Source organism: Aneurinibacillus uraniidurans (assembly GCF_028471905.1).
GTDB lineage: Bacteria > Bacillota > Bacilli > Aneurinibacillales > Aneurinibacillaceae > Aneurinibacillus > Aneurinibacillus uraniidurans.
Map to the genome: position 1 here is coordinate 1,163,953 of NZ_CP116902.1, position 230,686 is coordinate 1,394,638.

Annotated in this window: 238 protein-coding genes (2 of these 238 running past the window's edge); 223 read left to right on the forward strand and 15 right to left on the reverse strand. The window is 47.6% G+C overall.

Annotated features, from left to right (window positions below):
- From spoIIIAD to spo0A, 23 genes are all read left to right on the forward strand, one after another.
- A protein-coding gene (gene spoIIIAD / locus PO771_RS05875; protein WP_272562339.1) for a stage III sporulation protein AD crosses the window boundary here: on the forward strand, nt 1-223 show its 3' portion. The gene continues 167 nt to the left of window position 1, outside the view; 223 of the gene's 390 nt are visible here — the last part of the coding sequence; its start codon lies off the left edge, out of view; it ends in the stop codon at nt 221-223.
- Nucleotides 224-239: 16 nt separating this feature from the next.
- Nucleotides 240-1,424 (forward strand): stage III sporulation protein AE, encoded by a 1,185-nt coding sequence (gene spoIIIAE, locus PO771_RS05880; protein WP_272562340.1) that lies wholly within the window; start codon nt 240-242, stop codon nt 1,422-1,424.
- 13 nt (nt 1,425-1,437) lie between these two features.
- Nucleotides 1,438-2,139 (forward strand): stage III sporulation protein AF, encoded by a 702-nt coding sequence (spoIIIAF, locus tag PO771_RS05885; protein WP_272562341.1) that lies wholly within the window; start codon nt 1,438-1,440, stop codon nt 2,137-2,139.
- Nucleotides 2,139-2,729, forward strand: coding sequence for a stage III sporulation protein AG (gene spoIIIAG / locus PO771_RS05890; RefSeq protein ID WP_272562342.1), 591 nt, complete (start codon nt 2,139-2,141; stop codon nt 2,727-2,729). Before spoIIIAF ends, spoIIIAG begins: the two co-directional genes overlap by 1 nt.
- A 12-nt stretch (nt 2,730-2,741) precedes the next feature.
- A complete protein-coding gene (locus tag PO771_RS05895; protein WP_272562343.1) occupies nt 2,742-3,320 on the forward strand; it encodes a SpoIIIAH-like family protein in 579 nt (192 codons plus the stop codon).
- A gap of 312 nt (nt 3,321-3,632) precedes the next feature.
- A complete protein-coding gene (gene accB, locus PO771_RS05900; protein WP_272562344.1) occupies nt 3,633-4,157 on the forward strand; it encodes an acetyl-CoA carboxylase biotin carboxyl carrier protein in 525 nt (174 codons plus the stop codon).
- Nucleotides 4,158-4,172: 15 nt separating this feature from the next.
- On the forward strand, nt 4,173-5,528 hold the full coding sequence (accC, locus tag PO771_RS05905; protein ID WP_272562345.1) for an acetyl-CoA carboxylase biotin carboxylase subunit: 1,356 nt from the start codon (nt 4,173-4,175) through the stop codon (nt 5,526-5,528).
- A gap of 96 nt (nt 5,529-5,624) precedes the next feature.
- A complete protein-coding gene (locus PO771_RS05910; RefSeq protein ID WP_272562346.1) occupies nt 5,625-6,029 on the forward strand; it encodes an Asp23/Gls24 family envelope stress response protein in 405 nt (134 codons plus the stop codon).
- A gap of 23 nt (nt 6,030-6,052) precedes the next feature.
- Entirely contained in the window at nt 6,053-6,625 is a 573-nt protein-coding gene (amaP, locus tag PO771_RS05915; RefSeq protein WP_272562347.1) for an alkaline shock response membrane anchor protein AmaP, read from the forward strand.
- Between the two features lie 3 nt (nt 6,626-6,628).
- Complete coding sequence (locus PO771_RS05920; RefSeq protein ID WP_272562348.1) at nt 6,629-6,853, forward strand: DUF2273 domain-containing protein; 225 nt, start codon at nt 6,629-6,631, stop codon at nt 6,851-6,853.
- Nucleotides 6,854-6,985: 132 nt separating this feature from the next.
- A complete protein-coding gene (gene nusB, locus PO771_RS05925) occupies nt 6,986-7,420 on the forward strand; it encodes a transcription antitermination factor NusB (protein ID WP_272562349.1) in 435 nt (144 codons plus the stop codon).
- 4 nt (nt 7,421-7,424) lie between these two features.
- Complete coding sequence (locus tag PO771_RS05930; RefSeq protein WP_272562350.1) at nt 7,425-8,393, forward strand: Kae1-like domain-containing protein; 969 nt, start codon at nt 7,425-7,427, stop codon at nt 8,391-8,393.
- Nucleotides 8,394-8,496: 103 nt separating this feature from the next.
- Complete coding sequence (gene folD / locus PO771_RS05935; protein WP_272562351.1) at nt 8,497-9,354, forward strand: bifunctional methylenetetrahydrofolate dehydrogenase/methenyltetrahydrofolate cyclohydrolase FolD; 858 nt, start codon at nt 8,497-8,499, stop codon at nt 9,352-9,354.
- A 26-nt stretch (nt 9,355-9,380) separates the two neighbouring features.
- Nucleotides 9,381-10,745 (forward strand): exodeoxyribonuclease VII large subunit, encoded by a 1,365-nt coding sequence (xseA, locus tag PO771_RS05940; protein ID WP_272562352.1) that lies wholly within the window; start codon nt 9,381-9,383, stop codon nt 10,743-10,745.
- Complete coding sequence (gene xseB / locus PO771_RS05945; RefSeq protein WP_272562353.1) at nt 10,742-10,990, forward strand: exodeoxyribonuclease VII small subunit; 249 nt, start codon at nt 10,742-10,744, stop codon at nt 10,988-10,990. Before xseA ends, xseB begins: the two co-directional genes overlap by 4 nt.
- The gene (locus PO771_RS05950; protein ID WP_272562354.1) at nt 10,987-11,883 is read left to right on the forward strand and encodes a polyprenyl synthetase family protein; all 897 of its coding nucleotides are present in this window, start codon (nt 10,987-10,989) and stop codon (nt 11,881-11,883) included. The genes xseB and PO771_RS05950 overlap by 4 nt, the downstream gene beginning before the upstream one ends.
- 119 nt (nt 11,884-12,002) lie before the next feature.
- Nucleotides 12,003-13,883, forward strand: a complete 1,881-nt coding sequence (gene dxs / locus PO771_RS05955; RefSeq protein ID WP_272562355.1) for a 1-deoxy-D-xylulose-5-phosphate synthase — start codon at nt 12,003-12,005, stop codon at nt 13,881-13,883.
- A 3-nt stretch (nt 13,884-13,886) separates the two neighbouring features.
- Complete coding sequence (locus PO771_RS05960) at nt 13,887-14,705, forward strand: TlyA family RNA methyltransferase (RefSeq protein ID WP_272562356.1); 819 nt, start codon at nt 13,887-13,889, stop codon at nt 14,703-14,705.
- Between the two features lie 195 nt (nt 14,706-14,900).
- Nucleotides 14,901-15,758, forward strand: coding sequence for an NAD(+)/NADH kinase (locus PO771_RS05965; RefSeq protein WP_272562357.1), 858 nt, complete (start codon nt 14,901-14,903; stop codon nt 15,756-15,758).
- A 47-nt stretch (nt 15,759-15,805) separates the two neighbouring features.
- The gene (gene ahrC, locus PO771_RS05970; protein ID WP_272563109.1) at nt 15,806-16,255 is read left to right on the forward strand and encodes a transcriptional regulator AhrC/ArgR; all 450 of its coding nucleotides are present in this window, start codon (nt 15,806-15,808) and stop codon (nt 16,253-16,255) included.
- Nucleotides 16,256-16,277: 22 nt separating this feature from the next.
- Nucleotides 16,278-18,005 carry a DNA repair protein RecN gene (gene recN / locus PO771_RS05975; RefSeq protein ID WP_272562358.1) on the forward strand — a complete coding sequence of 576 codons (1,728 nt, stop codon included), beginning with the start codon at nt 16,278-16,280 and terminating at the stop codon, nt 18,003-18,005.
- Nucleotides 18,006-18,123: 118 nt separating this feature from the next.
- Complete coding sequence (spoIVB, locus tag PO771_RS05980) at nt 18,124-19,446, forward strand: SpoIVB peptidase (protein ID WP_272562359.1); 1,323 nt, start codon at nt 18,124-18,126, stop codon at nt 19,444-19,446.
- Nucleotides 19,447-19,660: 214 nt separating this feature from the next.
- Nucleotides 19,661-20,449: a sporulation transcription factor Spo0A gene (gene spo0A / locus PO771_RS05985; RefSeq protein ID WP_272562360.1), complete on the forward strand. Its 789-nt coding sequence runs from the start codon at nt 19,661-19,663 to the stop codon at nt 20,447-20,449.
- A 246-nt stretch (nt 20,450-20,695) separates the two neighbouring features.
- On the opposite strand, the gene PO771_RS05990 is transcribed toward spo0A, so the two are convergent.
- Nucleotides 20,696-20,878 carry an aspartyl-phosphate phosphatase Spo0E family protein gene (locus PO771_RS05990; protein WP_272562361.1) on the reverse strand — a complete coding sequence of 61 codons (183 nt, stop codon included), beginning with the start codon at nt 20,876-20,878 and terminating at the stop codon, nt 20,696-20,698.
- A 100-nt stretch (nt 20,879-20,978) separates the two neighbouring features.
- Between PO771_RS05990 and fabI the strand changes: the two genes are divergently transcribed.
- The 8 genes from fabI (at nt 20,979) to PO771_RS06030 (ending at nt 25,690) form a co-directional block, all read left to right on the forward strand.
- On the forward strand, nt 20,979-21,749 hold the full coding sequence (gene fabI / locus PO771_RS05995; RefSeq protein WP_272562362.1) for an enoyl-ACP reductase FabI: 771 nt from the start codon (nt 20,979-20,981) through the stop codon (nt 21,747-21,749).
- A gap of 115 nt (nt 21,750-21,864) precedes the next feature.
- The gene (locus tag PO771_RS06000; RefSeq protein WP_272562363.1) at nt 21,865-22,710 is read left to right on the forward strand and encodes a PHP domain-containing protein; all 846 of its coding nucleotides are present in this window, start codon (nt 21,865-21,867) and stop codon (nt 22,708-22,710) included.
- A 58-nt stretch (nt 22,711-22,768) separates the two neighbouring features.
- A complete protein-coding gene (locus PO771_RS06005) occupies nt 22,769-22,948 on the forward strand; it encodes a hypothetical protein (protein WP_272562364.1) in 180 nt (59 codons plus the stop codon).
- Nucleotides 22,949-23,090: 142 nt separating this feature from the next.
- Nucleotides 23,091-23,645: a phosphatidylglycerophosphatase A family protein gene (locus PO771_RS06010; protein ID WP_272562365.1), complete on the forward strand. Its 555-nt coding sequence runs from the start codon at nt 23,091-23,093 to the stop codon at nt 23,643-23,645.
- Nucleotides 23,646-23,781: 136 nt separating this feature from the next.
- Nucleotides 23,782-23,937 (forward strand): hypothetical protein, encoded by a 156-nt coding sequence (locus PO771_RS06015; protein ID WP_272562366.1) that lies wholly within the window; start codon nt 23,782-23,784, stop codon nt 23,935-23,937.
- Between the two features lie 64 nt (nt 23,938-24,001).
- Nucleotides 24,002-24,631 carry a hypothetical protein gene (locus PO771_RS06020; protein ID WP_272562367.1) on the forward strand — a complete coding sequence of 210 codons (630 nt, stop codon included), beginning with the start codon at nt 24,002-24,004 and terminating at the stop codon, nt 24,629-24,631.
- Between the two features lie 115 nt (nt 24,632-24,746).
- Nucleotides 24,747-25,127 (forward strand): DUF4912 domain-containing protein, encoded by a 381-nt coding sequence (locus PO771_RS06025; protein WP_272562368.1) that lies wholly within the window; start codon nt 24,747-24,749, stop codon nt 25,125-25,127.
- A gap of 77 nt (nt 25,128-25,204) precedes the next feature.
- Nucleotides 25,205-25,690: a hypothetical protein gene (locus tag PO771_RS06030; protein WP_272562369.1), complete on the forward strand. Its 486-nt coding sequence runs from the start codon at nt 25,205-25,207 to the stop codon at nt 25,688-25,690.
- Nucleotides 25,691-25,776: 86 nt separating this feature from the next.
- On the opposite strand, the gene PO771_RS06035 is transcribed toward PO771_RS06030, so the two are convergent.
- Nucleotides 25,777-26,256, reverse strand: a complete 480-nt coding sequence (locus tag PO771_RS06035) for a DUF1885 family protein (RefSeq protein WP_272562370.1) — start codon at nt 26,254-26,256, stop codon at nt 25,777-25,779.
- Nucleotides 26,257-26,464: 208 nt separating this feature from the next.
- Here PO771_RS06035 and PO771_RS06040 point away from each other — a divergent pair, with 208 nt between their 5' ends.
- From PO771_RS06040 to PO771_RS06050, 3 genes are all read left to right on the forward strand, one after another.
- Nucleotides 26,465-26,992 (forward strand): MarR family winged helix-turn-helix transcriptional regulator, encoded by a 528-nt coding sequence (locus tag PO771_RS06040; RefSeq protein ID WP_272562373.1) that lies wholly within the window; start codon nt 26,465-26,467, stop codon nt 26,990-26,992.
- 193 nt (nt 26,993-27,185) lie between these two features.
- Nucleotides 27,186-27,479: a DUF3055 domain-containing protein gene (locus PO771_RS06045; protein WP_272562374.1), complete on the forward strand. Its 294-nt coding sequence runs from the start codon at nt 27,186-27,188 to the stop codon at nt 27,477-27,479.
- Between the two features lie 207 nt (nt 27,480-27,686).
- The gene (locus PO771_RS06050; protein ID WP_272562375.1) at nt 27,687-27,803 is read left to right on the forward strand and encodes a GapA-binding peptide SR1P; all 117 of its coding nucleotides are present in this window, start codon (nt 27,687-27,689) and stop codon (nt 27,801-27,803) included.
- Between the two features lie 59 nt (nt 27,804-27,862).
- Here PO771_RS06050 and PO771_RS06055 read toward each other — a convergent pair whose 3' ends face one another.
- Nucleotides 27,863-29,332: an aminotransferase class I/II-fold pyridoxal phosphate-dependent enzyme gene (locus PO771_RS06055; protein WP_479688787.1), complete on the reverse strand. Its 1,470-nt coding sequence runs from the start codon at nt 29,330-29,332 to the stop codon at nt 27,863-27,865.
- Between the two features lie 214 nt (nt 29,333-29,546).
- Here PO771_RS06055 and PO771_RS06060 point away from each other — a divergent pair, with 214 nt between their 5' ends.
- The gene (locus PO771_RS06060) at nt 29,547-30,527 is read left to right on the forward strand and encodes an NAD(P)H-dependent flavin oxidoreductase (RefSeq protein WP_272562377.1); all 981 of its coding nucleotides are present in this window, start codon (nt 29,547-29,549) and stop codon (nt 30,525-30,527) included.
- Between the two features lie 74 nt (nt 30,528-30,601).
- On the opposite strand, the gene PO771_RS06065 is transcribed toward PO771_RS06060, so the two are convergent.
- Entirely contained in the window at nt 30,602-31,231 is a 630-nt protein-coding gene (locus PO771_RS06065) for a YktB family protein (protein WP_272562378.1), read from the reverse strand.
- Between the two features lie 156 nt (nt 31,232-31,387).
- On the opposite strand from PO771_RS06065, the gene PO771_RS06070 reads away from it, so the two are divergent.
- The 7 genes from PO771_RS06070 (at nt 31,388) to PO771_RS06100 (ending at nt 38,290) form a co-directional block, all read left to right on the forward strand.
- Nucleotides 31,388-31,987, forward strand: coding sequence for a hypothetical protein (locus tag PO771_RS06070; RefSeq protein ID WP_272562379.1), 600 nt, complete (start codon nt 31,388-31,390; stop codon nt 31,985-31,987).
- Nucleotides 31,988-32,098: 111 nt separating this feature from the next.
- Nucleotides 32,099-33,610, forward strand: coding sequence for a leucyl aminopeptidase (locus tag PO771_RS06075; protein WP_272562380.1), 1,512 nt, complete (start codon nt 32,099-32,101; stop codon nt 33,608-33,610).
- 107 nt (nt 33,611-33,717) lie between these two features.
- On the forward strand, nt 33,718-34,221 hold the full coding sequence (locus tag PO771_RS06080; RefSeq protein ID WP_272562381.1) for a DUF4446 family protein: 504 nt from the start codon (nt 33,718-33,720) through the stop codon (nt 34,219-34,221).
- A 181-nt stretch (nt 34,222-34,402) separates the two neighbouring features.
- The gene (speD, locus tag PO771_RS06085) at nt 34,403-34,801 is read left to right on the forward strand and encodes an adenosylmethionine decarboxylase (RefSeq protein ID WP_272562382.1); all 399 of its coding nucleotides are present in this window, start codon (nt 34,403-34,405) and stop codon (nt 34,799-34,801) included.
- Nucleotides 34,802-34,931: 130 nt separating this feature from the next.
- Entirely contained in the window at nt 34,932-35,204 is a 273-nt protein-coding gene (locus PO771_RS06090; RefSeq protein WP_272562383.1) for a hypothetical protein, read from the forward strand.
- Between the two features lie 86 nt (nt 35,205-35,290).
- Nucleotides 35,291-37,423, forward strand: coding sequence for a sigma-54-dependent Fis family transcriptional regulator (locus PO771_RS06095; protein WP_272562384.1), 2,133 nt, complete (start codon nt 35,291-35,293; stop codon nt 37,421-37,423).
- 411 nt (nt 37,424-37,834) lie between these two features.
- Nucleotides 37,835-38,290 (forward strand): pyridoxamine 5'-phosphate oxidase family protein, encoded by a 456-nt coding sequence (locus PO771_RS06100; RefSeq protein ID WP_272562385.1) that lies wholly within the window; start codon nt 37,835-37,837, stop codon nt 38,288-38,290.
- A gap of 34 nt (nt 38,291-38,324) precedes the next feature.
- Here the strand turns inward: PO771_RS06100 and PO771_RS06105 are convergent, their stop codons facing one another.
- Nucleotides 38,325-38,816, reverse strand: coding sequence for a YhcN/YlaJ family sporulation lipoprotein (locus tag PO771_RS06105; RefSeq protein WP_272562386.1), 492 nt, complete (start codon nt 38,814-38,816; stop codon nt 38,325-38,327).
- Between the two features lie 252 nt (nt 38,817-39,068).
- On the opposite strand from PO771_RS06105, the gene PO771_RS06110 reads away from it, so the two are divergent.
- The 4 genes from PO771_RS06110 to PO771_RS06125 all read left to right on the forward strand — a co-directional run bounded on the left by PO771_RS06110 (nt 39,069) and on the right by PO771_RS06125 (nt 44,216).
- On the forward strand, nt 39,069-40,403 hold the full coding sequence (locus PO771_RS06110) for a PhoH family protein (RefSeq protein ID WP_272562387.1): 1,335 nt from the start codon (nt 39,069-39,071) through the stop codon (nt 40,401-40,403).
- Between the two features lie 150 nt (nt 40,404-40,553).
- On the forward strand, nt 40,554-41,186 hold the full coding sequence (locus PO771_RS06115; protein WP_272562388.1) for an MBL fold metallo-hydrolase: 633 nt from the start codon (nt 40,554-40,556) through the stop codon (nt 41,184-41,186).
- Between the two features lie 173 nt (nt 41,187-41,359).
- Nucleotides 41,360-42,871 (forward strand): diguanylate cyclase, encoded by a 1,512-nt coding sequence (locus PO771_RS06120; protein WP_272562389.1) that lies wholly within the window; start codon nt 41,360-41,362, stop codon nt 42,869-42,871.
- A gap of 196 nt (nt 42,872-43,067) precedes the next feature.
- Nucleotides 43,068-44,216, forward strand: coding sequence for a class I SAM-dependent methyltransferase (locus PO771_RS06125; protein WP_272562390.1), 1,149 nt, complete (start codon nt 43,068-43,070; stop codon nt 44,214-44,216).
- 53 nt (nt 44,217-44,269) lie between these two features.
- Here PO771_RS06125 and PO771_RS06130 read toward each other — a convergent pair whose 3' ends face one another.
- Nucleotides 44,270-44,974, reverse strand: a complete 705-nt coding sequence (locus tag PO771_RS06130; protein WP_272562391.1) for a helix-turn-helix transcriptional regulator — start codon at nt 44,972-44,974, stop codon at nt 44,270-44,272.
- A 170-nt stretch (nt 44,975-45,144) separates the two neighbouring features.
- On the opposite strand from PO771_RS06130, the gene PO771_RS06135 reads away from it, so the two are divergent.
- From PO771_RS06135 to ftsZ, 28 genes are all read left to right on the forward strand, one after another.
- Entirely contained in the window at nt 45,145-45,501 is a 357-nt protein-coding gene (locus tag PO771_RS06135) for a Spx/MgsR family RNA polymerase-binding regulatory protein (protein WP_096464834.1), read from the forward strand.
- A 125-nt stretch (nt 45,502-45,626) separates the two neighbouring features.
- Nucleotides 45,627-46,502 (forward strand): 5'-3' exonuclease, encoded by an 876-nt coding sequence (locus PO771_RS06140; RefSeq protein ID WP_272562392.1) that lies wholly within the window; start codon nt 45,627-45,629, stop codon nt 46,500-46,502.
- 32 nt (nt 46,503-46,534) lie between these two features.
- Nucleotides 46,535-47,296 carry an enoyl-CoA hydratase/isomerase family protein gene (locus tag PO771_RS06145; protein ID WP_272562393.1) on the forward strand — a complete coding sequence of 254 codons (762 nt, stop codon included), beginning with the start codon at nt 46,535-46,537 and terminating at the stop codon, nt 47,294-47,296.
- 136 nt (nt 47,297-47,432) lie between these two features.
- On the forward strand, nt 47,433-48,095 hold the full coding sequence (locus PO771_RS06150; protein WP_272562394.1) for an RsfA family transcriptional regulator: 663 nt from the start codon (nt 47,433-47,435) through the stop codon (nt 48,093-48,095).
- A 183-nt stretch (nt 48,096-48,278) separates the two neighbouring features.
- A complete protein-coding gene (locus PO771_RS06155; RefSeq protein WP_272563110.1) occupies nt 48,279-49,625 on the forward strand; it encodes an acetyl-CoA carboxylase biotin carboxylase subunit in 1,347 nt (448 codons plus the stop codon).
- Nucleotides 49,626-49,637: 12 nt separating this feature from the next.
- Nucleotides 49,638-49,853: an acetyl-CoA carboxylase biotin carboxyl carrier protein subunit gene (locus PO771_RS06160; protein WP_272562395.1), complete on the forward strand. Its 216-nt coding sequence runs from the start codon at nt 49,638-49,640 to the stop codon at nt 49,851-49,853.
- 11 nt (nt 49,854-49,864) lie between these two features.
- Entirely contained in the window at nt 49,865-50,806 is a 942-nt protein-coding gene (locus PO771_RS06165; protein ID WP_272563111.1) for a hydroxymethylglutaryl-CoA lyase, read from the forward strand.
- Nucleotides 50,775-52,328 (forward strand): acyl-CoA carboxylase subunit beta, encoded by a 1,554-nt coding sequence (locus PO771_RS06170; protein ID WP_272562396.1) that lies wholly within the window; start codon nt 50,775-50,777, stop codon nt 52,326-52,328. The genes PO771_RS06165 and PO771_RS06170 overlap by 32 nt, the downstream gene beginning before the upstream one ends.
- A gap of 89 nt (nt 52,329-52,417) precedes the next feature.
- A complete protein-coding gene (locus PO771_RS06175; RefSeq protein WP_272562397.1) occupies nt 52,418-52,987 on the forward strand; it encodes a TetR/AcrR family transcriptional regulator in 570 nt (189 codons plus the stop codon).
- 104 nt (nt 52,988-53,091) lie between these two features.
- On the forward strand, nt 53,092-54,732 hold the full coding sequence (gene bshC / locus PO771_RS06180; protein ID WP_272562398.1) for a bacillithiol biosynthesis cysteine-adding enzyme BshC: 1,641 nt from the start codon (nt 53,092-53,094) through the stop codon (nt 54,730-54,732).
- 18 nt (nt 54,733-54,750) lie between these two features.
- Nucleotides 54,751-56,013 carry an adenosylhomocysteinase gene (locus tag PO771_RS06185; RefSeq protein WP_272562400.1) on the forward strand — a complete coding sequence of 421 codons (1,263 nt, stop codon included), beginning with the start codon at nt 54,751-54,753 and terminating at the stop codon, nt 56,011-56,013.
- A 217-nt stretch (nt 56,014-56,230) separates the two neighbouring features.
- Nucleotides 56,231-57,169 (forward strand): 16S rRNA (cytosine(1402)-N(4))-methyltransferase RsmH, encoded by a 939-nt coding sequence (gene rsmH / locus PO771_RS06190; RefSeq protein ID WP_272562401.1) that lies wholly within the window; start codon nt 56,231-56,233, stop codon nt 57,167-57,169.
- A gap of 18 nt (nt 57,170-57,187) precedes the next feature.
- A complete protein-coding gene (gene ftsL / locus PO771_RS06195) occupies nt 57,188-57,562 on the forward strand; it encodes a cell division protein FtsL (protein WP_272562402.1) in 375 nt (124 codons plus the stop codon).
- A gap of 14 nt (nt 57,563-57,576) precedes the next feature.
- A complete protein-coding gene (locus PO771_RS06200) occupies nt 57,577-59,787 on the forward strand; it encodes a PASTA domain-containing penicillin-binding protein (protein ID WP_272562403.1) in 2,211 nt (736 codons plus the stop codon).
- Nucleotides 59,788-59,889: 102 nt separating this feature from the next.
- The gene (locus PO771_RS06205) at nt 59,890-61,803 is read left to right on the forward strand and encodes a stage V sporulation protein D (protein WP_272562404.1); all 1,914 of its coding nucleotides are present in this window, start codon (nt 59,890-59,892) and stop codon (nt 61,801-61,803) included.
- Nucleotides 61,804-61,887: 84 nt separating this feature from the next.
- Nucleotides 61,888-63,369: a UDP-N-acetylmuramoyl-L-alanyl-D-glutamate--2,6-diaminopimelate ligase gene (locus tag PO771_RS06210; RefSeq protein ID WP_272562405.1), complete on the forward strand. Its 1,482-nt coding sequence runs from the start codon at nt 61,888-61,890 to the stop codon at nt 63,367-63,369.
- A gap of 30 nt (nt 63,370-63,399) precedes the next feature.
- Nucleotides 63,400-64,362 carry a phospho-N-acetylmuramoyl-pentapeptide-transferase gene (gene mraY / locus PO771_RS06215; protein ID WP_272562406.1) on the forward strand — a complete coding sequence of 321 codons (963 nt, stop codon included), beginning with the start codon at nt 63,400-63,402 and terminating at the stop codon, nt 64,360-64,362.
- Nucleotides 64,362-65,783 (forward strand): UDP-N-acetylmuramoyl-L-alanine--D-glutamate ligase, encoded by a 1,422-nt coding sequence (gene murD, locus PO771_RS06220; RefSeq protein ID WP_272562407.1) that lies wholly within the window; start codon nt 64,362-64,364, stop codon nt 65,781-65,783. Before mraY ends, murD begins: the two co-directional genes overlap by 1 nt.
- 95 nt (nt 65,784-65,878) lie before the next feature.
- The gene (gene spoVE / locus PO771_RS06225; protein ID WP_272562408.1) at nt 65,879-66,970 is read left to right on the forward strand and encodes a stage V sporulation protein E; all 1,092 of its coding nucleotides are present in this window, start codon (nt 65,879-65,881) and stop codon (nt 66,968-66,970) included.
- A 47-nt stretch (nt 66,971-67,017) separates the two neighbouring features.
- Nucleotides 67,018-68,115: an undecaprenyldiphospho-muramoylpentapeptide beta-N-acetylglucosaminyltransferase gene (gene murG / locus PO771_RS06230; RefSeq protein WP_272562409.1), complete on the forward strand. Its 1,098-nt coding sequence runs from the start codon at nt 67,018-67,020 to the stop codon at nt 68,113-68,115.
- A gap of 88 nt (nt 68,116-68,203) precedes the next feature.
- Entirely contained in the window at nt 68,204-69,109 is a 906-nt protein-coding gene (gene murB / locus PO771_RS06235; RefSeq protein ID WP_272562410.1) for a UDP-N-acetylmuramate dehydrogenase, read from the forward strand.
- A 14-nt stretch (nt 69,110-69,123) separates the two neighbouring features.
- Entirely contained in the window at nt 69,124-70,377 is a 1,254-nt protein-coding gene (murA, locus tag PO771_RS06240; RefSeq protein ID WP_272562411.1) for a UDP-N-acetylglucosamine 1-carboxyvinyltransferase, read from the forward strand.
- Between the two features lie 83 nt (nt 70,378-70,460).
- A complete protein-coding gene (locus tag PO771_RS06245; RefSeq protein ID WP_272562412.1) occupies nt 70,461-71,246 on the forward strand; it encodes a cell division protein FtsQ/DivIB in 786 nt (261 codons plus the stop codon).
- Nucleotides 71,230-72,006 (forward strand): DUF881 domain-containing protein, encoded by a 777-nt coding sequence (locus PO771_RS06250; RefSeq protein ID WP_272562413.1) that lies wholly within the window; start codon nt 71,230-71,232, stop codon nt 72,004-72,006. The genes PO771_RS06245 and PO771_RS06250 overlap by 17 nt, the downstream gene beginning before the upstream one ends.
- Complete coding sequence (locus tag PO771_RS06255; protein ID WP_272562414.1) at nt 71,996-72,727, forward strand: DUF881 domain-containing protein; 732 nt, start codon at nt 71,996-71,998, stop codon at nt 72,725-72,727. The genes PO771_RS06250 and PO771_RS06255 overlap by 11 nt, the downstream gene beginning before the upstream one ends.
- Before the next feature lie 6 nt (nt 72,728-72,733).
- Complete coding sequence (locus PO771_RS06260; RefSeq protein WP_272562415.1) at nt 72,734-73,105, forward strand: small basic family protein; 372 nt, start codon at nt 72,734-72,736, stop codon at nt 73,103-73,105.
- 121 nt (nt 73,106-73,226) lie between these two features.
- Nucleotides 73,227-74,504: a cell division protein FtsA gene (ftsA, locus tag PO771_RS06265; RefSeq protein ID WP_272562416.1), complete on the forward strand. Its 1,278-nt coding sequence runs from the start codon at nt 73,227-73,229 to the stop codon at nt 74,502-74,504.
- A 36-nt stretch (nt 74,505-74,540) separates the two neighbouring features.
- The gene (ftsZ, locus tag PO771_RS06270; protein ID WP_272562417.1) at nt 74,541-75,731 is read left to right on the forward strand and encodes a cell division protein FtsZ; all 1,191 of its coding nucleotides are present in this window, start codon (nt 74,541-74,543) and stop codon (nt 75,729-75,731) included.
- 74 nt (nt 75,732-75,805) lie between these two features.
- On the opposite strand, the gene PO771_RS06275 is transcribed toward ftsZ, so the two are convergent.
- Nucleotides 75,806-76,420 carry a DUF2238 domain-containing protein gene (locus PO771_RS06275; RefSeq protein ID WP_272562418.1) on the reverse strand — a complete coding sequence of 205 codons (615 nt, stop codon included), beginning with the start codon at nt 76,418-76,420 and terminating at the stop codon, nt 75,806-75,808.
- Nucleotides 76,421-76,625: 205 nt separating this feature from the next.
- Between PO771_RS06275 and spoIIGA the strand changes: the two genes are divergently transcribed.
- The 3 genes from spoIIGA to sigG all read left to right on the forward strand — a co-directional run bounded on the left by spoIIGA (nt 76,626) and on the right by sigG (nt 79,173).
- A complete protein-coding gene (spoIIGA, locus tag PO771_RS06280; protein ID WP_272562419.1) occupies nt 76,626-77,540 on the forward strand; it encodes a sigma-E processing peptidase SpoIIGA in 915 nt (304 codons plus the stop codon).
- Between the two features lie 19 nt (nt 77,541-77,559).
- Complete coding sequence (sigE, locus tag PO771_RS06285) at nt 77,560-78,282, forward strand: RNA polymerase sporulation sigma factor SigE (RefSeq protein ID WP_272562420.1); 723 nt, start codon at nt 77,560-77,562, stop codon at nt 78,280-78,282.
- A gap of 114 nt (nt 78,283-78,396) precedes the next feature.
- A complete protein-coding gene (gene sigG / locus PO771_RS06290) occupies nt 78,397-79,173 on the forward strand; it encodes an RNA polymerase sporulation sigma factor SigG (protein WP_272562421.1) in 777 nt (258 codons plus the stop codon).
- A 68-nt stretch (nt 79,174-79,241) separates the two neighbouring features.
- Here the strand turns inward: sigG and PO771_RS06295 are convergent, their stop codons facing one another.
- Complete coding sequence (locus PO771_RS06295) at nt 79,242-80,009, reverse strand: basic amino acid ABC transporter substrate-binding protein (RefSeq protein ID WP_272562422.1); 768 nt, start codon at nt 80,007-80,009, stop codon at nt 79,242-79,244.
- A gap of 177 nt (nt 80,010-80,186) precedes the next feature.
- Between PO771_RS06295 and PO771_RS06300 the strand changes: the two genes are divergently transcribed.
- The 21 genes from PO771_RS06300 to PO771_RS06400 all read left to right on the forward strand — a co-directional run bounded on the left by PO771_RS06300 (nt 80,187) and on the right by PO771_RS06400 (nt 101,240).
- A complete protein-coding gene (locus tag PO771_RS06300; protein WP_272562423.1) occupies nt 80,187-80,465 on the forward strand; it encodes a YlmC/YmxH family sporulation protein in 279 nt (92 codons plus the stop codon).
- Between the two features lie 58 nt (nt 80,466-80,523).
- Nucleotides 80,524-81,348 (forward strand): peptidoglycan editing factor PgeF, encoded by an 825-nt coding sequence (gene pgeF, locus PO771_RS06305; protein ID WP_272562424.1) that lies wholly within the window; start codon nt 80,524-80,526, stop codon nt 81,346-81,348.
- A gap of 18 nt (nt 81,349-81,366) precedes the next feature.
- Complete coding sequence (locus tag PO771_RS06310; RefSeq protein ID WP_272563112.1) at nt 81,367-82,059, forward strand: YggS family pyridoxal phosphate-dependent enzyme; 693 nt, start codon at nt 81,367-81,369, stop codon at nt 82,057-82,059.
- A 27-nt stretch (nt 82,060-82,086) separates the two neighbouring features.
- Nucleotides 82,087-82,530 (forward strand): cell division protein SepF, encoded by a 444-nt coding sequence (locus PO771_RS06315; RefSeq protein WP_272562425.1) that lies wholly within the window; start codon nt 82,087-82,089, stop codon nt 82,528-82,530.
- A gap of 13 nt (nt 82,531-82,543) precedes the next feature.
- Nucleotides 82,544-82,813, forward strand: a complete 270-nt coding sequence (locus tag PO771_RS06320; protein ID WP_272562426.1) for a YggT family protein — start codon at nt 82,544-82,546, stop codon at nt 82,811-82,813.
- Complete coding sequence (locus PO771_RS06325; RefSeq protein WP_272562427.1) at nt 82,810-83,583, forward strand: YlmH family RNA-binding protein; 774 nt, start codon at nt 82,810-82,812, stop codon at nt 83,581-83,583. Before PO771_RS06320 ends, PO771_RS06325 begins: the two co-directional genes overlap by 4 nt.
- Nucleotides 83,584-83,602: 19 nt before the next feature.
- Nucleotides 83,603-84,097, forward strand: a complete 495-nt coding sequence (locus PO771_RS06330) for a DivIVA domain-containing protein (RefSeq protein ID WP_272562428.1) — start codon at nt 83,603-83,605, stop codon at nt 84,095-84,097.
- 171 nt (nt 84,098-84,268) lie between these two features.
- Entirely contained in the window at nt 84,269-87,037 is a 2,769-nt protein-coding gene (gene ileS / locus PO771_RS06335; protein ID WP_272562429.1) for an isoleucine--tRNA ligase, read from the forward strand.
- 79 nt (nt 87,038-87,116) lie between these two features.
- A complete protein-coding gene (gene lspA, locus PO771_RS06340) occupies nt 87,117-87,584 on the forward strand; it encodes a signal peptidase II (RefSeq protein ID WP_272562430.1) in 468 nt (155 codons plus the stop codon).
- Nucleotides 87,577-88,509, forward strand: a complete 933-nt coding sequence (locus PO771_RS06345; protein WP_272562431.1) for an RluA family pseudouridine synthase — start codon at nt 87,577-87,579, stop codon at nt 88,507-88,509. The genes lspA and PO771_RS06345 overlap by 8 nt, the downstream gene beginning before the upstream one ends.
- 329 nt (nt 88,510-88,838) lie before the next feature.
- The gene (pyrR, locus tag PO771_RS06350) at nt 88,839-89,387 is read left to right on the forward strand and encodes a bifunctional pyr operon transcriptional regulator/uracil phosphoribosyltransferase PyrR (protein ID WP_272562432.1); all 549 of its coding nucleotides are present in this window, start codon (nt 88,839-88,841) and stop codon (nt 89,385-89,387) included.
- Nucleotides 89,388-89,451: 64 nt separating this feature from the next.
- On the forward strand, nt 89,452-90,819 hold the full coding sequence (locus PO771_RS06355; RefSeq protein ID WP_272562433.1) for a solute carrier family 23 protein: 1,368 nt from the start codon (nt 89,452-89,454) through the stop codon (nt 90,817-90,819).
- 202 nt (nt 90,820-91,021) lie between these two features.
- Nucleotides 91,022-92,320, forward strand: a complete 1,299-nt coding sequence (locus PO771_RS06360) for a dihydroorotase (RefSeq protein WP_272562434.1) — start codon at nt 91,022-91,024, stop codon at nt 92,318-92,320.
- Nucleotides 92,320-93,420 (forward strand): carbamoyl phosphate synthase small subunit, encoded by a 1,101-nt coding sequence (locus PO771_RS06365; protein WP_272562435.1) that lies wholly within the window; start codon nt 92,320-92,322, stop codon nt 93,418-93,420. Before PO771_RS06360 ends, PO771_RS06365 begins: the two co-directional genes overlap by 1 nt.
- Nucleotides 93,408-96,611 carry a carbamoyl-phosphate synthase large subunit gene (carB, locus tag PO771_RS06370; RefSeq protein ID WP_272562436.1) on the forward strand — a complete coding sequence of 1,068 codons (3,204 nt, stop codon included), beginning with the start codon at nt 93,408-93,410 and terminating at the stop codon, nt 96,609-96,611. Before PO771_RS06365 ends, carB begins: the two co-directional genes overlap by 13 nt.
- A 17-nt stretch (nt 96,612-96,628) precedes the next feature.
- Nucleotides 96,629-97,426, forward strand: coding sequence for a dihydroorotate dehydrogenase electron transfer subunit (locus PO771_RS06375; RefSeq protein ID WP_272562437.1), 798 nt, complete (start codon nt 96,629-96,631; stop codon nt 97,424-97,426).
- Nucleotides 97,426-98,352, forward strand: a complete 927-nt coding sequence (locus PO771_RS06380; RefSeq protein WP_272562438.1) for a dihydroorotate dehydrogenase — start codon at nt 97,426-97,428, stop codon at nt 98,350-98,352. Before PO771_RS06375 ends, PO771_RS06380 begins: the two co-directional genes overlap by 1 nt.
- Entirely contained in the window at nt 98,352-99,077 is a 726-nt protein-coding gene (pyrF, locus tag PO771_RS06385) for an orotidine-5'-phosphate decarboxylase (RefSeq protein ID WP_272563113.1), read from the forward strand. Before PO771_RS06380 ends, pyrF begins: the two co-directional genes overlap by 1 nt.
- Nucleotides 99,077-99,715 (forward strand): orotate phosphoribosyltransferase, encoded by a 639-nt coding sequence (gene pyrE, locus PO771_RS06390; RefSeq protein WP_272562439.1) that lies wholly within the window; start codon nt 99,077-99,079, stop codon nt 99,713-99,715. The genes pyrF and pyrE overlap by 1 nt, the downstream gene beginning before the upstream one ends.
- Nucleotides 99,716-100,206: 491 nt before the next feature.
- Nucleotides 100,207-100,368 carry a hypothetical protein gene (locus tag PO771_RS06395; RefSeq protein WP_272562440.1) on the forward strand — a complete coding sequence of 54 codons (162 nt, stop codon included), beginning with the start codon at nt 100,207-100,209 and terminating at the stop codon, nt 100,366-100,368.
- A gap of 2 nt (nt 100,369-100,370) precedes the next feature.
- Complete coding sequence (locus PO771_RS06400; RefSeq protein ID WP_272562441.1) at nt 100,371-101,240, forward strand: pentapeptide repeat-containing protein; 870 nt, start codon at nt 100,371-100,373, stop codon at nt 101,238-101,240.
- A 148-nt stretch (nt 101,241-101,388) separates the two neighbouring features.
- Here the strand turns inward: PO771_RS06400 and PO771_RS06405 are convergent, their stop codons facing one another.
- A complete protein-coding gene (locus PO771_RS06405) occupies nt 101,389-103,368 on the reverse strand; it encodes an oligosaccharide flippase family protein (protein ID WP_272562442.1) in 1,980 nt (659 codons plus the stop codon).
- A 10-nt stretch (nt 103,369-103,378) separates the two neighbouring features.
- Nucleotides 103,379-105,103: an Rqc2 family fibronectin-binding protein gene (locus PO771_RS06410; protein WP_272562443.1), complete on the reverse strand. Its 1,725-nt coding sequence runs from the start codon at nt 105,101-105,103 to the stop codon at nt 103,379-103,381.
- A 140-nt stretch (nt 105,104-105,243) separates the two neighbouring features.
- On the opposite strand from PO771_RS06410, the gene PO771_RS06415 reads away from it, so the two are divergent.
- From PO771_RS06415 to spoVM, 18 genes are all read left to right on the forward strand, one after another.
- Entirely contained in the window at nt 105,244-105,489 is a 246-nt protein-coding gene (locus PO771_RS06415) for a hypothetical protein (RefSeq protein ID WP_272562444.1), read from the forward strand.
- 179 nt (nt 105,490-105,668) lie between these two features.
- Nucleotides 105,669-108,413 (forward strand): cation-translocating P-type ATPase, encoded by a 2,745-nt coding sequence (locus PO771_RS06420; RefSeq protein WP_272562445.1) that lies wholly within the window; start codon nt 105,669-105,671, stop codon nt 108,411-108,413.
- Nucleotides 108,414-108,415: 2 nt separating this feature from the next.
- Nucleotides 108,416-109,252, forward strand: coding sequence for a diaminopimelate epimerase (gene dapF / locus PO771_RS06425; protein ID WP_272562446.1), 837 nt, complete (start codon nt 108,416-108,418; stop codon nt 109,250-109,252).
- Nucleotides 109,253-109,286: 34 nt separating this feature from the next.
- Nucleotides 109,287-110,165, forward strand: coding sequence for a YicC/YloC family endoribonuclease (locus PO771_RS06430; RefSeq protein ID WP_272562447.1), 879 nt, complete (start codon nt 109,287-109,289; stop codon nt 110,163-110,165).
- 53 nt (nt 110,166-110,218) lie between these two features.
- Nucleotides 110,219-110,479: an extracellular matrix/biofilm regulator RemA gene (gene remA, locus PO771_RS06435; protein ID WP_096464944.1), complete on the forward strand. Its 261-nt coding sequence runs from the start codon at nt 110,219-110,221 to the stop codon at nt 110,477-110,479.
- A gap of 17 nt (nt 110,480-110,496) precedes the next feature.
- Nucleotides 110,497-111,114, forward strand: a complete 618-nt coding sequence (gene gmk, locus PO771_RS06440; protein ID WP_272562448.1) for a guanylate kinase — start codon at nt 110,497-110,499, stop codon at nt 111,112-111,114.
- A gap of 1 nt (nt 111,115) precedes the next feature.
- Complete coding sequence (rpoZ, locus tag PO771_RS06445; protein WP_272562449.1) at nt 111,116-111,313, forward strand: DNA-directed RNA polymerase subunit omega; 198 nt, start codon at nt 111,116-111,118, stop codon at nt 111,311-111,313.
- A gap of 397 nt (nt 111,314-111,710) precedes the next feature.
- Nucleotides 111,711-112,913, forward strand: coding sequence for a bifunctional phosphopantothenoylcysteine decarboxylase/phosphopantothenate--cysteine ligase CoaBC (gene coaBC / locus PO771_RS06450; protein ID WP_272562450.1), 1,203 nt, complete (start codon nt 111,711-111,713; stop codon nt 112,911-112,913).
- Between the two features lie 2 nt (nt 112,914-112,915).
- Nucleotides 112,916-115,345 (forward strand): primosomal protein N', encoded by a 2,430-nt coding sequence (priA, locus tag PO771_RS06455; protein ID WP_272563114.1) that lies wholly within the window; start codon nt 112,916-112,918, stop codon nt 115,343-115,345.
- A gap of 15 nt (nt 115,346-115,360) precedes the next feature.
- A complete protein-coding gene (gene def / locus PO771_RS06460) occupies nt 115,361-115,819 on the forward strand; it encodes a peptide deformylase (RefSeq protein ID WP_272562451.1) in 459 nt (152 codons plus the stop codon).
- 103 nt (nt 115,820-115,922) lie between these two features.
- Nucleotides 115,923-116,858 carry a methionyl-tRNA formyltransferase gene (gene fmt / locus PO771_RS06465; protein WP_272563115.1) on the forward strand — a complete coding sequence of 312 codons (936 nt, stop codon included), beginning with the start codon at nt 115,923-115,925 and terminating at the stop codon, nt 116,856-116,858.
- Nucleotides 116,851-118,251 carry a 16S rRNA (cytosine(967)-C(5))-methyltransferase RsmB gene (gene rsmB / locus PO771_RS06470; RefSeq protein ID WP_272562452.1) on the forward strand — a complete coding sequence of 467 codons (1,401 nt, stop codon included), beginning with the start codon at nt 116,851-116,853 and terminating at the stop codon, nt 118,249-118,251. Before fmt ends, rsmB begins: the two co-directional genes overlap by 8 nt.
- A gap of 84 nt (nt 118,252-118,335) precedes the next feature.
- On the forward strand, nt 118,336-119,382 hold the full coding sequence (gene rlmN / locus PO771_RS06475; protein WP_272562453.1) for a dual-specificity RNA methyltransferase RlmN: 1,047 nt from the start codon (nt 118,336-118,338) through the stop codon (nt 119,380-119,382).
- Between the two features lie 6 nt (nt 119,383-119,388).
- Entirely contained in the window at nt 119,389-120,132 is a 744-nt protein-coding gene (locus tag PO771_RS06480; RefSeq protein ID WP_272562454.1) for a Stp1/IreP family PP2C-type Ser/Thr phosphatase, read from the forward strand.
- A 17-nt stretch (nt 120,133-120,149) separates the two neighbouring features.
- Entirely contained in the window at nt 120,150-122,153 is a 2,004-nt protein-coding gene (gene pknB, locus PO771_RS06485) for a Stk1 family PASTA domain-containing Ser/Thr kinase (RefSeq protein ID WP_272562455.1), read from the forward strand.
- 15 nt (nt 122,154-122,168) lie between these two features.
- The gene (rsgA, locus tag PO771_RS06490; RefSeq protein ID WP_272562456.1) at nt 122,169-123,047 is read left to right on the forward strand and encodes a ribosome small subunit-dependent GTPase A; all 879 of its coding nucleotides are present in this window, start codon (nt 122,169-122,171) and stop codon (nt 123,045-123,047) included.
- Between the two features lie 4 nt (nt 123,048-123,051).
- Nucleotides 123,052-123,720 (forward strand): ribulose-phosphate 3-epimerase, encoded by a 669-nt coding sequence (gene rpe / locus PO771_RS06495; protein ID WP_272562457.1) that lies wholly within the window; start codon nt 123,052-123,054, stop codon nt 123,718-123,720.
- 184 nt (nt 123,721-123,904) lie between these two features.
- Nucleotides 123,905-123,979, forward strand: a complete 75-nt coding sequence (spoVM, locus tag PO771_RS06500) for a stage V sporulation protein SpoVM (RefSeq protein WP_110546200.1) — start codon at nt 123,905-123,907, stop codon at nt 123,977-123,979.
- A 48-nt stretch (nt 123,980-124,027) separates the two neighbouring features.
- Here spoVM and rpmB read toward each other — a convergent pair whose 3' ends face one another.
- Entirely contained in the window at nt 124,028-124,216 is a 189-nt protein-coding gene (gene rpmB / locus PO771_RS06505; protein WP_096464970.1) for a 50S ribosomal protein L28, read from the reverse strand.
- Between the two features lie 211 nt (nt 124,217-124,427).
- On the opposite strand from rpmB, the gene PO771_RS06510 reads away from it, so the two are divergent.
- From PO771_RS06510 to recG, 4 genes are all read left to right on the forward strand, one after another.
- Nucleotides 124,428-124,793, forward strand: a complete 366-nt coding sequence (locus PO771_RS06510) for an Asp23/Gls24 family envelope stress response protein (RefSeq protein WP_272562458.1) — start codon at nt 124,428-124,430, stop codon at nt 124,791-124,793.
- A 22-nt stretch (nt 124,794-124,815) separates the two neighbouring features.
- The gene (locus PO771_RS06515; RefSeq protein ID WP_422664983.1) at nt 124,816-126,561 is read left to right on the forward strand and encodes a DAK2 domain-containing protein; all 1,746 of its coding nucleotides are present in this window, start codon (nt 124,816-124,818) and stop codon (nt 126,559-126,561) included.
- 24 nt (nt 126,562-126,585) lie between these two features.
- Entirely contained in the window at nt 126,586-127,446 is an 861-nt protein-coding gene (locus tag PO771_RS06520) for a DegV family protein (RefSeq protein ID WP_272562459.1), read from the forward strand.
- 152 nt (nt 127,447-127,598) lie between these two features.
- Nucleotides 127,599-129,683 (forward strand): ATP-dependent DNA helicase RecG, encoded by a 2,085-nt coding sequence (recG, locus tag PO771_RS06525; protein WP_422664984.1) that lies wholly within the window; start codon nt 127,599-127,601, stop codon nt 129,681-129,683.
- Here recG and PO771_RS06530 read toward each other — a convergent pair.
- The gene (locus PO771_RS06530) at nt 129,680-130,195 is read right to left on the reverse strand and encodes an MgtC/SapB family protein (protein ID WP_272562460.1); all 516 of its coding nucleotides are present in this window, start codon (nt 130,193-130,195) and stop codon (nt 129,680-129,682) included. The two genes, recG and PO771_RS06530, sit on opposite strands and share 4 nt — an antisense overlap.
- 345 nt (nt 130,196-130,540) lie before the next feature.
- On the opposite strand from PO771_RS06530, the gene rsmD reads away from it, so the two are divergent.
- Together rsmD and coaD are read left to right on the forward strand one after the other, a co-directional pair.
- Nucleotides 130,541-131,095 (forward strand): 16S rRNA (guanine(966)-N(2))-methyltransferase RsmD, encoded by a 555-nt coding sequence (gene rsmD, locus PO771_RS06535; RefSeq protein ID WP_272562461.1) that lies wholly within the window; start codon nt 130,541-130,543, stop codon nt 131,093-131,095.
- 23 nt (nt 131,096-131,118) lie between these two features.
- Nucleotides 131,119-131,610 carry a pantetheine-phosphate adenylyltransferase gene (coaD, locus tag PO771_RS06540; protein WP_272562462.1) on the forward strand — a complete coding sequence of 164 codons (492 nt, stop codon included), beginning with the start codon at nt 131,119-131,121 and terminating at the stop codon, nt 131,608-131,610.
- A 2-nt stretch (nt 131,611-131,612) separates the two neighbouring features.
- Here coaD and ylbJ read toward each other — a convergent pair whose 3' ends face one another.
- A complete protein-coding gene (gene ylbJ / locus PO771_RS06545; RefSeq protein ID WP_272562463.1) occupies nt 131,613-132,851 on the reverse strand; it encodes a sporulation integral membrane protein YlbJ in 1,239 nt (412 codons plus the stop codon).
- A 97-nt stretch (nt 132,852-132,948) separates the two neighbouring features.
- On the opposite strand from ylbJ, the gene PO771_RS06550 reads away from it, so the two are divergent.
- Both PO771_RS06550 and PO771_RS06555 read left to right on the forward strand, forming a co-directional pair.
- Entirely contained in the window at nt 132,949-133,749 is an 801-nt protein-coding gene (locus tag PO771_RS06550) for a patatin-like phospholipase family protein (RefSeq protein ID WP_272563118.1), read from the forward strand.
- Complete coding sequence (locus tag PO771_RS06555; RefSeq protein WP_272562464.1) at nt 133,746-134,834, forward strand: SepM family pheromone-processing serine protease; 1,089 nt, start codon at nt 133,746-133,748, stop codon at nt 134,832-134,834. Before PO771_RS06550 ends, PO771_RS06555 begins: the two co-directional genes overlap by 4 nt.
- Here PO771_RS06555 and PO771_RS06560 read toward each other — a convergent pair.
- Nucleotides 134,824-136,041 carry a nucleotidyltransferase gene (locus PO771_RS06560; protein ID WP_272562465.1) on the reverse strand — a complete coding sequence of 406 codons (1,218 nt, stop codon included), beginning with the start codon at nt 136,039-136,041 and terminating at the stop codon, nt 134,824-134,826. The genes PO771_RS06555 and PO771_RS06560 overlap by 11 nt on opposite strands.
- Before the next feature lie 112 nt (nt 136,042-136,153).
- Here PO771_RS06560 and PO771_RS06565 point away from each other — a divergent pair, with 112 nt between their 5' ends.
- The 98 genes from PO771_RS06565 to dut all read left to right on the forward strand — a co-directional run bounded on the left by PO771_RS06565 (nt 136,154) and on the right by dut (nt 229,216).
- Entirely contained in the window at nt 136,154-136,675 is a 522-nt protein-coding gene (locus tag PO771_RS06565; RefSeq protein WP_272562466.1) for a YceD family protein, read from the forward strand.
- A 103-nt stretch (nt 136,676-136,778) separates the two neighbouring features.
- Entirely contained in the window at nt 136,779-136,955 is a 177-nt protein-coding gene (gene rpmF / locus PO771_RS06570; protein WP_272562467.1) for a 50S ribosomal protein L32, read from the forward strand.
- Nucleotides 136,956-137,174: 219 nt separating this feature from the next.
- A complete protein-coding gene (gene fapR, locus PO771_RS06575; protein ID WP_272562468.1) occupies nt 137,175-137,768 on the forward strand; it encodes a transcription factor FapR in 594 nt (197 codons plus the stop codon).
- Nucleotides 137,765-138,769, forward strand: a complete 1,005-nt coding sequence (gene plsX, locus PO771_RS06580; protein ID WP_272562469.1) for a phosphate acyltransferase PlsX — start codon at nt 137,765-137,767, stop codon at nt 138,767-138,769. The genes fapR and plsX overlap by 4 nt, the downstream gene beginning before the upstream one ends.
- Nucleotides 138,762-139,781 (forward strand): beta-ketoacyl-ACP synthase III, encoded by a 1,020-nt coding sequence (locus PO771_RS06585; RefSeq protein WP_272562470.1) that lies wholly within the window; start codon nt 138,762-138,764, stop codon nt 139,779-139,781. The genes plsX and PO771_RS06585 overlap by 8 nt, the downstream gene beginning before the upstream one ends.
- The gene (fabD, locus tag PO771_RS06590; RefSeq protein WP_272562471.1) at nt 139,782-140,729 is read left to right on the forward strand and encodes an ACP S-malonyltransferase; all 948 of its coding nucleotides are present in this window, start codon (nt 139,782-139,784) and stop codon (nt 140,727-140,729) included.
- Nucleotides 140,730-140,742: 13 nt separating this feature from the next.
- Nucleotides 140,743-141,483 carry a 3-oxoacyl-ACP reductase FabG gene (gene fabG, locus PO771_RS06595; RefSeq protein ID WP_272562472.1) on the forward strand — a complete coding sequence of 247 codons (741 nt, stop codon included), beginning with the start codon at nt 140,743-140,745 and terminating at the stop codon, nt 141,481-141,483.
- A 49-nt stretch (nt 141,484-141,532) separates the two neighbouring features.
- Nucleotides 141,533-141,766, forward strand: coding sequence for an acyl carrier protein (locus PO771_RS06600; RefSeq protein ID WP_096465004.1), 234 nt, complete (start codon nt 141,533-141,535; stop codon nt 141,764-141,766).
- An 85-nt stretch (nt 141,767-141,851) separates the two neighbouring features.
- Complete coding sequence (gene fabF / locus PO771_RS06605; RefSeq protein ID WP_272562473.1) at nt 141,852-143,093, forward strand: beta-ketoacyl-ACP synthase II; 1,242 nt, start codon at nt 141,852-141,854, stop codon at nt 143,091-143,093.
- A gap of 18 nt (nt 143,094-143,111) precedes the next feature.
- Nucleotides 143,112-143,807, forward strand: a complete 696-nt coding sequence (gene rnc, locus PO771_RS06610; protein WP_272562474.1) for a ribonuclease III — start codon at nt 143,112-143,114, stop codon at nt 143,805-143,807.
- Nucleotides 143,804-144,862, forward strand: a complete 1,059-nt coding sequence (locus PO771_RS06615) for an elongator complex protein 3 (RefSeq protein ID WP_272562475.1) — start codon at nt 143,804-143,806, stop codon at nt 144,860-144,862. Before rnc ends, PO771_RS06615 begins: the two co-directional genes overlap by 4 nt.
- Before the next feature lie 118 nt (nt 144,863-144,980).
- Nucleotides 144,981-148,538 carry a chromosome segregation protein SMC gene (gene smc / locus PO771_RS06620; protein WP_272562476.1) on the forward strand — a complete coding sequence of 1,186 codons (3,558 nt, stop codon included), beginning with the start codon at nt 144,981-144,983 and terminating at the stop codon, nt 148,536-148,538.
- Nucleotides 148,539-148,568: 30 nt separating this feature from the next.
- Nucleotides 148,569-149,561, forward strand: coding sequence for a signal recognition particle-docking protein FtsY (gene ftsY / locus PO771_RS06625; protein ID WP_272562477.1), 993 nt, complete (start codon nt 148,569-148,571; stop codon nt 149,559-149,561).
- Between the two features lie 99 nt (nt 149,562-149,660).
- Nucleotides 149,661-150,005 carry a YlxM family DNA-binding protein gene (ylxM, locus tag PO771_RS06630; protein WP_272562478.1) on the forward strand — a complete coding sequence of 115 codons (345 nt, stop codon included), beginning with the start codon at nt 149,661-149,663 and terminating at the stop codon, nt 150,003-150,005.
- 10 nt (nt 150,006-150,015) lie between these two features.
- Nucleotides 150,016-151,365 (forward strand): signal recognition particle protein, encoded by a 1,350-nt coding sequence (gene ffh, locus PO771_RS06635; RefSeq protein WP_272562479.1) that lies wholly within the window; start codon nt 150,016-150,018, stop codon nt 151,363-151,365.
- 88 nt (nt 151,366-151,453) lie between these two features.
- On the forward strand, nt 151,454-151,726 hold the full coding sequence (gene rpsP, locus PO771_RS06640; RefSeq protein WP_272562480.1) for a 30S ribosomal protein S16: 273 nt from the start codon (nt 151,454-151,456) through the stop codon (nt 151,724-151,726).
- Nucleotides 151,727-151,755: 29 nt separating this feature from the next.
- On the forward strand, nt 151,756-151,983 hold the full coding sequence (locus tag PO771_RS06645) for a KH domain-containing protein (RefSeq protein WP_272562481.1): 228 nt from the start codon (nt 151,756-151,758) through the stop codon (nt 151,981-151,983).
- A gap of 80 nt (nt 151,984-152,063) precedes the next feature.
- Nucleotides 152,064-152,486 (forward strand): YlqD family protein, encoded by a 423-nt coding sequence (locus tag PO771_RS06650; RefSeq protein WP_272562482.1) that lies wholly within the window; start codon nt 152,064-152,066, stop codon nt 152,484-152,486.
- Complete coding sequence (gene rimM, locus PO771_RS06655) at nt 152,479-152,994, forward strand: ribosome maturation factor RimM (RefSeq protein WP_272562483.1); 516 nt, start codon at nt 152,479-152,481, stop codon at nt 152,992-152,994. The genes PO771_RS06650 and rimM overlap by 8 nt, the downstream gene beginning before the upstream one ends.
- Before the next feature lie 9 nt (nt 152,995-153,003).
- The gene (gene trmD, locus PO771_RS06660; protein WP_272562484.1) at nt 153,004-153,759 is read left to right on the forward strand and encodes a tRNA (guanosine(37)-N1)-methyltransferase TrmD; all 756 of its coding nucleotides are present in this window, start codon (nt 153,004-153,006) and stop codon (nt 153,757-153,759) included.
- 147 nt (nt 153,760-153,906) lie between these two features.
- Nucleotides 153,907-154,254, forward strand: a complete 348-nt coding sequence (gene rplS / locus PO771_RS06665; protein WP_096465030.1) for a 50S ribosomal protein L19 — start codon at nt 153,907-153,909, stop codon at nt 154,252-154,254.
- Nucleotides 154,255-154,324: 70 nt separating this feature from the next.
- Nucleotides 154,325-154,882, forward strand: coding sequence for a signal peptidase I (gene lepB, locus PO771_RS06670; RefSeq protein ID WP_272562485.1), 558 nt, complete (start codon nt 154,325-154,327; stop codon nt 154,880-154,882).
- 22 nt (nt 154,883-154,904) lie between these two features.
- Nucleotides 154,905-155,804 carry a ribosome biogenesis GTPase YlqF gene (gene ylqF / locus PO771_RS06675; RefSeq protein ID WP_272562486.1) on the forward strand — a complete coding sequence of 300 codons (900 nt, stop codon included), beginning with the start codon at nt 154,905-154,907 and terminating at the stop codon, nt 155,802-155,804.
- 86 nt (nt 155,805-155,890) lie between these two features.
- Nucleotides 155,891-156,658, forward strand: a complete 768-nt coding sequence (locus tag PO771_RS06680; RefSeq protein WP_272562487.1) for a ribonuclease HII — start codon at nt 155,891-155,893, stop codon at nt 156,656-156,658.
- A 20-nt stretch (nt 156,659-156,678) separates the two neighbouring features.
- Entirely contained in the window at nt 156,679-158,142 is a 1,464-nt protein-coding gene (locus PO771_RS06685) for a hypothetical protein (RefSeq protein ID WP_272562488.1), read from the forward strand.
- Nucleotides 158,139-158,423, forward strand: a complete 285-nt coding sequence (locus PO771_RS06690) for an EscU/YscU/HrcU family type III secretion system export apparatus switch protein (RefSeq protein ID WP_272562489.1) — start codon at nt 158,139-158,141, stop codon at nt 158,421-158,423. The genes PO771_RS06685 and PO771_RS06690 overlap by 4 nt, the downstream gene beginning before the upstream one ends.
- On the forward strand, nt 158,420-158,782 hold the full coding sequence (locus PO771_RS06695; protein WP_272562490.1) for a YraN family protein: 363 nt from the start codon (nt 158,420-158,422) through the stop codon (nt 158,780-158,782). Before PO771_RS06690 ends, PO771_RS06695 begins: the two co-directional genes overlap by 4 nt.
- Nucleotides 158,783-158,974: 192 nt before the next feature.
- A complete protein-coding gene (locus PO771_RS06700; RefSeq protein ID WP_272562491.1) occupies nt 158,975-160,519 on the forward strand; it encodes a YifB family Mg chelatase-like AAA ATPase in 1,545 nt (514 codons plus the stop codon).
- 196 nt (nt 160,520-160,715) lie between these two features.
- Nucleotides 160,716-160,844 carry a sporulation histidine kinase inhibitor Sda gene (gene sda / locus PO771_RS06705; protein ID WP_272562492.1) on the forward strand — a complete coding sequence of 43 codons (129 nt, stop codon included), beginning with the start codon at nt 160,716-160,718 and terminating at the stop codon, nt 160,842-160,844.
- Nucleotides 160,845-161,039: 195 nt separating this feature from the next.
- Nucleotides 161,040-162,200 carry an ADP-forming succinate--CoA ligase subunit beta gene (gene sucC / locus PO771_RS06710; protein WP_272562493.1) on the forward strand — a complete coding sequence of 387 codons (1,161 nt, stop codon included), beginning with the start codon at nt 161,040-161,042 and terminating at the stop codon, nt 162,198-162,200.
- A 27-nt stretch (nt 162,201-162,227) separates the two neighbouring features.
- The gene (gene sucD / locus PO771_RS06715) at nt 162,228-163,136 is read left to right on the forward strand and encodes a succinate--CoA ligase subunit alpha (protein ID WP_272562494.1); all 909 of its coding nucleotides are present in this window, start codon (nt 162,228-162,230) and stop codon (nt 163,134-163,136) included.
- Between the two features lie 114 nt (nt 163,137-163,250).
- Nucleotides 163,251-164,351, forward strand: a complete 1,101-nt coding sequence (dprA, locus tag PO771_RS06720) for a DNA-processing protein DprA (protein ID WP_272562495.1) — start codon at nt 163,251-163,253, stop codon at nt 164,349-164,351.
- 76 nt (nt 164,352-164,427) lie between these two features.
- Nucleotides 164,428-166,509: a type I DNA topoisomerase gene (gene topA, locus PO771_RS06725; protein ID WP_272562496.1), complete on the forward strand. Its 2,082-nt coding sequence runs from the start codon at nt 164,428-164,430 to the stop codon at nt 166,507-166,509.
- Nucleotides 166,510-166,530: 21 nt separating this feature from the next.
- Nucleotides 166,531-167,838 carry an FADH(2)-oxidizing methylenetetrahydrofolate--tRNA-(uracil(54)-C(5))-methyltransferase TrmFO gene (trmFO, locus tag PO771_RS06730; RefSeq protein ID WP_272562497.1) on the forward strand — a complete coding sequence of 436 codons (1,308 nt, stop codon included), beginning with the start codon at nt 166,531-166,533 and terminating at the stop codon, nt 167,836-167,838.
- Between the two features lie 146 nt (nt 167,839-167,984).
- A complete protein-coding gene (gene xerC, locus PO771_RS06735) occupies nt 167,985-168,887 on the forward strand; it encodes a tyrosine recombinase XerC (RefSeq protein ID WP_272562498.1) in 903 nt (300 codons plus the stop codon).
- 24 nt (nt 168,888-168,911) lie between these two features.
- Complete coding sequence (gene hslV, locus PO771_RS06740; RefSeq protein ID WP_272562499.1) at nt 168,912-169,457, forward strand: ATP-dependent protease subunit HslV; 546 nt, start codon at nt 168,912-168,914, stop codon at nt 169,455-169,457.
- A gap of 13 nt (nt 169,458-169,470) precedes the next feature.
- Complete coding sequence (gene hslU / locus PO771_RS06745; protein WP_272562500.1) at nt 169,471-170,868, forward strand: ATP-dependent protease ATPase subunit HslU; 1,398 nt, start codon at nt 169,471-169,473, stop codon at nt 170,866-170,868.
- Nucleotides 170,869-170,891: 23 nt separating this feature from the next.
- Nucleotides 170,892-171,671, forward strand: a complete 780-nt coding sequence (gene codY, locus PO771_RS06750; protein ID WP_272562501.1) for a GTP-sensing pleiotropic transcriptional regulator CodY — start codon at nt 170,892-170,894, stop codon at nt 171,669-171,671.
- A 197-nt stretch (nt 171,672-171,868) separates the two neighbouring features.
- Nucleotides 171,869-172,276 carry a flagellar basal body rod protein FlgB gene (flgB, locus tag PO771_RS06755; RefSeq protein ID WP_272562502.1) on the forward strand — a complete coding sequence of 136 codons (408 nt, stop codon included), beginning with the start codon at nt 171,869-171,871 and terminating at the stop codon, nt 172,274-172,276.
- Between the two features lie 2 nt (nt 172,277-172,278).
- A complete protein-coding gene (gene flgC / locus PO771_RS06760; RefSeq protein WP_272562503.1) occupies nt 172,279-172,740 on the forward strand; it encodes a flagellar basal body rod protein FlgC in 462 nt (153 codons plus the stop codon).
- A gap of 26 nt (nt 172,741-172,766) precedes the next feature.
- Complete coding sequence (gene fliE, locus PO771_RS06765) at nt 172,767-173,066, forward strand: flagellar hook-basal body complex protein FliE (protein ID WP_272562504.1); 300 nt, start codon at nt 172,767-172,769, stop codon at nt 173,064-173,066.
- 33 nt (nt 173,067-173,099) lie between these two features.
- The gene (fliF, locus tag PO771_RS06770) at nt 173,100-174,722 is read left to right on the forward strand and encodes a flagellar basal-body MS-ring/collar protein FliF (RefSeq protein ID WP_272562505.1); all 1,623 of its coding nucleotides are present in this window, start codon (nt 173,100-173,102) and stop codon (nt 174,720-174,722) included.
- A gap of 15 nt (nt 174,723-174,737) precedes the next feature.
- Nucleotides 174,738-175,751, forward strand: coding sequence for a flagellar motor switch protein FliG (gene fliG / locus PO771_RS06775; RefSeq protein WP_272562506.1), 1,014 nt, complete (start codon nt 174,738-174,740; stop codon nt 175,749-175,751).
- Nucleotides 175,744-176,547 carry a flagellar assembly protein FliH gene (gene fliH / locus PO771_RS06780; protein ID WP_272562507.1) on the forward strand — a complete coding sequence of 268 codons (804 nt, stop codon included), beginning with the start codon at nt 175,744-175,746 and terminating at the stop codon, nt 176,545-176,547. Before fliG ends, fliH begins: the two co-directional genes overlap by 8 nt.
- A gap of 4 nt (nt 176,548-176,551) precedes the next feature.
- Nucleotides 176,552-177,856, forward strand: a complete 1,305-nt coding sequence (gene fliI, locus PO771_RS06785) for a flagellar protein export ATPase FliI (protein WP_272563119.1) — start codon at nt 176,552-176,554, stop codon at nt 177,854-177,856.
- Between the two features lie 20 nt (nt 177,857-177,876).
- On the forward strand, nt 177,877-178,323 hold the full coding sequence (gene fliJ / locus PO771_RS06790) for a flagellar export protein FliJ (protein WP_272562508.1): 447 nt from the start codon (nt 177,877-177,879) through the stop codon (nt 178,321-178,323).
- An 11-nt stretch (nt 178,324-178,334) separates the two neighbouring features.
- Nucleotides 178,335-179,291: a MotE family protein gene (locus PO771_RS06795; RefSeq protein WP_272562509.1), complete on the forward strand. Its 957-nt coding sequence runs from the start codon at nt 178,335-178,337 to the stop codon at nt 179,289-179,291.
- Nucleotides 179,292-179,325: 34 nt separating this feature from the next.
- Nucleotides 179,326-180,621: a flagellar hook-length control protein FliK gene (locus PO771_RS06800; protein WP_272562510.1), complete on the forward strand. Its 1,296-nt coding sequence runs from the start codon at nt 179,326-179,328 to the stop codon at nt 180,619-180,621.
- A gap of 30 nt (nt 180,622-180,651) precedes the next feature.
- Nucleotides 180,652-181,140, forward strand: a complete 489-nt coding sequence (gene flgD, locus PO771_RS06805; RefSeq protein WP_272562511.1) for a flagellar hook assembly protein FlgD — start codon at nt 180,652-180,654, stop codon at nt 181,138-181,140.
- Nucleotides 181,137-181,514 carry a TIGR02530 family flagellar biosynthesis protein gene (locus PO771_RS06810; protein WP_272562512.1) on the forward strand — a complete coding sequence of 126 codons (378 nt, stop codon included), beginning with the start codon at nt 181,137-181,139 and terminating at the stop codon, nt 181,512-181,514. Before flgD ends, PO771_RS06810 begins: the two co-directional genes overlap by 4 nt.
- 89 nt (nt 181,515-181,603) lie before the next feature.
- Nucleotides 181,604-182,419, forward strand: a complete 816-nt coding sequence (gene flgG, locus PO771_RS06815) for a flagellar basal body rod protein FlgG (RefSeq protein WP_272562513.1) — start codon at nt 181,604-181,606, stop codon at nt 182,417-182,419.
- A gap of 70 nt (nt 182,420-182,489) precedes the next feature.
- On the forward strand, nt 182,490-182,729 hold the full coding sequence (locus tag PO771_RS06820; protein WP_272562514.1) for a flagellar FlbD family protein: 240 nt from the start codon (nt 182,490-182,492) through the stop codon (nt 182,727-182,729).
- Nucleotides 182,722-183,192, forward strand: coding sequence for a flagellar basal body-associated FliL family protein (locus tag PO771_RS06825; protein ID WP_272562515.1), 471 nt, complete (start codon nt 182,722-182,724; stop codon nt 183,190-183,192). The genes PO771_RS06820 and PO771_RS06825 overlap by 8 nt, the downstream gene beginning before the upstream one ends.
- 38 nt (nt 183,193-183,230) lie before the next feature.
- Nucleotides 183,231-184,229, forward strand: a complete 999-nt coding sequence (gene fliM / locus PO771_RS06830) for a flagellar motor switch protein FliM (RefSeq protein ID WP_272562516.1) — start codon at nt 183,231-183,233, stop codon at nt 184,227-184,229.
- Nucleotides 184,222-185,511, forward strand: a complete 1,290-nt coding sequence (gene fliY / locus PO771_RS06835) for a flagellar motor switch phosphatase FliY (protein ID WP_272562517.1) — start codon at nt 184,222-184,224, stop codon at nt 185,509-185,511. The genes fliM and fliY overlap by 8 nt, the downstream gene beginning before the upstream one ends.
- A gap of 30 nt (nt 185,512-185,541) precedes the next feature.
- Nucleotides 185,542-185,904: a response regulator gene (locus PO771_RS06840; RefSeq protein WP_096465206.1), complete on the forward strand. Its 363-nt coding sequence runs from the start codon at nt 185,542-185,544 to the stop codon at nt 185,902-185,904.
- Nucleotides 185,905-186,091: 187 nt separating this feature from the next.
- Nucleotides 186,092-186,532 (forward strand): flagellar biosynthetic protein FliO, encoded by a 441-nt coding sequence (locus PO771_RS06845; protein ID WP_272563120.1) that lies wholly within the window; start codon nt 186,092-186,094, stop codon nt 186,530-186,532.
- A 5-nt stretch (nt 186,533-186,537) separates the two neighbouring features.
- Nucleotides 186,538-187,296 carry a flagellar type III secretion system pore protein FliP gene (gene fliP / locus PO771_RS06850; RefSeq protein WP_272562518.1) on the forward strand — a complete coding sequence of 253 codons (759 nt, stop codon included), beginning with the start codon at nt 186,538-186,540 and terminating at the stop codon, nt 187,294-187,296.
- A gap of 15 nt (nt 187,297-187,311) precedes the next feature.
- Complete coding sequence (gene fliQ / locus PO771_RS06855; protein ID WP_096465212.1) at nt 187,312-187,581, forward strand: flagellar biosynthesis protein FliQ; 270 nt, start codon at nt 187,312-187,314, stop codon at nt 187,579-187,581.
- 3 nt (nt 187,582-187,584) lie between these two features.
- Nucleotides 187,585-188,364: a flagellar biosynthetic protein FliR gene (gene fliR, locus PO771_RS06860; RefSeq protein ID WP_272562519.1), complete on the forward strand. Its 780-nt coding sequence runs from the start codon at nt 187,585-187,587 to the stop codon at nt 188,362-188,364.
- Nucleotides 188,364-189,452: a flagellar biosynthesis protein FlhB gene (flhB, locus tag PO771_RS06865; RefSeq protein WP_336297951.1), complete on the forward strand. Its 1,089-nt coding sequence runs from the start codon at nt 188,364-188,366 to the stop codon at nt 189,450-189,452. The genes fliR and flhB overlap by 1 nt, the downstream gene beginning before the upstream one ends.
- Before the next feature lie 25 nt (nt 189,453-189,477).
- Nucleotides 189,478-191,511 (forward strand): flagellar biosynthesis protein FlhA, encoded by a 2,034-nt coding sequence (gene flhA / locus PO771_RS06870; protein WP_272562520.1) that lies wholly within the window; start codon nt 189,478-189,480, stop codon nt 191,509-191,511.
- Nucleotides 191,511-192,767 (forward strand): flagellar biosynthesis GTPase FlhF, encoded by a 1,257-nt coding sequence (flhF, locus tag PO771_RS06875; RefSeq protein ID WP_272562521.1) that lies wholly within the window; start codon nt 191,511-191,513, stop codon nt 192,765-192,767. The genes flhA and flhF overlap by 1 nt, the downstream gene beginning before the upstream one ends.
- Nucleotides 192,760-193,644 carry a MinD/ParA family protein gene (locus tag PO771_RS06880; RefSeq protein ID WP_272562522.1) on the forward strand — a complete coding sequence of 295 codons (885 nt, stop codon included), beginning with the start codon at nt 192,760-192,762 and terminating at the stop codon, nt 193,642-193,644. Before flhF ends, PO771_RS06880 begins: the two co-directional genes overlap by 8 nt.
- Before the next feature lie 21 nt (nt 193,645-193,665).
- On the forward strand, nt 193,666-194,823 hold the full coding sequence (locus PO771_RS06885) for a protein-glutamate methylesterase/protein-glutamine glutaminase (RefSeq protein ID WP_272563122.1): 1,158 nt from the start codon (nt 193,666-193,668) through the stop codon (nt 194,821-194,823).
- Nucleotides 194,824-194,837: 14 nt separating this feature from the next.
- Nucleotides 194,838-196,895, forward strand: coding sequence for a chemotaxis protein CheA (locus PO771_RS06890; protein ID WP_272562523.1), 2,058 nt, complete (start codon nt 194,838-194,840; stop codon nt 196,893-196,895).
- Between the two features lie 15 nt (nt 196,896-196,910).
- Nucleotides 196,911-197,387 carry a chemotaxis protein CheW gene (locus tag PO771_RS06895; RefSeq protein ID WP_272562524.1) on the forward strand — a complete coding sequence of 159 codons (477 nt, stop codon included), beginning with the start codon at nt 196,911-196,913 and terminating at the stop codon, nt 197,385-197,387.
- A gap of 1 nt (nt 197,388) precedes the next feature.
- Nucleotides 197,389-198,006: a chemotaxis protein CheC gene (locus tag PO771_RS06900; protein WP_272562525.1), complete on the forward strand. Its 618-nt coding sequence runs from the start codon at nt 197,389-197,391 to the stop codon at nt 198,004-198,006.
- On the forward strand, nt 198,003-198,485 hold the full coding sequence (locus tag PO771_RS06905) for a chemotaxis protein CheD (RefSeq protein ID WP_272562526.1): 483 nt from the start codon (nt 198,003-198,005) through the stop codon (nt 198,483-198,485). The genes PO771_RS06900 and PO771_RS06905 overlap by 4 nt, the downstream gene beginning before the upstream one ends.
- Before the next feature lies 1 nt (nt 198,486).
- Nucleotides 198,487-198,900, forward strand: coding sequence for a hypothetical protein (locus PO771_RS06910; RefSeq protein ID WP_272562527.1), 414 nt, complete (start codon nt 198,487-198,489; stop codon nt 198,898-198,900).
- 16 nt (nt 198,901-198,916) lie between these two features.
- Complete coding sequence (locus tag PO771_RS06915) at nt 198,917-199,705, forward strand: FliA/WhiG family RNA polymerase sigma factor (protein ID WP_272562528.1); 789 nt, start codon at nt 198,917-198,919, stop codon at nt 199,703-199,705.
- Nucleotides 199,706-199,726: 21 nt separating this feature from the next.
- Nucleotides 199,727-201,160 carry a flagellar assembly protein A gene (locus PO771_RS06920; RefSeq protein ID WP_272562529.1) on the forward strand — a complete coding sequence of 478 codons (1,434 nt, stop codon included), beginning with the start codon at nt 199,727-199,729 and terminating at the stop codon, nt 201,158-201,160.
- Between the two features lie 18 nt (nt 201,161-201,178).
- Nucleotides 201,179-201,499 carry a hypothetical protein gene (locus PO771_RS06925; protein WP_272562530.1) on the forward strand — a complete coding sequence of 107 codons (321 nt, stop codon included), beginning with the start codon at nt 201,179-201,181 and terminating at the stop codon, nt 201,497-201,499.
- A gap of 74 nt (nt 201,500-201,573) precedes the next feature.
- Nucleotides 201,574-202,065, forward strand: a complete 492-nt coding sequence (locus PO771_RS06930) for a DUF6115 domain-containing protein (RefSeq protein ID WP_272562531.1) — start codon at nt 201,574-201,576, stop codon at nt 202,063-202,065.
- Nucleotides 202,066-202,242: 177 nt separating this feature from the next.
- Entirely contained in the window at nt 202,243-202,959 is a 717-nt protein-coding gene (gene rpsB, locus PO771_RS06935; RefSeq protein WP_272562532.1) for a 30S ribosomal protein S2, read from the forward strand.
- Nucleotides 202,960-203,051: 92 nt separating this feature from the next.
- Nucleotides 203,052-203,936, forward strand: coding sequence for a translation elongation factor Ts (gene tsf, locus PO771_RS06940; protein ID WP_272562533.1), 885 nt, complete (start codon nt 203,052-203,054; stop codon nt 203,934-203,936).
- 89 nt (nt 203,937-204,025) lie between these two features.
- Entirely contained in the window at nt 204,026-204,748 is a 723-nt protein-coding gene (gene pyrH / locus PO771_RS06945) for a UMP kinase (RefSeq protein ID WP_272562534.1), read from the forward strand.
- 3 nt (nt 204,749-204,751) lie between these two features.
- Nucleotides 204,752-205,309: a ribosome recycling factor gene (gene frr / locus PO771_RS06950; protein ID WP_272562535.1), complete on the forward strand. Its 558-nt coding sequence runs from the start codon at nt 204,752-204,754 to the stop codon at nt 205,307-205,309.
- A gap of 61 nt (nt 205,310-205,370) precedes the next feature.
- The gene (locus tag PO771_RS06955; RefSeq protein WP_272562536.1) at nt 205,371-206,144 is read left to right on the forward strand and encodes an undecaprenyl pyrophosphate synthase; all 774 of its coding nucleotides are present in this window, start codon (nt 205,371-205,373) and stop codon (nt 206,142-206,144) included.
- 11 nt (nt 206,145-206,155) lie between these two features.
- Nucleotides 206,156-206,938 carry a phosphatidate cytidylyltransferase gene (locus PO771_RS06960; protein WP_272562537.1) on the forward strand — a complete coding sequence of 261 codons (783 nt, stop codon included), beginning with the start codon at nt 206,156-206,158 and terminating at the stop codon, nt 206,936-206,938.
- Between the two features lie 18 nt (nt 206,939-206,956).
- Entirely contained in the window at nt 206,957-208,105 is a 1,149-nt protein-coding gene (locus tag PO771_RS06965; protein WP_272562538.1) for a 1-deoxy-D-xylulose-5-phosphate reductoisomerase, read from the forward strand.
- Nucleotides 208,106-208,139: 34 nt separating this feature from the next.
- The gene (gene rseP / locus PO771_RS06970; RefSeq protein WP_272562539.1) at nt 208,140-209,378 is read left to right on the forward strand and encodes an RIP metalloprotease RseP; all 1,239 of its coding nucleotides are present in this window, start codon (nt 208,140-208,142) and stop codon (nt 209,376-209,378) included.
- Nucleotides 209,379-209,414: 36 nt separating this feature from the next.
- On the forward strand, nt 209,415-211,124 hold the full coding sequence (locus PO771_RS06975) for a proline--tRNA ligase (RefSeq protein WP_272562540.1): 1,710 nt from the start codon (nt 209,415-209,417) through the stop codon (nt 211,122-211,124).
- Nucleotides 211,125-211,202: 78 nt separating this feature from the next.
- Entirely contained in the window at nt 211,203-215,519 is a 4,317-nt protein-coding gene (locus tag PO771_RS06980; RefSeq protein WP_272562541.1) for a PolC-type DNA polymerase III, read from the forward strand.
- A gap of 152 nt (nt 215,520-215,671) precedes the next feature.
- On the forward strand, nt 215,672-216,130 hold the full coding sequence (gene rimP, locus PO771_RS06985; protein WP_272562542.1) for a ribosome maturation factor RimP: 459 nt from the start codon (nt 215,672-215,674) through the stop codon (nt 216,128-216,130).
- Between the two features lie 28 nt (nt 216,131-216,158).
- On the forward strand, nt 216,159-217,313 hold the full coding sequence (nusA, locus tag PO771_RS06990; protein WP_272562543.1) for a transcription termination factor NusA: 1,155 nt from the start codon (nt 216,159-216,161) through the stop codon (nt 217,311-217,313).
- 6 nt (nt 217,314-217,319) lie between these two features.
- Nucleotides 217,320-217,595 carry an RNase P modulator RnpM gene (gene rnpM / locus PO771_RS06995; protein WP_272562544.1) on the forward strand — a complete coding sequence of 92 codons (276 nt, stop codon included), beginning with the start codon at nt 217,320-217,322 and terminating at the stop codon, nt 217,593-217,595.
- On the forward strand, nt 217,592-217,891 hold the full coding sequence (locus tag PO771_RS07000) for a YlxQ family RNA-binding protein (protein ID WP_272562545.1): 300 nt from the start codon (nt 217,592-217,594) through the stop codon (nt 217,889-217,891). The genes rnpM and PO771_RS07000 overlap by 4 nt, the downstream gene beginning before the upstream one ends.
- 17 nt (nt 217,892-217,908) lie before the next feature.
- Nucleotides 217,909-220,437, forward strand: coding sequence for a translation initiation factor IF-2 (gene infB / locus PO771_RS07005; protein ID WP_272562546.1), 2,529 nt, complete (start codon nt 217,909-217,911; stop codon nt 220,435-220,437).
- A 30-nt stretch (nt 220,438-220,467) separates the two neighbouring features.
- Nucleotides 220,468-220,830, forward strand: a complete 363-nt coding sequence (rbfA, locus tag PO771_RS07010; RefSeq protein WP_272562547.1) for a 30S ribosome-binding factor RbfA — start codon at nt 220,468-220,470, stop codon at nt 220,828-220,830.
- Complete coding sequence (locus PO771_RS07015; RefSeq protein WP_272562548.1) at nt 220,827-221,822, forward strand: DHH family phosphoesterase; 996 nt, start codon at nt 220,827-220,829, stop codon at nt 221,820-221,822. Before rbfA ends, PO771_RS07015 begins: the two co-directional genes overlap by 4 nt.
- Entirely contained in the window at nt 221,819-222,763 is a 945-nt protein-coding gene (truB, locus tag PO771_RS07020) for a tRNA pseudouridine(55) synthase TruB (RefSeq protein ID WP_272562549.1), read from the forward strand. Before PO771_RS07015 ends, truB begins: the two co-directional genes overlap by 4 nt.
- 2 nt (nt 222,764-222,765) lie before the next feature.
- Nucleotides 222,766-223,710 (forward strand): bifunctional riboflavin kinase/FAD synthetase, encoded by a 945-nt coding sequence (locus PO771_RS07025; protein WP_272562550.1) that lies wholly within the window; start codon nt 222,766-222,768, stop codon nt 223,708-223,710.
- Between the two features lie 97 nt (nt 223,711-223,807).
- Nucleotides 223,808-224,077, forward strand: coding sequence for a 30S ribosomal protein S15 (gene rpsO / locus PO771_RS07030; protein WP_272562551.1), 270 nt, complete (start codon nt 223,808-223,810; stop codon nt 224,075-224,077).
- A gap of 143 nt (nt 224,078-224,220) precedes the next feature.
- Nucleotides 224,221-226,341, forward strand: coding sequence for a polyribonucleotide nucleotidyltransferase (gene pnp, locus PO771_RS07035; RefSeq protein ID WP_272562552.1), 2,121 nt, complete (start codon nt 224,221-224,223; stop codon nt 226,339-226,341).
- 130 nt (nt 226,342-226,471) lie between these two features.
- A complete protein-coding gene (locus PO771_RS07040) occupies nt 226,472-227,434 on the forward strand; it encodes a polysaccharide deacetylase family protein (protein WP_272562553.1) in 963 nt (320 codons plus the stop codon).
- Between the two features lie 83 nt (nt 227,435-227,517).
- On the forward strand, nt 227,518-228,765 hold the full coding sequence (locus PO771_RS07045) for a M16 family metallopeptidase (RefSeq protein WP_272562554.1): 1,248 nt from the start codon (nt 227,518-227,520) through the stop codon (nt 228,763-228,765).
- 1 nt (nt 228,766) lies between these two features.
- Nucleotides 228,767-229,216, forward strand: coding sequence for a dUTP diphosphatase (dut, locus tag PO771_RS07050; protein ID WP_272562555.1), 450 nt, complete (start codon nt 228,767-228,769; stop codon nt 229,214-229,216).
- 44 nt (nt 229,217-229,260) lie between these two features.
- On the opposite strand, the gene PO771_RS07055 is transcribed toward dut, so the two are convergent.
- Nucleotides 229,261-229,950, reverse strand: coding sequence for a metallophosphoesterase (locus PO771_RS07055; protein WP_272562557.1), 690 nt, complete (start codon nt 229,948-229,950; stop codon nt 229,261-229,263).
- 100 nt (nt 229,951-230,050) lie between these two features.
- Between PO771_RS07055 and PO771_RS07060 the strand changes: the two genes are divergently transcribed.
- Nucleotides 230,051-230,686, forward strand: the 5' portion of a protein-coding gene (locus PO771_RS07060; RefSeq protein WP_272562558.1) for a beta-ketoacyl-ACP synthase III. Its footprint extends 360 nt past the window's final position; the window shows 636 of its 996 coding nt (coding positions 1-636); the start codon lies at nt 230,051-230,053; its stop codon lies off the right edge, out of view.

Below are 230,686 nucleotides of genomic sequence, written 5' to 3' on the forward strand. Positions count from 1 at the left end.
GCTGGCGATGAAGGCAAATCTCAACATTGTGTATCTTGGTACGATCCTTAAAATCATTGGCATCGCCTACATTGCAGAATTCGGCGCACAGGTGACGCGAGATGCCGGGCAGGGCGCGATTGCCTCGAAAATCGAGCTGGCAGGCAAAGTACTGATCATGGTACTGGCGATCCCGATTCTGTCAGTCATGATCGAAACCATTATCCAGCTACTTCCTTCGTAAAAAGGTTGGGATTACTATGAAGCAGAAACGATTGCAGCACTGGCTGGCAGGCGTGGTACTATGTGTGCTTGTCTGCATCCGTCTACCGGCTGTGGTGGAGGCGGAGGGACCAGCAGACAAACTTGCCGAGACGCAGCTAGCAAGGTTGGATACAACGGATATTGAAGGGTTTTGGCGGGGACTGCTTGATAAATACGGCGGGTACTTGCCAGAGATGCAGAGCAAAAGCCTATTTGAAATGCTAACGGGTGAACATGCACTCAGTATTGGAGGAGTAGCCAAAGGGCTAGGCGCTTTTTTGTTCCATGAATTACTGGCAAATGGCAAGCTGCTCGGTGCGATTTTACTTATTACAGTATTTGCGATGGTTTTGGAGACGATGCAGAACGCATTTGAGAAGCATGCAGTAAGTACAGTTGCCTATGCAATTTCTTATCTAGTGCTAATCATTCTGGCGATTAGCAGCTTTCGGCTTGCTGTCGAATTCGCTCAAGGTGCGATCAGTGATATGGTCGGCTTTATGACGGCGCTAATGCCGCTTGTACTGGCGCTTCTTGCGTCAACAGGTGGACTGGCATCAGCCGCCCTTTTTCATCCGATGGTGATTTTTTTGGTGAATACAAGCGGTACGCTCATTGCCAATGTTGTATTCCCACTATTATTTCTCTCTGCTTTGCTAAGTCTGGTGAGTACATTTTCGACCAAATATCAGCTCACAAAGCTGGCAGGCATTTTACGCACGGTAAGCCTTGGGGTGTTGGGAAGTTTCTTCACGATTTTTCTAGGCGTTCTCTCACTTCAGGGAGCCTCGGCTGCTGTTGCAGACGGGGTGGGATTGCGGACAGCGAAGTACATTGCCGGTAACTTCGTCCCAGTTGTAGGGCGGATGTTTGCCGATGCAACAGATACGGTTGTCGGCGCCTCGCTGCTCGTTAAGAACAGCATCGGTCTCGCAGGCGTTGTCATTCTCCTCTTTCTCGCTGCATTTCCGGCGTTTAAAATTTTCATTCTCGCTTTTGTATACAACTTGTCATCCGCTGTCATGCAGCCGCTTGGCAACAGCCCGATCATCACATGTCTCGGAATAATTGGCAAGAATCTGCTGTATGTATTTGCTGCACTAGCAACGGTCTGTCTCATGTTTTTCCTGGCAATCACCATTATCATCTCGGCGGCTAATGTGTCGGTGATGATGCGATGAGGAGGGAAAAACGATGATGGCATTTCTCATCCTGTGGCTTAAAAAAATTATTCTGCTTGTTTTGCTGGCGACCTTTCTAGATCTGCTTTTGCCCGGTAATGCGTACAGCAAATACGTCAAGCTCGTGCTGGGACTCGTTATTTTGTTAACAATGCTCTCGCCGGTTATGGAGCTGTTTAAAAAAGACTGGCCAGCTGAGTTGTCCGGTATAAACGGGAATGTAGCGGCTGGTACAGCACTTGACGCAGCGAAGGTCGATGCGCTTACGAAACAGCTCGTATCGCATCAGGACGAGACAGCGGCTGCTTATGTACGTACCCAGATGAGTGAGTTGATCAAGAAACAGGTAGAAAAGCAGTATGATGTCACAGTTGAGCACGTAGCAATCAAACTTGTACCAGATGGAAGGCAGGCAGAACAGCCGATTGAGAGCATCCAGGTGACGGTCAGCTCGGAAAAGGCAGCGAAACATGACGCGCCCACATCGGAAAATGGCGCGAGCATGAAGCCGGTTGAGCCAGTCAAGCCCGTCCAGATTGAGGTTGGGGAAGGCGGACAGACGGAGCGGACAAAACGAGCAGACGAATCAGTGGCAGCTATGGCGACGCGAACCCGACTGGAAAAAGACATTCAGTCGTCTCTGTCACTTGCCTGGAACGTGCCGGATCAAGCGGTAGCTGTTCAATGGAAAAGCGGTAGAGAGGGGGGATCGTAGTGGCAGATAAGGGAGACGGGAAAAAATTCGGTAAATTGCAGTGGCTTCTTCTCCTAGGGGCGCTTGGTGTGGCAAGTATGCTTGCTAACTCATTTATGCAGTTTGATCCGAAGCAGAAAACTGTGTCAACACCGACTGCATCCGATGGTGACGTTTCGGCGTTCTCTAGTAAAAAAGCTGAATCGAACAGCATGGCACAATACGAAGAACAGTACGAAGCCAAGCTCAAAGACGTACTTCAGACGATTAATGGTGTCGGTCAGGTGGAGGTAATGGTCAATCTCGAATCTACGGAAGAAGTCATAGTTGAGAAAAACCGAAACAGCACGACACAAACAACGAAGGAAGCAGATAAAGGAGCGGCCCGTGACATTACGAACGAGACGAATCAGGAGCAGGTCGTACTTGCCAAAGGTAATACAGGCGATACGCCTGTTGTTACCAAAACCATCAAGCCAAAAGTACGCGGGGTGGTCATTGTGGCAACGGGAGCGAGCAACTTGCAGGTAAAAGCGTGGATTCTCGAAGCCGTTCAGCGCTCGCTGGGCGTTCCTTCCTATAAAATTTCGATTTTGCCGAAAAAGGCATAAGGAGGCTGAAGCATGGTGTTAAAAAAACAAACCGTATGGCTATTGTCGATGCTTGCAATTCTGGTCGTTTTGTCCGCGTACTATTTGGTGCAAGGTCCGGCTGAGCAAGTACCGATGGCAACAGGTCAGATGAATGATCAGGGAGCACTGCCAGCAGGTGATGGGAAGGACAATGGAATAAAGGTTAGCACGAAGCAGGTGACACCACAGGCAGACGGTGTTCCAGTCGCAAGCCCGTCCGATGATTATTTCATTGGCTATAAAATGCAGCGGGATGCCCAGCAGGAGCAAGAGCTTGGCCGTTATATGGAAGTGATGACGAATGCGAACACGAAGCCTACAGAAAAGGCAGACGCGAAGAAAAATTATGATGAACTATCTGCACGTAAGGATAATCAGGATCAGATAGAGGAACTAGTAAAAGCAATTGGCAGCTATAAAGATGTCGTGGTCATTGCCAAAGACGACATGGTTCGCGTACTTGTACAAACAGACAATCTGAAAAAAGACAAGGCAGTGGAAATTATCAATCTTGTTAGAGAGCATATGAAAGTTCCGGGGCTTAATGTTGTTGTTAACTACAAGCCATAATTGTACGGGGCCAGCTTCTATTCAAAGGGGCTGGCTTCTTTCTTGTTTACGGTTCTTCAAACTGTAGTGAGGGAGCGGGGCAGGAAGACACCTCGTCACTTGGTTACGCTTGCGGGCGAACGAGCCCCTCTCTTTTCCATCATCCCACGCCAAAACCTTCGGTTTACACAAACAATTTTCCCCGTACGAATTGATAAATAATTCAGTACATACTAGTAACACTCTGCCGGAGAATGTGTTATAATACATCTGTAACTTTCCTATCACTTTATATAAAAAATATAGAAAAATTGAGTTAGGAGTGGACCATGCATGTTTAAAGTTCATGAAATTCGCGAAATCATCAAGCTAATTGACCAAACAAGCATCACAGAATTCGAGATGGAAGAAGACGGCGTGAAGCTGGCTATTAAGAAAGGTACTAATGCTGTCGCGTATGTAGCAGCAGAACCAGTAGTAGCACCAGCTCCGCAAGCAGCGCCTGCACCAGTGGCAGCACCGGCTCCACAGGCAGCGCCAGCCCCAACACCAGCTCCGCAAGCAGCGCCAGCCCCAGCGGCAGCACCGGCTCCGGCAGCTGACATTGATGAAGCAGGTCTTCATAAAATCACATCCCCGATGGTCGGAACATTCTACAAGTCTGCTGAACCAGGCGCGCCAGCATACGTGCAGGCAGGCAGCAAAGTAAACAATGATTCCATCGTCTGCATCGTAGAAGCGATGAAGCTGTTCAACGAGATCGAAGCAGAAGTATCAGGCGAAATCGTAAAAGTCCTCGTAGAAGACGGACAGCTTGTTGAGTACGGACAACCTCTCTTCCTTGTGAAGCCGGAATAGTGGGAGGCAGCGTCCATGTTTAAAAAAGTATTAATTGCGAATCGTGGAGAGATTGCAGTTCGTGTTATTCGTGCGTGTCACGAATTAGGAATTCAGACGGTAGCAGTTTATTCTGAAGCGGACCGTGAGGCGCTTCATGTGCGTCTTGCAGATGAAGCATACTGTATCGGACCAACACCATCAAAAGACAGCTATCTGAACATGACGAACCTGATGAGCGTAGCGACTAAAGCAGGCGTAGATGCGATTCACCCAGGTTATGGATTCCTGGCTGAGAATGCTGATTTTGCCGAGATTTGTGCGGCGTGCAACATCACATTTATCGGACCGAAACCGGAAGCGATTATCAAGATGGGCGACAAAAATGAAGCCCGCGACACGATGAAAAGTGCAGGTGTACCGATCGTACCAGGTACAGACGGCTTGATTGAAGATATCGATGAGGCGATTCGAATTGCAGAAGAAGCCGGATACCCGGTTATCATCAAGGCGACAGCTGGCGGTGGCGGTAAAGGGATGCGTGTAGCGCGTTCCGAGGAAGAGCTTGTAGCTTCCGTACGTCAAGCACAGAGCGAAGCGAAAAATGCATTCGGTAACCCTGGCGTTTATCTTGAGAAATATCTTGAAGATACACGTCATATCGAGATTCAGGTGATTGCGGATAAACATGGGAATGTTTGTCACTTGGGCGAGCGTGATTGCTCCATCCAGCGTCGTCACCAGAAGCTTGTAGAAGAAGCTCCGTCTCCGGCGCTTGATCCAGAAACACGCGAACAGATGGGAAGTGCGGCAGTAGCTGCTGCTCGTGCGGTTAACTACCATGGCGCAGGTACCATCGAATTCCTGCTCGATAAAGATGGCCGTTTCTACTTCATGGAGATGAACACTCGTATCCAGGTAGAGCATCCCGTTACCGAATTGATTACGGGAATTGACCTGATTAAAGAACAAATCATGGTAGCGGCAGATTATCCGCTTTCTTTCAGTCAAGAAGATGTTCGGATTAACGGATGGGCTCTTGAGTGCCGGATCAATGCAGAGAATCCGGCGAAGAAATTCATGCCGTCTCCAGGCAAGATTCAGGAATACTTGCCGCCAGGGGGTTTTGGTGTGCGCGTAGATAGTGCTGCTTATCAGGGCTATCAGATTTCTCCGTTTTATGATTCAATGATTGCGAAAATCATCGTTTGGGGCAAAGATCGTAATGATGCAATTGCCCGCATGAAACGTGCGCTGTCTGAGATGGTCGTAGATGGTGTACATACGACGATCCCATTCCACCTCAAGCTTCTTGAACATGAAATGTTCGTAGAAGGTAACTTCAATACGAAGTTCCTTGAGATGTACGATTTGAAACTTGAAGAGAAATAAATGAATGAGGCACCTCCTTTAGATACACAAATTGTCTTATCGCGTATTCCTTTGGTATAATAGGCGAGAGACATAATCTGAAGGAGGTGCTATTTTTTGGATACAAACGTAGAGTTCGCACAGGCAGAGATCGGAAAAATCGAGATTGCGCCTGAAGTATTAGAAGTAATTGCGCATATGGCATCCGCTGAAGTACCAGGAGTAGCAGAAGTAAGTAGTGGCATTGTTGGAGATTTCGTGGAGCGGTTGGGTCGCAAGTCCGGACGAGGTGTGCGCGTTGAAGTAAAAGAACGGGAAGCCGTTATTGACTTGTATATGATCGTTGAATACGGTCAGCAAATCCCGGATGTCGCACATCGAGTGCAGGAAAACGTGCGTACATCCATCGAGCAAATGACCGGACTTTCCGTTTTACAGGTGAACGTACATATAGTGGATGTTCAGCTTAAACAAGAGAAGAAAGCTGCTGTCGCGGTAGAAGAAGCGCACCGAGTTCGGTAGTCAAACCGGTTAGGAGGGCAACTGTGAACTTATTTGATCGTTTCATCTTAACGTTGTACAGTCTAGCGCTTGTCGTAATCTCGCTGTTCGTGATGGCTGCTGGCCTGAATTTGATTTCTTCCGTATACATTGAGACAGCTATTACGGAGATGTATACGTCGTCACAGGTGGGCCTGATTTATTTTGCTACGGCAGCCGTGTTCTTTTTGGTTAGTTTGAGGTTTTTATTTAGCAGTATGCGAGGTGGCAGTGTATCTCGCTCACATACAGCCCCTTCCGTACAGCGCTCTAATGAGTATGGTAATGTGCAGATTACGGTGGAAACGCTTGAAAGTCTTGCAACCCATGCGGCCCGTCGCATTCGTGGCATACGTGATTTGAAGGCACGTATCGCAGTCCGTGAGAATGGGACCGCTGTCCATATGAAAGTTACGGTAGATGGCGAGACCCCGATTCCGGATTTGACCCAGCAAATCCAGCAGGCGGTCAAAGAACGTATTGAAACGATTGCCGGTGTAGAGCTGACTGAAGTAACTGTGCTCGTCTCGGAAGTGGCGCAGCCAGGGTCGGGCTCACGCATCCGTCGGGTAGAGTAACACATGGCTGCATTTTGGCAGTTGATATTGGAGAACCGGGGCAAAGCGCTGGGGATCGCAGGCGGACTTTTGTTCGGTCTGCTGTTTTTGACCGTCGGTTTTTTCAAGACGATTGCATTCTCTGTATTTGTCGCCACAGGGTATTATATTGGCCGCAAATTTGACAATGAAGAAGACATTGGTGAAGTGCTGGATCGAATTTTGCCCGGCAAATTTACCAAACGGTAAGCGTTAGCGTCGATCTCTGTCAAAGGGATCGGCGCTTTTTTCATACGTCTGGCTATTTTACTTAAAACGAAAGTTTGATAAACTGAGGAAATGGCTAGAGTAGTTAATACGGAAAATTAAAGGTGGTAGCACATGAACCGACGTCAATCCCGCGAAAAAGCGGTACAAATTTTATTCTCTATGGATATGACCGATGCAACTGCACAGGAAGCGCTTGTGAATCTGATGGAAGAAGACGATGAGGACGTAAGCGAGAAAGCAGCTGAAAATATGGAATTCCTGACTGAGCTGGTGGAAGGTACATCCGCACACCAAACCGAAATCGATAGCAAGATCAGCCAGTATTTACGTGGCTGGACGATTGGACGAATCGCAAATGTAGATCGGGCGATTTTGCGTCTGGCGGGCTATGAGATGATGTATCGGGAGGATATTCCAGTTCGTGTTACATTGAACGAAGCAGTTGAGCTGGCAAAAGTATTCGGAACGGATGATTCGCCGAAATTCATCAACGGCGTGCTTTCTAGCATGTCACGTGATCTGGAGCAGGCGGAGCATAAGGAGTAGTCAGATGGACGTTGTTCTCGGTATCGATACGAGCAACTACCGCACGTCGCTTTGCCTGGTAGATCGGCAAGGGCGGATTGTAGCAGAAGAGAAGGAGCTGCTTACAGTCGAAGCGGGGGAACGTGGTCTCCAGCAGTCGACGGCGCTGTTCCAGCATGTGAAGCGCCTGCCTGAATTAGCTCGCCGCATGGTGGTAGATGGTTCGCGGGTGGTCGCTGTTGCGGTCAGCCGGACGCCACGCCCGACAGAAGGAAGCTATATGCCAGTCTTTCTTGCCGGAGAAATGGCAGCAGAATTGATGGCGAGCTTCTTTCATGTTCCGCTGTACGGCACTTCACATCAGGAGGGGCATATTGCGGCTGGAGAATATACGGCTGATCGCCCGCTTGAGGCAGAGCAATTTCTGGCCGTTCATCTATCAGGTGGCACAAGTGAGCTGCTGACCTGTACACGTACAGAGTCGGGCTACGCGATTGAACTGCTTGGTGGCACGAATGATCTGCATGCTGGGCAGCTGATTGATCGTGTTGGTGTAGCACTTGGTCTTCCATTTCCAGCTGGCCCTTATTTGGAGAAGCTGGCCCAGCAGGCGGATGAGCTGGACGAAGCGTTTACTGTTCCGTCTTCTGTTAAAGCATACGACTTTAGCTTTTCTGGTCCAGAATCTGCTTTGCTGCGGGCGATTGAGCAGGGAGTGGCGGCACCGCTTGTCGCACGTGCGGCAGAAGTGTGTATTGCAGCTACATTGGAGAAAGTGCTTCGTCGTGCGGTAGAGCATGGTTGTGCAAAAGATATTATGATCGTTGGCGGTGTGTCTGCGAATACATACATCCGTGAGCGTCTGCGCCGCAGACTTGAACATCCGGCTGTCAAAGCCCGTCTTTATTTTGCTAATCCAGCGTATGCGGGAGATAATGCATTTGGCGTAGCACGTATCGGGTTGATGCAGTATGAAAAGACGAACAATAATTGATAAATAACTAAATATCTTTCGTAGATTACCTTTGCAATCTCCTGTCCGATTCGCTACACTGATACTGAGAGTATCAACTATTAATCGGGCAGGAGGTTTTTATATGTCAGCACATGTTATTGTAGGAACGGAAGTAGCAGCGGATATTCGTGCAGCATTAAAAGCAGAGGTAGCGCAGTTAAAAGAACAGGGTATTCATCCGGGGCTTGCTGTAATTCTTGTCGGGGAAGATCCGGCTTCACACTCGTATGTAAAAGGAAAAGAAAAAGGCTGTGAGGAAGTTGGCATTTATTCCGAAGTCGTGCGCCGTGACGCTTCGATTACAGAAGAAGAACTGTTGAGCCTGGTGCGTGGATTTAATGAGAACCCGAACATTCATGGTATTCTGGTTCAACTCCCGCTGCCAAAACATATTTCTGAAAAGGCAGTCATTGATACAATCAGTCCGGCTAAAGATGTGGATGGCTTTACTCCGATTAATGTCGGCAATATGATGATTGGAGACGAATGCTTCCTTCCATGCACGCCGCATGGTGTTATTGAACTGATTAAGCGTTCTGGTCAGGAAATTTCCGGTAAGCATGCTGTTGTCGTAGGTCGAAGCAATATTGTAGGAAAACCAGTTTCTATGTTATTATTGCAAGAAAATGCGACGGTTACGATTGCACACTCACGCACGAAAGATCTTGCTTCCATCACGAAGCAGGCAGACATTCTCGTCGTGGCTGTTGGACGAGCTGGCATGATTGGACCTGAGCATGTACGGGACGGTGCTATCGTAATTGATGTCGGCGTAAACCGTAATGACGCAGGCAAGCTGGTTGGCGATGTGAAATTCGACGAAGTGAAAGAAATTGCTAGCTACATTACGCCAGTGCCGCGCGGCGTTGGACCGATGACGATTACGATGCTGTTGAAAAATACAGTAGAGTCAGCGAAGCGTCATGCGGGACAGAAATAAAAGCAGGTAGAAGAGGAGACGGACAGGTGAACGAGAGCCGGGAGATTTTTTCAGTCAAGCAGCTTACACGCTATATTAAAGACCGGATTGAATTCGATGATGTATTGCAGAATGTTTGGGTGCAGGGTGAACTGTCTAACTTTGTGCACCATTCGCGCGGGCATATGTATTTCACGGTCAAAGATGAAGAAAGCAAAATCAAGGGCGTGATGTTTGCCGGACATAACCGGTATCTCAAATTCCTTCCGAAAAACGGAACCCGGGTGCTACTCCGCGGTTCCGTCTCTGTGTATGAACGGGACGGACAGTATCAGCTGTATGTGAAAGAAATGCAGCCAGACGGGATCGGCAGTTTGTACCTGGCATATGAGCAGCTTAAAGAGCGGCTTATGAAAGAAGGATTGTTTGATTCCGTGCATAAACGTCCGCTTCCCGCTTATCCGCACACAGTCGGAGTGATCACCTCTCCGACCGGTGCGGCAGTACGTGATATTATCACGACGATTCAGCGCAGGTATCCGCTTGCCCGCGTGCTGTTATTTCCGGTGGCTGTCCAGGGGGAGCGGGCAGTGCCATCGATTTGTCAGGCTATAGAGGAAATGAACGCACGCGGGGATGCAGATGTGTTAATTGTCGGTCGCGGTGGCGGCTCGATTGAAGAATTGTGGGCGTTTAATGAGGAAGCAGTAGCGCGTAGTATTTATCGCTCGCGCATCCCGATTATTTCTGCTGTTGGACATGAAACGGATGTAACGATTGCAGACTTTGTAGCGGATGTGCGGGCTGCCACACCGACAGCGGCGGCTGAACTGGCAGTCCCTCATATCGAGGAGCTGCGCGAGCGAGTGATGGGGCTGACCGGGCGATTAGGGAGTGCGCTGCGTGGGGAAGTGCGGCAGATGCGCGTCCGGCTTGAAAAAGTACAGCGTTCATACGTGTTGCGTCAGCCGGCCCGCCAGCTCATACAGCATGAGCAGCGGCTTGATCGGCTATGTGAACGGCTTACGAATGCGATGGTTCGCACAGCAGAACGCCGAAGAGCCAAGCTTGATCGCGTGCAGGAGCGACTTGCGGCATACAGTCCTGCTGTTGCTGTGCGTCGAAATCAGGATGGGGTGGCGATGCTATCCGCCCGCCTTGTTCGGGCGATGCAGACCTGCTTACATACAAGAGAGCAGCAGCTTGACCGTAGTCTTGCCAAACTTGATGCGCTCAGTCCGCTTAAAGTTATGCGGCGCGGCTATTCGCTTGTTTTCCGAGAGGACGAGAAAGATGCGAAGCTGGTGACAACGGTTGATGGCGTACAGACAGGCGATGCGCTGACGGTTCGGCTTGCAGATGGGTCGTTATCGTGTCGCGTAGAAGGAACGGAAAAGAGGGAGAACACATGAGCAAACGGAAGCAGGCGGAAGTGCCTTTTGAAGAAGCGATGCAAAAACTAGAAGAAGTTGTGGGACAGCTCGAAGCGGGAGATGTACCGCTTGAGACAGCGATTGCCTTGTTCCAGGAAGGAATGGATCTCTCGAAGCTGTGCAGTCGGAAACTATCCGATGTTGAACAAAAAATCGAGATGCTGCTTGAGCAGGAAGGCGAAACGACTGTCGTTCCGTTCGTACTGGAGGGGGAAGACAAGTGAGTGCAGCCGATTTTGAATTATACATGCAAGAACGTGCTGAACTCGTAGGAGCTCGGCTTATCGAAGAGATTACGAATGATGCCATTCCGGCTACGCTGCAAGAGTCGATGCTGTATTCACTGGCTGCAGGTGGCAAGCGACTGCGTCCCATTCTTTTATTAGCGGTGCTAGAAGCATTCGGCAAATCGCAGGCGTTAGGAATGCCTGCTGCCTGCGCGATCGAGATGATTCATACGTATTCGCTTATTCATGATGATTTACCAGGGATGGATAATGATGATTTGCGCCGGGGACGTCCGACGAATCATAAAGTGTACGGGGAAGCGACAGCCATTCTTGCAGGTGATGCACTGCTTACGCATGCGTTTGAAACCGTGTGCCGAACAATGGAAGTAGGCGTGTCGGCTGCGTGTGTTGTCCAAATTATACAGGAATTATCTGTATTTGCAGGTGCGAGAGGCATGGTTGGCGGTCAATGCGCCGATATGGAAGGAGAAAATCGGTCGCTAGCACTAGAGGAGCTTCAGTACATTCATCGTCATAAAACTGGCGATCTCCTCGTGTTCTGTGTACGAGCGGGTGCTTTGCTTGGAGGAGCTTCTAGCGAGCAACTTGCTGCGCTAACAACATATGCGGAGCGAATTGGCCTGGCGTTTCAAATTCAGGATGATATTCTGGATGTGGTGGGGGATGAGGCGAAGATTGGCAAGCCGGTCGGAAGCGATGAGGAACGACACAAGTCTACGTATCCGGGTCTGCTCGGTCTTGATGAGTCTCGCCGCCTACTTGCGGGTGCGATTGCAGAAGCCCATGAAGCACTTGCGGCAGCCGAACTGCCGAATGATACAATGCTGCGTGCCCTTGCTGATTTCATTATGAATCGAGATCATTAAAAAAAGCCGCAACTTTATGTTGCGGCTTCTCGTATTGGTGTTTATAACAGGTTTATGATACTATGTTTTTGATTTGAAAATGAAATTACAGACGAACGTGGGAAAGTGAGGAGTTTCACTTGTTAGCAACTATCAACTCCCCTCAAGATGTAAAAAAACTTTCACTTCCTCAGCTTTCTAAGCTGGCAGGGGAGATTCGTGAATTTTTGATAAAAAATTTATCGGCAACCGGTGGGCATCTTGCACCGAACCTTGGGGTTGTCGAATTGACGCTCGCCCTGCATTATGTGTATAACAGTCCACAGGACAAGCTGATCTGGGATGTCGGACATCAGGCATACGTACATAAAATGCTGACCGGTCGTACAGGCCAGTTCGATACGCTGCGCCAGTACAAAGGCTTATGTGGGTATCCGAAGCGGAACGAAAGTGAGCATGACGTATGGGAGACGGGGCATAGCAGTACATCGCTATCAGCGGCTATGGGGATGGCCATTGCCCGTGACCTTAAGCAAGAAAAGAGTCATGTTGTGGCAATCATCGGAGACGGGGCACTAACCGGCGGAATGGCATTCGAAGCGATGAATCATATGGGACATGATGGCCGGAATGTGACAGTCATCCTTAATGACAATGAGATGTCCATCGCGCCTAACGTAGGAGCGATGCATAATTATCTGAGCAAGATCCGCACGAATGACGGTTACAGACGTGCCAAAGAAGAAGTTGAATATTTGCTTAAGCGCATTCCGGCAGTGGGTGGCACAATGGCCAAAATTGCTGAGCGTTTAAAAGATGGCTTAAAGTACTTGCTTGTCTCTGGCATATTATTCGAAGAACTTGGCTTTACGTATCTTGGTCCAGTCGATGGCCATGATTTCAAGGCATTAATGGAGGCTATGAATCAGGCTAAGCAGACAAGAGGCCCGGTGCTTGTTCATGTCATTACGAAAAAAGGTAAAGGGTATACGCCGGCCGAGGATGATTCGGATACGTTCCACGGTGTGGGCATGTACAAAATTGAAAGTGGCGAAACGCTTAAGTCTGAAGGGCCACCAAGCTATACAAGTGTATTTGGAAATACCATTACGAAGCTGGCGGCAGACGATAAGCGAATTGTGGCGATTACGGCTGCCATGCCAGGTGGAACCGGACTTAAGAAGTTCGCGCAGACATTCCCTGATCGTTTCTTCGATGTAGGGATTGCCGAGCAGCATGCGACTACGCTTGCCGCAGGCATTGCCACACAGGGGTTGAAGCCGGTGTTTGCGGTGTACTCTACGTTCCTGCAGCGTGGCTACGACCAGTTGGTGCATGATGTGTGCCGCCAGAATTTGAATGTTGTATTTGCGATCGACCGAGCTGGATTAGTCGGCGCAGATGGCGAGACACATCAAGGTGTGTTTGATATTGCGTACATGCGCAGTATACCGAACATGACGATTATGATGCCAAAAGACGAAAATGAATTGCAGCACATGCTCTACACGGCAGCCTGTTACGATGGTCCGGTGGCGGTTCGTTATCCACGGGGCAATGGAGTGGGTGTGCCGCTTGATAATGTATACGAACGACTGCCGATCGGGAAGGCGGAGGTGCTGCGCGAAGGCAAGGGTGTAGCGATACTCGCATTTGGGAACATGGTGCCGCTCGCTGAAAAAGCGGCGGACATGTTAGAAGCAGAAGGGCACAAACCGATGCTTGTGAATGCACGTTTTGCCAAGCCGCTTGATGAAGAGCTGTTGCTCAAGTTAGCAAAAGATGGCTACCATGTTATCACAGTCGAAGAAGGTGTTGTGCAGGGAGGCTTCGGCAGTGCGGTTCTTGAATGGTATGCACAGCACGGCTATCATGATGCAGTCGTTGAACTAATGGGGATTCCTGATTTCTATGTAGAACATGGCAGTGTAAATGAACAGCGACAGGAAGTTGGCCTGACAGCGGAAGACATTGCTCAAAAAGCACGTACGCTCTGGCCAGCAGGGAGGAAACAGGCATAACGAATGAGTAAAAAAGAACGAATTGATGTCCGGCTGGTGCAAGAAGGGTTCTTCCCAAGTCGGGAAAAAGCACGGGCAGCGATTATGGCTGGTCTCGTCTACGTAGGAACAGAACGATACGATAAACCCGGTACGAAAGTAGAAACGGATAAAGAGCTAAAAGTAAAAGGCCAGGTTCATCCGTACGTCAGTCGTGGTGGTCTGAAGCTGGAGAAAGCGATCCGTACATTTGGCATTGACCTGACGGATGCAGTTGTCATGGATATTGGGGCTTCCACAGGTGGCTTTACAGACTGTGCGCTGCAGCATGGTGCACGGCTTGTGTATGCCATTGATGTCGGCTATGGCCAGCTTGACTGGTCGCTGCGCCAGGATGAACGGGTTGTTGTGATGGAGCGAACGAACTTCCGTCATTTGAAGGCAGACGAATGGGATGGAGAAAAAATTGGATTTGCTACAATTGATGTTTCCTTTATCTCCCTTCGCCTGATCTTACCGGTATTGAAAGATTTTCTTGATACTGGCGCCCGTGTGCTTGCACTTGTAAAACCGCAGTTTGAAGCAGGGCGTGAGCAAGTCGGTAAGCACGGCATTGTTCGGGAGCCGCGTGTGCATGAAGAGGTGCTGCGGACGATGATGCGCTTTAGCGAGGAATTAGGTTTCCGTGTCCGTGGATTGTCGTTTTCTCCGATTACAGGCGGGGAAGGAAATATCGAATTCTTGCTTGACTTAGAGTGGATCAACGAGCCAAAATCGGGTGCAGCAGATGAACATGAAGCAGATATTGTACGTACTGTACAGGAAGCACATGTAACATTTTAGCGGAGAGAAGAAAGATGAGGGGGAGAACACATAAGAGCGATGTAAGGATAGACAAGGCGCTGCCTGTTCTACCGTAAAATCGTTCTTTTGTCTTCTCTCTTTTTTCTGCATTTTTATGCAGTCGCAGGGGAAAGAAGATATAATGGAGAATAAGAAAGTTGTGCAACTCACCCTGGGGATATTGAGGTGTTGGTAGTGAAGACGATAGGAATCGTGATGAATAAAGATAAAACGAATGCCTGGCTGATTGCTAAGGAGCTGGTGCGCTTGCTTGAAGAGAAGCAGGCAGGCGTGTATATTGATCATGTGGTGGCCGCCCATATCGGCAGGCAGGACCTGGCACTTCCCATTCATGAGTTCCATCAGGTAGTTGACCTAATTTTTGTATTAGGTGGTGACGGTACGTTGATCGGGCTTGCTCGTGAAATCGCACCGTATTCCATTCCGATTCTTGGCATTAACCTTGGGCATCTTGGCTTTTTGTCAGAGTCAGAACCAGACGATTTGCCGGATGCCGTTAATCGAATTTTACACGGGGATTATTGTGTAGAAGAACGTATGATGCTTGAAACAGAAGTAAGGCGTGCAGGAGAGATCATTCATCATTCTGTTGCCTTAAATGATATTGGCATTGCTAAAGGGAGTTTCGGGCGCATGATCAAATGTCATGTATATGCAGATGATCTGTTTGCTGGAACGTATAACGGTGACGGCATTATTATCTCGACGCCGACCGGCTCTACTGCGTATTCGCTGTCGGCAGGAGGCCCGATTGTAGTGCCCCACATTAATGTAATTCTACTGACACCAGTTGCCCCGCACTCGCTGACAGCTCGCCCGCTCGTTTTGCCTGCGGACGGCGTGCTACGAGTCAAAGTAGATGCAACACATACGGATATTGGCCTGACGATTGACGGCCAGATTGGATATCCACTTGAGCTTGAGGATGAGATTATCATTCGTCGTTCGTCGCATATTACTTCATTGATCAAGTGGAAAGAACGGAGCTTTTTTGAAGTCGTACGCAAGAAATTACAAGGGGAGACAGAATAAAAATGGACGAATCACAAACACCGGACGTGCTGTCTGGCGGCAAGACGATGAATAAAGGACAGCGCCACATTAAAATTCGTGAGATTATTACTCGTAATGATGTAGAGACACAGGATGAGCTGGTTGAACTGCTTTGCGAAGCAGGCTTCAATGTGACACAGGCTACTGTATCGCGTGATATTAAAGAGCTTCATCTCGTCAAAGTACCGACGAATGATGGTCGTTACAAATATTCTCTGCCAGCAGACCAGCGCTTCAATCCGCAGCACAAGCTGAAGCGGACACTCATTGATAGCTTTATTTGCATTGATCAGGCAGACAATCTTCTGGTGATGAAGACGATGCCAGGGAATGCGAACGCCATCGGAGCATTGATTGATAATCTGGAATGGCCGGAAATTCTGGGCACGATTTGCGGCGATGATACGATTCTCATCATTTGTCGTTCAAAAGATTATGCGACCGCAATGTCTCAGCGGTTTATCGATATGCTGTAGTGCAACAGGAGGGCCTTCACATATGCTGCTTGAGCTTACCATCAAAAATTTTGCAGTGATTAAAGAAGTCTCCGTTTCATTTGGGCGGGGACTTACGATTTTGACAGGGGAAACAGGAGCAGGGAAATCGATTCTGATTGATGCGATTGGCATGCTGCTCGGCGGGCGTGGTTCAGCTGATTACGTTCGCTACGGCTGTAAAAAGGCAGAAATTGAAGGGCTGTTTGATTTTGCAGCTGATGCTCCTGCCCTCGCCATGTTGCGTGAGATTGGTGTAGAGACAGAGGAAGGCATGATGATTGTACGGCGGGAAGTGATGAGTAACGGCAAGACGGTCTGTCGCATTAACGGACAGCTTGTTACGATTTCGATGCTTCGCGAAGTTGCCCCGTGGCTGATCAACATTCATGGCCAGCACGAGCATCAATCGCTTATGCAAGGTGATCGCCATCTTGAATGGCTTGACGCATTCGGGGATGAGCAGGCGGCCTGTACGAAGCAGGAATTCGGAAAGCTGTACGAACAGTATAAGCAGATCCGGTCAGAACTTGCCTACATCTCAACTAACGAACGGGAACTTGTCCAGCGCATGGATATGCTTCGTTTTCAGTTGCAGGAAATTGTGGAAGCAGATCTGAAGCCGCTCGAAGATGAGGAGCTGCAGAAGGAGAAGAAGCGGCTGTCCGGCGGTGAAAAAATGGTACGTGGCTTAGAAGATGCCTATCGTTCTCTCGTCGGTGAGCAGCGAGGTGTAGACTGGATTAGCAATGCGATGAGCAATCTGGAAAGTGTCCTTGCGTACGATGAAGAACTGAAGGAAACGTATCAGATGGTCGAACAGGCGTTTTATCAAATGGAAGAAGCAGCCCGTTCCATTCGGTCATACCGGGACAACATTGAATTTGATCCCGATCGTCTGTCGCAGATCGAAAGTCGGCTTGACGAGATCAATCGGCTAAAGCGGAAGTATGGTCTGTCTGTGGATGAGATTCTCGAATATGGAGCATCGATTGAAGATGAACTCGACCAGATGGAAAACCGGGAGAGTCGAATTGAAGCTTTGAACAAGAAATTGAAAGAAGCTGCGCTCGACTTAGCGGTAGAAGCACAGGAATTGTCCGAGCTTCGCCGTCGGATTGCATCTGAACTTGCCACATCCATCGAGCAGGAGCTGCGGGATTTACATATGTCCCGCGCCCGATTTGAAGTGGCGGTCACGCATATCGAAGATGAAGACGGTCTCGATGTGAACGGCAGTCGTGTACGAGTAACTGGAACGGGGATTGATCAGGTAGAGTTCCTGATCGCACCAAATCCAGGAGAACCGCTGCGCCCGGTAACAAAAATCGCATCTGGTGGTGAGCTATCGCGCATTATGCTGGCCATGAAAACCATTCTGGCGGATGCAGAACGAATTGACACGATGATTTTTGATGAAGTGGATACCGGGGTAAGCGGGCGTGCCGCTCAGGCCATCGCAGAGAAGCTTGTGCGTGTCTCGCGCAAACGGCAGGTTCTTTCCATTACGCACCTGCCGCAGGTGGCGAGCATGGCTGATACGCATCTGCGCATTGAGAAGCACATGAATGAAACCGAAACCGAAACGCACGTGACAGCGCTCACGCATGAGGAGCGCGTCATTGAACTGGCTCGCATGCTCGGTGGAGCGCAGGTGACGGAGACGACAAAAGACAACGCTCGCGAAGTGTTAGCCCAGGCAGATGCGTTAAAAAAGGAAATGCAGGAATAAGATCACGGAAGAGATTGTTTGAAGCAAGCGGGTTATAAATGCACGGCAGTCCGGCAACATTAGTAGTACAGATAAAATGGAGGTGTAGGTAGGGAACGTGTAGGAGCGTGATGACCCGTTGAACACCCGCAATAAACAGAAAACAATCATTGGCTGCATTGTATTTGTACTCGCTCTTCTCACTTTCTCTTCAGCCCCTTTTCAGCAATTCGCTTCATTTCCGGAAAAAATCCGCATGTTTCAGGGGTCACTCACAGAGTTATCGCTGACGATGCCGGTTACTGCTACCGTTGAAACGAGTGATCCGGATGTCGTGCATGTAGCCGCTGCTGCCGATCAGCAGGTGGACTTGCGCCATCCGCTTACCATTCAGCCAGGGCACCCAGGAGATGCCAAGGTTATGTTGAAAGTTGCCAATATCCCGGTAAAAACGGTTGATGTGGAAGTATTGCCAGACTTGAAAGTAATCCCAGGTGGACAGTCGATTGGTGTACAGCTACAGACGGTGGGGGTTCTCGTTGTCGGCCATCATCTTGTTGAAAGTGGCGGACAAAAAATCTCACCTGGAGAACAGGCAAATGTAAAAGTTGGGGATATGATTACGCGCATTAACGGTACTGAGATTAAAGGTATGAGCCAGGTGGGGAAACTCATCAATGAGTCTGGTCGCAATGGAAAAAAGGTTGAACTCACCCTTCTACGCGGCAAGCAAACACTGAAAACAGAGATTGTACCTGCTCTTGACGCCAAAGAAAACATGTACCGCATGGGACTCTACATTCGTGATTCGGCAGCGGGGGTCGGTACGCTGACTTTTTATGAGCCACAGAGTACTAAATATGGCGCACTCGGACATGTAATTTCGGATGTCGATACAGGAAAACCAATTACAGTTGGTGGCGGACATGTCATTCAGTCGAGTGTAACCTCGATTGAAAAAGGGGAAAGCGGTGCGCCGGGCGAGAAGTTTGCGATTTTTAAGAACGAGCGGGTAAAGCTCGGTTCAATTGAGAAGAACACGCCATTCGGTATTTTTGGTGCAATGCGTCAACTTCCAGAAAATACGATTGGGAAAGAACCTATTCCTGTTGGATTAAGCGAACAGGTCAAACCGGGGCCGGCCGAGATTTATACGGTGGTCGATGGGCAGAAAGTAGAAAAGTTCAAAATCGAAATTGTAAATGTAATTCCACAAAAATATCCGGCCACTAAGGGACTTATCCTGAAAGTGACCGATCCCGTACTTCTGAAAAAAACGGGTGGGATTGTACAAGGGATGAGTGGCAGCCCGATCATTCAGGATGGCAAACTGGTCGGTGCTGTTACACACGTATTTGTTAATGATCCGACAAGTGGGTATGGGACTTACATCGAGTGGATGCTGCAGGACGCAGGAATCGACATTCGGAACCGATCTGAACAGCAAAGCAGGGCGAGTTAACGCCCTGCTTTTTCTTTTTTTTGAATATTACGTCGAAATGAAGGAAGATCCGTCGAAAACTAATCTAAGAAAGCTGGAAGGATATACATGTATCACGTCGAAGTTTACGAGAGAGGATTCATCTGATACATAGGTGCAATTTACATGGGGATTTACAGTCACGTGCTGTGAAAATATAATTAGGACAGCAGGCAAAAAAAGGGGCGAGCGTATTTTGAAAAAAATTCAAGTGATTCTTGCGGATGATAATCGCGAGTTTACAGAGTTGCTTCAGGAATACCTGGACGCACAGGAAGACATTGAAGTAGCAGGTGTCGCATTTAACGGGAATGAAGTACTCAATCTAATGAACCATACGATACCGGATGTACTAATTCTCGACATCGTTATGCCACACTTGGATGGGCTGGCTGTGCTTGAACAGATCCGAAATATGAAGCTACCTGTTATGCCGAAAATCATTATGCTAACAGCGTTTGGTCAGGAAGAAATTACAAAGAAAGCAGTTGAGTTGGGCGTTTCATATTATATTTTGAAACCGTTTGATATGGAGGTACTGGTAAATCGTTTACGCCAGGTTGTTGGTGTATCCGCTGTTGTTACCTCTTCTGTACATACGCTTCGTCCTCCGTCGCTGCCATCAAAAGGAAAGACGCTTGACCAGAACATTACGAATATTATTCATGAAATTGGCGTACCTGCTCATATCAAAGGGTACCTGTATCTGCGAGAAGCGATTACAATGGTATATAATGATGTAGAGCTGCTGGGTTCGATTACAAAAATTTTGTACCCGGAAATCGCAAAGAAATTTAACACAACAGCAAGCCGTGTCGAGCGGGCTATTCGTCATGCAATCGAGGTGGCATGGAATCGGGGGAACATGGAGTCCATTGCCCGTCTGTTTGGCTACACGGTAAGCAATGCAAAGGCGAAGCCCACCAATAGTGAGTTCATTGCGATGGTGGCGGATAAGCTGCGAATTGAACATCATGTGTCATGATGAAGGACGAGACGAAGAAGCGGTAGACTGGCATGCAGTCCGCCGCTTCTTTTATACGAAAGTGGGCCTTTCCGTTGAAAATACTTTATAAACATGGTATTTTTAGCTAGGGTTATGGAAAGTAAGGGGGGATATGCTTGTGCGAATGAAAAAAGCCTATATGATTATTTCCATCATCATGGTGCTGTCCCTTGTGTTGTCCATGATTTTGTTGCCGCTTGTGTTGCCGTTTATACGGTAGATCGATCAGTGTGACGTGAGGACCTTATGGTGCAGATTCAGCTTCTCATCTAACAACTGACTGATACGCACAACGTCCGGGTCGGTTAGATTTTTCTTCTCATGAGCAATCTGATGCATGTGTTCGCGTAAGGATTGAATTTCGTGTTGAAGAACGTACAGGTAAGGGGACGATTTGATCGTAGACATGACATGTTCGACCTCCTTTATTACAAGGAGTATATGTGGGAAGAACATGTAATATGTACATAAGAAGAGTACTGATAAATATGAAGGAGGAATAGATGGAATGAATTTATTAAAAGATAAAAATATCGTAGTAATGGGCGTTGCCAATAAACGCAGTATTGCATGGGGGATTGCGCAATCATTAAATGCAGCAGGGGCGAATCTGATCTTTACGTACCAGGGAGAGCGCCTGAAAGAAAATGTGCAGGAATTAGTTGAGACACTGGGCCAGAAGCGTACCATTCTTATTCCGTGTGATGTAACGAATGATGAAGATGTTCGAACTGCGTTTGCCCGTATTAAAGAAGAAGTGGGTGTGTTACACGGTCTTGCACACTGCATCGCTTATGCGAAAACAGAAGATCTGGAGGGAAGCTTTAGTGCTACATCCCGCGATGGATTCGCGATGGCGCATGATATTAGTGCGTATTCATTCGTATCTGTATCAAACGCAGCACGTGAGCTGATGACGGAAGGTGGCAGCCTTGTCACCCTGACATACCTGGGCGGCGAACGTGTTGTACCGAATTACAACGTGATGGGTGTGGCAAAAGCAGCGCTCGAGATGAGCGTTCGTTACCTGGCGTCTGATCTTGGCAAAGAGAACATTCGTGTGAATGCAATCTCAGCTGGTCCAATTCGTACGCTTGCTGCAAAAGGCATTCGCAACTTTAATGACCTGACAAAGAATGTGCCAGAGAAAGCACCGCTTGGCCGCACAATTGACCAGAGTGAAGTAGGGGATGCGGCATTGTTCTTATTCAGTCATCTGTCACGCGGCATTACAGGAGAAGTACTGCATGTAGATGCTGGTTTTAACGTAATGGCATAAGGTATACAAACCGTTTTGAAAAGAAGAAGCTGTCCTGAAAGCTAGAATATGGCGAATGGGACAGCTTTTTTCTGTTAAACTAAGAGCATCACAAAATTCGGATGAGGTGAGAGAAATGAGAGCAGATTTACACTCCCATACAACGGCGTCAGATGGAACATTCACACCGCGCCAGGTAGTTGAGCGAGCAAAAGCAAAAGGGCTTGCCGCGCTTGCTATTACAGATCATGATACGGTGGCAGGGCTTGCGGAAGCACAGGCTGCTGGAGCGGAGCACGGGATTGAGATTGTGCCAGGAATTGAGATCAGTTCCGTTTATAACGGCCATGATGTGCATGTACTTGGCTATTATATGAATACGGTAGACGAAGATTTTCTCGTTCGGCTTGAAGAGCTGCGCGATGTACGTCATTTGCGCAATAAAATGATGCTAGCCAAACTTGCTGAGCTTAGTATTCATATTACGCTTGACGAAGTTGCGGCACGTAAAAAAGACGCAGCCGGCAATGTTGGCCGTCCTCATATTGCAGAAGTGCTCATGGAGAAAGGAATTGTTTCTTCTATGGAAGAAGCATTCTCCCGTTACCTGGGTAGTACAGGAGCCGCGTATGTCAATCCACCGCGTATCACACCAGAGGAAGCGATTGATCTCATTCATGCGGCAGGCGGCGTGGCCGTGCTTGCGCATCCAGGTCTGTACAAAAATCCAGAACTTGTCCGCACGCTTATTGCGTATGGGCTTGATGGCATTGAAGTGTATCACCCGGATAATAATACAGAGGATGAGGTGCTGTATAGCGCATTGGCAGATGAAGCGGGAATTAGTAAAACGGCCGGCTCTGATTTTCACGGCATGCGGAATGATATCGTGTTTCATGCAGATCTTGGGAACAGATCGACCCCTCTAACTACTGTACAGGAATTACGGCAGCGTGCTCAAAAGTACCAGATAGCGTTATAGCTCTGTATAGATTCTCTCTTTTCTGCGCATGTTATAGAGTAGGAAAGGAGATGAAAGAATGGAAATTGTGTATAGTGTTATTTTATCATTCATTGCACTTCTTTTATTATTTGGGGCAAGTTATCTGCTTGCCGTACTGATGAATAAAGCCGTAGCAAGCACAGAATGGCAAACATTGCATGAACCCGCTCATACAGGAGTTGAAAGCCTAGAGCAGGAGCAAAAAGATCGGAGTTAGTGCCGATCTTTTTTTATGCCTGTTTTTGCATGTAAATAACGGGAATCGTGTCATCGTTTTCTATTTAATATGATATGATAAAGAGTAAGAGTACGTTTACAAGTACTTGTCATCGTGGCGCATAGTGGGAAGGGGATACAGGATGAAGAGACAAATACACAGCAGAGAAGTGAAAGCAGCAGCGTTACAGCGGCTTGCTGAACGTGGTGTAACGGTAGAAGATATCGCTGAAGTTGTCTACTTGATGCAGGCACCGTACAATGTAGGCCTGAAAATTCAGGCATGTATTGAAAGCGTTCACGCTGTTTTGGAAAAGAGGGAAATTCAGCACGCCATTCTCGTCGGGACTGAACTGGATATTATGGCTGAGAAGAATATGCTATCTGAGCCGTTGCAGTCGATCATTGCAGCGGATGAAGGGTTGTTCGGATGTGATGAAACGCTTGCTCTCGGTTCCGTTCTTGGATATGGGAGTATTGCAGTCACGACATTCGGACATCTTGATAAACAAAAAATTGGCATTATTAAGCGGCTTGATACGAAGCGCGGAGGAGGAATCCATACATTCCTTGATGATCTCGTAGCAAGCATTGCAGCATCCGCGTCAGGCCGGATGGCACATCGTCTGCGTGATGAACAGGAGCGCGAAGAAGAACGCCGATCCGAGTTTCAGGCTAATGATGAGCAGGCTGGATAAATGCACATAAAGACGTCCGGGAGATAACCGGACGTTTTCTTTTGTATAATCGTAACGTGGTTTGGAAGTGGGAGAAGGAGTAGGGATAGGCCCACCGCGCATATACTATTGTGAATATACATAGGGAGGCGGTACCGTGAACGAAGGAGTGGTTCAACAAGTTTTGTTTGTCGGGGTATCTATGGTGATGGACGCATGGAATTATCATCTTGCTTGGCGTATCTCAGTTGATTTGCCGCATGATCCACCGTTTATACCGCCGGTGGACCCTCCCAAGGACCGGGTTGCCTAGCGAAACAAACTAGCCTTTTGTACGTATAACTGTATAGGATGATAGGACGGAGAAGAGGGAGACGATGAAAGCAAAAGTGCTCATACTACTTGCATCGCTATGTGTGTCCGGTGTGGCCGCCGCAGCTTCAGGAGAAAGCTATCTCGGGAAATACCCCATAGTGGATGTAAAATGGAACGGAGCTGCATTTGGAAAGGAAGGTCATCCGCCTGTCATTAATCTGGAAGGCGTCACCATGGCTCCGCTTGCCGAATTGACCAAAAAGATGGGAGCCTTTCTTTCTAAGGAGGAGGCAACCGGGACGATTAATATCGTAAAACCGAATGTAAATATGATTGTAGCAGCGGGAATTCAGGAAGAGGGAGATAAAGAGTATACGATTCGTTCTCCTTTTATGGCGGTAACAGCAGGCAGCAAAGCATCATTTTCTGTGTTTGCTGATATTGATAATGCGCCTCCTGACAGCATGCTTGTTTTCAAGATCGTTGTTCGCGACCCTTCTGGAACCGAGCAGTACGTTAGCTATCCACAGAGCTATGCTACAGGCCGGAATGGAACGGCTTTTCTGTATACGCATAACGTAAAAGGAATGGACTTTCGGCAGGCTGGAGATTACCGGGTACAGTTGATTATGAAGCGGGATTCAGACGATGAGTACATGATCGTCGGCGAGAATCTTATACATGCCCAATAGCCTTTTGCCTGTCCGTGTATTTCTATTCCATGTAAACGATGGTATAATAATAGCTACTATCGTTAAGAAATTTTAGCAGTGTCTACTTTATTATAGAAAGGAAAGAGAGCAGCGGATGAAAGCGAAGCCTAAGAGGCGTGAGTCCAGTACAGATATGGATGGTCCGAGTCTACGTGTCGCATGGAAAGATACACAATCGCTTGCAGCAGTATGGGATGTAGAAGAACAGCAGAGGGAGGCTATTGAGCAACGGTTTGCGATTCCAGTAGGAGAGCTGCCGTTTGTACTTCGGCTGTACGATATTACGGACAGAATGATCAAGAATGATGGACTGGATACGTATGTTGATTTCGATATTAACTTCCAGTGCGCAAACTGGCTTTTGTACGGGGTTGAGTCTCAGCGTAAGTATTGTGTGGAACTGGGCGTGCGCATGATTGACGGTCGGTATTATTCGCTGAAACGATCCGATCACATTCTACCCTATGTAGGGTAGCAAGATGTAAAAAAAGGAGCAGCTCTGTCTGCTCCTTTTTTAATATGTACAGAGAAGAGAAAGACTGGGGGATTGTGATGAACTACGAACAATGGGCCAAAGCAGCACTTACAGGTGCGATGACTGTGCAGGAGTTGGCCGATTACTTACAGACTGAAGGCTATAAAGCGGTACAGGCTATCATTTTTTGTTTGGAAAAGGAACTTAGAACGGTTGCAGATGAAGAGGGGCTTGTAGCCTGGGAAGAAGCATTTAAGCGGGCACATGCTGCTTTGCCTGCTCCCGGTGAGTATAGTCCGTCCTGGCATGACATCTGGGACGAGCTTACAGCGGTACAACAGGAAAAAGCAAAAGCATTGGCATCGGTAGCACCAGCAGAGCGCACCGGTATGTGGCAGGTAATCTTTGATAATCCGTATTCTACAGAGGGAGTGGTCTGTCACCCCAGACTTTCTCTCGCGGATGCGGCGTATTTATACGCGGGATATCGGTACAACCTGAAGAAAAATGAACATGTATGTTTGCAGAAAGTGCAGACATATGTAGAGGTAGCAGGAGAGTAGTAAGAAGGAAAGGGGAGAACAAGGTCGAACCCTTTTTCACTAAAAAAGCTGCATGGGTAATGTGCCCATGCAGCTTTTTACTTTGCTTACTTGCGCGGATTAAAATACATAACCCGATCGTTGAACATATGTAACTCTGCTTTGTATTCGCTTGCAAAATAGCGACACAACTCATTGGCCTTACATTTATCTCCGTGTGTAGATTGTTCAGTAAGGGTGATTTGTATGTATGACTGTTCTTTTGGAACGGTGCGTGTGCGTGTCTGACCTTCATGATCTGGATCTGCTTCTGTGATGGTCTGTTCAATTGTACGCGTTCCGGCTCCGATCAGGATGTAGCGGTACAAAGTTTCATCTGTTCCTTTGAGATAAAACCATTGCCCTTGTCCTTCTGGTTTTTCTTCTATGGTATAAGGGAAGGCAAACTGGTCGTATGCCCAGTCCAGCTGCGTTCCTGTTTTTTTGAGGACAGTTGTATACTGGTCTAGCTTTTGTTTCACATCACCAATAGAGGCTTGTGCGACTGTAGAACCTTCCACAAATATGATATAGGCGCTTCTGCTCACGGTTTCTCACTCCCATTTGGATTTTTCGTCCATCTAACGTTGAGTTTAGCATTGGATACATACTTTGGCAACTAATCTTCCAGTGAAAAAATGGGGCTAATTGAGAATTAAGTTGTTGACTAAATTTTTAGAAAAATGTACTATTATATAGTAGATAAAATAATTAGAATATAAGAATATTTATTGGAGGGGGAAGGAGAGACGTATCATGGATAACAAAGAGAGTCATAGTCGGCATGATTTGCATCAAGTTTTGAACACGCTGCGTGCGATCAGCGTTGTAAATAAGGATGACTGGGAGACAGCAGCTCGGAAATTGGGGCTTGACTCAGCTGTTCAGCTTAATATTCTATCAATCGTATATTGCTACGAAGGGGTGCGCGTTACGCAGATTGCGGATTGGACGTTTTGGCACCCTTCATCTGTTGTCATTCATGTCAAGAAGATGATGGAGAAGGGGCTTGTAACGATTGGGAAAAGTGATAAGGATGGTCGAGTTGTTAATGTATTTTTGACAGATCGTGGCCGAGAAATTGTGGAACTCAATGAAGAGCAGGCACCCGACGTATTTCGGATTACGAATGCGCTTGCGAGTCTGGAGCTTCGTTATGGACGCAATGTATCGGCTCTTTTCTATGAGTGCCTCGATTTTCTCGCAGAAGAACTGCATGGACCAGAAAAGGTTTACTGGCTGCGAGACAGTGAAAAGAACAATTGCAGCATAGCTGCGACATAACCGATATGAAACATATTGCAGTTGCCTGTCTATATAAAGAGGAATAAAGAAAACCGCCTTTCATTTCAGAATGGCGGTTTTTTGCAATGTAAACGCTTAATAAATAGGTAATTAGCAATATTTCGTTATATATTACCTGTATGATAAGATAAAGGCAAGAAGACAATTCATCATGACAGGAGGTTTCGAAAACATGTTCGAAAGATTATACAGTACATCTGAATCAACAAAAGTAAACTTTGTTGGGTTTGTATCCGAAAATGCCCGTTATGATTTTGGCATTGTTTACACGAACCAGTTTTTTGGAAAACCCCTGGTCATCTGCATGCAGACAGGGCGTTCCTCTCTAATGTGCGCTGAGGATGCACAAAACCTTGACGTTCTAAAAAGAAAATTTTCCATTCCCACGGATGAAGAGGCGCGTGAACTGGCCATCTTTTTAGAAAGTCAACTGCCACATACAGACCACACTATGACACAATATTAACGTGTTCATAGTATCTGTAGCTTATGATACTGTACGTACAGGAGCTGTCTTATAATCGTCAATGATGACGATAGAGACAGCTCCTTTTTATATTGGTCAGGTCAGGAGTGGCAGAAAAAAGGCTAAAATACCGGTTGACGATATTAGTATGTCATATTATATTAATGACATAACATATTGAGCGTAATACGCGAGGGGGAACCGGATATGGGCACAATTATCTGCCAGCATTGTGACACAATTATTGAGCATTATGAAACGGAGAAAGTAGAAGTGTTGTATGCGAATACATGTGACTGCTCTTCCTGTGGAGAAAAGAAATAGTATGACATAATGAAAAGGACCGAATGAGTGTATAGCTCATTCGGTCCTTTTCTATTACATTAGCGAATCGCCGGGTTGCGTTTAATCACTTTAATCATCTCGATGGATTCATCTTCAGGGCCCTGTACTGGCAGCCCGGCTTCTAGGTTCTCGATGATGTAGTCAATGTTATCCTGAGTAAGCATTTCACCCGGCAGCACAATTGGAATGCCCGGTGGATATACCATAATAAATTCTGCCATAATGTGCCCGGCTGCCTCACGCAGCGGTACAAGTTCCGTCTCTGCATAAAATGCTTCACGTGGAGAAAGGGCAAGGTCTGGAATTTTTGGCAGATGCACCGTCAGTGGTTGAATGGATTCCTTGCCTAGTTGAATACGAGCGAGCTCGCGTAGTGCCTGCACAAGTGTCGTCACAGTGAGAATAGAATCTCCCGGAGTTAAGATGCACAGGATGTTGTATAGATCGCTCAATTCGACTTCGATGTTATATTTTTCACGCAGCCATACTTCTACTTGATGTCCGGTTAAACCAATGCCGCGCACCTGAATAATCAGTTTGGACGGGTCCATGTTATAAGTAGCAGCACTGCCAAGAATTTCTTCTCCAACGCAGTATAATCCTTTGATACTGTTGATCTCGGAGCGAGCATGTTGTGCCAGCTCAAGCACGTGATCCAGCATTTCTTTGCCATGCATAACTAATTGCTTTCGTGCTGTATCGAGCGAAGCAAGCAAGATGTACGACGTTGACGTTGTCGTCAGCATACTGATTACAGACTTGACCCGGTTCGCTGAGACGAGTCCTTCCCGCACGTTCAGCACGGAGCTTTGTGTCATGGAGCCGCCTAGCTTATGCACGCTCGTTGCAGCCATGTCAGCTCCTGCCTGCATCGCTGACATCGGCAGATCATCGTGGAAGTGAATATGAACACCATGTGCTTCATCGACAAGAACAGGAATACCATGCTCATGGACGACATCCACAATCTCTTTGAGATTGGCTGATACGCCGAAGTATGTCGGATTAATCACCAGTACTGCTTTAGCGGTTGGATGCTGCGACAGTGCATTGCGGACGGAGTCGATGGTGATGCCGTGTGCAATTCCTAGATTCGGGTCCATAACAGGATGGACGAATACAGGAATAGCGCCCGCAAAAATAACGGCAGACAGGATGGATTTATGCACGTTACGAGGCACGATGATTTTCTCACCTGGCCCGACAACTGACATAATCATTGTCATAATCGCTCCGCTTGTTCCTTGAACAGAGAAAAACGTATAGTCAGCTCCAAACGCCTCTGCTGCAAGTTCCTGCGCTTCTTTAATTATTTTTTTTGGATGGTGTAGATCGTCGAGCGGCGCGATGTTAATCAGGTCGATTGATAGCGCATTTTGCCCGATGAATTCACGAAATTCTGGATACATTCCTAAGCCTTTTTTGTGCCCTGGAATGTGGAACTGAATCGGATTGCGCCGTGCATGTTCCACAAGCCCTGTAAACAGGGGAGTTTTTGTTTGATCCACTGTTTCATTCCCCATTTCTTCTATCTTCTCGCCTGTACGAACGGCGACTTATTCGCAAGCTTGCAAACATAATTGAGTATAACAAATGCTCTCACAATTTTCATCCTGAATCGTATTTTTACCATTCTGAAAAAATAGACAGGATTTTGCTATATGGAAGCGAATAGTTAAGGTATACAACAGTATTCTACCCCAGTGAGAAGGAGAGACGAGTATGAAAACACGCGTGACTGAAATTTTTGGCATTGAGTATCCGATTGTGCAGGGAGGACTTGCATATCTTGCTTATGCAGAGTTGGCGGCGGCTGTATCGAATGCAGGAGGCCTCGGACAGATTACAGCGATGACATTGAAGACTCCGGAAGCATTGCGTGCCGAGATTCAAAAGGTGCGCAAACTGACTGAGCGTCCGTTCGGTGTGAATTTTGCGATCGGGCAGCACGGTCATTCTTATGAAGCGATGCTAGATGTGGCGATTGAAGAAAAAGTTCCGGCGATCTCCATTACAGGCGGTAATCCAAAGCCGATTTTTGAGCGTCTTGCTGGAACGGGAATTCGGACGCTTGTACTGGTTGCTGGTGTACGTCAGGCGCAAAAGGCAGAAGAGCTTGGAGCGGATGCGGTCATGGCAGTCGGACAGGAAGGTGGCGGTCATCTCGGACGTGACGATATCGGGACGATGGTGCTTATTCCGCGTGTTGTAGATGCTGTATCGATTCCGGTGCTGGCAAGTGGTGGAATTGGAGATGGACGAGGTCTTTTGGCAGCGCTTTCGCTTGGTGCGGAAGGGATTGAGATGGGGACGCGTTTCATTGCCACAAAAGAGTGTGTCCATGCGCATGAGACGTATAAACAGGCACTTGTAGAAGGCAAGGAAACAGATACGGTTATTATCAAACGGACGCTTGGCGCACCTGGCCGTACGTTACGTACGCAGCATGCGCTTGATATTGTTGCACGGGAAGCACAGGGGGCTGATTATGAGGCATTAAAAGATATGATCAGCGGACGCGCAAACTGCCAGTATATTTATGATGGTAGTGAAGAGACGGGCTATGGCTGGGCTGGACAGGTTATCGGGTTGATTGATGATGTGCCAACTGTTCAGGAGTTGGTAGATCGCATGATCGTTCAGGCAAACAAAGGCGTATCGCGCTTGAGTCATGCATTTGAAGGGGTCGATGTACGGGGATAGAGAGCAAGAGTGATGGAGAAGGCGAGTGATTACAAGGAAGGAAAAGGTGTATGCCTTTTCCTTGCCTTAATTTGTTAGATGCTTTCCCCACAGGCTAGTTTATAAAGCGGCTGCATCGTATGGAAGGTCTCTTCGATGCGGACAAGTAGCTCCTGGTCATTTAATTGGAGCGCCTCCTCTTTGGCAAGGGTAATGCCGCATAGAAGCTCTGATTTTTTGACGCGTGCTAAGCGCTCACCCGCATCTGTGATCGCGGCTGTATCTATGGACGTGTGTGGAATAGTACCCGGTTTTGTATGGTCGAAGGACCAAACGTATGAAGCGGGTACAAGAGTGTGGATGTGTTCTGCTGCTGCGACAAGGCGTGTTCCGAATGTAGGCTTTACGGGCGCCTCATAAATGACGGCAAACCAGATGAACAGGTGGGTTTCCCACATGCCGACTTGGAAGTGGGGTAACATTTTGTAGCCTCGCTTGCTGGCTGCCCATGCGACCCATGTATCACTTGGTGGATTAATCGTCCGTCTAGCGTGCTTGGCGACATGCGCGAACATTTCCTCACCGCACTGAGCGGACAGAACAGGAGCAAGACGGGCTCCAAGCGCTTCAAGCTTCGGGCGCACAGTCGCTTTCAGCGCTTCCATACGTGCATCCAGACCTGGGATAGTAAAAACAGCAAAATCTTCTTCCGTAAAGTAGGACATAATGGCCTCCTATGTATGTATACTGTACGCTGATCGTATCATATTGAACGAAGCCTGTTAACACCAAAAACGTGTTGCTTTCATAAAGAAAGTACGATACACTTAACAATAAGAAAATTATGATAAATCAGATAACTCCAGAATGGAGGGAATCTCATGCATGTATATGACCAGATCGAATACAGTGATGTCGTCTTGTGGTTTGATGAATTTCAGATCCATAGTCTGATTGCCCATATGACAGCGCAAGGTATGAAGGTCGCATGGAAAGAAACATCGCGGTATTTCTCTCTGTCCGTTATAACTGACTCGCAGCGGCATCGTCTGATATTTCACAGGGTTGGTAAGAAATACAGGATGCGCGATCGGCATTATAATATTTTAGATCAAAATTTTGAAAAGATTTTGTATTACTTTATCGAACAGGCACGTGGACATGCTGTGGTAAAGATTTATTCCGGCGGACAGCTGACAGTACAGCGCATTCGCTATGGAGAGGCTGAACAAATTATTAAGATCAACGGTTCGCTTCGTGAAATTGTTTTTGAGAAAGTATGTTCTGTGTCAATCGAAGATGTGAAAGCGGCGTTTAATCGAAAGGACGCTGAAGAGCGCATTCCTGATTTATTACAGGAAGTAGATGTGGAGCTTGATCGCTTGAATAAAGCGCTTACAAAAGAGGACACAGCAGCGGCCGAGCGGGCAAAAGCACGGCTTGCCGAATTGCGCCACGAGATGCTTTTATTGGAAGTATAAGCAGGAAATAGCTTTCTTTATAAGGAATATAGTACGCATGCTTCTGTTTCTATGAGAGGCATGCTTTTTTTGTGGCATACTATAAACACATACATTTTGCGGAGGTGCATCATGATGAAAGTAAAATTATCGACAGAGGCTATCGCAGCAATTGCGACAGATTGTTTAATCGTAACGTATTGTGAAGATCAGGATACGCTTAAAGGTCATGCAAAAACAGTAGACAGTGCGCTTGATCATCGCATTTCACAGCTCATTGCTGAAAAAGAAATCAAAGGTAAATTTGGAGAGGTAACTCTGCTACATAACTGGGGGAAAATCCCGGCAAAACGAACGATCGTACTTGGCCTTGGTAAAGAAGCTGAGCTTACGGTAGATAAAGTGCGTGATGCTGTTGGAATTGCTGCGCGTCATGCCCAGAAAAAAGGTGTGAGAAATTTAACATTTGGTGTGGCTGATTATTATGTACAGCGATCACTCTGGAATCCGGTTGATATCGTACAGAGCGTTGTAGAAGGTGTAGAACTTGGCACATATGTATTTGTCGGCTACAAAAAGCAGACAGATCCTGTGCCTGCGATTGAAGAGTTCACGCTTGTTGTCGAAGAAGGAATGGGCAAATCGGCTGTAGAAGCAGGCTTCCATCGTGCCGATGTGATGGCGTACTCCACGAATTTGGCGCGTGATCTTGTCAATGAACCAGGCAATAAAATGACCCCTGCTATTCTTGCAGACCGTGCGCGGAGCATTGCTCGTAATCACAATCTCGAAATTACAGTACTCAACAAAGCGGAGCTAGAAGAACTTGGCATGGGAGCCCTGCTTGGTGTTGGACAGGCGAGTGTAAACGAGGCGAAGATGATTGTATTGAAGTATCATGGTGCGCCAGATAGCCGGGAGGTGCTTGGGCTTGTCGGTAAGGGTGTTACGTTCGATACAGGTGGAATCCAGGTGAAGCCAGATGAAGGCATGGGTGAGATGAAAACGGACATGGCGGGTGCAGCGGCTGTGCTTGCTGCAATGGACGGCATTGGGGCCTTGCAGCCGCATGTAAACGTGATTGCGGTTATGCCGACATGTGAGAACATGATTGGGGGGAATAACCTGAAGCCGGCGGATGTCATTACCTCTTTTTCAGGCAAAACAATTGAGATTGTGCATACGGATGCAGAAGGGCGCCTTATTCTTGCAGACGGGGTAGCTTATGCAAAGCATCTTGGAGCCACAAAGCTTGTTGATGTGGCAACGCTTACAGGATCTGTTGTTTCCGCTCTCGGACATGCAGCGACTGGGATGATCACGAACAATGAAGAATGGATTGATGAAGTGAAGGTTGCAGCACGTATCGCGGGAGAAAAAATGTGGCAACTCCCGAACTTTGAAGAATATCAAGAATACATTAAAAGTGATATTGCTGATATCAAAAACGACGCCGGTCGTCCAGCCGGTTGTATTCAGGGCGGGATTTTTATCGGAGCGTTCGCGGAAGATACGCCATGGGTACATCTTGACATTGCCGGAACGGCGATTGTTGATAAAGACCGCGGTCATCATCCGGAGGGCGCAACGGGTGTTGCGGTGCGTACGCTTATTCAACTTGCCATTCGTTTCGGCGGGAAGTAAGTAGCAGGATTTCGTTAGAAAGAGATAATTTCATGTGGTCTCCACTGTCCATCTGTTTTACAATAAAAGACGTCATGGATTTAATGCAGTGAAAGGATGGAACAACAGTGGAGGTATGGTTTACGAAAGAAATCGCTGCGGGAGTTGCCGGAGCGGTGTTGCTACTCGTACTTGTTCTGCTTTTATGGAACATTGTGCTTACCGTAAAATTCGGCGGTTTGAAAAAGCGATTCCGTCGCTTGGCACAGGGATCGTCTAAAGAAAACCTGGAGCAGATTCTTGAGAAGCTATTTAGTCGAATGGAGGCGCTGGATGAATCCCAGCGTGAAGTCAGTGCGCTTGCAAAAGAGATGCGTACGCGGGTTCGTGAGCAAAAGGGCAACCTGGGAATTGTTCGTTTTTGTGCGTTTGAGCAGGAGGGGAGCGATCTTAGTTTCTCGCTTGCACTTGTGGATGAAGCCGGATCTGGCATGGTGATAACAAGCATCTACGGTCGTCATGAATCACGTGTATACGCGAAGCCGATTGAGGCTGGACATTCGTCTTATACGCTGTCGGAAGAAGAGCAGCAGGCGCTTGAAGCTGCACTGAAAAGTTCGGGCAGAGAATAAGAAAAAAGGGTTGCAACATATTCGTATCCATGTTATTTTAATTCTCGTTAGAGAAATCAATTAGGAACCAGGATTCACTTAAAGGGTGGGATTTTCTCGTGCTCACTCGCCCCCGTGGTGAATGACGTAGGTCCTAGCGATGTTTAACCACATTACTCATCCTAGGAAGGGGGACCGGAAGATGGAATACTCAACTTTCGGCAGACATGTAGCAATTGATGTGTGGGGAGTCGATTTCGAACTTCTCAACAGTGCAGAGTTTTTGAAGAACCATATGGTGGAAGCTGCAGAAGCGTGTGGTGCGACAGTATTGTCCGTGCAGGCGCAGCAGTTTGAACCGCAGGGTGCAACTGTACTTGTTATGCTTTCGGAAAGTCATATCTCCATTCACACGTACCCGGAGAAAGGGTTCGCGGCTCTAGATTGCTACACATGCGGGGAAACAGTGGATCCGCAGATTGCCATCGACTACATGGTTTCAATTCTGAAGCCAGAGAAGTACTATGCCAAGAAGCTGATTCGTGGCGTAGGGGAGATGGAAGTTGTAACACCAGAAGTGAAAAAACACGTGAATGCGTAACGAACGGTAAAGGAAGGTGCTCTGCATCTTCCTTTTTTGCGTATAGGAGTTGTATTTTAGTCGTGTGGTAGTTACTATTAAAATACAAAGCTGCAGCGAATCAATATCTAAACAATAGAGGAGCAGATCTATGAAAATCGACACCGCACTGTTTGATTATTTGCAGATTAAAGTGGTCGCCGATGCGCGTCCAGATGATACAGCAGCGCAGCAGACTGCTGACTTTTTTCGCTCGATTCTTGAGCAGGACCATCAGCTAGAGAAGCTCGATGTTACACACGATGAAACGATGTACCATGTTACATACACAACTGCCGGCAAAACGAAAATGCGCATGTATGATCGGGAATCAGTAGAAGTGATGCTAGCAGCGATTGAGCGTGAGCCACGCTACGGACAATAAAGCAAGGGAAGATAGGTAGATAAAGAGGTCAGATGAAGGAAAAGGCGCTTGCCTTTTCCTTCTTTTAGCGAGAAGGAGGTAGCCTTATGTGGGTGCGTGATTATATGACACCAAATCCAATCGTTCTGTACAAAGAAGAAACGATAAGCCGTGCGGCTTCGTTAATGGTTGAATACCGCATTGATGGATTGCCAGTTGTAGACCGAGCACATAAGTTGATTGGGCTCATTACGAAATCACACGTATTTCGCGCCACTAAAAACCACCTGCCGGAAGAAACGCCGGTCGAGCAGCTTATGCAGACCCGTCTGGTAACGCTATATGAAGATCAGCAGATTTATGAAGGATGGGATGAGGAGCTAGATGCGGGCCGCCTGCCGGTTATTGATCGGGTGGGAACGCTGATTGGAATTTTGACCCGAACGGATATTCTTCGAGCGTTTGAACATCAGACCCGCCGGACGATTTCGCAGCTTGATGCGATTTTACAATCGACCTATCATGGAATTGTTGCTGTAGATCTATCAGGGAGGGTACTGTCGATTAACCAGGCGGCCGAGCGTTTGCTAGGTTTTCGGCAGAAAGATGTTGTACGCAAGTCACTTGCCGAATTAGTATCAGATCAGACGCTACTCTCCCTTTTGCTTTCCCTGGAGAAAAAAGAGATGATGCGGCTTAATTATGGTGGTCGTCGCTTGCTTATTAACCACACCCCGATCGTCACAGATGAGGGCCGGAAAATCGGGATGGCAAGCGTCATGCAGGATATTACGGAACTAGAAGGTATCTCTGCCGAGCTGACAGCGGTACAAAAGCTCAACCGGGAGCTTGATACGATTATTGAATCGTCTCATGATGGAATTGTGGTGACAGACCAGCGCGGTGTCATTCGTCATTTTAATCAGGCATTTAGCCGCATGACGGGCGTGTTAGCAGAAGACGCGATTGGTATGCAAGAAGAGGAGCTAGAACGTCGGGGGATTATCTCGCAAACAGTGAGCAGTATGGTGGTTGAGCAGCGTAGACGGGTCAGTGTCATTCAGAATCTGGCGAACGGAAGCGTCCTTTTGACGACGGGAACGCCGATTTTTGATGACCAGAGCGGAGAGATTTCACAGGTTGTCATGAATTGTCGGGATTTAAGTCAGTTAAATCAGGTACAGGCAGAGCTTGCTGAAGCGAAACAGCTATCCGAGCGCTATCATTCCGAACTTGAAGTGCTGCGTGCCCAACAAATGGAGATCGAGGGCATCGTGGCCGAAAGCGAAGAGATGCGCAACATCATCCAGATGTGTATTCGTATTGCGCAGGTTGATACATCGATTCTAATTCTTGGAGAGTCCGGCGTCGGCAAAGGTGTGCTTGCTAAACTGATCCATCAGCGCAGCACCCGGGAGCGCGGCCCGTTTATTTCGATTAATTGTGGTGCGATTCCAGGCAACTTGCTCGAGTCTGAGCTATTTGGATATGCCCCAGGCGCTTTTACGGGTGCCCAGCAAAAGGGGAAACCTGGTCTGATCGAACTTGCAGATGGCGGAACGCTGTTTCTTGATGAGATCGGGGATCTTTCGCTTGATTTGCAGGTGAAGCTTTTGACAGTGCTACAGGAGAAGTCTGTTATACGTATTGGAGATGTGAAAGAGAGAATGGTAGACTTCCGACTGGTGGCGGCCACAAATGTCAATCTGCTGGAGAAAGTGCGGGCAGGTCGCTTTCGTGAGGATTTGTATTATCGAATTAATGTAGTCCCGATTGAGATTCCTCCCCTGCGCAGACGACCGGATGATTTGTTCCCGATGATTCATTATTTTCTTAGTAAGTTTAATGAGAAGCATCGGCTTGATAAGCGCATGTCGTATGAAGCATTAGAAGTGATGCAGGCGTATCCATGGCCGGGTAATGTACGAGAGCTGGAAAATATTATTGAGCGTTTGATTGTAACAACGATTGGACCGATTATTGAGGTAAAACAACTACCAAAAGCGATGCTTGATGTGCCAGGACATGTTTCACGTATAAAGGACTCTGGGATGCGGGATACAAAAGAAGAAGTGAGGAAGCGGCCTGCTACGCGGGATGAGGAACGGGAGGAATTGCTTCGTTTGTATGAACAGTATCGGAGTACTCGCAAAGTAGCTCAAGTGCTTGGGGTTCATCAATCGACCATTGCACGCCGCTTAAAAAAATATGGTATCATTCAAAAAAACGATGCGCATTGATGCGAAAATGATGCAGAAATGATGCGATGCGCATCGGAATCGCATCATTTTTTGTTGTAAAGCGAATTCAGCTTATGAAAAGTGACGATTTTTCTTAGATTTTTAAAGCGTTTTGTGACAAAATGCTTTTTGGCACACTACTTGCAATGTATAATGGTATACAGAGAGGAATAAGAACCGTCGTCCGCTTTCGGTAGGAGAGACCGAGAGTTAGAAAAATAGCAATTTTATTATTTTTACCCATACTATATAAATAATTAATACAGAGATAGAAGATGGCGAAAGCTGCGTACAGAGTGGAGATTAACCGATATGAACGGATTTAACGCGGGCGAAGGTTCTTATTCTATTGAGGATACCCTTATTTTCTTGTAAAATAAGGGTATCTCTTCATTTCAAGGAGGTTTGCTTATGCCGGAAGTTGTTGCGCATTCTCTCAGTCAGGAGCTGCTTGCTCTGTTGCGCCATGAACGGTTTGCTATGCTGTCTACGATTAGTAAACAGACAGGAAGTCCGTATACGAGTGCGCTTTCCTGGGTGTATGCGCTCGATTGTTCTACTTTGCGTTTGGCGGTTAATAGCAAATCATCCATCATTGAGAACATAGCTGCGAATTCTCGGGCAGCACTTAATGTGTTTGCGGCGGGGTCGTTTTATGCGATCAGTGGACAGGCGCGTATTGTACAGGAGCGGATGGAGGGTGTACCGCTTAAACTGACCCTCATTGAGCTTACTATTGCCGAAGTGCGTGACGTTATGTTTTATGGTTCACGTATTGCCACAGAGCCGCAGTATGTCAAAACGTATGATGAGCAGGAAGCAGAAAAATTGGATATGCAAGTTATGAACGCGTTAAAAAATGCCTAGTCGAGCCGACCGGGCATTTTTTTGTGCAAATTTGCTAGTGCTGTCCTGGATTGCGGGCAGGTGCCTGTGGAATGATGCGTCCCGCGATATCGGCTAACTCTTCGGCGAATCCTGAAATGGGACGACCACGCATAATGTCTTCGTTCATTTCACGAAGGCGTTGTACAATATCCGCATCTGCTGTAACAAGAGCATGTGCTCCATGTGGATCTTTTTGCAGAGCTTCCGCAACCGAATACTTAACGGTGCCAACCCGTGATCGGTCAAGCTTTGCATCGACGTTAATACCGACAATAGCGGTATTGCCGAATACGATGGCAGTTGCACTATTCACCTTTGGCACGCGTGAAGCGATGGTTGATAGGTGTTTCGCCACAGCGGTTGCGTTTTGTGGCGTGGGCGCTTCGGGTGCTGTTTGCTGAACGCGTTGTGTTTTCGCAGGCGCAGATTTTTCCGGTGTATTTTTAGAGGTGCAGGCTGTACACAGCACGAAGAGACAGAGGAGGGCCAATAGTCGTTTCATCATGGATCACCCTTTCACGTGGAACAGATCGTTTTCAGGCGTAGTGTGTCACAGAATGCTTGGATGTATGCACGAGTTTTTCCTTCTAGATTATTTTTTGTCACATACACTATCAACAAACCTCCGGAAACCATACAGTAAAGTAAGTGATGGTAAGAAATTCAATAAAATGGATGTTGCCATTAGCTTTACCAGCCGTACACCCGGTTCGGTTGTCGGCTGGATGCTTATATACATTGCCCGGGAGGCGAGATATTGAAAAAAATCTACGTCTTAGACACGAATGTATTGCTGCAAGATCCGCTAGCGATTTTTTCATTTCAGGACAACAATATTGTTCTACCTGCTGTTGTGCTAGAAGAAATCGATTCCAAAAAGCGACTGATGGATGAAATCGGAAGAAATGCAAGGTATGTGGCCAAACTGCTTGACACCCTTCGGCTTAAAGGGCAGCTTCATAAAGGGGTTACGATGGACAACGGTGGTGATCTGCGCGTTGAGCTAAATCATCGGTCATTTGCCCGCATGCAGGAGATGTTTCTTGATGCGACGAATGACAATCGAATTCTGGCTGTGGCCCTCAATCTGCATACTGAAGAGCAGCAGAAGGAAAAACCGTGTGCTGTTGTTCTTGTCACGAAGGATGCGCTTCTGCGAGTTAAGGCAGATGCACTTGGCCTTCCTGCTGAAGATTTTTTATCAGATCGTGTAGTACATGAATTCTCTAGCTTGTATAAAGGATACACAACGCTTTCGGTATCGGTGGATGTGATTCAGAAGTTTTATGGTCCAGGTCCATTCGACATCAAGAAGCATTTACCGCAGTATGGCTTTTTACCGAATGAATTCCTTATTTTGAAAGACGAGCTGGGCTCTTCTTCTTCGGCAATTGGTCGAGTTAGCAGTGATAGCCGTTATTTGCTGCCGCTTGTATTCGGGGATGAGATCGTTTGGGGAATAAAGGCGCGTAATGCGCAGCAGAAAATGGCGATGGAACTTCTCTTGAATAAAGACATTCCGCTCGTTACGTTGACTGGAAAAGCAGGTACAGGGAAAACACTTTTGTCACTTGCGGCTGGTTTGATGCAAATTGAAGACGAGCATGCCTACAAGAAGCTGCTGGTGGCGCGTCCGATTGTGCCGCTTGGCAAAGATCTTGGTTACTTGCCGGGTGAGAAAGAGGAGAAGCTGCGCCCGTGGATGCAGCCGATCTACGACAATCTTGAATATCTCTTCAACACGAAGCATTCGAGTGATCTTGACAAGATTCTAGCCGGGCTTGGCAGTATCCAGGTAGAAGCGCTTACGTACATTCGAGGGCGCAGCATACCGGAGCAGTTCATTATCGTGGACGAAGCACAGAACCTGACCAAGCACGAAGTCAAAACGATTCTGACTCGGGTGGGTGATAACAGTAAAATTATTTTGATGGGTGATCCGCAGCAGATTGACCATCCGTATCTTGATGAAGTGAACAATGGATTAACATACGTAGTTGAGATGTTCAAGCAGCAGAAAATGTCTGGACATATCACGCTGCATAAAGGAGAGCGTTCTAATCTCGCTCAGCTGGCCGCTGACCTGCTGTGAGAATTTAGAACCGTAGTCCAAACTGTGTCAGGGGTGGAATCGGGCGAGCGTACTGAAGTGACAATGCTTGGTTTGATTCCATTCCTGTGCTTCTGCATGCACGAATGTAAAAAAGATGATACACTGAAGAAAACATAACAGGAGGGCATCATGCGTATTCATACTTTTCCGCTAGGGCCGCTACAGACGAACTGCTATGTAGTAGCCAATGAGCTGACGAACGAAGCGATTATTATTGATGCGGGTATGCAGCCGCGTGCACTGCTAGAATGTGCAGCCGACTATCAGGTGCAGGCAATTCTACTTACACATGCACATTTTGACCATATGGGCGGTCTTGATCTGATCCGCAAAAAGACAGAAGCGCCGGTATACATCCATGCAAATGAACAGGAATGGCTGACGAATCCAGACTTGAACGGATCTTCCCGCTGGCCGATGATTGAAGGCGTGATGCAGACAGATCGGGCTGAGCATGAGCTAGCAGACGAACAGGTTCTCTCTCTTGCCGGATTCCAGATTCGCGTGCTGGCAACACCAGGGCATACACCGGGAGGCGTGTCGTTTTTGATCGATGATCATTTGTTTAGTGGGGATACATTGTTTGCGCATTCTATTGGACGGACTGACCTGCCGGGTGGCAGCTATGAACAGCTAATTACAAGTATTGAAGAGAAGCTTATGCCGCTTGCGCCGGAGACACGAGTTTATCCAGGGCATGGGTCTGGGACGACGATTGGGTTTGAAAAAGTACATAATCCGTTTATTAACGGAAACAACTAGGCAGAGATAACAAAGTAAGAAATGTATGAGATGAGCACATCTCGAGATAAGTGGATGTGCTCGTTTTTTGTGTACAATTTTTCTTTAAATTGTTGCAAAATATGATATGATGTTCATGCAAATAGGTAGGCCCCGTCTAATTACTAGGCTAACTGTAAGTGAGGCAACATATCATGAATGATAAAACAAAGTACGCATATGCAGAAGAGCACATTAAGCTTTTGCGGCTGTTGAATCAGGTGAACGCAGAAATAGCAGGCACGACCAAACTGGAACGGGCTCTTGCTGTGATTGGAGATGCTATCTGGTGTGGGATTGGGGCAGGTACGTGTGTATCGCTGTTGGAAGAAGAAGAAAAGAACTTGCAAGTATGGTTGAATACTGATCATAAAGAGAGTCGATATTGCTACGTGCTTCCAGACGAGGCTATAGAGCGTCAGGTAATGGAGACTGGGCAGCCGCAAACGTTATATCCACGACGTGAATTGTCGGGTGTTGCGTTGCTGCCGCTTCTAGATTATGGAACAGTTTGGATGTATCCGGTTTCATGTGAAGGAGAAACACTTGGTGTGCTGTATGTGTTTCATAAACAGGAATATGACCTTCCGGAGCATAGTAAGGAGTTTCTTACTCACTTGGCAGTCCGCCTTGGCATTGCAGTTTATAATTGGAGACGACAGGAAGAGATTTTGTATAAGCGTCGCAAGCTCCAGTTTCTTTACACCATGATGGACGTAGCGGCTGACGCGGAAGCGACTATAGAGGATGTGCTTGAAGTCGTTCATTCACAGATTTCGAGTACATTCGGATTCAGCAGGGTAATGATCGGACTTCTTGATGAGAACGAGCATCGGATTCGAATTGCACGTGCCAGCGGGTTTGTGCCGGAGGAGTGGGTACAGGAACTCGTTCTGCCTGCTCATCTAGGAGATACCCGGCATGAAGAAGCGTTTCGCACCGGATTGCCAGTCGTGGTGCAGGATGCTAAACATGATACTCGCTGTCTTGGAGCAGCCCAGCAGCTTGAGCTATACAGCGCGGTGGCTGTTCCGATTATGTACAAAGAGCAGGCGCTCGGCATTATTTATGTAGACAGTGGGGATTATCGGCGATTTTCTGAGCTTACGCTTCAGTTTCTGACATCCATTGCCCGTCAACTTGGTATCGTATTGATGAATACACGTCAGTATGAGTATATTCGTCAGCTAGCGATTACAGATGGATTGACAGGACTTCATACTCGCCAGTATTTTTCAGAACGGTATCAGGAGGAGTTCGCAGCGACAAAACGCTCAGGGGATCCGCTCTGCTTGATTATGCTTGACATTGATGACTTCAAGAAAATTAATGATACGAACGGTCACCTTGTGGGAGACCGGGTACTGGTGCATGTATCTCATATGCTTCAGACACAAGTGCGAGTGTCTGATACGGTTGCGCGCTATGGTGGAGAAGAACTTATTGTACTTCTTCCCCGGACAACGCTTGAGCAGACCTGTATGATTGCGGAACGTATACAGCAATCCTTTTTAGACTTACCTTTTCCGTTTTTGGTGACGGCTAGTATCGGTATTGCGGCTTATCCAGAGCATGGGATTGAGAGAGAGATGCTTCTGATGAAAGCGGATGATGCGATGTATCGTGCCAAGCATGAGGGGAAAAATCAAATTCGTATCGCCCGCTAATTTGGCGGGCATTTTTTTATAAGGCATGATAAAACGCCACCCTGGGGTAAGGGTGGCGTTAGGGGGAGGGTTAGAAATTAGGGTTAAATCAAAATAGGGTTAGGGAAATGTCCCTGGGTTTTACATTTGGGATGTTGTCTATAGTATAAAATAAATTTATTAACTATGTCAATAGTGAAAAATAGAGGGGGAGAAGATGAGGAAACCAGGTGCGTATACCCGATTGAGCGAGCAGATTAGTCAGAGTCCGACAGGTAGTATTTCTTTTCGTATGTTTATGGAGACCGCTCTTTATGATCCGCATGTTGGATACTACTGTCAGGAAAAAACGAAGGTTGGAAAAGGTGGAGATTTCTATACGAGTGTGTCAGTTGGTTCTGTATATGGAGAGACATTGGCCCATGTGATTGCTGATATGCTACATAATCTTCCGGTTGATCGTATGTGCAGCATTGTGGAGATGGGGGGAGGAAGCGGCTCACTTGGAGCAGCTGTGCTTGGAGCGCTAAAGGCAAAAGGAGTTTTTCATAATCGGCGTATTCGCTATGTAATGATTGAGGTAAGTCCTTATCATCGTAATCTCCAGCAGGAAGCTCTGTCCGCTTTTTCTGAAGAAGTAGAGGTATGTTGGTATGATACAATCGCTGGAGCAAAAGAAGCGATACCAGAGTTATGCGGTATACTGCTCTCGAATGAGCTGCCAGATGCGTTCCCTGTGCATCTGGTGGAGTGGAGAAATAACGAGTGGCAAGAAGTGCACGTAGCACTCGAGGTGGATGGACGTTTTGTAGAACGGCTGCTGCCTCTTGTTGATAAGGACGTGATAGCGTATATTCAGCGGGAGCGCATTCCGGCTCTGAACGGTTATCGGACGGAAGTGAACGTAGAAGCGATTTCCTGGATGAAAGAAGCGGCGTCCTGGCTGACGTGCGGGTATATGCTGACTGTTGATTATGGCTATCGGCGTGAGCAGTTGTACACGCCAAGCCGTCGTATGGGTACATTATTATGCTATCGTGAGCATACAGTCGCAGATAATCCGTATGAGCACCCAGGCGAGGCGGATATAACGTCTCATGTGAATTTTTCAGCGCTTATGGATACGGGTGAGGAAGCAGGACTTACTATGCTTAGTTTTTCATCGCAACGAGATTTTCTTATGGCAGCAGGTATTTTAACACTTCTTCAGGAGCATAGCGGAGGCGATCCATTTCGCAATCCGGCCGCCAAACGCAATCGTGCTATTATGCAGCTAATCGCAGAAAACGGTATGGGGCATGCTTTTTGTGTTCTTGTGCAGGGGAAAGGGGTAAAAGCCCCATCTTATTTGCAGGGGAAAGCATGACAAAATAAGGCTGTCTCGTTGCTGAATTCCAGCTTTTGAGGCAGCCTCGTTTGTTATGAAATCTGCAGCACTGTGTAATCACATGATTTACATCCAGCTAGCATCGAAGAATCTTCCATGAGTTTTACTTCCTCATTGAAGTACATTTCAAAGATGCCGAGTAGAAGTGCATGATGCATTTGGCAAATGCTTTCAGAATTTTTCAGCGCTATTTCTTTAAAAGTACAATTAAATACACGGAATCGTAATGTTTGGTCATCCACGACCTGAATTTCCGGGTTTAGTCCTTGCGCTAACACAAGACGCTGAATGGATTCGATTTTGTCATCGAGTGACATGTTGGATACGGGGAATCGTTCTTTCTCTAAAGCTTGACGTGCAGCTTCGTGACCAAATTTTTTCCCCATCTCATACAGGGCCTTCTGGCCGACTTCACCAAGAGAGGCGAGGGTTTCAATTGCAATGTTCGCCAGCATTTGATAGTCACGTGGTGGGAACTGAAGGCTGATCACTTGATCAGACAGTGAGTATAGTCGGCTTGGTCGGCCGCCTTTCCCTGTTTTCTCAGATGCGGAGTTGAGCAAATTGACATCCTCTAATTTGGTTAGATGCAGACGAGCCACGTTCGGGTGTATATCAAATTGCTCCGCGACTTCTTGTACCGTTACAGCACGGTGACGACCCACCACATATTGATAGATCGAGAATCGCGTGGGGTCAGCGAGCACGCTCGTCAATTTCAAAGTTTCATTTTCCATTTGGAAATCCCCCTCATCATTTCTTATATCTGGCGTTAATTATAGTATAAATACGGAAAAGGGTAAATGAAAGTTTTGTAAACACTATTGACATAGAATTAAGTGAAATAATATAATAAAGTTGCTTATTAAATCGGATGTTAATTGTTTAACTAAGGAGATGAAGGGTGATGAGTGATCATCTTACTTTCTTTACGTACCCAAGCTGCACGTCTTGTCGAAAAGCGAAGGCATTTCTGAAGGAGAAAGGCATTGAATATGATGAGCGTCATCTGTTTAAGAATCCTCCTTCTGCAACAGAGCTTCTCGAAATCATCAAGATGAGTCATAATGGAATGGATGATATTTTATCGACGCGTAGCCGCAAGTTCAAGGAGCTTGATAAAGATATTGAGGACATGACTGTGTCTGAGTTGCTTGAAATGCTGAGTGAAGAGCCGCGCTTGCTGCGTCGTCCGATTTTGTTTGACGGGGAAAAGTTAATCGTTGGATATAACCGTAGTGCCATGCAGGATTTGCTGGCATAGTATATAAGGGCTGTCCCAAAGCTGAAATATAGCATTGGGACAGCCTTTTTACTATGTGAGTTTTGTTGCCTTGCTGTATTCGTGATACTATGATGAGATGAAAAAGTAAGAAGGTGGATGAGGAGATGCAGGCATCACAAACTGTTATGCTGATTGATGGCATGTCGCTTCTGTTCCGTGGGTACTATGCGACTGCCTATAGCGGGCGCATCATGCGAACAAGTACAGGCGTGCCCGTAAATGCGATTTACGGCTTTATGAACTATTTCTTAGATGCGATGGAGACGTTCGCACCGACGCATGTCGTATGCTGCTGGGATATGGGCAGCCAGACATTTCGGACGGATCGGTATGATCAGTACAAAGCGAATCGGGGAGCGCCGCCAGATGAATTGCGCCCACAATTTGATCTGATTAAAGAGGTGATGGATAGCTTCGACGTACCGAATATTGGTCTGTCTGGCTATGAAGCGGACGATTGCATTGGGACACTAGCCCGACTGTACAGCGAAGATACAGGCACACAGGTACAGATTTTGACGGGGGACCATGATAGTCTCCAACTGTTGAAGAATAATGTCCATGTCATTATTATGAAAAAAGGGGTGTCTAATTACGCTGTATACACGCCAGAGGTCCTGTTTGCGGAGAAAGGCATTCGACCGGAACAGCTTATTGATGTAAAGGCACTGATGGGGGATTCGAGTGACAATTATCCGGGCGTGAAGGGGATTGGCGAGAAAACAGCGTACAAGCTTGTTTGTGAATATGAATCAGTACAAGGGATTCTGGACAATCTAGCTGATCTAGCTCCTGGTGTTCGGCGCAAGATTGAAGCGGAACTTGAGATGCTGCATCTGTCGCGGGAGCTGGCTGAGATTGATGTGCAGGTCCCACTTACCTGTCTGCTTGAGGATTGCCGATGGGTGCCGGATAGGGAGCGGGTACGTCAGCAGTTCGAAGCGCTGGAGTTTCGAGCATTTTTGAAGCGGCTTGGCTAGTACGGGACATGATGAATGAAGGAGTGGAGTAGATGAATACTATTTTGCTAGAGAAAAAAGACGGCATTGCACTTGTAACATTGAATCGCCCCGAAGTACGGAACGCAATCAGCTTTGAATTGGTGGAAGAATTGGATGCCTGCTTAGATGAGCTAGCAGCGGACCAAGATGTGAAAGTTGTTATCTTTACAGGCGCAGGCGATAAAGCGTTTGTATCAGGAGGCGATCTTGGACAGTTTCTATCGGTACGCACAAAGGACAAGTCGTACCCGATGCTCATGCGAGTTGGTCGCCTATTAAGCAGAATTGATCGCTTTCCTAAACCGACGATTGCGATGATGAATGGAGCAGCGATTGGAGGCGGCTGTGAATTTGCGGCTTCCTGCCGATTCCGCTTCGCAAGTAAGCAGTCGCGTATGGGATTCGTTCAGATTGGCATGCACATCATTACTGGCTGGGGCAGTGGTACGCGCCTGATGGAGAAAATCGGGACGAATAATGCATTGACGATGCTTTTGACTGGCGAGATGTTTGACGCGGAAGCAGGTCAACAGATTGGCTTTATTGACCGAGTATACGAACATGAAGCCTTGCGGGAGGAAACGTTTGCGTTCGCAGCAAAAATCGCAGCGCAGCCACTAGAAGGGATTACAGCCTATATGAAGGTTGCCAAACTTGTAGATTCTGGTCTGCCGCGCGAAGTGTGCATTGAAGAAGAGATTGATCTCTGCTCAGACATGTGGGGATCGGAAGCGCATTACGGTGTCGTGCAGAAGTTTTTGCAGAAAAAATAACGAAAAGACAACGTCCCTCTGTTTAAATCTCACAAAAGCTGGACACACTGATTTAGTAGAAAATCAGTCTATGAACTCTAGCAAGTGCATAGAGATAGTGTAAAGCCATTAGAGGTATTGAAACGGAGGGATTGACATGACAGCAGCACGTCAGGATGCTTGGACACCGGATGATGATCTGATGCTGGCAGAGGTGACGCTTCGTCATATTCGAGAAGGAAGCACGCAGTTATGTGCGTTTGAGGAAGTAGGTGAGAGGCTGAGTCGGACAGCCGCCGCCTGTGGATTTCGTTGGAACAGTGTAGTCCGAAAACAGTATGAGGATGCTATTCAACTGGCAAAATCTCAGCGTCAGGAACGCAAAAAAGCGAAGCGCAAGCTAAAACCTGCCGTTTATATGACGGAAGCAGGGGAAGAAAGTATGTATGCTATCCCTGAAGCCGATACTTCGGTTAGTATGCGCGGTGAAATGACGGAGGATCTTTCGTTTGACGTCGTAATCCGTTTTCTACGCGATCAGAAAAATGTATTCCGGCAGATGAAGCGATTGGAACGAGATATGGAAGACAGCAGGCATGAAGCGGAGGAGCTTCGCGCTGAGAACGAAAGCCTAAAAGAAGAAATAACGCTGCTAAAATCGGATTATCAAGTGGTAAACGAAGATTACAAAGCGCTCATTCAAATTATGGATCGCGCTCGTAAGATGGCGTTTCTCGGAAATAACGAAGAAGACATCGATATTAAACCTCGATTTAAAATGGACGCCAATGGCAATCTTGAGCGCGTCGATTATCGGTAACATATGAGTGCGTGAAAATCACCCCTCTTGTAATAAGACGGGTGATTTTTCTTTTTTTGATAGCGATTTCAATTTATAAAAAATTTAGAAATTACAGAAAGGAGTTTTTTTGCATATGTAGAATTCTCATATATAGGCAGTATAAAAGAGCACTCGTAATTGAGAAGGAGTGAGCATATGAAAATCAAGACTGTCCTTATTGCAAACCGGGGCGAGATTGCCCGGAGGATTATGCGAACATGCCGCGACAAAGGAATTCGGACGATTGCCGTTCATTCAGAAGCGGATGTGGATATGCCATTTGTGCGGGAGGCAGATGTAGCTGTCTGTATTGGACCGCCACCGGTTGTGCAGAGCTATCTCAATATGGAGGCCATACTTACTGTGGCGAAAGAGCACCAGGCAGATGCAATTCATCCTGGCTACGGATTGTTATCCGAGAACGGGACATTTGCCCGCCGTTGTGCGGAAGAAGGCATTATATTTATCGGGCCGGACCCGGCTGTTATGGAGGCGATGGGAGATAAAATCCATGCCCGTGCTGCTATGGTCGAGGCGGGTGTTCCCATTGTACCAGGCTATGACGGGAACATTCCAACAGCGGAGGAAGCCTGCCGTATTGCAGCGCAGATTGGCTACCCGGTCATGCTAAAAGCAAGTGCGGGTGGCGGTGGAATTGGCATGCAGATTTGCCGTAATGAAGAAGAAATTATGAAAGCGTTTCAATCGGCAAAAGGCCGTGCGAAAGCGTATTTTGGCAACGATGCGATGTTCATCGAGAAGTATATCGAGAATCCGCATCATATTGAAGTGCAGGTTGCAGGTGATGAGCAGGGGATGATTGTTCACCTTTTGGAGCGAGAATGTTCGATACAGCGCCGTCATCAAAAGGTGATCGAGGAAAGTCCATCTCCGTTCCTAGATCGGACTACTGGAGAGGCAGTATGTGCAGCTGCCGTACGTGCTGCGCAGGCGGTACACTATACCGGAGTCGGCACAGTGGAATTCATTATGGGAGAGGATAAAGCATTCTATTTTCTTGAGATGAATACGCGTCTGCAAGTTGAACATCCGGTTACTGAATCGATCACAGGGATTGATCTGGTAGAATTGCAGTTCACGATCGCGGAAGGGAATCCAATTCCGTTTGCGCAGGAAGATGTGGCAGCGCATGGGCATGCGATTGAGATGCGCATTTATGCCGAAGATCCGCATACGTTCTTCCCATCCCCAGGAACAATTGATACGTATGTTTCGCCGGAGGGAGATGGAATTCGGATTGATGATGCCGTGCAATCTGGCACAACGATCTCGCCGTTTTATGACCCAATGATCGGTAAGTTGATTGTAAGTGGCATGACTCGGGAGGAAGCGCTCCATCGAGCTAGAGAAGCTGTACAGCAGTATGAGATTACCGGGATTAAGACAAATTTGCCGATGCTTGCCGATGTGCTTGCAGACGAGCGATTTGCAGCCGGTACGTATACAACTAGCTTTGTTGAAACAATGCAACGAATTACTACAAAATAGGAGGAATTCATAATGAAACAAGTAGTCGCAAGTATGGCAGGAACAGTTATTAACGTACTCGTGAACACAGGAGATCATGTACAGGCTGGAAGCGATGTTGTGATGCTTGAATCCATGAAAATGGAAGTGCCTGTAACCGTAGAAACAACTGGCACAGTAGCAGGTGTAAAAGTTGCGATCGGAGATTTCGTAAATGAAGGGGATGTATTGATCGAGCTGGAAGGCTAGGAGGTAGAATGATGAGTGATCGGGTGAGCTTGTTTGAGGTGGGGCCGCGTGATGGATTGCAGAATGAAAAGGAAATCGTGCCAACTTCGAGTAAAATCGAACTGATTGAGCGATTAGTCAGAGCTGGTTTGCAAAAAGTAGAAGCGACTTCATTTGTGAATCCGAAATGGATTCCCCAATTAGCTGATGCGGTAGACGTAGTAGAACAAGTGCAGCGAGAGCCCGGGGTACAATATAGTGCGCTTGTTCCGAATCTTAGAGGACTTGAGCGTGCCAGACAAACACAGATAGAAGAAGTTGCAGTGTTTATGTCGGCAAGCGAGGCGCATAACAAAAGTAACATCAATAAAACGATTCACGAAACATTTCCTGTGCTGCGAGAAGTTGTAGAGGCAGCACAGGCAGATGGCATGCGAGTGCGCGGATATGTGTCCACAGCATTTGGCTGTCCGTATGAGGGAGACGTGCCACTTGCGTCTGTCGTGCGGGTGACAAGAGAATTATTCGATATGGGTGTATACGAGGTGTCGATTGGCGATACGATTGGCGTTGGTACGCCGAATGTAGTGCGGGAGCGCTTTGCGGTACTTGCAGCTGAATTCGGTGCAGCACGGTTAGCCGGGCATTTTCATGATACACGGGGAACTGGGCTTGCCAATGTATATGCGGCGCTTGAAGCAGGAATTCGTACGTTTGATAGCTCGATTGGCGGACTTGGCGGTTGTCCGTATGCACCGGGAGCATCGGGCAACATCTCGACAGAAGATGTTGTTTATATGCTGCAAGGGATGGGACTCGAAACGGGCGTATCGCTTGAGAAGCTAATCGAAGTTGGGATGTTTATGGAAGAAGTGCTTGGACGCCCGTTACCATCGCGCGTGCTTGCGGCAATGAAACATACTGTGAAAGGGGAATGCGACAATGGATACACAGCAGGCAAAGCAAACGCTTGAGCAGGCGCTACATACGCGCATCGAACAGATTCAGAAAGGTGGAGCGGAGAAATACCACGCCAAGAACAAAGAGCAGAACAAACTATTTGTCCGCGACCGCCTGCAGCTGTTGTTCGATGATGAATACCAGATTGAAGATGCACTATTTGCGAATAGTCTAGCAGGCGATCTGCCAGCAGATGGTGTTGTGACCGCAATCGGGCGTGTAAACGGTCAGAAAGTATGTGTCATGGCTAACGATTCAACGGTTAAAGCAGGTTCGTGGGGTTCACGCACGGTTGAAAAAATCATTCGCATTCAGGAAACGGCGATGAAGCTGCGTATACCAATGATCTACCTGGTTGATTCCGCTGGCGCACGCATTACCGATCAGATCGAGATGTTTCCAGGCCGCCGTGGTGCCGGACGTATTTTTTACAACCAGGTGAAAATGTCCGGCATGGTGCCGCAAGTATGTGTGCTGTTTGGACCGTCTGCGGCAGGTGGTGCTTATATTCCGGCATTTTGTGATATCGTCATTATGGTAGAAGGAAACGCGAGCATGTATCTTGGCTCGCCACGCATGGCCGAGATGGTAATAGGTGAGAAAGTTACACTCGAAGAAATGGGCGGTGCCCGCATGCATTGTACAGTGAGCGGCTGTGGGGATGTACTTGCGTCGTCTGAACAGGAAGCGATTGCGTCGGCCCGCCAGTATTTGTCGTATTTCCCGGCGAACTGTCAGCAGAAGCCGCCAGTTGTAGAGGCAAAAGTGCCAAAAGCAGATAGTCGTACAGTTGAAGCGATTGTACCGACGAATCAGAATGCTCCGTTTGATATGTATGAACTGATCCATGCGATCATTGATGAAGATTCCTTTTATGAAATCAAAAAACTGTTCGCTGCTGAGCTTGTAACGGGATTTGCCCGCATGGATGGTAAGCCAGTGGGCATTATTGCCAATCAGCCGCGTGTCAAAGGGGGCGTACTGTTTGTCGATTCCGCTGATAAATCGGCGCGCTTCATGACGCTGTGTGACGCATTTGGTATTCCGCTCGTATTCCTTGCCGACGTTCCGGGCTTTATGATCGGAACAAAAGTAGAACGTGCGGGCATTATCCGTCATGGTGCGAAGATGATCTCGGCAATGTCAGAAGCTACTGTTCCGCGAATTTCTGTTATTGTTCGCAAAGCATATGGAGCTGGGCTGTATGCGATGTCGGGCCCGGCATTTGAACCGGATTGCTGTCTGGCTCTTCCAACTGCTCAGATAGCGGTTATGGGGCCAGAAGCAGCTGTAAATGCGGTGTATAGTAACAAAATTAACGCGATTGAAGATCCGAAAGAGCGCCAGGCATTCATTATGGAGAAACGCAAAGAATATCAGGAAGACATCGATATTTATCGTCTTGCATCCGAAATGATCATTGACGGCATTATCGAGGGAAGCCGACTGCGTGCCGAGTTGATTGACCGTCTTGAGGCGTATAGTAGTAAGCAAATGACGTTCTCTGAACGGAAGCATCCGGTTTATCCTGTGTAAGCGCCTCAATATTTTGCGGGGTCGCTTTTCGCAACCGCTTCGGATATGCTATGATGAAGCATATTGTAGCAAACGGGGAGTCTAATGATATGAGCGTCTCTTATCAGCAGCGGATCTTAGCAGCTGCGAATAAAATTTTTGTTGAAAATGGCTATCGCCAGGCTGACATGCGGTCCATTGCTAAAGAGGCAGGGATTGCGGTTGGAACGATCTATAATTATTATCCGAATAAGGCTGTGCTGTATCAGGCGATTCTAAATCAGCAGTGGGAAGAGTTTGACCGCCGCATTCATCAGGTAGTGAATGATCTGTCATCTTCAGCCCGCGAGAAGTTGCAGCGTATTACGGAGCATTTATTTAGCTTTGTAGCACACCATATGAGCATGTGGCGTGAGATTATCAATGATCCACAGCGTGATGAGTTCCAACTGCTTGACGAAGGGCATAAGGCACAGCAGAAGGCACATAATCAGCTAAAAGAGCATTTGCGTCGCGTATTTAACGAGCATACATCGGAGCCATCGTGGATTGTGGAGCGGCATATTTTAGCTTATATGGCTGCTGTTACGCATATCGGCATGTTATTTCCAGCTGAAACCGAGCAGAATATTAACTATATTATGAGCTTGATTGATAACATGCCTCGTCTGTCCAAATAAAGGGCAGCTAGCATCGGAGAGATGCTGGCTGCTTTTGTTTTTGGCATTTGGTATCGAGAATGGTATACTTCCCTTTAGTAAGCAGTTAGCTGTGAGATGAGAGGATGAACAACGTGCAAATCGAGTCGGTTATGCTTCCATTTGGACAAAAAATTGTCCATGATTATATAAATGAGTATTCAAAAACGGCGGAGTTATATCCGTATCATCCGTATGAACAAGAAAGTTACGAGCGTCGCCTGCGCTGGCTTTCTGAACATCCCCACGCAAACCGTGCTGCGCTTGCAGACGGGCTTCTCGCCTGGAACACAAGTGTGGGAAACACGCACGAGCGTGTGAGAGAAAATATTGAGGCGTTGCGCCAGCCTGACACATACGCAGTCGTTACCGGGCAGCAGGCGGGGGTTCTGACTGGACCGCTGTATACGATTCACAAGGCGATTACTGCGCTTCGGATGGCAGAAGAACAGCAGAAACGACTGGGTGTACGTGTTGTTCCGATCTTCTGGATTGCCGGGGAAGATCATGATTATGAGGAAGCCAATCATGTATATGTACAGACGAAAGGCGGAGATGTCGAGAAGCAGCGTCTGAACCATGAGGCAGCAGGACGAACGTCGGTTACGCACTTAGTTATTCCACAGGATGCATTACACGAGTATATTGATGCGTTTTTTGCTGAACAGATCGAAACCGAATTTACAGGTGATCTGAAAGCACACTTGCATACATTTGCTAAAGAATCAGCTACACTGACAGACTTTTTTGCCCGGACGCTTGTCTGGCTGTTCGGAGAGGCAGGGCTCATTCTGATCGATTCGGCAGCTCCGTTCGTCCGTGTGCTGGAACAAGATGGATTCGCCCAGGTTATTCGTCGAAATGAGGAATTGAATGAAGCGGTAGCGGTGCAGGGACAGAAGCTTACAACACTCGGTTATCATCGCCAGGTGGAGACGGAGCGTTCCTCTGCCCAGTTTTTTCTGTATCGAAACGGGGAGCGTAGTGGTGTAGAGCGGCTCGTAGACGGTACATTCCGTACGCGGGATGGCGCCGTGTATACGGAAGAAGAACTTCTCACTTTGCTTGCACACGACCCGGAATCGTTTAGTGCTAATGTGGTGACACGGCCGCTGATGCAGGAATGGTTACTGCCGGTACTTGCGTTTGTCGGTGGGCCGGGTGAAGTTGCCTACTGGGGACTGTATGCCCGCATGTTTGCTGTGTTCGGACTTGCAATGCCGCCAGTTGTGCCGCGTTTATCGTTTAGCTTGCTGGAAGGTGCTGTACAGAAGAATATGCGTAAGTTTGACCTTAGTACGCATGATGTATTGACTAAGCTTACAGAGAAGCGGGATGCGTATCTAGCAGCGCAGGATACGCTGCATCTGGATGAAAAATTCGCCGAGGTAAAGCAGCAGATGAAGGAGTTGTATATGCCGCTCATCGAAGAAGCGTCCGGAATTGAGCAGGGGTTGCGTGTACTTGGTGAAAAAAATCTCGACAAAATTTTGGAGCAGGTCGACTTTTATGCCAAACGCAGTCAGTCAGCGTTCGTCAAAAAGCACGAATCATCCCTGCGCCAGTTCGACCGTATTCGTACAGCGCTGTTTCCGATGGACAAACCACAGGAACGCGTTTACAATATATTTGGTTATCTTAATAAATATGGGGTGGAGTGGTTCCGTGAATTCCGCTCGTATCCATACGATGTAACATCTGAACACCTCGCTGTACGCGTAGAATAAGAAATAGGGGGACCTACCATGAACACAACGAATAAGAGCATTGTGCGCGACATGAGTCTTGCGCCAAGCGGTCATTTGAAAATTGACTGGGTTAAAGAACACATGCCGGTATTAAACCGCATTCGTGAACAATTCGAGAAAGACCAGCCGTTCAAAGGATTGAAAGTGGCGATTTCCCTTCACCTTGAGGCGAAAACAGCTTACCTGGCGAAAGTAGTTCAGGCAGGTGGAGCAGAAGTGGCGATTACAGGCAGTAACCCGCTTTCTACACAGGATGATGTAGCAGCTGCACTCGTTGAAGATGGTATTACAGTATTTGCTAAATACAATCCGGACCCAGTTGAGTACAAAGAGCATTTCATCAAAACACTGGAAACAAAACCAGATCTGATCATTGATGACGGTGGCGATCTTGTAACAATCCTGCATGCTGAGCGTCCAGACTTGCTTGCGCAAGTGCGCGGCGGCTGCGAAGAAACAACAACAGGGGTAATTCGCAACCGTGCGCTTGAGAAATCAGGCGAGCTGAAATTCCCAATGATCGCTGTAAACGATGCGTTCTGCAAATACTTGTTTGATAACCGTTACGGCACAGGCCAATCCGTATGGGATGGCATTAACCGTACAACAAACCTTGTGGTAGCAGGAAAAACAGTTGTCGTAGTTGGCTACGGCTGGTGCGGACGCGGCGTGGCGATGCGTGCGAAAGGCCTTGGCGCGAAAGTAATCGTAACAGAAATCGATGGCATCAAGGCGATTGAAGCTTATATGGACGGCTTTGAAGTAATGCCGATGATCGAAGCGGCGAAGCATGGAGATTACTTCGTAACAGTAACAGGAAATCGCGATGTAATTCGTGGTGAACATATCGCCGTGATGAAAGACGGTGCTATTCTGTCTAACGCAGGTCACTTCGATGTAGAAATCAATAAACCGGAACTAGAAGCACTTTCAACATCAAGTCGTGTTGTGCGCAAAGATATTGAAGAATATGTGATGAAAGACGGCCGCAAGATCTACCTGCTTGCAGAAGGACGTCTTGTAAACCTCGCAGCAGGTGACGGGCACCCGGCAGAAATTATGGATATGACATTTGCTCTACAGGCGATCTCACTTGCTTATGTAAACGAGCAATATAAAGAAATCGGTGCGCGTGTTCTTAATGTACCGTATGAGCTTGATGAGAAAGTGGCACGTCTGAAACTAGAAGCGCTTGGCCTTGGCGTAGATACACTGACAGAGGAACAAAAGTCATACCTCGACAGCTGGAAAGAAGAATAAAATAGGTAAGAAAGCACAAATGTCGAACGGTCTTTGGACCTGTTCGACATTTTTTTTCGTATTTTAGTGGCAAATCAGCAAAAAATCCTATTTTTTTATAGAAGGAAATCATTTTCTAAGCTAGAATTACGTATGTGCATGATTGTGTCGTGTTTCGTACAGGATAGGATACAGCATGATTTTGATTTGGTTTCGAACCACGTTGGGAGGAAGCAGGATGTTTCATCACATCACAGTGCTGCATGAAGAAGCAGTGGACGGGCTTAACATCAAACCGGGCGGCATTTATGTTGACTGCACGCTTGGTGGTGCAGGTCACAGTTCGCTTATTGCGTCACGGCTGACAGAGGGGGCTAGGCTTATCTCAATCGACCAGGACGATACAGCACTTGCCGCTGCACGCGAGCGTCTTGCTCCATATATGGATCACGTTACACTCGTAAAAAGCAATTTTCGCCGTATCAAGCAGATCCTTCACGATTTACATATTACGCAGGTGGATGGCGTGTTATTTGACCTTGGTGTATCATCGCCGCAGCTTGATGAAGCAGAGCGCGGGTTTAGTTATAATGCAGAAGCAACACTTGATATGCGCATGGATCAGCAGCAGGAACTTACCGCTTACAGCATTGTAAACGAATGGGAAGAAAGTGAAATTGCGTCGATTATTTTCAAATATGGGGAAGAGAAGTTTGCCCGTCGCATTGCGCGGGAGATTTGTCTTGCGCGTGCTAATAAGCCGATCGAGACGACAGAGGAGCTGGTGGAGTTAATTAAGCGCGGCATCCCGGCACCAGCCCGCCGTACAGGGGGGCATCCGGCTAAACGTACCTTCCAGGCGATTCGAATCGCAGTTAACGACGAATTGAATGCCTTTCAGGAAGCGCTCGAAGACAGCATTGAGATGCTGGCACCGGGCGGGAGAACAAGCGTGATTACGTTCCATTCGCTTGAAGATCGGATTTGTAAACAGACGTATCAGGAATACAGCAAGGGCTGCATCTGTCCACCAGGGCTACCGCAGTGTGCATGCGGACAGAAACCTACGCTGAAAATTATTACTCGTAAGCCTATTATTCCGACAGATGTTGAGCAGGAAGCAAATCGCAGGGCGCGTTCCGCCAAGCTGCGAATCGCTGAGAAGCTGGCGAAATAGAAACGGAGGAGAGGAAACGTGCGGCCTTATAATCAGGGGAATCTCGCAACAAAAATTCGGCAGGAAGCTGAAAACACAGCCCAGAAGAAGCGTGTTACAACCGTTCGCTACGGAATTAGCGGCTCAGAGAAAGTAATGTATTTCTTTACTGTTGTTGCTCTTGTTATGGTGTCCTCGTTTTTAGTTGCTCGCTATGCAGACATTTCTCATTACAATTACGAGACCATTAAGCTGAAGACCGAGATTAAAAAGCTGAACGAGCAGAACGCAGACATGAGTGCAAAAATCGATGAATTAAGCAAGCCGGAGCGCATTCGTACAATTGCAGAAAAAATGGGACTCACCCGGCAGGACGATACGGTGCGTGTGTTTAACGGTGGCAAGGCGAATTAGGAGGATAGGCGCACATGAAGATTCAAGATAAAATCAAATGGCGCACATATGCACTAGGAGGGCTGTTTACGGTCCTCCTTTTTGTGGTTATTGGGCGAATGTTTTGGCTGCAAAACGTCCAAAGCGCAGAACTTCTGGTGAAAGCGCGGAAGACATGGGAGAAAAGTAACGTCATTAACCCGAAGCGCGGTGATATTCTTGATCGCAATGGTCAGCAGCTTGCCTACACAGGTAAAGCGTATACCGTTATCGCCCGAATTGCGCCATATGAAAATGACAAAAAAAACAAAGACTATGTACAGGACAAGCAAGGGACAGCAGCTAAACTTGCACCGATTCTTGGTATGACATCTGCAGATATTCTGGCCAAGTTGGATAAAAAGGCAGATCAGGTGGAGCTTCGTCCGGGTGGCTGGAAGATTCCAAAAGAAAAAGCTGACCAGATCAAGGCGTTGAATCTGCCAGGCATCTCGCTATATGAAGAAACGCGGCGATACTACCCGTACGGCGTGTTTGCATCCAGTGTACTTGGCTATGTAAATCTTGATGGTCAGGCACAGATGGGCATCGAGCTATCGCAAGATGAGCAGCTGCGTGGCGAGAAAGGTAGCTTTACGTTCAAAAAAGACGGCAAAGGTAATCAGCTGCCGGATGGACTTGAATCGTATAAGCCAGCTATTGATGGCAATCAGATTACCATAACGCTTGACCACAACATTCAATCGTACGTGGAGGACGCGCTAAATCAGGCGGCAGCCCAGTACAAAATGAAAGGGATCACGGCAATTGTAGCCGATCCTAATACCGGGGAGATCCTTGGGATGGGAAGTCGACCATCTTTTGACCCGAATTCACCGACTGGCATTGAGAATTATCGTAATGTAATGGTTGGAACAAACTTCGAGCCGGGCTCGACATTTAAGATTGCAACACTCGCCGCAGCGATTGAAGAAGGTGTATTTAATCCGAATGAGCTGTACATGTCCGGTACGTATAACAAGATCAAAGGCAGTAAAGAAATTCGCGATCATAATGGCGGACAGGGCTGGGGCATGATTTCTTTTAAAGAAGGGGTTAAGCATTCTAGTAATGTAGCTTTTGTTATTTTGGGATATGAACGGTTGTATAAGCAACAAGCGACGAATAAGTTGTTTGAGTACCTGCAGAAGTTCGGGTTTGGGGAGAAGACCGGGATTGATCTACCAGGTGAAGAACGTGGTCTTTTCGATGTAAATCGCCACTATTATCCCCGTGATATTGCGTCTATCTCATTCGGACAAGGGGTCGGCGTAACAGCTATTCAACAGGTAGCCGCTGTAGGGGCGGTTGCCAATGGTGGTAAACTGATGAAGCCGTATGTCATTAAAGAAATTCGTGATCCGAAAACAGGTGCTATTGTGGTTCAGAAAAAGCCGCAGATGGTGCGTCGTGTTGTATCAGAAAACACAGCCAAACAGGTACGGGATCTGCTCGACGCGGTTGTAAATGAGAAAAATGGTACCGGGCAGCCGTTCGCTCTTCCAGGCTATCATGTAGCCGGAAAAACCGGGACTGCGCAGGTGTCACGCAATGGTCGCTATGTACCAGGTAAATACATTAATTCATTTATTGGGTTTGCTCCGAAAGATAATCCAAAGCTTTTGATTTATGTGCTTGTAGATGAACCGAACATCGAAAATCCATCTGCAGGTGGTAAAATTATTGCCGCTCCTGTATTCAAATCGATTATGGAGCGCAGTTTGCAATATATGAAATTGTCACCGGATAAGACAGCACCTGTTGTGGCGGTGCAAGATGAAACAGCTATGATGCCACAGCTTGTCGGTACATCGATTAGTCAAGGAAAGGGACTTGCAGCACAGGCCGGACTCAAGGCAGAAATACTCGGGAATGGTGCCAAAGTTGTTGCGCAGTATCCGGAAGCTTCTGCCGAGCTGACAAAAGGTTCGACCGTATATGCACTAACAACTAAGACAGGTATTGCCCTGCCGAATCTAGCAGGAAAAACGCTGCGCGACGTCATGGAGATCGGTGCGTTACTAAATCTGAATGTGACAGGTGTAACCGGCGAAGGATACGTCACATCGCAGAGCATCCCGCCGGGGACGGTCGTGAAGCCGGGAGATAAGCTTGCTGTGACCTTGACGCCAAAATCATCCGGACCTCCTGCTGTACCGGAGACAGAGAAAAAAGCGGGTACGAAAGACAAGTCGGCCGCGAACTAAAGGAAAGCCTGTTCTATCTCTATCCTTCATCGAATAGGGTTATGGTGAGACCGTAGACTGTTCCCGGGCAGCCGGGACTATTTCGATGAGGAGGAGAAAGCGTTGCGTGTATCTGGAGTAACGGTTCGCCGCCGTATATTTATTTCATTGATGATCGGGTTCTTCTTGTTTTTACTGCTCATTACACGCCTTGGGTATGTGCAGATCTGGAGGGGAAACTGGCTGATGGGAGAAGCACAAAATTTGTGGAGCCGTGATATTCCGTTTGAAGCGAAGCGGGGACGGATTCTTGACCGTAATGGTGAGGTGCTCGCGTATAACATTAGTGTCCCTTCCCTAATGGCGATTCCAGTCCAGATCAAGGATAAAGAAGGAACCGCACGCAAGCTTGCACCGATCTTAAAACAGGATGAAAAGGTCATTCTAAAGGCGATTAGCAAGCGTACGTCTATGAACCGCATTCCAGGGGGACGGCGTATTGCGCCGGAAGTAGCCAAGCAGGTGCAGGCGCTTAATCTCCCAGGCATTCATGTGACGGAAGACAGCCAGCGCTATTACCCACACGGCAAGCTCGCCGCTCATATTCTTGGCTTTACTGGCGTAGATAATCAAGGATTGACGGGAATTGAGCGGGTATACAATAAGCAGCTGAGTGGAGAGGATGGAAGTATTTCGTATTATTCCAACGTGAAAGGCGAGCCAATGCCAGGGCAGTCTGACGTATTCACTCCACCAAAAGACGGGCAGGATTTGTATTTAACAATTGATGCTAACATCCAGGCGATTATTGAGCGGGAGCTAGATCAGGCAATGACGGTATACCAGCCGGATGATGCCATTACGATTGCGTTTTCTCCAAAGACAGGAGAAGTGCTTGGGATGGCGAGCAGGCCGGACTTCGATCCAGGCAACTACAAGCAGTATCCGGTTGAAACATATAACCGCAATCTACCGATCTGGAAAACATATGAGCCAGGTTCCACATTCAAAATCATTACACTGGCGGCAGCACTGGAAGATAAAAAAGTGAATCTCGATAAAGATACGTTCAATGATCCAGGTTCGATTAAAGTGGCAGGTGCGACATTGCGCTGCTGGAAGCGCGGGGGACATGGGCATCAAACCTTCCTTGAGGGGGTACAGAACTCCTGCAACCCGGGATTCGTTCTACTTGGCCAGCGCCTGGGCAAGGAGCGCCTGTTCCACTACATTAAAGAGTTCGGATTTGGAAAACGGACGGGCATTGACTTGCTCGGAGAAGAGAACGGGGTACTATTTTCACTGAACCGTGTCGGTCCCGTAGAGCTTGCGACGACAGCATTCGGGCAAGGGGTATCGGTGACACCAATTCAGCAGGTACAGGCAGTAGGCGCAGCTGTGAATGGCGGCAAGCTTATGAAGCCGTATCTTGCCAAAGAGTGGCATGATCCGAAAACAGGAGAGCAGCTGTCTGTAAATGCGCCTAAGATGGTGCGCCAGGTCATCTCCCCGGAAACATCAGCGGAAGTGCGACGTGCATTAGAAAGCGTAGTTGCGAATGGAACGGGTCGTAATGCCTATATTGATGGCTATCGGGTCGGCGGTAAGACAGGTACAGCACAGATTGTTGAGAATGGTGTATACTCCAAAAGCAAGCACATTGTATCGTTCATTGGGTTTGCTCCGGCCGATGATCCGCAGGTTATCGTATATACCGCGATTAACAATCCGAAGAGCATCCAGTTCGGTGGACTTGTCGCAGCGCCGATTGTGCGCAACATTATGGATTCGACATTGCGCTATATGAAAGTGCCGCCGCGTACAAATCAGATGGAGAAAAAATATCAGTATCCCGACAAAAAAATCATTGAGGTTCCGAATCTTATCGGGATGAAACGTGATGAGATCAAACAGGCGTACTATGGATTTCCACTTGATATTGCAGGTGACGGCCAAAGTGTTTCCTATCAGTCGCCGCAGCCAGGAGTGCGTTTGGAAGAAGGGGCAACAATTCGCGTGTATCTGGGTGACAAATAGAACAAAGACCTTTAAAATAGATGCGGGTATGAATTCATCAAGGAAAGCGAGATACTCGCTGAACAAGAAAGAAGGAGAAAGAACATGCAGGCAGACGACCTACTGGCCGCCCTCACATTGTGGCGCGCGGCAGGGGAAGTATCCATGGAGATTACAGGAATTGAAATTGATTCACGCCGGGTAAAGCCGGGAGACTTGTTCGTATGTCTTCCTGGTTTTACTGTGGATGGACATGATTTTGCAGCGAAAGCTGTGGCCAATGGAGCCGTAGCGGTACTCGCGCAGCGTCCGCTTGATGTTTCCGTTCCGGTTATATATGTACCGGACACGAAACGGGCGCTGGCGGTGCTTGCTGACCGTTTTTACGGGCAGCCGTCCCATGCGCTGCGCGTGATCGGGGTAACAGGAACGAACGGCAAAACGACGACGACGAATTTGATTGAGCGTATTTTGACAGAAGCAGGGCATCAATGTGGTCTGATCGGTACGATTGAGATGCGGCTTGGCGATGACGTGCATGAGGTGAAAAACACAACACCGGAAGTACTTGAGCTGCATCGGGCGTTCCGCTGGATGAAAGATGGCGGTGCTGACTATGCGGCGATTGAAGTCTCCTCTCATGCGCTTGACATGGGGCGAGTACGCGGTGTACGGTTCGTTACAGGTATCTTCACGAATTTGACACAGGATCACCTTGATTATCATAAAACAATGGAGAACTATCGGCAGGCAAAAGGGCTTCTTTTCTCGCAGTTGGGCAATGACTATGCAGATGGGCAGATGAAGCATGCAGTGTTGAATGCGGACGATCCGGCAAGTGTTGAATTTGCTCGCATAACACCAGCTCAGGTGATTACATACGGCATTAACAGTGAGGCAGACGTACGGGCGCGTGAGATTCATATCACGGCACAAGGCACGAAGCTTGTGATGGATACGTGGAAGGGCAGTATCGATTTGACGCTGAAGCTCATTGGTAATTTTAATGTGTATAATGTGTTGGCTGCTGCCGCCGCCTGCCTTGTAGAAGGTATTACGCTTGCGCAGTTGAAAGAAACACTTGAACGGGTAGACGGTGTGCGCGGACGGTTTGAGCCGGTTGTGGCAGGTCAGCCTTTTTCGGTTATTGTTGATTATGCGCATACACCGGATAGTCTGGAGAATGTGCTCAAAACGATTCGGGAATTTGCGGAAGGTCACGTTTATTGTCTTGTCGGATGCGGTGGCGATCGTGACCGGACAAAGCGGCCGATTATGGCACGTATTGCAGCGCAATATGCTGACAGAGTCGTGATTACATCGGATAATCCACGCTCAGAAGACCCAAAACAGATTATCGATGATATGATTGCTGGACTGGACGAAGCAGGAGTACGTGAAGAAACGTACATGACCATCATGGATCGCAGGGATGCCATCCGTGAGGCGATCAAGCGTGCACAGCCTGGGGATGTCGTGCTGATCGCGGGTAAGGGACATGAAACCTATCAGATTATTGGCGATCAAACGATTCATTTCGATGATAAAGAAGAGGCCTATCAAGCCATACTAGATAAAGAAAAATAGGATGAGGAGAAAAAGAAAGGAGGATGCGGAATGCTTGAACGTGTTTTGTTTTTTTCCATTGCCGCAGCTTTTCTCATAGCCGTTTTACTTGCTCCGCTCTTCATCCCTGTACTTAGACGATTGAAGTTCGGCCAAACAATTCGGGAAGAGGGTCCGAAGGGGCATCAGAAAAAGGCGGGAACGCCAACGATGGGCGGCATTATTATTTTGCTTGCTCTTGCTTTTACAGTTATAAAATTTTCTAACTGGTCTGTAGAGACGATGTTGCTTCTGCTGATTACACTCGGTTATGGACTGATTGGTTTTCTAGATGATTTCATTAAGATTGTCCTAAAGCGTAATCTAGGTTTAACAGCAAAGCAGAAACTGCTTGGTCAGTTTGTGATCGGCGCCGTATTTTATTATGTCTTGACCCGAATTGGCTACGACACATCGGTGTCGGTTCCTGGAACGAGCATTAAAGTAGAGCTTGGTTGGCTGTACTTGCCGCTTGTGCTCATTATGACAATTGGAACATCTAATGCCGTGAATTTAACAGACGGCCTGGATGGTTTGTTAGCAGGTACAAGTGCGATTGCATTTGGTGCATATGCGATTATTGCCTGGATGAGCAGCCAGATGAACATCGCTATTTTCTCAGCGGCTGTTGTCGGTGCGGTACTTGGATTCCTTGTCTTTAACGCGAATCCGGCTAAAGTGTTCATGGGGGACACTGGATCACTCGCGCTCGGCGGAGCGCTTGCCGGGGTGGCTATTCTAACGAAAACAGAAATTTTATTAATCGTCATTGGCGGTGTCTTCGTTATGGAGGCGCTGTCCGTTATTATTCAAGTTTTTTCATTTAAAACGCGCAAAAAACGGGTATTTCGCATGAGTCCGCTCCACCACCATTACGAACTGGGTGGCTGGTCAGAATGGCGGGTCGTAATGGTATTCTGGTTTGTAGGACTTATCTGCGCTGGCCTAGGCGTATACATTGGGGTGTGGAGCTAATGGGGATAGAGAGAGGCAAACAGCAGTATAAAGGAAAACAAATCGTCGTGCTTGGTATGGCGAAAAGCGGCGCAGCAGCGGCACGGGTATTAGCAGAATGTGGCGCAACGGTAACGTTGAATGATCGCAAGCCAGAAGAAGAATGCGAGGGTGTGGCAGAACTGCGTGCAGCTGGCATTACCGTAATTTGCGGTGGACATCCGGATGACCTCATTCATGCAGGCATTGACCTTGTTGTGAAAAATCCGGGTATTCCGTATGAAGCACCGCCCGTACAGGCGGCCCTTGCAGCCGACGTTCCGGTTGTGACGGAAGTGGAGATTGCTTACCAGTTGTCGGATGCGCCAATCATTGGCATTACCGGCTCCAATGGAAAAACAACCACAACAACCCTAATCGGTGAGATTCTCGATGCGGCTGGCTTGTCTCCTGTTGTGGCGGGTAATATTGGTACACCGTTGAGCGAACAGGCAGCACATATCACATCTGAACAGAAACTCGTAGCAGAGCTGAGCAGCTTCCAGCTCAAAGGAACAAAGACGTTCCGTCCCGAGATTGGCTGCTTGCTGAATGTGTATGATGCGCACCTCGACTATCATAAAACGAAAGAGGATTACATACAGAGCAAGCAGCACCTGTTCAATAATCAGGATGCATCCAACATTGCGGTACTCAATTATGATAATTCGTTCTGCCGCGAGATGGCAGAGCGGATCGAATCAAGCGTTCTTTGGTTCAGTTCGGTAGAAGAAGTAACACAAGGTAGCTTCGTTCGGGATGGTGCAGTCGTGTTCAAGCGTCCGGTTGCTGGACCATCTGCCGCCCGATTTGCGGATGCTCCAACAGAAGAAGAGATTATTCGCCTGGATGAAATCGCGCTTCCGGGTGCGCACAATCTGGAGAACGTGCTGGCGGCTGTATGCGTGGCGCGTGCGGCCGGCGCATCTGTGGAGGCGCTGCGTCGTGTTCTTTGCACATTTTCTGGTGTAGAGCATCGCCTTGAATTCGTAGCTGAGATTGATGGAGTCAAATACTACAACGATTCAAAGGCAACGAATCCAGAAGCGGCTAGCCGGGCGCTCACCTCGTTTACAGCGCCGATCGTCTGGATTGGCGGTGGACTGGATCGAGGCATTGACTTTAAGGAGCTGGTGCCGATTTTGCGCCAGCATGTAAAAGCGGCAATCGTCTATGGCCAGACCGCTGAAAAATTATTGGACCGGGCAAAAGATGCAGGAATTATTCGGGCGGAGCGCGTCGATACTGTTACGGACGCGGTTAATGAGGCCCACTGTATCGCACATCCGGGAGACATCGTCCTGCTTTCGCCAGCGTGCGCGAGCTGGGACATGTACAAATCGTTTGAAGAGCGGGGGGTCTTGTTTAAGCAGTCCGTGCATAAGCTTAAAACAAGCCCGTAACCGCTGTTCGTTCTGAAGGTTTCCTTATAAAATCAGGAGGTAGAACGGACAGGCATGGTAGGGCAAAATCCTGTGCTGGTTAAGAGGTGTTTTGCATGACCAAGGCCCGTTCCACTCCTGATTTTATTATTATTGTTGTGACATTTGTCCTGCTTGCTGTCGGTGTCATTATGGTGTACAGTTCAAGTGCTGTCGTAGCGGCTCAAAAAGGGGACGCGTTCTTTTTTACAAAGCGACAGCTTATTTTTGCCATACTCGGTGTTGCTGCCATGTTTGTTACGATGAATGTGGATTACTGGGTGTGGAAAAAATGGGCGAAACCCGGTTTGTTCTTCTGTTTCTTCCTGCTCGTGATCGTGCTAATTATTGGTCGGGAAGTAAACGGTGCCAAGTCCTGGCTGGGTATTGGCGCATTTGGCATCCAGCCTGCTGAGTTTACGAAGTTGGGAATGGCTGCGTTTCTTGCGAAATGGCTATCAGATAACCAGAAGGACATTGGTTCTTTCACAAAAGGGCTGGTACCGACATTAGGAATTGTATGTGTAGCGTTCGGTTTGATTATGCTCCAGCCCGATCTAGGAACAGGAACTGTACTGCTTGGTACATCGGTTTTGATGATTTTTATAGCGGGAGCACGTTTGCAGCATCTGTTTGGGCTGGCTTTTCTCGGATTGATCGGATTTGCGGGACTGATTGCGGTTGCCCCGTATCGAATGAAGCGGATTACCGCCTTTATTGATCCATGGCAGGACCCGCTTGGTGCAGGTTATCAGCTCATTCAATCCTTGTATGCGATTGGTCCTGGTGGCTTGATGGGACTTGGCCTTGGAATGAGCCGACAGAAGTTTTTGTATTTGCCAGAGCCATATAATGATTTTATTTTCTCCATCCTGGCCGAGGAACTAGGATTTATCGGCGGGGCCACCGTTCTACTTTTGTTCCTGTTGCTGCTGTGGCGGGGGATGCGGATTGCGGTGACGGCTCCCGATTTATTTGGTAGTTTGCTAGCCACCGGGATTATCGGGATGGTGGCCATTCAAGTTATTATCAATGTCGGGGTTGTTACCGGGCTTTTTCCGGTCACGGGAATTACCCTTCCGTTTTTAAGCTATGGAGGCTCCTCACTTACGCTGATGCTGACCGGGATCGGCGTCCTGCTAAATATCTCGCGTTATTCGCGTGCGTAGCGGGGAAAATTGCGAAGAGAGAAATGGAGTAAAGAGGAGAGGTTTTTATGAACATCGTCATTAGCGGAGGAGGGACGGGAGGGCATATCTACCCGGCCCTCGCTCTCATTCAGGAAATAAAACGGCATGAGCCGGATTCGCGTGTGCTCTACATTGGCACCGAGCGCGGACTTGAGGCTACACTTGTTCCGAAAGAAGGCGTTCCGTTTGAATCCGTTTATATTACCGGATTTAAACGGAGCCTTTCGTTTGAGAACGTCAAAACGGTTATGCGCTTTTTGAAAGCGACAAGTCGGGCAAAGAAGCTGATTCGAGACTTTAAGCCGGATGTAGTAGTCGGCACAGGTGGGTATGTGTGTGGTCCGGTTGTCTATGCAGGTCATGCGCTTGGCATCCCGACACTTATCCACGAGCAGAATGTCATTCCAGGGCTGACCAACAAGTTTCTATCTCGCTATACCGAGCGTGTGGCAGTCACATTTGAAGGGTCTGCGCCTTATTTTCCAGCAGAGAAAACAGTTGTTACCGGCAATCCGCGTGCGAGTGAAGTGGTGCGGGCAAATGGTGAGGCGGGGCTTGCTTCGCTTGGCGTTCCGGCAGGCAAAAAGTATGTGCTCATCGTCGGAGGAAGTCGGGGGGCGAAAGCGATTAATGATGCGGTGATTCAGCTCGTTCCGCATCTTCATGAACATGCTGATTATCATATTATATATGTAACGGGAGAGGTACATTACGAGCAGACTATAAAGGCAATTGGAGATGTGCCGCCGAATATGACGATTCGCCCGTTTATTTATAACATGCCAGAAGTGCTGGCAGGGATTGATCTAATCGTAAATCGTGCCGGAGCGTCGTTCCTTGCTGAGATTACAGCTCTTGGTTTGCCCTCGATCCTTATTCCATCGCCGTATGTAACAAACAATCATCAGGAGAAAAATGGGCGCTGGTTGGAAGAGCAAGGTGCGGCCCGCGTTATTTTGGAATCTGAACTGAGTGGCAAAACACTACTAGAATCGATTGATCATATTCTAAAAGATGAGAGTCTTACGCAAACGATGAGTACCGCCTCACGTTCGCTCGGCCAGACGGATGCGGCAACGCTCGTATACAACGAATTAAAAGCAATTATAAAGGCGCCAAAGTAACACAGTAGGCGCAGTGGGCATACAGTATTCTAGGCGCGTGGCCAACGGGCAAACGCGCATTACGCAGCAAGGAGGAGAGGTTCGATCAATGCAGAAGTTGATGGGAGAGCTTATAGAAGCTAATGTCGGAGCTGTACTTATGAATGAGCCGCTAGCCAATCACACCACATGGAAGATTGGCGGGCCGGCAGATCTACTCATTGAACCGACCGATAGAGAGGCGCTTGCACGCAGTATGAAACTCGTATATAAACATGGCATGCCATGGCGTGTACTTGGAAGAGGGTCTAATCTGCTTGTACGGGACGGGGGAATCCGTGGGGTTGTTTTTAAACTGAATGAAGGGTTTGAACACCTTCATTTTAACGGGGAAGAAGTCGAGGTGGGAGCCGGTTATTCTTTTATTCGCTTAGCGGTAATGGCAGGAAAAGAGGGACTGACTGGACTTGAATTCGCCGGTGGCATTCCTGGTACTGTAGGTGGCGCTATCTATATGAATGCGGGTGCGCATGGCTCGGATGTGTCACGTATTTTGCAAGTTGCTGACGTGTTGCTTGAGAACGGGGAGCAGGTACGCTGGACGAAAGAAGAACTGGGCTTCGGTTATCGCAAATCGATTTTGCAAACACAGCAGGCAATCGTAACAGGTGCTGTGTTCAAGTTGGCCCATGGTGATCGGAAAACAATCGCCGGACAGATGGCATCTTATAAAGATCGTCGTCGTCAAACACAACCGCTCTCGATGCCGTGTGCGGGCAGTGTATTCCGTAATCCACCTGGAGATCATGCAGGGCGTCTAATCGAGAGTGCGGGCCTAAAAGGGATGACTGTGGGAGGAGCTCAGATTTCGGAGAAGCATGCCAACTTTATCGTCAACCTCGGCAACGCCAAAGCACAGGACGTCCTTGATCTGATGCAGCAGGCAAAAGCGATTGTAGCAGAGCGCACAGGTTTTGAACTTGTGCCGGAAGTGCTTGTTATTGGCGAGGCGTAAACGGAGGTGAAATCTTGGAGGCATTCGTAATTGAAGGAGGAGTTCCACTTACGGGAGAATTGCGCATGCAAGGCGCAAAAAATGCTGCGCTGCCGATCCTGGCGGCTACAGTACTCGCCGGTGGCTCATATACCATTTACGATGTTCCTCATCTCTCAGACATTGAAGTAATGCTCAAAATTTTGACTGAACTCGGTGCGGTCTGTCGCCATGAGGCGACGACTGTACATGTAGATACGACAGGACTTACATCATTTGCTGTACCGGAAGAGTTGATGGGGCAGATGCGGTCTTCGATTTTTCTGATGGGGCCGCTTCTTGCACGCTTTGGGGAAGTGATTTTATCACATCCAGGAGGGTGTGCGATCGGCGAAAGAAGGATCAACTTGCATCTGAAAGGGCTCGAAGCGCTCGGCGCTACGATTACGAACCATGACGGATTTATTCGTTGTTCAGCTCAACAACTGCACGGCGGTATGATTTTTCTGGATTATCCAAGTGTCGGAGCAACAGAAAATATCATGATGGCCGCTGTGCTGGCAAAAGGGGAGACGATTCTCTCCAACGCAGCCCGTGAACCGGAGATCATCGATCTACAGAATTTCCTCAATCGGCTCGGTGCGCGTGTACGTGGAGCTGGCACTGATAAAATTATCATTGAAGGGGTAGCGGCACTTCACGCTGCTGATTATCAAGTAATCCCAGATCGTATCGCCGCAGGTACGATGATGTTAGCAGCAGCCATTACCGGTGGGAACATCACCTTGCGCAATGTCAATCCGATGCATATGGTAGCGTTGTTAGATGTTGTAAAACAAAGTGGTGTTGAAATCAAGTATGAGCATGATATAATTACCGTTAAGGGGAAGCGTCCGTTTCATGCTGTAGAGCGCATTATAACCGCACCGTATCCAGGATTTCCAACGGATATGCAGGCGCAGATGATGGCATTTCTTTCGCTTGCTGACGGTTGTAGTATTATGAAGGAAACTGTCTTTGACGGACGGTTTAAGCATGTGAATGAATTATGCCGGCTAGGTGCGAACCTTTATGTAGACTTAAATAATGCGTTTATTCGGGGGGTGCCACACCTTTCGGGCGCCGTTGTGGAAGCAACGGATTTACGTGCCGGTGCGGCGCTTTTGATTGCCGGGCTGGCTGCGGAAGGAGAAACGATTGTCACTCGTATCCATCACATTGACCGTGGATATGACCGAATTGAAGTGCAGCTTGCAAGTCTTGGAGCTCGCATTCGGCGCCAGTCGTAAACCATATACTGACAAATGAAGCGGCATATGTATCGTATGCCGCTTTTGTAAGTTTAAGAGGAGAGAAAAGCGAGGGATGGTGAATGGCCAAGCTTGAAAAAGTGCCGCATTTGCGGCAGGAGAAGCGAAAGAAAAACACGAACCGCCAGCTGCTTGGGCTGATGCTATTGTTTTTTCTTGTTGTATTGCTCGTACTTTTCTTTCGCTCATCCATGAGCCGAGTGCAGGATATTTCGGTAACCGGCACGGAAATCGTTAAAGCTGATGAGGTAGTGCAGCAATCGCAGGTCAAATTGAATATGCAGTATTTATTTGTGGACACAGATAAGGTGGCGGCTTCTATTAAAAACAGTATACCGGCGATCGATACAGTTCGTGTCGAGAAATCGTTTCCCGGGAAAGTACGAATTATCGTAAAAGAAAAGCAGCGTGTCGCACTGTGGATGGATGGGCGTGGAACGCTTTATCCTGTCACAGCCATGGGTGATATTTTAAAAGAATATGCGAATCCGAGAGACTCTGTGGACAAGCCTATCATTCGCCAGTGGCAGACCGCAGCGCTTCTGCCGAAGTTTGCGGTGGAACTAGCAAAAATGGATCAGGGAATTAGACAGCAGATCTCAGAGATTAGTCATCAGCCGTCCGCAAGTGATCCTGAAAGAGTTATTCTATTTATGAAAGATGGTTACGAAGTACATACGACTGTTACTGATTTTGCCCGAAATATGGCCTGGTATCCCTCCTTTGTTCAAAGCTTGAAGCGGGAAGGGCGCGTGGAAGGGATTATCAATCTTTCAGAGGTGAAGTGGTTTGAGCCTTACAAACAGCAGCAGCAGCAAAAGCAGGGAGAAAGTGACAAAAAGTCTTAAAGTGCGGCGGATTCATGTGTATTTAAGTAGTGTGCTGCTTATGTTCGGGTTTATCGTTGCCTATTCTGTGCAGGTAACAGACCGGAACAACCATGAAGTAGGAGATCGGTCAGACAGTGAATGGAAACAAAAAGTCCGACTGAATGAGAAAATCATTCATGAGAAAGAAACAAATGAAATGCTGCAGGAGCGTCTGCAAAAGCTACGTACAGAAGTAAATACAAAAGAAAAAGATCTGTCGGAGCGCCAGGCGATTTCTCAGCAGGTCGTGCATGAGCTTGAAATGCTGCGGATGCAGGCAGGTCTAACCCCAGTTTTTGGGCAGGGTGTGACGGTTACGCTTGAAGACAGCAAAACTGCCCGTGATTTCCAAAACATTGCAGATGGCATTGTACACGACCAAAATTTGCGCGATGTAGTGAATGAACTGTTTGCGGCAGGGGCGGAAGGCATCGCGATTAATGATCAACGCCTCGTTAGTGGATCAAGTGTCCGCTGCGTTGGTCCGACGATTATCGTCAATGACATTAAGTTGGCGCCGCCGTTCGTCATCCGAGCAATCGGGGAGAAGGAAACACTCGTAGCAGCGCTGAAAATGCCGGGCGGGATTATTGATGGATTAAAACAGCGGACCATCGGTGTGACGATTAGCGATTCCAATCGAATCGAGCTACCGGCCTATGTCGGAGAGAATAACGATAAGAAAGTGATTAACCTGCGGGAAGAAAGTAATGGGGGGGAGGGAAAGAATGAAAAATAATCGGCAGGTCCCATTCATAATTACTGGCGTAAGTATTATTATTGGAGTCATGCTAGCGATCCAATTTCGTTCTAACCAGCCCTCTCTTACTATGCAGAAGCAAGACGTTTTTCAGCTTCGGCAAAATCTTCAGAAAGAGATGGAAACTCATCAGAAACTTCTTGGGGACATCTCTAAATATAGTACGCTTCTTTCTGAATACAATACTTCTATGGATGAGGGAAGCAGCCCAAAAGTGATTGCGGACGAGCTGGCACGTATCAAAAAAGAGAATGGTTTTACAGAAGTGAATGGGAAAGGAATCATCCTAACAATTGCTGAAAATGGGTCTGCGGAACTAACGCCGGAGAAGCTGCAGTCTCCTGTTATTGATCAGGATTTGACAGATCTGACAAGTTTATTGTTTGCGAATGGAGCGAAAGCGATCTCCATAAACGGCCATCGTCTTATTGTGAATAGTTCGATTCGCACAGTCGGAGAAGGGATTCAGGTTGATACGCATTCAATTAGTATGCCATATGTATTGCATGTATTAGGTGATCCGCAGAGCCTTGAAGCGGCTGTACGCTTGCCAGGAGCAGATCGACAGTCGATGGAGGACTGGTTTCATTTTCTCAATAAGAAATTTATTCTTGAAAAAAAAGATAATCTAATCGTTCCTGCTTACACAGGAAACAGTAAGGTTCGATATATGAAATTACTTGAAAACAAAGGAGCGTAATAAACGATGTGGCTACCTGTACTCGGTTTAGTAATCGGGGTCATTCTTGGCCTCTCGTTTGAAGTTCGCGTTCCGGAAGAATACAGCAGCTACCTATCGATTGCGTTGCTTGCTGGTCTGGATACGATATTTGGCGGAATTCGCGCCTATCTGGAAGACTTTTTTGATATTAAAGTTTTCATGTCTGGCTTCTTTTTTAATACTCTTTTAGCGGCAGGCCTGGCCTTTTTAGGTGTATATATGGGAGTAGACTTATATTTAGCTGCGATCTTCGCTTTTGGTGTTCGTTTATTTAATAACATTGCGGTAATTCGCCGAATTCTGATTGGTCGTTGGTTTAAGGATAAGGAGAAAAAAGATATGAATGGGTCTTTGTAATTTTTTTGCTTTTTTCTTGCCGAAAAAAAAGGGGAAAAAACATAGTGTGTGGAAGTAGATTAGGTGAATTAATTTTAACGACAAATTTGAGCGAATTTAACGCAAAGAGGAGGTGCCAAATATGAACAACAACGAATACATCGTAAGCTTAGATATTGGTACATCCAAAGTCAGAGTAATCATTGGAGAGATTAATAGCGGAAGTATTAATATTATCGGAGTCGGAACGGCGGATTCGCATGGAATTAAGAAGGGTGCGATTGTGGATATTGATGAAACGGTTCAGGCCATTCGTGAAGCTGTAGAAAAAGCGGAACGCATGGTCGATTTGCCAATTCATCACGTTGTAGTCGGAATTTCCGGTAATCATATACAACTTCAGGCGAGTCAGGGAGTAGTTGCCGTATCGAGCGAAAATCGCGAGATCGGTGATGACGACATTGAGCGTGTTATGAAAGCAGCACAGGTGGTTGCGATTCCGCCGGAGCGAGAGATTATCGACGTTGTTCCTGTTCAATATATCGTAGATGGACTCGGAGAAATCAGTGATCCGAGGGGCATGCTTGGCGTGCGTCTGGAGATGGAAGGAACGATTATTACCGGGTCAAAGACGGTTATACATAACATTATGCGCTGTGTAGAACGAGCAGGTTTATCAATTGTCGGAATGTATCTAATGCCGCTTGCGTCCAGTGAAATTGCCTTGACGAAGGATGAGAAAAATCTTGGAGTGGTTCTCGTAGATATTGGTGCTGGTTCTACTACGGTATCGGTATTTGAACTTGGTACATTAAGTGCTTTTTCTGTACTTCCGATTGGTGGAGAATACATCACGAATGATATCGCGATTGGGCTTAGAACGACGACAGAGGAAGCAAAGCAAATCCAGATGAAGAGTGGCTGTGCACTTGTGGAGGAAGCGAGTGAGGACGAGCGTTTCCATGTGAAGCGAATTGGCAGTGATGTAGATAAGGAGTTTACACAGATCGAGCTTGCCAGTATTATCGAGCCACGTGCGGCAGAGATTTTTGAACTTGTGGAAGACGAACTTGAAGCTCTTGGATATGATGCGACGATTCCTAACGGTTTTGTTTTAACCGGAGGAGTGGCCAGTATCCCAGGACTGTTGGAGTTAGCACGCTATGAGCTTCAGGCGCCTGTGCGTATTGCCATTCCGGATTATATCGGAGTGCGTGACCCTGGATTTACAGCGGGAGTGGGATTGATCAAATACGCTTCCAGATACTATATGAATCAGATGCCGCAACAGTTAGAGACGAAGCAAAGTCAACCGAAAGCGGTACGCAAGCAGCCAGCTGTACCGAAAGCTTCGAAAGAGCATAAGGAGCAAGGCGGACTCGTCCGAAAAATGAAAGATTGGTTCAGCGAATTTATTTAGAACGGTTTGCATGATAAGTGGGGGGGACTTTATTACATGTTGGAATTCGACCTTGAAATGGATACACTAGCACAAATAAAAGTAATTGGGGTTGGGGGCGGCGGAAGTAACGCTGTAAACCGAATGATTGAAGGTGGTATTCAGGGCGTTGAATTCATCTCAGTCAATACAGATTATCAGGCTTTAAATCTGTCCAAAGCACAGCATAAGCTGCAGATTGGTGGGAAGCTTACACGTGGTCTTGGAGCCGGAGCGAATCCAGAAGTCGGTAAGAAAGCAGCGGAAGAAAGCCGTGAACAATTGGAGCAGGCGCTGCGCGGAGCGGATCTCGTGTTTGTGACAGCCGGTATGGGCGGCGGTACAGGTACGGGAGCCGCGCCGGTTATTGCAGAGATCGCCAAGGAAATTGGGGCGCTTACAGTAGGCGTAGTAACACGACCATTCACATTTGAAGGACGCAAGCGTTCCACGCAAGCAGATAGCGGGATTGCTTGTCTAAAAGAGAAAGTAGACACACTTATCGTTATTCCAAATGACCGTCTGCTTGAAATTGTAGATAAGAATACACCGATGCTCGAAGCATTCCGTCAAGCAGATAATGTGCTGAGTCAGGGTGTACAGGGGATCTCAGACTTGATTGCCGTTCCGGGCTTGATTAACCTCGATTTCGCAGATGTCAAAACGATTATGACGGAGCGTGGTTCTGCCTTGATGGGAATCGGGATTGGAACAGGTGAGAACCGTGCAGCAGAAGCGGCACGACGTGCAATCTGCAGTCCGCTTCTTGAAACATCAATTGACGGCGCACGTGGTGTGTTGTTGAATATTACAGGCGGTACAAACTTAAGCTTGTATGAAGTAAACGAAGCGGCGGATATTGTAGCATCTGCTTCTGATCCAGAAGTGAACATGATTTTTGGTTCAGTAATTAATGAGAATCTGAAAGATGAGATCATTGTAACTGTAATTGCAACTGGCTTTGAAGAGGCTCAACAGGCAAACTTGCGCCGTGCACAGGCGGATGCGAGTCAGAAAGGTACGGCGCAAGCTGGAAACTTAAAGCCAATGCGTCGCCAGCGCGCTGTTGAGGTGGATGTAGAAGAGGAAGAAGTGCAGCAGGCTCCAGCAGCTCGCATGGAGCCGCGGACAGGTGGTTCTTCGCTAAACAATCTCGATAATCTCGACATTCCAACGTTCCTGCGCAACCGCCGGAGTCGAAAGAAGTAGTTTATAAGAAAATAGAAGAGGCTGTCTCGAAGCCGTAACATGGCGATTGAGACAGCCTCTTTCTTATGTCGATTTCACCTGAAAAAACGAAGCTGTCGATCATGAATACGTGCAAGCAACAACTGGGAAATAATCGCTCCCATAAGCGCAAACAGCATATCCCACTGTGAATCCCATACATCGCCTTGGGTGCCAAGGAACGCGTCTGCAGCCGTCCCGGTAGCTAAGGCCATTCCAAACTCAAGCAGCTCGTAAAAGGCACTAAAAGCGAGACAAATGCTTACGACAAGAAAGAAAAGCCAACCGTAACCTCTGACAACTTGTTTACGTATCAAAATCTCTCTCGCTAGTATCGCCGGAACGAATCCTTGTGCCAAGTGGCCGAGCCGGTCATAATAATTCCGATCCAGATCATACGCATCACGCAGCCAGTTAAATAGCGGCACCTCAGCATATGTATAATGTCCACCTATTACTAGAATAAGTGCATGTACCCAGATCAGCCCATATAAAAGCGGCGTAAGTCGAAACGTATGGTATGTTCGCACAAGAATCAGCCCCCCAATCACTGCAGGAGCCACTTCTAAATACCACGTAAAACGATCTTTGGGAGCAATCCCGGACCAGATGAAGATAAGCAGAAAACTTGCCAGGAGCAGAAGAGGCAAGCGTGCATGGATTTGCTTCATAAGAGCCCCCTTTTAACTAGTTTTCTCTATTATACAAAAACTTGCAGGTGGAATAGTTATTTCGTTTTATCGTTTTTTGTCGGATTCCCCCTAAATTCTCCTCATAATTTGTCTGAATTTTTCATACGATTTAGGGACAATGCTATTGTCTTCTATGTGATAATGAAAGCGTACAGGGTTACCCGTGAAAGGAGGACGGGATGGGATGGTGATGTATGCCGACATTGTGTTTGTCACCAATGCTGTGATTGACTATACACTACTTGTTGCGACTGGAACGGTATGTCGGCAACCGATGCGTCGGAGGCGTCTGTTGCTTGCCTCTTTCATAGGAGCTGTGTATACTATTTTTTTATTTTTTCCGCCTTTATCGTTTGCGTTTACTTTAATAGCTAAGTGGTTATTTTCTTGCCTGATGCTTTTTATCGCATTTGGCTGGACAAATGCGTGGACAATGCTGCGCTTGCTTGCCGCGTTGTATGGAGCTTCTTTTTTCATCGGAGGTGGCCTGTTTGCACTTCATTATTACATGGAGCAGCAAAGTGAGATCGTTAACGGAATTATTGTGACGCATACCGGAATGAAACCGGCTCTCTGGTTGCTTGTTCTTGGATTCCCCGTTCTCTGGTGGGGGGTACAAAGTGGATATCGGGCGTTGAAGGCAAGTCGCCAGACAGATGTACAGCATGTTAGGCTTGAAATCGAGTTGTTTACACATACCGTTTCCTGTATAGGGTTTATTGACACGGGCAACCGGCTGCACGATCCACTTACTCGTGCGCCGGTTACCATTACGGAGCTTGCTATCTGGGATGAGGCCATTCCGGAAGCGCTTATGGCTCAGATTGCAGCGGGCATGCCAGATGCAGTGCAATTATCTGATGAGGAATATCACTGGTTTGAACGCATTCGCTTTATTCCATATCGGACAGTGTCGAGTGAGACGAATTTGCTTATCGCACTTCGACCAGATGCCGTGAGGGTGTACACCGAAAGTGAAGTCTATCAACCGGAAGGCATGTTAATTGGTCTGCGCAAAGGCGCCTTGTCATCAGGTGGCACGTATCAGGCGATTGTTCATCCACAGGCGTTCGCAGGAGAACATCATCTTGCGTCGTAATAAAAAAGGGGGAAGCATAATGATGGTCAAGCTGCGACTTGTTGTTCAATTGTGGTGGTACCGCCTGCTTATACGGCTTGGTACTCGCACAGAAGAAGTACATTATATCGGAGGTAGCGAAGCGCTGCCACCACCTTTAAATCGGGAAGAAGAAGAATATTTGCTGGGTCGTCTGCATACGAATGATCCGGCGATTCGTTCGATACTCATTGAGCGTAATTTACGACTTGTTGTGTACATTGCTCGTAAATTTGAGAACACAGGCATTAATATTGAAGATCTGGTCAGCATTGGTACAATCGGCTTAATTAAAGCGGTCAATACTTTCGATCCTGAGAAGAAAATCAAGCTGGCTACGTATGCATCGCGCTGTATTGAAAATGAGATTTTGATGTTTTTGCGTCGCAACAGCAAAATAAAATCAGAAGTATCGTTTGACGAGCCGCTAAATATTGACTGGGACGGCAATGAATTATTGCTCTCTGATGTGCTAGGAACAGAGAATGATATTATTTACCGTGATCTTGAGGAGCAGGTAGACAAGAAGCTGCTGTATAAGGCGCTTAATAAGCTGAGTGCGCGTGAGCGTGTGATTATGGAGATGAGATTCGGGCTAAATGGAGAAGAGGAGAAAACGCAGAAAGATGTAGCTGATATTCTTGGAATTTCTCAGTCATACATCTCACGTCTTGAGAAGCGTATTATCAAACGGCTGCAAAAAGAGTTTAATAAGATGCTGTAAACGTGTGAATTGCAGGGCAATTCGGAAGCGACAGTCTCACGATTGTCCTGCATAATTTTTCCCCTGGCGGAGATACTTATCTGTAACGCTGGCTCCATCAGGAGGGAAACATACGTGACACGTAACAAGGTAGAAATCTGCGGCGTAGATACAGCTAAGCTTCCCGTACTGACGAATGTGCAGATGAGGGATTTGTTTGCGAGGCTGCAGAGCGGAGAATACACAGCAAGAGAGCAATTAGTAAATGGCAACTTACGCCTGGTGTTAAGCGTGATCCAGCGCTTCAACAATCGTGGAGAATACGTTGATGACTTGTTTCAGGTTGGCTGTATTGGGCTAATGAAAGCCATTGATAACTTTGATTTGAGCCAGAATGTCAAGTTTTCAACGTATGCGGTTCCGATGATTATTGGAGAGATTCGCCGGTATTTGCGGGACAACAATCCTATTCGCGTCTCCCGCTCACTGCGCGACATTGCGTACAAGGCATTGCAAGTACGTGATACGTTGACTAACAAAAATTCACGCGAACCAACCATTCATGAAATATCGGAAGTGCTCAATGTGCCAAAGGAAGATGTGGTGTTTGCACTTGATGCCATTCAAGACCCGGTATCATTGTTTGAGCCGATTTATCAGGATGGTGGTGATCCGATTTTTGTCATGGATCAGATTAGTGACGAGCGGAACAAGGACAGCCAGTGGACAGAAGAGATTGCCCTTCGTGAGGCGATGCGTCGTCTAAGTGAGCGGGAGAAAATGATTTTATCGATGCGCTTCTTTGAAGGAAAAACCCAGATGGAAGTCGCGGACGAAATCGGCATCTCGCAAGCACAAGTGTCGCGCTTGGAGAAAGCAGCAATTTCACAAATGCATAAGCATGTACAGTAAAAATAACATACGTAAATAAGTGAAAAGAGTCCGCTCCCTTTGAGGGAATACGGACTCTTTTCACTTATTTATTTGAAGTATTTTGCATAAATCTTGTCATATGTGCCATCTGCTTTTACAGCTTTAAGACCTTGGTTGAGTTTATCAAGCAACTCTTTGTTACCTTTTTTAACTGCGATGCCGTATTGTTCTTGATTGATTGTTTTATCTTCTACGATTTTTACATCATCGAGATGAAGCTGTTCTTTAAACTTTTTAATTACCGCGTTATCAGCTACAACTGCATCAATACGTCCATTTTTCATATCATCAATTGCGCTGGCAATATCATCGAAGCCTTTTAATCCTGTGTATCCTTTACCAAACTTATCTTCCACAACTGTTTGACCAGTTGTACCGGATTGAACGCCGATTTTTTTGCCTTTCAGGTCAGCAATTGTATTTACATTTGTTACTGAATTTTTGATGAGGATAGATTGCTTAGCTGTAAAATACGGATCTGTGAAATCAAATTGTTTTTTTCGATCGTCGTTCATTGTAATGCCCGCAATACCTGCTTTGATTGAATCATTCTCAAGGCCAGCCATCATTGGGTCCCAGCCAACGTGCTTCACTTCAATATCGAGTTTTTGTGACTTGGCGATAGCGTTGATGAGATCAATATCGAAGCCTTCCGGTTTACCGTCTGGAGTGAGAGATTCAAACGGAGGGAAGGATGCGTCTGTACCTACGACAATTTTGTTAGCTGCCTGGCCGTCTCCCTTGCTGCCACAGCCAACAGCGAATACTGTCAGGGCGAGCATAGCGATGAGAAGGGCCGTCCATTTTTTCTTCATCTATGAGTTCCTCCTGCTTTACATTGTTTATTTATAAACGTATGTCGATAAGTATACAAATCGAATTTTATTCTGACAAGGGATTTGGGACAAAACGCACTTTTAGGACATTTCGTAAAATTTGAACATATACTAGCAGTACAAAATAGGCTGAAGACGAAGAATGGGGTGGAGCAGATGATTAAGATTTCTGAGTTCCAGGAAAAGGATGTCGTGAACGTGGTAGACGGCAAAAACCTGGGCCAGGTAACGGATCTTGAAATTAACTTGCAGGTTGGGCGGGTCGAAGCGATTGTTGTACCGGGCAAGGGAAATGGAAAATTTTTCGGCTTTTTTGGCGGAGGTGAGGACATTACGATTCCATGGCGCAATATTGTAAAAATCGGGCGTGATGTTATTCTAGTACGAATGGATGATGTACCAATTGCAGCCAAACCGGGGGAACATTTGTCATAACCTTTCCTTTTCTTATACATCACACAATGATAAGATTCAGTATATAAGGAGGGAGACGATGGAACCGTTCGGTTTACAGGATGAGGAAACCGCTCTCCGCTTGATCAATTGGGAAGCAAGGTGGCCGGAGCTGGTCGCAGGGTTTTCTACGCGAAATGGTGGAACGAGCAGCGGATATTATACAAGTTTGAACTGTGGTTTGCATGTTGGGGATGATGGAGATGCTGTAAGAGAGAATCGTCGTCTGCTGGCAGAAGCCAATGGGTTTGACTTTGCAGCATGGACGTGCGCCGAGCAGGTGCATGGCGGTGCGGTGCATATTGTGGAGGCAGAGACACGCGGTACGGGGCGTCTTGCACATGACGAGGCGATCAAGGACACAGATGGACTGCTAACGGAGCATGCGGGTATATTTCTGGCGTCGTTTTATGCAGATTGTGTGCCGTTGTTTTTTTATGCGCCGAGCCACCGTGTGATCGGGGTTGCACATGCGGGCTGGAAGGGAACGGTAGCAAACATTGGCGCTGAGATGGTGCGGCAGATGGGTGAGCGATGGCAGATTGCACCGGAAGAGATTTATGCAGCGATTGGTCCGTCAATCAGGTCATGTTGTTATGAAGTAAATGATGTAGTGGCAAATCGGGTACAGGATGTCCTAGCATCGCGTGCGGAACAGGTGCTAAAGGCGAAAGATGACGGGAAATATATGTTGAATTTACAAGAAACAAATCGAATTTTACTTCTCGCAGCAGGAATTTTGCCAGAGCATATCGAAGTCAGTCATTTATGTACGAGTTGTCGCACGGACTTGTTCTTCTCGCATCGAAAAGAAGCAGGGAAAACAGGGCGAATGACCGCGTTCATTGCGTTGAAAGAGGGGTAAGGAAGTACGTTGGCATATATGGATATCGAATGCAATCTCCGGCATGTTCGTGAACGCATTGCACAGGCGTGTGTACGCGTCAATCGTTCACCGGAAGACGTAGAAATTGTAGCAGTAACGAAGTATGTGTCGCTTGCGACAACGCAGGCGGCAGTAAAAGCAGGAATTCGTCATCTTGGCGAAAGCCGGACGCAGGATGCTATTCCGAAGTGGAACGCGCTTGGCGCAGATGCGGCAGTGTGGCATTTTATCGGTCATCTACAGACGAATAAGGTGCGGGAGATGATCGGACGCTTTCCATATGTCCATTCCCTGGATCGTCTGTCACTTGCACAAGAACTCAATAAGCGTGGGTCGGCAGCAGGCGTAACAACGAAATGCTTTTTGCAGGTGAATATTTCAGGAGAAGAGTCTAAAAATGGACTCTCTCCAGAGGAAGCGTCTGACTTTTTGCATGCTGTACAAGATCTTACACATCTTGAAGTAATTGGCCTCATGACGATGGCACCTTATACGGAAAATCCTGAAGAGACTAGGCCTGTATTTCGGGGCTTACGTGAACTGCGTGACCGCTTGCAGGAACAAAATATTCCAAATGCGTCGCTTACGCATCTAAGTATGGGAATGTCTAATGATTATGAGATCGCCGTGGAAGAAGGCGCGACATTCATTCGACTCGGTTCCACGCTTGTCGGTGATGAACGTGAATAAATGCTAAGCAAAGGAGAGCGATGAACGATGGGCGTTGTAAACAAGCTTAAAGAGTTTTTCGGACTGAACGGCGAACCGGAAGTGTATGAGGAGATTATCGAGGAGCCGGACTACGAAGACGAAGAAGAATATGCTAAGCCAGCGCGTAAATCCCGTGCGGCGAGCGGAAACAATGTTGTCAGCCTGCACGCCGTCAAAGAGCAGTCGCCTCGCCTCGTGCTGGTAGAGCCGAAGTCATATGAAGAAGTGCAGGACATTTCTGATCACTTATGTTCGCGCCGTGGGGTTGTGATTAACTTGCAGCGAGTGCCGAATGAACAAGCGAAGCGGATTATTGATTTTCTTGGAGGAACCGTCTACGCCATTAATGGCACCATTCAGCGTGTTGGACATAAAACGTTTTTATGTCTTCCGGAAAATATGGAGATGCAAGGGAATATTACAGAAATGATGTTTGATGAACGTACGTAGTTGAGGTGAGAAAATGGAGCAGGTTTTAAATTTTATACCGCTAGCTTTTAAGATTTACTATTTCATGATCATTGTGTATATTTTGATGTCATGGGTTCCGCAGGTACGGGAGACATCGTTGGGAGAAATATTAGGCAAACTTGTTGAGCCATATTTAGAGATTTTCCGACGATTTATTCCACCGCTTGGTGTGATTGATATCTCACCGATTGTTGCGCTTATTGCACTTCAATTTGCCCAGAGTGGGTTGATGAGCATCATTGATAAGTTTGTGACATTATGAGTTTATATGATCATTTTCGGCCGGAAGAGCGCCCGTTTGCAGAAAGGGTGGAGGAGTGGGCCGCGCGTGTGCGGGATCGGTATGAACGAATCCATACCGACTTTCTTGACCCGCGGCAGGCGTTTATTGTCCGCTCCCTTGCCGGGCGAGAGCCGGGTGTATACATAGCAGAAGATGGTGGATATGAAGGAGCAGAGCGGACGCGTATCGTTTTGCACCCGGAATATATGGAACCAGAACCGGATGAATTCGGAGTCGCAGTCTTGCAGGTTCAGGGAACGAACCAGTTCCTTACACTTGCACATCGTGATTATCTGGGGGCGCTCATTGGGCTTGGCATTAAGCGGGACAAGTTTGGAGATATTCTCGTACATGAAGAGGGTGCTCAGCTTATCGTGGCCCGTGAGATTGTCGATTATATACGAATACATATGACGCAGGTACACCGCATTCATGTGCGGATCGAAGAAGTGCCGATCACCGCTGTACGTGTGCCACCACAAACATTTCGTCGGACCACGTTTACGGTACAGTCGCCGCGCCTTGATGCGATTATCGGAGATGTATATCGGCTCTCACGTGCGAAGGTACTGACCCCGATTCAAAACGGGCGTGCTCGCGTCAATTGGCGTGAAGTAAATGACCCTTCGTTTCGGCTTGTCGCAGGAGATGTTGTTTCTTTCAAAGGATTTGGCCGCTTTCGCGTAGCAGAAGTGGGTGGCGAGACGAAAAAAGGGCGTATTCGAATTGAAATCGATATTGTTGAATAAGAAGAAGGAGGTGCCTGTTGTGTCACTGACACCACTAGATATCCATAATAAAGAGTTTAGTCGGGTATTCCGCGGGTATGATGAAGATCAGGTAAATGAATTTCTCGATCAAATTATTAAAGAGTTTGATATGCTGCTCAAGGAAAAACGACAGTTGGAAGAGCGCGTGGGAACGCTAAATGAGAAGCTGTCCCAGTTTGCTAATATTGAAGAGACGTTAAAGAAATCACTTGTTATGGCCCAAGAAGCAGCTGACGAACTGAAAGTGAATGCGCGTAAGGAAGCACAGCTAATTGTGAAGGAAGCAGAAAAGAATGCGGATCGTCTCATTAATGACGCCCTGGCTAAATCCCGCAAGCTTGTATCCGAGATTGATGAACTGAAGCGCCGCGCCTCTGTTTATCGGATGCGTTTTCGTTCCATGCTGGAAGCACAGCTTGAGATGCTGGACGCGGGTGATTGGGAGAATTTCGAGAAGATCGAAGACGAACTGGTAAGCCCGGTAGAGGAGTAAACCGCGGTACGACACAGGTTGACGCGAGGGTATGACTGTTCTATACTTTGGAACATACACCGCGCTTTTTCAGGGATTGTATTAAAAGGCCTTCTCGTCCCGTCTTGCCGGACTTGAGAAGGCTCTTTTTGATAGAGTAAGACACTATATAGCCTAGGAGTTGAACGAAAGATGGATTATAGCAAGACGCTGAATCTGCCGAAAACGGAGTTCCCGATGCGCGGCAATTTGCCAACACGAGAGCCACAGGTGCAGGCATGGTGGGACGAACAGGATATGTATGCGAAAGTGCAGGAGCGTACAAAAGGCCGTCCGAAATTTATTCTGCATGACGGACCTCCGTATGCGAACGGCGATATTCATATCGGTCACGCACTGAATAAAGTTATTAAAGATATGATTGTTCGCTACAAATCAATGGCCGGTTTTGATGCACCGTACGTGCCAGGCTGGGATACACACGGCCTGCCGATTGAGCATGCGATCATTAAAAATGAAAAAATTGACCGTCATAAAGTCGGCGTCGTCGAATTCCGTGAGCGCTGCACCGAGTATGCATATAGCTATGTAGAAAAGCAAAAAGGTCAGTTCCAGCGTCTTGGTATTCGTGGCGACTGGGCAAATCCATATATCACGCTGAAGCCAGAATATGAAGCGCGTCAAATTAAAATATTCGGCGAAATGGCGAAAAAAGGCTATATTTATAAAGGATTGAAAGCTGTTTACTGGTCGCCGTCTTCTGAAACTGCACTGGCAGAAGCAGAAATTGAATACAAAGACAAACAATCAACTTCGATCTATGTGGCATTTCCGGTTGTAGAAGGAAACGGGAAGCTTGCAGAAGGCGACAAGGTAGTCATCTGGACAACAACCCCGTGGACGATTCCGGCTAACCTGGCAATCGCGATTCATCCGGATTTAGAATATTCACTCGTTCAAACAGAGGCGGGTCGCTTCCTTGTGGCATCCGGCTTGCTGGATACTGTAGCGAAAACAATCGGCTGGGAAAATGTTGAGACTGTTCACACGTTTACGGGCGCAGAACTGCAAGGTGTTGTTTGCCGTCATCCGTTATACGACCGCAAATCCCCGCTTCTGCCGGGTGAACACGTAACACTTGATGCTGGTACGGGTTGTGTACATACTGCACCAGGACATGGGGAAGATGACTTTAACATTGGTCAGAAGTACGGTCTGGATGTATTATGTCCGGTTGATGAGCGCGGTATGATGACGAAAGAAGCACCGGGCTTTGAAGGTATGTTCTATGAGAAAGCTAATCCGGTTGTACTGGAGAAGCTGACAGAAGCAGGTGCGCTGCTTCATAAAAATACGATTACCCACTCGTACCCGCATGACTGGCGTTCGAAGCAGCCGATCATTTTCCGGGCGACAGAGCAGTGGTTCGCATCGATTGATGGCTTCCGTGAGCAGATGCTTGAAGCAATCAAACAGGTGAAATGGGTACCGCACTGGGGCGAACAACGCCTGCACAACATGATCGCAGACCGGGGAGACTGGTGTATTTCCCGTCAGCGTGTATGGGGTGTGCCGATTCCGATCTTCTACTGCCGTGATTGTAATGAGCCGATCATTAATGATACAACGATTGACCATATCTCTGACTTATTCCGCCGCGAAGGTTCATCTGCATGGTTCGCACGCGAAGTGGAAGAGTTAATGCCGCAAGGAACTGCGTGTCCGAAATGCGGAGGTGCACATTTCCGCAAAGAAACAGACATTATGGATGTATGGTTTGACTCCGGTTCAAGCCATGAAGCGGTTCTGCGTGAGCGTGAAGAACTGGCCTGGCCAGCGGATCTGTATCTTGAGGGTTCTGACCAATACCGTGGCTGGTTCAACTCGTCACTGTCTACATCAGTAGCTGTATACGGGCAGGCTCCGTACAAAGGCGTATTAAGCCACGGCTTTACCCTTGATGGCGAAGGCCGCAAAATGTCGAAATCGGTTGGAAATGTAATTGCACCGCAAAAAATCGCGGATCAGCTTGGTGCCGATATCCTCCGTCTTTGGGTATCGTCAGCGGATTATCAGGCGGACGTGCGGATTTCTGATGGAATTCTGAAGCAAATTGCGGAAACATACCGCAAAATCCGTAACACATTCCGCTTCCTGTTGAGCAATCTGGAAGGTTTCGATCCAGCAACAGATCTTGTGCCGATTGCTGACATGGACGAGTTGGATCGTTATATGATGATTAAAAACCAACATGTCATTGAAAAAGTGCGCAAAGCGTATGATGAATACCAGTTCCATACGGTGTACCATACGATTCATAATTTCTGCACAGTGCAGTTGAGTGCACTCTATCTTGATATTTCTAAAGATCGTCTGTATGCAGATGCGAGTAAGGATGTGCGCCGCCGCTCAGCGCAGACGGTTATGTATACGATCCTGTTTGATCTTGTTCGTCTGCTTACGCCGATCATCCCACATACAGCGGATGAGGTGTGGAAATACATTCCGGGCACTGATGTGATCAGTGTACAACTGACAGACATGCCGGATGTACAAACAAACGTATTCGATGATGCGCTCGAAGCGAAATGGGACCGCATTGTCGAGATTCGTGATGAGATACTCAAGGCGCTTGAAGAAGCACGCCGTGATAAAGTAATCGGTCAGTCGCTTGCGGCGTCGGTTGCCATTTATCCAGATGCATCTGTAGCGGAAGCACTTGCACCAGTAGCGGGAGCACTGCCTGAACTACTCATTGCATCTCATGTAGAACTGCATACAGCAGGTGAGGCAGCACCGGATCATGCAGTAGCACTTGAAGGATTGAAAGTTGTGGTTCAACCAGCAGACGGTGAGAAATGCGAACGCTGCTGGATCATCACACCGGAAGTTGGCCAGGACGCGGAGCACCCAACATTGTGCCCACGTTGTGCGACGGTTGTAGCGGATGAACACGCATAATAAATAAAGAGAGAAACGAGGGGGAAAAGACGTTTTTTTCCTCCTTTTTTCTGCACATAAAGTGAAGGAGTGTGCGAGAATGTTATATTATATGATCGCGCTAGTGGTCTTTCTTATTGACCAGGGAACGAAGTGGCTGATTGTCAAAAGCATGAACATCGGTGAGTCCATTCCGATTTGGGAAGGTGTGTTTAATTTGACTTCACACCGCAATCGGGGAGCAGCCTTTGGGATTTTGCAGAATCGGCGAGTGTTTTTTATCGTTATTACGATAGTGATTATTATCGGTATTATTTGGTATATGCGTAAGATAATGCAAGAAAGCAAACTGCTTGCATTGGCACTTGCGCTAATTTTAGGTGGGGCGGTCGGTAATTTTTATGATCGTCTGCTGACAGGTGAAGTCGTTGATTTCTTTGATTTCACGCTGATTCACTACCCAATCTTTAACGTGGCGGATTCAGCGATTGTGATTGGGGTTGGATTGTTTATTCTGGATGTAATACGCGATATGATAGGACAGCGACAGGAGAGAATGAATGGATAACAAACAGCGTTATGAGTTGTATGATTGGACGGTAGACCCAGCAGATACCGGGGAGCGGATTGATAAATTTCTAACCGGGGTTCAGGAGGAAGGCTGGTCGCGCAGTCAACTACAAGGCTGGCTTAAAGACGGCCTCGTTTCTGTAAATGGAAAGGCTGTGAAAGGCAGCTACCGTTTAAAAGAAGATGATGAGGTTGTGCTGCGGGTACCACCTGCTCGCGAGATGGATATTGCGGGTGAGCCGATGGATCTTGACATTGTTTATGAAGACAGTGATGTAGTCGTCGTGAACAAACCGCGTGGCCTCGTGGTTCACCCTGCACCAGGGCATTACAGCGGCACGCTAGTGAACGGATTGCTTGCACACTGCAAAGACCTATCCGGCATTAACGGTGTAATGCGTCCGGGGATTGTCCACCGGATCGATAAAGATACGTCCGGTTTATTAATGGTGGCGAAAAATGATAAAGCGCATGAGTCACTCGCCCAGCAGTTGAAAGACCATACAGTAACTCGCCGCTATGTGGCACTTGTACACGGTGTGATCGGTCATGAAAAAGGAACCATTGATGCACCAATTGGTCGCGATCCAAAAAATCGCCAGCAGATGGCGGTCGTATTTGAGAACAGCAAACCTGCTGTATCCCATTTTGTGGTGCTGGAGCGTATGAAAGACCATACGCTCGTTGAGTTGAAACTAGAGACAGGCCGCACGCATCAAATTCGTGTGCATATGAAGTACATTGGCTATCCACTTGTCGGTGATCCAAAATACGGCCCGAAAAGCGAACTGCCAATCGACGGCCAGGCTCTGCACGCCCGTGCCCTTGGCTTCACTCACCCAACAACCGGCGAGCGCCTCGAATTCGAAGCGCTGCTTCCAGAAGACATGGAGCAGCTTTTAGCACACGTTCGGCAGTTATAATAGATAAGAATCGGTAAACAAAGTGTCTTTGCCTCCGTCGGCTACACTTTGTTGATCGCCATCCTCACCCAATGACTTTGTTGTTGACAGCTTGCCTATCCCATGGCATAATTGTTTTAACCACAAAGAAACCTTTAATTCAGTCCTGTGAGGCTGGCAAGGAAACCGGATGCGTCCGGCACACGATACAGAGATGGTCTATGTATATAGACTATATTCTGAGCTGTGTCACGCGCAAAAGAGCTTGCTGCCACCCGCAGCAAGCTCTTTTTTGTGTCACTTGCATAAGTTATGGGCAAACTAAACTGAACGACAAAGGAGAAGATAGCGTGAGCGAGTGGAAAGAAAAAAACGTCCTGCTCGATGAACCAGCCATGCGCCGGGCGCTGACACGCATTGCACACGAGATTCTCGAGCGCAACAAAGGTGTGAATGACTGCATTCTGATCGGAATTCGCACGCGCGGCATTTACATTGCAGAGCGATTAGCCGAGCGGATTTATCAGATTGAGGGAGAGCACATCGCAGTAGGAGAACTCGACATCACACTGTATCGAGATGACCTGTCACACAAGGTGGAACAGCCGGTTGTGAACGGGAGCCACATCACAGAAGATGTCACGGACAAAAAAGTCATTCTTGTCGATGATGTGCTCTATACCGGACGCACCGTCCGGGCCGCGCTTGATGCCATTATGGATGCCGGACGTCCACAAATGATTCAACTGGCAGTGCTGGTTGATCGTGGTCATCGTGAATTGCCGATTCGCCCCGATTATGTGGGCAAGAACGTGCCGACTTCGAAAGAAGAGATGATCGTTGTGGAACTGGCAGAAGTAGATGGATGCGAACGCGTAGCCATTATGGAAAAAGTATAAGATTAACAGAACACCTTTAAGCGGATTCTGTGAGATCCGTAAGGGAAGGAGCAAATGAAACAATATGAAAAAAGATTTTGTAGATGTACATGAGACACCGGCACTGCACAAGCTGTTGCCACTTAGTTTGCAGCACTTGTTCGCCATGTTTGGCGCAACAGTACTTGTCCCGCTGATTACGGGCCTGGATGTATCTGTAGCCCTGTTGACCAGCGGACTTGGAACGTTATTGTTCCTGTTCATTACGAAAGGAAAACTGCCGAACTATCTCGGTTCTTCCTTCGCCTTTATCGGACCGATCATGACGGTGATGAAAAGTCAGGGAATTGGAGCTGCCATGCTAGGCTGTATGCTCGCAGGCGTCCTCTATCTGATCGTGGCCCTAATTGTCAAAGTATCCGGGGTTAACTGGTTGAACCGCTTGCTTCCACCGGTTGTTATTGCTTCGATTATTGTGGTGATCGGGTTAAGTCTTTCCGGTGTTGCGATTGGCTGGGCCGTTAACGATCCGGTTCTATCAACAGCTGCCAAACCGGTTTACTCGCTTAAAGCGATTGAAATTGCAGCCGTTACGATGTTTACAACTGTTATTGCGATGATTTTCTTTCGAGGATTTTTATCAGTAATCCCGATTCTTACCGGGATGATTGTTGGATATGCTTATGCAGCACTGCGCACTCCAGAGTGGATCGATATGACAAAAGTTCATGAAGCACCATGGTTTGTGACACCGAGTATGTGGATGAATAAGCACTTTGTGACCGGGCAGGTACTTGATGCCTTCACATCATCTTCTGCCTGGCTTGCCGCACTGATTGTTGCACCAGTTGCATTTGTAACACTGGCCGAGCATCTTGGTCACCTACTTGTTACATCAAACATCATGAAGCGTGACCTAATGCGTGATCCAGGTTTGCACCGCTCCCTGCTTGGGGATGGGGTTGCGATCATGCTGGCTTCTTTCCTTGGTGGACCACCGAGCACCACATATGGCGAAAATATGGGTGTACTGGCGATCACGAAAGTGTACAGCCGCGTAGTAATCGGTGGGGCAGCCGTACTGGCGATCATCTTCGCCTTCGTTGGTAAGATTGGCGCATTCCTTATGACAATTCCTCATCCGGTACTCGGTGGGGTAACGGTTGTACTGTTCGGGATTATTGCCGCACAAGGGATGCGGATGTATGTCGAGCATAAAATCGATTTTGCTCACAAACGAAACATGGTCATCTCAGCGATTGTGCTAGTAACTGGAATTGGTGGGTTTAGAATGGACTTCCATGAAATTCAATTCAGCAATTTCTTGGCTCACCTGACCATTGATAATATTGCGATGGCGACTATTCTTGGTATATTCCTGCATGCGATTCTGCCGAATAAAGAAGTGGCATTCGGTGAATCTGTTGCCGAACTTCATAAGCAAGTGTCATAAATGTAATCCTTTAAAACAGTCCTGTGAGTCTGGTAAGGATGCCGTGAACGATGAAATGCAAAACTGCAAGCAAGCCACAGCCCTCCTGTCTGGTAGGATAGAAGAGCTATGCAATGCTTGCCTCATCACACAGGGCTTCTTACCTTCGCACAGGTAGGAAGCCCTGTTTTGCTGCATACTAACATTTAGGAGAGTGATCGATATGGGAACCATTCTAAAAAACGGAAAGCTGTTAGTTAACGGAGAAATCGTAGCGTTGGACGTTCTGGTAGCAGGAAATAAAATCATCAAAATTGCGCCTCAGATTGAAGAGGCAGAGTACAAAGTTATAGACGTATCCGGCAAGCTTATTACACCAGGCTTCATCGATATGCATGTCCATCTGCGTGAACCAGGTTTTGAGGCGAAAGAAACGATTGCGACTGGAACCGCAGCGGCGGCACGCGGCGGTTTCACAACAGTAGCGTGCATGCCAAACACGCGCCCGGTTATCGATACACCGGATACGGTTGAACTCATCCTCAAAAAAGCAGAAGAGGAAGGCAGCGTTCGCGTACTGCCGATGGGTGCGATCTCCGTGCGTGAGCTTGGTAAAGAGCTGACAGATATGGCGGCATTAAAAGAGGCGGGTGTAGTTGCCCTCTCTGATGACGGAGTAGGCGTACAGTCAAGCAAAATGATGAAAGATGCGATGCACATCGCAGTCGAACTCGGCCTGCCAATCGTGGCGCATTGTGAAGATGATAGCCTGATTGAAGGCGGCTGTGTTCACGAAGGCGTGTTCAGCGAGAAGCAAGGGCTAAAAGGAATTCCGTCTGAAGCAGAAACGATTCACATCGGTCGCGATATTATCCTCGCGGAAGCAACGGGTGCTCACTATCATATTTGCCACATCAGTACAGCAGATGGTGTACGCCTTGTGCGCGATGCGAAGCAGCGCGGCGTAAAAGTAACAGCAGAAGTATGTCCGCACCACTTAATTCTGTGTGATGAAGACATTCCGGGCGATGATGCGAACTACAAAATGAACCCGCCGCTTCGCTCACAGCGTGACCGTGATGCGCTCGTGGCAGGATTGAAAGACGGCACGATCGATATGATCGTAACGGACCATGCACCGCATACAACGGAAGAGAAACAACGCGGCATGGCACTTGCTCCGTTCGGCATCGTCGGACTGGAAACAGCGTTCCCGCTTATGTATACAAAGTTTGTGAAGACCGGAGCGTTCACACTTCAGGAAGTGGTCGATCGGATGACAAAAGTGCCAGCAGACGTATTCAACTTGCCATATGGCACAATCGAAGAAGGAGCCATTGCTGATCTTACCGTCATTGATCTGGAGACAGAAAAAGAAGTTGATCCGCAAACATTTGCAAGTAAAGGACATAACACACCATTTACAGGCTGGAAGCTTGCAGGCTGGCCGGTTCTTACGATGGTAGACGGCAACATTGCCTGGCAGGCAGATGATCTGAACGGAAAAGGAGAGGTTCACTAATGACAGTAAAAGCGCGACTCATACTTGAAGACGGAACCGTATTTGAAGGAAAATCATTCGGTGCAACGAGCGAATCGTTCGGTGAAGTTGTATTCAATACAGGAATTACAGGCTATCAGGAAGTACTATCTGACCCGTCTTATTGCGGACAAATCGTAACGATGACATACCCGATGATTGGTAACTATGGCATCATCCGTGACGATTTTGAATCCATTCGTCCGTTCGTTCATGGCTTCGTTGTTCGTGAGCATTGCGAAGTGCCGAATAACTGGCGCAGTGAGCAGACGATTGACGATCTGCTTAAAGAATACAACATTCCAGGTATCTCCGAAGTGGATACTCGCAAGCTGACTCGCATCATCCGTCAGCACGGTACACTGAAAGGAATCATCACAACATCTGAAGAATCAGTGGAAGCCATTCTTGCAAAAATGAACCAGCCGTTAATGGAAGATCAAGTGGCTCGCGTATCAACGAAAAACATGTTTCCAGTTCCGGGACGCGGTCCACGCATCGCGCTCGTTGACTTCGGTGCTAAATACGGCATTCTGCGTGAACTGACAAATCGCGGCTGCGATGTGATCGTCGTGCCATATAACGTTACAGCTGATGAAATTCGCCGCATTCGTCCAGACGGCATTCTGCTTTCAAACGGACCTGGAGATCCGAAAAGCGTACCACAGGCAATTGAGATGATTCAAAATATCTTAGGGGAATACCCGCTGTTCGGTATCTGCTTAGGTCATCAGCTGTTCGCACTCGCTTGCGGTGCGGATACAGAGAAACTGAAATTTGGTCATCGCGGCGGCAACCATCCGGTAAAAGAACTAGCAACAGGCCGTACGCACATTACATCGCAAAACCATGGCTACACCGTAAACATTGAGTCAGTAGCCAATACAGACCTTGAAATTAGTCATGTCGCCCTCAATGACGGCACCGTCGAAGGGCTTTCTCATAAAACACACAGTGCCTTCTCGGTGCAGTACCACCCGGAAGCAGCACCGGGCCCATATGATTCGAACTATCTGTTTGACCGTTTCTTAGAGAACGTAGCAACATTCGTGAAGGAGGACAAAAAATCATGCCGCGCTTAACAGACGTTAAAAAAATCCTCGTAATTGGTTCTGGTCCGATCGTAATCGGCCAGGCCGCTGAATTTGACTATGCAGGCACACAGGCGTGCCAGGCCCTGAAAGAAGAAGGCTTTGAAGTTATTCTCGTAAACAGCAACCCGGCAACGATTATGACCGACACGAATATGGCAGACAAAGTATACATCGAGCCATTAACAAAAGATGTTCTCGCTCGTATCATCCGTCAAGAGAAGCCGGATGGTCTGCTGGCAACACTCGGCGGTCAGACAGGTTTGAACCTTGCGATCGAGCTTGATGAAGCAGGCATTTTGCAAGAAGAAAATGTGAAATTGCTTGGTACAGACTTAACTGCCATTAAAAAAGCAGAAGACCGTGAACTGTTCCGTTCACTTATGCAAGAAATTAATGAACCGGTTCCACCGAGCGACATTATTCATACCATTGAAGAGGCGGTTGCATTCGCGAAAACGATTGGCTACCCAATTATCGTACGTCCCGCTTACACACTTGGCGGAACAGGCGGCGGGATCGCAGCTAGTGAAGAAGAGCTACGTGAGATTGTGGCAAGTGGCTTGAAATACAGCCCGATCACACAGTGCCTGGTTGAGAAAAGCATCGCTGGTTTTAAAGAAATTGAATACGAAGTAATGCGTGACGCTAACGACAATGCGATTGTTGTATGTAACATGGAAAACATCGACCCGGTTGGGATTCATACAGGCGACAGTATCGTTGTCGCGCCAAGCCAGACGATTTCAGACCGTGAGTATCAAATGCTGCGCTCTGCATCGCTTAAAATCATTCGTGCGTTGAACATTCAGGGTGGATGTAACGTCCAGCTTGCTCTTGACCCGGATAGCTTCCAGTACTACATCATCGAAGTAAATCCGCGCGTTAGCCGTTCATCAGCACTCGCGTCTAAAGCAACAGGCTACCCGATTGCCAAAATGGCGGCAAAAATCGCAGTTGGCTACAATCTGGACGAGCTGAAAAATCCGGTTACCCAGCAAACATACGCTTGCTTTGAGCCGACACTTGACTATATCGTATCGAAAATCCCACGCTGGCCATTCGATAAATTCATCTCAGCTAATCGCAAGCTTGGCACACAGATGAAAGCAACAGGTGAAGTTATGGCCATCGGTCGTACACTCGAAGAATCGCTCCACAAAGCGGTGCGCTCTCTTGAAATTGGACTGCACAGCCTTGACCTGCCCGAAGCAAAAGAATTGGAACAAGAAGAACTCGAACGCCGTCTCGTGAAAGCGGACGACGAGCGTCTGTTCCTCGTCGTGGAAGGCATGCGTCGTGGCATGACAGACGAGCAAATTCATGCGTTAACAAAAATCGATTACTTCTTCCTTGCTAAATTCCGCAACGTCGTGAATTTTGAAGCAAGCTTACAAAAAGAAGCGAAGATCCCAGGCTATGAAACACTTCGTCAGGCGAAGCGTATCGGTTTAACGGATCGCCGCATCGCGGAGTTAACAGGTACGGTTGAAGCAGACGTGACAGCAGCTCGCAAAGAAGCGGGACTTGTACCGGTATACAAAATGGTAGATACATGTGCCGCTGAGTTCGAAGCTGCAACACCGTACTACTACTCCACATACGAAGAAGAAGATGAGCGTGAAGAAACAAACAAAAAGCGTGTTATCGTACTTGGCTCTGGTCCAATCCGGATTGGACAAGGGATCGAATTCGACTACTCGACTGTACATGCAGTATGGGCGCTCAAAGAAATGGGCTATGAAGCGGTTATCGTAAACAATAACCCGGAGACTGTATCGACAGACTTCAGTACATCAGACCGTCTGTATTTCGAGCCGCTGTATTTGGAAGATGTACTGCACATTATTGAAAAAGAAAAACCAGAAGGCGTTATCGTACAATTCGGCGGTCAAACAGCGATCAACCTTGCTGCTGGACTGGAAGCTGCTGGCGTCAAAATTCTTGGTACAGACCTGGAAAGCATCGACACGGCGGAAGACCGTGAGAAGTTCGAGAAATTGCTGCGCTCGCTCGATATTGCACAACCACCGGGCAAAACGGTTACGTCCGTGGAAGCAGCAGTCACAGCTGCGAACGAACTCGGCTATCCGGTACTCGTTCGTCCGTCCTACGTACTTGGCGGTCGCGCGATGGAAATCGTGTATAATGAAAGTGAACTGCTGACATATATGAAAGAAGCGGTTAAAATCAACCCAGATCATCCGGTACTGGTTGATACGTACTTGATGGGTGCAGAGGTAGAAGTAGACGGCATTAGCGATGGAGAAAATGTTCTCATCCCAGGTATTATGGAGCACATCGAACGCGCAGGTGTACACTCCGGTGACTCGATTGCGGTCTATCCGACGCAGACAGTTGCTCAGGAATTGAAGGACGAGCTGATTGATATGACAACTCGCATTGCACGCGGCTTGAACATCAAAGGCTTGCTGAATATCCAGTTCGTTATTCATAAGAACAAAGCATATGTGCTGGAAGTAAACCCTCGTTCTTCACGTACCGTACCGTTCTTAAGTAAAATTACGAATCTGCCAATGGCAAACATCGCAACGAAAATTATTTTAGGGTCTACGATCCCAGAACTCGGCTACACACCAGGCTACCATCCAGAGTCTGACTATGTATCAGTAAAAGTACCGGTGTTCTCGTTTGCGAAACTGCGCCGAGTTGATACAACGCTCGGACCGGAAATGAAATCGACCGGGGAAGTAATGGGCCGCGATAAAAATCTTGCCAAAGCATTGTACAAAGGTTTGATCGCATCCGGCATGAAAATCCCGACACACGGCTCACTGCTTGTAACGGTAGCGGATAAAGACAAAGAAGAAGCATGTGACATCATCAAAGGCTTCAGCGTACTTGGCTTTAAAATCATGGCGACAGAAGGTACGGCTAATTACCTGGAGCAAGCAGGAATGAACGTCACTCACGTTCGCAAAGTAACTGAAGATGCTCCGAACATGCTCGATATCATTCGTGAAGGGGAAGCAAGCTTCGTCCTGAACACACTGACGAAAGGCAAACTACCTGCACGTGATGGCTTCCGCATCCGTCGTGAAGCAGCAGAGAACGGTGTGGTGTGCTTCACATCACTCGACACTGCACGCGCACTTCTCAAAGTGCTCGAAACGATCACATTTACAGCAGAAGCAATGCCGCATTTTGAAGACGCGAAGTAAAAAGGGGGCGTACGCGCTTGGATAAGGGACTTGTCAAGGTTATCGCAAATGAACAAATCGCAGAGCGCATTTATCGCCTGCAAGTACAAGGAGAGCTGGTGGGACGAATGACTCGTCCCGGCCAGTTCGTCCATATTAAATGTGGCACGGGAATCGACCCGCTGCTGCGCCGCCCGATTAGCATCTGCGATGTAGATGCAGATCAGCAGGCGCTTACGATGATTTTTCGTGCGGACGGACATGGAACACGCGTGTTAAGTGAATCAGTACCCGGTCAGTCGCTTGATATTCTTGGACCGCTTGGGGAAGGATTCCCGGTAGAGATGCGCAAAGAAGGCGAGCATGCGGTACTCGTCGGTGGGGGCATCGGTGTTCCGCCATTGTATTACCTAGGTAAGCAGCTGCGTGCCCGTGGGGTAAACGTTACGTTCGTGATCGGTTTCGGAACGGCGTCTCAAGTGTTCCTAACGGAGGAGTTAGCTGAACTCGGCACGGTGCATGTAGTCACGATGGATGGAAGCGCTGGAACAAAAGGGCTTGTTACAGATGTCCTAACAGAAGCAAATGGCCTTGCGCCAGCAGATTGGGACGTACTGTATTCTTGCGGTCCACTGCCGATGCTGCGTGCGTTGCAAGATACATATCAGGCGCTTAACAAAGAAGGCTATATCTCGCTAGAGGAACGGATGGGCTGTGGCGTAGGTGCTTGTCTGGCCTGTGTTTGTTCCGTACAGGAGCCGCAAGAAGGTAAAAAGAAATACAAGAAGATTTGTTCCGATGGTCCGGTCTTTGCATTCGGGGAGGTGCGTATATAATGGCAACTGTGAACAATCGTCTTGCAGTCAACATTGCGGGCATCGAGATGAAAAATCCGATCATGCCTGCATCCGGCTGCTTCGGCTTTGGCCGAGAGTACGCACAGTTTTATGACCTGAATAAGCTTGGGGCTATTGCGGTTAAAGCGACAACAGTAGAAGAGCGCGAGGGCAATCCGACGCCACGTGTGGCAGAGACACCGGGCGGGATGCTCAATGCGATCGGTCTGCAAAACCCTGGTCTTGCTGATGTAATGGATTATGAATTACCGTGGCTGCAGCAGTTTGGCGACTTGCCGGTTGTTGTCAATGTAGCCGGTACGACGACAGACGATTATGTACAGGTAGCAGAGCGTATTTGTGAGGCACCGAACGTAGCCGCTATTGAGCTGAACATTTCCTGCCCGAATGTGAAATGTGGCGGGATTACATTTGGAACAGACCCTGTGATTGCAGCGCAGCTAACCGAAGAAATCAAAAAAGTAAGCTCGGTTCCGGTATTCGTTAAACTGTCTCCGAATGTAACGGATGTCGTAACGATTGCGAAAGCGGTAGAAGCAGCTGGAGCTGACGGACTCAGCATGATTAATACGCTGCTTGGGATGCGAATTGACTTAAAAACACGCCGTCCAATTATTGCGAACCGGACAGGCGGTCTATCAGGTCCAGCTATTAAGCCAGTGGCGATTCGGATGATTCATGATGTGAGCCAGCAGGTTAATATCCCGATTATCGGCATGGGCGGCATTCAGTCTGCGGATGATGTGATCGAGTTTTTCATGGCGGGTGCATCTGCGGTAGCGGTTGGTACAGCGAACTTCGTAGATCCATATGTGTGCCCGACGATTATTGATGAGCTTGAAGTGAAGCTTGAAGCGTACGGCGTACAATCCATTTCAGAACTGACAGGAGCGGCGTGGAAGTGATGAAAAGTATAAATGAACGGATTATGGTCGCGCTCGATTATCCGGGTGCCAAGGAGGCGGATCATTGTGTCCGTCTGCTTGAAGGAACAGGTGTTTATGTGAAAATTGGCATGCAGCTGTATTACGCAGCTGGCCCGGACTATATTCGGCAGATGAAAGAAAAAGGCTATTCGGTATTCCTTGATCTCAAGGTGCATGACATTCCGAACACAGCGCGTGGTGCGATGCAAAGTCTTGCTTCCCTTGGTGTCGACATGGTAAACGTTCATGCGGCCGGAGGCGTGAAAATGATGGAGGCTGCGCGAGAAGGACTGGAAAAAGGTACGCCGGCTGGTCAGAAGCGTCCATTACTCATTGCGGTTACGCAGCTGACAAGCACTACAGAGGCGATGATGAATAATGAACTCGGCATTGCTGGCTCAGTGGAAGACTGTGTCGTTCAGTATGCCAAGCTGGCGAAGCAAGCGGGTCTTGATGGTGTCGTTGCTTCTCCGAAAGAAGTGCCGCTTATTAAAGAAGCATGCGGCTCATCATTTTTAACGGTAACACCAGGCATTCGTCCGAAAGGTACAGATGCTGGCGATCAGCACCGCATTACAACACCGTCGGATGCGTTTAAGCTAGGTTCTGATTACATTGTAATCGGACGTGCGATTACACAGGCAGCCGATCCGAAACAGGCGCTGCATACGATTCTGGAAGAAGTAAAGGGGAGTGCGAACTAATGGGACAAACGGAACTGGCAAAACAAATTGCAGGCAAACTGCTCGACATTGATGCGGTATCTCTCCGCCCGGATGAGCCATTCACATGGACATCTGGCATTAAAAGCCCAATCTACTGTGATAATCGGATGACAATGTCATTCCCAGAGGTGCGCCGTCTGATCTATAAAGGCTTCGCACAAAAAATTCGGGAGCAGTATCCAGAAGCTCAGGTGATCGCGGGAACTGCGACAGCGGGCATTCCGCATGCGGCATGGGTGTCGGAAGAACTTGGCCTTCCAATGACGTATGTACGCTCGAAGCCGAAAGGACACGGCAAAGGCAACCAAATCGAAGGCAAGCTTGATGCAGGCGCAAAAGTGATCGTAATCGAAGATTTGATTTCGACAGGCGGCAGCTCGATTGAAGCGGCGCAAGCGATTAAAGAAGCGGGTGGAGAAGTGCTAGCTGTGCTTGCCATCTTCTCGTATCAGTTCCCGAAAGCGGAAGCGGCGTTTGCGGAAGCAGGCTTCGCTTTTGATACACTGAGCAACTATACAGCTCTGCTGGAAGTGGCGCAGGAAAAAGGAACGATTCGGGCAGACCAGCTCGATGCACTTGCTTCATGGCGGCAGAATCCGGCTGAATGGCAAGCGTAAGGCATTATCGGAAGTTTATTTGAGGAGATAGAGGTCAGCAAAGTTGGGGGCGGAGAGCGAAAAAGAGAGAAGTGCGTCGCGGTTTTATGCGTGGCAGGGAAGAGGGGGCTGTCCGCTCCAGGAGACTGGTAGACTCGCCCACAAAGCGCTTCCGAAGCATTGCTGAAGGAGCAGATTGCGGGCAAAGGCCCGTCTGCCAGTCTCCTTCCGCTGGGTACGCGCATAAAAAAGCTCCTTACTTTCTCTTTTCTTCGCTTCCGACATACTTTGCTGATTATCTGTCAAACAAACTTTGACTATTGTAGTTATATATGTAAATGCGTAAAAGAGATTGTCTCAAAAGCTGTAATACAGCGACTGAGGCAGTCTCTTTTTTCTTATTCAATTCTATAACAAAAAGCTATTCCATCCGATTTTACTCCTCCACCAAGAAAACACGCCCATTTTTGTGATAAAATAAGAAAAATATCCCATAGATAGAGGTGAATGGTATGAGTGTACCGGAATTCGGTCTGAAGCGGAAATACACGTATCAGGATTATCTCAGGTGGTCGGATGATGAACGATGGGAACTGATTGACGGTGTACCATACGCAATAAGTCTCGCACCTTTTGATGTTTGCTCAATTAAAATTTATAGTAAGAGGGTATAAAAATGTCTGAAGATAGAAGAGTTGATAATACAACGGCTAAAAAAATTAGAGAGAGTCTACAAGCGGATTGTATAAACTGTTTTGGCCTATGTTGTACGGCGCTTAATATTGTTGCATCAAGTGACTTTGCAATGAATAAAGAAGCTGGCACACCGTGCTCTAATTTACAGTCTGATTTTCGCTGTCAAATTCACAGTCAGCTTAGAGAAAAAGGATGTAAGGGATGTACAGTATTTGATTGCTTAGGAGCTGGGCAAATGGTTTCCCAAGTTACGTTTAATGGACAAGACTGGCGAGAAAATTCTGAGGTTGCCGAGAAAATGTTTCGTGTATTTCCAATTATGGAGCAGCTGTACGAAATGACTGCGTATATTGCAGAGGCATTATCCTATAAGGTTTCACGTTCGTTATATGACAAACTGAATGCACAGTTAGAACAATTACAGAGTGTAACGAAGCTTGACGCTGATGCGCTATTATCATTAGATATAACCACTTATCGACTGCCTGTAAATGAATTGCTTTTAGAAACAAGTGAGCATATTCGCAATGACGTAATGGTAAAGACTTTCTCCGCTAAAAATACGCAAAAACGTAACTATAGAGGAATCGATTGGATTGGGAAAAAGCTAACTGGCAAAGATTTAAGAGCAGCTGATTTGAGAGGGGCATGTTTAATTGCTGCTAATATGCAAAATACGGACGTAAGAGGGGCCGATTTTATTGGCGCTGATTTACGTGATGCTGATTTAAGTGGGGCAAACCTTTCTACGAGTATGTTTCTAACTCAAATGCAAGTTAACTCAGCTAAAGGTGACAAACAAACAAGATTACCATCATACTTGCAACGACCATCTCATTGGACTGAATAATGCTGTGGGACATTCTTACAGGATGAAAATTATGAGTGAAAACAAGGAAAAAGCGCATGGATGTAGATCCACACGCTTTTTTATTTTTTTAGTTAGTGTTTCAATCTTGGGTACGGAGTGTGCGAGGTTCCTGAAGCCAAGCACAGTGCTAATTCACATGACTTTTCTGCTCCTCCACATACGCCGGAACAATCCGGTAGCGGGACAGCATGCGATACACTTTCTGTGCCACGTTCGGGAAATAGCGAATATCATGTACATCAATGCCGCCAAGCCAGAATAAGGCTAGCGCATAGGCGGTCAGCGAACATGCACCGATAACTGCCGCTTCGAGTCCAAAGAACAGGCGCTCTGGGATCGGGAGATGTGGTTGAACCGTAAACCCAAGCCAGATGATGCCGAGTCCGATCACGGACAGAAGAAGCGAGGACAGCAGAAAACCGCGCCAGCGTTCCCCAAGAATCGCCAGCTTTGTATACTGATTAATCGCCCGAATATTGAGCGACATAACAGCAATAAAGCAAAGTGATGTTGCCAGGATGATGCCGTAAATGCCGAACAGCGGAGCAAATACATAGTTACCCGCCAGCTTGACAAGCACGCCGATAATGACATGGCGCATCGGCAAATCCGTGCGGCCAAGTCCTTGCAGAATGCCGGACGATGTCATCATCATGATCTGGAAAATCGTACCGATACATAAAGACCCGATAATAAATGCCGCTTTCAAGTAGGTAGCATCCGTATTTTTAAATAGCAGCCCGTTAATCGGATACGCTGCTACTGTCAAATACAGCGCCGCCGGAACGCCCGTAATGAGCGCTACCCGCAGTGCCATCGAACTCATGCGCTGCACTTCCGCATGGTCGCGTCGCGAATACGCAGCCGATACGACCGGAATGATCGATGAACTAAGCGCAATGGCGAGAATAATCGGCAGTCCAGCAAGCGACTGGGCGCTTCCGCCGAGAATCCCCACTGTATCCACCGCTTCATTGTACGCATGCAGCTGTTCTGTAAAGAAACGGAGCGGCACACAAGGTACATCCGTACCGGCAGCGAGTTGGAGTGGGCCGCCGAACGTTTTTCCGTTTAGTACAACGGGCTGGTTCATGACAAGAGTTGCTTTGACCGGACCACGCTCATAAAAGGCTCGCTGGTGGTTTTTATCCCAGACAAGATCGGCGCCCATCGCGACGCTCGCTTCCTCAAGCGGAATCATCGTCGTGTTGTTCTTGTACAAATACGGCGCGATTGGCAGTGTAATCTCTTTACCACCGATTATGGCATCCGTATGTTTTAACGTCACCGATATGCGCTCGTTCTGCGGGGTTAGAAGCCGCAGGGACGTAGACGAATCGATAAAGTATAAAAGCGGTACCGCCATCGCAGAAATCGTGATAGGCAGGGACAGACGCAGCATCTTGCCATAAATTTGGCGGTATGTGAGTTTTTTATAGTTTTTTTGTTCGGACACTCTTTTCTTCTGATCCGGGCGGTGTTTTTTATAGAAATATATCATGACCGCTACCGCTGCGACACTTCCCATCACAGCACCGAATGAAGCACCTGCTACGGCTACATCTTTGTTATATCCATAATGCAGCAGAATAAGCGGCAGGGCGACAGCCGTTGCCACGCGGAGGATTTGCTCCATCACCTGGGAAAGCCCGGTCGGCTGCATGAATTGCTGACCCTGGAAATATCCGCGCATAATCGCAATGAGTGGGAAGAGAAGCATCGCCGGGGCAATTGCTTTGATTGCCAGCTCTGCCTGCGGTGCTAAGGCATATTCCGCATAATACGGTGCGATTACGATCATAAATAGAAACATCACGACACCGGTAACGAGCGCAAAATTTCGCGCCGCCTTATACGTCTGATGTGCTTCATGATACTGGCCAACCGCCGTATATTCCGAAATCTGCTTGCTCAGTGCGCTCGGAACGCCCAATGTTGCAATGATCAGGAGCATACTGTAGACGTTATAGGAGATCGTGTACAGTGTCATCCCATCGTTGCCCATAATGTGCTGTAATGGTACGCGCTGTCCAACACCGAGCACACGCGATACAATCGCTGCTACCGTTAGAATGAGTGTTCCTTTCAAAAATGAGTTTTTTGACATTGTTTATTCCTCAAGACGTTGTAGTTTTCGTACGGGTTAGATCGCGCAGCACAGTATCATCTGGCGTAATGAACAGCGTTTTTTGCTGTTCATAAATGACAAAGCCCGGCTTTGAGCCTTTTGGTTTTTTGACGTGGCGCACAAGCGTATAGTCAACGGGCACCTGGCTTGATTGCCGTGCTTTGCTGTGGTACGCCGCAAGCATCGCTGCTTCGGCAAGTGTGGCATCTCCGAACTCGGTGCTGCGAATGACGACATGAGAACCTGGAATATCTTTCGTATGCAGCCATGTATCAGTTGGCGCTGCAAGTCGGTTCGTCAAGTACTCGTTTTGCTTGTTGTTTTTGCCAAGGTATATCTCAATGCCCTCACTGGATGTATACCGTTCGAGTATCGGATGTTTCGTTTTTGGCTTCCGATTACGACTTGGACGAGCACGGAGATAACCTTCCTCAGTCAACTCGTCACGAATTTCTTCAATATCCGCTAATCCTGCACTTTCCACCTGCTGGATGATCATATCCAGATAGCGGACTTCTTCTTCGGCACTTGCGATTTGTTCATCCAGGATTGCCAGACTGTTTTTAGCCTTTGTGTATTTTTTGAAATACATCTGGGCATTCTCGGACGGTGTCAGTCTTGGGTCAAGTGAAATCGTTAGCTCTGGTGAACCATCCTCATAGTAATTCAACACCGTCACGTCTGTTTGCCCGCGTTCCATCTGATAAATGTTGGCGGTAATCAGCTCGCCGTACCGCTGATACACATGCGCATCTTCCGCCTGACGCTTCGTTTCTTTCAGCTTTTCGATCTTTTTCACATTTTTATCGCGTTCATTGCTTACGAGTCGCAGCAAATCGTGCATGCGCTGTTTGACCGTATCGCGCTCAGCTTTGCCATGATAGAAAGCTTCGAGGCAGGTACTCATAGAATCAAACGTTTCTGCCATACCTTGCAGATGGGTAAGCGGGACGGCCGAGAAGTACTCTTTTGTTTCTGTTCGGACAATCGTTGGCGTGTACAGATGTGCATCTACATCCTTCATGACAGAGCGAAACGCATTCCAAAGTGCGTCTGCGGTTGGCAACCCTGTGCGGTGCAGGATTTCAGTTGCAACAAGCGGACTCATACCGGCGAAGGAGCTGATAAGCTGTTTGTCCAGCTTTCCCTCATTAAATTTCATGCGTACAAGAAACTCATGTTCAGATGCTTCAAGAGGATTGAGTTTATCTTGCGGCGGCGGTGGCAAATAGGGCCGACCCGGAAGAACGACCCGGTAACGGCTGACGGAAGGTGTGACATGATGCAGTCCATCATGGATGAGCCCTGTTTCCGGGTCCAGGAGGATCAGGTTACTATGCCGCCCCATAATTTCGAGCACAATACGTTTGGCGCGATCATCACCTAATTCGTCGCGGCCGCGCACATCGATATGTACAATCCGTTCCATGTCCACCTGACGGATGGACTCAATGACGGCTCCTTCACAATATTTGCGGAGCAGCATGCAGAACATTGGCGCTTCAAGCGGATTCTGATACGCTGCGGTTGTCAGATGAAGACGGGGAAAACTCAGGCTCGCCGACAGCAGAAGGCGGACGCTGCCGCTGCGCGTGCGAATTTGCATCACGATGTCTGTATCGGTCGGCTGGTGGATTTTTGCGATCCGCGAGCCAGCCAGCTTCTCATTCAGCTCGTGTGTCACTGCACGCGTGACAATGCCGTCAAAAGCCATGTGATCACCTCATTAATGATTATAAAATTGCCATCTCTTTATTGTGCCAAGAGCGGCGCGAACATGCAAGGCGCGATTTGGAAAAAATGCTGGATAGGGAGTGCAATGTTAGCTCATGCTTCTAGCAAGGAGGGATTTTGATGAGCAGGCAGCTTAAAAAACGGATTTTACAGCATTTTATGCGGGGACGCATCCCAGATAGTAAAGCAGTCGGAGTGGATGATGTCGAATTCGGGCAGGCCATTGAAGATCTAGCGGAAGAGAGACTGCTATCTGACGTTGTAGTGCAACGGGGCGGGAGCGGGAACCGCGTACTTCAGACGTTTCTGGATGAAGCATCTATAACAGAGGCGGGCGAGAAGTACGCGCAGAATGAAATAGAATAACGAAGCAGTAAGGGGCTATCTCTACAACGTATAGAGACTAGCCTTTTTTGTTTGCTGAAACAGGACGATTCACTTCGAATCTTTAAGAGGAAAGAAAGAGATAGCCTGTCATTTTTTAGAGCTTGTCAGAATATAGTAGGGTTGAATACTACACCGGACGGAGCAAAGGAGGCGCTTGAATGAGTGGGCAGCATTATTGGTTCAGTTATACAGACGAAGAATTGGCCGGGATTCTCAAGACAGATACCCGGCAAGGACTAACAAGCACAGAAGCGCAGGAGAGACTTGCAACGATTGGGGTAAACGAACTAGCAGATAAGGAGAAACCATCCCTGCTATTGTTGTTCCTCGGACAGTTTAAAGACTTTATGGTACTTGTGCTGCTGGCAGCAACATTAATTTCGGGCTTCCTCGGGGAATACGTAGACGCCATTGCCATTATTTCGATTGTGTTGATTAACGGGATTCTCGGATTTATCCAGGAGTTTCGAGCCGAACGTTCGCTTTCTGCACTTAAAGAATTGACCGCTCCGATGGCGTATTGCATCCGGGATGGGGAGCTAGCACATATTCCGGCACGAGAGCTGGTGCCGGGCGATATTATTTATCTGGAAAGCGGAGATCGTATTCCGGCCGATGTTCGTTTTTTATCTGCCAATGGGCTGCACATCGAAGAATCTACCTTAACCGGGGAGTCAGTACCGGTTATGAAACGAGCGACTGTCCTGCGGCACGAAGCTCTTCCGCTTGGCGATCAGGAGAATATCGGTTTTATGGGGACGATGGTGACGGCTGGAACCGGATATGCGGTCGTGTTAACAACTGGAATGATGACAGAAATGGGGAAAATCGCTCATCTTATCCAGACGACTGAATCGCTGCAGACTCCCCTGCAGTTGAAGCTTGAGCAGCTAGGCAAAGTGCTTATCGTAGTCGCGCTGCTTCTGACGGCTGTTGTAGTTGGGACGGGCATTCTGCACGGACAGAATGCGTATGATATGTTCCTGGCGGGTGTGAGCCTGGCGGTAGCGGCGATTCCAGAAGGATTGCCTGCGATTGTGACCGTAGCGCTCGCGCTTGGGGTACAGCGGATGATTAAACGTCGGGCGATTGTCCGCAAGCTGCCATCGGTTGAGACACTGGGTAGTGCGAGTGTAATCTGTTCCGATAAAACGGGAACCTTGACGCAGAACAAAATGACGGTGACACATATCTGGATGGAAGATGGCGTAGTCGAAATAAGTGGGACCGGATACGAACCACAGGGCGAATTTCTTACTGGACAGCGGGCGATGCGGGCACAGGCGAATCCGACGTTGTATAAGCTCCTTCAGTTCGGAGTTTTATGCAACAACGCGAGGCTTGCGCAGGAGAAAGCAGAAAAGAAGGGAATTCTTCGTCGTGCGACAGAAGAGTGGGTGGTGAACGGAGACCCGACAGAAGGGGCATTACTCGTTGTGGGCGGCAAGGCCGGGCTTACGCAGGATTCGCTTGCGCAAACATGGACACGCATCAAGGAGTTCCCGTTTGATTCTACGCGAAAAATGATGTCGGTTGTCGTTGAGGATGCGTACCGCAAGCGTGTTGTCATTACGAAAGGGGCGCCGGATGTTCTGCTATCACGCTGTACGCATATTTTATGGAAAGGGCAGGCGGTAGCACTTACGCCAGCGCTGCGCCGGCAAATCTCATATGCGAATGAAGCTTTGGCCAAGCAGGCGCTTCGTGTGCTAGCGCTCGCGTATCGAGATGTGCACGGCAAGGAAATACCGGCAACCGATACGTCAGCGGAACGTCAGCTTGTGTTTGTTGGATTGACAGGCATGATTGATCCGCCACGAGAAGAGGTACGGGACGCGATCCAGAAGTGCCGTCAGGCTGGAATCAAAACGGTTATGATTACAGGCGACCATCAGACGACAGCGGAAGCCATTGCTGGACAGCTCGGTATCCTTCCGGCGGGCGGGTTGACAGTAAATGGACAGGATTTATATAATATGTCCGATAGTGAGTTCGATTCAATTGCAGACAATGTATATGTGTATGCACGCGTATCGCCGGAGCATAAGCTTAGAATCGTCAAGGCGCTTCAGAAGAGAGGGCATGTAGTGGCGATGACAGGCGACGGAGTGAACGATGCCCCGGCAATTAAGGCGGCAGACATCGGCATTGCAATGGGGATAACGGGAACGGATGTAACGAAAGAAGCGGCTGCACTCGTGCTTGCCGACGACAATTTTGCCACGATCGAAGCGGCCATTGAAGAAGGAAGGACGATTTACGATAACATTCGCAAATTCATTCGGTATCTGCTGGCCTCAAATGTCGGTGAGATCATGGTTATGTTTTTTGCGATGCTCGCCGGACTTCCGCTACCGCTTGTGCCGGTACAAATTTTGTGGGTCAATCTCGTAACCGATGGGCTTCCCGCGTTAGCACTCGGTGTCGATCAGCCGGAAGAAGCGACGATGAAGCGTCCACCGCGCTCGCGGACGGAGAACGTGTTTGCCCGTGGCTTAGCGTGGAAAATCATCTCACGTGGTGTATTGATTGGTGCATCCACGCTGGCGGCTTTCTGGATCACGCTGCTTGCACATCCAGATGAGCTGATCCGTGCCCAGACGGTAGGATTTGCTACACTTGTTATGGCGCAGCTGATTCATGTGTTTGACTGCCGGAGCGAGATTTCGATCTTTAGTCGCAACCCGTTGCAAAACAAATACCTGGTGTTGGCAGTTCTGTCATCTGTCCTGCTTGTGCTTCCGGTGATATATCTTCCGGCGCTGCAGCCGATTTTTAGCACGGTGGCACTTACGGGCACAGAATGGGGGCTTGTTCTTCTGCTTGGCGGACTTCCGACATTTGCAACCGGCATATTTTCGCTGATGTTTGTCCGTTCCGGTAAACAGAGAAGGGTGAGATAAACGTGAATTTCACGAAGATGAATGGACTGGGCAATGACTTTATCGTCGTTGCCCATTTTGAAACGTTACCGCTTGAGGCGGCTGAGATGGCGAAGCGCATGTGCGATCGCCATTTTGGCGTTGGAGCGGATGGATTGGTTTTTATTCTGCCGTCTGAGCAGGCAGACGTACGGATGCGTATTATGAATGCCGATGGTTCGGAAGCCGAGCAGTGCGGTAATGCGGTGCGTTGTGTCGCAAAATATGCGTTCGATAACGGTCTTGTGTCTGGTACAGAGTTGACAGTAGAGACAGGTGCTGGCCTGCAGCGCGTCTGGATTGAAGCCAAAGAAGGACGAGCACGCCGTGTGAAAGTAGATATGGGAGCACCGATTCTTAACGGGCAGATCATTCCGCTCGCGGTGGATGGGGAGCCGGTTGTTGAGCATCCTATTCAGGCGAATGGACGCGATTTCCGCTTTACAGGTGTATCGATGGGAAATCCGCATGCGGTCATTTTTGTCGATGATGCCGCTGCCTTTGAGGTAGACGTATGGGGACCACCGCTTGAAGTGCATGAGATGTTTCCGAACAAAGCCAACATTGAATTCGCTTCGGTCGTTTCACCAGAAGAGATGACAATGCGGGTGTGGGAACGCGGCTGCGGTCAGACGTATGCATGCGGCACAGGAGCATGTGCAACTGTGGTAGCTGGTGCATTAACGGGTCGAACCAGCCGTGCAGCACTTGTGCATCTGAAGGGTGGCGACTTGCACATTGAATGGAGCGAAGTGGACGGACATGTTTATATGACAGGTCCTGCAGAAGAAGTATTTACGGGACATTGGAGCGTTCGATAAATTCCGGTTCCCATAGATGGCTGGAGGGAAACGTATGGTATACAGCATGACCGGATATGGGCGGGGCGAAGCCCGCACACAGGCAAGTAGTGTTACTGTGGAAATGCGCTCGGTAAATCATCGTTTTAGTGAAGTGGCGATTCGCATGCCGCGTGAGATTGCAGCTCTTGAAGACGCCGTTCGTCGTGCGGTGCTTACTCGGATTAAGCGTGGGCGAATCGATGTATTCATTACGCTGGTAGCGGATGAAACATCGTCTTCCCTGCAGATTAATTGGGAGCTTGCCCGTCAGTATAAGGAAGCGGCCGAGCAGATGGCAGAGCGTCTTGGTGTAGCGGGTGAGTTGACAACGAAAGATATGTTACTTCTCCCGGATGTCGTCCATGTTGGAGAAGATCGGCCAGATGCGGAGGCGTATCGGGAGACGGTGCTTGCTGCGGTGCAAGAGGCAGTGGATGCACTTGTAGATATGCGTGGGCGTGAGGGAGCTGCACTGCGTGAAGATGTACTGGCACGTATTGCGGCTATGGAGAGCATAGCAACGGAGCTAGCCGCATTTGCTCCGGCTGTGGCAGGGGCATACCGGGAGCGGATTTTTGCCCGGATCGAAGAATACATACAAGGGCGGGTCGAGATTGACGAGAGCCGCCTGCTTCACGAAGTAGCGCTGTTTGCCGAACGGGCTGATATTACCGAAGAGCTTACCCGGCTCACTAGCCATTTTACACAGTTCCGCTCGATTGTAGATGAAACGGATGCGATTGGACGTAAGCTGGATTTCCTTGTGCAGGAATGCCATCGGGAAATTAATACAATGGGTGCAAAGGCGAATCATCTCGAAATCAGCCAAAAAGTGGTGATTTTGAAAGCTGAGCTAGAAAAAGTGAAAGAACAGGTGCAAAATATAGAGTAAAGCAGTAAAATAGAAGATAACTCTATATCCCGCTAGAATAGGGAGGCATATGCATGGCTATTAAGCTGATTAATATCGGATTCGGCAATATTGTATCCGCTAATCGCATCATTTCTATTGTGAGTCCCGAATCTGCTCCCATTAAGCGGATCATTCAGGAAGCGCGGGATCGCAGCATGCTCATTGATGCGACATACGGCCGCCGTACGCGTGCGGTTATTGTTACGGATAGTGATCATGTTATTTTATCGGCGGTACAGCCTGAAACAGTGGCGCATCGCTTGACAAGTAAGGATGACGATTCAGACGAATAAGCTAAACGGGGGATTGTATGAAGCACGACAGAGGGTTATTGATTGTGTTGTCAGGGCCGTCCGGCGTAGGAAAAGGCACGGTATGTGCTGCTCTGCGTCCGCGTATGAAGGACCTGGTTTATTCGGTGTCTGCGACAACGCGTACACCGCGTGCAGGTGAAGTAGACGGTGTGAATTATTTCTTCAAAACGAAGGAACAATTCAAGCACATGATCGAGAATGACCAGCTGCTTGAATGGGCAGAATATGTTGGTAATTTCTATGGTACACCGCGCGGATTTGTAGAAGATACACTCGCAAGTGGACGCGATGTAATTCTAGAGATTGAGGTGCAGGGAGCGCTTCAGGTGAAAGAGAAGTTCCCAGAAGGAATTTTTGTATTTCTCGCGCCGCCGGATCTGAAAGAACTCCGCTCACGAATCACAGGTCGCGGAACGGAGACAGAAGAAAGCATTCATAATCGCATGATGATGGCTAAAGCTGAAATTGAGCTGATGGACCATTACAATTACGTTGTTGTCAACGATGAAGTGGACAAGGCATGCGAACGTATTCAGGCCATTGTGGTGGCAGAACATTGTAAGAAGGAACGTCAGATTGCGAAATATCGCAACTGTATCGAGGAGGTTTTTTAAGATGATTTATCCATCAATTGATAAGCTGCTTGAGAATGTGGACAGCAAATATACACTTGTTACAATCGCGTCAAAGCGTGCTCGCCAGATGCGGGAATCAAACGAATTTTTGATTGAGAAGCCGGTTTCCTACAAACATGTAGGTACAGCGCTTGAAGAACTGTATGCGGGTAAGATTGAGTTTGAACGATTGAAATAATTACGCAAGGAGGCGCATATCCGAACCGGAAGGGGACGATGGCGCTTTTTTCATGACTTGTGCGAGAAAGCTTACTTGAGAAGTGGGAGCACGAACTGGCCAGTGGGGGAGATGGGAAGAGAAAAAACACGTCACTTTGTTGCGCACGGCATGGAAGTGCAGGCTGGCCGCTCCAGAAGTCTGGCGGACTGGCCCGCAAAGCGCTTTCGTAGCATAACCTGAAGGAGTAGGTTGCGGGCAAAGGCACGTCCGCCTGACGTCTTCCGCTGGGTAGGTGCGCAAAGGCGTTCCGGTGTTTTCTCTCTTCCCATCTCCCACGGCAGTTTGGTGGTCCACGTTCAATTATGCTTTTTGTTGATAAGAAAAACGTTATAAATATAAAGAAGGAGGCAAGGCAGTGAAGGGGAAGACGATTGTAATAGGAGTAACGGGCGGAATCGCCATTTATAAGATTGCGGATTTGTGTAGTAAGTTGACGCAGAAGGGTGCGAATGTGTGGGTGCTGATGACGGAGTCTGCGACACGATTTGTGCAGCCGATTACATTTCAGTCGCTTGTGCGTAACCCTGTTCTGACCGATACGTTTCAGGAGCCGAATCCGCAGGTGATTTCCCATATTCATGTAGCGGATATGGCCGATTTGTTCCTTGTTGCACCAGCGACTGCGAATACGATTGGCAAAATGGCGAATGGGATCGCGGATGATATTGTGACAACGGCGTATCTGGCAACGAAAGCGCCGGTGTGGATTGCTCCGGCGATGAATGTGAATATGTATAACCATCCGGCGGTCCAGCACAATCTTACGCGTCTTACAGAATACGGTCATCGTTTGGTAGAGCCAGCGGAAGGCTATCTCGCCTGTGGCTGGATCGGTAAAGGACGTCTGGCAGAACCCATTGATATTCTCAGTGAAATCGAAGCGTACTTCGCGGGTGAGACACGTCGCGATCTCGTGGGCCAAAAACTGCTCGTAACCGCAGGGGCGACACGAGAATCGGTTGATCCGGTCCGCTTTTTCACGAATCATTCATCCGGCAAGATGGGCTACGCGATTGCGGAAGCGGCGGTGAAACGTGGAGCGGAGGTTGTACTCGTGAGTGGCCGAACGAACCTTACGCCGCCAGCGGGTGTGGAATTCGTACAAATTGATTCGGCAGAAGAGATGTATCAAGCGGTAATGGCCCGCTATGATGAGATGGACATCGTAGTGAAATCAGCAGCCGTAGCCGATTATCGCCCAAAAGTCGTACATACAAATAAAATGAAAAAGAAGTCCGGTGATCTGGTTATCGAGCTGGAGCGGACACGTGATATTTTAGCTGAACTTGGTGCGCGTAAGACGCATCAATTCCTCGTTGGATTTGCTGCCGAAACGGAAAATGTTGAAGAAAATGCGCGCGGTAAAATGGAGCGTAAACGGGCCGATATGATTGTGGCGAATAATGTAGCCGAAGAAGGGGCTGGATTCGGTGTCGATACGAACATAGTGACGATCTACACGCGTGACGGAGAGGCACAACAGCTCCCACAGATGAGCAAAGCTGATATTGCAGACTGTATTCTTGATGAAGTAGTAGCCCGGAAGAAGGAGGCGTAATGATGTACGCCCGCGTGATTGTCGATGTGCCGGTCGTAGATACAGACCGCCCGTTCGACTATGCCGTTCCAGCGGCTCTTCTGCCATTTGTGCAAGTAGGCAGCCGTGTTTCTGTTCCGTTCGGCCCACGCAAGCTACAAGGTTTTGTTATTGAACTTGTGGAGCAAACAGAAGTCGAGCGGGTAAAACCATTGCTTGACGTAATGGATATCGAGCCGCCATTAACAGAAGAAATGGTCGAGCTGGCTCAGAAGATGAGTGCACGTTATATGTGTACGCAATATGCAGCGCTTCAATCGATGATTCCGGCTGCGCTCCGTTCTAGCTATGAGAAGCAAGTATCGCTTACAGTATCAGGGATGGAATTCGAGTCGGTGTTAATGGATGAGCAAGCCTTTTATCAATATATAAAAAATCGTCAGCCCATTGCGTGGGATGTATTGAGTAAGCAGTTTCCAATGGCTGCTTCCTGGCTTACAGATGGCATAAAAGCAGGTCGCATTATGGTGGAGCAAATCGTGGGTGACCGCGTGACGAAAAAGACGGTCACTGTAATCGAACCGGCTGTTTCAGTTGAGCAGCTTACAGCCGCTCAGGCAGAGTTGCCGAAATCGGCAGCTCGGCAAAAGGAAGTGCTGTCACATTTTATCCATCATTATGCAGCGATTGATCAACCCCAGCTGTTGGCGCTGTTGCGCGTATCGAACCAGACGGTGAAGGCGCTTGTAGACAAAGGGCTTTTGCGCCGGGAAGAAGTGGAGAACTATCGAGATCCGTTCGCTGGACGCACATTTTCTCCGGTTGAAAAACATTCGTTTACCAAACAACAGCAGACTGTGATTGACGGAATTAGCGTAGGTATGAATCCGCCTCAATATTATCCCTGCCTGATTCACGGGGTTACGGGAAGCGGCAAGACGGAAGTGTATCTTGAAATCATGGAGCGAACGATTGAGCAGGGGCGGGAGGCGATATTGCTTGTTCCAGAAATTTCGCTGACACCGCAGATGGTGAACCGTTTTAAAGGGCGATTCGGAGATCAGGTAGCCGTGATGCACAGCCGTCTTTCGCAGGGTGAGCGGTATGACGAATGGCGCAAAATTCGGCGTGGTCAGGTGAAAGTAGCGATTGGAGCACGTTCCGCGATTTTTGCTCCGTTCCGCAATCTAGGATTAATCATTCTGGATGAAGAGCATGAAGGGTCGTATAAACAGGAAGAAACGCCGCGTTATCATGCGCGGACGATCGCGCAGTATCGTGGGTTGTATCATCAGGCGGTCGTATTATTCGGCAGTGCAACTCCGTCGATGGAGTCATATCATGAAGCACAGCGGGGGCGAATTCATCTGTTTACGATGGACGAGCGAGTGAATAACCGACCGATGCCTGTAGTTAATATTGTCGATATGCGGGATGAGCTGCGGGAAGGCAATCGAACGATGTTTAGCAAGGTGCTTATGGAGGCGATTGAGGACAGACTGGCAAAACAGGAGCAGATGGTAATGTTCCTGAATCGGCGCGGTTTTTCCACGTTCGTGATGTGCCGTTCGTGCGGGTATGTGGCGGGCTGTCCGCATTGTGATATCTCGCTTACGTATCATCGGAGTAATCGGACGCTGCGCTGCCATTACTGCGGTTATACAGAGGGTGAGCCTACGCTTTGTCCGGAATGTGGCAGCGAGCATATTCGTTTTTTTGGTACGGGGACGCAAAAGGTAGAAGAAGAATTATCCCGCCATTTTCCCGGTATTCGAGTCATTCGGATGGATGTAGATACGACCGGACGCAAAGGTGCGCATGAGAAGCTGCTGCAAGATTTTCGTGAAGGTAAAGGTGATGTATTGCTCGGTACACAGATGATTGCCAAAGGGCTTGATTTCCCGAATGTCACGCTTGTCGGTGTGCTAGCGGCGGATAGTACGCTTAATTTGCCGGATTTTCGGGCGGCAGAGCGAACGTTTCAGTTGATTACACAGGTAGGCGGACGTGCCGGACGGCATGAGAAGCAAGGGGAAGTCATTTTGCAGACGTACAATACCGAGCATTATAGTATTCAGCTCGCGAGTCAGCATGATTACCGCACGTTTTTTGTCGAAGAGATCAAGCAGCGTTATGAAAAGAATTATCCGCCGTATTGTCGGTTGATTTTGTTTACTTTCACACATGAGAACGTGCCGCTTATTATGAAGAAGGCGGAGCAGTTCGCAGGTCAGCTCCGACAGGTGATCCCGCCCGGTGCCTTTCTTTTAGGGCCTGTCGCTTCTCCGATCGCCCGCATAAAAGATAGATATCGATTTCAATGCATGGTAAAATATAAAAACGATCCGCGTGTATTGCCCGGAATTTACCGTTTGGTGCGGGCATTTGATGACGAGCGGAAAAAAACAGGCATTATGCTGACGGTCGATGTAGATCCACAGCTGATGATGTAACGGAGGAAAGAAATAATGAGCATCCGCATGATTGTAAAGCATCCAAACCCGGTTCTTCGGGAAAAATGTAAAGAAGTTACAAAAATTAATTCCAATCTTCATAAATTGCTTGATGATATGGCAGATACAATGTATGAGGCAGAAGGCGTTGGGTTAGCAGCTCCGCAAGTAGGCATTACGAAGCGTGTTGTCGTCATTGACGTGGGAGATGGCATCATTGAGATGATCAACCCGGAAATTTTGGAGATGAAGGGCGAGCAGTTCGGACCAGAAGGCTGCCTTAGCATCCCGGGACTGCTTGGCGATGTGCGTCGTGGCCAGTGGGTGAAGGCTAAAGCACTTGACCGTGATGGCAACGAGTTCATTATTGAAGGGGAAGAACTGTTAGCCCGTGCGATTCAGCACGAGATCGATCATTTGAATGGCGTATTATTTATCGACCTGGCGGAGAAAACATATTCAGGGCGCGAATAAATAAGAGAAGAGTGCAGGAGAGGAAGAGAGAAACGAAACATTTCCCTCTCCCTCTTTTGTTTTGTATACATAAAGGAGTGACATAGCTGTGCGAATTGTATTTATGGGAACACCGGATTTTGCTGTACCTTGCTTGCAGAAGCTTGTACAGAACGGGTATGAAGTGGTGGCAGTTGTGACACAACCGGACCGCCCGAAAGGTCGTAAGAAACAGCTTGCTGCTCCGCCTGTGAAGGAAGCAGCCATTGAGCTTGAATTGCCGGTGTTACAGCCGGAAAAACTAAAAGTATCAGGTGTCGCAGACATTCTGGCATACGAGCCTGATTTAATTGTAACGGCTGCTTTCGGACAGATTTTGCCGAAAGAGCTGCTTGATTATCCGAAACACGGTTGTATTAATGTACATGCCTCCTTGCTGCCGAATTATCGGGGAGGTGCGCCGATTCATAAGTCTATTATCGATGGACAGCCAGAAACCGGCGTGACGATTATGTACATGGTTGAGAAACTGGATGCAGGCGACATGTTATCACAAGTGCGTGTACCGATTACAGACGAGGATAACGTTGGTACGATGCACGACAAGCTGAGTGCGGCTGGTTCTGACTTGCTGCTCGATACGATTCCTAAGCTACTTGGTGGGGAAATTACACCAGAGCCGCAGGATGAGTCGAACGTAACATTTGCTTGGAATATTACACGTGAAGATGAGAAACTGAACTGGTCCAAGTCGGCCCGTGAGTTGTTCAATCAGGTGCGTGGCCTGAATCCGTGGCCGGTTGCTTATACTACAGTAAATGGCCAGGTGATGAAAGTATGGAACAGTCAGGTGCTTACCGAAAGTGGTGCAGAGCAGACACAAGGTACTGTGTTGTCCGTATCAGCAGTTGGCATCGACGTGCAGACCGGCGGGGGTGTACTTCGTTTAACTGAAATACAACCTGCTGGTAAAAAAGCGATGAAAGTATCCGACTATGTACGTGGCAGTGCGGTGGTCGAAGTCGGAATGACATTTGGAATGGAGAACACACATGAGTAAGCGCAAACTTCCTGCTCTTCGCAGTGCTCGCGAACTTGCTGTGCGCGTGTTAACGGATGTCGAACAAAGGCAGGCATACAGCAATCTTGAACTAAAGCATGCGCTAGCCGAAGCTGCATTCGCTCCACGCGATGTGGCACTTGCGACGGAACTTGTGTATGGGACGCTTGGTCGCCTTTATACACTGGATTGGATGCTTGGTCGATTCGTGTCCAAGCCGCTGCATAAGCTGGACGGATGGGTGCGCAATCTACTGCGGATGAGCTTCTATCAGCTTTCGTATTTGGATCGTATTCCAGATCGTGCGGTTGTACATGAAGCAGTGGAGATTGCGAAGCACTTTGGACATGCAGGCATTGCCGGAATGGTAAACGGTGTGCTGCGCAGCCGCCTGCGTGAGCCGGGAAAAGTAGAGATTCCGGCCGATCTGCCGCCAGTAGAACGAATTTCCCTTCAGTATTCACATCCGAAGTGGATGGTACGGGAATGGATCAAACAATACGGAGAAGCAGAAACAGAAGCGATGTGTGCAGCGAACAATGAGCCGCCGGCCCTAAGCCTGCGAGCGAACGCACTTCGTACCACACGCGATGAGCTGATCGCCCAGATTGGTAAACAGACACCGGACGCAGAACTGACTCCGTCTGAGGTTGCACCAGAAGGCGTAGTGGCTCATGAACTTGGTAACATTGCTGAGCTTCCCGCGTATGCAAGCGGGTCCTGCACTGTGCAGGATGAAAGTTCGATGCTTGTCGCTCGTGCTGTGGCACCTGCATCCGGCATGCAGGTGCTTGATATGTGTGCGGCTCCTGGTGGTAAGACAACGCATATCGCTGAGTTAATGGAGAACAGAGGCGAAATTACTGCCCTGGATATACATGATCATAAAATTAAGCTAATCGAAGCGAACGCTTTTCGTCTTGGCATCTCGATTATTAAAGGCCAGGCAGGTGACGCACGTGATGCGGCGAAGCTGCTGGCCGGGCAGACATTTGACCGTATTTTAGTAGATGCACCGTGCACCGGGCTCGGTGTCATTCGTCGCAAGCCAGATATTAAGTGGCAAAAAAAGCCGGGAGATGCAGAAGCAATCAGCAGCATTCAGTATGAGATTTTGCAGACAGCGGCCGAACTCGCGGGCCCTGACACGAAAATCGTATACAGCACATGCACGGTTGAGCCAGAAGAGAATGAACACGTACTTCGCCGCTTCTTGGCCGATCACCCAGAGTGGGAGCTGGATGAAACATTAGCCGATGATATGCCAGAGGCAGTGCGTCATAAATATCCGACGCTTGTCGAAGGATATATGCAGATGCTCCCTCATCATTTTCACACCGATGGCTTTTTTATTTCGCGTCTGCGGAAGATAAATGCACGGAAGGAAGCATAATTCTATGCTTCCTTTTTCTTTTCTTAAATTATTTATGATACAATATGATTTGAACTTTTGAAGGAAGAATTGGTGATACGTAATATGAAACCTTTATTGTATAGCCTTACCCTCCCGATGCTTAAAGAGTGGATGGAGAAAAACGGCGAGAAAGCATTCCGTGCCGGACAAGTATTTGACTGGCTGTATGTAAAACGTGTGGACTCATTCGATGAGATGAGCAATCTGTCAAAAGGATTGCGTGAGAAGCTTGCTGCTTCCTTCTCCATGGATGTATTAAAAGAAATTACACATCAAGAGTCAGCAGATGGTACGATTAAGTTTTTGTTCTCTCTGCATGACGGACATGCGATTGAAACGGTCATTATGCGGCATGAGTACGGCAACAGTGTCTGCGTGACAACGCAGGTAGGCTGCCGGATTGGCTGTACATTTTGTGCTTCAACGCTTGGTGGCTTAAAGCGTAATCTGGAAGCAGGCGAGATTGTCATGCAGGTGCTTGCCGCACAGAAAGCACTGGATGCCGAGCAGCAGCGCGCTAGCCACGTCGTTGTCATGGGTATTGGTGAGCCGTTTGAGAACTATGACGCATTGCTTGCCTTCCTGCGCATTATTAATGAAGAAAAAGGGCTGAACATTGGACAGCGCCACATTACAGTGTCGACAAGCGGAATTGTGCCAAACATTTACCGCTTTGCAGATGAAAAGCTCCAGATTAACCTGGCGATCTCGCTGCATGCCCCGAATACGGAAATTCGTACTCGACTGATGCCAGTTAATCGCCGTTATCCAATGGATGAATTGATGGATGCCTGCCGCTATTACATCAATACGACCGGACGTCGCCTGACATTTGAATACGGCTTGTTCGGCAGTGTCAATGACCGACCTGAGCATGCGGAAGAACTGGCGGCTCTCCTTAAGGGCATGATGTGCCATGTGAATCTGATTCCGGTTAATTATGTGCCAGAACGCAATTACGTGCGCACTTCGCGCAATGATATTTTTAATTTTAAGCGGATTCTTGACGCAAAAGGCATCAATGTGACAATCCGCCGGGAACACGGCAGTGATATTGCTGCGGCGTGCGGCCAGCTGCGAGCGCAGCACGCGAAGCAGACACAGGGGTGATGAATAATGCAGTCAGCCATACAGACGCATATTGGTTGTGTACGGCAGACAAATGAAGATTCTGGCCGCATTCAGAACTATGATGACGGTTGGACGCTTGCGATTGTAGCAGATGGAATGGGCGGTCATCAGGCGGGAGATGTGGCGAGTCAGATGGCTGTGGAGAGCATCTGTGAGCATATGCAGTTCATGCATAGTGAGATGACACCGGATGAGCGGCAGCGCACGTTGAATGAGGCGATTCAAGCGGCCAATCAAAAAATCCTCGCGTATGCTGCAGAGCATCCAGAATGTCGAGGGATGGGCACAACGATTGTAGCGGCGTTGATGAATTCGCAGCTTGGTGTGCTTGCCCATATTGGGGACAGTCGGATTTATCGGTATAGCGGCGGTGTGCTGCAGCAAATTACGAGCGACCATACACTGGTAAATGAATTGCTTCGTAATCATCAAATTACACAGGCTGAGGCGGCTAATCACCCGCGCCGCAATATTTTGACGCGAGCACTTGGGACCGATCAGACGGTTAAGGCTGACTTCAGCATCTTGCACTGGGATGAGGAAGACATGCTTTTGCTCTGCTCGGACGGGCTTTCTGGCAAGGTGAGCGGTGAGATCATTGCCGATATATTAGAAGGAGGCTCCCTCAAGCAAATGGCAGAGACATTAATTGCCCACGCGCTCGAAGCAGGAGGGGAAGACAACATTACAGTCATCCTGTTGCGTAATCAGACAGAGGGTGTGGAATGAAAGGAGGGAGCGTACAAATGGAAGGACAAAAAATCGGCGGTCGCTATGATATAGAGAAGAAAATAGGCGAAGGCGGAATGGCGGTTGTATACCGCGCCCGTGATACATTGCTGAACCGGACAGTAGCACTTAAAGTGCTGCGCTCCCAGTTTGGTAATGACGATGATTTTATTGCCCGTTTCCACCGGGAGGCACAGGCAGCAGCCAGCCTTTCTCATCCGCATGTTGTGAATATTTATGACATCGGTCAGGAAGGTGATATGTATTATATCGTCATGGAGTATGTAGAAGGCATGACGCTAAAGCAGTACATTAACGAACACGCGCCGCTTGATGTCAAGCAAGCGGTGAATATTGCGATTCAAATTTGTGATGCGCTTGATCATGCGCACCAGAATGAGCTCATTCACCGTGATATTAAGCCGCATAATATTTTAATTAACCGATATGGGCGAATTAAAGTAACAGATTTCGGGATTGCTCGTGCTGTATCATCGGTTACGATCACACATACGGGCTCGGTACTTGGCTCGGTGCATTACTTCTCACCGGAACAGGCGAAAGGGATTATGGCAGGAGCGAAGTCTGATCTGTATTCATTAGGCGTTGTATTGTACGAGATGCTGACCGGCAAATTGCCATTCTCAGGCGATTCTCCGATTAGCGTGGCGCTAAAGCATCTGCAGGAGCCGTATGTGCCGCCGCGTAAGCTGCGTCCGGACTTGCCGCAGAGCGTAGAGAATATCATCATTCGCTCGCTGGCAAAAGACCCGATGTACCGGTTTGAATCGGCGAACGAGATGCTTGAAGAATTACGGACATGTCTTTTGCCGGAACGGCGCAATGAGCCGGTGTATTTACTGCCGGAGAAGTATGCGGTAGAAGAGGATCCTGAGATTACTCGAATTATTCCGGCTATCAAGCCGGAGATGATGCGCAAGAAATCATGGGATGAACCGGAAGAGGCACGTCCTGTCAAAGAATGGCGCCGGACTTCTTCCTCTACGGAATCAGCTGCGGTAAAACAAAATACCGTACATGAATTGGAAGAAGAAGAGGAAGAATCTACAGGACGCTCCTGGAAGCGGGTGCTTGCCTGGGGATTCGGGATTGTGCTGTTCCTCACGCTTGCAGCTGCTGGAAGCTTCTACGGATTTACGTTGCTGAACGTTCCAGATGTGACAACACCAGCGGTTGAGAAGCTATCGCTTCAAGAGGCACGTCAGAAGCTTGAGGCAGTAGGCTTAAAGCCGGTCATTCAGCAGCAATTTGATCCAACTGTGGAAGCAGACCATGTCATTAAACAGACGCCGTCTGCTAATATGTCGGTGAAGAAAGACTCGGAAGTTCAGTTGATCGTAAGCCAGGGAAAATCAAAGGCAGGTCTGCCGAATTTTGTTGGCAAAAATATTGATGATCTAACTGATCAGCTGCGCGGCTACAAGAATGTGCGGACGGAAGAAGAAACAAGTGATAGTCAGCCAGCCGGTACCGTACTGAGCCAGACACCGGAAGCAGGTGCCCAGGTGGTTGCAGATGAAACGGAGATTGTTCTTACGGTTAGCAAAGGGGGAGGCAAAATCGTTATGCCAAACCTGGTTGGGCTAACAGAAGAAGAGATGAAGGCGAAGATGAACCGATTGGGTCTGAGAATCCAGCTGGAGACAAAAAGCAGCTATCGACCGCAGGGTGAGGTTGTTGAGCAATCATACCGGGCTGATACGGAGTTGAAAAAAGGAACGTGGGTGCGTGTAACCGTAAGCTCAGGTCTGCCGGATGAAGCACGTCGGGCTCGCATACCAGTAGATGTGTACTTGAATGCAGGTGAGACTTCAACGGTCGAGATTCGTGTAACGGATGCATCCGGTAAAAACAGGACGGCAGAGAAGACGCAAATCAGCCAAAGTGTGAAGTTTACAGTTCCAATTGTCGTCACGCCATCACAAGACGCGGTCATTCAAGTGTTCCGCGACGGTGAACAGATTGACGAGAAGCATGTCGGATATAATGATGCACAGTAGCACAGGGGGGATTTCATGCCGCAGGGCCGTATCGTAAAAGCGCTCGCCGGCTATTATTACGTGCAGGATGGCGATGCCTACTGGCAATGCCGAGCACGTGGCGTATTCCGCAAGCGGGGGATAACCCCGCTTGTCGGAGATGAAGTGATGTATGAAGTAAGCGGGTCAGAAGGAACGGTTACAGAGATTTTGCCGCGCACAAGCGAGTTAGTTCGTCCGCCGATTGCTAATATTGATCAGGCGATTCTTGTTTTCTCACTGGCAGAGCCTGCGTTTAATCCGCAGCTTCTCGATAAATTTCTTGTTCATACAGAAGCAGCCGGGGTAGAGGCGGTCATATGTCTAACTAAGGCGGACTTATTAGACGATGGCGATAAGCTTGCAGAGATTCGTCGTCGCTGTGAGCAGATGGGCTATCCGGTCGTGGTGACAAGCTCTAAAGGGCAGAGCGGGCTTGCAGAGATTCGCGCTCATCTGGCTGGTAAGCTCTCTGTATTTGCCGGACAGTCCGGTGTCGGTAAGTCATCGCTGCTGAATGCTTTGTTTAGTGAACTTCAGCTTGAAACGGCTCCAATTAGCCATAAGCTTGGCCGGGGGAAGCATACTACACGCCACGTGGAGCTCATTTACTTGCCAGAAGGCGGCTGGGTTGCAGATACACCGGGCTTTAGCTCGCTTGATTTTCATTCGGTGGGAGATATAACCGAGCTTGGGTTGTATTTCAGAGAAATGCGAGAGAGGCTCGGGGAATGCAAATTCCGCGGCTGCCTGCATGTGAACGAGCCGAACTGCGCAGTGCGGCAGGCGGTGGACGTCGGAGAAATCCAGGCGTCCCGTTATGAGCATTACTTGCAATTTTTGCAAGAAATTAAAGAGAGAAAGCCGAGGTATTAGCATCATGGTAAAAATCGCGCCTTCGATTTTATCGGCAGACTTTTCCCGCCTGGGAGCGGAGATTCAGGAAGTCGAGCAGGGCGGAGCGGAATGGCTGCATGTCGATGTGATGGACGGTCATTTCGTGCCAAACATTACGATTGGACCGCTTGTTGTGCAAGCGATTCGTCCGCATACGAAACTGTTTATGGATGTACATTTGATGATCGAAAATGCTGATCTGTACATTCCGCAGTTTGCCAAAAGTGGAGCCGAGATGATTACGGTGCATCAGGAAGCATGCACGCACCTGCATCGCACGATCCATCTTATTAAAGAGCAGGGAGTAAAAGCGGGTGTATCGCTGAATCCTGCTACGCCAGTATCAACGCTTGAGCATGTACTTGGTGATATTGATATGGTATTGCTTATGTCGGTGAACCCGGGCTTTGGTGGACAGAAGTTCATTCCAGAAGTCGTAAAGAAAGTCGGTCAGCTCAAAGCGATGCTCATTGAGCGCGGGCTGGAGAATCAAGTAGAAATCCAAATTGATGGTGGCATCAATGCCGAAACAGCGCCGCTTGTGGTGGCCGCGGGGGCAACGTGCCTCGTAGCAGGGAATGCGGTATTTGGCAAACCGGATAGAGGGCAGGCGATTGCTGCCATTCGCGATGCGGCGAATAAGGTGCTGTAGGCGAGCATAGGATAAGGGGAGAAGTGAGTAGACGCTTCTCCTCTTTTTTATACGTTGGCTGTCCGTTTCGTAAAAATAGGTACTTGTTTTTGTTCATATTTTACCTTCAACTCTCATATGGTAAATCGAGTGAGGCGTACAGGTAGAAATGCCTGCGGATGGAATAAAAGAGGGAGGGTTCATCATGCGGTTTTATACCATTAAGCTGCCGAAATTTCTGGGGGGACTCATTCGTATACTTCTTGGCGGAAAAAAGTGAGCATGGCATAAAAAAAAGCACCACAGTGGGTGCTTTTTTTACGTGCGACTACACACGAGTAACTAAGCCGGATTTCAGAGCTTTTGTGCTCACGTACACACGCTTCGGTTTTCCGTCAACCAGGATGCGTACTTTTTGTACGTTAACGCCCCAAGAGCGTTTATTTGCACGGTTCGAGTGACTGCGTTTGTTACCAGTCTTAGCTCGTTTACCTGTTACATAACATACACGTGCCATTACAATTCCACCTCCCTGAGATGCAGTCAAGCAAAGTGACTCTCATTACATACTCAAGTATGATAGCATACGCATTTTACAAAAGCAAGATGTCTGTCAAGAATTTACCCTTTACAACGATTCTTTCAAAAAAAGTATCGTTGTAGTAAAATGAGGACAATACAAGCATCTACTAGAGAGCGCAGCGAATGAAAATGAGGAGGCTTAAAGCATGAGTGTTCAGATCAGCACAGAGCTCGGAAAAATTGAAATTGACAGTCAAGTTGTCGAGACGATGGCGGGTGCTGTGGCAATGGAATGTTACGGTCTTGTTGGCATGTCTTCACGCCGGACGATGAAAGACGGAATCGCTGAGATTTTGGGTCGTGAGAACTTGTCACGCGGCGTCGAAGTGCGGCAGGAAGAGGGGCGTACGATCATTAACATGTATATTATCGTTAGCTACGGCACGAAAATCTCCGAGGTGGCACACAGTGTGCAAGGCCGTGTAACGTATGCGCTGGAGCAAAACCTTGGATTGCAAGTAGATGATGTGAATATTTATGTGCAAGGTGTCCGTGGAGAAATGAACTCCTAAGGGTATGAGGGAGGAACAATACGTGAAAAGCAGTACGCTGACGGGACAGGTTCTTCGTCATATGTATAAAGTGGGTGCAGCGCGTTTGACGCAGCATGCACAGCAAGTTGATGCATTAAATGTATTTCCGGTGCCAGATGGTGATACCGGAACGAATATGAATTTGACGTTTACGTCGGGAGTAGCAGAACTTGAGAAATCAGCCGAACAGACAGCCGAGAAAGTCGCGTCTGTATTTTCACGCGGCCTTCTTATGGGGGCACGCGGCAACTCCGGTGTAATCTTATCTCAGTTGTTCCGAGGTTTCGCGAAGGGGCTGACAGGTCTTGGGGAGGCGGATGCTCGTCAGGTAGCGGATGCGTTCCAGCAAGGCGTCGATATGGCATACAAAGCCGTCATGAAGCCAGTGGAAGGGACGATTTTAACCGTAGCTCGCGAAGCGGCAGCAGCGGCACGTAAGGCAGCGCGTGGCACGGTAGAGGAAGTAATTGAGGCGCTTGTAGTTGCGGCACAGCGTGCGCTTGACCATACACCGAATCAGCTTCCGGTACTCAAAGAAGTGGGCGTTGTTGATTCCGGTGGACAGGGGCTTGTTTACATATACGAGGGCTTTTTACAGGCACTGAACGAAGATGTATCATTCGAGAAGCGAGTCGTGGACAGCAAGCCGCAAGCTCCAACGGCTGCTATATTTGGTGAGGCACATGAAGAGATGCACCATGTCATCAATCCAGCAGATATCGTATATGGATACTGTACCGAATTTATGGTACACCTGCGTGAAACGAATGGGTTCAGAATGGAAGCATTCCGGGAGCGTATTAGTCAGTATGGCGATTCATTGCTTGTTGTAGCTGATGATGACTTGATCAAGGTTCACATTCATGCGGAAGAGCCGGGAGATGTGCTTTCTTTCGCACATAAGTATGGCACACTGGATCGCATCAAAATCGAAAACATGCGTCTTCAGCATGAGGCCGTTTTGCGCCGTCAGGAAGCGAAGCAGCAGACTGTGTCTCCTGTACCGGCTGTGCCGATAGAAGCTGCATCCGCTGTTGTAGAAGATGTAGTACCACCGCTTGATTTTGTAGTAGAGCCACAAAAAGCAAGCGAACGATACGGCATGATTGCGGTTGCGAGCGGAGCGGGTATTACAGAAATTTTCCGTAGTCTAGGTGTTGGTACGATTATTGAGGGTGGTCAGACAATGAACCCGAGTACCGAACAATTCGTACAGGCGATTGAGGCGAGCGGTGCATCGAATGTAATCATTCTGCCGAATAATAAAAATATTATCATGGCAGCGAAACAAGCAGCTGAACTTGTCGATATTCCAGTTGCGGTCATTCCGGCCGTTAGCGTTCCGCAAGGCATGTCAGCGATGCTAGCATTTGCACCAGAGGCTGAACTTGTCCACAATGAAGCAAGTATGACGGAAGCGGTAGGTCTTGTTAAGACCGGTCTTGTCACATATGCGGTGCGTGATACGAAGCTGAATGAGATTGAGATCAAAGAAGGCGACTTCATCGGCATTCAGGACGGTGAGATCGTGGCGGCCGGATCAGATATGTATACAGTAGCGACAGACCTGGTGGCCTGCATGGTCGAAAAGGACGATGAATTGATTACGGTTCTATATGGAGCTGATTCGACAGAAGCGAAGCTCGATGAATGGGAGAAACGCATTCGTGAGACGTACAGCTCATATGAAGTAGAAGTACATGAAGGTGGACAGCCACTGTATGCCTTTATTATTGCCGTTGAATAAAGCGTGGGAAGGGGGCATGTGAGGATGAATCTATATATTGTAACCGACAGCACGGCAGACATCCCCAAGCCACTTATGCAAGAACTAAACATTCCGATTGTGCCGCTTAAGGTGCATGTGGAAGGACAGACATACTTAGATGGCGTTACGCTATCTTCCAATGAGTTTTATGAGAAATTACAATCATCAGAGCAACTGCCGCGCACATCACAGCCGGCACCGCTTGACTTTGTGAATGTATACGAAGAGATTGCAGCGCGTGATCCAGAAGCAGAAATTATCTCGATTCACTTGTCTAGTGCATTAAGCGGCACCTACCAGACAGCAATGCTTGCTGCGGGCATGGTGGAAGAGAAGGTCAAGGTACATGTCGTGGATAGTCGCTCGGCTTCGTATGCACTTGGTGCGATTGTGGTCGCTGCAGCACGTCTCGTACGCAACGGGGGTACGCTTGAAGAATGTCTTACGCTTGTTCGTACGCTCATTTCGGAGCACCGGGTGTATTTTGTGATGGATACGCTCATGTATTTGCAGAAAGGCGGCCGAATTGGCAAGGCAGCATCTATCGTTGGTTCCCTACTGAATATTAAGCCGATTCTTATGTTTGATGAGAGTGGCGAAGTAGCGGTTGTAGAAAAGGTACGCGGTAAGAAAAAAGCGGTCGCACGTATTCTGGAGCTGGCAAAAGAATATGCGAATGAGCGCCCGGTAACAGCAGCCGCAGTTTATACGACAGACCGTGATGAGGCTGCGGTGCTTAAAGGACAGGTTGAGCAGGAGCTTACTGTAACAGGCGAGGCGGTGTTGGCTCAGCTTGGGCCGGTTATCGGCACGTATGGCGGTCCGGGTCTATTAGCCATTACGCTCTATCCAGAGACTTCATAATCATACAGGTAGACATGAGTAAGGGGACGGGATGATACGCCAGAACGGCGTGGGATCCTGTCCTTCTTCCATTTGCTGGCATAATATTTGCGCGAAACTATATAGGGAGGACGGGCGGGAGATCAACAGGACGCGCTCTGAATAAAAGTTAGATGTCCCGCTGGATTAAAGATGTGAGTAATTCAATTATGATGCAGCCTGTAACAGCTGTTAAAGGAATCGGGGCGGAACGAGCGATTGAACTTGCGGCACTCCAGATTGAAACCGTACAGGATTTGCTGGAGCATTTTCCGTACCGCTATGAGGATTATCGGGTACGTGATCTAAGCGAAGTCCAGGATGGAGAGAAAATTACGATTATCGGTACGGTGTATGGCGAGCCGGTCGTTCGCTTCTACGGAGCTAAGAAATCACGCATTACCGTTAAAGTCGTAGTGGATAACATTGTTGTTACGGCAATCTGGTTTAACCGGGGATTTTTAAAAAGCCAGCTTCGTGCCGGACGCGAAATTATGCTGTCTGGCAAGTTTGAACGGGCTCGCCTGCAAATTATGGTGAGCGAGCAGCATTTTCTTGATACCGAGCGGGTAAAGGTACAGGAAGGTACGATTCAGCCGGTCTATTCGATAACGGGAGGGATGCAAGTCAAGCAGATGCGCCGTTTTATCATAGCAGCGCTTGAACAGTTTGGTGATTCGATCGACGAGATTTTGCCGGAGGATCTCGTGCGTAAGTATAAACTGGCCTCCCGTCGCGATGCGATTCGTAACATTCATTTTCCAGAGAGTGTGCAGGCGGGCAAGCAGGGGCGGCGCCGACTTGCATTTGAAGAGTTACTGCTGTTTCAATTGCGACTACAGGCGTATCATGCGATCAACCGACAAGCACGTGATGGAGTGGCCCAGCATGTTCCGCTTGAGAAGGTACACACTTTTATTCACAGCCTGCCATTTCCGTTAACGAATGCGCAGAAGCGAGTCATCAAAGAGATTCTTGATGACATGCAGGCACCTTATAGCATGAACCGACTGCTGCAAGGTGACGTTGGTTCTGGAAAAACCGTTGTCGCTGCGATTGCGCTTTTGGCTACGATAGAGGCGGGGTATCAGGGAGCGCTTATGGTGCCAACTGAGATTCTTGCTGAGCAGCATTACGAGACGCTATCTGAGCTTTTGGCACCGCATGGAATTGAAGTGGCGCTGTTATCTGGAAGTGCTACCGTACGAAAACGACGCGATATTCTGGGAGGGCTGCAATCGGGTTTAATTCAGGTCATCGTTGGTACGCACGCACTCATTCAGGAGGACGTATATTTTGCAAAGCTTGGGCTTGTGATTACAGACGAGCAGCACCGGTTCGGGGTGGAGCAACGCCGTATTTTGCGAGAGAAGGGGCTGAATCCAGATGTGCTGTTTATGACAGCGACGCCAATTCCGCGTACACTGGCCATTACAGCATTCGGTGATATGGATGTATCCACAATTGATGAGCTTCCCGCGGGACGTAAACCGATTGAGACGTACTGGGTACGCCATGATATGCTTGACCGCATTCTTGCATTTGTACGCAAAGAACTTGATCGGGGACGGCAGGCGTATGTGATCTCGCCGCTCATTGAAGAGTCTGAGAAGCTTGATTTGCAGAATGCGATTGATGTACACGCACAGTTAAGTCAATATTTTGCGGGCACGTACCGGGTTGGTCTTATGCATGGACGACTTGTGCCGCGGGAGAAAGACGAGGTTATGCAGCAGTTTAGCCGCAATGAGGTACAGGTGCTTGTCTCAACAACCGTTGTTGAGGTTGGGGTGAATGTACCGAATGCGTCGGTCATGGTGATTTATGATGCGGAGCGATTCGGCTTGGCTCAGCTTCATCAGCTGCGCGGACGTGTGGGTCGGGGGGCTGAGCAATCGTATTGTATTCTGATTGCAGACCCGAAATCTGAGACTGGCAAAGAGCGGATGCGGATTATGACGGAGACGAATGATGGGTTTGAAGTGGCGCAGCGCGATCTGGAGCTGCGTGGTCCAGGGGATTTCTTCGGGACGAAGCAGAGCGGATTGCCGGAGTTCAAGGTGGCGGATGTCGTACAGGACTATCGAATGCTTGAGGTGGCACGTCAGGAGGCGGCTGATATGGTGCGAGGAGAAGCGTTCTGGAGCAGCCCGCAGTATCGAGCACTGCGGGCATACTTGAAGCAGGATGAGTACTTTCTTACGAAAATAAAAGATTAATCGTCCTCGCTTTCTTTTAGCGATTTTTTCTGACCAAAAAGCCTGATTTGACGATTTTCTAGAAAGTGGCCGATACTGATAACACCATACATAACCAGCATGGTATAGGTGGTCATCAAATAGTAGCCGGCTCCGATGCTAATGCCAATTGCACCGGCAAAGAACACCATGGAGGCAGAAGTGAGGCCTTTGACAGAACCGCTCTTTTGAATGATCAGTCCTGCGCCGAGAAAGCCTAACCCGCTTACAATTTGCGCGGCTAGGCGCAGCGGATCCATCATCGTGCGGCCAGGAATGGAGTAACGATCTACAGTATGGATAGACACCAGGGTAAGAAGTGTCGCAGCGACTGTTACAAATGTATAGGTTTTGATGCCAGCCGGTTTAGAATGAACGGTGCGTTCAAGACCAATAACGAACCCGAACAGGGCACTCATTGACAGGCGGATATACATCTCTATATCTTCATAGTGTTCAATGGAATGCCAGATGTATAGCCAGAAATCTTTCATAAGTTAGGTCACCTCTCTCTATGCGTGCTATTGATTTTACCATATTCGACACGAAAGAAGAGATGCCGAAAAAATAAAAAAACCGTCCGGTTATAGGCCGGACGGGCATGCTAAACGCTGCGCGTTCAGCTTGCATAATGGGAGAGGAGAAACCGGAGGAAGAGCTTATGGGGAAACGTAAGTCTTCTCCGCGGTTGTCGGCAGTACGGACATGCCGTACCGCTACTAGTATTGTGGACGCAAATGGTGCATCCTATACATGAAAGCATAGAAAAATATCAAGCATTTACCATAATTTTTGTTTATGTTATACTAACGGCGTTTACTATAGTACGGAGGGAAATTATGCGCGTAGTTTCTGGCTCGAAGAAGGGCCATCCACTGCAGGCTGTATCGGGCAAGGGAACCCGTCCGACAGTTGATAAAGTGAAAGAGTCGATTTTTAATATGATTGGTCCGTATTTTGATGGGGGGCTTGCCCTTGATTTATATGCGGGCACAGGCGGTCTTGGAATTGAAGCGCTCAGCCGCGGCGTGGAGAGATGTATTTTTATAGATGCGAATCGCAAAGCTGTAAGCGTTGTCTATAAAAATCTTGATGCTACCGGACTTCGGGATCAGGCAGAGGTATACTGTAACGATGCGAACCGGGCGCTGAATGCACTTGCCAAACGCGAGCTTGTTTTTGATCTTGTGTTTCTTGATCCACCTTATGCGGAGCAGAAGATTGAGAGTCAGCTGGGGATTATGAATGACCATGGTCTTCTGGCATCAGGGGCACTCATTGTGGCTGAGCATGATGCCAAAGATAAGATGTGTGAGCAGATCGCAGATATTGTGAAGATACGCGAGACGACATATGGACAAACGGTTATTACGATTTACCGCAAGGAAATATAGATATGTAAAAGGGAGTGCAGTGGATGAGCATCGCGGTTTGCCCGGGCAGTTTTGACCCGGTTACGTATGGCCACCTTGACATTATTCAGCGGGGGGCTAAAGTTTTTGATAAGGTAATTGTGGCTGTATTAATTAATCGGAACAAGACGAACCCGGTGTTCACTGTTGAAGAGCGTCTTGCACTTTTACGAGAAGCGACGAAAGACATTCCGAATGTTGAGGTCGATACGTTTAACGGGCTGTTGATTGAATATATGCATACAAGAGGGGCCAAGGCCATTATTAAAGGGTTGCGTGCAGTATCCGACTTTGAATATGAGATGCAGATGGCGTCGATTAACCGTCTGATTGACAACAAGATTGAGACATTTTTTATGATGACGAACAATCAGTACTCATTCTTAAGCTCGAGTATTGTAAAAGAGATTGGAAAATATGGGGCTGATGTGAGCAGCCTTGTGCCGCCGAATGTTGAGCGTGCGTTGCGTGCTAAACGTGAAGAAGAACCCCGCTAAAGCTAGCGGGGTTCTTTGCGCATGCGCAGCCAGTGATAGATCTGCCAGAGCAGTGCAGTAAGGGTGAGTAAGGCAGCGCATACTAGGAGGGAGAAGGTATAATAAGAGGGTTGATTCCATAGCGATAACGGTTCTAGCCCAAGGCTGGTTGCCCAGGTTGGGACGGCAGAAGCTGGTTGCAATCGTCCGTATAAAAATGATCCTGCCGTATACGTGAAGAGAAAGGCGGTTACAGCATGCAGGGCGCGAGCGAAGAGGAAAGGTCCATACCGCATATCGGTTTGAGCAAGCATGCTGGCTACTTGTGCGTGAACAGACAATCCGCCCCAGGCCAGAATCGCACTCGTACTGGCCAGAACAAATGCGGGCGTGTAGGAGGCGAATAGATCACTTGCCTGCTTCGCACCGAGCGTGACTTCAAACAGGCCGTACACAAAAGCCTGTGCGCCTTCCGCAGGAGCACCAAACAGCCCGAGTATCTCCCCGAGTGCTGCTGATAGCAGGGCAATGAGATTCAGTTTCATAAGCAATGTCAGAAGTACGGAGAAAAACAAAATAAATCCGCCGACCATTAGCTGGGTCTGAAGCGAACTTGCCACCGCATCCCCCATTAGTTTGCCAAGGGCGCGTCCATCTTCAAGTCGGGCACGGTGCATCGCAAGAAAGGCGCGGATTAGCAGGGAGCGATTACTTGTTTGTGTATACGGCGTGCGTGGTGCGTGAGGGGCGTAACGCGACATGACAAGCCCTACCGCGATGGCAGTTATGTAGTGAGCGGCCATGAGGACCAGGCCGACTTTGACGCTGTGAAAAAAACCAACAGCCACGGCACCAGTAATAAAGACAGGGTCTGCTGTCGTAGTATAAGAAACGAGGCGTTCACCTTCGGCACGGGAGACGAGATTCTTGGCGCGAAGCTGCGTGGTTAACTTAGCGCTGATTGGATACCCGGAAGCGAATCCCATCGTCCAGACGAATGAGCCAGAGCCGGGGATGTTAAAAACTGGTCTCATAAGCGGCTCGAGCAGTACACCCATAAAGTGGGCGAGGCCTAAGCCAAGCAAGATTTCAGACGTAATAAAGAACGGAAGCAGTGCCGGAAATACAACATCCCACCAGATTTTTAGGCCGCGTAATGCTGCAAGAAACGCCGCTTCCGGGAATGATAACAGGCTGGCTGCGATAACAAAGCAGAATATGGCAAGCAGCAGAGTAGTTACATACGGTTTGAACGAATGCATAGACATATCTCCTTACCGAAATTTAAGCTTATCCTATATGTACGGACGTGCCCGGCAAAATAGACCCGTTTGTCGGAGATGAAGCGGGGTGGAAACAATGGAAAAGCGGGAAGAAAGGATGCCAGGTATCGGGTTAGCGCTTGGCGCGGGAGGGGCGCGTGGATTTGCTCATATTGGGGTGTTGGAAGTGCTGGAAGAGCATGGGGTCGTACCAGCTTATCTGGCGGGAAGCAGTATGGGGAGTCTCGTAGCTGCCCTGTATGCGAGTGGATTGACGACAGGGATGATGGAGAAGCTAGCTCTTAATCTCAAGCGAAAGCACTGGATCGATTTATGTGTACCTGGAATGGGCTTTGTTACGGGAGAGAAGCTGCGCCAGGTGGTGAAGCTGTTGACACGAGAGAGACGGATTGAAGAAATGGCACGTCCGCTGGCTATCGTTGCAACAGACCTCGGAACTGGTGAGCGGGTGATTTTTACGAAAGGGCCAGCGTATGAAGCGGTGCGGGCAAGCGTATCGATCCCAGGTATTTTTGTTCCATATCGACTGGATGGGCGTCTGTTAGTGGACGGTGCAGTCGTGGACCGGGTACCCATTGAAGTAGTGCGTGATATGGGGGCGGACCTGACAATAGGTGTGGATGTGGCACTTGCCCCATCCGATGCGCCAGTCAAATCACTGTTTGACGTGATCTTTCAATCAGTGGACATTATGGAACGTGAAATTTTTCGCCATCGTACGGTGTATGCTGATATTATGGTTCGTCCAGATGTGGGACGCTTTAGCTCGACGGCTTTTACGAATATCGAAGAGATTGTAGAAGAGGGACGCCAGGCGACACGAAAGATGATTCCGCATATTCACGATAAAATAGCAGAATGGAGGAAGGATAGATGAACGGTCGCAGACGTTTTATAAAAAGCAGGTGGGGCGCATTCGGGATCGGAGCGCTGATCGTTGTGATTTTATTTGGCATCGCGCTTAGTCCGACATCGTATTATATCATCCGTCCCGGCTCGGCGATTGAGCTTCAGCCTATCGTAACGGTAGAGGGTGGAGCGAAGCATGAAAAAGGGACATTGATGCTGACAACGGTGCGCATGGGACCGGCCAATGTGCTTGGATATATAGTAGGCAAGCTTGATCCATACACAGAATTAAGAAAGGAAGAAACCGTAAAAAGTCCGTACGAGACGGACGAGCAGTACAATGAGCGTGAATTGCTTGATATGAAAAATTCGCAGCAAAACGCCATGATGGTAGCGTTTCGCAAAGCAGGCTTGCCGGTTACGGTAACAGAAGAGGGGGCGCTAGTCGTCTTTTTTGTGCCGAATATGCCAGCTAAGCAGTATTTGCAGATCGGGGATGTAATTACGAAGGTAGGAAATGTATCGGTACGAAATTCGAAGCAGCTGCTCGATGTCCTGCATCAATATAAGGCGGGTGATACAGCTCGGCTAACGCTTATGCGTGACGGGAAGGAAATAACGGCTTCTGTACCGCTTAAACCGCTTCCGGTAGCGGCAGGAGAGAAACCGCGTGCCGGAATCGGCATTGCTTATCCAGACCCGGACGGCCCGATGACAGCGCGGGATGTGCAGGTGCCAAAGAAAGTGGAGATTCAGTCAGAAAACATCGGGGGCCCGTCTGCAGGGCTGATGTTTACACTGGAGATTTTAAGTCAGCTCACACCGGGCGATTTGACGAAAGGTTATCGTATCGCCGGTACCGGTACGATACGTCAGGATGGAACCGTGGGACCGATCGGCGGCGCGTATCATAAAGTGCGGGCGGCTGAGAAGATGAATGCAGACATTTTCTTCGCCCCAAATAACGATGTAATGCCAGGCTCAAAAATGCGTTCCAATTATGTAGAAGCGAAAGAAGAAGCCGAGAAGCTTGGCATGAAAGTCAAAGTCGTACCGGTGCGGACAGTTGATGATGCGCTGAACTACTTGAAGAGTATTCCTCCTAAAGCATAATCGGTGTCTGCCAGTATTCTCGCTGCATCTCACGCAGGCGCAATTCCAGCGGATATGCCAGTGCATAAACGGCGGCGGCTCGTACATCGAGCGCAAGCAAAGAGTGCTTACTCTTAGGCACGCGTGTCAGCACTGGAACGCGTGCCGTTTTTTTCATTTGACGCAATAGCTCGCGTCCGGTATCGGAGAAGCCAAGCACACGGATGTAGGCAGGGCCTGCTATTGTCGCCTGCTTCATTTGATCGTGTGTGATATGAAGCATACTATACAGGAGTAACCGCTGCAGGCGTGTCCAGGTATATCGTTTCGTTTTGATCGATTCCATTAATTCATGAAACGCAGCGGCCTGTGGCAGGGCTGTAAGCAGTCGATGTTCCAGCCCTTCTGTCATCTCATGTATGAGAGCCAACTGCTCTGGTGTCTGAGTGAGCAGCGTATGCTGCACATGAGGGAAAAAGTCGTCCCATGTAACTGGAAATCTTCCTGCATTCTGCTCGTCTGTAAGCACCGCCAGTGTGGAAGGCGGTACGTAAGGTGCGATAGTTAGAAGATTTCCTGATTCAAGCAGGTGCTTACGCAGGGCAGTAGCGCTGGCGATGCGTGTATCCGTCATCTCTGTGTCATGGTAGCCGGCTTTCTGTCGTGTGATGGTGGCGGGCATAATTGAGCTTTTCAGGCGGCGGAGTGCCAGACAGTAGTTCAATCCAAGAATGTTGTTTGGCTCGCTGGTATCTTTCTGGGCGTCTGCATCGCCAAGGAGCTGTGCCGCTGCACGACCGTAGGCAGCCGGGTAGCTGACACCTCTTGCTAGTTCTGTAGCAAGGGCTGTGCGAAATGCATCTGGTTCGTCTGTCAAAAGAGAAGCGAGCGTTTGAATACGCTCAATGTGTCCGCTTTCTGAACCGAAGCATAGGGTGTCGACAATGCCTGTCGCGTCAAGGGTGGCTACCGCTCCGAATGCGAACTGCTCTGCGTTTTGGGCCGCATATGCAAACGGGAGCTCCAGTACCAGATCGGCCCCCATTCGAAGTGCCATCTCGGTACGAGCCCATTTGCTTGCAATCGCCGGCTCACCTCGCTGCAAGAAGTATCCGCTCATGACAGCAACAGCTGCGTCTGCTGCCGTTTGTTTTTTTGCTTCTGTAAAGTGGTATACATGTCCATTATGAAGGGGATTGTATTCTACAACGAGTCCGACAGTTCGCACCGAAGCTCACGTCCTTTTCCAATTGATTTCTCCTAATTTTAGCATGTTATCCTTGACATGGCACCTAGTAAACCGATATAATCATTCTTGTTGCTTGAAATGAGGTCACTAAATGATGAAACTTCAAAAAAATGCACTGACACAGCTTCATGGCAGACATTTGCCGCTTGATGAGACGGTTGAACTGAATCTAACCCGCCGTCATCTTCAGCTTGTTGAAGCAAAACCGGCTCACTTTATCGGGGAAGCATTTGCAGCAACTGGTCTCTTCATTGTAGAGGGCCGGTTGACAGGTGAACTTACGATGGAATGTGCCCGTTGTTTAAAACATTTTCCATACTCCTATGATGTAGGGGTCAAAGAAACGTTCATGGACGAGAAAGCGATTGAGTTTGAAGTCGATGACGAAATGGAGCTTCACCCAATCGAAGGCGAAGAGATCGAGGTAACCCCTTATCTCGAGGGCGCAGTTCTGCTCGATTTGCCGCATACACTTATTTGTAGTGAAGACTGCAAGGGACTATGCCCGGAGTGTGGGGCGAATCGGAATGACAAAGAATGCGGTTGCGTTGTGGAACGCATCGACCCTCGTTTGGCGATTCTGGGTGAACTTTTTGGGAAGCAGGACAAATAAAGCTTTTCAAGCTCTGCAAAATCAGGTATGATGATTGTTGTTTTGGTGGACATCCCATCAAATTGGCGATCTTTATTGTAATCCGGTGAAGGGGGTGGGATAAATGGCAGTACCTCAAAGACGTACATCAAAAACTCGCAAAAACAAGCGTCGGACTCACTTCAAACTTGAAGTGCCAGGCATGGTAAAATGCCCTGAGTGTGGCGAGATGAAACTGGCTCACCGTGTATGCAAAAGCTGCGGCACATACAAAGGCAACCAGGTTGCAAACAATGCGTAATGCATCATAAGAGGCAGGGTGATTTCGGTCATCCTGTCTCTTTTTGTCTTGTTTTGACTAGTTTTCTGGACATGAAGGAAATGGGATTTTTAGCACGAACATGTAGCACACACACATTTTTAAATTTGTAGTTGTTATTTTCTATTTCGTTCTATATACTGCTATTAGTAGCTGGTCATAAGTACGGCAATATGCGCTAGCAGTATGGGTGGTGAAACGATGGCTCGACTTAGTAAGAAGAGCCGCCAGGAAGCGCTTCACATGCTTCTTGCAGAAAGCCCGTTTTATACGGATGAAGAACTGGCTGAACATTTCAGAGTAAGTATTCAGACGATCCGACTTGATCGACTTGAACTTGGCATTCCGGAAGTACGGGAACGTATTAAGAATGTCGCCAGGCAAAATCATGAAGAAATAAAGTCACTTCCGCTTGAGGAGGTAGTTGGAGAACTGGTTGATCTACAGTTAGACCAGTCAGCTATTTCTCTTCTTGATATTACAGAGGAACATATTTTTTCGCGCACACATGTTGCTCGTGGGCATCATATTTTCGCCCAGGCGAATTCACTTGCTGTAGCAGTTATCGATGCAGATGTTGTACTTACCGCCGCGGCTCGTATTCGATACGTGCGGCCAGTGCGGCTCGGAGAGCGTCTTGTAGCGAAAGCAGTCGTTCGGGAGACACAGGGAGAGCAAAGCAAGGTCAGAGTCGAGACGCACGTGCAGGATGAACTCGTATTTAGCGGGACATTCCGCGTGTATCGGATGCCGGATTTTGATGCGCATGCCAGTGACAAACAGGAGGACATATGATTATTGCAATAGATGCGATGGGCGGGGATCTTGCTCCGAACTCGAACGTAGAAGGGGCGATTGCGGCGGCGCGTGAAATGTCGGAAGCGCGTCTTGTGCTTGTTGGAGATGAAGCGAGGTTACGTCCATTGCTTGTAGGCGCACCGCAAAATATTGAAATCCGTCATGCAGGAGAAGTAATTGCGACCGAAGAGGAGCCGGTAAAGGCGGTTCGACGCAAACGGGATTCATCTCTTGTAGTAGGGGTTACAATGGTCAAAAATGGAGAAGCAGATGCGATTATTTCAGCAGGGAATACAGGAGCGTTAATGACAGCCGGACTGCTCATTACCGGACGCATTCCCGGGATTGATCGCCCGGCACTCAGTCCAATCATTCCGTCAGTTGACGGAGCAGGTGTGATGATTTTAGATGCGGGAGCCAATATGGATGCGCATCCGGAACATCTGCTGCAGTACGCTGTGATGGGAAGCATTTATGCGGAGAAAGTCATGGGAGTACCACGACCGCGCATTGGGCTTTTGAATGTAGGAACGGAAGAGAAGAAAGGGAACGAGCTGACGAAGACGGCGTACGGCTTGCTCACGAACAGTTCCCTGAATTTTGTCGGAAACGTCGAAGGTCGTGACATCATGGAGCATGTGTGTGATGTTGTGGTGTGCGATGGATTTTCGGGCAATATTTTGATTAAAACAATGGAGGGCATGGCGAAAACGTTAATGGGCGCATTGAAAGAAGAGTTTATGCGCAGTTTAACGAGCCAGCTCGGGGCTATGATGCTTCGCTCGGGATTCAAACGGATAAAAACACAAATGGACTATACGGAGCATGGCGGGGCTTTGCTTATGGGTGTTCAGGGCACCTGCATTAAAGCACATGGCTCCTCGAATGCACGTGCGATTCAGCGGACGATTGAGCAGGCATGCAAATTTATCGCGCAAGATGTAAACGGGCTGATCGCCCATGAAATCCAAAAAGAAAGCGGGGATCTACATGCATAGTACACAGCATGCAGTGGGAATTCTTTCGACCGGCCGTTATTTGCCGGACAAGGTAATTACAAACGCAGATTTGGAAAAAATGGTAGATACTTCGGATGAGTGGATTGTAACACGTACCGGTATTCGTGAGCGTCGGATGGCAGCGGAAGGACAGACGACATCTGATCTGGCGGTCAAAGCGGCACAACAGGCACTTGATAAAGCCGGGATTGCTGCCGAACAGCTTGATCTGATTATTATTGCGACTGCTACACCGGATATGTTTTTCCCATCGACTGCTTGCCTCGTCCAAGAGCGAATCGGTGCGAAAAAAGCGGCAGCGTTCGATCTCTCTGCTGCGTGCTCGGGATTTTTATACGGCACCTCGGTTGCTGCTCAATTTATTAAGAATGGCATGTATCGATATGCGCTCGTCATCGGCGTCGAGACGCTTTCGAAAATTGTGGACTGGACGAATCGCAATACATGTGTATTATTCGGAGATGGAGCAGGTGCTGTTGTGCTCGGTCCGGTAGAAGATGGCATGGGCTTCCTGTCATTTGAACTGGGTGCCGACGGAAGTGGTGCAGAACTGTTAAAGCTTGAGGCGGGCGGTTCTCGTAAGCCCGTTTCGACAGTCGAGCCAGGTAGCCCTGACAATTATGTGCATATGGCAGGCAGCGAAGTGTTTAAGTTTGCCGTGCGTGCGATGAATACAGCATCAGACAATGCGGTAGCTAAAGCCGGGATTACGAAAGAACAGGTAGATTTCCTCGTTCCGCATCAGGCTAACCTGCGCATTATTGATTCAGCAGTAAAACGTCTGGGACTTCCGGATGATAAAGTTGTGATTAATCTCGATAAATATGGCAATATGTCTTCTGCTTCCATTCCGGTGGCGCTTGATGAAGCAGTAAGTGAAGGACGCATCAAAGAAGGCGACACACTTGTACTTGTCGGCTTTGGTGGTGGACTCACCTGGGGCGCATCAGTGATGAAATGGAGCACGACTGAGAAAAAAGAGGTGCAATAAATGGGCAAAACCGCGTTTTTATTCCCTGGACAGGGATCACAGTATGTCGGCATGGGAGCCGATTTGTACGCAACGGAAGCAGCAGCTACGGCAGTATTCGATGCCGCAGATGAGGCACTTGGCTTTTCACTTTCTGGGTTATGCTTTAATGGACCGGAAGACGAGTTGCGCTTAACAGCGAATACGCAGCCAGCGATTTTGACAGCAAGCATCGCGATACTCCGCGTATTGAATGAGAAGGCAAACATTCGTCCTGATTTTACAGCTGGACACAGCTTAGGGGAATATTCGGCACTTGTTGCAGCGGATGCGCTTGCGTTTGCAGACGCTGTACAAATCGTCCGAGCACGTGGGCAGTACATGGAAGAAGCTGTACCGGCAGGACAGGGTGCGATGGCAGCCATTATGGGCATGGAGCGCGATGCACTTGATGCTGTATGCCAGGAAGTAACGGCAGCGGGATATGCGGTGCAGCTAGCGAATTTGAACTCACCAGGGCAGATCGTTATCTCCGGTAGTGCAGAAGGGGTAGCGCGTGCAAGCGAAGCAGCCAAGGCGGCTGGCGCGAAACGGGCGATTCCGCTTAACGTAAGTGGGCCGTTTCATTCCATGTTGATGAAACCAGCGGCACAGAAGCTTGCTGATAAACTTGCCGATTATACAGTAAACGATGCATACATTCCGGTTGTGGCGAACGTATCCGCACAGTCTGTGCAGGAAGCAGATCACATTCGTCAGGCACTTATCGAGCAGGTAGCATCTCCGGTACTGTGGGAAGATACAGTGCGCTATTTGCTTGAACAGGGCGTGGATCGTTTCATTGAGATCGGACCAGGCACAGTATTGACTGGACTTGTGAAAAAAGTAGACCGAAGTGTACAAACGTTATCCATTCAGGATGCGGCAACACTTGAAAAAGCACTTGCCGTGCTCACGGAACAGGAATAGGGGGAGAACGAGAATGCTGAATGGTAAAGTAGCACTTGTTACAGGCGGTTCACGCGGTATTGGCCGTGCGATTGCCCTTGCGCTTGCAGAAGCAGGAGCAGATGTAGCGATCAATTATGCAGGCAATGAAACAGCAGCGCGTGAAACAGCCGATGCTGTAACAGCACTTGGACGCAAGGCGATTATCATCAAAGCGGATGTCGCAAATGCTACTGAGGTAGATGCGATGGTGAAGCAGACGATTGATGAACTCGGTGGTATGGACATTCTTGTCAACAATGCGGGGATTACACGAGACAATCTGCTGATGCGTATGAAAGAAGAAGAGTTCGACGATGTAATTGCAACAAATCTGAAAGGCGTATTTAACTGCATTAAGGCCGTAACTCGCCCAATGATGAAAGCTCGTAGTGGACGCATTATCAATATTTCATCTGTTGTTGGTGTTATGGGTAATCCAGGTCAGGCGAATTACGTTGCAGCTAAAGCGGGCGTAATCGGTATGACTAAATCAGTTGCACGTGAACTGGCAAGTCGTGGCATTACAGTGAATGCAGTAGCGCCTGGATTTATCGATACAGATATGACAGCGGTATTAGGCGATGATGCGAAACAAGCGCTTCTGACACAAATCCCGCTGGCTCGTCTTGGCAAGCCAGAAGATATCGCGCATGTCGTCAAATTTATCGCTTCAGACGAAGCTTCCTACATGACGGGCCAAGTATTCCATGTTGATGGTGGCATGTACATGTAAGGCATCGTATAATAGACGAATGAGCATTCAGTGAGAGGAGGTGAAGCAAATGGCAGACACATTAGAACGCGTAAAGAAAATCATCGTAGATCGCCTCGGTGTTGACGAATCTGAAATCAAAGAAGAAGCTTCGTTCAAAGATGATCTTGGTGCAGATTCTCTCGACGTTGTAGAACTCGTTATGGAACTTGAAGACGAATTTGATCTTGAGATTTCTGACGAAGACGCAGAGAAAATCGCAACTGTGGGTGATGTAATCAAATACATACAGTCCCACAAGTAATGTGAACGTAACTATTTTTAGGAAAAAGTCCCGTATGTTTTATGCGGGACTTTCTCCACATCTAGCTATATTTTCGAGGTGAACTATGGAAAATCGCGTAGTAGTAACAGGTGTTGGTGCAGTTACACCAGTCGGCAATGACGCCAAAACATTCTGGGAGTCTCTTTTGGCAGGTAAATCGGGCGTGGGCCTGATTACAGCATTCGATACGACAGAATACCCGGCAAAAATTGCAGCCGAAGTGAAAGATTTTAACCCGGAAGAGTATATTGAACGCAAAGATGTGAAGCGTACAGACCGATTTGTACAATTTGCAGTAGCGGCAGCTAAAATGGCTGTTGCAGATGCGGGTCTTGATATCAGCGAAGAAAATGCAGAGCGTGTTGGCGTCTACATTGGTTCCGGTATCGGTGGCCTTGGCACGATGGAAGATCAGATTAAGACGCTGATGGAGAAAGGCCCACGTCGTATTAGTCCGTTCTTCGTTCCGATGATGATTGCCAATATGGCATCAGGTCAGGCGTCGATTGCCCTCGGTGCTAAAGGACCGAACAGTGCGGCGATTACCGCTTGTGCAAGTGCGACGCATTCGATTGGCGACGCGTTCAAAATTATTCAGCGTGGTCAAGCTGATGCGATGATTACTGGCGGTGCAGAAGCATCTATTCGCCCAGTAGCCGTAGCTGGATTTAGCAATGCGAAAGCATTATCTACACGCAATGATGAGCCTACGCGTGCAAGTCGACCATTTGATCTGGACCGTGATGGCTTCGTTATGGGAGAAGGTTCTGGTGTTATCGTTTTGGAATCGCTTGAACATGCGAAGAAACGTGGTGCAACAATTTTGGCAGAAGTCGTTGGGTATGGCATGAGCGCGGATGCGTATCATGTGACACAACCGGCTCCGGGTGGAGAAGGTGCAGCGCGGGCGATGAATATGGCCATTGCGGATGCAAACTTGAAGCCAGAAGAAATTAGCTATATTAATGCACATGGAACATCTACAGAATACAACGACAAGTTTGAAACGATGGCAATTAAAAAGTCGCTTGGCGATCATGCGTACAAAGTAGCGATCAGCTCTACGAAGTCGATGACTGGCCATTTGCTTGGTGCAGCGGGTGGAATCGAGGCAGTTGTTTCTGTGCTCGCATTGCGTGACCAGATCGTGCCGCCGACGATTAACTATGAAACACCGGATCCAGAATGCGACCTTGATTATGTACCGAATGAAGCGAGAAAAATGGATGTAAACGTAGTAATGTCCAACTCACTCGGTTTTGGTGGTCATAATGCAACCCTCGTTTTCAAAAAGTTTGTCGAGTAAAGTACGGTGGTGAGAGCGGTGGACTTTGCAAGTTTCCAAAATGAAATTGGTGTCCAATTCAAAAATGAAAAACTGCTCCGGCAAGCTTTTACCCATTCCTCGTACGTAAACGAGCACCGGGGCAAGCCGTTTCAAGATAATGAGCGGCTTGAATTTCTCGGCGATGCGGTGTTAGAGTTGACGATTTCGCAGTTTTTGTACCATAACTTTCCGAAAATGTCGGAAGGTGAACTAACCAAGTTACGGGCTGCTGTCGTATGTGAGCCGTCGCTAGTCATGTTTGCGAATCAGCTGCGCTTTGGCGATCTGATTTTGCTCGGCAAGGGTGAAGAACTAACAGGCGGACGACTCCGCCCGGCTCTTCTTGCAGATGTGTTCGAAGCGTTTATCGGTGCGCTGTATCTCGATCAAGGTATGGACGCTGTCTCCCGCTTTCTAGAAACATACGTCTATCCGCGGATTAACCGTGGGGAATTTATGCGTGTAACGGACTATAAAAGCCAGCTGCAGGAATTCGTACAACGGTATGGTCTCGGCGAGATTCAATACTGTATCGTTCAGGAACGAGGCCCGGCGCATAGTCGTGAATTCGTCTCCGAGGTGACGCTGAATGGCAGTGTGCTCGGCCAAGGAAAAGGGCGATCGAAGAAGGAAGCAGAACAGCATGCCGCGTCTATGGCGATGAAAGAGCTGGCTGTGAGAAGACAGGCGTGAAGCGTCATGTTAACATCGCACTGTTCGTTCCGCATCAGGGCTGTCCGAAAGACTGTGTATTTTGTAATCAGGCACGCATTACCGGACAGAAGCGGGAACGTCAGCTGACAGAAGAAGACGTACGGCAGTCGATTGAAACACAGCTTGCTACCGTTCGAGCTGACCAGACCGCAGAGATTGCATTTTTTGGCGGCAGCTTTACTGGTTTGCCGCGTGGGTACCAGACGATGCTGCTCAGTATCGCCCATGAATTTGTCACAGCGGGCAGAGTGTCCGGTATTCGCTTGTCTACGCGTCCGGATTATATTGCGCCGCATATTATGGATTTCCTGTTAGCGTATGGTGTCACAACGATTGAACTTGGCTGCCAGTCGCTTGACGATGAAGTGCTAGCTAAAGCCAAACGTGGGCATACGGCCGCTCATGTCGAGCGTGCAGTTGCAACCATTCGACAGTATCCATCTGTGCAGCTCGGCTTACAGCTTCTACCGGGACTTCCGGGAGATACGCGTGCGATTAGTGTGCGTACAGCACAGGCAGCGGCTCGGCTTCGTCCAGATTTTATGCGAATTTATCCGGCTCTCGTTATTGCTGGTACAGAGCTTGAGGGTATGTATCGCAGTGGAGAGTATGTGCCGCTGACTGTAGACGAAGCCGTACAGTGGACAGCTGAAGTGTGGCTTCCGCTGTTAAAAGCAGGTATTCCGGTCATTCGGATGGGACTTCACTCCTCGGATGATTTGCGCCAGGCAGGAACTGTGCTTGCCGGTCCTCTCCATCCTTCGTTTCGCCAGCTTGTTGAAACGGAGTTATTCAGCCGCTTGTTGAAACGAATGATGGAGGCGATTGTTCCGGACGCACGAGGTCCCCTGAATGTCCGAATTCATCCGGCAGATGAGACAGCGATACGCGGCCCAAAAGGAGCAGTATGGCGGGCATTTGCGCAGCAGATGCCGTATGAGTCGAAGCTCGTATTTGATCAATACCATCCTCGCTATACGGTGAGCTGGGAAAGTTCGTCTGCAGCTGGTACATTATCGTTCACAGATTTGTAGGCTGGCTGTGCAAGTTTTTACGTCCTGTTCGGCTAAAAAAGCTGACAGGGCGTTTTTTCTTATGAAATAACATGATAAAGTGAAAGAAGCTTTGAATTTTTGGCAGGGGAGGCTAGAAATGTTTCTAAAGCGCCTCGAAATCACAGGGTTTAAATCGTTTGCTGACCGGACAGAATTGGAGTTCGTGCCGGGCGTTACAGCTGTCGTAGGACCGAATGGCAGCGGGAAAAGTAATATTTCAGATGCGATTCGCTGGGTGTTAGGCGAGCAGAGCGCAAAATCACTGCGCGGTTCTAAGATGGAAGATATTATTTTTTCGGGTAGTGATGGCCGCAAGCCGGTGAATTATTGTGAAGTATCGCTCACGCTCGATAATGCAGACCAGAAGCTAAAAATGGATTTTTCCGAAGTTACAGTTACCCGGCGCGTGTATCGTTCGGGAGATAGTGAATATTCCATTAATCGTCAGAGTTGTCGCCTGCGTGATATTGTTGAGCTATTTATGGATACAGGTGTCGGGAAGGAAGCGTATTCCGTCATCGGTCAGGGACGAATCGAAGAGATTTTGAGCACACGTTCGGAAGACAGACGTATGCTGTTTGAAGAAGCTGCTGGGATTGTAAAATACAAAGCCCGCAAGAAGGAAGCGGTTAAAAAGCTGGACGAAACGGAACAAAATCTTGTGCGCGTCCAAGATATTATGGGTGAGATCGCGGAGCAGATCGAACCGCTCGCTGCACAGGCAGATAAGGCGCGAGAGTATATGCAGCTGAAAGAAGAGCTTGCGCGCCACGAGATCGGCTTATATGTCAAGCAGTTTGATGTGCTGCATGAAGAGTGGAAAGTATGTAAGCAGACCATAGACGAGCTGACGAACGAGCAGGTAGAATGTGCGGCAGAGATTAACCACATGGATGCGAAAGTGGCCAATTTAAAGGCGTATGTATCTGAGCAGGACAACGTGCTTGAGGAGCTGCAGCAGCGACTGCTCACTGTAACGGAAGAAGCAGAGAAAGCAGAGGGGCTGCGCGAGGTGCTTCGGGAGCGTCTCCGTAATTTTAGTCGTAACAAGCAGGATGCACGTGGGAAAGCAGTTGGACTGAGTGAGAAGCAGGAAGCACTTCGAGGGGAACTTGCACATATCGATGAGCAGGTGAATACGACTGCGATCCGGCTTGCTGAGTTGGAGAAAGAGCTGTCTGCGGAGCAGAGACGGTACGCGAATTTTACGACGTTTACGGATAAAGATATTGAACGATTGAAAGCGGATTATTTTGAAATTCTTAACCAGATGGCAGCTTTGCGCAATGAAGTGCGCCACCATGAACAGATTATTGAGACGAGCGGGCACAAAGCAGAGCGTCTTGCCCAAAACAATGAACAATTGATTGGGCAGAAAGACAGTATTGCGGCCCGCCGTGCAGAACTAGAACAGGAGCTTTCAGGAGTTCGTGTACAGCTTTCGAATAGTATTGCTGCTTTTCAAGATGAAGCCGCGATCCGCAAGAAGTATGCGAATGAGCGCACAAAAGGGCTTGAGGAACTGCGTCAGGGCGAGCATAAGTTTAACGGATTGCTGTCGCGACGTGATGTGCTGCGCGATATGCAGGCGGAGTTTTCCGGCTTTATGCAGGGTGTTAAGGAGATCTTAAAAGCACGCGAACGTGGATTGGAAGGCATAGAGGGTGCGGTTGCCGAGTTAATATCGGTTGAGAAGCAATATGAGCTTGCATTGGAGACGGCACTCGGTGGTGCGATGCAGCACGTGGTTGTTGCGAATGAGGCAGTTGGCCGTCAGGCAATCAATCTGCTCAAAAGCAGACGAGCCGGACGGGCGACATTTTTACCGCTTGATGTTATTAAACCACGCACGCTTCCAGACTCAGAGCGGTCCCGTGTGCTTTCGCTTCCAGGTGTTATCGGTGTTGCTGCTGAGCTTGTCCATGCGGCGGATCGCTATTCTTCGATTGTGTACAACTTGCTGGGCAGCGTCATTGTGACGGAGACATTGGAGCAGGCGAATGCAGCGGCCCGCCAGCTTGGCTATCGCTATCGCATTGTTACGCTGGAAGGGGATGTCGTGAATCCAGGCGGTTCGATGAGTGGCGGCTCGGTGCAGCAAAAGTCAAATCACTTGCTTGGTCGCCAGCGAGAGCTTGAGCAGCTTGAAGCAGCGATTGCTCGTCAGAAACAAGAGAATGACGAGCTGTACGCACGACTGCAGGTACTGGCGGAAGAAGAAGCAGCCATTGCCACGCGGGAAGAAGAGAGACGGGTGAACGGTGAGAAACTTCGCGCACAGGAGCAGGAACTGAACGGGCTCTTGCGAGAACTGGATGCAGCGGAGAAGAACATCGCCGAACGGTGGGAATTCTTCCGTCATGATCAGTCGATACTTGAGGGAGAGCAAGAACAGGCTAGACGCCGGATTGCGATGATTGAGGAAGAGTTAGAAGAGCTTGTGATTGCCGAACAGGAGAAACAGCAGGAGATCGAGCTGGCAGAAGCGAGTCGCAGGGAGAAAGAAACGAGTAAGGAAGTGCTCAGTGCCCGCATTACGGAGCTAAAAGTGGAAGTGGCGACAAGGCGGGAGCAGCATGAAGCACGCCTTGCAGAACAGCGTCGCTTGAATCAGGAACTGGAAATGATCTCGCAAGATCTCGAAGCGACGACAAAGGCGCTATTAATGCTTGATTCTGATGCTGCAACAAGCGATGAAGAAGAAGAGAAGCTTGATGCAAATATTCGCAGTTTGCGCAGCCAGAAAGAGCAGTATACCGTGCACATTCAAGAGCAGCGTGCGAAGCGGCAGGATGTATATGCGAAGCTTGCCCGGCATGAGGCAGATACGAAAGAACACCGCCGCCGCTTAAAAGAGGTGGAAGACCGTCTGCACCGCCATGAGGTACAAAGTGAACGTATGGATGTTGAACTCGATACACTGTTAAATAAGCTGCGCGAAGAGTATGAACTAAGCTATGAGATGGCGAAGGCAAAGTTTCCGCTTCCGGATAATTTAGAGGAGACTGTCACGATCGTCAAACAAACTCGTCAGCGAATAACCGCGCTTGGCACCGTGAATCTTGGTTCGATCGAAGAATATGAGCGGCTGCACGAACGTCAGGAATTTCTCATGACCCAGCATCGTGACCTGAGTGAGGCAAAAGAAACGCTTTATCAAGTAATTGGGGATATCGAGGGTGAGATGTCACGTCGCTTCAAGGAATCGTTTGAAGCGATTCGCGAGCAGTTCCAGACGGTATTTACGCAACTGTTTGGAGGCGGGCGAGCTGATCTGCAGCTGTCTAATCCGGCTAATCTGCTTGAGACAGGCATCGAGATTGTCGCGCAGCCACCAGGTAAGAAGCTGCAATATTTAGCTCTGCTGTCCGGTGGGGAGAAGGCGTTGACGGCGATTGCGCTTCTGTTCTCGATTTTGCGTGTCAAACCAGTGCCGTTTTGCGTACTTGACGAGGTTGAAGCCGCACTTGATGAGGCGAATGTTAAGCGTTTTTCCGAGTACTTACGCGAATTTTGTGCCAATACGCAGTTCATCGTTGTGACCCACCGTAAGGGTACAATGGAAGGGGCTGACGTGCTTTATGGGGTAACCATGCAAGAATCTGGCGTTTCTAAACTAGTTTCTGTACGCTTAGAAGAAGAGGCCGCTACATAGACTTACTTTGTATAGAAAGGATACGTACCTATGAGTTTCTTTAAGAAATTGAAAGAAAAAATCTCCGGTCAGGCCGAGACGATTACAAATAAGTTTAAAGAAGGCCTGACGAAAACACGAAGTGCATTTGAGAAAGTCGAAGATCTTGTACGTCGCTATAAGCGGATTGATGATGAGTTTTATGAGGAGTTAGAAGAAATTCTCATCGGAGCCGATGTCGGCGTGACAACGGTGATGGAGCTTGTTGACGACTTGCGCTCCGAAGCACGCAAGCAAAAAATCGAAAATGCACATGACTTGCAGCCGCTCCTGTCCGAAAAATTGGTCGGCCTGTTGAAAAATAAAGACGAAAATTTGTCGCTTAACATTGAAGAGGGCCGGATGAATGTCATTTTGTTTGTCGGAGTTAACGGTGTAGGGAAAACGACAACAATCGGTAAAATGGCGCACATGTTTAAAAGCCAGGGGAAAAACGTAGTCATGGCAGCGGGTGATACATTCCGTGCGGGTGCGATTGAGCAGTTAGAAGTATGGGGCGAGCGTGTTGGTGTTGAAGTTGTCAAGCAGCAGCAAGGATCAGACCCGGCGGCGGTCATTTATGACGGCATCCAGGCGGCTCGTACGAAAAAAGCAGACGTGTTACTGTGCGATACGGCAGGCCGTCTCCAGAATAAAGTCAATCTCATGGAAGAACTTTCAAAAATCAAGCGGGTAATCTCGCGGGAGATTCCAGGTGCACCGCATGAAACGCTGCTTGTGCTGGATGCGACTACGGGTCAGAACGCACTCAGTCAGGCCAAAGCGTTTAGCGAATCAGCGGAACTGTCCGGTCTTGTGCTTACAAAGCTTGACGGTACAGCAAAAGGCGGGATTGTTATTGCGATTCGTAACGAGTTGAATGTGCCAGTGAAATATGTAGGTCTCGGTGAAAAAATGGACGATTTACAGCCGTTTGATCCGGAGCAGTTCGTACACGCATTATTTGCGGGCGCAATTGAGAACGAAGAAAATAACGAGGAGTAAAGATAAAATACTTGACACTTTTTCTCGTGTTCGGTATGATTAGTTCCTGTAAAGGATTCAAGCTTTACACTGAACGTCTGGACACGGGAGATGAATCCGATGCTTGAAGAAACGACACGCATTCATCTGATGTACGACATGTACGGCCCGCTGTTGAAAGAGAGGCAGCGACAGTATTTTGAACTGTACTACCGGGACGATTTATCGCTCGGTGAGATTGCCGAACTGCAAAACATTAGCCGTCAGGCGGTGTTTGAACAGGTTAAGCGGGTAGCGAAGATGCTCGAGGAGTATGAAAGCAAGCTCGGGTTGCTTGGCCGCTATGAGAAGCGGCAGACGCTTCTTACGGAATTGAAAGAAGAATTGTGTCAGGCAGGCAGTGGCGATTCTCGTGCCTGTGAGATTACTCGCAAGCTTCTGGCATTAGAAATGGAGATAGATTAGGAGGCGGATTATGGCGTTTGAAAGTTTAGCCAGCCGACTGCAATCAACATTTGACAAACTTCGCGGCAAAGGTAAGGTAAGCGAAGAAGATGTAACGAAAGCAATGCGCGAGGTGCGCCTAGCCCTCCTCGAAGCAGACGTTAACTTTAAAGTCGTCAAAGATTTTGTAAACCGGGTCAAAGAGCGTGCCATCGGGCAGGATGTATTGAAAAGCTTGACACCAGGCCAGCATGTCATTAAAGTCGTCAACGATGAGTTGACGGAACTGATGGGCGGCGGCCAGAGCAAGCTCGCGGTATCCAATCGTCCACCGACAATCGTAATGATGGTCGGGCTGCAAGGGGCAGGTAAGACAACGACGACTGGTAAGCTCGCCAACTATTTGCGCGGCAAACAGAACCGTAAGCCGCTTCTTGTCGCATGTGACATATACCGTCCAGCTGCGATTAAGCAACTTCAAGTGCTCGGCAATCAATTGGATATTCCGGTGTTTGAGATGGGTAACCAGACAAGCCCGGTCGAGATCGCGCGGGCAGCGATTGAACATGCGAAAGAACAGCATCTTGATTATGTGCTGATTGATACCGCAGGTCGCCTGCACATTGATGAAGCGCTCATGGGTGAGCTGCAAGAGATTAAAGAGGTCACGAAGCCGAACGAGATCTTGCTTGTCGTCGATGCGATGACGGGTCAGGATGCCGTGAACGTAGCAGAGAGCTTCAATAATCAGCTCGAGTTGACCGGCGTTGTCCTCACTAAGCTTGATGGGGATACAAAAGGCGGGGCTGCGCTTTCCGTTAAAGCTGTAACCGGCACACCGATTAAATTTGCCGGGATGGGCGAGAAGATGGACGCGCTTGAGCCATTCCATCCAGAGCGGATGGCAAGCCGAATTCTTGGCATGGGTGATGTGCTCACGCTCATCGAAAAAGCGCAAGGAGACGTGGACGCTGAGAAAGCGAAGGAATTAGAACGGAAAATGCGTAACGCGGAATTTACGTTCGAAGACTTCCTGGATCAGATGGCACAGGTGCGCAAGATGGGACCGCTTGATGAACTGCTTAACATGATGCCAGGCATGAACAAAATGAAAGGTCTGAAAGATGTCAAAATTGACGATGGGGCGATTGGCCGCGTCGAAGCGATCATTCGCTCGATGACAATTGCCGAGAAGCAGCAGCCAGAGATTATTAACTCCAGCCGTCGCAAGCGCATCGCCAAGGGCAGCGGTACGACCATTCAGGAAGTCAATCGGCTGATCAAGCAGTTTGACGACATGCGGAAGATGATGAAGCAGTTCACGAAAATGACCGACAAAGCCAAGAAAAAAGGCGGGTTCAAATTCCCGTTTATGGGATAACAAATGCTAAATGAAGTCTTTTCATTAAGGGATGACTTTGTTATAATAATTAATTAGTGTGTAAACACAATCATGGAGGGAATAACAAATGGCAGTAAAAATTCGCTTAAAACGTATGGGTCAAAAGAAAGCTCCGTTCTACCGTGTAGTAGTAGCAGATTCCCGCGCACCGCGCGATGGTCGTTTCATTGAAGAAATCGGCACATACAATCCAGTAGCACAACCAGCTATCGTTGAAATCAACGAAGAGAAAGCAATGCAGTGGCTTTCTACAGGCGCACAACCGACTGATACAGTTCGCAGCCTGTTCCGTAAACAAGGTCTTCTTCAGAAGTTCCACGAAGCAAAACGCCAGAAGTAATGGCATAAACAGGCGGGAGGATAAACAGTGTGAAATCATTACTTGAAGTGATTGCTAAAGCTCTTGTCGACCATCCCGATTCTGTTGTGATTGAAGAAGTGGCGCAGGGGCGCAACAAGACGTATCGCCTGTCTGTTCATTCTGATGACATGGGCAAGGTGATTGGCAAACAAGGTCGAATTGCGCGTGCACTGCGTACGGTTGTTGGTGCGAAAGCTCTTAAAGAGAATGAACGCGTCACAATTGAAATAAGATAACAACGAACAGATAAGTCGGGAGCGGAAACGTTCCCGGCTTTTCTTCCATTTAGCACCTGACTTCTGGCAGGAGGATGAGCATGCTAACAATTAAGCGAGAGATTAAAGTGCTGATGGTACTTACTGAAGCAGCACGACAAAAGTTGAACGCGGAGCTGTACAGTTTGCAGAAAAGGTACGAGTTAGAGCTCGAACAGCTTGATTTTCAAGCCAAAAAGTTATTATACGAGGCCCAGCGTAAAGGCCGCGATGCGATTGCCATCGTAGAGCGCCGTCTTAGCCAGGAAAAAACCGCGCGGGAAGAGAAGCTTGCAGAGATTGCGGTTCGACTTGAACATATCGCATCACTTGCCGATGGAAGTGAGATTCCGTACACAACCGTACAGAGCGATGTAGAGATTCGGGTGGGGGATTGCTTTGATGAGCTGATGAATGGAGCGGAGATTGTGCTTGTAGATGGCATTGTAGCTGAAATTCGCAAAGGAGGAAAACGTGGTGAGTGAGTTTTATACAGTAGGTAAGCTAGTGAATACCCAGGGAATTCGTGGGGAAGTACGCATTATCTCAGAAACAGATTTTCCAGAGGAGCGGTACAGAAAAGGACAGGTATTATACTTGTTTCATCCGTCGCTTCCGACCCCGAAGCCATTGACGGTTGCTTCCGCGCGTCCTCACAAAAATTTCTATATTCTTTCGTTTGAAGGAATTACATCGATCAATGAGGTCGAGAAGTTTAAAGGTGGAGTGCTCAAAGTACGTGCGGAAGACCGGGGCGAACTTGACGAAGGAGAATTTTATTTCCAGGATATTATCGGGTGCGAAGTGTTTACGGAAGAAGGCGAACGCCTTGGGAAAATTAAAGAGATTTTGCAGCCAGGTGCGAACGATGTATGGGTTGTAAAGCCAGATAAAGGACGCGACATTTTACTCCCTTATATTGATGATGTCGTGCGTGAGATCAACATTGCAGAGAAACGGATCACCGTCTACCTTCTGCCGGGGTTGGTCTAGGAGGAGTCTATGCAAATCGATGTGTTAACATTGTTTCCGGAGATGTTTTCAGGTGTGCTTGGGACAAGTATTGTTGGCAAAGCCCAGCAAAAAGGGCTTGTTTCCTTTCGCCTGGTGAATTTTCGGGAGTTTTCAGGGAATAAGCATGGGCAGGTAGATGATATGCCATATGGCGGCGGAGGCGGTATGGTATTGAAAGCGGAGCCGATCTTCCAGGCAGTGGAATCGCTGGTCGAGCCGTCAGCAGGAGAAACAAAAGAACCAGCCAAGCGTCCGCGTGTTATTCTCATGTGTCCACAGGGTCAGCGCTACAACCAGAAGCTTGCTGAGGAGCTAGCCGAAGAGGAGCACCTCATTTTTATTTGTGGTCATTATGAAGGGTATGACGAGCGCATTCGCGAGCATCTGGTTACCGATGAGATTTCCATTGGGGATTATGTGCTGACGGGTGGAGAGCTTGCTTCGATGGTCATCATTGATAGTGTTGTGCGCCTGCAGCCGGGAGCGCTGGGCAATGCCCAGTCTGCGATATCGGATTCATATAGTACGGGGCTTTTGGAGCATCCGCATTATACACGCCCGGCTGAATTCCGAGGCTGGACAGTGCCCGATATTTTGCTATCCGGTCACCATGAAAACATCGAGAAGTGGCGTCTTGAGGAAGCGGTGCGTCGGACACTTGAACGCCGCCCGGATTTGCTAGAAGCGGACGGCATTAGTGAAGAAATAAAAAAAATTGCCAAACGGTTGAAAGAGCAGTTGTAACGGGACAGCGGTTATGATATTATACTTTTTGTGGGCTTACGCAGCCCTGTGAATAAGATGGTCCTCTTCCTATTTTGAGGTTGCGGCTGACATAAGACCGTGGACTTCTCATACGGAATGAACATCTGTTGGAAGGAGTTGAACAGAATGCAACAGATTCTTCGTGAAATTACTCAAGCGAGCCTTAAAACTGACGTTCCTAGCTTCCGCCCGGGCGATACAGTACGTGTTCACCTGAAAGTAGTCGAGGGTCAGCGCGAACGTATCCAGGTGTTTGAAGGTGTCGTGATCAGACGTCGTGGAGGCGGTATCAGCGAAACATTCACCGTTCGTAAGATTTCTTACGGCGTAGGTGTTGAGCGTACACTTCCGCTGAACTCCCCGAAAATCGAAAAAATCGAACTTGTCCGTTACGGTAAAGTTCGCCGTGCGAAGCTTTACTACCTCCGCGATCGCGTGGGTAAAGCAGCGCGTATTAAAGAAATTCGTCGCTAATGCGAAAAGGAGCTTGGATACAAGCTCCTTTTTTGCAGTGTAGCTATAATAAAAAGCGAGGAGAATGTTTATGACAGGACAGGCTTCGCAAAACGGAGAAAAGAAAAATGAAGCGTGGGAATGGATGAAGGCTCTTGGAATAGCCATCATTCTTGCGCTAATTATTCGCTCGTTTTTACTCGCTCCGTTTCTCGTTGATGGCTCGTCCATGATGCCGACTTTAGAGAACGGTGAGCGTCTGATTGTCAACAAACTCGTCTATCATCTACATGGGCCGCAACGCGGAGATATTGTCGTATTTCATGCCACCGCTACGAAAGATTATATTAAGCGGGTCATCGCAACGGAAGGCGAAACGGTCGAGATGAAAAATGACCAGCTATACATAAATGACAAGCCGGTTGATGAACCGTATCTTGCTCAGTATAAACTACAGGCAAAGCAGCAAGGCTATAAGTTGACGGATGATTTTCCGAAACAAAAAATACCTGCGGGTCATGTTTTTGTAATGGGAGATAATCGCCAGAACAGCCAGGACAGTCGCATTATCGGTCCGGTTGCCGTAAAAGAAATGGTTGGCCGGTCCGAGGTCGTAATCTGGCCGTATAATAAAATTCGATTCCACTAATGAGAAATGTAGGTGATGTCATATGACAATTCAATGGTTTCCGGGTCATATGGCCAAAGCGCGTCGTCAGGTAACAGAGAAACTTAAATTGATTGATGTTGTCATTGAGCTTTTAGATGCGCGTCTCCCGCTTTCAAGCCGCAATCCGATGATTGATGAGATTGTCTCAGGCAAGCCGCGTCTCATTTTACTCAATAAATCGGACTTGGCCGATGAAGCGGTAACGAAAGCGTGGGTACAGCACTTCTCCGAACAGGGTGTTCGAGCCCTTCCGCTTGATGCACTATCGGGACGCGGCGTGAATAAACTGCCGCAGGAGTGCCAGGCGCTTGTTGAAGAGATGATGGAGAAGCGCCGTGCGAAAGGAATGCAGGATCGGGCTATTCGAGCGATGATTCTTGGCATCCCGAATGTAGGGAAATCATCGCTGATGAACCGTCTGGCCGGGCGCAAAGTAGCGCAGACAGGAGATCGTCCGGCTGTGACGAAGGCGCAGCAGTGGGTGAAGGTTGGCAAAGTGCTTGAACTACTTGATACGCCAGGGATTCTTTGGCCGAAGTTTGAAGATCCGCTTGTCGGACTACGTCTTGCAGCGAGCGGTGCGATCAAAGATGAGATTATTGATTTTCAGGAAGTTGCCTTGTTTGTCGTGGCGTATTTGCAGATGCATTATCCGGGGGCACTTGCTTCACGCTACCAGCTTACGGACATTCCAGAGAATAAGATCGAGGTGCTGGATGCGATCGGACGGCGCCGAGGCTGCGTCGTAAGTGGTGGTCATATTGATTATGATAAAGTGTCGGAACTGATTCTACGCGAGCTGCGTAGCGGCAAGATTGGCACTGTATCTCTTGAACGTCCGCAGGATCCATTTACCATTGAGATGGCACGTGTGAGCATGGATGATATTACGCCGTACTAACAGCATACCTTTCATAAAAACGCGCGGCCTGGCTGCGCGTTTTTGTTATAAATGGGAGCAGAAGAGCAAGAGGGGGCTTATTAGATATGAAGGCAATGACGATAACAGAAGTAAAACAGTGGCTTGCGGAACGGAAAGAACTGACGCCTGACGAACAGGCGCACATTCAAGCAGATAGTCGTTCCGGGGTGCAGAATGCGTATAAGCAGTGGCAGCGGGCCCGCACGCGCGAAAAAGCAGACTACATGCGCTGGCAGGAGATGAGTGTCATGGAGCAGGAGCTATGGGCGCAAGGATACAAGTATATTGCAGGCGTTGATGAAGTTGGACGCGGCCCACTTGCTGGTCCTGTTGTGACAGCAGCTGTTATTTTACCTGCTGATTTTTATTTGCCAGGATTGAACGATTCGAAGAAAGTTCCGGCTGCTAGACGTGAGGTGATGTACGAAGCCATCATGGAGGGTGCGCTTGCGGTGGCGGTTGCTGGCAATGATAGCAAGGTGATTGATGAGATTAACATTTATCAGGCGACACTTGCTGCCATGCGTGAAGCTGTGCTGAACTTGTCGCCTGCACCTCAGATCACACTGAATGACGCCGTTATCATTCCAGGACTTGCAATTGAGCAGAAGAAAATCATCGGTGGAGACGGTAAAAGCATCTCGATTGCAGCTGCTTCGATTATTGCAAAAGTAGAGCGTGACCGAATGATGAAAGCGTACGACGAGCAATATCCGGGGTATGGATTTGCCGCTAATATGGGGTATGGAACAGCAGAACACTTGGCTGGTCTGCGCAAGCTTGGTCCATGTCCGATTCATCGGCTAAGCTTTGGTGGTGTATTACCGGATTAATATGTGAGGGGGAATAGGCTATGATTCAAAACATGTTGATCGGACAGATGCTGGATCAGATTCAGCAGGTTCGGTCATCTGTAATCGAGCTGAAATCCGGACAGGTGTTTTCAGGTAAGGTGCTGAAGCTATTTCCGGACAATATGGCTACTGTTCAACTTGGTGGGCTTACCGTAACTGCTCGTTTGGAAACACCGCTTGAACTAGGCCAGCGAACGTGGTTGCAGGTACAGCCAGGTGGTCAGCCTGTTACACTCAAGGTGATCAATCAGCCAGGTCAGCCAAACGTAGCAGCTGACCCTGGTCTTGAAGGGCTGGCACGCGGTCTAGGGGCATCGGTAAACGAAGAAAACATGAAACTGTTAAAAACACTGGTTGATCAGAATGTGCCGCTGAAAGCAGATTCGCTACGTGCGTTTCAGCAGGTCATGCGTGAAGTCGGAAACAATCAAGAAACACTGGATGCAGCCATACTTGCGGTTAAAAAAGGACTTCCGGTTACGAAAGAAACGGTACTATCCTTGCGCGCTTTTGTAGGCAATACAAGCATAGGCGGCTCGCTTACAAACCTCGCTGATTCACTAGAACAAGCAGCGCAGCAGCCGCGGGATTTTCCGCCATCGCTTCGGCAGGCAGTAGAGCAGACGCTTCCAGCGCTCCGCAGCGCCCGTACAGCATTAGAGCAGACGGCAGGGATGTTAGCCGGGAATCGTGAAGTAGCGGATACGGATGGACACACTGCAGGGCAGACGAGTCGTCCGCAGGCTGATGTTTCGGCAGCTAAAGCGGTTGTGACGGAATTATTTGATCGTCTAGGACTGCGTCATGAGCGCGAACTGGCTTCTTCCCAGCTTACTATGTCATCAGCTTCGTTGCGTGAAGAGAGTGAGCCGCAACAGGCGGTGTCGCAAAATGTGAAAGCAGCCCTGTTACAGTTGTTGCAGCATGAAGATGCGCACCTGCTTCCGCAGGGAATGCGTGAGCAGATGCAACAGGCAGTTCACCAGCTTACGGGTCAGCAGTTAATGACAGTAAATACGAATGAGTCAGCATTTGTTCAAGTATCGCTTCAACTCCCGATGCCAGGCAATCCGGATGGAGAAAATGCGCTCGTTCAGGTGGAATCGCGCCGCAAAGGAAATGGAGAGCTTGATCCTGATAATTGTCGCCTGTTTTTCTATTTATCCATGCAAAATATGGGTGAGACGATGCTTGATGTTTCGGTTGTGAATCGGATTTTGTCGGTTCATTTGTACAACGATGAAGAAAAGACCGCGGAGATGGTGAGAATGCTGCGTGGTCCGCTGGAAGTTCGTCTGGCTGAACAGGGCTACCGACTTTCTTCGATTCGTGTGTCACCGATACCAGATGAGGGGGCAGGTACATCGAGCTCGGAACCAACTGCTCCCCAGGGGAAAGCCAGACCGTTTGCATCTCCGTCATCGAGTTTGGCTAATTATAAAGGAGTGGATTTCCGCATATGAAAGAGAAAGCGAAATATCCGCGTAAAAGTGCGGTTGCCCTTCGTTATAACTTGCAGGAAGCGGAAGCGCCGCGCGTGATTGCGAAAGGAAAAGGACTGGTTGCTGATAAAATTATTGAGCAGGCAAAAGAGAATGGAATTCCTGTTCAGGAAGACCCGTCTCTTGTGCAAGTACTCGCGGGTCTTGAGTTAAATGAGCAGATTCCCGTTGAGTTGTACCAGGTCGTGGCGGAATTGCTGGCGTTTGTGTATCAAACAGATCGAAAGAGTCGTCCATCATGAGTGGGCAGTATAGCGGAAGGCAGCTTGGTCTGGAAGGAGAAGAAGCTGCCTGCCGCTACCTTGTATCATGTGGATATGAGGTTGTGGCACGTAATTTTCGCACGCGTACAGCTGAGATTGATCTTGTAATGTGCGATGGGGGTGAACTAGTATTTGTTGAGGTGAAAACCCGTCGTACGGCCCGCTTTGGGCATGGGAGTGAGGCGATTACCGTACATAAGCAGCGAAAAATACACGGTGCAGCGCTTGCCTACATGCAGCAGCACGGAGCAGGACAGAGATTTCGGTTTGATGCGGTCATCATTACGAAAAACCATAATGGAGCGATGGACATTGTTCATATACAGAATGCTTTTTAAAAAAGGGCAGTGAAATAGGTGCGCCTACAAGGCACCTGTCCACGAAAAAAGAAAGTATGGTGCATATTTTACTAGTGTACTCGACGTGAAACACCTCCATCCCTATCCTGCCGACTTCGGCAGGTTTTTTTTCTGTCATATACACATCCAATGCACCATAGTATAATTATGGTAAAAAAAGGAAGTGCGAATATGTTTGCACGTGTAAAAAGTGCAGTTGTATACGGAGTAGAAGGAAAATGCATCGAGGTTGAAGCAGACATTGCGAATGGGCTGCCGCATTTTGAGATTAGCGGGCTGGCTGCCTCTTCGGTACGAGAAGCGCGGGAGCGGGTAAAGGCTGCGATCAAAAACAGCGGATTTACTTTTCCGCTACAGAGAATTACAGTAAACCTTGCGCCTGCTGATATGCGGAAGGCAGGGTCTATGCTTGATTGTGCCATTGCGGTGGCGATCCTGCTTGCTAGTGGGCAGATTGAAGTTCGTAATCGGCTTGCGGACTGGCTGTTTGTTGGGGAGCTATCATTAGAGGGGCGATTGCGTTCTGTACCAGGTCTTTTGCCGATACTTCTTGGTGCACGTAGACAGAATGAACCGGGGGCTGTTGTGCCACTCGATACAGGAGAGGAAGTAGATCGGGTTCGTCTGCCGTTGTTACGGGCGAGCACCTTGCAAGAATGTGCAGCCCTTTTTGCCTGTCCGGATGAACAGATAACAGAAATAAGTCAGCTAGTTGATGCGTGTACTGATCGGATAGAACCACGAATTTCCTCGCTCTGTTTTTCAGATGTGAGAGGACAGCGTCATGTCAAACGGGCGATGGAAGTGGCAGCTGCTGGCCGGCATCATTTGTGTATGGTTGGTCCACCAGGAACAGGGAAAACGATGATGGCACACCGATTCCCTACGATTCTTCCGCTACTTAGTGAAGAAGAGGAGCTGGAAGTAGATACAATATATAGTGCTTATGGCCTTCTAGAAGAGCGATTTAAGCAGCAAGGACAGCCTCCATTTCGTGCCCCTCATACATCGATTACGTTGACTGGAATGGTGGGAGGGGGAATGGGACCTAAACCAGGAGAGATGAGCCTAGCGCATCTTGGCGTGCTGTTTCTTGATGAATGGGCAGAGTTTTCTAGGCGGGTACTGGAATCAATGCGCCAGCCGCTTGAAGATGGAAGGATCGTATTGATTCGGGGGGATCGAAAGCTCACGCTACCTTCCCGTGTCGTTTTACTTTCGGCATTTAATCCCTGTAATTGCGGCCATTATCAATTTGAAGATCAAACGAACGTTTGTACATGTACAGAATCAGAAGTCAGACGTTATCGGCGCAAGTTGTCCGGCCCGCTACTTGATCGGATGGACATGCATGTAGAAGTGCCAAGAGTAGAAACAGAGGAGCTGGATCACATTACAGAATCTTCTCTGGACATGCGTAAACGTGTAGAAGGGGCGCGTGCCCGTCAGCGAGCGCGTTATGAAAAAATGAATTGTATGTATAATGCGGATTTGTTCGGTACTGCCCTACGTACACATGTGCAGCTTTCTAAGGAAGGCAGCCGTTTTTTGGCTGCTATTTATCGAACAACCGGACTAAGTAATCGTTCCTATGATAAAATTCTTAAAATATCGCGCTCGATAGCCGATCTTGATGGATGCGAAGAAATACACGAAGCTCATATAGCGGAAGCCCTTCAATATCGAGTGCTTGATCGAGCCGATTGGAAACGATAAATCGACAGTTCAAAAAAATTTTTTCGACACAATTCGCTGTGGATAACAATATCAACAGAAAGAATGTAGATTTTATCGAATAATTTACATAGTTTACACAATTTATTCACAGAAGCATGTGGATAAGCGTAAGTTGTTCGATTTCTTTTGAAATGCTACAATATGGGAAAAGAGTAATGAATAAGGAGGAGAAAAGATGGAGCTTCTTTCAAACGAGGCATTGCTAGAAGCATACGGTAAGGCAATTGCTCTAGATTTAGGAACAGACTTCATTGCACTGCTCCAAGATGAAATTTCCCGACGTGATTTAAAATATGCTATGTAAAACATACACAGAAGGTAGCAGCGCTCAAAGCGTTGCTTTTTTTATTTTAAGATATTAAAAAATTCTACATATTTAGCAGGTGTTTGCCGAATTGTGACGAATAGTCTATACTGTATCCGCATAGCGATTTGTCCAATGACAACTATGTGACAAGTTGAATGCGCTTATTTATGAGAAAGATTAGGAGGATGGAGAATGAATATCCATGAGTATCAAGGCAAAGAGATACTTAAACAGTACGGTGTCGTTGTACCGAATGGCAAAGTAGCCTTCACCGTAGAAGAAGCAGTTGAAGCAGCCAAAACATTAAATTCCAGCGTGTATGTAGTAAAAGCACAAATTCACGCAGGCGGTCGTGGAAAAGCAGGCGGCGTTAAAATCGCTAAAAACCTCGACGAAGTTCAAGCATACGCTAAGGAAATTCTCGGCAAAGTGCTGGTAACACACCAGACAGGCCCAGAAGGTAAAGAAGTAAAGCGCTTGCTTATTGAAGAAGGCTGCGATATTCAAAAAGAATACTACGTAGGTGTTGTAGTAGACCGTAACACAAACCGCGTAGTTATGATGGCTTCTGAAGAAGGCGGTACAGAAATCGAAGAAGTAGCCGAAAAAACTCCAGAAAAAATCTTTAAAGAAGTTGTAGACCCGGCTGTAGGCCTGCAAGTATTCCAGGCACGTAAGCTGGCTCTAGCGATTAATATTCCGAAAAACCTTGTAAATAAAGCAGTGAAATTTATGATGGCGCTTTATCAGGCATTTGTTGATAAAGATTGCTCAATCGCAGAAATTAACCCGCTTGTTGTAACAGGCGACGGTAACGTAATGGCGCTTGATGCCAAACTGAATTTTGATTCCAATGCCTTGTACCGTCACCCAGATGTACAAGAATTGCGCGACCTGGACGAAGAAGATGAGAAAGAAATCGAAGCATCCAAATATGACCTGAACTACATCGCACTTGCGGGCAATATCGGCTGCATGGTTAACGGTGCAGGTCTTGCGATGGCGACAATGGATATCATCAAGCATTACGGTGGCGACCCAGCGAACTTCCTCGATGTTGGCGGCGGCGCGACAACAGAGAAAGTTACAGCTGCATTCAAGCTGATCCTCTCTGATGAAAACGTAAAAGGTATCTTCGTTAACATTTTCGGTGGTATCATGCGTTGCGATGTTATCGCAGAAGGTGTTGTTGAAGCTGCGAAACAGGTAAGTCTGGATCGTCCACTCGTCGTTCGTCTCGAAGGTACAAATGTTGAGCTTGGTAAGAAGATTTTGAATCAATCCGGTCTTGATATCGTGGCAGCTGAGTCCATGGCAGACGGTGCGGAAAAAATCGTTAAACTGGTGCAATAATAATCTGGGAAAGGTAGGGCTTAGGAAATGAGTATTCTCATTAATAAAGATACAAAAATCATTACTCAAGGTATTACTGGGGCTACAGGCTTGTTCCATGCGAAAGGCTGCCGTGACTACTTCGGAACACAAATGGTTGGAGGTACGACACCGGGTAAAGGTGGTACAGTAGTTGAAGGATTTCCGGTGTTTGACACTGTTCAAGAGGCAGTGAAAGAAACAGGCGCAAATGCATCTGTTATTTATGTGGCTCCAGCATTCGCAGCGGATGCAATCATGGAAGCGGTTGACGCAGAACTTGAACTTGTTGTATGTATCACAGAAGGTATTCCGGTACTCGACATGGTAAAAGTTAAGCGCTTTATGGAAGGTAGCAAAACTCGTCTGATTGGACCGAACTGCCCAGGTCTTATTACGCCAGGCGAATGTAAAATTGGTATCATGCCGGGCTATATTACTGCACCGGGTAAAGTTGGTATCGTATCTCGCTCTGGAACGCTTACATATGAAGCGGTTCACCAGTTGACGACAAATGGAATTGGCCAATCTACAGCGGTTGGTATCGGTGGAGACCCGGTTAACGGCACGAACTTTATCGACTGCCTGCAGCTGTTTAATGAAGATCCAGATACAGAAGCAGTTATCATGATCGGTGAGATCGGTGGTACAGCGGAAGAAGAAGCGGCTGAATGGGTAAAAGCAAACATGAAGAAGCCAGTAGTAGGATTTATTGGCGGTCAGACTGCTCCTCCAGGAAAACGTATGGGACACGCTGGTGCGATCATTTCGGGTGGTAAAGGTACAGCAGCCGAGAAGATCAAAACAATGGAAGCATGCGGCATTCCGGTAGCGAAAACTCCGTCTGTAATGGGTGAAACAATGATCGAAGCGCTCAAACAACATGGCTTGCTTGAGATTTGCAAAACAGTAAAATAAGATTAAGAAGTTGTAACAGGAGAGGGCGTCATAGGCGTCCTCTTTTTTTTAAAATGAAGGAATTTCCAATTATTCCCTAGAAAAGATAAAAGAGAAACGACAGGGGGAATAAAGATGGAAAACCTAACAGAAATGATGCTAGCATTATCGATGATTAAAGGAGTAGGAAGGGCTGTTGTACGTCGTGCTCGTCAATTGGCCGAGCCTGTTAATTTTGCGTCCTATACGACAAAAGATATTTGCGACTTACTTGGTGTACGAGAAGCTGTGGCCGAACAAATTCGTTTGCAGTTCGATCTTTCTGCGGCGAGGAGAAAGAGGGAGGTCTGGAGTGAGAAAGGAATTACGGTGCTGGCATATGGAAGTGAATCGTATAGTGAGTGGCTGCAGGAGATTCCAGATGCGCCTGAACTTTTGTATGTAGATGGCAACATTGAGTTGCTTAAGCAGCCTGCTTTTTCGCTTGTAGGAACGAGAACACCAACGCAGTATGGTCGGCAGCTAGCTCGTCAATTTGGCCGGGAATTAGCCGAGAAGGGGCTTGTGGTCGTATCTGGTATGGCGCGTGGTATTGATGGCGAGGCACATACAGGGGCACTTGAGGCGAAGGGTGGGACCATTGCTGTACTTGGATGTGGTATCGATTGGGTGTACCCGACAGAAAATCGCCAGCTTGCGATAATGATTCGACAGCAAGGGCTTCTTCTCTCCGAATATCCGCCGGGAACACGCCCACAACGCGGATTTTTTCCAGAACGCAATCGGATTATAAGCGGACTTGCACACGGTATACTTGTGGTTGAAGCGGCAGCTCGCAGCGGCTCTCTTATTACAGCTGATCTCGCAATCGAACAAGGACGTGATGTATTTGCAGTTCCAGGGTCTATTCATTCGCCCAAAAGCGCGGGCTGCCATTGGCTCATTCAGCAAGGGGCTAAACTTGTTCAGCACGTTCATGATATCGTATTTGAATATCCTGAACTCGCATGGGATACACAGGTAGGAAATACAGAGGCTGCTGATACATCTGAATCACTCAGTAGTGAGGAAGCAGCGTTATTGCGCCTGATTCCATGGGAATCGGTGTCGTATGAACAGATTTTATGTCGAACGGAGTTTTCTCCTTCCTATTTACACTTTCTTCTGTTATCGTTGCAAATGAAGAAACAGGTCATACAACTGCCTGGACAGGCGTATATTCGGGTAAAGCCATAGAAGAGGGTTTGACAAACTGAAGTTTTGTAATTAATAATAGGAGGAATTCTTTTCTTTATAAAAGGGGGAAACTTGCTTGGCAGATTCACTGGTAATAGTGGAGTCTCCCGCAAAGGCGAAGACAATTGGAAAATATTTGGGTAAAAAATATATTGTGAAAGCGTCAATGGGCCATGTACGAGATTTGCCAAAAAGCCAGATGGGTGTCGATGTAGCAAGTGGCTTCGAGCCAAAATACATTACCATCCGGGGTAAAGGTGACGTATTAAAGGAATTGCGAGATGCTGCTAAAAAAGTGAAACATGTCTATCTCGCAGCTGACCCCGATCGCGAAGGGGAAGCGATTGCCTGGCATTTGGCCCATAGTTTAAATATAGACCAGAGCGGTGAATGCCGCGTTGTGTTTAATGAAATTACGAAGCAGGCGGTGAAGGAGGCGTTTAAGCACCCGCGCAAGATCAACATGGATCTGGTTAATGCGCAGCAGACACGTCGTATTTTAGACCGTCTGGTTGGCTACAATATCTCTCCACTTCTTTGGAAAAAAGTGAAAAAAGGCTTGAGTGCTGGCCGTGTTCAGTCCGTAACCGTAAAGCTAATCATCGACCGAGAAAAAGAAATCAATGCATTCATACCGGAGGAGTACTGGTCGGTAACCGCACATCTTACATCAGCAGGTGGAGCATTCGAAGCGAAGTTTTATAGCTACGGGCAGGAAAAAACGGAACTTACTTCAGAAGCGGATGTAAATAAGCTGCTTGATCATTTAAAAGATGGAACATTCCGGATTACAGATGTAAAGCGTAGAGAGCGCAAGCGCAATCCGGCAGCTCCTTTTACAACGAGTTCTCTGCAACAGGAGGCAGCCCGTAAGCTGAACTTTCGTGCCGCTAAAACGATGATGGTAGCTCAGCAGCTATACGAAGGGATTGACCTTGGCAAGGATGGCACCGTCGGTTTGATTACATACATGCGTACCGACTCAACACGTATTTCTCAGACTGCACAGGAAGAAGCAAAAGCATATATTATTGATGCGTATGGACCGGAGTATTCGCTTACCGAACCACGCCAGTTTGGCAAGAAAGAAAAAGCGCAAGATGCGCATGAAGCGGTGCGCCCGACATTTGTTTCATACAGTCCATCCTCTTTAAAGGAATATTTATCCCGTGACCAGCTTAAACTATATCGTCTCATCTGGGAGCGTTTTATCGCAAGTCAGATGGCGTCTGCGGTGCTTGATACGGTTACAGCGGATATTATGTCTGGAGACGCCGTATTCCGTGCTAGTGGCTCGCAGGTTAAGTTCCCTGGCTTTATGAAGGTATATGTAGAAGGAACAGATGATGTACAGGCAGAGGAGGATAAGATGCTACCGCCGCTTGAAGTGGGGCAGGGAGTGATTGCCGAGCAGATCGAGCCGAAGCAGCACTTCACACAGCCGCCGCCGCGTTATTCGGAGGCACGTCTTGTCAAAACGCTCGAGGAGCTTGGGATTGGTCGTCCGAGTACGTATGCGCCAACACTTGATACGATCCAGAAGCGAGGGTATGTAGCGCTTCAGGAGCGTCGTTTTGTTCCGACTGAATTAGGTGAGATCGTGCTTGGTCTCATGGAAGAATTCTTCCCAGAAATTTTGGATACGAAGTTTACCGCCAAGATGGAAGATGATCTTGACCATATTGAAGAAGGCAAAGAAGCATGGGTGCGCGTACTCGAAGAATTTTATGATCCGTTCGCAAAGCGTCTAGAAGTGGCTGAACAGCATATGCAGGAAGTCGAGATTAAGGATGAAGTATCTGATGTCATCTGTGAAAAGTGCAATAGCCCAATGGTATATAAGATGGGGCGGTATGGCAAATTTCTCGCTTGCTCGGCTTTCCCGGACTGCCGAAATACGATGCCGATTGTAAAAGAAATTGGCGTTGCTTGTCCAAAATGTGAAACCGGACACATCGTAGAACGTAAAAGTAAAAAGAACCGGATGTTTTACGGTTGTAACCAGTATCCAGAATGTGATTTTGTATCCTGGGACAAACCGCTACCGCGTACATGCCCGAAATGTTCGGGGATGCTGGTAGAAAAGAAGGGAAAAGGCAAGAACAAAGGGCCTTCTGTTCAATGTGTAGCATGTGATTATGAAGAGGAAACGTTATAACGTAAGGAGCATACAGACAGCATGGAAAAAGTAACCGTCATCGGTGCAGGTCTTGCGGGCAGTGAAGCTGCCTGGCAGATTGCCGAGCAGGGCGTCGATGTAATTTTATATGAGATGCGCCCGGTAAAGCAGACACCGGCTCATCATACAGACAAATTTGCGGAGTTAGTATGCAGCAATTCATTGCGTGCCAATTCACTAACAAATGCGGTTGGGATTCTTAAGGAAGAGATGCGACGTTTCTCTTCCATCATTATGCGTTCAGCAGACAACTGTTCAGTTCCGGCAGGGGGAGCACTTGCGGTGGATCGCCACGAGTTTGCTGAAGCGGTCACAAACAGTGTGCGTAATCATCCGCATATTGAAGTGAGGCACGAAGAGATTACCGAGATTCCCGATGGTATCGTAGTCATAGCGACTGGACCGCTTACATCCCCCGATATGTCAGAGCAGTTACAGAAGCTAACCGGACAGGAGTACTTGTATTTCTACGATGCTGCTGCACCGATTCTGGACAAAGAAACGATCAACATGGAAAAAGTTTTTCTTGCTTCGCGCTATGATAAAGGAGAAGCAGCCTATTTGAACTGCCCGATGAATGAAGAAGAGTTCAATGCCTTTTATGAGGCGCTGATTACAGCAGAAGAAGTGCAGTTGAAAGAGTTTGAGAAGCAGGTTTTCTTTGAAGGTTGTATGCCGATCGAGGTAATGGCGAAGCGCGGTAGACAGACGATGCTGTTCGGTCCACTCAAGCCGGTTGGGCTCAGCGATCCGCGTACAGGTCAACAACCATATGCAGTTGTACAGCTGCGTCAGGACAATAGTGCCGGTACATTGTATAACATTGTTGGATTTCAGACACATCTGAAGTGGCCGGAGCAGAAGCGGGTATTTAGTATGATTCCAGGGCTTGAGAATGCAGAAATCGTACGCTACGGTGTCATTCACCGCAATACGTTTATTAACTCACCACGCCTGTTGAAACCAACGTATCAGTATAAGGATCGGGAAACATTATTCTTCGCGGGACAGATGACCGGTGTAGAAGGGTATGTAGAATCAGCTGCATCAGGGATGGTAGCCGGGATAAACGCTGCTCGTTTGGCAAAAGGGCTAGAGCCTGTTGTCTTCCCACAGGAAACAGCAATGGGAAGTATGGCGCATTATATTACAACAGCGAATCCAGATAACTTCCAGCCGATGAATGCTAATTTCGGACTTTTTCCGCCGCTTGAGAAAAAAATTCGCAACAAAAAAGAACGGTATGAAAAAATGGCAGAACGAGCGCTGGATAAAATTCAGAATTGTACTGAGTTGATCTCCAATTAAGTTGCGACAGCTACGTAGGTGTGTTATACTAACGACGATTAAAAACGAGGTTTTCCCTGTAAAGAGTGTATTTTCGGTAGGTTACTACAAGCAAGGCGTGTGTTTCACACGCCTTGCTAATCGTTGCCCGGTGAGGGGGTACACGTATGAAAGATGCGCAGCCAGATATGATGCGCTTGCTTTTTAAGCAATACCTGCAGATCGAGAAGAATGCTTCACCTTTGACGATTACGAACTACGAGAAGGATATTCGCGACTTTACCGCCTTTTTGGAGCAGCATGCAGCTGTAGATTATGCTGCTGTTTCGTATGCATGCGTACGCCAGTATTTATCTGAATTGCATGCACGGGCATATTCGCGTCGCTCGATTGCCCGCAGGCTGTCATGTTTGCGTAGTTTTTACAAATTTCTACTCCGAGAAGAATTAGTAGAGCACAATCCGTTTGCGATGGCAGCAACGCCTAGGCTTGAAAAGCGTCTCCCTACCTTTTTGTTTCCGAAGGAAGTGGAGCAACTATTGGCACTTCCAGATATAACGACACCATTTGGATTGCGGGATCGGTTAATTCTTGAGATTTTATATGGAAGTGGCATTCGTGTATCTGAACTGGTCGGAATGACTATATCGTCTGTTGATACAGGAGTAGGGACTGCACTTGTGCTTGGCAAGGGCGCAAAAGAGAGGTATGTACCACTTGGCCAACATGCGCTTCTGGCATACCTTGCATACATAGAAAAGGGAAGACCAGCTCTTGTGAAACAAAGTGCATCCCAGGCATTATTCTTGAATACAAGGGGGCAGGCAATGAGCGACCGTAGTGTGCGGCGGATGCTGACAGACTATGTGGAACAGGCCAGTGATGTGCTGAAAGTAAGTCCTCATACGTTCCGGCATACATTTGCGACACATCTGCTGGAGAATGGGGCAGATTTGCGTAGTGTACAGGAAATGCTCGGTCATGCCAGCATTTCATCCACTCAGATTTATACGCATGTCACCCGTGAGCGAATGCGTGCTGTCTACAATCAGGCACACCCACGGGCTTAAAAGTATGAAGCGGAGGGAATATGAATGGATATGACTTTTCATGCGACAACGATTTTTGCGGTGCGGCATAATGGTAGTGGAGCAATGGCCGGTGATGGGCAAGTCACGTTTGGCAATAGCGTAGTGATGAAGCAAACGGCTAAGAAAGTTCGTCGGCTGCACCATGGTCAGGTCATCGCAGGATTTGCTGGTTCGGTTTCAGATGCCATTACACTGTTTGAGAAGTTTGAAGCCAAGCTTGAAGAATATCACGGGAATTTGCAGCGTGCAGCCGTCGAGCTGGCTAAAGACTGGCGGCTTGATAAAGTGCTGCGCAAGCTCGAAGCGCTTATGATCGTGATGAACAGCGACCATATGCTGCTTATTTCCGGTAACGGCGAAATTATTGAGCCGGATGACGGGATTCTCGCGATTGGTTCAGGTGGGAATTATGCGCTGGCAGCAGGACGTGCGCTTAAGCAGCATGCAGAAGGGATGACGGCGCGGGAAATCGCGACGGCAGCTCTTACGGTAGCAGCGGATATTTGCGTGTACACGAATCATAATTTAGTTGTAGAAGAAATCAACTAAAGGGGGCTTTGCTTTGAATAAGGCAGAACGTTTTACTCCGAAACAAATTGTTGAGCAGCTGGATCAGTTTATTGTCGGACAAAAACAGGCGAAGCGTTCTGTGGCGATCGCGCTGCGTAATCGTTATCGCCGCAGCCTGCTGCAAGAATCGATTCGTGATGAAATCGTCCCAAAAAATATTTTGATGATTGGACCGACTGGTGTCGGCAAAACTGAAATTGCTCGCAGGCTGGCTAAACTCACTGGAGCACCGTTTATCAAAGTAGAAGCTACTAAATTCACCGAGGTCGGCTATGTGGGGCGGGACGTGGAATCTATGGTCCGTGACCTAGTTGAAACTTCCATTCGGATTGTGAAAGCTGAGAAGATGGAGACTGTGAAGGACCGGGCGGAAACACTTGCGAATGAACGTCTTGTTCAGTTAATCGTACCAGGAAAAGCAGATAACAAGTCGTATAAAAATCCATTGGAGATGTTTTTCGGTGGACAGCAGTCTTCTACTTCTTCCCATACAGAGTTTGAAGATGCTTCAGTAGTTCAGCAGCGTAGACAGGTTGCGCATCAATTGGCAATGGGTCAGTTGGAAGACACCATTGTAGAAATTGAGGTTGAAGATGCAGCTCCGTCAATGTTTGATATGTTTGCTGGTTCAGGTATGGACCAGATGGGAATGAACATGCAAGAGATGCTGGGCAATCTGCTTCCGAAGAAAATGAAAAAACGGAAACTCCCGGTTCGCGAAGCTCGTAAAGCTTTGACAACACAGGAAGCGCAAAAATTAATCGACATGGATGATGTCATTCAAGAATCTGTTATGCGGGCAGAACAGAGTGGAATTATCTTTATCGATGAAATTGACAAAATCGCTGGAAAAGAATCAAATAGCGCACAAGTTTCGCGTGAAGGTGTACAGCGTGATATCTTGCCGATTGTGGAAGGGTCAACTGTAATGACGAAGTACGGTCCGGTTAAGACAGACTATGTGTTGTTCATTGCAGCCGGGGCCTTCCATATGGCGAAGCCTTCTGATTTAATTCCGGAGTTACAGGGGCGCTTTCCGATTCGTGTAGAGTTAGATAGCTTGAAGGTCGAGGACTTTGTGCAAATTTTAACAGAACCAAAAAATGCCCTGACTAAGCAATATATAGCATTATTAGAAACTGAAGGAATAAAAGTGGAATTTTCTGACGATGCTATTAAAGAGATTGCGAAACTAGCAGCTGACGTAAATCAGAATACCGATAACATCGGAGCAAGAAGGCTGCATACGATTCTTGAGAAGCTGCTAGAAGACCTTTCATTCGAAGCTTCGGATGTTACGCTTGAAAAAGTGGCGATTACGCCGCAATACGTACGAGAAAAGCTTGCAACAATTGTAGAAGATCGCGATCTGAGTCGCTATATTTTGTAAAATTTTAAGGAGGATTCACACTAATGGACTTACTGTCAAAAATCCGTCGCATCAATGGTATGCTTCAAAAAACAGCAGGACATCCGGTTAACTTTATGGAGATGGCGGAAGTGTTAAGCGAGATTATTGAGGCGAATACATTCGTATTAAGCCGCAAAGGTAAAATTCTTGGCCATGCGCTTGCGCAGGAAATCGACAATGAACGCATCCGTAAGATGCTAGAAGAACGCCGCTTTCCGGGAGATTACAGCACACAATTGCTTCGTGTGGATGAAACATCCGCCAACCTGGATATCGAAAGTCCATATACGGCTTTCCCTGTGGAAATGAAAGATTTATTCCGTAAAAGCCAGACGACGATTGTTCCGGTCATTGGTGGTGGAGATCGTCTTGGCACACTCGTATTAGCACGAGTCAATGGGCAGTTTGTTGATGACGAGTTAGCACTTGCAGAAGTAGGAGCTACGGTTGTTGGTATGGAAATCCTGCGTGAGCGAGCTGAAGAAATCGAACAAGAAGCACGCAGCAAGGCTGTTGTACAGATGGCTATCGGTTCTCTTTCGTATAGTGAACTAGAAGCGGTGGAACATATTTTTGAAGAATTGGATGCAAAAGAAGGTCTTCTCGTTGCGAGTAAGATCGCAGACCGGGTTGGTATTACGCGATCAGTGATTGTAAACGCTCTGCGTAAATTGGAAAGTGCTGGTGTTATCGAATCCCGCTCTCTTGGGATGAAAGGCACCTATATTAAGATTTTGAATGAAAAGCTCCTCCCAGAGTTGGAGAAATTAAAGACTTCGTAACAACTTAAGAAATTATGTTCGGTAACAAAGCCCTATCTTGAAGATGGGGCTTTGTTCATTTACAACTATCTGGTAATATAATAGGTGTTAACTTCATTTATACAAAAAAAGTGTAATTAAATCAAAAAATTACCTTTTATGGAATAATGCTAAAGTTTGGAAGTGCGTGAAAAAAGTTATAGGATGGAGGGGGATATATGCTTATTACACCAACGTTTTCTGCTTTAGAAAAAGCATTGGATGCAGCTTCAATGAGACAAAAGACCATAAATAACAACATTGCTAACGTAAATACCCCGTATTATCAGGCGCAGAGTGTTACTTTTGAATCGGAGTTGCAAAAAGCGATGCAAAAGTCACCGACATCTTTTAGTGCATATAGGACTGACTCGAAACATTTAGCTTTTGGACTGCCCAACATTAATGATGTACAGCCTCAACTCCAAGTAGATTCTTCAACAGGCCCTATGCAGAATTCAGCAAATAATGTAGATTTAGACTATGAAATGTCGAATCTTGCACGCAATCAGCTTTGGTATAATGCGTTAGCGCAGCAGGCAGGCGGGAATTTGGCTAAACTTCGCATGGTTATTGGGGGTAAATAAAGATGGCGTTATTTGGAGGGTTTGATATTAGTGCTTCAGCCCTGAGTGCAAATCGGGTGCGTATGGATGTAGTAGCAGGTAATATTGCCAATGCAAACACCACACGCGCTGAATTTGTAAACGGAGCTTGGCAGCCGTATCGGCGTAAAATGGTAGTAGTGGAGCCGATTAATGGAGGTTTTGATAGCGTATTAAAAGCGGCAATGGATACAAATGGAGCCTCTTCTGCGGAAGGGGGAGTTCGCGTTACATCTGTAGTGGGAGATCAGACACCGTTTAAGAAAGAATACAATCCATCTCATCCAGATGCAGATGCAAACGGGATGGTTTCATACCCGAATGTAGACATGTTGAAAGAAATGGTAGATCTTATGGAAGCAACAAGGGCGTATGAGTCCAATGTGGCAGCGATTAATGCTTCTAAAGCAATGGCAACAAAAGCTCTTGAGATTGGAAAAGCATAAGATGTATTAAATAAGGAGAAATGGTTATGATCGAAAAAATTTCCATGGGTTTACCTGCTGCGTCTGTGCAAGGGGTTACACAAACTCCTACACCGAATGAAGTAACAGAATCATTTGCTTCCTATTTGCGAGATGCCATAAATGATGTAAATGGCCTGCAAAAAACAGCAGATAAAATGAATGAAGGTCTTGCTACTGGACAGGTACAGGACTTTCACCAGGTAACGATTGCTTCGCAAAAAGCAAGCATAGCGCTTGAGATGACGATGCAAGTGCGTAACAAGGCAGTTGAAGCGTATCAAGAGATTATGAGAATGCAAATTTAGTAATTATTTTTATGGTCATTGGCGGGGTGGAGGATGAACGAAAGAATACAGCAAATGCAGGAGAAGATTGCAGTTTTTTTGAACCGCTTTACACGAAAGCAAAAAGTAATTGCGGGGGCGATAGCCGCATTTCTTCTCATCTCAGCAGCGCTGGGCATTTATATTGCATCTCGACCGACGTATGTTCCGCTTTTTGGTGGGAATCTAACGGAAAGTGATGTAGCCCAGATTAAACAAGAGTTGGATACGATGGGGTATGCCGGTAAGTATCAGTTGAATGGTACGTCTGTACTGGTTCCTGAGAAAGACAAATATACCTTGGCTGCCGATCTGACAGCGAAGGGTGTACCGAAGGGTGAAGGCGTACGGCTGGATGTTTTCAGTCAGAATATCGGTATGGGTATGACAGACCGTCAGTTTAGTGTTGTAGAGCGCAATGCAATGCAGACGCAGCTTGCCGATTTGCTAAAGACGATAGACGGTGTAAAAGATGCTAGTGTCATCCTGACAATGCCTCAGGAAAGTGTATTTGTGCGTCCGAATGAAGACACACAAAAAGCCACGGCTACTATTCTCGTGACAGTAGAGCCTGGTAGAGAATTGACACAGCCGCAAATTGATGGGCTGTATAATCTTGTATCCAAAAGCGTACCGAATCTTCCAAAAGAAAACATTGTGATTACGGATCAAAGCAGCAGGGTGCTTGAGGCAAGTAATGGGGAAGACTCACAATATGGACTTGATCAATACGATAAGCAGCGCAAAATCAAGAAGGATATCGAAAACGACATCCAGAGAAATGTACAAAATCTGCTTGGTGGCATTCTTGGACAGAACAAAGTCATTGTATATCCGTACGTAAAACTGAATTTTGACAAAACGCAGGCAGAAGAGAAACTCGTAGAACCGGTAGACAAAGACAATAATGAAGGTATTGTTATTAGCTCCGAGAAAATTCAGGACACATCCAGCGGGAAAGGCACGCAAGCAAGCGGTACAACAGGGACCGGTCAATCACAAATTCCTGGATATCCGGGTGCAGGTAATTCTGGCGGTGCAGAAAATCAGCATGAGCACACAGAAGATCGTGTGAACCGTGAAGTGAACCGTATTACTAAAAATATCGTTAGCCAGCCGTACAAAATTGAGGATATTTCGATTAGTGTCGCAATAGACAAGCAAAAACCGGACCCTAATGAGACGGATAAGCAAAAGGCTGTGACGGACGCTGCCGCTAAGGATACTGCAACATCTACTTATGTTCAGAAGGTGGTCGCGAATGTTGTTCGGACTTCTTTAGCCGCTCAGGGTACAGTAGTTCCACAAAACCAGATTAATCAGCGTGTGAATGTCTATACACAAGCGTTCAATAATGATAGCCAACCGGATGACAAATGGAAACAGTGGCTCATATACGGTGGTATCGGACTGGGTGTGTTAGCGGTGATTGTTGCCTTTATTCTCCTTCGTCGACGTGGTAATCGATCTACAGAAGAATTTCAGGCGGCGCCAGCGCCAGGAGCATTTGAAGTTCCAGATCTTGAGTATGCGGATAATGCGGAAGAGGCACTTGTGCGCAAGCAGCTTGAGAAGTTGGCAGGTCAACGTCCAGAAGAGTTTGTTGGCTTGTTGCGATCCTGGTTAGCAGATGAATAAAAATGGGGGATGTACATGGCACGTTCGGCAAAGGAGCTAAGCGGGAGACAAAAAGCCGCAATTCTTTTGATCTCGCTTGGTCCGGAAGTCTCCGCGCAGGTGTTTAAACATCTGCGCGAAGAAGAAATCGAGCAACTCACGCTTGAGATTGCCAATGTGAGAAAAGTTGATATTTCAGAGAAAGAATCCGTTCTAACAGAATTCCATCAGATTTGTGTCGCTCAGGAGTACATCTCGCAAGGTGGTATTAATTACGCAAAAGAAATTTTGGAGAAGGCGCTTGGGCAGCAAAAAGCATTTGATATTATCAACCGTCTGACCGCCCATCTTCAAGTTCGCCCGTTTGACTTTGCGCGAAAAGCAGATCCGGGTCAGATCCTTAACTTCATTCAAAATGAGCATCCACAAACGATCGCTCTTGTGCTTTCCTATTTGGAGCCGGAACAGTCAGCCATCATTTTGTCCGCTCTTCCGCAGGAAAGTCAAGCGGAAGTAGCACGCCGGATTGCCTTAATGGAAAGTACTTCCCCGGATGTTATCAGCCAGGTAGAAAATGTGCTGGAACAGAAGCTATCCTCAACGGTTGTTCAGGATTATACACAGGCTGGTGGTATCGAAGCGGTTGTTAACATGCTAAATAATGTAGACCGCAGTACAGAGCGTATTATTCTCGATACGCTCGAAATCCAGGATCCGGAACTGGCCGAGGAAATCAAGAAGCGTATGTTTGTATTCGAGGATATTGTTGTACTCGACGACCGCTCGATTCAGCGCGTAATTCGCGAGGTAGAAAATGCCGATCTTATGCTTGCGCTTAAAGTGGCAAATGAAGAAGTACGAACTGTTGTATTCCGCAATATGTCCAAACGTATGGTGGATACATTTAAAGACGAAATGGAATTCATGGGACCTGTACGTTTGCGCGATGTAGAGGAAGCGCAAACCCGTATTGTTGGCGTTATTCGCCGTTTAGAGGAAGCAGGTGAAATCATCATCGCCCGCGGTGGAGGAGATGAGATCATTGTCTAGAATTATCAAATCTTCCTTTTATTCTACGGTAGAAGATAAGCGGATTATTGAAGCAACCGTTCTTCCTTTTTTCGATCCTAGTCTTTCAGAAGATATGGATTTGATAGAAGAGGAAGACGAAGTGGTTCGATTGAAGCAGGAACAGCTGCGGCAGGCGGAAGAAGAGGCCCAATTGATTCTTGAGGAAGCACGTCAGCAAGCTAGACAGATGATAGAGGAAGCGCAGAGTGAGATGGATGCCTGGTGGGAAGCTCGACGCCAGGAAGACGAAATTGTGCGCGAGCAAGCATCAGAAGAAGGATTCAATTTTGGTGTTGAACAGGGGCGTGAACAAGGGCGCCAGGAAGCGCTGGCAGAATACTCGCAGGCGCTGGCAGAAGCTCATTCGATTTTGGAAGAGGCACCTGTTTGGAAGAGAAGAAAGATTGGAGAAGCCGAGCCGTTTGTGTTAGAGCTTACACTTGAGATTGCTCGCAAGGTCATTAAAGAACAGTTTGAATATGACCAGGAGCATCTCCTTGCACTCATTCGTCGAGCACTCTCTCATACTCAGGAGTACAAAACCATTACGGTTGCTGTAAGTCCAGATTCGTATACATATGTACAGGAGAACCGGGCACGGCTTATCGATGTTCTTGATAGTCAGGTGGAATTGATGGTAGTGCCGGATGAATCTGTTATAGATGGGGGTTGTATCATTCGAACATCACTTGGTAATGTTGATGCGCGGGTAGATACTCAGCTTGCGGAGATAAAAAAGGCACTGCTTGAGATTCAGGCAGAAGAAAGTGAGTAAGGGCATGTTTACGCTTGAGAAATATATGTCTGTACTTCGAAATCTGAATCCCATTCGTGTGAATGGAAAAGTCTCGCAAGTAATTGGACTGACTGTAGAATCGATGGGGCCAGATGTGCGTATCGGTGAGGTATGCCACATTTATCCGGCTAACGCTAGTACTCCTGTTCAAGCGGAAGTTGTAGGGTTTAAAGATAATAAGGTGTTACTTATGCCGCTTGGGGAGCTTGGATCTATCGGGCCTGGATGTGACGTAGTCGCTACCGGAAAACCATTAACGGTAAAAGTGGGTCCGGAACTACTTGGCAAAGTGCTTGATGGAAACGGACGCTTGATGAGCGGAGGAGCCTTTCCTGATACATTGACAGAATATCCGGTTGATAATCAACCGCCGAATCCACTGGCTCGTCCGCGCATTACAGAACCGCTTTCCGTAGGAGTACGGGCTATAGACGGACTGCTAACGGTTGGAAAAGGTCAGCGGATCGGGATTTTCGCCGGAAGCGGCGTTGGTAAAAGTACATTGTTAAGTATGATTGCTCGCAATACAGAAGCAGATGTGAATGTGATTGGTCTGATTGGAGAGCGGGGACGTGAGGTTGCGGACTTTATTGAACGTGATCTTGGGGAAGAAGGGCTGCGCCGATCCGTGGTAGTCGTCGCCACATCCGACCAGCCAGCACTTGTCCGCATTAAAGGCGCCCTTTTGACAACGGCGATTGCCGAATATTTTCGTGACCAGGGTTTAAACGTCATGATGATGATGGACTCTGTTACCCGGTTTGCGATGGCACAACGGGAAGTAGGGCTAGCAATTGGAGAACCGCCTGCTACTAGGGGGTATACGCCTTCTGTATTTGCTTTGCTACCACGGCTTCTTGAGCGGGCTGGTACATCACCAGCAGGATCGATTACTGCGTTTTATACGGTGCTTGTCGAGGGAGATGATATGAATGACCCGATTGCTGACTCCGTGCGCGGTATTCTGGATGGGCACATCGTACTAAGTCGCAAACTTGCCCATAGCGGTCATTATCCTGCCATTGATGTGCTGGCAAGTGTAAGCCGTGTCATGAAGGAGATTGTTACACCTGAACATCAGGCAGCTGCCAATGAGCTCAAACGATTGCTTGCTGTATATCGAGATGCTGAAGACTTAATTAATATTGGAGCATACAAGGCAGGAGCCAGTCGGGATATTGATATGGCCATTCAGTACAGAGATACGATTTTACAGTATGCTAATCAGCAGACAGATGAGGTATCCACACTTGAGGATGCCATTGCACAGCTGACCCGTACGTTTTAAAACGTAGACAGGAGGCATTCATGTCATTTGTTTATTCGTTTCAAAAAATTCTCGATGTCAAAGCCAAGGAGAAGGAGCAAGCAGAGATGAGCTATAGCCACTCTGTTCAGGCACTTCGAATCGAAGAACAGAAGCTTATGCATCTAGAACAGAATAAGCAGGAGATGGAACAGAAGCTTCAGCAGGAGAATAGTATTTCTCTTGCTAAACTGCGAAGCAGCTATGAATATATCGGACATTTACAGCGAATGATCGTAGAGGCGGCATGTACAAAGCAGCAGGCAGAAAAAGAAGTAGAGTTCAAACAGGGGCTTTTAACAGAACGAGTTATGGATGAAAAAGTCTGGTTGAAGCTCAAAGAGAATGCACATGAACAGTACAGGGAGTTACAGAAACAAACGGAGCAGAAAGAGCTGGATGAAATCGCAGTAGCACGCTATTTCAGACAAAAAGTGAATTCGGTCTAGGGGTGTTTTCTATGGAAGAAATAGCAGAGGAACAATCCTATAGTAAAATGGAATGGTTCTTTTATATTATTTTTATCCCTTTGCTATTTACGCTTGTGTTATCGGCGATTATTGCGCAGATGTTTGGCTATAACGTCGTAGGAATGCTGGCGAAGGGACTGAATCAAGTGCCGGTGGTTGAGAAGCTAATCCCGGATTCAGCTGTGCCAAATTCAAAGAAGACGACGCAGACCGAGACTACAACCGCAAAACAAGATACGCGCGCGGATGATTTACAAAAGCAGATTGATTTAAAAAATAAAGAGATTGACAAATTAAAACAAGCACAAGGAACAGAGAATAACACACAGGATCAGATGCAGAATCAGAATCAGGCGCAGGATCCTGCAGCTGCACAAGCGTTAAAGCAAAAGGCTGAAGAAGAGCGGCTGAAAAAAACAAAGCAGTTGGCTAAGATTTATACATCGATGTCAGCGGGTAAAGCAGCTCCGATCCTGGAAAAAATGCCGCCAGCAGAAGCAGCCATTCTTCTCCAAGCTATGAAAGCAGAAGACCGTTCTGCCATTATGGCTAAGATGAATCCTAAAATAGCAGCGGATATGACGGTGCTTATGAAACAGATGAATCAGATGCAGGTCTTAGATGCTATGCCGCAAGCAACGACGACAGCAGGGATGGCAGCACAGGAAGAAGAAAAGGCAAAAGCACAGGCAGCGATTCAGAACCAGACTAAAATTGTAACAAATAATGCGTCTGCTGAAGAAGTAGCAGCTTCAATTGCTACGATGCCGCCAGCAAGTGCGGCTGTTCTGGTTGAAAACTTGTTCCGAACAGATGAGCAAAAAGCGCTTGCAGTCATGCGCAGCCTAGATCAGCAAAAGCGTGGCGACATTTTATCAAGCATTACAAATGACTTGAAAAAAGGTGCACTCGCAGCGAAAATTAGTCAGAAACTGATGGCGTACTAATGTGTTAAACAGATGGAGAAAGGAGGTGAAACATATGATACAGGGAGCAGGAAAACTGGATGTAATAATGCCAAAACCAGCTGTCACATCGAAATCCACGACGGCATCGCAAGCAATCGCTTCCTCTTCATTTGCTGATCGACTGGAGAAGGCAACAGCAGCACCGGTGAATGACAAAACGGAGGAAAGTAGTCCATCTCAAACAGAAAGTCCAAAGGAGCAGATGGAAAGCATTCTTGATGCAATCTTGCAGACAGTAAAGGAAGAGGGTCTGCCGGAGAAGCTTGAAGATAATCCAGAGTTGCAGACTTTGGTCCAGCAACTGTATGCCCTTATGAATGCTCAATCGCAGCAGACAGAACCTGCCCTGAAGCAGTTAGACAAGGGGAATGAAGTTCAGTCTATACTACCGGATGCTTCCCCGGAAGAATGGATGAAAAAGATGTTTGACATGCTTGTTAGCATGCAGAAAGCAGCAGAAGTAAATCCAGCCAAGGGTATGCCGCAGGGACTTCAGGAAAAGTTCGAGCAGGTGCTTACAATGTTAAAGGGTGCAAGTATCCCGAACAACAATGCTGATACGATACATTCCGCAAAGCTGGAAATAAGTCCGGAACAAGTAGAAGATCAGCAGAGTGTGATACAGCCTGTAAAACCACAGACTACTGCGGAGCAAGGAGCGTTTTCTCAGCAGCAATCTGCTAAAGAGCCAGATAAATCGGTATCTATGCAGACAGTTGAAACGGTTGATGAAACCGAAGCGGTTGTTCCAGGTGAAGGGAATGCTGTGAAGGTCATGCATCATCAGGTAAATGATATTACACCTGTTGGCAGTAAAGAGATGGCTTCAGCAGGAAAAACTCAAATCCCGCTTGTCCCATCCCGTTTCTTTGTAAATGAAATGGAAGCATTTGTTCTGAAACAGGTTCAGTTGAACCGAGGGACAGGAGCGATGGAAACGGTCATTCGTCTTTTTCCGGAAAACTTGGGTCGAGTTGATGTACGGATCAGTGCAGTAAATGGAAATATTATGGCGCAGTTCATTACAACGAACACCGCTGGGAAAGAAGCTGTCGAGCAGCATTTAAATCAGCTTCGTCAGGCACTTACGCAGCATGGCCTGAACGTAGAGAAGTTAGAAGTGACACAGCTTCAGACATCCTCTACTAACAATTCTTCAACAAATCAAGATACGCTGAATGGACAGAACAAGGAGCAATCTCAGCGAGAAAAACAGCATGCTTCTAAAGAGGAAAATGAACAGTCAGTATTTAATTTGGAAGATTTGTTGAATGAAGAAGGAATAGCTGAAGAAACTGAAGTGTTATAATCATGTTATAAAGAAAGGAGGAGCAGTCACATGCCTACGATTGATACCAAAATGTATAATAACTCTTTTCAGAATACAAATAAGACGGCAGAAGAAAGATCTACGCTTGGAAAAGACGACTTTTTAAAAATCCTTATAACTCAGCTGCAAAATCAGGACCCGACGCAACCGCTTCAGGATCGTGAATTTATTGCGCAAATGGCACAGTTCAGTTCACTTGAACAATTGACAAACTTAAACAAAACGATGAATACGGTAGCAGAATCTCAAACGCTTGGTGGTCTTTCTGGAATGATCGGCAAGCAGGTAACCTGGACAGAAAAAGCGAGAGAAGTAGATGATCAAGGAACAGTAACGTATAAAGACGTACCAAAACAGGGGATTGTGAAGTCGGTAAGTATGAAAGATGGAACAACTCAACTTATTATGGAAGATGGCTCTAAAGCAGCAGTAGGATTAATTGAAACGATGACGAACCCAACTGCCCCTGCTGACGCGAATTCGGGGTCTACATCATGAATCACATAAAGGCCGGTCAGATTTTTTATCCTCAGCCTCAACCTGCTGTAAAACCTGTACCTTCTACTCGCAAGGGAGTCTCCTTTGACTCGATCTTGTCGCAGAAGATTAAGGATCAGCAACCTATTGAATTTTCAAATCATGCGATTCAACGACTTGAAAAGCGGGGGATTGAGTTAAGTGAAGAGGATTTAAATCGTCTCTCATCAGCTGTGCAAAAGGTGAAAGCTAAAGGTGCTAATGAGTCGCTGATTTTGATGAATGATGTGGCTTATATTGTTAGTGTTCCGAATCAGAAGGTAATTACCGCAATGGACAGATCTTCTATGGGGGAAAATGTTTTTACAAACATTGATAGTGCTGTAATAGTATAACGGAATTTAGGCTGGCCCTCATTGAGGAAGCCTCGTATCGCTGATTGACAGACGCGGTACAATACGAAAAAAATAGGGGGAAATAAAACATGTTACGTTCTATGTACTCAGGTATCGGTGGATTACGCGGTTTCCAGACGAAACTGGATGTTATCGGTAATAATATTGCTAACGTAAATACAACCGGCTTCAAGAAAAGCCGTGTGGAATTTCAAGATATTTTGAGTCAGACAATGTCAGGAGGAAGTGCGCCTGGTGATCTGGGTGGAACGAATCCGAAACAGGTTGGGTTAGGATCTGCCATAGCTGCTATTGATGTCATTCATACACAAGGTGGATTTATGACAACGAGCGTTCCGACTGACCTCGCTATTGAGGGGAATGGATTTTTTATGGTAAAGGATGCAACTGATCAGGTTTTTGTGACGCGTGCAGGGAACTTCTCTTTTGACCGAGATGGTAATCTCGTAAACTCCAATGGTCTATTCGTTCTTGATAGTGGTGGTGCGAAAGTGACGTTAGGGACAACTATGGATAAAATTAAATCCTATTCCATTGGTGCAGACGGTAAAATTACGTATACGGATGATGCCGGTAAAACTGATACAACAACTACTGGAGTCGGTATCGCTATGGTTGAGAATCCGGCTGGATTAGAAAAAGTAGGAGCGAACCTCTACAAACTCACAGCATCCGCCACAGAAGATCCTGCTGCTCCTAAGTGGGGTGAAGCCAATAAAGAGGCTCGAGGAGCAATTCGTGCAGGTATTCTAGAAATGTCCAACGTGGATCTTTCTGAAGAATTTACCGAAATGATCGTCGCACAGCGTGGTTTCCAGGCGAACTCCCGGATTATCACCACATCTGACTCCATTCTTGAAGAACTTGTAAACTTAAAACGATAGAATTCATAGTACTATAATATAAGAAGGGGAGGAATTCACTCCTCCCCCGTTTTTTACTGGAGGGAGATAGATGATCCGCCTGACCCGATTGAATGGAAAAGAATACGTTGTAAATGGATTGCTGATCGAAAGTGTAGAAGCGACACCAGACACGATGATTACATTGGTCAACGGAAAAAAGTTTGTCATCCGAGAATCTATTCCCGAGGTTCTTTCAGCCCTGACCAATTTTTATAGAGAGATTAATGTGATTAAAACAATGCAGTTACAGGAACGAGACCGTAAAGCGGAGGGGTTGAAAGATGCTTAAAGGGTTATTCAAAAACAAATTGATCGCTATTATGCTAATTTTGCTTATTGCTGTAACACTTCTTGGTTTTGTAGCGTTTGTTCTCTGGAAAACGTATGTCGCCAATCCAGCGCCAGCAGCAAAGTCTGACCAGCAAGAAATCCAGCAGATGAGTGCAGAGGAATTTCAAAAAGTCACATTTGAAACAGATGAGATCCGAACAAATCTTATCGATGGTAAACTCATCCTAGCTAAGTTTGCTATTCAGGCTGAGAATGAGAAGACAAAGCAAGAGCTAGAGTTACGTAAGCCTCAAGTTATACATATTATTATTACAACTTTATCTTCGATGAAACCGGAAGAGATTCAGGGTGCCGGTGGAATTGCGAAAATGGAAGACGCGATAAAAAAAGAGCTGAATCCGCTTCTCAAAGAAGGTAAAGTTCTGAAGGTTATTACAACACATAAAATTATTGATATGTAAGTGCAGGTTATTATGACGCAGAGAAGGGGGTGACACTTATGAGTGAAGTTTTGTCCCAATCAGAAATTGATGCGCTGCTTGCGGCAATTTCATCCGGGGAAATGAACGCGGAAGAGCTGAAAAAAGAAGAGTTGGAGAAGAAAGTAAAAGTATATGATTTTAAGCGGGCGCTACGGTTTTCTAAAGACCAGATTCGTACGTTAACACGTATCCACGAGAATTATGCGCGTTTGCTTACCACTTATTTTTCAGCACAACTCCGAACGTTTGTGCAAATAAGTGTTGCATCTGTTGATCAGCTTCCTTACGAGGAGTTTATTCGTTCGATACCAAAGATGACCATTCTGAATATATTTGAAGCGGAGCCGCTAGAAGGTCGTATGGTGATGGAGGTAAATCCGAATGTTGCTTATGCGATGCTCGAGCGTCTTTTAGGAGGAGCAGGCACAACATCAAACAAAACAGGTGCGCTTACAGAAATTGAAACTACTATTATGGAGCGGATTTTCAGTCGAGCTTTGTACAGCTTTGCGGAAGCGTGGAAAAACGTGGTCGACATGGAGCCGGAACTCGAGTTGCTAGAAGTAAATCCTCAGTTTATGCAGATTGTGTCGCCGAATGAAACGGTTGCTGTAATCTCATTTAGTACAAAAATCGGAGAGACAACAGGCATGATTAACCTCTGTCTGCCGCATGTAGTGCTTGAACCGTTAATGGTAAAACTTTCCGCCCATTACTGGTTATCAACACAAAAGAAGACACGGAATGAGCGTGAAATCGAAATTCTTCAGGAACGAGTGCGAACCGCAAAGCTTCCTCTAATTGCGGAGCTTGGAATATCCACCATTTCTGTTAGCGAGTTTTTAAATCTAGCTCCAGGAGACGTCATCCAGCTTGATCAGCGGACAGAAGATAAAGTAAGAGTGATGGTTGGGCGGAAGGCGAAATATTTGGCCACGCCGGGAACTTCCAGAGGTCGCTCCGCGGTATTGATTGAAAAAGTTTTGGAGGAAGAAGGGGTGGAAGAAGATGAGTAGGGAAATGCTTTCCCAGGATGAAATCGATGCTTTGTTAACGCAAAACAATCTAGAGGATGAAGAGGAAGAGGCAGGAAGTCAGCAGGATCTTAATATTGATGATATCTTATCTCCACTTGAGCAGGATGCACTCGGCGAGATTGGAAACATCACATTTGGCAGCGCAGCTACAGCACTTTCCAGTCTTCTTGGTCAGATGACGGATATTACCACACCAAAAGTTGGTGCGATTCGTCGTGAAGATGTACAGAGTCAGTTTCCACAGCCGTATGTGGCTGTACATGTAGAGTATACGGAAGGTTTTCAGGGGATTAATCTGCTTGTGATCCGGACCCAGGATGCGCAAATTATTGCTGACTTAATGATGGGAGGCGATGGTACAAGTCCGCCAGAGGAACTGAGTGAGATTCACCTGAGTGCTGTACAAGAAGCGATGAACCAGATGATGGGCTCAGCTGCTACATCCATGTCAACAATTTTCAATAAATTGGTTAATATTTCTCCGCCAGGAATTGATATGATGGATTTGGCGCATGGAAAAGGAACAGAGAACATTCCACAAGAGGATATTCTCATTAAAGTTTCGTTCCGCTTGAAGATCGGCACACTTATTGATTCGAATATCATGCAGCTTATACCAATTCCGTTCGCTAAATCAATGGTCAACATGCTCATTGGCGGCATGGGAGAAGAACCGGCAGCACCGATGCCCGATTCGACTCCGGCTCCGGTTGTACAGGAAATGCCACCGGCGATTCCACAGTCTATCCCACAACAACAGCCAGTTGCTGCAGGGATGGGGCAGGACTATGGACAGCCGCCGCAGCAACCACCAGCTGCTTATCCGCCACCGTATGCGGATCCGAATCTGTATCAGCAGCCGCCGGCCTATCCACCATATCCGCAGTATCCACCACAAGGATATGCAGCGTATCCGCCACAGCCACCACAACAGCCACAGGCAAATGTACAGCCTGTACAGTTCTCGGCATTTGGAAATGCTGCTGCTCCACAGGGATTACCGCAAAATATAGATATGTTGCTCGATATACCGCTTAAAGTGACCGTTGAACTTGGCCGCACTAAAAAACTAATTAAAGATATTTTAGATTTTTCACCAGGTTCAATTATCGAATTGGATAAACTGGCAGGTGAGCCGGTTGATATTCTAGTAAATAACAAGCTTGTTGCCAAAGGAGAAGTTGTTGTTATTGATGAGAACTTTGGTGTGCGTGTAACGGATATCATTAGTCAGTTGGAGCGCATGCAGAAATTACAATAACGGCAGATGTGAGTAAGGAGGATATAAGATATGAGCAATAAAGTATTAATTGTAGATGACGCTGCCTTCATGCGTATGATGATCAAAGAAATTCTGACAAAGAATGGATTTAATGTGGTAGGGGAAGCTAGCGATGGTGCCCAGGCCGTCGAAAAATTTAAAGAGTTGTCCCCGGATCTTGTCACAATGGATATTACCATGCCGGAAATGGATGGCATTACAGCGCTGAAAGAAATTCGCAAACTTGATTCAAGTGCTAAGGTTATCATGTGTTCTGCAATGGGCCAGCAGGCTATGGTTATTGATGCCATTCAAGCTGGGGCAAAAGATTTTATTGTAAAACCGTTTCAGGCAGATCGTGTAATCGAAGCAATTAAAAAGACGCTAGGCTAGAAAAGAGCTATCTGATATGAGATGTAGAATACACGTGAAGGTATGTAGCTTTCTTACAGGTATATGGTGGGCAGCGGGAGCGGGGCAAACGTATGCGAGCGTCTCGCTTCCGACTAAGCCTGCTCTTAATGAACCAGAAGTAGTTTCGAATTCATCGACAAGTATGTCTATGCTATTGCTCCAGACTATGTTAGCTCTTGCTTTGATTATAGGACTTATTTACATACTGTTTCGCTTTTTAGGAAAGAGAACGAACCTCTTTTTTGGAAGAACAGCGATTCGATCTTTGGGTGGTTGTTCTTTGGGGCCACAGAAATCCGTACAAATTATTCAGGTGGGGTCTTCCCTTTACCTGGTCGGTGTGGGAGAAAATATTAATCTGTTACGCCATATTGAAGGGGAGGAAGCAGATGAGATTGTTTCTTTGCTTGAATCACAGGGACAGCCATCTAATCCTTCTATCCCAAGCCTTCAAGCCTTAGTAGGCCGAATATCTAAGAAACAGATCGATAAAGAGCAACCAGCGAATCAAAACTTTCAAGCACTGTTTCAGTCTAAGGTAGAAGAGGCAAAGCAGAGGCGTAAGCGTGTAGAGGAAGAATTGTTTAATGGTGAGGAGAAGGAGTAAGAAATATGAAACGTTTGCACATAATGGCGTCAGTATTGCTGGTCGTACTTTTTCTCTTCATACCAGAAACCGGTCATGCGGCGTCTGTGCCGATCCCAGGAGTCGATATTAAGCTAGGAACGTCTAATAATCCAGAAGATGTATCAGTAACACTGCAAATTTTACTGTTGTTTACGGTTCTTTCGCTGGCACCTTCTATTTTGATTATGATGACGTGCTTTACGCGTATTGTTATCGTTCTATCGTTTACGAGAACGGCACTGTCCACGCAGCAGGCACCTCCTACACAAGTTTTGATAGGTCTTGCATTGTTTCTTACGTTTTTCATTATGGCACCTACGTTTTCGCAGGTAAACACACAGGCGGTTCAGCCATATTTGAATAAGCAGATTACACAGGAACAGGCATTGGAGAGAGCGGTTGATCCGTTTAAGAACTTTATGGTAAAACATACGCGTGGGAAAGATTTGAACTTGTTTTTGGATTATACAAAAACACCAAAACCAAAGACAGTAAAAGATATACCGTTGACAGCCCTCGTTCCAGCATATGCCATTAGTGAATTGAAAACAGCGATGCAGATGGGATTTATGATTTTTATCCCATTCATTGTAATTGACATGGTAGTAGCCAGTGTTTTGATGGCAATGGGGATGATGATGCTTCCACCGGTAATGATCTCGCTACCATTTAAAATTTTGCTGTTTATTTTAGTAGATGGCTGGTATCTTGTGGTTAAGTCTTTGCTGTTAAGTTATCAATAGGAGTGAGAGTGGAGAATGTCACAGGAATTTATTATCTCACTTGCCCAAAAAGCAGTGTTTACCCTGCTGCTTACCAGTGCGCCTCTAGTAGGGATTGCGCTTATCGTCGGCCTTTTGGTTAGTATTTTTCAGGCAACAACATCCATTCAAGAAGCAACTCTTGCTTTTGTACCAAAGATTGTAGCTACGATGGTAGCTCTAGTTATATTTGGACCGTGGATGCTTAATCACTTGCTTGATTTTACTTCTACTATTTTAGCTAATTTATACAAATTTATAGGGTAGCCTATGATTCAATTAGTAGAATTACTACCAGCCTTTTTACTTGTGTTTATTCGAATTACGGCGTTTTTTGTGGTAGCACCTGTTTTTTCTGCACGAAACGTACCGGCCATGTATAAAGTAGGACTTTCTTTTTTTCTGGCGCTCATTGCATTTCCGCTTGTTAAAGCGAGTGGTATGATTGAATTGAATTGGGCGTATGTATATCTTGCTTTGAAAGAAGTACTGGTAGGACTCCTGCTTGGATTTATTGGTTTGCTGCTTCTGTCAGCCATTCAGACTGCCGGTTCTTTTATTGATATGATGCTAGGTTTGGCTATGGCATCAGTTATCGATCCGTTAACGGGTATGAACTCTCCATTAATGGGGAATTTCAAATACGTTTTGACATTGCTCTTTATTTTATCGGTCAATGGGCACCATTTATTAATCGAAGGGATACTGTCTAGTTACCAGGCTATTCCACTTGATAAATGGATGAGTGGATGGGGAGACGGCTCTATTGCCGGATTTTTGCTCGAGAAGTTTTCCTATATGTTTATGTCTGGAATGTTGCTTGCTGCACCACTTGTTAGTTCTTTATTTGTAATGGACGTGGCACTTGGGATTGTAGCTAAGACGGTACCACAGATGAACATTTTTGTTGTGGGTATGCCAGCTAAGCTTCTGGGTGGTTTTCTCGTGTTGATTATTGTTTTTCCGGCGTACTTTTTCGTAATCGGCCATCTGCTGGAAGTGGTTTTCTCTTCTATGGCCCAGATGATTAAGATAATGGGGGCCGTTTAATGTACATGCTTCAAATCCAGATGGATCTGCAGTTTTTTGCTGGAGAAAAAACAGAAAAAGCAACTCCAAAGAAAAAACAGAAGGCACGAGAAGAAGGACAGGTAGCTAAAAGTCAGGATATTCCTGCTGCATCGCTTTTGTTGGCTATATTCCTGTTGCTTTTTTTTGCAGGAAAAAGCATGGGAGAGCAGATGAAGCAGTTTTTTCTCAGCTTCTTCAATCGTTATTTGCTAATGGAACTTACACCGGAAAATATACGGGATTTAATGATTGAAATGTGCTATCAGAGCTTCTTGATTGTTTGGCCTTTTTTGCTTGTCGCGCTTGTCATTTCTTATTTCGCCAACTATGTTCAGGTTGGGATGCTGTTTACTACTGAGCCGCTTAAGTTTAAATTAAGTGCGCTTGACCCGATTAAAGGTGCAAAAAAAATTTTTTCGATGCAGGCCGTTGTAAATTTATTAAAATCAATCCTTAAGACAGTAGTAGTTGGTCTCGCTGCCTGGCTAGTGTTATGGAATGGAAAGAACGACCTTCTAACACTAGCAACTAAGACAATTGGAGATATGATTACGGTTATCGGAAAGCTGATTATACAGCTTGGCTTTGCAATCGCTATTTTGCTTATTGTGCTGGCTATTCTAGACTACATGTATCAAAAGTTCCAGCATGAAAAGCAGCTTCGTATGTCTAAGCAGGATATAAAAGATGAGTATAAGATGATGGAAGGGGACCCGCAGATTAAAGGGAAAATTAAGCAGAAGCAGCGCGAAATGGCGATGCGCCGCATGATGCAGGAAGTTCCCAATGCTGACGTAGTCATCACGAACCCGACGCATTTTGCCGTGGCGATTAAATATGATGGTGCGACTATGCAGGCTCCTATTGTAATTGCCAAAGGACAGGACTTTGTTGCCCTTAAAATACGGCAAATTGCTAAAGAAAATAGCATCATCACAATGGAAAATAAATTACTTGCACGTACGCTGTATGCACAGGTAGAGATTCACCAACCGATTCCGGAAGATCTATTCCAGGCGGTAGCGGAAGTTCTCGCTTACGTATATAGATTAAAAGGAAAAATCTAAGAAATAGGTGGAAGGAGGAGAAACGATGAGTCGTAGAGATTTAGCTGTCATGGGGTTTGTCATTGCTATTGTTGTCATGCTTGTTATTCCCATGCCGAATCCCCTCCTCGATTTTCTTTTAATTATAAATATCTCTATCTCACTTACTGTTTTGCTTGTGGCGATGAATACGAATGATCCATCGCAGTTTTCGATCTTCCCATCGATCCTGCTTATTACGACGATTTTTCGTCTGGCACTTAACGTTTCCTCGACACGAAACATTCTCTCACATGCTGAGGCAGGAAAAGTTATTGAGGCGTTTGGCTCGTTTGTAATCGGGGGAAATGCGGTTGTCGGTTTTGTTGTCTTTTTAATTCTGACACTGATTAATTTCATGGTTATTACGAAAGGTTCCGAGCGCGTAGCGGAAGTAGCGGCACGTTTTGCACTCGATGCGATGCCAGGAAAACAGATGGCGATTGATGCTGATTTGAATGCGGGTGCTATCTCGGATGCAGAAGCACAGCAGCGTCGTCAAAAAATTAGTCAGGAATCTGAGTTTTACGGAGCGATGGATGGGGCAACGAAGTTTGTCAAAGGGGATGCCATCGCGGGGATTGTCATCTTCATTATTAATATCATTGGCGGTCTTATCATCGGGATGGTCATTCATGGCAAAGGATTTACCGACTCTGCTACAACATTTACCTTGTTATCTGTTGGTGATGGTCTTGTTAGCCAGATACCAGCCCTTCTTCTTTCTACTGCGACAGGTATTATTGTAACGCGGGCGGCTTCTGATGGAAATATTGGTGACGATTTGGCCAAACAGATCCTTGCGTATCCGCGATTGCTCTATATTGTGGCAGCTACGATATTATTGATGGGAGTGCTTACGCCGATCGGTCCGCTGAGGACAGTACCAGTAGCCGGAGTGATGGCTTTCCTTGCCTTCCGCCTGCAGCGAAATATGGGATCACAGCCAGATTCGTTTGAGGCATCTGGAGAGGAAGCGGAGATGGATGAGGTACGCAGTCCAGAAAGTGTAGTGAGTCTGTTACATATTGATCCAATTGAATTTGAATTTGGATATGGATTGATTCCACTGGCAGATACCAATCAGGGCGGCGACTTACTTGATCGAGTTATTATGATTCGTCGCCAGTGTGCAATTGAACTTGGGGTCGTCGTGCCAGTTATTCGTATCCGTGATAACATTCAACTTCGTCCAAATGAATATGTTATTAAAATTAAAGGAAATCAGGTTGCACATGGCGAAATTATGCTAGACCATTATCTGGCAATGAGTCCGGGTATTGAGGATGACTCTGTTATCGGGATTGAAACGGTAGAGCCTGCTTTTGGTCTACCAGCTCTTTGGGTGACAGAAGAAGTGAAAGAGCGTGCAGAAATGGCTGGTTACACGGTAGTAGACCCACCTTCTGTTGTAGCTACACACCTAACAGAAATTATTAAGCGTTATGGACATGAGCTGTTGAATCGGCAGGAAACAAAGGCACTCATTGACAATGTGCGTGAGACATCGCCTGCACTTGTTGAGGAGCTTATTCCAAACGTCATGTCTATTGGGGATGTACAGAAGGTGCTGCAGAAACTGCTGCGTGAGAAAATCTCGATTCGTAATTTGCCAACGATTCTGGAGACGCTTGCTGACTATGGACCGTACACGAAAGATACTGACTTGCTTACAGAGTACGTGCGTCAGTCACTTTCTCGCCAGATTACATTGCATTATGCGGTACCAGGTGAACCGTTGCGCGTGATTACAGCAGGGCCAGCATTAGAGAAGAGAATTGCGGACGCTGTACAGCAAACTGAGCAAGGAGCATATCTGGCGATTGACCCGGAAACATCGCAGCGTATTTTCAACTCACTGTCGGAACAGGTGAACCATATGCTGCAGACAGGGCAGCAGCCGCTGATCCTTACATCGCCTTCTATTCGGATGTATTTGCGTCAGCTTGTTGAACGCATGATGCCTGAAATTCCTGTTCTTTCGTATAATGAGCTGGAACCAGACGTTGAGATCCAGAGCATAGGGGTGGTGAGCGTATAATGCGCGTCAAAAAATACATCGTGGATTCTATGTCGGATGCGTTGGAACAAATACGCTCCGAATTAGGAAAAGATGCGATTATTTTAAATACAAAGCCAGTAAAGACCGGTGGATTTCTGGGGATGTTTCGAAAAAAACAAATTGAAGTGATTGCTGCAATAGATCCGAATTCCGAAAAACAGCGCCCGCGTCGGGTAGACGCGGCAAGGACAATGCCATCACCATCACTTGTACCAGCTGTCTCTCCTCCGATCGAGGTTGTGCCTGTATCGACAGTAGACTCCGGTAAGAAAGACAGTGGGGCAGTCGATTTTTCTTCTATCCTCCAGCAAAAAGCTGTGCAGGAAAATATCGCGCCGGTACCAGAAGTAAACGTTCAGGTACTGACAAAAGAGATCGGCGATATGAGAACCATGCTTTGGAAGTTGATGATGACAGATGAGAAAGCATCTGCCATGCCACCGGTTTTTATGACCATTCGTCAGCGCCTGCAAAAGCAGGAAGTAGAAGATGACATTATTGTTTCCTTGTTTGAGAGAGTAATGAAGCATTTATCACCGGAAGAATTAGGCCAGGAAACAAAGGTGTGGGCAGAAGTTAGCAAACAACTTACTGCTTGGATGGATGAATCCCAGTCCGCACAAGGACCATTGAGTCAGCAGGCGACGTTTGTCAGTTTTGTGGGACCGACTGGTGTAGGAAAAACAACGACGCTTGCCAAGTTAGCAGCTGCTAGTGTATTGCAGCATAAGCGGAAAGTTGGAATGATTACATCTGATACATATCGAATTGCGGCTGTTGAACAGTTAAAAACATATGCTAATATTTTGAATGTTCCACTGAAAGTTATATATGCGGCAGAAGAGCTCCCACAGACAATTGAGCGTTTGACTGGTTGTGATCTGATTTTTATGGATACAGCTGGCCGGAATTATCGCAACAAAGAATATGTGGAAGAGGTTAATAATCTACTTGTAGCTCATCAGCCGATTGAAACGTTTCTTGTAGTAAGCTTGACTGCAAAGTATGAAGACATTCAAGCGGTGGCTGAAAGCTTTAGACATGTACCCATCCAGAAAGTCATTTTTACAAAGGTAGATGAGACACGTTCATATGGAGCTATTGTGAATCTTGTGCTGAAGCGGAAGCTTTCTCTTTCATACTTTGCAAACGGACAAAACGTTCCAGATGATATTGAACAGGCAACATCTGAACGGGTTGTTTCTCTGGTGTTAGGGGATCGTGAACATGAATGACCAAGCACAGCAGCTTCGTGAAAAATTGCTTCGGCAATCATCTGCCCCATCTGTTTTGCAGCATGGTAGCCGCAAAACAAAAGTAGTGGCAGTGGCAAGTGGAAAAGGCGGAGTAGGAAAATCAAACGTTGCCCTTAACTTTGCACTAGGCTTATTACAAGAAGGACAACGTGTTGTTGTGATGGATTTAGACGTTGGGTTTGGAAATATTGATGTTCTTTTAGGTATTTCTTCACAAAAAAATATTGTTGATCTCATAGACAAAGGTCTCTCTATCTGGGATATTATTGAGAAGGGGCCGAATGGACTACAGTTTATAGCTGGTGGGTCTGGGCTGTCGCAAATTTTTCAGTTGGATGAGAAGAAGCTGCAGTATTTTTTTGAACAGCTAGCCTTGCTCCAGGGCTATGCAGATGTCATCATTTTAGACATAGGGGCGGGGATATCAGAGAAGTCGCTGCGTTTTTTGCTGGCGGCTGATGAGATTCTGATTGTAACAACCCCAGAACCGACTGCACTAACGGACGCATATGCCTTAATTAAAATGACGCATAGTCGTAAACCAGGTGTATGTTTTCGAGTTGTTGTCAATCGGGCAGCTAGTGCAAAAGAAGGGAAGTTTGTGGCGGATAAACTTTCTCTTGTTTCTCGACAGTTCCTTGGTTTGGAAGTTTTCTCGCTGGGATTTATGTTTGATGATGTTCATGTTACGAGAGCTGTGAAAAAACAGCAGCCATTCTCTCTAGCGTATCCTTCTAGTAAAGCCGCCCATAGTATGCGGGACCTGGTTCGCTCTTATTTACAGCAAGAAAACGAACAGAAAAAAGAAGCAGGTATGAAAGGGTTTATTTCACGTTTGCGCTCGTTTTGGAAATAAGACGAGAGGAGGGGGAGTGTGTTGCGTCCAATCCGAGTAGTTGTTATTGATGATTCGGCTTTTATGCGAAAGATTATTGGAGATATTTTAGCAAGTGACCCTGAAATTGAAGTCATTGCGAAAGGGCGTAACGGTAAGGATGCGATTGAGCTTGTGGATAAATTCAACCCTGATGTAGTTACGCTTGATATCGAGATGCCGATTATGAATGGGTTAGATGCGTTATCTGCAATTATGAAGACACATCCGCTGCCAGTGCTCATGCTTAGTAGTTTGACCAAACAGGGAGCGATTGAGACGATCCGGGCGCTTGAAATTGGAGCCGTTGATTTTATTTCAAAACCATCCGGTGCAATCTCGCTTGATCTTCATAAAGTTGGAGCCGATATTATAAAAAAAGTAAAAGCGGCAGCACAGGTAAATGTAACTCACCTGCGCAAAGGAAGTGAGCTGTTGTCTCGTATTCATCAGCGCTCTATGACAAGTAGGGGAGCACAACATCAGCGACTCATGTCTGCAATTGATGCATCGTCAAATGAAAAAGTGATGAGCATCCCTGTGGTAGAAACAAAAAAGGCAGGCTTTTCTACCCCGGTGAATGTCGGTCATTTAATTGCGGTAGGTACGTCAACCGGTGGCCCTAAAGCGCTTCAGGTACTTTTAAGTGGACTGCCAGCTAACCTCAATGGAGCGCTTGTTATTGTGCAGCATATGCCGGCAGGGTTTACACGGTCATTGGCCCAGCGTCTTGACTCGTTGTGCGAAATTAGTGTGATGGAAGCGGAAGATAATCAACCGATTCGTAGGGGATGCGCTTATATTGCCCCGGGCAATTATCATATGGAAGTGTGTCAGAAGCGGGACGGTACGCTATATCTTTCGCTTAATCAAAAAGAGCTACGAGCCGGACACAGACCCTCGGTCGATATATTGTTTGAATCGATAGCGCGGCTTTCCTACTCTCCCAAGCATGCAGTTATTATGACTGGCATGGGGAATGATGGAACAGCCGGAGTTAAGGCGATGAAAGAAACGGGAGTTCAGACAGTCATTGCTGAAGACGAGTCAACCTGTATTGTGTTTGGAATGCCACGTGCAGCCATTCAGGCAGGAGTTGTCGATAAAGTTGTGCCTTTGCATGAAATTTCATACCAGCTTGTTCGTTGTTTGAATTGTTAAGGAGGTGGATGGTTATGGAAATGAATCAATACTTAGATATGTTTATCGAAGAGTCGAAAGAGCACATTCAAGCCATCAATGATAACCTGCTTGTGCTGGAGAATGACCCGGAAAGTGTAGATTTAATTAATGAAATTTTCCGTTCCGCACATACGCTAAAAGGAATGGCGGCAACCATGGGTTTTGAAGATATGGCCGCGCTTACGCACGAAATGGAAAACGTGCTCGATCAAGCACGGAATCATAAGCTTGTCATCAACTCAGATATTATGGATGTCATTTTTAAATGCGTAGATTTGCTTGAAACGATGCTGTATTCGATTGCAGGTGGCGGAGATGGCAAAGAAAATGTTAGCCATGTCGTTGCGATGTTACAGGCGATTTTAAGCGGTGACTTTTCTCCGTCAGCAGAAGAGGAAGTGTCAGAAGTTGCGGTGGAAGCTGTCTCTGTCCCTGAAGCGGAGGAACAGCAAAAAGTGGGCAGTCTTGATGAATATGAATTGACTGTAGTCGAGCAGTCACAGCAGACGGGTTTTTATGCATACTGGATTAAAACCTCGGTTCAAGATAACTGTGTTCTGAAAGCCGCACGCGCCTATATGGTGTATGACAACTTGGACTCACTTGGCGAAATTATTAAAACAACACCGAGCGTAGAAGAGATTGAAGAAGAAAAGTTTGAAAAATCGTTTGAGATTGTGCTCCTGACAAAGGAAACAATCGAAAAAGTCGAAAAGACGGTGCTTAACGTCTCAGAGATCGAATCGGTAGAAGTCATTGTCATTGATCCAAAGCAATATAAAACACAGCAGGCACCAGCGAAAGCTCCAGAAGCAAAGCCGATTGCTGCGAAGCCGGTAGCAGTGAAAGAAGGAGCAGCGAAAGAGGAGAAGGCTGCTACTGTAAATAAAAAGCCGGCAGCAAGCAAAACGATTCGGGTCGATATTGAACGCCTTGATGTATTGATGAATCTATTTAGTGAACTTGTCATTGATCGTGGACGTCTTGAGCAGCTGGCGCGTGAGTCCGGACAGAGCGAGCTTATGGAGACGGTTGAACACATGAGTCGTATTAGCGGGGACTTACAGAGCATTATTCTTACGATGCGCATGGTTCCGGTTGAACAGGTATTTAATCGTTTCCCACGTATGGTACGTGACCTTGCGAAAGACTTGAATAAAAAGATCAATCTAGAGATTATTGGCGCAGAAACAGAGCTTGACCGTACTGTTATTGATGAAATTGGAGACCCACTGGTTCACCTGTTGCGCAACTCGCTTGACCATGGGGTAGAATCAGCAGAAGCACGTATCGCCGCAGGGAAGCCAGAGGAAGGACTTGTTCAACTGAAGGCTTACCATGGTGGTAACCACGTCTTTATCGAAGTAAAAGACGATGGTGCTGGTATTAATCGCGAAAAAGTGCTAGCGAAATCAATCGAACGAGGGATTGTCACGGAGCAAGGCGCTGCGAATCTTTCCAACAAGCAGATTGACGAACTTTTATTCGCTTCAGGTCTGAGTACAGCTGATAAAATTTCAGACGTATCTGGCAGGGGAGTCGGGCTGGATGTTGTAAAAACAAAGATTGAATCCCTTGGGGGGGCAGTCGGCATTGATTCCACTCCAGGCGCTGGAACGACATTCTTGATTCAGCTTCCACTTACACTGTCTATCATTTCTGCAATGCTTGTACAGGTGGAAGACGAGAAGTTTGCTGTACCGCTTAGCTCCATTATCGAAACAGCGGTGTTTACACCGGATGAAATTATGCATGCCCACCAACAGGATGTGATTGACTTCCGCGGTCGAATTGTACCGCTTGTATCTTTGAAATCAATCTTCAATATTCCAGATACTGAAAAGCCGAAGGAAAGCGATATCTCTGTTGTAATTGTACGCAAGGGAGATAAAATGGCTGGTCTCGTTGTCGATTCCTTTATTGGACAGCAGGAAATTGTATTAAAATCCTTAGGGAAATATTTGGTTAATGTGTTTGCGATCTCAGGAGCTACCATTCTTGGTGATGGCCAGGTAGCGCTTATTATTGACTGCAACGCATTAATTAAATAAAGGAGGGTAACAATCGTGTTGGATCATAAAGATATCGTTGAAGAAATCAAAGTGATTGTGTTCCGCCTGAAAGATGAAGAATACGGAGTAGAAGTTAACCAAGTAAAATCAATTGAACGTCTAGAACACATTACACGAGTTCCACGCACCCCCTATTTTGTAAAAGGGGTCATCAATATGCGTGGGATTGTAACCCCGATTGTTGATCTTCGTCGTCGTTTTGGCCTTGAAGAAGCAGTGTATAGTGAAACGACGCGTGTCATCATTGTTGCCGTTGGTGAAATTGAAGTTGGACTTATTGTTGATTCGGCTAACGATGTCATTGACATCCCGATTAATGCAATCGAACCACCGCCTGAAGTAGTAGGCGGTATCGAGGCCGTATACTTGCGGGGGGTTGCGAAGTTGAATCGTCGTTTGCTTATTCTTTTGAATCTTGACAAAGTATTGAATACAGACGAAATTAAACAATTAGAAAATATTGAGGCGTAATATGAAATTTGATCAGTTCGGTGATTTTCAACTTGATGTGCTGCGTGAAGTCGGAAACATTGGGGCTGGCAACGCAGCCACCGCACTGTCACGATTAATCTCTAAAGAGATTGATATGAAAGTGCCACAAGTGAAAATAATTTCGTTTGATGAAATTGCAGATTTTGTAGGAGGGAATGAGTCACTTGTTGTATGTGTATTTTTGCAGGTGAAGGGTGACATTCCCGGAAATATGTTTTTTATCATTTCTCTTCCATCTGCCAAGAAGTTACTGCGTGAACTAATGGGAATTGAGACAGATGACGATGAATGGTTTGATGAAATGGAATTATCTGCTCTCAATGAGATTGGAAATATTTTAACAGGCTCTTATTTGTCATCGCTTGCAGATTTTACTAAATTGAACATGCAACCTTCTCCTCCAGCAGTTGCGATTGATATGGCAGGAGCAATCTTGTCATATGGGTTGCTGGAGATTGGTCATACTGGAGATTTTGCCCTGACAATTGATACTGCATTTTTTCAAGGAAATGAAGAGTTGGAAGGTCATTTCTTCCTGGTGCCGGACCCGACAGCTCTTCCGCAATTATTCCGCGCGCTGGGAGTGCCGCTTGAATGAACATTGTAAAAGTTGGAATGGCTGATTTAAATATCGCAAAATCTCCAGATCATATCCGTACTACAGGTTTGGGCTCTTGTGTAGGGGTTGTATTATTCGATAGTCACAGCAAAATTTCGGGGATGGCACATGTAATGCTTCCTGATTCTTCATTGAGTAAAGGGTTGCTAAATGTTGCTAAATATGCAAATACGGCTATCCCGAAGCTCATTGAAGAGATGGAACGAGCAGGGGCGAATACGCGTCGTATTGTTGCCAAACTAGCAGGTGGAGCGCAAATGTTTGCTTTTACATCGACAAGTGATACGATGCGTATTGGACCTCGTAATGTAGAAGCTTGTCGTATGGCGCTTCAAGAAGCAAGAATTCCAATTGTAGCAGAAGATACAGGAGGAAATTGCGGTCGTACAATTGAATTAGATAGCTGTACAGGCATGTTAAACATTCGTACAGTAAATCAAGGTGTAAAGGAAATTTAACATGACGACTGGTACATTGAAGTGGAATTTTATATTATCCGGTATCGTAAGCGTGCTTACTTTTATGTTTTCGTTTCTCAATAATCTGCTTGTGGAGAGCTTAATCCGATCTTTGGTTGTTTTTGGAGTTTTCTTTTTTATCATCATAGTTGCTCAGGTTGTAATACGTCAGACGTTAGGAACCGTTCTTCTGCCGCATGAAGAAGGAGTTGGACCTGGGCAACATATCAATCTTGTGACACCTGAAGAGACATCTATGTCACCTGTGGAAACAGGAACAGATCAGCAACGTCGTGCAGAGGGAGATTTTGCAGGATTTTCTCCGAATGATTTCCCTCGTGTTGCACGCAATGAATCATCAGCCCTTGATCCTGAAGAAATTGCACAGGCTTTGCGGGTATTCTCCGATGAATAGAAAGGGGTAACCTACGGTGGCGCGAAAAGCAAAGAAGCAAGTAGATATTGAAAAATGGAAGCGCTGGCGTGAACAGGGAGACCGACAGGCTGAATTTGAGCTAATTGAGCAATACCTCCCTCTTGTGAATTACGTGGCGACACGTCTTTCTATGGGTCTCCCTGACACAGTGGAAAAAGACGATCTTATCAGCTTCGGAAGATTTGGCCTACTTGATGCTCTAAAAAAGTTTGATTATATGCGTGGTCTTCAATTTGAAACGTATGGAATGTGGCGGATTCGTGGTTCGATGATTGATGGCTTGCGGGAGAATGATACGATTCCACGCTCTGTTCGTGATAAAGCAAAAAAGATTGAAGAAGCATACACAATTCTTGAACAGCAGCACCTGCGTGCGGTGACAGATGAAGAGGTCAGCGAATATTTAAATGTATCAACAGCCGAATTGAACCAGACGCTTCTTGATGTGTCTTTTGCCTCCGTTCTTTCGCTGGATGAGCCGATTCAAGATGATGAGGATCATAAACAAGCCCGGCAGACAATCCTTACAGATGAAAATGCTGAGAAGCCGGAAACAGCGCTTCATAAAGAACAGCGAAAACATATTTTGGCGGAAGCGATTGATAAATTGCCCCCTAAAGAAAAGACAGTAGTTTCGCTTTTCTATTATGAAGAATGCTCCCTTACTGAAATTGCAGAAATTATGGGGTTATCTGCTTCGCGCATTTCACAACTTCATTCTAAAGCGGTCTTTCGGATGAGAGGTGCATTGCAGCGGGCAAAGGAATATCTATTAAATGAATAAATAGGGAAGAAGAGGATGAATATGGAGGAATTTGAAAACAAGGGGAAAGAGACGCCGCCTGCGAAAAAGTTTGTGGATGTAGCGAAAGTCCAAATTGCCAAAGATAAGCTTACTGCCGTCATGGAGTTTGAGATGGAAGACGGAATGACTCTCACATATGATGAGATTATTTCTGTACTAGAAAAAAATAAAGTGCGCTTCGGTCGAGATGAGGAATTGCTTCGCAAAGTAGCAGCAAGTCCGCGTAGCTATTCACATGAGAAATTAATCGTTGCACATGGAGTTGCTCCTGTACATGGTATTGATGGAAAGATTGAATATATGATTCGTTCTTCTGCTGGGAAAACAGGCCCGCAAGAGAAGGAAGATGGTAGTGTCGATTATTACAATGTCCTTACTTTACTTAATGTCTCTAAAGGACAGATGCTTGCTAAAAAAATTCCATCTATAAAAGGCACACCAGGCAAATCAGTAACAGGTGACGAGATCGCAGCAAAGGATGGGAAAGAAGCGCGCTACCAGGTCGGAAAAAATGTGCTTCTTGACCAGGAGAAAGTGCATGCATATGCAGCGATTGATGGGCAGGTTTCTGTCACAGATAAGGGAAAGCTGAATGTCCTTTCTGTTTATGAAGTGAAGGGAGACCTTGACTTCAGTGTCGGGAATATTGATTTTGTCGGAAGCGTTGTTATACGCGGGAATGTACATCCTGGATTTACCATTAAAGCTGGAGGAGATATTCGGATTGCCGGCAGTGTAGAAGGTGCTACACTTGAAGCGAATGGAACAATTGAAATCGTTCAGGGAGTCATTGGCCAGAATAAAGGACATGTGAAAGCTGGGCATGATGTGAAAGCAGGCTTTATCCAGGATGCAGTTGTGACGGCGGAGAATGATGTGATTATTTCGCAAGTTATTATGCACAGCAACGTGAGCGCAGGCCACCAGGTAATTTGTCGGGCTACAAAAGGGCTGATTGTTGGTGGTTCAATTAAAGCAGGGGAAGGTGTGCTGGCGAAAATTATTGGCAATGCAGCTAACACACCGACTAGTATAGAGGTAGGAGTCAAACCACAGTTGCGCGAAGAATTACAAAATTTAAAAAAGGAAGTAAAAGAACATACAGCTGCTGTGCTGAAGGCTGATCAGGGCTTGCGTTTTCTTGATCAGTTGGCTATGCAGGGGCAACTTACGGCTGATAAAAAAGCCATGCAGATTAAATTTACGAATTCCAAGCTTTTATCAGAGAAAAAACTGGCACAGTCTAAAGAGCGCCTTGGTGAAATTGAAGAAGTGCTGAATGGTATGCAGGGTGCGCGAGTTGAATGTTCTGGTATTATGTACAGTGGCACCAAGCTCGTATTCGGAAGCGCCGTACGGTTTATTAAGGAGAACTACAGTCGTTCCGCGTTTTATCTAGGAGAAGATGGCCAAGTAACCTCAACCATTTTATAGGTAACGGAGGGGAAGAAGATGACGTTGCGAGCACTTGAACTGCAGATTGCAATTCCACGTATGCAGGACATAGGGAAAATAGCGGAACAGCTCCAAGAACGTCCACAGCAAGAGCAGGCATCTCTAGCACTTGAACAGCAGCAGGAAGATGAACGAAATAGTTCGCGTACCATTCGAGCGGAGCATGTCGAACAAGGAACGATTGATCAGCATCAGAAAGAAAAGCAAGATGGACACAAAGGACACGGAAAAAGTCGGCGAGCTAAAGCACCGAACGATGAGGAGCATGATGAGAGTCTTCATCCGTATGTTGGTCATAAGCTCGATATTTCACTTTGAGATATACAACTAAAATGAAGGAGAGAAAACGAGGCAGATCTGCCTCGTTTTCTCCTGTACGGTAGGTGGAACAAGTGACAACAGTATGGTTAGCAGGACTAACTGTCGGACTGCTGCTTCTAGCATTGTGGATGCTTCAGACAGGGAGACGAACAACGGAAGGGAGCACGATGGAAGAAACTCTTGCTACAGTTATGCAGGAATTCGATCAGGAGAATAAGGAATTACTTCGTTCCATTACCCAATTGAAACGGACGCATGATAGTGAGATGACAGGAATCAAGGCAGAGCTTGCTTCTTTACGGGAACAAGTACATATGCTTCAGGAACAGAAGGACGAGCTCATGCAGAAACTTGCCAATCCGATACCACATGCTCCAGGTCAGGCGGATCGGCTTTCCCCTTCTGTGCAGCCGATGCTCTATTTAAAAGAGGACTACAGAGAAGTTCCAGCCTTATATGCAGATGGGATGTCGCCACACGAAATCGCACGCAAACTGGGCATTGGGGATGGGGAAGTTGCGATGGTCATTCAGATGCTAAAAAAACAGGGATTCTTTTCATAAAGTAGTGAGTTGCATTTTTTTAGCACCTATGGTATATTTACTAGCGGTGTAAAAATACACACGTTCTTCAATCCGGGTGACGGTGCTTGAAGCGGGAAGACTGCTGCAAGTTTCAACTGGAGATGCGAGGAGCGGAGGCATTACAAAAAAACCATTTTAGAGGAGGTGTCGTTGGAGATGGCAGTAATTTCTATGAAACAATTACTCGAAGCAGGTGTTCATTTCGGTCACCAAACACGTCGTTGGAACCCGAAAATGTCCCGCTATATCTTCACCGAACGTAACGGTATTTACATTATTGATCTGCAAAAAACAGTGAAAAAAGTTGACGAAGCTTACAACTTCATCCGTGAAGTTGCAGCAAACGGCGGCAAAATCTTGTTTGTAGGTACGAAAAAACAAGCTCAGGAATCTGTAGCAGAAGAAGCAGCTCGCTGCGGCATGTACTACATTAACCAACGTTGGTTGGGTGGTACGCTGACTAACTTCAGCACAATTCAAAAACGAGTATCTCGTCTGCACCAGCTTGAAAAAATGGAAGTAGACGGCACATTCGAACTTCTTCCGAAAAAAGAAGTTATCATTCTCCGTAAAGAGAAAGAGCGCCTGGAAAAATTCCTCGGCGGTATCAAAAACATGAAGGGTCTTCCGGATGCGATTTTCGTAATCGATCCACGCAAAGAGCGCATTGCTGTTGCGGAAGCTCACAAACTTGGTATCCCGCTCGTAGGTATCGTTGATACAAACTGTGATCCGGATGAAATCGATTATGTAATTCCGGGTAATGATGACGCTATCCGCGCTGTTAAACTGTTAACCGGTAAAATGGCAGATGCAATCCTTGAAGCTAACCAAGGTCAAGGGGAAGAAGCGGCACCAGCTGCTACTGTATAAGTTCCACAAAGCAAGGGTGGGCGGAGGGTATCGTACCCCTTCCCACCCTTTTCTTACAAAAAAGCACATACAATTATTAGGAGGATTTTCCCATGGCAATTAGTGCAAGCATGGTAAAAGAACTGCGTGAGCGCACAGGCGCTGGTATGATGGATTGCAAAAAAGCGCTGCAAGAAACAGATGGAGATATGGAAAAAGCAGTTGACCTGCTCCGTGAAAAAGGTATCGCAAAAGCTGCGAAAAAATCTGATCGCGTTGCGGCAGAAGGTCTTGCTGCAGTTGCAGCAGCAGGCAATGTTGCTTGCATCGTAGAAGTTAACTCTGAGACTGACTTCGTAGCGAAAAACGAGAACTTCCAAAACTTCGTAAAAGAAATCACAGATCACCTGTTAAGCCAGCGTCCAGCTTCTGTTGAAGAAGCAATGGGTCAAGCTTTCAAAGGTGAAGGTGCTCCTCTGCAAGAAGTACTGAACGAAAAAATCGCAACAATTGGCGAGAACATGAACCTCCGCCGCTTTGAAATTATTGAAAAGCCAGAAGGCAACGTATTCGGTTCTTACATTCATATGGGTGGCCGAATTGCAGTTCTGATCGAACTTGTTGGCGGCAATGAAGAACTTGCAAGAGATTTGGCAATGCAAATTGCAGCTGCTCGCCCTACATACGTGAAGCGCGAAGAAGTTGACACAACTGAACTTGATCGTGAACGTGAAGTTCTGACTGCACAGGCGCTGAACGAAGGCAAGCCAGAAAATATCGTACAAAAAATGGTTGAAGGCCGTTTGAACAAATACTACGAAGAAGTTTGCCTTGTTGAACAAGTATTCGTAAAAGATTCCGACAAGAAAGTGAAAAACCTCTTGAAAGAAAACAACGCGGATGTTGTTCGTTTCGTACGCTATGAAGTGGGCGAAGGTATTGAGAAAAAAGTCGATAACTTCGTAGAAGAAGTTATGGCACAGACTAAAAAACAATAAGAGCGGGTAACCGAAGAAAATAGGGGACACATTGTGTTCCCTATTTTTAAACCGGGACTAGGATTTTACAGGATTGGAGTTGTTTTTTCATGCCTCTTCCGGCGTATAAACGTGTTGTATTAAAATTAAGTGGAGAAGCACTGGCAGGCAATGTCGGTTATGGAATTGACTCGGATGTCATTTCGTCCATTTCGAAGCAAATTAAAGAAATCGTCGAACTTGGAGTACAGGTTGCGATTGTAGTCGGAGGCGGTAACATTTGGCGCGGCCTTGCAGGAAGTGCCAAAGGAATCGATCGTACGACAGCCGACTATATGGGGATGCTTGCGACTGTCATGAATAGTTTGGCTCTGCAGGACGGGTTAGAGCGTCTGAACGTGCCAACGCGTGTTCAGACATCTATTGAAATGCGCCAAGTAGCAGAACCGTACATACGGAGAAAAGCGGTGCGTCATCTTGAGAAAAACCGGGTTGTGATTTTCGCAGCTGGGACAGGAAATCCGTATTTCTCGACAGATACAACAGCTGCACTTCGGGCTGCTGAAATTGAAGCGGAAGTCATTCTGATGGCAAAAAATAAAGTGGATGGTGTATACTCGGCTGATCCGAAGGTTGATGCCAACGCAGAGAAGTACGAAAAGTTGACATTCCTTGAAGTGCTGAACAAAGGCCTTGGTGTGATGGACTCTACTGCATCAAGTCTGTGTATGGATAATAACATCCCGCTTCTTGTGTTCTCCATTACGGAAGAAGGTAACATTAAGCGTGCAATTATGGGTGAAAAAATCGGAACCATTGTGAAAGGAGAATAAAACATGCCACAGCAAATTATTAAAGAAGCCGAAGAGCGTATGGAAAAAGCGATTGCGGCTTTGAAACGCGAATTAACAACGCTTCGTGCTGGACGTGCAACACCTGCTCTTCTGGACCGTGTTATGGTCGATTATTATGGATCTCCCGTTCCGGTGAATCAGGCAGCTAACATTAACACACCGGAACCGCGCCTGATTCTTATCCAACCATGGGAAAAAACGATGCTTGGTCCGATTGAGAAAGCGATTTTAAAATCCGATCTTGGATTGACACCGACAAACGATGGTAGTGTGGTACGTATCTCGATTCCAGCTCTTACAGAAGAGCGCCGGAAAGAACTTGTGAAGCTTGCGAAAAAAGAAGGCGAAGAAGCGAAAGTTGCAGTCCGTAATATTCGTCGTGATGCAAATGAAAGCATCAAAAAGCTTGAGAAAAACGGAGATATCACGGAAGATGATATGAAGCATCATCAAGAGCTCGTGCAGAAATCAACGGATAAGTATGTAGCTCTCGTTGATAAAACCGTAGCGGATAAAGAGAAAGAAGTTATGGAAGTGTAAGACGTATGCCCCCTCCGTAAAGAGGGGGTTTATGACATTTGTTTGCACGGGGGAACTACGTATGCTTGATAAACTGACCAGGTGGATGCAGAAAAATGGGGGAAGTACGCTGCCGGAAGGGATGACACTTGACCCGGACAACATTCCACAGCATGTGGCCATTATTATGGATGGAAACGGTCGTTGGGCTCGGCAGCGTGCCCTGCCTCGTGTTCTGGGCCACCGGGCTGGCATGAAAACAGTGAAAGAAATTACAAAAGCTGCGGATGAGATTGGTGTTAAGGTGCTGACCCTGTACGCATTTTCCACAGAAAACTGGAAGCGTCCTACAGATGAAGTGGAGTTTCTTATGAAGTTACCACAGGAATTCCTTACAATGGAGTTGGGCGAGTTAATCGAGCGCAACGTACAGGTGCGAATGATGGGAGACCAAACGAAGCTTCCAGCGCATACCCTTCAGGCTATCATGGAGGCACAAGAAAAAACAAAAACAAATACAGGGCTCATTTTGAACTTTGCGCTGAACTACGGAAGTCGCGCTGAAATGCTCGATGCAGTACGGCACATTGCAGCGGATGTACGGAATGGTACGCTAGCAGAAGCGGATATCACAGAGGATGTGTTCAGTTCGTATTTGGAAACAAGAGGACTTCCTGATCCGGATATGTTGATTCGTACGAGCGGTGAATTGCGGTTGAGTAATTTTCTGTTGTGGCAGCTTGCGTATAGTGAGTTTATTTTTCATGATGGCTTCTGGCCTGATTTTTCGCAGCAGGATTTTTATAACGCGATTCAGGAATACCAGCGGCGCAGTAGACGATATGGAGCGCTGTAACAATAATAGAGGTGGAGTGCTTGAAAACTCGTATTATAACGGGAATTGTGGGGGCGGCCGGGTTTCTTCTGCTTTTGTATATGGGAAGTGTCTGGTATACTGCCCTTGTTTTTTTTCTGGCAACCCTGGCTTATTTTGAATTGATGCGGATGAAGCAGATTGCGATTACTGATATACACGGAATCGCAGGTCTTTTGTTTACATGGCTAATCGTGCTACCGAATTGGGCGTGGAACGAAGGTTTGCTTCGGACAGATTATTTGTTTTTATTTGTACTGCTGTTGCTTTTTATAACGGTGGTCTCGAAAAATCGTATTGAATATCCTGATATCGCTTATGTGCTGTTAGGTTGTTTGTATGTTGGGTTCGGTTTTCATTACATAAACGCGACCCGGATCGAAAATGGTCTAGCTGTGACGCTGGCGGTACTGTTTAGTATTTGGGCGACGGATTCTGGTGCTTATTTTGTTGGAAAAGCGATCGGAAAAACAAAACTATGGCCAGCGATTAGCCCGAATAAAACGGTGGAAGGATCAATGGGCGGCATTGTGCTTGCAGTGCTGGTCATGGTGGTGTTTGCTGCCTGTGGCGTAGTAACGCTGCTGCAAGCACTTTTAATGGGGCTCGTGATTGCGATTAGCGGACAGATTGGGGACTTGATTGAATCGGCTGTGAAGCGTACATTTAATGTGAAAGATTCCGGTACGCTTCTTCCGGGACATGGTGGGGTACTTGACCGCTGTGACAGCTGGATTATTGTATTCCCTGTTCTGCATGTACTCCATTTATTATAAAATGAAAGAAGAGGAACCATGAAGAAACTAGCTATTCTCGGTTCAACTGGATCAATCGGAACACAGACACTGGATGTAGTGCGTCAGCATCCTGATGAATTCGCCGTTACTGCACTTGCGGCGGGACGTAATGTTGATCTTCTAGCGAAACAGGCATGTGAATTTGTGCCGAAGCTTGTATCTGTACAGACGAAAGAGCTAGCAGAACAACTGCGTGGTCGAATTCCGCACTCCATCCGCATCTTATGGGGGGACGAGGGTGCGCTAGAGGTTGCTACACATGCAGATGCCTCATTTCTTGTTGCTGCTATGGTCGGTAGTGCAGGGCTGGCGCCGACACTAGCGGCGATTGAAGCAGGCAAGACAATCGGACTTGCTAACAAGGAAACGCTTGTGACAGCCGGGCATTTGGTAACCGAGCTTGTGCAGAAACACGGCGTCTCGCTGCTCCCAATCGATAGTGAGCATTCAGCGATTTTTCAATGCTTGCAGGGCGAGAATAGGGAGCGGGTTCGCCGCCTGATTCTAACGGCATCGGGAGGCTCATTCCGTGATAAAACACGGGATGAACTAGCAGGTGTTACCGTGGAAGCAGCCTTGTCTCATCCGAACTGGAGCATGGGGGCTAAAATTACGATTGATTCGGCAACAATGATGAACAAAGGATTAGAAATTATTGAGGCGCACTGGCTATTTGGGATGCCATATGACAAAATTGAAACCGTTCTGCATAAAGAAAGCATCATCCATTCCATGGTGGAGTTTACAGACCGCGCCGTAATGGCACAGCTTGGCACGCCAGATATGCGGATTCCGATTCAATACGCGCTGACGTACCCGGATCGACTTCCGCTGGAATCAGAGCCGCTTGATTTGATCAAAATGGGGACACTGCATTTTGCAGCTCCAGATTTTGATCGGTATCCGTGTCTTGGATTTGCTTATGAGGCAGGGAGAAAAGGCGGAACAATGCCGACTGTGCTCAATGCTGCGAATGAAGTGGCCGTTTCTCGCTTCCTTGCGGGAGAGATTCCATTTTTAGCGATTGAAGACATTATCGCTTCTGTCATGGCGAAGCATCAGGCTCTGGCCGCTCCAAGTCTGGATGAGATTGTGGCGGCAGATGCGTGGGCACGCCGTACAGCAGAACAGGAGCAGCGGGCCTAATGAAGGCCGAACAACCAGGAAAGGTGGAACCCCATTGACAAAGGTTTTAGCCATTGTTCTTGTGTTTGGATTGCTAGTGTTTATTCATGAACTTGGTCATTTGCTGCTTGCGAAGCGAGCGGGTATTTTATGTCGGGAATTCGCGATCGGGATGGGACCGAAAGTGTTCTCTTTCGTGCGTGGGGAAACGCGCTATACGCTGCGTCTGCTTCCGATTGGCGGTTTTGTCCGCATGGCCGGAGAAGACCCGGAAGTAATCGAGATTCAGCGCGGTCAAGATGTTGGATTGGAATTTGACCAAGCCGGTCTTGTGACGCGTATCGTCCTGACTGACATTCTTCATCATCCACATGCAGCAATTGTAACGGTGGAAGAAACTGATCTTGAACATGGTCTCTTTGTTCGCGGTACGGAAGACGGAGAGCCCGTGCGCTATGCTGTGCATCCACAGGCAAAAATTTTGTACAAAAACGAAGAAACACAGATTGCACCGTACGACCGCCAGTTCGGAAGCAAAACAGTCGGACAGCGGGCAGCGGCGATTTTTGCCGGGCCGGTGGCGAATTTCCTGCTGGCATTTGTACTGCTGACAGGGCTTGGTCTTGCATATGGCATTCCGGCAAATGACCCGGTCATGGGGCAGGTTCTTCCGGGGCAGGCTGCACAAAAAGCCGGGCTGCAACAAGGCGATAAAGTCATCTCGATTGACGGAAAAGCGACCCATACATGGAAAGACATTGTACAGGTTGTAAGTGCATCGCCGAATAAAAAGCTGAATTTTGTCATTGAACGTGACGGTGGGCAGTTTGCTTTGCCAGTAACACCAGGCACGGATGGGAAAGTCGGCAAAATTGGTGTATATGCACCTACGTCCAAGTCAGTCGTTGGAGCAGCCAAGTACGGGGCTGTTACGACATACGAATTTTCGAAGTTAATTTATACGATGCTTGGCCAACTATTTACCGGACAGGTTCCGGTTCAGGATCTATCTGGTCCGGTTGGTATCTTTAAATACACAGGGGATGCGGTCGAGAAAGGCATGATGATTCTCATCCAGTGGACAGCAGCACTCAGTGTGAACCTTGGCATTATGAACCTGCTTCCGCTGCCGGCGCTTGACGGTGGACGTCTTGTATTTATCGGGATTGAAGCGGTGCGTGGGCGCCCGATTGATCCAAAGAAGGAAGGGGTCGTTCATTTCCTTGGGTTTGCCTTTTTGATGGTATTAATTCTTGTCGTGACATGGAACGACATTCAGCGTTTTTTTAGTTAAAGAAGCAAGGGAAGTCGAGTCTGGAGGTCGAATGAGTTGAAACAGTCTACATTATTACTCCCAACATTGCGGGAAGTGCCGGCAGAAGCGGAAATCATCAGCCACAAGCTGATGGTACGTGCCGGCTTACTCCGCCAGCTTGTATCCGGCGTATATACATACTTGCCGCTCGGATACCGCGCGCTGCGCAATGTGCAGCAAATTGTACGTGAAGAGATGGACCGTGCAGGTGCGCAGGAAATCTCAATGCCAGCGATTCAGCCGGCTGAATTGTGGAAGGAAACCGGGCGCTGGGAAGCGTACGGTCCGGAATTGATGCGGTTGAAAGACCGTCATGATCGCGATTTTGTACTGGGTCCAACGCATGAGGAAGTCGTGACAAGTCTTGTGCGTGATAACTTGAATTCATATAAGAAGCTGCCGATCAATCTGTATCAGATTCAGACAAAGTACCGTGATGAAGTACGCCCGCGTTTTGGTGTGATTCGTTCCCGTGAATTTGTGATGAAAGATGCGTATAGCTTTGATACAAGTCGAGAAGGCCTGGATGCAAGCTATGAAAGCATGTATAATGCGTACTCCCGTATCTTTACACGTGCGGGCTTGAAATTCCGTCCGGTTGAAGCTGATGCTGGTGCAATCGGTGGTAAGGGCACGCATGAATTCATGGCGCTGTCCGAGATCGGAGAAGATACAATTGCGTATTGCACATCTTGTGATTACGCAGCGAACCTTGAAAAAGCGGAAGTCGTGTATAAGCAGGGAGAACGTGCGGCATCAGCAGGTGAGTTGGAAAAAGTACCGACACCAGATGTAAAAACGATTGAGCAGTTAATGAACCATTTTAATATTGAAGCACGCAGTTGCATTAAGGCGCTCGTATTTAAAGCGGATGATCGTTTTGTGATCGGGCTTGTACGTGGGGATCACGAATTGAACGATGTGAAGCTGAAAAATGTTGTGGATGCAAATGTACTGGAAATGGCATCAGAAGCAGAAATTGCCGAGCTTGGCCTACATCTTGGCTTCATCGGACCGATTAACCTGCCGACTGAGATCGAAGTATATGCTGATTCGCTCGTACAGGATATGGTTGATGTCATTGCGGGTGCAAACGAAGTCGATACACACTATCGTAACGTTGTGCCGGGGCGTGACTTTGAAGTGAAGGCATATGCGGATCTTCGTAACATCGTAGAAGGAGATGAATGCCCGCGCTGTGGTGGGCATATCGCTTTTGCGCGTGGAATCGAAGTCGGTCATGTCTTTAAACTGGGCACACGCTACAGTGAGAAGATGGGTGCGAAGTTCCTTGATGTGAATGGGAAAGAGCAGCTGATGGTTATGGGTTGCTATGGAATTGGTGTCTCTCGTACAGTAGCTGCATGCGTAGAGCAGAATAATGATGAGAACGGGATTATCTGGCCATGGGAGATGGCACCGTTCCATGTTCATGTTGTACCGGTTAATGTAAAGAACGAAGAACAAAAACAGCTGGCCGAAGACATTTATAGCAAGCTGCGTGAAGCTGGCTATGATGTTCTACTCGATGATCGGGCCGAGCGTGCTGGTGTGAAATTTAAAGATGCGGATCTGATCGGTCTGCCAATCCGAATTACGGTTGGCGCGAAAGCGGGCGAAGGCATTGTTGAATGCAAGCTGCGCCGTGGCGGAGAAGGTCAGGAAGTTCATATGGACGGGCTGTTGGCGCACGTTGCACAACTTGCAGGCGAACTGCAGGCATAAAGGCAGCCACAGGCATCATGCGCAGGTACCCCCGGTTGGGTGCCTGCGTTTACTTTTTTAAGGGAGGTGTGGATCAGTATGGCGACAACGAACGAATCTGTTCAGCGTGAGCGATTCAACATGCTGCTTACCCAGCTGGCGATTCCACCTGAATTTATTGATCAATATTTTTCTGGTGGGTTGTTAGAGAAGGTGGACGTATATCGCAAGGAGAAAAAATGGCACTTCTCATTTCGGCTTCCAGCCTGGCTTCCGATGAATGTGTATCAGGCGTTTCAGACGAAGCTCATCCAGACGTTTCAAGACATTGCAACAGTAGATTGCAGCTTACGCTATGAGGAGCCGGTGCCGTTGCCAGAGTTTGTCGCGGAGTATTGGAAGGTGCTAGTGGACCGAATTGCCCCGCATATTAATTCAACAGCTGCACAGTTGTATACCGCTCCACATGAGGTGCGCGACCAGATGATTCAGATTGGGGCACCGAATGAAGTGATCCTGGAGCGGATGAAACAGCGTCGGGTAGAAGAGTGGCTTGCGGGTGCAGTCGAGCAGCTCGGCGGCATTCGTCCGTCAATCGGCTATCATGTTGTACAAAACGAGGAGACACGCCAGCAGTTCGTAGAGCAGCGGGAAGAAGAAGATCGCTCCCGAGCGCTCGAAGCGCTCCTCGAAAAGCAGAAGGAAAAAGATCAGCTGCAAACAGCAGAAGCGTCTGCGGCAGCTTCGACGGAAATGCTGCAGCTTGGCTATGAAATTAAAGATGATCCGGTACCGATCAGCGAGATTACAGAGGAGCAGGGTCGGACCTGCATTCAAGGTCTTGTATTCGGCGTTGATATACGGGAGCTGCGCAGTGGGCGTACGCTTTGTACGTTTAACATCACCGACTATACAGATTCACTCCAAGTGAAGATGTTTGCCGGGGATAAAGAAGATGTGCCAAAGCTCAATCTCTTGAAAAACGGCATGTGGATTCGAGTGCGCGGTCCGGTACAGGAAGATACGTATGCGCGAGAGCTTGTGATGACCGCCCGTGACTTAAAACAAGTGAAGCCTGCTGCGTCCCGCATGGATACAGCAGAAGAGAAGCGGGTAGAATTCCATGCACATACGAATATGAGTGCAATGGATGGTATTGCATCCGCTGATCGTCTGGTGAAGCAGGCGGCAGAGTGGGGGCATAAGGCGATTGCGATTACGGACCATGCGGTGGCGCAGGCATTTCCGGAAGCATTCTCAGCTGGGAAGAAGCATGGAATCAAAGTGTTGTATGGTATCGAAGCAAATGTGGTGCCGGATACGGCTGTAATTGTACATCAGCCGCAGGAGCGAGAGCTAGCAAATGATACGTATGTTGTATTTGACGTAGAAACGACTGGTCTCTCGGTTGTGAACAATACGATTATTGAGCTTGCTGGCGTGAAGATGAAAAATGGAGAAATTATCGATCGGTATGAGACATTCGTTAATCCACATGAGCCGATTCCGCTAAACATTCAGCAGCTTACTAACATTACCGATGATATGGTGAAAGATGCCCCGGAGCTTGATCAGGTCATTCGGGAATTTGTCGAATTCGTAGGAGATGCTGTATTGGTTGCGCATAACGCAAAGTTTGATATGGGCTTCCTGCAGGCTAGCTGCAAGCAGAGCGGACTTCCGCCTGTGAATAATCCGTTCCTTGATACGCTGGAACTGGCGCGCTTCCTCTATCCGACGATGCGTAATCACCGGTTGAATACACTGGCAGATAAGTTTAATGTCAGTCTCGAAAGCCATCACCGGGCCGTAGATGACTCGGAAGCGACCGGCTATGTGTTTTTTGCGCTATTAAAAGAAGTGCTGGAACGAGACATTACCAATCTAGCCGATTTGAACAATCATGTCGGTCTGGATTTACACAATTCTAGACCATTCCATTGTAATATTTATGCGCTAAATGAAATCGGAAAGAAAAACTTGTATAAGATCATTTCGTTGTCTCATACAGAGTTCTTGTATAAAACACCGCGCATTCCACGGGCGAAGATCAATCAGTATCGGGAAGGGCTGCTTGTCGTATCAGGGTGTGAGAAAGGCGAGTTGTTTGAAACGGTGCTGAATAAAAGTCCGGAAGAAGCGGAAGAAGTGGCAAAGTTTTATGATGTGCTAGAGATACAGCCGATTGAAATTAACCGCCATCTGATTATGAAACAGCTTGTTGCCAATGAAGCAGCGTTAATGGATGCGAATCGTCGTATTGTCGAACTCGGAGAAAAGCTTGATAAGCCTGTCATTGCGACCGGGAATGTGCACTACATTCATCCGCTCGAGAAAGACTACCGCGAGATTCTCATTTATGGGATTACAGGATTCAGTCCACTCAAAGAACAGTATAAGCCGGATGCACATTTCCGCACGACAAGTGAAATGCTAGAGGAGTTTGCGTATTTAGGGGAAGAAAAAGCGCGAGAAGTTGTCATTACGAATCCAAATGCACTTGTCGATCGTTTTGAAGAATTACAAATCATCCCGAAAGACTTGTACACGCCGAAGATCGAAGGGGCGGACGAAGAAATTCGGTCGATGAGTTACAACAAGGCACGCGAGCTGTATGGTGAGGAAATACCGGAAATTGTCGAGAAGCGGCTTGAAAAAGAGCTGAACAGCATCATCACGCATGGATTCGCAGTTATTTATCTGATCTCACACAAACTTGTAAAGAAATCAATTGATGATGGGTATCTCGTCGGAAGTCGGGGATCTGTTGGGTCGTCATTTGTGGCGACGATGACCGAGATTACCGAGGTTAATCCATTGCCGCCGCATTATCGTTGCCCGAGCTGTAAGCATAATGAATGGTTCCTCAAAGGGGAGTATGGTTCTGGGTTTGATCTGCCACCGAAAGTTTGTCCGGAATGTGGAACGGCTATGCTCGGTGATGGACATGATATTCCATTTGAAACCTTCCTTGGATTTAAAGGGGATAAAGTTCCGGATATTGATTTGAACTTCTCCGGAGAATATCAGCCGCATGCGCATAACTATACGAAAGTACTGTTTGGTGAGGAGTACGTCTATCGTGCGGGAACGATTGGTACCGTTGCTGAAAAGACTGCCTACGGTTTTGTACGGAAATATGCGGAAGAAAAAGGACGACAGTGGCGAAATGCCGAGATGGGACGCTTAGCCGCTGGCTGTACGGGTGTGAAGCGAACAACCGGCCAGCATCCGGGTGGTATTATTGTAGTGCCTGATTATATGGAGATTTACGATTTTTGCCCGATTCAGTTCCCGGCAGACGATCGTGAGGCGGAGTGGAAAACGACGCACTATGATTTTCATTCCATTCATGATAATTTGCTAAAACTTGATATTCTCGGCCACGACGATCCGACCGTTATCCGTATGCTGCAAGATTTGACGGGCCTTGACCCGAAAACAATTCCGGTCGGGGATCCGGAAGTAATGAAAATTTTTAGCAGTACCGAGGTGTTAGGTATTACACCCGAGCAGATTGACAGTAAAATCGGCACGCTTGGTATTCCAGAGTTCGGGACAAAATTCGTCCGTCAGATGCTTGAGGATACTCGCCCATCGACGTTTGCTGAGCTGGTGCAAATCTCAGGCTTGTCACATGGTACAGACGTATGGCTTAATAATGCACAAGAGCTTATTCGCAATGGCACGTGTACACTGAAAGACGTAATCGGTTGTCGGGATGACATTATGGTGTATTTGATGTATAAGGGACTAGATCCATCTTATGCATTTAAGATTATGGAGTCTGTGCGGAAAGGGAAAGGCCTTACGCCAGAGATGGAAGAAGAGATGAAAAATAACAATGTGCCGGACTGGTACATCTGGTCGTGCAAGCAGATTAAGTACATGTTCCCGAAGGCACATGCGACCGCGTACGTATTGATGGCGGTGAGGATTGCGTACTTTAAGGTTCATCATCCTATCCATTTCTATGCGACATATTTTACAGTGCGTGCGGATGATTTCGATGTTGAGCTTGCTGCACAGGGATCAGCGGCTATTCGCGCCCGCATGAAAGAAATCGCTGAAAAAGGAAATGACGCACAGCCAAAAGAAAAGACGCTGTATACCGTGCTTGAGATGTGTCTTGAGATGTGTGAGCGCGGCTTCACGTTTAAAAACATTGATTTGTATCGTTCACATGCGAGTCAGTTTATCATTGACGGGGACAGCTTGATCCCACCGTTCAATGCGCTTGCGGGGGTTGGGACGAGTGCTGCCATCAACATCGTGAACGCACGGGAGAATGGGGAGTTTCTTTCGGTTGAAGATCTCCAGCAGCGTGCTCGCTGCTCCCGCTCAGTGATTGAATTGTTGCAGCAGCAGGGCTGCTTAAGCAATCTGCCGGAGACGAATCAACTGTCTTTATTTTAGTTAAATGTGGAAGCTTTGGCAGGGCGGTTGCCTGGGGCAATCGCATATGCTATAATATTTTTTGGTAATACTAAGCATACGTATTCGAACGACGCAAAGAGTGGGGCAACCCACTCTTTCGTTTTAGCTAACATACTAGGAGGTTTATTTTCTTGAGCCAGGATGTCATCGCCGTGACAGAACAGCTTGTCACACCGATTGTTGAAGCAGAAAATCTTGAACTTGTCGATATCGAGTATGTGAAAGAAGGCAGCAACTGGTTTCTGCGCGTGTATATCGATAAGGAAGACGGCGTGGACATTGAGGATTGCGGCCGCGTGAGTGAGCAACTCAGCAAAAAACTCGATGAGGTGGACCCGATTCAGGTGGCGTATTTCCTTGAAGTATCCTCTCCGGGAGCAGAACGACCACTGAAACAAGAGAAAGATTTTGAACGGGCGGTTGGCAAGCATGTTCACGTGACGACAACCGAGCCGGTAAACGGCGACACCGTATTTGAAGGTGAATTGATCGCGTATGACGGGATTCAGCTTACCATTAAAGAAGCAAGGGCAACTGCGGAAGTTCCGAAAGAGAAAATCGCAAGCGCCCGTTTGGCGATTGTGTTTTAAGAAGAAGTAAGGAGGATTAGGGATTACAATGAATGCTGAGTTTATTGAAGCATTGAGTGAGATTGAACGGGAAAAGGGGATTGGCAAAGAGGTGCTGATCGAAGCGATTGAAGCGGCCCTTGTCTCCGGTTATAAGCGGAATTTTAATTCCGCACAAAATGTACGTGTCGATATTAACCGTGAACTGGGAAACGTTCGCGTATTTGCACGTAAAACCGTTGTGGATCAAGTTACTGACCCGCGTTCGCAAATCTCGCTGGATGAAGCGCTTGAGATTGATCAGAACTATGTAGTCGATGATATTATCGACATGGAGGTTACGCCACGCGACTTTGGACGCATCGCAGCACAGACAGCCAAGCAGGTTGTTACACAGCGTATTCGTGAAGCCGAGCGTGGAATTATCTATAGCGAGTTTATCGACCGCGAACAAGATATCGTAACCGGTATTGTGCAGCGTCAGGATGGCCGTTTCTATTATATTGATCTTGGTAAAATAGAAGCTTTGATGCCGGTTAATGAAAAAATGCCCAACGAGACGTTCCAGCAGGGCGATCGCGTGAAGGCATTTATCACAAAAGTTGAAAAAACAACAAAAGGGCCGCAAATTTTTGTGTCTCGCACGCATCCGGGTCTCTTAAAGCGTCTGTTTGAGCTAGAAGTGCCTGAGATTTTTGAAGGAGTAGTCGAGATCAAATCGGTAGCGCGTGAAGCGGGCGATCGTTCCAAAATCGCGGTTTACTCCGCTGATCCGAATGTTGATCCGGTTGGCGCCTGTGTAGGTCCAAAAGGCATGCGGGTGCAGACAATCGTACAGGAGCTGCGCGGCGAGAAAATCGACATCATGCGCTGGTCAGAAGAGACGGCCGATTATGTGGCGAATGCACTGAGTCCGTCGAAAGTTGTTCACGTAACAGTATATGAAGACGAGAAAGTGACACGCGTTATTGTACCGGACTACCAGCTTTCGTTAGCGATTGGTAAGAAGGGACAAAATGCCCGTCTGGCAGCGAAACTGACAGGCTGGAAAATCGATATTAAGAGTGAGACACAAGCGGCGGAAGAAGGGTTTGTCTATGACGAGCCGGTTTCCATCGTAAAAGCTAACAAGCAGGTAGAAGAAGCACCTGTGGCAGATGCACCGGAGATGGACATCACAGCAGATGAGGATGAAAGGGAGTAACAAATCGTGAAAACGAGGAAAACTCCACAGCGCAAATGCATCGCGACACAAGAGATGTTTGATAAGCGAGATCTAATCCGGGTTGTTCGCACACCGGAAGGAGACGTAAAACTCGACCTTACCGGCAAGGCATCTGGGCGTGGCGCCTATATCTCTCGTTCACTTGCAGCATTTGACATTGTGAAAAAGAAAAAAATGCTCGGCCGCACCTTGAAGACAGAAGTCACCGATGACATGTACGAGCAGCTCGAACAAGAATTTGCGAGGCATGTAAGACGATGAATAAAATAAACCAAATGCTGGGACTTGCTCAGCGGGCGCGCAAAATTATTACAGGCGAAGAGCTTGTCGTAAAAGCAGTGCGCCAAGGCGGCGTTCATCTAGTGATTCTAGCCGAAGATGCCGCAGCGAATACCCGCAAGAAACTAACAGACAAATGCACAAGCTATGGTGTGCCGTGTGAAACATACGGAGATCGTGGAACGCTTGGGCAGGCGTTAGGAAAGGAGCAGCGGGTGGTCGTAGGCGTGACTGATGCAGGGTTTGCCGCGAAGCTGACGCAGTTACTTCATCAATAACTGTCGGGGGTGGATGAATGAGCAAACTGAGAGTGTATGAATATGCCAAAACACTTGGTTTAAGCAGCAAGCAGCTCTTAAATCTGTTAGGCAAATTAAGCTTATCAGTGAACAATCATATGAGCACACTGGAAGACAGCATGATTACGAAAGTAGAGCAGCACTTCAAGGACATCAAACAACGTGCAAACAGTCAGCACCAACAAAAGCGAGATACGGAAAAGAGTGGGAATATGGATCAAAAAAACCAGGAACAAGTAAAACATAATTCAAATAGCCAAGGCGGTAGTCGTCCATCAGGAAACGGCGGTAGTGGTCGTCCATCCGGTGGTGGCTCAGGCCGTCCATCAGGTCAAGGTGGCGGTGGAAATCGCCAAGGTCAAGGCGGCGGTGGTCGTCCATCCGGCGGTGGCTCAGGCCGTCCATCAGGTCAAGGTGGCGGTGGAAATCGCCAAGGTCAAGGCGGAAGCGGTCGTCCATCCGGTGGTGGCTCAGGTCGTCCATCAGGTCAAGGTGGCGGTGGAAATCGCCAAGGTCAAGGCGGAAGCGGTCGTCCATCCGGCGGTGGCTCAGGTCGTCCGTCCGGTCAAGGTGGCGGTACAGGCAGTGCTGCAGGTAGCAGTCGTTCGGCTAGTGGAAATAACGGCAATCGCCGTGGGGGACAGAAACCCCCGCAAAAGCAAAATAATCGTGATAAAGATAAACGATTCGATGATAACCCGATGAAGCGTCAGGGTGGAAATCGTCGCGGCGGCCAGAAGCCAGCTCAGCAGCAGCCACCTAAACCGGAAGTGAAAGTGGATAAAATCACAGTAACTGGATCAATGACGGTAGGGGAACTCGGCAAGAAGACGAAAAAAGCACCATCCGAAATCATTAAAAAACTGTTCGGTCTCGGTGTAATGGCCACTATCAATCAGGAGCTTGATCTCGATACGATTCACTTGATCTGTGCTGATTACGAGATTGAAGTAGAAGAAAAAATTGCGCTTGATTACAACGACTTTGAAAACATCGAAGAAGTTGATGAACCAGATACATTAAAAGAACGCCCGCCGGTTGTAACAATCATGGGTCACGTTGACCACGGTAAAACAACCCTCCTCGATGCGATTCGTGAAACGAACGTTATTTCAACGGAGGCAGGTGGTATCACCCAGCATATCGGGGCATACCAGGTTGAAAAGCAAGGTAAGAAAATTACCTTCCTTGATACGCCAGGTCACGCTGCGTTTACAACCATGCGTGCACGTGGTGCACAAGTAACGGATATTGCGATTATCGTAGTCGCAGCAGATGACGGTGTTATGCCGCAGACAGTAGAAGCCATCAGCCATGCGAAAGCGGCAAATGTGCCGATCATCGTTGCGGTGAATAAAGTCGACAAACCGACTGCTAATCCAGACCGTGTGAAACAAGAACTTACAGAGCATGGCCTTGTGCCGGAAGACTGGGGCGGTGAAACGATCTTCGTTCACGTATCTGCGCTGAAGCGTGAGGGTCTTGATGACATTCTGGAGATGATCCTGCTCGTATCAGAAGTACAGGAATTAAAAGCAAATCCAGATAAGCGTGCTCGTGGTACCGTAATCGAAGCAGAACTTGACCGTGGTCGCGGTCCGGTTGCAACTGTGCTTGTACAATCCGGTACGTTAAAAGTCGGCGATCCAATCGTTGTCGGTGCGTCATTTGGCCGTATTCGTGCCATGGTTAATGACAAAGGCCGTCGCATCAAGGAAGCACCGCCGTCAACTCCAATCGAAATTACCGGTCTGAACGATGTGCCGCAAGCGGGCGATCAGTTCATGGTATTTGAAGATGAGAAAACAGCTCGTCAGGTTGGGGAACGTCGTGCAGCAGGTCGTCGTGAGAATGAACTGCGTGCATCTGCTCGCGTATCGCTTGACGATCTGTTCAGTCAGATTAAAGAAGGTGACGTTAAGGAGATTAACGTTATTATTAAAGGGGATGTTCAAGGTTCAGTTGAAGCCCTGCGTGGTTCCCTTGAAAAAATTGATGTTGAAGGCGTACGTGTGAAAATCATTCACACAGGCGTCGGCGCGATTACAGAATCCGATGTTATTCTTGCTTCGGCATCGAATGCAATTGTAATCGGCTTTAACGTACGACCAGAGCCGAATGCGCGTATTACAGCTGAACAGGAAAAAGTAGACATTCGCTTGCACCGTATTATTTATAAAGTAATGGAAGAAATCGAAGCGGCGATGAAAGGTATGCTTGAACCAGTGTACCAGGAAAAAATTATCGGCCAGGCAGAAGTGCGTCAAACGTTCAAAGTATCCCGCGTTGGTACGATTGCGGGCTGCTATGTAACAGATGGCAAAATCCAACGCGACGCTGGCGTTCGTGTAATTCGTGACAGCATCGTAATTTACGAAGGCAAAGTGGACGCTCTCAAGCGTTTTAAAGATGATGCGAAAGAAGTAGCGCAAGGATATGAGTGCGGAATTACAATCGAGAAATTCAACGATATTAAAGAGGGGGATATTCTCGAAGCGTACATCATGGAGGAAATCGCCCAATAAGTTGGAGCGAAAGAGCGAGGTGATACACACATGGGCAACATTCGCACAAACCGTGTAGGCGAACAAATTCGCAAAGAATTGAGCCAGATCATCCAGCGTGAGATCAAAGATCCGCGCATCGGTTTTGTTACGATTACCGGCGTGGAAGTAACCGGCGACCTGTCGCAGGCGAAAGTGTACTTGAGCATTTTCGGAAGTGAGGAGCAACAGAAAGACTCACTTCGCGCACTTGAAAAAGCAAAAGGCTTTATGCGCACAGAAATCGGACGCCGCGTCCGCCTGCGCCATACGCCAGAGCTTCTGTTCAAGATCGACGAATCTGTCGAGTATGGCAGCCGCATTGAATCGCTGCTGACGAAAATTCATAAAGAAGAAGGGGACCAGGACGAATGAGTACGTACGAAGCATCCCTTGCCTCAGCTGCTGCCTTTATTGAGCAGCATGAGCGTTTTCTCGTGATTAACCATGTGAATCCAGATGGGGATGCGACAGGTTCACTGCTTGGCACAGGCTGGCTTTTACGTCAGCTTGGCAAGCAGGCCGTGCTTGTGAACGAAGGGTCGACCCCGAAAAAGTTCGGATTTTTGCCAGGCGCAGAACAGATTATGAATGCGTCTTGCCAGGAAAAGCCGGAGTTTGATGCTGTCATTACGTGTGACTGCGCAGACTTCGCGCGTATTGGTGATGTGAAAGAGTGGCTGCCTGCGGGTATGCCGCTCTTAAACATTGATCACCATCCGACGAATGATTTATTTGGTACATATAATCTTGTACGTACAGATGCGGCGGCAACCGCAGAAGTATTGTATGACTTGATTACTCATATGAAACAACCAATTCCGCAGGAGATGGCAGTATGTCTGTATACCGGCCTGCTTACGGATACGGGTGGTTTTCGTTATTCCAATACGACACCGCATGTGATGGAGACTGCATCTGCGCTGCTCGCCTGTGGTGTAGAACCGGCTCCAATTGCAGAGCGGATGCTAGAGACAATCACGAAAGCGCACGTTCGTCTTTTACAGCGTGCCTTACAGACACTCATATTACGCGATGGCGATCAGGCAGCCTATCTCACGATTACAGCGGCTGATATGGAAGCGTGCGGCGCACAAAACGACGATACAGAAGGACTTGTCAACTACGCTCGTAACATTGAAGGGGTGGAAGTTGGCGTTTTGTATAAGGAAGTAGCGCCGGATAAAGTGAAAGTGAGTCTTCGCTCCGCCCGTATTGTTGATGTGGCCGCTATTGCACAGTCAATTGGTGGTGGCGGGCATGTTCGGGCAGCGGGCTGCACGGTGCATGGGTCGCTTGCCGCTGCGAAGCAGATTGTAGAGCAGAAGGTGAGTGCAGCGCTGGCTGGTCAGGAGGCATCATCATGACGGCACCATCCGGTATTTTGCCGCTGTTCAAACCAGCAGGCATGACTTCTCATGATTGCGTGATGAAAATGCGCCGTCTCGCTCGTACAAAAAAAGTTGGGCATACAGGTACGCTTGATCCAGATGTGACAGGCGTGCTTCCGATCTGTATTGGACAAGCAACCAAAGTGGCTGATTATTTACATGAAGCGCCCAAGGTGTATCGGGCGGTGATGCAGATTGGCACATCGACGGACACGCAAGATGCTTCTGGAACTGTAATCGAGACGAAGCCGGTAGAGCCATCGCTTACAGAGACAGATATTCGCCGTACGGTTGACCGATTTATTGGGGAGATTGAGCAGGTGCCGCCGATGTATTCGGCCGTGAAGGTGGACGGCAAGCGCCTGCACGAACTTGCCCGCGCCGGGCAGGAAGTGGAGCGTAAAGCAAGGCGTGTGACGATTTATGCGATTGAGATCGAGAGCCTGGATCTAGAAGCAGTAGAACCTCGGATTACGTTTACGGTAACGTGTTCGAAGGGGACCTATGTGCGCACGCTTTGCGTCGATATGGGCGCTTCACTTGGTTATCCGGCTCATATGGTTGGCCTACAACGCATTAGCAGCGGTCCGTTTCGGATTGAAGAGTGCTGCACATTCGAGCAGATTGAACAGGCTGTTGAAGCGGGAACGTTCGCTGACTTACTGCGTCCACTTGATCTTGGACTGACCCAGTATCCGGCTGTGACTGTTCCGGCAGGCCGTGTACAGGCGATTCGTAATGGGCTATCCCAGCGGTTTCTTTCTCTTCCAGACGGCAACTGGCACATCGGAGATAAAATGCGCGTGTATGCACCGGACGGCGCTTTTCTTGCGCTCCATGAAGTGGTATATATAGAAGAGAAGAACAAGGGAATGGAATCGAAACCTGTGAGAGTGTTTCCGGAGGGAGAGTCATAAAAATGGAAGTTCGACGTTTGCAATATCCGCTACCACCTGATTTTGAAGCGCCACCGTGCGTGCTGGCGATGGGCTATTTTGACGGGGTACACCTCGGACACCGCCGTGTGATTCAAAAAGCGATTGATGAAGCGAAAGTACAAGGCGTGGCATCTGCTGTTATGACCTTTTACCCGCACCCACGTGAAGTACTTGGGAAGAGTGGATATACACAGTACTTGTCACCGCTTGATGAAAAGCTGCGTCTGTTTGAAGCAGCCGGGGTAGATATTGCTTATGTTGTCCATTTTGACATTGCATTTGCGGCGATTTATCCAGAAGACTTCATTGACGAGTTTATGATGGCACTCGAGCCTCGCCATGTGGTGGTTGGATTCGATTATACATTCGGGCATCGGGGCAAGGGAACGGTGTTGACGCTTAAGGAGCAGGCCAATGGTCGTTATGATATTGATGTGATCGCTCCGGTCAATAAGTTCGGGGAGAAAATCAGCAGTACGCTTGTCCGGGAGTATTTGTATCAGGGTAATATAATCGAAGCGACTCAGTTTCTCGGTCGACCGTATCGGGTGCATGGTACAGTCGTGCACGGAGAGAAGCGCGGGCGCACGATTGGATTTCCGACCGCGAACGTACAGCTTGCCGCTCCGTACATTGTGCCGCGCAATGGTGTGTACGGTGTACGGGTATGGCTTGATGGAACACCGTATCATGGTGTGATGAATGTCGGCATCAAGCCGACATTTGAGAATGAACGCAAAGAAAAATCACTCGAAGCACATCTGTTTGAGTTCAATGATGACATATACGGACGCACGCTGGATGTAGAATTTTTATTCTTCATTCGCGAGGAGCAGAAGTTTTCCGGAATTGACGCACTGGTCGCTCGCATTCAGCAGGATGTAGCGGAAGCGAAAAAACAATTTGCGGTTCATTCTATTGTGTGATATAGTATTGGATGTTGGATGATAAACCATAGCTTGGATAATCGACTCACCGACGATTGTCTAGGGTATTGGGGATATATTAAAGGAGGTGACAAGGATGGCTTTGACACAAGAACGCAAAAACCAGCTGATCGAAGAGTACCGTACTCACGAATCCGATACAGGATCACCGGAAGTACAGATTGCTATCCTTACGGAGAAAATCAATTACTTAAACGATCATCTGCGTACGCACAAGAAAGACCACCATTCCCGTCGTGGGCTTCTGAAAATGGTTGGTCAACGTCGTAACCTGCTCGGTTATCTGAAAGATAAAGACGTAGCACGTTACCGTGAACTGATTACTAAATTAGGCTTACGTCGATAAGAAAAAGCGGGGTTTCCCCGCTTTTTTCATGTTCATTATTCTTACTAATAATTTCTTTTATTTCTATGCATTGCAGGAAATACTAGAAATATGACGAAAAATATTTTTTGATGATGAGTCAAGAGAGGAGGCCCCATTCGTTTATGGAAGAAGTAAAAGTGTTTGAATTTGACCTTGCAGGACGAAAAATGTCCATTGAGTACGGCAAACTTGCCAAACAAGCTAGTGGCGCTGTTCTGGTGCGTTATGGTGATTCTGCTGTGCTGAGCACGGTAACGGTATCTAAGAAGCCGTCTCCGCTCAGCTTTTTTCCGTTAACTGTTAATTATGAAGAGAAGCTGTATGCTGTCGGTAAAATCCCGGGTGGCTTCATTAAACGGGAAGGACGCCCAAGTGAGAAGGCAACGCTGACAAGCCGTCTGATCGACCGTCCGATTCGTCCGCTATTCCCGGAAGGCTTCCGCAATGAGGTTCAGATCGTGAATACGGTACTGTCTGTAGATCAGGATTGTTCGACAGAAGTAGCGGCAATGATCGGAACATCGGCAGCACTTTCGATTTCAGACGTTCCGTTTAATGGACCGATTGGTGGCGTAATTGTAGGCCGTGTTGACGGTGAACTGATTATCAATCCGACAGTCGAACAAATGGAAAAAAGCGATATCAACCTGACGGTAGCCGGTACATACGATGCCATTAACATGGTTGAAGCAGGAGCGAAGGAAGTACCAGAAGAAGTCATGCTCGAAGCGATTATGCGCGGTCATGACGAAATCCGTAAAATTGTGGAGAAAATCCGCGAGATTGCCGCTGAAGTTGGCAAAGAGAAGATGGAAGTGGAACTGCAAGTAGTCGATCCTGAAATCGAGGCTGCGGTGAAAGAATACGCACAGGCTCGTCTGATCGAAGCGGTTCGCATTGAAGAGAAGCAAGCACGCTATGATGCAATTGATGCGATCAACGATGAAGCAAAAGAACATTTCGCGGAGATTTACCCAGAGCAAGAGGGCGTAGTAGATGAAGTGCTGCATGACATCGTAAAAGATGAAGTGCGTCGTCTCATTACACATGATAAAGTGCGTCCGGATGGCCGTAAGCTGGATGAGATTCGTCCGATTTCATGTGAAGTGGAACTGTTGCCGCGCACACACGGCTCTGGCCTGTTTACACGTGGACAAACGCAAGTGTTGAGCGTATGTACGCTTGGTGCACTTGGAGATGTACAGATTCTTGATGGTCTCGGTCTTGAAGAATCGAAACGCTTCATGCATCATTATAACTTCCCGCCGTACAGCGTAGGCGAAGCTCGTCCGATGCGTGCACCGGGTCGTCGTGAGATCGGTCACGGAGCATTGGGAGAGCGGGCGCTTGAGCCAGTTATTCCAGGTGATGATGTATTCCCGTATACGATTCGTCTTGTATCAGAAGTACTTGAGTCAAATGGTTCTAGTTCGCAGGCAAGCATTTGCGCCAGCACACTGGCGATGATGCAGGCAGGTGTTCCAATTAAAGCTCCGGTAGCCGGGATTGCAATGGGTCTCGTGAAAGATGGCGAGCACATGACCATTCTGACAGACATTCAGGGCATGGAAGATCATCTTGGCGATATGGACTTCAAAGTTGCTGGTACTCGTGAAGGGGTAACGGCACTGCAGATGGACATGAAAATCGAAGGGATCAACCGTGAAGTGCTTGAGCAGGCGCTGAATCAAGCGCGGGACGGCCGCCTTTTCATTTTGGACAAGATGGAAGCTGCTATTCCAGCACCGCGTGAAGAACTGTCGACGTTCGCACCGAAAATTACGATCATGCGTATCAATCCAGACAAAATCCGTGACGTAATCGGGCCAAGTGGCCGTATTATCAACAAAATCATTGAAGAGACTGGTGTTAAAATCGACATCGAACAAGATGGTCGTGTTTACATTGCATCTCCAGATGCGGCTGCGAATACAAAAGCGAAGAAAATTATTGAAGACATCGTACGTGAAGTCGAAGTCGGTCAAGTGTACGAAGGTACTGTTAAGCGCATTGAAAAATTCGGCGCATTCGTGGAACTGTTCGCAGGCAAAGACGGTCTTGTGCACATTTCTCAGCTTGCGGAAGAGCGTGTTGGGAAAGTGGAAGACGTTGTTGCGATCGGGGACAAGCTGCGTGTAAAAGTAACCGAAATCGACAACCAGGGCCGCGTGAATTTGTCGCATAAAGTTCTTTTGAAAGAAGAAAAAGAACAAGCGGCAGCAGAAGCAGGCAAAACTGAATAAATCGAAGGATAGCGACTGACTGATTCAGGTCGCTATTTTTTATTATGAAGAGACAAACTGTGTATGTTCACACCCGTATCTGCATACCATGATGGTACAAACTTTGTAATTGTGTACGGGAGTGAATGAGATGAAAAGATGGATGGTAGCAGCTGGTGTGAGCTTTTTATTATATGGGGTAGTGATGTACAGCCCGGTTGATTCCTTCATTACATCACGCAAGCTCACCCAGACTACGCTGCAGACGCAGGTAGCAGACTGGGAAGCACGTCTGGCACAGATTGAGTCCGAGAAAGGCGTTGCTCCACAGAATGCACGGCTTGACTCAATATGGAAGGCGATTCCGGGTTATAATGGCCTCGTGGTAGACCGTGAGGCAACGATTGCCCGTATGACCAAGGCTGGGCGGTGGGATGAGAATCAGATTGTATACCGGGAAGTGGCACCAACTGTGCAACTTGACCAACTTGCTCCCGCTCCCATTTATCGCGGGAATCCACAGAAGCCTGTTGTCGGGTTGATGATTAATGTCGCATGGGGCAATGAGTACTTGCCAGCTATTCTGGATACACTCGCTCGTCATAAAGTAAAGGCGACGTTTTTCCTGGATGGAAGCTGGACAAAAAAATATCCGGACGAAGCAAAAAAAATCGTGGCTGCAGGTCATGAAATTGGCAGTCATGCGTATTCTCATCCAGATATGAGCAAGTTGTCCTTAACTCGCATGCAGCAGGAGATCACGCGGACAAATGAGGTGATTCAGGAAGCGACGGGGATCACCCCGACCTTGTTTGCGCCACCATCGGGAGATTTTGACCAGCGGGTTGTTGAGATGGCAGCGCGTTATAAGATGAAGACAATTCTTTGGACAGCCGATACGATTGATTGGCGTAAACCATCCCCGGAGCAGTGGTTCCGTACGGTATCTCCTAAGATTAATAATGGTGTACTCGTGCTGATGCATCCAACTTCACCAACAGCTGAGTCGCTGTCCCGCCTCATTGAATATGTACAAAGCAAAGGCCTTACACCCGGTACAGTTAGCGATACAATTTCCTCAAAGCGCATTCCGGCTCCACAAATAGGCAAATAGACAAATTTTTACTTGTGTTCTTCGTGCCTCTTTTTATACACTAAGAACATCTGACACAATTGTGTGCTGAGGAGGAAGGCATAGTGATCGAAACGTTTACGCTAGACAACGGCGTACGTATTATTATGGAAAAAATCCCGACAGTTCGCTCGGTAGCACTTGGCGTATGGATTGGTACGGGTTCAAAGTTTGAAAATCCAGAATGGAACGGGATCTCCCATTTTATTGAGCACATGCTGTTCAAAGGTACAACGACGCGTTCAGCGAAGCAAATTGCGGAATCATTCGATGAGATTGGCGGCAATGTGAACGCTTTTACGTCCAAAGAATATACGTGCTACTATGCGCGTGTGCTTGATGAACATGCGTCGGTAGCGCTTGATATTCTTGCAGATATGTATTTTAATTCTGTGTTTGATGAACAGGAACTGGAAAAAGAGAAAAAAGTCGTCATCGAAGAGATTCGGATGTATGATGATACACCGGATGATCTCGTGCATGATCTGGTTGCAAAAGCTTGTTACGAAGGTCATCCACTCGGTGCGAGCATTCTTGGCACAGAAGATGTGCTGAACAGCTTGACACGGGATGATCTAAACCGCTACATAGATGCTCGCTATACGCCAGAGCAGACGGTTATCACAGTCGCTGGAAATTTTGATGACACATTGCGTGATGCGATTGCCAAGCATTTCTGTGGGTATGCGCGTACAATGGCTGAGTTGACACCGAATGTTACCCCGACATTTAACGGCGGTACTGTATGGCGCAAGAAAGAAACCGAGCAGGCACATCTTTGCCTGTCGTATCCAGGGTTTCAAGTCGGGCATCCCGATATTTATTCGCTCATTTTGATGAACAATGTGCTCGGCGGCAGCATGAGCTCACGCCTATTCCAGGAAGTGCGGGAAGAGCGCGGCCTCGCGTATTCGGTATTCTCGTATCATTCTTCGTTCCAGAATACAGGTACGTTTACCTTGTATGCGGGCACGGCGACCAAGCAATTGGAAGAAGTGTATACGGTCATGCTGAATACCGTAGCGAAACTGCGCGACGGGGGCATTACAGAAGATGAGCTGCGCAAAGGGAAAGAGCAACTCAAAGGAAGTTTGATGCTAAGCCTTGAGAGCACGAATAGTCGGATGAGTCGTCTTGGTAAAAATGAATTATTACTTCGCCGCCATTTGACGCTTGATCAAATTATTGAGCAGGTGGAAGCGGTGACAACAGACAGCGTGAAGCGGGTGGCTTCTGCGATTTTTGCAGGTCCAATGGCCACTGCGCTTGTGAGTCCACTGGCTGAATTACCAGCGTATATGAAGGGGAAATAAGATGACAGACGTAACCGTACACATCAACGTACTACCGGGGAACGAAGATATCGGGATCCCGCGTAAAATGACAGACTTAGCAAGCGGATTTGACCTGTGCGCTGCCGTTCGGGAAACTGTAACACTGGCACCGGGTGAGCGTGGATTGATTCCTGCCGGGTTCGCATTGGCAATGCCTGCGACACTGGAAGCACAAGTGCGCCCGCGCAGTGGTCTGGCGTACAAGAAAGGGATAACGACACTGAATGCGCCGGGTACGATTGATGCAGATTACCGCGGGGAAGTGGGCGTGATTCTGATTAATCACGGGCAGGAGCCGTTTGTAATTGAGCGAGGCGATCGTATTGCTCAGATGGTGTTTCAATGGGTGCCGCAAGTTACTTTAGTAGAAGTCGATAATCTCGATGATACGGAGCGCGGTAGCGGTGGTTTTGGGCATACGGGCGTATAAAAATATGACAGGCGAGACCGAATCAATCGGTTTCGCCTTTTTTGTTAGTTACACGATATAGAAGAGACGTGGTACGTTCCATCTGATTCAATGATGAGTGCATTCAGCTGGCGGCTATGACCCGCACCGCCATCAATGCCGATCTTATCGCCGCCGAACCAGACCTCATCTTTGTCATGCAGTTTAAATCCAGGTGTATGGCCAAATACGACGGTTTTGGACAGTCTGGTTGGGTGCTTGAAAAATTTCTTGCGGATGGAGACAAGTGTTTCCGGTGGGGTATGGTACCAGTCGTCCTGTGCGGGGTCAATGCCCGCATGAACAAAAATGTGGGCGGAGTTTTCAAAAAAATATGGAAGAGACTGTATCCATGTGATATGACTACTATAGTGCTCACAGATACGTGAGCGGGCAGCAGGTTCCTGCTCCGGTGTATATGGATGACCGAGATAGCCGGACAGTGTTCCGAATGCGCGGTAGTCGTCTGGATACTCGAGAAGCTCACCGGCAAGCCAGGCGAGGAAGGCATCCTCATGATTGCCGCGAATGGCGATGGCACCTTCTGTTGTGAGCTGCATGATTTTTTCGATGACGTCTTTGCCACGAGGTCCACTGTCGATGTAGTCACCAAGTAGAATGAGCTGGTCGATTGTAGGTGTGTAGTTTACAGCGGCGAGCAGGTGGCAGAAAGCATCGTAGTGCCCGTGAATGTCAGAAATACAGATTGTGCGCATACAAGACTCCTTTATTTTATATATCGTGGTTTATTTTACCTTACCTTATAGAAAAAGACCGTAGACTACTAGGTTCGTGGAAGAGGAGATACAGGTTTATATGGAAAGACAGATTAAAGTGCTTGGAACGGGGGCTTATCTTCCCAAGCGCCGGATAATGGCGGAAGAACTGGATCGGAAGCTTGGGATGCGAGATGGATGGACTGTGAAGAAATCAGGTGTGGCAGTTCGGCATTATGTGGATGGGGAAACAGCTTCGCAAATGGGAGCGGCGGCTGTCCGGGAGGCGCTGGCGGTAGCTGGATTAACATTTGCTGATCTGGACTGTCTTGTGTGTGCGAGTGGTACAGCACAGCAGGAAATTCCGTGCACGGCCGCTTTAATTCAGGAACAGTTGGGAGAAGGCATGTCTGGTGTGCCGTGCTTTGATGTGAATTCTACCTGCTTAAGTTTTGTCACAGCACTTGATACGATGTCCTATCTTGTGCATGCAGGACGATATGAACGAATGGTGATTGTCTCAACGGAGATTGCTTCAGTCGGGTTGAACTGGTCCCATAAGGAAAGCTGTGTGTTGTTTGGTGATGGTGCGGTGGCTGTAGTGATCGGGCGAACGCCAGCAGGAGAGAGCTCGCGTGTGCTCACTTCCCATATGGAAACGTATAGCAAAGGAGCGCATTTGTCTGAAATACGCGGTGGTGGTTCCATGATTCATCCGCGTGAATATGTACAGGGG

Bases quoted from the DNA above. Each gene is read 5' to 3' on its own strand.
- spoIIIAE (WP_272562340.1), top strand. From the start codon at position 240: ATGAAGCAGAAACGATTGCAGCACTGGCTGGCAGGCGTGGTACTATGT.
- spoIIIAF (WP_272562341.1), top strand. From the start codon at position 1,438: ATGATGGCATTTCTCATCCTGTGGCTTAAAAAAATTATTCTGCTTGTT.
- PO771_RS05895 (WP_272562343.1), top strand. From the start codon at position 2,742: ATGGTGTTAAAAAAACAAACCGTATGGCTATTGTCGATGCTTGCAATT.
- accB (WP_272562344.1), top strand. From the start codon at position 3,633: ATGTTTAAAGTTCATGAAATTCGCGAAATCATCAAGCTAATTGACCAA.
- accC (WP_272562345.1), top strand. From the start codon at position 4,173: ATGTTTAAAAAAGTATTAATTGCGAATCGTGGAGAGATTGCAGTTCGT.
- PO771_RS05920 (WP_272562348.1), top strand. From the start codon at position 6,629: ATGGCTGCATTTTGGCAGTTGATATTGGAGAACCGGGGCAAAGCGCTG.
- nusB (WP_272562349.1), top strand. From the start codon at position 6,986: ATGAACCGACGTCAATCCCGCGAAAAAGCGGTACAAATTTTATTCTCT.
- PO771_RS05930 (WP_272562350.1), top strand. From the start codon at position 7,425: ATGGACGTTGTTCTCGGTATCGATACGAGCAACTACCGCACGTCGCTT.
- folD (WP_272562351.1), top strand. From the start codon at position 8,497: ATGTCAGCACATGTTATTGTAGGAACGGAAGTAGCAGCGGATATTCGT.
- xseB (WP_272562353.1), top strand. From the start codon at position 10,742: ATGAGCAAACGGAAGCAGGCGGAAGTGCCTTTTGAAGAAGCGATGCAA.
- PO771_RS05960 (WP_272562356.1), top strand. From the start codon at position 13,887: ATGAGTAAAAAAGAACGAATTGATGTCCGGCTGGTGCAAGAAGGGTTC.
- ahrC (WP_272563109.1), top strand. From the start codon at position 15,806: ATGAATAAAGGACAGCGCCACATTAAAATTCGTGAGATTATTACTCGT.
- recN (WP_272562358.1), top strand. From the start codon at position 16,278: ATGCTGCTTGAGCTTACCATCAAAAATTTTGCAGTGATTAAAGAAGTC.
- PO771_RS05990 (WP_272562361.1), bottom strand. From the start codon at position 20,878: ATGTCTACGATCAAATCGTCCCCTTACCTGTACGTTCTTCAACACGAA.
- fabI (WP_272562362.1), top strand. From the start codon at position 20,979: ATGAATTTATTAAAAGATAAAAATATCGTAGTAATGGGCGTTGCCAAT.
- PO771_RS06000 (WP_272562363.1), top strand. From the start codon at position 21,865: ATGAGAGCAGATTTACACTCCCATACAACGGCGTCAGATGGAACATTC.
- PO771_RS06005 (WP_272562364.1), top strand. From the start codon at position 22,769: ATGGAAATTGTGTATAGTGTTATTTTATCATTCATTGCACTTCTTTTA.
- PO771_RS06010 (WP_272562365.1), top strand. From the start codon at position 23,091: ATGAAGAGACAAATACACAGCAGAGAAGTGAAAGCAGCAGCGTTACAG.
- PO771_RS06020 (WP_272562367.1), top strand. From the start codon at position 24,002: ATGAAAGCAAAAGTGCTCATACTACTTGCATCGCTATGTGTGTCCGGT.
- PO771_RS06025 (WP_272562368.1), top strand. From the start codon at position 24,747: ATGAAAGCGAAGCCTAAGAGGCGTGAGTCCAGTACAGATATGGATGGT.
- PO771_RS06030 (WP_272562369.1), top strand. From the start codon at position 25,205: ATGAACTACGAACAATGGGCCAAAGCAGCACTTACAGGTGCGATGACT.
- PO771_RS06040 (WP_272562373.1), top strand. From the start codon at position 26,465: ATGGATAACAAAGAGAGTCATAGTCGGCATGATTTGCATCAAGTTTTG.
- PO771_RS06045 (WP_272562374.1), top strand. From the start codon at position 27,186: ATGTTCGAAAGATTATACAGTACATCTGAATCAACAAAAGTAAACTTT.
- PO771_RS06050 (WP_272562375.1), top strand. From the start codon at position 27,687: ATGGGCACAATTATCTGCCAGCATTGTGACACAATTATTGAGCATTAT.
- PO771_RS06060 (WP_272562377.1), top strand. From the start codon at position 29,547: ATGAAAACACGCGTGACTGAAATTTTTGGCATTGAGTATCCGATTGTG.
- PO771_RS06065 (WP_272562378.1), bottom strand. From the start codon at position 31,231: ATGTCCTACTTTACGGAAGAAGATTTTGCTGTTTTTACTATCCCAGGT.
- PO771_RS06070 (WP_272562379.1), top strand. From the start codon at position 31,388: ATGCATGTATATGACCAGATCGAATACAGTGATGTCGTCTTGTGGTTT.
- PO771_RS06075 (WP_272562380.1), top strand. From the start codon at position 32,099: ATGATGAAAGTAAAATTATCGACAGAGGCTATCGCAGCAATTGCGACA.
- speD (WP_272562382.1), top strand. From the start codon at position 34,403: ATGGAATACTCAACTTTCGGCAGACATGTAGCAATTGATGTGTGGGGA.
- PO771_RS06090 (WP_272562383.1), top strand. From the start codon at position 34,932: ATGAAAATCGACACCGCACTGTTTGATTATTTGCAGATTAAAGTGGTC.
- PO771_RS06095 (WP_272562384.1), top strand. From the start codon at position 35,291: ATGTGGGTGCGTGATTATATGACACCAAATCCAATCGTTCTGTACAAA.
- PO771_RS06100 (WP_272562385.1), top strand. From the start codon at position 37,835: ATGCCGGAAGTTGTTGCGCATTCTCTCAGTCAGGAGCTGCTTGCTCTG.
- PO771_RS06105 (WP_272562386.1), bottom strand. From the start codon at position 38,816: ATGATGAAACGACTATTGGCCCTCCTCTGTCTCTTCGTGCTGTGTACA.
- PO771_RS06115 (WP_272562388.1), top strand. From the start codon at position 40,554: ATGCGTATTCATACTTTTCCGCTAGGGCCGCTACAGACGAACTGCTAT.
- PO771_RS06120 (WP_272562389.1), top strand. From the start codon at position 41,360: ATGAATGATAAAACAAAGTACGCATATGCAGAAGAGCACATTAAGCTT.
- PO771_RS06125 (WP_272562390.1), top strand. From the start codon at position 43,068: ATGAGGAAACCAGGTGCGTATACCCGATTGAGCGAGCAGATTAGTCAG.
- PO771_RS06130 (WP_272562391.1), bottom strand. From the start codon at position 44,974: ATGGAAAATGAAACTTTGAAATTGACGAGCGTGCTCGCTGACCCCACG.
- PO771_RS06135 (WP_096464834.1), top strand. From the start codon at position 45,145: ATGAGTGATCATCTTACTTTCTTTACGTACCCAAGCTGCACGTCTTGT.
- PO771_RS06140 (WP_272562392.1), top strand. From the start codon at position 45,627: ATGCAGGCATCACAAACTGTTATGCTGATTGATGGCATGTCGCTTCTG.
- PO771_RS06145 (WP_272562393.1), top strand. From the start codon at position 46,535: ATGAATACTATTTTGCTAGAGAAAAAAGACGGCATTGCACTTGTAACA.
- PO771_RS06150 (WP_272562394.1), top strand. From the start codon at position 47,433: ATGACAGCAGCACGTCAGGATGCTTGGACACCGGATGATGATCTGATG.
- PO771_RS06160 (WP_272562395.1), top strand. From the start codon at position 49,638: ATGAAACAAGTAGTCGCAAGTATGGCAGGAACAGTTATTAACGTACTC.
- PO771_RS06165 (WP_272563111.1), top strand. From the start codon at position 49,865: ATGAGTGATCGGGTGAGCTTGTTTGAGGTGGGGCCGCGTGATGGATTG.
- PO771_RS06170 (WP_272562396.1), top strand. From the start codon at position 50,775: ATGGATACACAGCAGGCAAAGCAAACGCTTGAGCAGGCGCTACATACG.
- PO771_RS06175 (WP_272562397.1), top strand. From the start codon at position 52,418: ATGAGCGTCTCTTATCAGCAGCGGATCTTAGCAGCTGCGAATAAAATT.
- bshC (WP_272562398.1), top strand. From the start codon at position 53,092: ATGAACAACGTGCAAATCGAGTCGGTTATGCTTCCATTTGGACAAAAA.
- PO771_RS06185 (WP_272562400.1), top strand. From the start codon at position 54,751: ATGAACACAACGAATAAGAGCATTGTGCGCGACATGAGTCTTGCGCCA.
- rsmH (WP_272562401.1), top strand. From the start codon at position 56,231: ATGTTTCATCACATCACAGTGCTGCATGAAGAAGCAGTGGACGGGCTT.
- PO771_RS06200 (WP_272562403.1), top strand. From the start codon at position 57,577: ATGAAGATTCAAGATAAAATCAAATGGCGCACATATGCACTAGGAGGG.
- PO771_RS06210 (WP_272562405.1), top strand. From the start codon at position 61,888: ATGCAGGCAGACGACCTACTGGCCGCCCTCACATTGTGGCGCGCGGCA.
- mraY (WP_272562406.1), top strand. From the start codon at position 63,400: ATGCTTGAACGTGTTTTGTTTTTTTCCATTGCCGCAGCTTTTCTCATA.
- murD (WP_272562407.1), top strand. From the start codon at position 64,362: ATGGGGATAGAGAGAGGCAAACAGCAGTATAAAGGAAAACAAATCGTC.
- spoVE (WP_272562408.1), top strand. From the start codon at position 65,879: ATGACCAAGGCCCGTTCCACTCCTGATTTTATTATTATTGTTGTGACA.
- murG (WP_272562409.1), top strand. From the start codon at position 67,018: ATGAACATCGTCATTAGCGGAGGAGGGACGGGAGGGCATATCTACCCG.
- murB (WP_272562410.1), top strand. From the start codon at position 68,204: ATGCAGAAGTTGATGGGAGAGCTTATAGAAGCTAATGTCGGAGCTGTA.
- PO771_RS06245 (WP_272562412.1), top strand. From the start codon at position 70,461: ATGGCCAAGCTTGAAAAAGTGCCGCATTTGCGGCAGGAGAAGCGAAAG.
- PO771_RS06255 (WP_272562414.1), top strand. From the start codon at position 71,996: ATGAAAAATAATCGGCAGGTCCCATTCATAATTACTGGCGTAAGTATT.
- PO771_RS06260 (WP_272562415.1), top strand. From the start codon at position 72,734: ATGTGGCTACCTGTACTCGGTTTAGTAATCGGGGTCATTCTTGGCCTC.
- ftsA (WP_272562416.1), top strand. From the start codon at position 73,227: ATGAACAACAACGAATACATCGTAAGCTTAGATATTGGTACATCCAAA.
- ftsZ (WP_272562417.1), top strand. From the start codon at position 74,541: ATGTTGGAATTCGACCTTGAAATGGATACACTAGCACAAATAAAAGTA.
- PO771_RS06275 (WP_272562418.1), bottom strand. From the start codon at position 76,420: ATGAAGCAAATCCATGCACGCTTGCCTCTTCTGCTCCTGGCAAGTTTT.
- spoIIGA (WP_272562419.1), top strand. From the start codon at position 76,626: ATGGTGATGTATGCCGACATTGTGTTTGTCACCAATGCTGTGATTGAC.
- sigE (WP_272562420.1), top strand. From the start codon at position 77,560: ATGATGGTCAAGCTGCGACTTGTTGTTCAATTGTGGTGGTACCGCCTG.
- PO771_RS06295 (WP_272562422.1), bottom strand. From the start codon at position 80,009: ATGAAGAAAAAATGGACGGCCCTTCTCATCGCTATGCTCGCCCTGACA.
- PO771_RS06300 (WP_272562423.1), top strand. From the start codon at position 80,187: ATGATTAAGATTTCTGAGTTCCAGGAAAAGGATGTCGTGAACGTGGTA.
- pgeF (WP_272562424.1), top strand. From the start codon at position 80,524: ATGGAACCGTTCGGTTTACAGGATGAGGAAACCGCTCTCCGCTTGATC.
- PO771_RS06310 (WP_272563112.1), top strand. From the start codon at position 81,367: ATGGATATCGAATGCAATCTCCGGCATGTTCGTGAACGCATTGCACAG.
- PO771_RS06315 (WP_272562425.1), top strand. From the start codon at position 82,087: ATGGGCGTTGTAAACAAGCTTAAAGAGTTTTTCGGACTGAACGGCGAA.
- PO771_RS06320 (WP_272562426.1), top strand. From the start codon at position 82,544: ATGGAGCAGGTTTTAAATTTTATACCGCTAGCTTTTAAGATTTACTAT.
- PO771_RS06325 (WP_272562427.1), top strand. From the start codon at position 82,810: ATGAGTTTATATGATCATTTTCGGCCGGAAGAGCGCCCGTTTGCAGAA.
- ileS (WP_272562429.1), top strand. From the start codon at position 84,269: ATGGATTATAGCAAGACGCTGAATCTGCCGAAAACGGAGTTCCCGATG.
- lspA (WP_272562430.1), top strand. From the start codon at position 87,117: ATGTTATATTATATGATCGCGCTAGTGGTCTTTCTTATTGACCAGGGA.
- PO771_RS06345 (WP_272562431.1), top strand. From the start codon at position 87,577: ATGGATAACAAACAGCGTTATGAGTTGTATGATTGGACGGTAGACCCA.
- PO771_RS06355 (WP_272562433.1), top strand. From the start codon at position 89,452: ATGAAAAAAGATTTTGTAGATGTACATGAGACACCGGCACTGCACAAG.
- PO771_RS06360 (WP_272562434.1), top strand. From the start codon at position 91,022: ATGGGAACCATTCTAAAAAACGGAAAGCTGTTAGTTAACGGAGAAATC.
- PO771_RS06365 (WP_272562435.1), top strand. From the start codon at position 92,320: ATGACAGTAAAAGCGCGACTCATACTTGAAGACGGAACCGTATTTGAA.
- carB (WP_272562436.1), top strand. From the start codon at position 93,408: ATGCCGCGCTTAACAGACGTTAAAAAAATCCTCGTAATTGGTTCTGGT.
- PO771_RS06380 (WP_272562438.1), top strand. From the start codon at position 97,426: ATGGCAACTGTGAACAATCGTCTTGCAGTCAACATTGCGGGCATCGAG.
- pyrF (WP_272563113.1), top strand. From the start codon at position 98,352: ATGAAAAGTATAAATGAACGGATTATGGTCGCGCTCGATTATCCGGGT.
- pyrE (WP_272562439.1), top strand. From the start codon at position 99,077: ATGGGACAAACGGAACTGGCAAAACAAATTGCAGGCAAACTGCTCGAC.
- PO771_RS06395 (WP_272562440.1), top strand. From the start codon at position 100,207: ATGAGTGTACCGGAATTCGGTCTGAAGCGGAAATACACGTATCAGGAT.
- PO771_RS06400 (WP_272562441.1), top strand. From the start codon at position 100,371: ATGTCTGAAGATAGAAGAGTTGATAATACAACGGCTAAAAAAATTAGA.
- PO771_RS06405 (WP_272562442.1), bottom strand. From the start codon at position 103,368: ATGTCAAAAAACTCATTTTTGAAAGGAACACTCATTCTAACGGTAGCA.
- PO771_RS06410 (WP_272562443.1), bottom strand. From the start codon at position 105,103: ATGGCTTTTGACGGCATTGTCACGCGTGCAGTGACACACGAGCTGAAT.
- PO771_RS06415 (WP_272562444.1), top strand. From the start codon at position 105,244: ATGAGCAGGCAGCTTAAAAAACGGATTTTACAGCATTTTATGCGGGGA.
- PO771_RS06420 (WP_272562445.1), top strand. From the start codon at position 105,669: ATGAGTGGGCAGCATTATTGGTTCAGTTATACAGACGAAGAATTGGCC.
- PO771_RS06430 (WP_272562447.1), top strand. From the start codon at position 109,287: ATGGTATACAGCATGACCGGATATGGGCGGGGCGAAGCCCGCACACAG.
- remA (WP_096464944.1), top strand. From the start codon at position 110,219: ATGGCTATTAAGCTGATTAATATCGGATTCGGCAATATTGTATCCGCT.
- gmk (WP_272562448.1), top strand. From the start codon at position 110,497: ATGAAGCACGACAGAGGGTTATTGATTGTGTTGTCAGGGCCGTCCGGC.
- rpoZ (WP_272562449.1), top strand. From the start codon at position 111,116: ATGATTTATCCATCAATTGATAAGCTGCTTGAGAATGTGGACAGCAAA.
- priA (WP_272563114.1), top strand. From the start codon at position 112,916: ATGTACGCCCGCGTGATTGTCGATGTGCCGGTCGTAGATACAGACCGC.
- def (WP_272562451.1), top strand. From the start codon at position 115,361: ATGAGCATCCGCATGATTGTAAAGCATCCAAACCCGGTTCTTCGGGAA.
- fmt (WP_272563115.1), top strand. From the start codon at position 115,923: ATGGGAACACCGGATTTTGCTGTACCTTGCTTGCAGAAGCTTGTACAG.
- rsmB (WP_272562452.1), top strand. From the start codon at position 116,851: ATGAGTAAGCGCAAACTTCCTGCTCTTCGCAGTGCTCGCGAACTTGCT.
- rlmN (WP_272562453.1), top strand. From the start codon at position 118,336: ATGAAACCTTTATTGTATAGCCTTACCCTCCCGATGCTTAAAGAGTGG.
- PO771_RS06480 (WP_272562454.1), top strand. From the start codon at position 119,389: ATGCAGTCAGCCATACAGACGCATATTGGTTGTGTACGGCAGACAAAT.
- pknB (WP_272562455.1), top strand. From the start codon at position 120,150: ATGGAAGGACAAAAAATCGGCGGTCGCTATGATATAGAGAAGAAAATA.
- rsgA (WP_272562456.1), top strand. From the start codon at position 122,169: ATGCCGCAGGGCCGTATCGTAAAAGCGCTCGCCGGCTATTATTACGTG.
- rpe (WP_272562457.1), top strand. From the start codon at position 123,052: ATGGTAAAAATCGCGCCTTCGATTTTATCGGCAGACTTTTCCCGCCTG.
- rpmB (WP_096464970.1), bottom strand. From the start codon at position 124,216: ATGGCACGTGTATGTTATGTAACAGGTAAACGAGCTAAGACTGGTAAC.
- PO771_RS06510 (WP_272562458.1), top strand. From the start codon at position 124,428: ATGAGTGTTCAGATCAGCACAGAGCTCGGAAAAATTGAAATTGACAGT.
- PO771_RS06520 (WP_272562459.1), top strand. From the start codon at position 126,586: ATGAATCTATATATTGTAACCGACAGCACGGCAGACATCCCCAAGCCA.
- recG (WP_422664984.1), top strand. From the start codon at position 127,599: ATGTCCCGCTGGATTAAAGATGTGAGTAATTCAATTATGATGCAGCCT.
- PO771_RS06530 (WP_272562460.1), bottom strand. From the start codon at position 130,195: ATGAAAGATTTCTGGCTATACATCTGGCATTCCATTGAACACTATGAA.
- rsmD (WP_272562461.1), top strand. From the start codon at position 130,541: ATGCGCGTAGTTTCTGGCTCGAAGAAGGGCCATCCACTGCAGGCTGTA.
- coaD (WP_272562462.1), top strand. From the start codon at position 131,119: ATGAGCATCGCGGTTTGCCCGGGCAGTTTTGACCCGGTTACGTATGGC.
- ylbJ (WP_272562463.1), bottom strand. From the start codon at position 132,851: ATGCATTCGTTCAAACCGTATGTAACTACTCTGCTGCTTGCCATATTC.
- PO771_RS06550 (WP_272563118.1), top strand. From the start codon at position 132,949: ATGGAAAAGCGGGAAGAAAGGATGCCAGGTATCGGGTTAGCGCTTGGC.
- PO771_RS06555 (WP_272562464.1), top strand. From the start codon at position 133,746: ATGAACGGTCGCAGACGTTTTATAAAAAGCAGGTGGGGCGCATTCGGG.
- PO771_RS06565 (WP_272562466.1), top strand. From the start codon at position 136,154: ATGATGAAACTTCAAAAAAATGCACTGACACAGCTTCATGGCAGACAT.
- rpmF (WP_272562467.1), top strand. From the start codon at position 136,779: ATGGCAGTACCTCAAAGACGTACATCAAAAACTCGCAAAAACAAGCGT.
- fapR (WP_272562468.1), top strand. From the start codon at position 137,175: ATGGCTCGACTTAGTAAGAAGAGCCGCCAGGAAGCGCTTCACATGCTT.
- plsX (WP_272562469.1), top strand. From the start codon at position 137,765: ATGATTATTGCAATAGATGCGATGGGCGGGGATCTTGCTCCGAACTCG.
- PO771_RS06585 (WP_272562470.1), top strand. From the start codon at position 138,762: ATGCATAGTACACAGCATGCAGTGGGAATTCTTTCGACCGGCCGTTAT.
- fabD (WP_272562471.1), top strand. From the start codon at position 139,782: ATGGGCAAAACCGCGTTTTTATTCCCTGGACAGGGATCACAGTATGTC.
- fabG (WP_272562472.1), top strand. From the start codon at position 140,743: ATGCTGAATGGTAAAGTAGCACTTGTTACAGGCGGTTCACGCGGTATT.
- PO771_RS06600 (WP_096465004.1), top strand. From the start codon at position 141,533: ATGGCAGACACATTAGAACGCGTAAAGAAAATCATCGTAGATCGCCTC.
- fabF (WP_272562473.1), top strand. From the start codon at position 141,852: ATGGAAAATCGCGTAGTAGTAACAGGTGTTGGTGCAGTTACACCAGTC.
- smc (WP_272562476.1), top strand. From the start codon at position 144,981: ATGTTTCTAAAGCGCCTCGAAATCACAGGGTTTAAATCGTTTGCTGAC.
- ftsY (WP_272562477.1), top strand. From the start codon at position 148,569: ATGAGTTTCTTTAAGAAATTGAAAGAAAAAATCTCCGGTCAGGCCGAG.
- ylxM (WP_272562478.1), top strand. From the start codon at position 149,661: ATGCTTGAAGAAACGACACGCATTCATCTGATGTACGACATGTACGGC.
- ffh (WP_272562479.1), top strand. From the start codon at position 150,016: ATGGCGTTTGAAAGTTTAGCCAGCCGACTGCAATCAACATTTGACAAA.
- rpsP (WP_272562480.1), top strand. From the start codon at position 151,454: ATGGCAGTAAAAATTCGCTTAAAACGTATGGGTCAAAAGAAAGCTCCG.
- PO771_RS06650 (WP_272562482.1), top strand. From the start codon at position 152,064: ATGCTAACAATTAAGCGAGAGATTAAAGTGCTGATGGTACTTACTGAA.
- trmD (WP_272562484.1), top strand. From the start codon at position 153,004: ATGCAAATCGATGTGTTAACATTGTTTCCGGAGATGTTTTCAGGTGTG.
- rplS (WP_096465030.1), top strand. From the start codon at position 153,907: ATGCAACAGATTCTTCGTGAAATTACTCAAGCGAGCCTTAAAACTGAC.
- lepB (WP_272562485.1), top strand. From the start codon at position 154,325: ATGACAGGACAGGCTTCGCAAAACGGAGAAAAGAAAAATGAAGCGTGG.
- ylqF (WP_272562486.1), top strand. From the start codon at position 154,905: ATGACAATTCAATGGTTTCCGGGTCATATGGCCAAAGCGCGTCGTCAG.
- PO771_RS06680 (WP_272562487.1), top strand. From the start codon at position 155,891: ATGAAGGCAATGACGATAACAGAAGTAAAACAGTGGCTTGCGGAACGG.
- PO771_RS06685 (WP_272562488.1), top strand. From the start codon at position 156,679: ATGATTCAAAACATGTTGATCGGACAGATGCTGGATCAGATTCAGCAG.
- PO771_RS06690 (WP_272562489.1), top strand. From the start codon at position 158,139: ATGAAAGAGAAAGCGAAATATCCGCGTAAAAGTGCGGTTGCCCTTCGT.
- PO771_RS06695 (WP_272562490.1), top strand. From the start codon at position 158,420: ATGAGTGGGCAGTATAGCGGAAGGCAGCTTGGTCTGGAAGGAGAAGAA.
- PO771_RS06700 (WP_272562491.1), top strand. From the start codon at position 158,975: ATGTTTGCACGTGTAAAAAGTGCAGTTGTATACGGAGTAGAAGGAAAA.
- sda (WP_272562492.1), top strand. From the start codon at position 160,716: ATGGAGCTTCTTTCAAACGAGGCATTGCTAGAAGCATACGGTAAGGCA.
- sucC (WP_272562493.1), top strand. From the start codon at position 161,040: ATGAATATCCATGAGTATCAAGGCAAAGAGATACTTAAACAGTACGGT.
- sucD (WP_272562494.1), top strand. From the start codon at position 162,228: ATGAGTATTCTCATTAATAAAGATACAAAAATCATTACTCAAGGTATT.
- dprA (WP_272562495.1), top strand. From the start codon at position 163,251: ATGGAAAACCTAACAGAAATGATGCTAGCATTATCGATGATTAAAGGA.
- trmFO (WP_272562497.1), top strand. From the start codon at position 166,531: ATGGAAAAAGTAACCGTCATCGGTGCAGGTCTTGCGGGCAGTGAAGCT.
- xerC (WP_272562498.1), top strand. From the start codon at position 167,985: ATGAAAGATGCGCAGCCAGATATGATGCGCTTGCTTTTTAAGCAATAC.
- hslV (WP_272562499.1), top strand. From the start codon at position 168,912: ATGGATATGACTTTTCATGCGACAACGATTTTTGCGGTGCGGCATAAT.
- codY (WP_272562501.1), top strand. From the start codon at position 170,892: ATGGACTTACTGTCAAAAATCCGTCGCATCAATGGTATGCTTCAAAAA.
- flgB (WP_272562502.1), top strand. From the start codon at position 171,869: ATGCTTATTACACCAACGTTTTCTGCTTTAGAAAAAGCATTGGATGCA.
- flgC (WP_272562503.1), top strand. From the start codon at position 172,279: ATGGCGTTATTTGGAGGGTTTGATATTAGTGCTTCAGCCCTGAGTGCA.
- fliE (WP_272562504.1), top strand. From the start codon at position 172,767: ATGATCGAAAAAATTTCCATGGGTTTACCTGCTGCGTCTGTGCAAGGG.
- fliF (WP_272562505.1), top strand. From the start codon at position 173,100: ATGAACGAAAGAATACAGCAAATGCAGGAGAAGATTGCAGTTTTTTTG.
- fliG (WP_272562506.1), top strand. From the start codon at position 174,738: ATGGCACGTTCGGCAAAGGAGCTAAGCGGGAGACAAAAAGCCGCAATT.
- fliI (WP_272563119.1), top strand. From the start codon at position 176,552: ATGTTTACGCTTGAGAAATATATGTCTGTACTTCGAAATCTGAATCCC.
- fliJ (WP_272562508.1), top strand. From the start codon at position 177,877: ATGTCATTTGTTTATTCGTTTCAAAAAATTCTCGATGTCAAAGCCAAG.
- PO771_RS06795 (WP_272562509.1), top strand. From the start codon at position 178,335: ATGGAAGAAATAGCAGAGGAACAATCCTATAGTAAAATGGAATGGTTC.
- PO771_RS06800 (WP_272562510.1), top strand. From the start codon at position 179,326: ATGATACAGGGAGCAGGAAAACTGGATGTAATAATGCCAAAACCAGCT.
- flgD (WP_272562511.1), top strand. From the start codon at position 180,652: ATGCCTACGATTGATACCAAAATGTATAATAACTCTTTTCAGAATACA.
- PO771_RS06810 (WP_272562512.1), top strand. From the start codon at position 181,137: ATGAATCACATAAAGGCCGGTCAGATTTTTTATCCTCAGCCTCAACCT.
- flgG (WP_272562513.1), top strand. From the start codon at position 181,604: ATGTTACGTTCTATGTACTCAGGTATCGGTGGATTACGCGGTTTCCAG.
- PO771_RS06820 (WP_272562514.1), top strand. From the start codon at position 182,490: ATGATCCGCCTGACCCGATTGAATGGAAAAGAATACGTTGTAAATGGA.
- PO771_RS06825 (WP_272562515.1), top strand. From the start codon at position 182,722: ATGCTTAAAGGGTTATTCAAAAACAAATTGATCGCTATTATGCTAATT.
- fliM (WP_272562516.1), top strand. From the start codon at position 183,231: ATGAGTGAAGTTTTGTCCCAATCAGAAATTGATGCGCTGCTTGCGGCA.
- fliY (WP_272562517.1), top strand. From the start codon at position 184,222: ATGAGTAGGGAAATGCTTTCCCAGGATGAAATCGATGCTTTGTTAACG.
- PO771_RS06840 (WP_096465206.1), top strand. From the start codon at position 185,542: ATGAGCAATAAAGTATTAATTGTAGATGACGCTGCCTTCATGCGTATG.
- PO771_RS06845 (WP_272563120.1), top strand. From the start codon at position 186,092: ATGTTAGCTCTTGCTTTGATTATAGGACTTATTTACATACTGTTTCGC.
- fliP (WP_272562518.1), top strand. From the start codon at position 186,538: ATGAAACGTTTGCACATAATGGCGTCAGTATTGCTGGTCGTACTTTTT.
- fliQ (WP_096465212.1), top strand. From the start codon at position 187,312: ATGTCACAGGAATTTATTATCTCACTTGCCCAAAAAGCAGTGTTTACC.
- fliR (WP_272562519.1), top strand. From the start codon at position 187,585: ATGATTCAATTAGTAGAATTACTACCAGCCTTTTTACTTGTGTTTATT.
- flhB (WP_336297951.1), top strand. From the start codon at position 188,364: ATGTACATGCTTCAAATCCAGATGGATCTGCAGTTTTTTGCTGGAGAA.
- flhA (WP_272562520.1), top strand. From the start codon at position 189,478: ATGAGTCGTAGAGATTTAGCTGTCATGGGGTTTGTCATTGCTATTGTT.
- flhF (WP_272562521.1), top strand. From the start codon at position 191,511: ATGCGCGTCAAAAAATACATCGTGGATTCTATGTCGGATGCGTTGGAA.
- PO771_RS06880 (WP_272562522.1), top strand. From the start codon at position 192,760: ATGAATGACCAAGCACAGCAGCTTCGTGAAAAATTGCTTCGGCAATCA.
- PO771_RS06890 (WP_272562523.1), top strand. From the start codon at position 194,838: ATGGAAATGAATCAATACTTAGATATGTTTATCGAAGAGTCGAAAGAG.
- PO771_RS06900 (WP_272562525.1), top strand. From the start codon at position 197,389: ATGAAATTTGATCAGTTCGGTGATTTTCAACTTGATGTGCTGCGTGAA.
- PO771_RS06905 (WP_272562526.1), top strand. From the start codon at position 198,003: ATGAACATTGTAAAAGTTGGAATGGCTGATTTAAATATCGCAAAATCT.
- PO771_RS06910 (WP_272562527.1), top strand. From the start codon at position 198,487: ATGACGACTGGTACATTGAAGTGGAATTTTATATTATCCGGTATCGTA.
- PO771_RS06920 (WP_272562529.1), top strand. From the start codon at position 199,727: ATGGAGGAATTTGAAAACAAGGGGAAAGAGACGCCGCCTGCGAAAAAG.
- PO771_RS06925 (WP_272562530.1), top strand. From the start codon at position 201,179: ATGACGTTGCGAGCACTTGAACTGCAGATTGCAATTCCACGTATGCAG.
- rpsB (WP_272562532.1), top strand. From the start codon at position 202,243: ATGGCAGTAATTTCTATGAAACAATTACTCGAAGCAGGTGTTCATTTC.
- tsf (WP_272562533.1), top strand. From the start codon at position 203,052: ATGGCAATTAGTGCAAGCATGGTAAAAGAACTGCGTGAGCGCACAGGC.
- pyrH (WP_272562534.1), top strand. From the start codon at position 204,026: ATGCCTCTTCCGGCGTATAAACGTGTTGTATTAAAATTAAGTGGAGAA.
- frr (WP_272562535.1), top strand. From the start codon at position 204,752: ATGCCACAGCAAATTATTAAAGAAGCCGAAGAGCGTATGGAAAAAGCG.
- PO771_RS06955 (WP_272562536.1), top strand. From the start codon at position 205,371: ATGCTTGATAAACTGACCAGGTGGATGCAGAAAAATGGGGGAAGTACG.
- PO771_RS06965 (WP_272562538.1), top strand. From the start codon at position 206,957: ATGAAGAAACTAGCTATTCTCGGTTCAACTGGATCAATCGGAACACAG.
- PO771_RS06980 (WP_272562541.1), top strand. From the start codon at position 211,203: ATGGCGACAACGAACGAATCTGTTCAGCGTGAGCGATTCAACATGCTG.
- nusA (WP_272562543.1), top strand. From the start codon at position 216,159: ATGAATGCTGAGTTTATTGAAGCATTGAGTGAGATTGAACGGGAAAAG.
- PO771_RS07000 (WP_272562545.1), top strand. From the start codon at position 217,592: ATGAATAAAATAAACCAAATGCTGGGACTTGCTCAGCGGGCGCGCAAA.
- infB (WP_272562546.1), top strand. From the start codon at position 217,909: ATGAGCAAACTGAGAGTGTATGAATATGCCAAAACACTTGGTTTAAGC.
- rbfA (WP_272562547.1), top strand. From the start codon at position 220,468: ATGGGCAACATTCGCACAAACCGTGTAGGCGAACAAATTCGCAAAGAA.
- PO771_RS07015 (WP_272562548.1), top strand. From the start codon at position 220,827: ATGAGTACGTACGAAGCATCCCTTGCCTCAGCTGCTGCCTTTATTGAG.
- truB (WP_272562549.1), top strand. From the start codon at position 221,819: ATGACGGCACCATCCGGTATTTTGCCGCTGTTCAAACCAGCAGGCATG.
- PO771_RS07025 (WP_272562550.1), top strand. From the start codon at position 222,766: ATGGAAGTTCGACGTTTGCAATATCCGCTACCACCTGATTTTGAAGCG.
- rpsO (WP_272562551.1), top strand. From the start codon at position 223,808: ATGGCTTTGACACAAGAACGCAAAAACCAGCTGATCGAAGAGTACCGT.
- pnp (WP_272562552.1), top strand. From the start codon at position 224,221: ATGGAAGAAGTAAAAGTGTTTGAATTTGACCTTGCAGGACGAAAAATG.
- PO771_RS07040 (WP_272562553.1), top strand. From the start codon at position 226,472: ATGAAAAGATGGATGGTAGCAGCTGGTGTGAGCTTTTTATTATATGGG.
- dut (WP_272562555.1), top strand. From the start codon at position 228,767: ATGACAGACGTAACCGTACACATCAACGTACTACCGGGGAACGAAGAT.
- PO771_RS07055 (WP_272562557.1), bottom strand. From the start codon at position 229,950: ATGCGCACAATCTGTATTTCTGACATTCACGGGCACTACGATGCTTTC.